The organism is Lactobacillus sp. PSON, from assembly GCF_052615405.1.
The window spans coordinates 173,015-375,200 of sequence record NZ_JBQXFW010000005.1; the positions used below are offsets into that span (position 1 = coordinate 173,015).

197 protein-coding genes, 7 tRNA genes, 1 other RNA gene, 1 riboswitch and 1 other annotated feature (1 of these 207 only partly in view) are annotated in these 202,186 nt (G+C 33.0%); of the genes, 32 read left to right on the top strand and 173 right to left on the bottom strand.

The features are described 5' to 3' along the window. The 27 genes from ACTHPI_RS04770 to ezrA all read right to left on the bottom strand — a co-directional run. Window positions 1-298: the beginning of a zinc-ribbon domain-containing protein gene (locus tag ACTHPI_RS04770; RefSeq protein WP_445353037.1), read on the bottom strand. It extends 962 nt beyond the left edge of the window; 298 of the gene's 1,260 nt are visible here — the first part of the coding sequence; it begins with the start codon at window positions 296-298; its stop codon lies off the left edge, out of view. A 58-nt stretch (window positions 299-356) separates the two neighbouring features. Next, the gene (locus tag ACTHPI_RS04775) at window positions 357-1,388 is read right to left on the bottom strand and encodes a DUF6574 domain-containing protein (protein WP_445353038.1); all 1,032 of its coding nucleotides are present in this window, start codon (window positions 1,386-1,388) and stop codon (window positions 357-359) included. Between the two features lie 14 nt (window positions 1,389-1,402). Continuing rightward, window positions 1,403-2,794: a zinc ribbon domain-containing protein gene (locus ACTHPI_RS04780; protein WP_445353039.1), complete on the bottom strand. Its 1,392-nt coding sequence runs from the start codon at window positions 2,792-2,794 to the stop codon at window positions 1,403-1,405. A 22-nt stretch (window positions 2,795-2,816) separates the two neighbouring features. Beyond that, window positions 2,817-3,494, bottom strand: a complete 678-nt coding sequence (locus tag ACTHPI_RS04785; RefSeq protein WP_445353040.1) for a zinc ribbon domain-containing protein — start codon at window positions 3,492-3,494, stop codon at window positions 2,817-2,819. Window positions 3,495-3,695: 201 nt separating this feature from the next. Further along, the gene (locus ACTHPI_RS04790; protein WP_445353041.1) at window positions 3,696-4,757 is read right to left on the bottom strand and encodes an SLAP domain-containing protein; all 1,062 of its coding nucleotides are present in this window, start codon (window positions 4,755-4,757) and stop codon (window positions 3,696-3,698) included. Window positions 4,758-4,785: 28 nt separating this feature from the next. Beyond that, entirely contained in the window at window positions 4,786-5,646 is an 861-nt protein-coding gene (locus ACTHPI_RS04795; RefSeq protein ID WP_445353042.1) for a hypothetical protein, read from the bottom strand. Window positions 5,647-5,665: 19 nt separating this feature from the next. After that, the gene (locus tag ACTHPI_RS04800; RefSeq protein WP_445353043.1) at window positions 5,666-6,460 is read right to left on the bottom strand and encodes an SLAP domain-containing protein; all 795 of its coding nucleotides are present in this window, start codon (window positions 6,458-6,460) and stop codon (window positions 5,666-5,668) included. Window positions 6,461-6,607: 147 nt separating this feature from the next. Then, window positions 6,608-7,126, bottom strand: coding sequence for a hypothetical protein (locus ACTHPI_RS04805; RefSeq protein ID WP_445353044.1), 519 nt, complete (start codon window positions 7,124-7,126; stop codon window positions 6,608-6,610). Window positions 7,127-7,144: 18 nt separating this feature from the next. Continuing rightward, entirely contained in the window at window positions 7,145-7,933 is a 789-nt protein-coding gene (locus ACTHPI_RS04810) for a hypothetical protein (protein WP_445353045.1), read from the bottom strand. A 19-nt stretch (window positions 7,934-7,952) separates the two neighbouring features. Continuing rightward, window positions 7,953-9,314, bottom strand: a complete 1,362-nt coding sequence (locus tag ACTHPI_RS04815) for an SLAP domain-containing protein (RefSeq protein WP_445353046.1) — start codon at window positions 9,312-9,314, stop codon at window positions 7,953-7,955. A gap of 123 nt (window positions 9,315-9,437) precedes the next feature. Beyond that, window positions 9,438-9,788 carry a hypothetical protein gene (locus ACTHPI_RS04820; RefSeq protein WP_445353047.1) on the bottom strand — a complete coding sequence of 117 codons (351 nt, stop codon included), beginning with the start codon at window positions 9,786-9,788 and terminating at the stop codon, window positions 9,438-9,440. A 143-nt stretch (window positions 9,789-9,931) separates the two neighbouring features. Beyond that, window positions 9,932-10,270 (bottom strand): helix-turn-helix domain-containing protein, encoded by a 339-nt coding sequence (locus ACTHPI_RS04825; protein WP_445353048.1) that lies wholly within the window; start codon window positions 10,268-10,270, stop codon window positions 9,932-9,934. A gap of 95 nt (window positions 10,271-10,365) precedes the next feature. Then, window positions 10,366-12,084 carry a cell division protein gene (locus tag ACTHPI_RS04830; RefSeq protein ID WP_445353049.1) on the bottom strand — a complete coding sequence of 573 codons (1,719 nt, stop codon included), beginning with the start codon at window positions 12,082-12,084 and terminating at the stop codon, window positions 10,366-10,368. A gap of 131 nt (window positions 12,085-12,215) precedes the next feature. After that, a complete protein-coding gene (locus ACTHPI_RS04835; RefSeq protein WP_445353050.1) occupies window positions 12,216-12,530 on the bottom strand; it encodes a type II toxin-antitoxin system mRNA interferase toxin, RelE/StbE family in 315 nt (104 codons plus the stop codon). Next, a complete protein-coding gene (locus ACTHPI_RS04840) occupies window positions 12,520-12,825 on the bottom strand; it encodes a type II toxin-antitoxin system RelB/DinJ family antitoxin (protein WP_445353051.1) in 306 nt (101 codons plus the stop codon). Before ACTHPI_RS04840 ends, ACTHPI_RS04835 begins: the two co-directional genes overlap by 11 nt. 154 nt (window positions 12,826-12,979) lie before the next feature. Further along, the gene (locus ACTHPI_RS04845) at window positions 12,980-16,213 is read right to left on the bottom strand and encodes an SLAP domain-containing protein (protein WP_445353052.1); all 3,234 of its coding nucleotides are present in this window, start codon (window positions 16,211-16,213) and stop codon (window positions 12,980-12,982) included. Window positions 16,214-16,373: 160 nt separating this feature from the next. Continuing rightward, on the bottom strand, window positions 16,374-18,152 hold the full coding sequence (locus ACTHPI_RS04850; protein ID WP_445353053.1) for an oligopeptide ABC transporter substrate-binding protein: 1,779 nt from the start codon (window positions 18,150-18,152) through the stop codon (window positions 16,374-16,376). Window positions 18,153-18,282: 130 nt separating this feature from the next. Beyond that, window positions 18,283-18,660, bottom strand: coding sequence for a hypothetical protein (locus tag ACTHPI_RS04855; protein ID WP_445353054.1), 378 nt, complete (start codon window positions 18,658-18,660; stop codon window positions 18,283-18,285). Beyond that, a complete protein-coding gene (locus tag ACTHPI_RS04860) occupies window positions 18,660-19,472 on the bottom strand; it encodes a helix-turn-helix domain-containing protein (protein WP_445353055.1) in 813 nt (270 codons plus the stop codon). The genes ACTHPI_RS04855 and ACTHPI_RS04860 overlap by 1 nt, the downstream gene beginning before the upstream one ends. 166 nt (window positions 19,473-19,638) lie before the next feature. Continuing rightward, a complete protein-coding gene (locus ACTHPI_RS04865; RefSeq protein WP_445353056.1) occupies window positions 19,639-20,769 on the bottom strand; it encodes a glycerophosphodiester phosphodiesterase in 1,131 nt (376 codons plus the stop codon). Between the two features lie 69 nt (window positions 20,770-20,838). Beyond that, complete coding sequence (locus ACTHPI_RS04870; RefSeq protein ID WP_445353057.1) at window positions 20,839-21,147, bottom strand: type II toxin-antitoxin system RelE/ParE family toxin; 309 nt, start codon at window positions 21,145-21,147, stop codon at window positions 20,839-20,841. After that, window positions 21,147-21,434, bottom strand: coding sequence for a type II toxin-antitoxin system RelB/DinJ family antitoxin (locus ACTHPI_RS04875; protein WP_445353058.1), 288 nt, complete (start codon window positions 21,432-21,434; stop codon window positions 21,147-21,149). The genes ACTHPI_RS04870 and ACTHPI_RS04875 overlap by 1 nt, the downstream gene beginning before the upstream one ends. 80 nt (window positions 21,435-21,514) lie before the next feature. Further along, a complete protein-coding gene (locus tag ACTHPI_RS04880) occupies window positions 21,515-21,991 on the bottom strand; it encodes an SLAP domain-containing protein (protein WP_445353059.1) in 477 nt (158 codons plus the stop codon). A 66-nt stretch (window positions 21,992-22,057) separates the two neighbouring features. Further along, entirely contained in the window at window positions 22,058-22,765 is a 708-nt protein-coding gene (locus ACTHPI_RS04885) for a pseudouridine synthase (RefSeq protein WP_445353060.1), read from the bottom strand. Between the two features lie 58 nt (window positions 22,766-22,823). Further along, window positions 22,824-24,044 carry a tRNA uracil 4-sulfurtransferase ThiI gene (gene thiI / locus ACTHPI_RS04890; protein WP_445353061.1) on the bottom strand — a complete coding sequence of 407 codons (1,221 nt, stop codon included), beginning with the start codon at window positions 24,042-24,044 and terminating at the stop codon, window positions 22,824-22,826. Further along, window positions 24,044-25,201, bottom strand: coding sequence for a cysteine desulfurase family protein (locus ACTHPI_RS04895; protein ID WP_445353062.1), 1,158 nt, complete (start codon window positions 25,199-25,201; stop codon window positions 24,044-24,046). Before ACTHPI_RS04895 ends, thiI begins: the two co-directional genes overlap by 1 nt. A gap of 90 nt (window positions 25,202-25,291) precedes the next feature. Next, entirely contained in the window at window positions 25,292-27,019 is a 1,728-nt protein-coding gene (gene ezrA / locus ACTHPI_RS04900) for a septation ring formation regulator EzrA (protein WP_445353063.1), read from the bottom strand. A gap of 288 nt (window positions 27,020-27,307) precedes the next feature. Here ezrA and rpsD point away from each other — a divergent pair, with 288 nt between their 5' ends. The 5 genes from rpsD to ACTHPI_RS04925 all read left to right on the top strand — a co-directional run bounded on the left by rpsD (window position 27,308) and on the right by ACTHPI_RS04925 (window position 30,850). Next, complete coding sequence (gene rpsD / locus ACTHPI_RS04905) at window positions 27,308-27,919, top strand: 30S ribosomal protein S4 (protein ID WP_445353064.1); 612 nt, start codon at window positions 27,308-27,310, stop codon at window positions 27,917-27,919. A 74-nt stretch (window positions 27,920-27,993) separates the two neighbouring features. After that, window positions 27,994-28,461: a DUF1694 domain-containing protein gene (locus tag ACTHPI_RS04910; RefSeq protein WP_445353223.1), complete on the top strand. Its 468-nt coding sequence runs from the start codon at window positions 27,994-27,996 to the stop codon at window positions 28,459-28,461. Beyond that, a complete protein-coding gene (locus ACTHPI_RS04915) occupies window positions 28,462-29,763 on the top strand; it encodes a replication-associated recombination protein A (RefSeq protein WP_445353065.1) in 1,302 nt (433 codons plus the stop codon). Window positions 29,764-30,056: 293 nt separating this feature from the next. Further along, window positions 30,057-30,335: a hypothetical protein gene (locus ACTHPI_RS04920; protein WP_445353066.1), complete on the top strand. Its 279-nt coding sequence runs from the start codon at window positions 30,057-30,059 to the stop codon at window positions 30,333-30,335. Window positions 30,336-30,385: 50 nt separating this feature from the next. Then, a complete protein-coding gene (locus ACTHPI_RS04925; RefSeq protein ID WP_445353067.1) occupies window positions 30,386-30,850 on the top strand; it encodes a universal stress protein in 465 nt (154 codons plus the stop codon). A 58-nt stretch (window positions 30,851-30,908) separates the two neighbouring features. Here ACTHPI_RS04925 and ACTHPI_RS04930 read toward each other — a convergent pair whose 3' ends face one another. From ACTHPI_RS04930 to ACTHPI_RS05015, 18 genes are all read right to left on the bottom strand, one after another. Next, window positions 30,909-32,102 (bottom strand): FtsW/RodA/SpoVE family cell cycle protein, encoded by a 1,194-nt coding sequence (locus ACTHPI_RS04930; protein ID WP_445353068.1) that lies wholly within the window; start codon window positions 32,100-32,102, stop codon window positions 30,909-30,911. 22 nt (window positions 32,103-32,124) lie between these two features. Then, the gene (locus tag ACTHPI_RS04935) at window positions 32,125-32,352 is read right to left on the bottom strand and encodes a DUF2969 domain-containing protein (RefSeq protein WP_445353069.1); all 228 of its coding nucleotides are present in this window, start codon (window positions 32,350-32,352) and stop codon (window positions 32,125-32,127) included. A gap of 8 nt (window positions 32,353-32,360) precedes the next feature. After that, complete coding sequence (gene yidD, locus ACTHPI_RS04940) at window positions 32,361-32,654, bottom strand: membrane protein insertion efficiency factor YidD (protein WP_445353070.1); 294 nt, start codon at window positions 32,652-32,654, stop codon at window positions 32,361-32,363. A 12-nt stretch (window positions 32,655-32,666) separates the two neighbouring features. Then, a complete protein-coding gene (locus ACTHPI_RS04945; RefSeq protein ID WP_445353071.1) occupies window positions 32,667-33,656 on the bottom strand; it encodes a rod shape-determining protein in 990 nt (329 codons plus the stop codon). Between the two features lie 83 nt (window positions 33,657-33,739). Then, window positions 33,740-33,970, bottom strand: a complete 231-nt coding sequence (locus ACTHPI_RS04950; protein WP_445353072.1) for a DUF1146 family protein — start codon at window positions 33,968-33,970, stop codon at window positions 33,740-33,742. Window positions 33,971-34,029: 59 nt separating this feature from the next. Continuing rightward, window positions 34,030-34,464 carry a F0F1 ATP synthase subunit epsilon gene (locus ACTHPI_RS04955; protein WP_445353073.1) on the bottom strand — a complete coding sequence of 145 codons (435 nt, stop codon included), beginning with the start codon at window positions 34,462-34,464 and terminating at the stop codon, window positions 34,030-34,032. Window positions 34,465-34,475: 11 nt separating this feature from the next. Continuing rightward, window positions 34,476-35,915, bottom strand: a complete 1,440-nt coding sequence (atpD, locus tag ACTHPI_RS04960) for a F0F1 ATP synthase subunit beta (protein WP_445353074.1) — start codon at window positions 35,913-35,915, stop codon at window positions 34,476-34,478. A gap of 22 nt (window positions 35,916-35,937) precedes the next feature. Continuing rightward, window positions 35,938-36,900: a F0F1 ATP synthase subunit gamma gene (locus ACTHPI_RS04965; RefSeq protein WP_445353075.1), complete on the bottom strand. Its 963-nt coding sequence runs from the start codon at window positions 36,898-36,900 to the stop codon at window positions 35,938-35,940. Between the two features lie 11 nt (window positions 36,901-36,911). Further along, window positions 36,912-38,423, bottom strand: coding sequence for a F0F1 ATP synthase subunit alpha (gene atpA, locus ACTHPI_RS04970; RefSeq protein WP_445353076.1), 1,512 nt, complete (start codon window positions 38,421-38,423; stop codon window positions 36,912-36,914). Window positions 38,424-38,437: 14 nt separating this feature from the next. Beyond that, window positions 38,438-38,986 (bottom strand): ATP synthase F1 subunit delta, encoded by a 549-nt coding sequence (gene atpH / locus ACTHPI_RS04975; RefSeq protein ID WP_445353077.1) that lies wholly within the window; start codon window positions 38,984-38,986, stop codon window positions 38,438-38,440. After that, window positions 38,986-39,495, bottom strand: a complete 510-nt coding sequence (gene atpF / locus ACTHPI_RS04980) for a F0F1 ATP synthase subunit B (protein WP_445353078.1) — start codon at window positions 39,493-39,495, stop codon at window positions 38,986-38,988. Before atpF ends, atpH begins: the two co-directional genes overlap by 1 nt. 47 nt (window positions 39,496-39,542) lie before the next feature. Further along, complete coding sequence (atpE, locus tag ACTHPI_RS04985) at window positions 39,543-39,767, bottom strand: F0F1 ATP synthase subunit C (RefSeq protein ID WP_144355067.1); 225 nt, start codon at window positions 39,765-39,767, stop codon at window positions 39,543-39,545. A gap of 18 nt (window positions 39,768-39,785) precedes the next feature. Next, window positions 39,786-40,499 carry a F0F1 ATP synthase subunit A gene (gene atpB, locus ACTHPI_RS04990; RefSeq protein WP_445353079.1) on the bottom strand — a complete coding sequence of 238 codons (714 nt, stop codon included), beginning with the start codon at window positions 40,497-40,499 and terminating at the stop codon, window positions 39,786-39,788. A 122-nt stretch (window positions 40,500-40,621) separates the two neighbouring features. Next, window positions 40,622-41,251: a uracil phosphoribosyltransferase gene (gene upp, locus ACTHPI_RS04995; protein ID WP_445353080.1), complete on the bottom strand. Its 630-nt coding sequence runs from the start codon at window positions 41,249-41,251 to the stop codon at window positions 40,622-40,624. Window positions 41,252-41,339: 88 nt separating this feature from the next. After that, window positions 41,340-42,338: an L-threonylcarbamoyladenylate synthase gene (locus tag ACTHPI_RS05000; RefSeq protein ID WP_445353081.1), complete on the bottom strand. Its 999-nt coding sequence runs from the start codon at window positions 42,336-42,338 to the stop codon at window positions 41,340-41,342. After that, window positions 42,338-43,180 (bottom strand): peptide chain release factor N(5)-glutamine methyltransferase, encoded by an 843-nt coding sequence (gene prmC / locus ACTHPI_RS05005; RefSeq protein ID WP_445353082.1) that lies wholly within the window; start codon window positions 43,178-43,180, stop codon window positions 42,338-42,340. The genes ACTHPI_RS05000 and prmC overlap by 1 nt, the downstream gene beginning before the upstream one ends. Beyond that, complete coding sequence (prfA, locus tag ACTHPI_RS05010; RefSeq protein ID WP_445353083.1) at window positions 43,173-44,261, bottom strand: peptide chain release factor 1; 1,089 nt, start codon at window positions 44,259-44,261, stop codon at window positions 43,173-43,175. The genes prmC and prfA overlap by 8 nt, the downstream gene beginning before the upstream one ends. Before the next feature lie 28 nt (window positions 44,262-44,289). Continuing rightward, on the bottom strand, window positions 44,290-44,889 hold the full coding sequence (locus tag ACTHPI_RS05015; RefSeq protein WP_445353084.1) for a thymidine kinase: 600 nt from the start codon (window positions 44,887-44,889) through the stop codon (window positions 44,290-44,292). A 144-nt stretch (window positions 44,890-45,033) separates the two neighbouring features. Between ACTHPI_RS05015 and ACTHPI_RS05020 the strand changes: the two genes are divergently transcribed. Then, window positions 45,034-46,386 carry a MurT ligase domain-containing protein gene (locus ACTHPI_RS05020; RefSeq protein ID WP_445353085.1) on the top strand — a complete coding sequence of 451 codons (1,353 nt, stop codon included), beginning with the start codon at window positions 45,034-45,036 and terminating at the stop codon, window positions 46,384-46,386. Between the two features lie 143 nt (window positions 46,387-46,529). Beyond that, window positions 46,530-47,360, top strand: a complete 831-nt coding sequence (locus tag ACTHPI_RS05025; protein ID WP_445353086.1) for a metallophosphoesterase — start codon at window positions 46,530-46,532, stop codon at window positions 47,358-47,360. A gap of 149 nt (window positions 47,361-47,509) precedes the next feature. Here the strand turns inward: ACTHPI_RS05025 and ACTHPI_RS05030 are convergent. Then, window positions 47,510-47,582 (bottom strand) — tRNA-Gln (locus tag ACTHPI_RS05030). 5 nt (window positions 47,583-47,587) lie between these two features. Beyond that, a tRNA-Glu gene (locus ACTHPI_RS05035) sits at window positions 47,588-47,659 on the bottom strand. Between the two features lie 82 nt (window positions 47,660-47,741). Between ACTHPI_RS05035 and ACTHPI_RS05040 the strand changes: the two genes are divergently transcribed. Next, the gene (locus ACTHPI_RS05040; protein WP_445353087.1) at window positions 47,742-48,752 is read left to right on the top strand and encodes a serine hydrolase domain-containing protein; all 1,011 of its coding nucleotides are present in this window, start codon (window positions 47,742-47,744) and stop codon (window positions 48,750-48,752) included. Between the two features lie 72 nt (window positions 48,753-48,824). Here ACTHPI_RS05040 and ACTHPI_RS05045 read toward each other — a convergent pair whose 3' ends face one another. The 3 genes from ACTHPI_RS05045 to ACTHPI_RS05055 all read right to left on the bottom strand — a co-directional run bounded on the left by ACTHPI_RS05045 (window position 48,825) and on the right by ACTHPI_RS05055 (window position 52,401). Further along, window positions 48,825-50,174 carry an MFS transporter gene (locus ACTHPI_RS05045; protein WP_445353224.1) on the bottom strand — a complete coding sequence of 450 codons (1,350 nt, stop codon included), beginning with the start codon at window positions 50,172-50,174 and terminating at the stop codon, window positions 48,825-48,827. A gap of 188 nt (window positions 50,175-50,362) precedes the next feature. After that, the gene (locus ACTHPI_RS05050) at window positions 50,363-51,700 is read right to left on the bottom strand and encodes a glucose-6-phosphate isomerase (RefSeq protein WP_445353088.1); all 1,338 of its coding nucleotides are present in this window, start codon (window positions 51,698-51,700) and stop codon (window positions 50,363-50,365) included. Window positions 51,701-51,786: 86 nt separating this feature from the next. Continuing rightward, complete coding sequence (locus tag ACTHPI_RS05055; protein ID WP_445353089.1) at window positions 51,787-52,401, bottom strand: VanZ family protein; 615 nt, start codon at window positions 52,399-52,401, stop codon at window positions 51,787-51,789. Between the two features lie 147 nt (window positions 52,402-52,548). On the opposite strand from ACTHPI_RS05055, the gene ACTHPI_RS05060 reads away from it, so the two are divergent. Continuing rightward, window positions 52,549-54,729 (top strand): LTA synthase family protein, encoded by a 2,181-nt coding sequence (locus ACTHPI_RS05060; RefSeq protein ID WP_445353090.1) that lies wholly within the window; start codon window positions 52,549-52,551, stop codon window positions 54,727-54,729. Window positions 54,730-54,754: 25 nt separating this feature from the next. On the opposite strand, the gene ACTHPI_RS05065 is transcribed toward ACTHPI_RS05060, so the two are convergent. The 18 genes from ACTHPI_RS05065 to ACTHPI_RS05150 form a co-directional block, all read right to left on the bottom strand. Beyond that, complete coding sequence (locus ACTHPI_RS05065; RefSeq protein ID WP_445353091.1) at window positions 54,755-56,197, bottom strand: ATP-binding protein; 1,443 nt, start codon at window positions 56,195-56,197, stop codon at window positions 54,755-54,757. Beyond that, window positions 56,197-56,919 (bottom strand): winged helix-turn-helix domain-containing protein, encoded by a 723-nt coding sequence (locus ACTHPI_RS05070; protein WP_445353092.1) that lies wholly within the window; start codon window positions 56,917-56,919, stop codon window positions 56,197-56,199. Before ACTHPI_RS05070 ends, ACTHPI_RS05065 begins: the two co-directional genes overlap by 1 nt. 1 nt (window position 56,920) lies before the next feature. Continuing rightward, complete coding sequence (locus ACTHPI_RS05075) at window positions 56,921-57,310, bottom strand: SdpI family protein (RefSeq protein ID WP_445353093.1); 390 nt, start codon at window positions 57,308-57,310, stop codon at window positions 56,921-56,923. A 33-nt stretch (window positions 57,311-57,343) separates the two neighbouring features. Beyond that, on the bottom strand, window positions 57,344-58,309 hold the full coding sequence (gene manA / locus ACTHPI_RS05080) for a mannose-6-phosphate isomerase, class I (protein ID WP_445353094.1): 966 nt from the start codon (window positions 58,307-58,309) through the stop codon (window positions 57,344-57,346). A gap of 64 nt (window positions 58,310-58,373) precedes the next feature. Continuing rightward, window positions 58,374-59,543 (bottom strand): MalY/PatB family protein, encoded by a 1,170-nt coding sequence (locus ACTHPI_RS05085; RefSeq protein ID WP_445353095.1) that lies wholly within the window; start codon window positions 59,541-59,543, stop codon window positions 58,374-58,376. A gap of 4 nt (window positions 59,544-59,547) precedes the next feature. Further along, window positions 59,548-60,438 (bottom strand): DUF3737 family protein, encoded by an 891-nt coding sequence (locus ACTHPI_RS05090; RefSeq protein WP_445353096.1) that lies wholly within the window; start codon window positions 60,436-60,438, stop codon window positions 59,548-59,550. A gap of 244 nt (window positions 60,439-60,682) precedes the next feature. Further along, window positions 60,683-61,050, bottom strand: a transfer-messenger RNA (tmRNA) gene (gene ssrA, locus ACTHPI_RS05095). A 55-nt stretch (window positions 61,051-61,105) separates the two neighbouring features. Continuing rightward, window positions 61,106-62,290, bottom strand: a complete 1,185-nt coding sequence (locus ACTHPI_RS05100) for an acetate/propionate family kinase (protein WP_445353097.1) — start codon at window positions 62,288-62,290, stop codon at window positions 61,106-61,108. Window positions 62,291-62,333: 43 nt separating this feature from the next. Then, the gene (locus tag ACTHPI_RS05105; protein ID WP_445353225.1) at window positions 62,334-63,338 is read right to left on the bottom strand and encodes a class I SAM-dependent methyltransferase; all 1,005 of its coding nucleotides are present in this window, start codon (window positions 63,336-63,338) and stop codon (window positions 62,334-62,336) included. A gap of 181 nt (window positions 63,339-63,519) precedes the next feature. After that, window positions 63,520-64,095 carry a competence type IV pilus minor pilin ComGF gene (comGF, locus tag ACTHPI_RS05110; protein ID WP_445353098.1) on the bottom strand — a complete coding sequence of 192 codons (576 nt, stop codon included), beginning with the start codon at window positions 64,093-64,095 and terminating at the stop codon, window positions 63,520-63,522. Further along, the gene (locus tag ACTHPI_RS05115; RefSeq protein ID WP_445353099.1) at window positions 64,049-64,318 is read right to left on the bottom strand and encodes a hypothetical protein; all 270 of its coding nucleotides are present in this window, start codon (window positions 64,316-64,318) and stop codon (window positions 64,049-64,051) included. Before ACTHPI_RS05115 ends, comGF begins: the two co-directional genes overlap by 47 nt. Beyond that, the gene (locus tag ACTHPI_RS05120; protein ID WP_445353100.1) at window positions 64,311-64,727 is read right to left on the bottom strand and encodes a Prepilin-type cleavage/methylation protein; all 417 of its coding nucleotides are present in this window, start codon (window positions 64,725-64,727) and stop codon (window positions 64,311-64,313) included. Before ACTHPI_RS05120 ends, ACTHPI_RS05115 begins: the two co-directional genes overlap by 8 nt. Further along, window positions 64,714-65,076 carry a competence type IV pilus major pilin ComGC gene (locus tag ACTHPI_RS05125; RefSeq protein WP_445353101.1) on the bottom strand — a complete coding sequence of 121 codons (363 nt, stop codon included), beginning with the start codon at window positions 65,074-65,076 and terminating at the stop codon, window positions 64,714-64,716. The genes ACTHPI_RS05120 and ACTHPI_RS05125 overlap by 14 nt, the downstream gene beginning before the upstream one ends. 21 nt (window positions 65,077-65,097) lie before the next feature. Then, a complete protein-coding gene (locus tag ACTHPI_RS05130; RefSeq protein ID WP_445353102.1) occupies window positions 65,098-66,099 on the bottom strand; it encodes a type II secretion system F family protein in 1,002 nt (333 codons plus the stop codon). Continuing rightward, window positions 66,068-67,039 carry a competence type IV pilus ATPase ComGA gene (gene comGA / locus ACTHPI_RS05135; RefSeq protein WP_445353103.1) on the bottom strand — a complete coding sequence of 324 codons (972 nt, stop codon included), beginning with the start codon at window positions 67,037-67,039 and terminating at the stop codon, window positions 66,068-66,070. Before comGA ends, ACTHPI_RS05130 begins: the two co-directional genes overlap by 32 nt. A gap of 113 nt (window positions 67,040-67,152) precedes the next feature. Next, window positions 67,153-67,881 carry a YebC/PmpR family DNA-binding transcriptional regulator gene (locus ACTHPI_RS05140; RefSeq protein WP_144355041.1) on the bottom strand — a complete coding sequence of 243 codons (729 nt, stop codon included), beginning with the start codon at window positions 67,879-67,881 and terminating at the stop codon, window positions 67,153-67,155. A gap of 85 nt (window positions 67,882-67,966) precedes the next feature. Then, the gene (locus ACTHPI_RS05145) at window positions 67,967-68,485 is read right to left on the bottom strand and encodes a VanZ family protein (protein ID WP_445353104.1); all 519 of its coding nucleotides are present in this window, start codon (window positions 68,483-68,485) and stop codon (window positions 67,967-67,969) included. 91 nt (window positions 68,486-68,576) lie between these two features. Then, the gene (locus ACTHPI_RS05150) at window positions 68,577-68,762 is read right to left on the bottom strand and encodes a type Z 30S ribosomal protein S14 (RefSeq protein ID WP_445353105.1); all 186 of its coding nucleotides are present in this window, start codon (window positions 68,760-68,762) and stop codon (window positions 68,577-68,579) included. Window positions 68,763-69,158: 396 nt separating this feature from the next. Between ACTHPI_RS05150 and ACTHPI_RS05155 the strand changes: the two genes are divergently transcribed. Beyond that, on the top strand, window positions 69,159-70,805 hold the full coding sequence (locus tag ACTHPI_RS05155) for an APC family permease (protein ID WP_445353106.1): 1,647 nt from the start codon (window positions 69,159-69,161) through the stop codon (window positions 70,803-70,805). A 36-nt stretch (window positions 70,806-70,841) separates the two neighbouring features. On the opposite strand, the gene ACTHPI_RS05160 is transcribed toward ACTHPI_RS05155, so the two are convergent. Next, the gene (locus ACTHPI_RS05160) at window positions 70,842-71,297 is read right to left on the bottom strand and encodes a DUF441 domain-containing protein (RefSeq protein WP_445353107.1); all 456 of its coding nucleotides are present in this window, start codon (window positions 71,295-71,297) and stop codon (window positions 70,842-70,844) included. Window positions 71,298-71,434: 137 nt separating this feature from the next. On the opposite strand from ACTHPI_RS05160, the gene ACTHPI_RS05165 reads away from it, so the two are divergent. Then, window positions 71,435-72,262: a Cof-type HAD-IIB family hydrolase gene (locus tag ACTHPI_RS05165; protein WP_445353108.1), complete on the top strand. Its 828-nt coding sequence runs from the start codon at window positions 71,435-71,437 to the stop codon at window positions 72,260-72,262. A 43-nt stretch (window positions 72,263-72,305) separates the two neighbouring features. On the opposite strand, the gene ACTHPI_RS05170 is transcribed toward ACTHPI_RS05165, so the two are convergent. The 3 genes from ACTHPI_RS05170 to ACTHPI_RS05180 form a co-directional block, all read right to left on the bottom strand. Further along, window positions 72,306-73,298, bottom strand: coding sequence for an asparaginase (locus ACTHPI_RS05170; RefSeq protein ID WP_445353109.1), 993 nt, complete (start codon window positions 73,296-73,298; stop codon window positions 72,306-72,308). Between the two features lie 15 nt (window positions 73,299-73,313). Further along, window positions 73,314-73,604: a hypothetical protein gene (locus ACTHPI_RS05175; protein ID WP_445353110.1), complete on the bottom strand. Its 291-nt coding sequence runs from the start codon at window positions 73,602-73,604 to the stop codon at window positions 73,314-73,316. Window positions 73,605-73,742: 138 nt separating this feature from the next. After that, complete coding sequence (locus ACTHPI_RS05180; protein WP_445353111.1) at window positions 73,743-74,345, bottom strand: NAD(P)H-binding protein; 603 nt, start codon at window positions 74,343-74,345, stop codon at window positions 73,743-73,745. 112 nt (window positions 74,346-74,457) lie between these two features. On the opposite strand from ACTHPI_RS05180, the gene ACTHPI_RS05185 reads away from it, so the two are divergent. After that, window positions 74,458-75,600 (top strand): glycerate kinase family protein, encoded by a 1,143-nt coding sequence (locus ACTHPI_RS05185; RefSeq protein WP_445353112.1) that lies wholly within the window; start codon window positions 74,458-74,460, stop codon window positions 75,598-75,600. A gap of 21 nt (window positions 75,601-75,621) precedes the next feature. On the opposite strand, the gene ACTHPI_RS05190 is transcribed toward ACTHPI_RS05185, so the two are convergent. The 18 genes from ACTHPI_RS05190 to murB all read right to left on the bottom strand — a co-directional run bounded on the left by ACTHPI_RS05190 (window position 75,622) and on the right by murB (window position 94,148). Then, window positions 75,622-76,083 carry a low molecular weight protein-tyrosine-phosphatase gene (locus tag ACTHPI_RS05190; RefSeq protein ID WP_445353226.1) on the bottom strand — a complete coding sequence of 154 codons (462 nt, stop codon included), beginning with the start codon at window positions 76,081-76,083 and terminating at the stop codon, window positions 75,622-75,624. Then, window positions 76,077-76,814, bottom strand: a complete 738-nt coding sequence (locus ACTHPI_RS05195) for a hypothetical protein (protein ID WP_445353113.1) — start codon at window positions 76,812-76,814, stop codon at window positions 76,077-76,079. Before ACTHPI_RS05195 ends, ACTHPI_RS05190 begins: the two co-directional genes overlap by 7 nt. Continuing rightward, the gene (gene crcB, locus ACTHPI_RS05200; protein ID WP_445353114.1) at window positions 76,814-77,188 is read right to left on the bottom strand and encodes a fluoride efflux transporter CrcB; all 375 of its coding nucleotides are present in this window, start codon (window positions 77,186-77,188) and stop codon (window positions 76,814-76,816) included. The genes ACTHPI_RS05195 and crcB overlap by 1 nt, the downstream gene beginning before the upstream one ends. 1 nt (window position 77,189) lies before the next feature. Continuing rightward, complete coding sequence (locus ACTHPI_RS05205; protein WP_445353115.1) at window positions 77,190-77,582, bottom strand: fluoride efflux transporter FluC; 393 nt, start codon at window positions 77,580-77,582, stop codon at window positions 77,190-77,192. A gap of 20 nt (window positions 77,583-77,602) precedes the next feature. Beyond that, window positions 77,603-78,418 (bottom strand): Cof-type HAD-IIB family hydrolase, encoded by an 816-nt coding sequence (locus ACTHPI_RS05210; RefSeq protein WP_445353116.1) that lies wholly within the window; start codon window positions 78,416-78,418, stop codon window positions 77,603-77,605. Between the two features lie 101 nt (window positions 78,419-78,519). Further along, on the bottom strand, window positions 78,520-79,692 hold the full coding sequence (locus tag ACTHPI_RS05215; RefSeq protein WP_445353117.1) for a mannitol-1-phosphate 5-dehydrogenase: 1,173 nt from the start codon (window positions 79,690-79,692) through the stop codon (window positions 78,520-78,522). A gap of 2 nt (window positions 79,693-79,694) precedes the next feature. Continuing rightward, on the bottom strand, window positions 79,695-80,141 hold the full coding sequence (locus tag ACTHPI_RS05220) for a PTS sugar transporter subunit IIA (RefSeq protein WP_445353118.1): 447 nt from the start codon (window positions 80,139-80,141) through the stop codon (window positions 79,695-79,697). 17 nt (window positions 80,142-80,158) lie between these two features. Beyond that, window positions 80,159-81,934 (bottom strand): PTS mannitol transporter subunit IICBA, encoded by a 1,776-nt coding sequence (locus ACTHPI_RS05225; RefSeq protein WP_445353119.1) that lies wholly within the window; start codon window positions 81,932-81,934, stop codon window positions 80,159-80,161. 121 nt (window positions 81,935-82,055) lie between these two features. After that, window positions 82,056-84,104, bottom strand: a complete 2,049-nt coding sequence (locus tag ACTHPI_RS05230) for a BglG family transcription antiterminator (protein WP_445353120.1) — start codon at window positions 84,102-84,104, stop codon at window positions 82,056-82,058. A gap of 88 nt (window positions 84,105-84,192) precedes the next feature. After that, window positions 84,193-86,004, bottom strand: coding sequence for a glutamine--fructose-6-phosphate transaminase (isomerizing) (gene glmS, locus ACTHPI_RS05235; RefSeq protein WP_445353121.1), 1,812 nt, complete (start codon window positions 86,002-86,004; stop codon window positions 84,193-84,195). Between the two features lie 181 nt (window positions 86,005-86,185). Then, the gene (gene glmM, locus ACTHPI_RS05240) at window positions 86,186-87,538 is read right to left on the bottom strand and encodes a phosphoglucosamine mutase (RefSeq protein ID WP_445353122.1); all 1,353 of its coding nucleotides are present in this window, start codon (window positions 87,536-87,538) and stop codon (window positions 86,186-86,188) included. A gap of 34 nt (window positions 87,539-87,572) precedes the next feature. Further along, complete coding sequence (locus ACTHPI_RS05245; RefSeq protein ID WP_445353123.1) at window positions 87,573-88,541, bottom strand: CdaR family protein; 969 nt, start codon at window positions 88,539-88,541, stop codon at window positions 87,573-87,575. Beyond that, the gene (gene cdaA / locus ACTHPI_RS05250) at window positions 88,538-89,380 is read right to left on the bottom strand and encodes a diadenylate cyclase CdaA (RefSeq protein ID WP_445353124.1); all 843 of its coding nucleotides are present in this window, start codon (window positions 89,378-89,380) and stop codon (window positions 88,538-88,540) included. Before cdaA ends, ACTHPI_RS05245 begins: the two co-directional genes overlap by 4 nt. Before the next feature lie 41 nt (window positions 89,381-89,421). Continuing rightward, on the bottom strand, window positions 89,422-90,495 hold the full coding sequence (locus ACTHPI_RS05255; RefSeq protein WP_445353125.1) for an ABC transporter substrate-binding protein: 1,074 nt from the start codon (window positions 90,493-90,495) through the stop codon (window positions 89,422-89,424). Then, the gene (locus ACTHPI_RS05260; RefSeq protein WP_445353126.1) at window positions 90,492-91,292 is read right to left on the bottom strand and encodes an ABC transporter permease; all 801 of its coding nucleotides are present in this window, start codon (window positions 91,290-91,292) and stop codon (window positions 90,492-90,494) included. Before ACTHPI_RS05260 ends, ACTHPI_RS05255 begins: the two co-directional genes overlap by 4 nt. Next, a complete protein-coding gene (locus tag ACTHPI_RS05265) occupies window positions 91,289-92,101 on the bottom strand; it encodes an ABC transporter permease (RefSeq protein ID WP_445353127.1) in 813 nt (270 codons plus the stop codon). The genes ACTHPI_RS05260 and ACTHPI_RS05265 overlap by 4 nt, the downstream gene beginning before the upstream one ends. Next, complete coding sequence (locus ACTHPI_RS05270; RefSeq protein ID WP_445353128.1) at window positions 92,101-93,192, bottom strand: ABC transporter ATP-binding protein; 1,092 nt, start codon at window positions 93,190-93,192, stop codon at window positions 92,101-92,103. The genes ACTHPI_RS05265 and ACTHPI_RS05270 overlap by 1 nt, the downstream gene beginning before the upstream one ends. 53 nt (window positions 93,193-93,245) lie before the next feature. Next, window positions 93,246-94,148, bottom strand: a complete 903-nt coding sequence (murB, locus tag ACTHPI_RS05275) for a UDP-N-acetylmuramate dehydrogenase (protein WP_445353129.1) — start codon at window positions 94,146-94,148, stop codon at window positions 93,246-93,248. A 76-nt stretch (window positions 94,149-94,224) separates the two neighbouring features. Between murB and ACTHPI_RS05280 the strand changes: the two genes are divergently transcribed. Beyond that, window positions 94,225-94,758, top strand: coding sequence for a 3'-5' exonuclease (locus tag ACTHPI_RS05280; RefSeq protein WP_445353130.1), 534 nt, complete (start codon window positions 94,225-94,227; stop codon window positions 94,756-94,758). Window positions 94,759-94,805: 47 nt separating this feature from the next. On the opposite strand, the gene ACTHPI_RS05285 is transcribed toward ACTHPI_RS05280, so the two are convergent. The 4 genes from ACTHPI_RS05285 to ACTHPI_RS05300 all read right to left on the bottom strand — a co-directional run bounded on the left by ACTHPI_RS05285 (window position 94,806) and on the right by ACTHPI_RS05300 (window position 97,522). Then, entirely contained in the window at window positions 94,806-95,273 is a 468-nt protein-coding gene (locus ACTHPI_RS05285) for a Dps family protein (RefSeq protein WP_445353131.1), read from the bottom strand. A 75-nt stretch (window positions 95,274-95,348) separates the two neighbouring features. Further along, entirely contained in the window at window positions 95,349-95,825 is a 477-nt protein-coding gene (gene tsaE / locus ACTHPI_RS05290) for a tRNA (adenosine(37)-N6)-threonylcarbamoyltransferase complex ATPase subunit type 1 TsaE (protein WP_445353132.1), read from the bottom strand. Window position 95,826: 1 nt separating this feature from the next. After that, window positions 95,827-96,813 (bottom strand): phosphate acetyltransferase, encoded by a 987-nt coding sequence (gene pta, locus ACTHPI_RS05295; RefSeq protein ID WP_445353133.1) that lies wholly within the window; start codon window positions 96,811-96,813, stop codon window positions 95,827-95,829. A gap of 13 nt (window positions 96,814-96,826) precedes the next feature. Then, the gene (locus tag ACTHPI_RS05300) at window positions 96,827-97,522 is read right to left on the bottom strand and encodes a uracil-DNA glycosylase (protein WP_445353134.1); all 696 of its coding nucleotides are present in this window, start codon (window positions 97,520-97,522) and stop codon (window positions 96,827-96,829) included. A 68-nt stretch (window positions 97,523-97,590) separates the two neighbouring features. Between ACTHPI_RS05300 and ACTHPI_RS05305 the strand changes: the two genes are divergently transcribed. Further along, the gene (locus ACTHPI_RS05305) at window positions 97,591-98,457 is read left to right on the top strand and encodes a Cof-type HAD-IIB family hydrolase (RefSeq protein ID WP_445353135.1); all 867 of its coding nucleotides are present in this window, start codon (window positions 97,591-97,593) and stop codon (window positions 98,455-98,457) included. 19 nt (window positions 98,458-98,476) lie between these two features. Continuing rightward, window positions 98,477-98,998: a hypothetical protein gene (locus ACTHPI_RS05310; protein ID WP_445353136.1), complete on the top strand. Its 522-nt coding sequence runs from the start codon at window positions 98,477-98,479 to the stop codon at window positions 98,996-98,998. Here ACTHPI_RS05310 and ACTHPI_RS05315 read toward each other — a convergent pair. The 10 genes from ACTHPI_RS05315 to ACTHPI_RS05360 form a co-directional block, all read right to left on the bottom strand. Next, window positions 98,995-99,561, bottom strand: coding sequence for a GNAT family N-acetyltransferase (locus tag ACTHPI_RS05315; protein ID WP_445353137.1), 567 nt, complete (start codon window positions 99,559-99,561; stop codon window positions 98,995-98,997). The two genes, ACTHPI_RS05310 and ACTHPI_RS05315, sit on opposite strands and share 4 nt — an antisense overlap. Window positions 99,562-99,926: 365 nt before the next feature. Continuing rightward, window positions 99,927-100,682 carry a triose-phosphate isomerase gene (gene tpiA / locus ACTHPI_RS05320; RefSeq protein ID WP_445353138.1) on the bottom strand — a complete coding sequence of 252 codons (756 nt, stop codon included), beginning with the start codon at window positions 100,680-100,682 and terminating at the stop codon, window positions 99,927-99,929. A 24-nt stretch (window positions 100,683-100,706) separates the two neighbouring features. Beyond that, entirely contained in the window at window positions 100,707-101,918 is a 1,212-nt protein-coding gene (locus tag ACTHPI_RS05325; RefSeq protein WP_445353139.1) for a phosphoglycerate kinase, read from the bottom strand. 119 nt (window positions 101,919-102,037) lie between these two features. After that, window positions 102,038-103,054 carry a type I glyceraldehyde-3-phosphate dehydrogenase gene (gap, locus tag ACTHPI_RS05330; protein WP_445353140.1) on the bottom strand — a complete coding sequence of 339 codons (1,017 nt, stop codon included), beginning with the start codon at window positions 103,052-103,054 and terminating at the stop codon, window positions 102,038-102,040. Window positions 103,055-103,108: 54 nt separating this feature from the next. After that, on the bottom strand, window positions 103,109-104,140 hold the full coding sequence (locus tag ACTHPI_RS05335) for a sugar-binding transcriptional regulator (protein WP_445353141.1): 1,032 nt from the start codon (window positions 104,138-104,140) through the stop codon (window positions 103,109-103,111). Window positions 104,141-104,493: 353 nt separating this feature from the next. Next, complete coding sequence (locus ACTHPI_RS05340) at window positions 104,494-105,420, bottom strand: glycosyltransferase family 2 protein (protein ID WP_445353142.1); 927 nt, start codon at window positions 105,418-105,420, stop codon at window positions 104,494-104,496. Beyond that, window positions 105,417-107,300, bottom strand: a complete 1,884-nt coding sequence (locus ACTHPI_RS05345; protein ID WP_445353143.1) for a hypothetical protein — start codon at window positions 107,298-107,300, stop codon at window positions 105,417-105,419. Before ACTHPI_RS05345 ends, ACTHPI_RS05340 begins: the two co-directional genes overlap by 4 nt. Window positions 107,301-107,309: 9 nt before the next feature. Next, a complete protein-coding gene (locus ACTHPI_RS05350) occupies window positions 107,310-107,717 on the bottom strand; it encodes a GtrA family protein (protein WP_445353227.1) in 408 nt (135 codons plus the stop codon). 90 nt (window positions 107,718-107,807) lie between these two features. Next, a complete protein-coding gene (locus tag ACTHPI_RS05355; RefSeq protein ID WP_445353144.1) occupies window positions 107,808-109,313 on the bottom strand; it encodes a bacterial Ig-like domain-containing protein in 1,506 nt (501 codons plus the stop codon). Between the two features lie 77 nt (window positions 109,314-109,390). Further along, window positions 109,391-110,905, bottom strand: a complete 1,515-nt coding sequence (locus tag ACTHPI_RS05360) for an LBA0864 family S-layer associated protein (RefSeq protein WP_445353228.1) — start codon at window positions 110,903-110,905, stop codon at window positions 109,391-109,393. Window positions 110,906-111,097: 192 nt separating this feature from the next. On the opposite strand from ACTHPI_RS05360, the gene ACTHPI_RS05365 reads away from it, so the two are divergent. Together ACTHPI_RS05365 and ACTHPI_RS05370 are read left to right on the top strand one after the other, a co-directional pair. Further along, window positions 111,098-112,540, top strand: coding sequence for an APC family permease (locus ACTHPI_RS05365; RefSeq protein ID WP_445353145.1), 1,443 nt, complete (start codon window positions 111,098-111,100; stop codon window positions 112,538-112,540). Window positions 112,541-112,644: 104 nt separating this feature from the next. Then, window positions 112,645-113,079 (top strand): Fur family transcriptional regulator, encoded by a 435-nt coding sequence (locus ACTHPI_RS05370; protein WP_445353146.1) that lies wholly within the window; start codon window positions 112,645-112,647, stop codon window positions 113,077-113,079. A 29-nt stretch (window positions 113,080-113,108) separates the two neighbouring features. Here ACTHPI_RS05370 and ACTHPI_RS05375 read toward each other — a convergent pair whose 3' ends face one another. Continuing rightward, window positions 113,109-114,794 carry an SH3-like domain-containing protein gene (locus ACTHPI_RS05375; protein WP_445353147.1) on the bottom strand — a complete coding sequence of 562 codons (1,686 nt, stop codon included), beginning with the start codon at window positions 114,792-114,794 and terminating at the stop codon, window positions 113,109-113,111. Window positions 114,795-114,993: 199 nt separating this feature from the next. Between ACTHPI_RS05375 and clpP the strand changes: the two genes are divergently transcribed. Continuing rightward, entirely contained in the window at window positions 114,994-115,578 is a 585-nt protein-coding gene (clpP, locus tag ACTHPI_RS05380; RefSeq protein WP_144354994.1) for an ATP-dependent Clp endopeptidase proteolytic subunit ClpP, read from the top strand. A gap of 43 nt (window positions 115,579-115,621) precedes the next feature. Here clpP and whiA read toward each other — a convergent pair whose 3' ends face one another. From whiA to ACTHPI_RS05495, 23 genes are all read right to left on the bottom strand, one after another. Continuing rightward, the gene (gene whiA / locus ACTHPI_RS05385) at window positions 115,622-116,557 is read right to left on the bottom strand and encodes a DNA-binding protein WhiA (protein WP_445353148.1); all 936 of its coding nucleotides are present in this window, start codon (window positions 116,555-116,557) and stop codon (window positions 115,622-115,624) included. Further along, a complete protein-coding gene (locus ACTHPI_RS05390; protein WP_445353149.1) occupies window positions 116,550-117,593 on the bottom strand; it encodes a gluconeogenesis factor YvcK family protein in 1,044 nt (347 codons plus the stop codon). The genes whiA and ACTHPI_RS05390 overlap by 8 nt, the downstream gene beginning before the upstream one ends. Before the next feature lie 13 nt (window positions 117,594-117,606). After that, window positions 117,607-118,482: an RNase adapter RapZ gene (gene rapZ, locus ACTHPI_RS05395; RefSeq protein ID WP_445353150.1), complete on the bottom strand. Its 876-nt coding sequence runs from the start codon at window positions 118,480-118,482 to the stop codon at window positions 117,607-117,609. An 81-nt stretch (window positions 118,483-118,563) separates the two neighbouring features. Then, window positions 118,564-119,106, bottom strand: coding sequence for an HdeD family acid-resistance protein (locus tag ACTHPI_RS05400; protein ID WP_445353151.1), 543 nt, complete (start codon window positions 119,104-119,106; stop codon window positions 118,564-118,566). A 62-nt stretch (window positions 119,107-119,168) separates the two neighbouring features. Beyond that, on the bottom strand, window positions 119,169-122,009 hold the full coding sequence (uvrA, locus tag ACTHPI_RS05405; protein WP_445353152.1) for an excinuclease ABC subunit UvrA: 2,841 nt from the start codon (window positions 122,007-122,009) through the stop codon (window positions 119,169-119,171). Next, the gene (gene uvrB / locus ACTHPI_RS05410; protein ID WP_445353153.1) at window positions 122,009-124,042 is read right to left on the bottom strand and encodes an excinuclease ABC subunit UvrB; all 2,034 of its coding nucleotides are present in this window, start codon (window positions 124,040-124,042) and stop codon (window positions 122,009-122,011) included. The genes uvrA and uvrB overlap by 1 nt, the downstream gene beginning before the upstream one ends. Window positions 124,043-124,148: 106 nt before the next feature. Further along, the gene (locus ACTHPI_RS05415; protein WP_445353154.1) at window positions 124,149-125,873 is read right to left on the bottom strand and encodes a phospho-sugar mutase; all 1,725 of its coding nucleotides are present in this window, start codon (window positions 125,871-125,873) and stop codon (window positions 124,149-124,151) included. An 84-nt stretch (window positions 125,874-125,957) separates the two neighbouring features. Beyond that, window positions 125,958-127,739 carry a glycoside hydrolase family 13 protein gene (locus ACTHPI_RS05420; RefSeq protein ID WP_445353155.1) on the bottom strand — a complete coding sequence of 594 codons (1,782 nt, stop codon included), beginning with the start codon at window positions 127,737-127,739 and terminating at the stop codon, window positions 125,958-125,960. 2 nt (window positions 127,740-127,741) lie between these two features. Beyond that, window positions 127,742-130,150, bottom strand: a complete 2,409-nt coding sequence (locus tag ACTHPI_RS05425; RefSeq protein WP_445353156.1) for a glycogen/starch/alpha-glucan phosphorylase — start codon at window positions 130,148-130,150, stop codon at window positions 127,742-127,744. An 11-nt stretch (window positions 130,151-130,161) separates the two neighbouring features. Then, window positions 130,162-131,592 (bottom strand): glycogen synthase GlgA, encoded by a 1,431-nt coding sequence (gene glgA, locus ACTHPI_RS05430; protein WP_445353157.1) that lies wholly within the window; start codon window positions 131,590-131,592, stop codon window positions 130,162-130,164. 9 nt (window positions 131,593-131,601) lie between these two features. Next, window positions 131,602-132,744 (bottom strand): glucose-1-phosphate adenylyltransferase subunit GlgD, encoded by a 1,143-nt coding sequence (gene glgD, locus ACTHPI_RS05435; protein ID WP_445353158.1) that lies wholly within the window; start codon window positions 132,742-132,744, stop codon window positions 131,602-131,604. After that, window positions 132,734-133,879 carry a glucose-1-phosphate adenylyltransferase gene (locus tag ACTHPI_RS05440; RefSeq protein WP_445353159.1) on the bottom strand — a complete coding sequence of 382 codons (1,146 nt, stop codon included), beginning with the start codon at window positions 133,877-133,879 and terminating at the stop codon, window positions 132,734-132,736. The genes glgD and ACTHPI_RS05440 overlap by 11 nt, the downstream gene beginning before the upstream one ends. A gap of 9 nt (window positions 133,880-133,888) precedes the next feature. After that, window positions 133,889-135,772 (bottom strand): 1,4-alpha-glucan branching protein GlgB, encoded by a 1,884-nt coding sequence (gene glgB, locus ACTHPI_RS05445; RefSeq protein WP_445353160.1) that lies wholly within the window; start codon window positions 135,770-135,772, stop codon window positions 133,889-133,891. Between the two features lie 204 nt (window positions 135,773-135,976). Then, window positions 135,977-136,903, bottom strand: coding sequence for a thioredoxin-disulfide reductase (gene trxB, locus ACTHPI_RS05450; protein ID WP_445353161.1), 927 nt, complete (start codon window positions 136,901-136,903; stop codon window positions 135,977-135,979). A gap of 72 nt (window positions 136,904-136,975) precedes the next feature. Continuing rightward, window positions 136,976-137,995, bottom strand: coding sequence for an NAD(P)H-dependent glycerol-3-phosphate dehydrogenase (locus ACTHPI_RS05455; protein ID WP_445353162.1), 1,020 nt, complete (start codon window positions 137,993-137,995; stop codon window positions 136,976-136,978). A 34-nt stretch (window positions 137,996-138,029) separates the two neighbouring features. After that, window positions 138,030-138,866 (bottom strand): prolipoprotein diacylglyceryl transferase, encoded by an 837-nt coding sequence (gene lgt, locus ACTHPI_RS05460; protein ID WP_445353163.1) that lies wholly within the window; start codon window positions 138,864-138,866, stop codon window positions 138,030-138,032. Further along, on the bottom strand, window positions 138,867-139,823 hold the full coding sequence (gene hprK / locus ACTHPI_RS05465) for an HPr(Ser) kinase/phosphatase (protein WP_445353164.1): 957 nt from the start codon (window positions 139,821-139,823) through the stop codon (window positions 138,867-138,869). Between the two features lie 13 nt (window positions 139,824-139,836). Then, complete coding sequence (locus ACTHPI_RS05470; RefSeq protein WP_445353165.1) at window positions 139,837-140,100, bottom strand: hypothetical protein; 264 nt, start codon at window positions 140,098-140,100, stop codon at window positions 139,837-139,839. 8 nt (window positions 140,101-140,108) lie between these two features. Continuing rightward, a protein-coding gene (prfB, locus tag ACTHPI_RS05475; RefSeq protein WP_445353166.1) for a peptide chain release factor 2 occupies window positions 140,109-141,225 on the bottom strand; the annotation gives its coding sequence in 2 pieces (ribosomal slippage) (window positions 140,109-141,152 and window positions 141,154-141,225; 1,116 coding nt in all). 56 nt (window positions 141,226-141,281) lie between these two features. Then, a complete protein-coding gene (gene secA / locus ACTHPI_RS05480) occupies window positions 141,282-143,681 on the bottom strand; it encodes a preprotein translocase subunit SecA (protein WP_445353167.1) in 2,400 nt (799 codons plus the stop codon). 137 nt (window positions 143,682-143,818) lie between these two features. Next, window positions 143,819-144,364 (bottom strand): ribosome hibernation-promoting factor, HPF/YfiA family, encoded by a 546-nt coding sequence (gene hpf / locus ACTHPI_RS05485; RefSeq protein ID WP_445353168.1) that lies wholly within the window; start codon window positions 144,362-144,364, stop codon window positions 143,819-143,821. A 92-nt stretch (window positions 144,365-144,456) separates the two neighbouring features. Next, window positions 144,457-145,149, bottom strand: a complete 693-nt coding sequence (locus ACTHPI_RS05490) for a ComF family protein (protein ID WP_445353169.1) — start codon at window positions 145,147-145,149, stop codon at window positions 144,457-144,459. Beyond that, window positions 145,146-146,429, bottom strand: coding sequence for a DEAD/DEAH box helicase (locus ACTHPI_RS05495; RefSeq protein ID WP_445353170.1), 1,284 nt, complete (start codon window positions 146,427-146,429; stop codon window positions 145,146-145,148). The genes ACTHPI_RS05490 and ACTHPI_RS05495 overlap by 4 nt, the downstream gene beginning before the upstream one ends. A 55-nt stretch (window positions 146,430-146,484) precedes the next feature. Here ACTHPI_RS05495 and ACTHPI_RS05500 point away from each other — a divergent pair, with 55 nt between their 5' ends. Beyond that, window positions 146,485-147,147, top strand: coding sequence for a YigZ family protein (locus tag ACTHPI_RS05500; protein WP_445353171.1), 663 nt, complete (start codon window positions 146,485-146,487; stop codon window positions 147,145-147,147). Window positions 147,148-147,170: 23 nt separating this feature from the next. Here the strand turns inward: ACTHPI_RS05500 and ACTHPI_RS05505 are convergent, their stop codons facing one another. From ACTHPI_RS05505 to ACTHPI_RS05565, 13 genes are all read right to left on the bottom strand, one after another. After that, window positions 147,171-148,331 carry a glycosyltransferase family 4 protein gene (locus tag ACTHPI_RS05505; RefSeq protein ID WP_445353172.1) on the bottom strand — a complete coding sequence of 387 codons (1,161 nt, stop codon included), beginning with the start codon at window positions 148,329-148,331 and terminating at the stop codon, window positions 147,171-147,173. A gap of 108 nt (window positions 148,332-148,439) precedes the next feature. Continuing rightward, entirely contained in the window at window positions 148,440-150,071 is a 1,632-nt protein-coding gene (gene rny / locus ACTHPI_RS05510) for a ribonuclease Y (RefSeq protein ID WP_445353173.1), read from the bottom strand. A gap of 115 nt (window positions 150,072-150,186) precedes the next feature. Continuing rightward, window positions 150,187-151,266 (bottom strand): recombinase RecA, encoded by a 1,080-nt coding sequence (gene recA / locus ACTHPI_RS05515; protein WP_445353174.1) that lies wholly within the window; start codon window positions 151,264-151,266, stop codon window positions 150,187-150,189. A 171-nt stretch (window positions 151,267-151,437) separates the two neighbouring features. Beyond that, on the bottom strand, window positions 151,438-152,016 hold the full coding sequence (gene pgsA, locus ACTHPI_RS05520) for a CDP-diacylglycerol--glycerol-3-phosphate 3-phosphatidyltransferase (RefSeq protein ID WP_445353175.1): 579 nt from the start codon (window positions 152,014-152,016) through the stop codon (window positions 151,438-151,440). A 17-nt stretch (window positions 152,017-152,033) separates the two neighbouring features. After that, entirely contained in the window at window positions 152,034-153,197 is a 1,164-nt protein-coding gene (locus tag ACTHPI_RS05525; RefSeq protein ID WP_445353176.1) for a helix-turn-helix domain-containing protein, read from the bottom strand. A gap of 64 nt (window positions 153,198-153,261) precedes the next feature. Then, window positions 153,262-153,990 (bottom strand): elongation factor P 5-aminopentanone reductase, encoded by a 729-nt coding sequence (gene ymfI, locus ACTHPI_RS05530; protein ID WP_445353177.1) that lies wholly within the window; start codon window positions 153,988-153,990, stop codon window positions 153,262-153,264. Continuing rightward, a complete protein-coding gene (locus tag ACTHPI_RS05535) occupies window positions 153,990-155,234 on the bottom strand; it encodes a M16 family metallopeptidase (protein WP_445353178.1) in 1,245 nt (414 codons plus the stop codon). The genes ymfI and ACTHPI_RS05535 overlap by 1 nt, the downstream gene beginning before the upstream one ends. Next, window positions 155,231-156,502, bottom strand: coding sequence for a M16 family metallopeptidase (locus tag ACTHPI_RS05540; RefSeq protein ID WP_445353179.1), 1,272 nt, complete (start codon window positions 156,500-156,502; stop codon window positions 155,231-155,233). The genes ACTHPI_RS05535 and ACTHPI_RS05540 overlap by 4 nt, the downstream gene beginning before the upstream one ends. Further along, window positions 156,503-159,019 carry a DNA translocase FtsK gene (locus ACTHPI_RS05545; protein WP_445353180.1) on the bottom strand — a complete coding sequence of 839 codons (2,517 nt, stop codon included), beginning with the start codon at window positions 159,017-159,019 and terminating at the stop codon, window positions 156,503-156,505. A gap of 11 nt (window positions 159,020-159,030) precedes the next feature. Then, window positions 159,031-159,429 (bottom strand): DUF1149 family protein, encoded by a 399-nt coding sequence (locus ACTHPI_RS05550; RefSeq protein ID WP_445353181.1) that lies wholly within the window; start codon window positions 159,427-159,429, stop codon window positions 159,031-159,033. Between the two features lie 4 nt (window positions 159,430-159,433). Next, window positions 159,434-159,991, bottom strand: coding sequence for a tRNA (uridine(34)/cytosine(34)/5-carboxymethylaminomethyluridine(34)-2'-O)-methyltransferase TrmL (gene trmL, locus ACTHPI_RS05555; RefSeq protein ID WP_445353182.1), 558 nt, complete (start codon window positions 159,989-159,991; stop codon window positions 159,434-159,436). Window positions 159,992-160,060: 69 nt separating this feature from the next. Then, complete coding sequence (locus tag ACTHPI_RS05560) at window positions 160,061-161,248, bottom strand: AI-2E family transporter (protein ID WP_445353183.1); 1,188 nt, start codon at window positions 161,246-161,248, stop codon at window positions 160,061-160,063. Window positions 161,249-161,260: 12 nt separating this feature from the next. After that, complete coding sequence (locus ACTHPI_RS05565) at window positions 161,261-161,641, bottom strand: PTS glucitol/sorbitol transporter subunit IIA (protein ID WP_445353184.1); 381 nt, start codon at window positions 161,639-161,641, stop codon at window positions 161,261-161,263. Between the two features lie 147 nt (window positions 161,642-161,788). Here ACTHPI_RS05565 and ACTHPI_RS05570 point away from each other — a divergent pair, with 147 nt between their 5' ends. Both ACTHPI_RS05570 and ACTHPI_RS05575 read left to right on the top strand, forming a co-directional pair. After that, window positions 161,789-162,820: a lactonase family protein gene (locus tag ACTHPI_RS05570; protein ID WP_445353185.1), complete on the top strand. Its 1,032-nt coding sequence runs from the start codon at window positions 161,789-161,791 to the stop codon at window positions 162,818-162,820. 97 nt (window positions 162,821-162,917) lie between these two features. After that, window positions 162,918-163,610 carry a TVP38/TMEM64 family protein gene (locus tag ACTHPI_RS05575; RefSeq protein ID WP_445353186.1) on the top strand — a complete coding sequence of 231 codons (693 nt, stop codon included), beginning with the start codon at window positions 162,918-162,920 and terminating at the stop codon, window positions 163,608-163,610. A 25-nt stretch (window positions 163,611-163,635) separates the two neighbouring features. Here ACTHPI_RS05575 and ACTHPI_RS05580 read toward each other — a convergent pair whose 3' ends face one another. The 4 genes from ACTHPI_RS05580 to ACTHPI_RS05595 all read right to left on the bottom strand — a co-directional run bounded on the left by ACTHPI_RS05580 (window position 163,636) and on the right by ACTHPI_RS05595 (window position 167,829). After that, window positions 163,636-165,411, bottom strand: a complete 1,776-nt coding sequence (locus ACTHPI_RS05580; protein ID WP_445353187.1) for an oleate hydratase — start codon at window positions 165,409-165,411, stop codon at window positions 163,636-163,638. Between the two features lie 120 nt (window positions 165,412-165,531). Next, window positions 165,532-166,413, bottom strand: coding sequence for an RluA family pseudouridine synthase (locus ACTHPI_RS05585; protein ID WP_445353188.1), 882 nt, complete (start codon window positions 166,411-166,413; stop codon window positions 165,532-165,534). Then, entirely contained in the window at window positions 166,397-167,200 is an 804-nt protein-coding gene (locus tag ACTHPI_RS05590) for an NAD kinase (RefSeq protein WP_445353189.1), read from the bottom strand. Before ACTHPI_RS05590 ends, ACTHPI_RS05585 begins: the two co-directional genes overlap by 17 nt. Further along, entirely contained in the window at window positions 167,197-167,829 is a 633-nt protein-coding gene (locus tag ACTHPI_RS05595) for a GTP pyrophosphokinase (RefSeq protein WP_445353190.1), read from the bottom strand. The genes ACTHPI_RS05590 and ACTHPI_RS05595 overlap by 4 nt, the downstream gene beginning before the upstream one ends. 79 nt (window positions 167,830-167,908) lie before the next feature. Here ACTHPI_RS05595 and ACTHPI_RS05600 point away from each other — a divergent pair, with 79 nt between their 5' ends. Both ACTHPI_RS05600 and ACTHPI_RS05605 read left to right on the top strand, forming a co-directional pair. Then, the gene (locus tag ACTHPI_RS05600; RefSeq protein ID WP_445353191.1) at window positions 167,909-168,523 is read left to right on the top strand and encodes a CYTH domain-containing protein; all 615 of its coding nucleotides are present in this window, start codon (window positions 167,909-167,911) and stop codon (window positions 168,521-168,523) included. Between the two features lie 95 nt (window positions 168,524-168,618). Beyond that, window positions 168,619-169,239, top strand: coding sequence for a DsbA family protein (locus tag ACTHPI_RS05605; protein ID WP_445353192.1), 621 nt, complete (start codon window positions 168,619-168,621; stop codon window positions 169,237-169,239). Here the strand turns inward: ACTHPI_RS05605 and ACTHPI_RS05610 are convergent. The 6 genes from ACTHPI_RS05610 to ACTHPI_RS05635 all read right to left on the bottom strand — a co-directional run bounded on the left by ACTHPI_RS05610 (window position 169,225) and on the right by ACTHPI_RS05635 (window position 173,815). After that, window positions 169,225-170,076, bottom strand: coding sequence for a competence protein CoiA (locus ACTHPI_RS05610; protein ID WP_445353193.1), 852 nt, complete (start codon window positions 170,074-170,076; stop codon window positions 169,225-169,227). The genes ACTHPI_RS05605 and ACTHPI_RS05610 overlap by 15 nt on opposite strands. A 58-nt stretch (window positions 170,077-170,134) precedes the next feature. After that, window positions 170,135-170,791, bottom strand: a complete 657-nt coding sequence (locus ACTHPI_RS05615; RefSeq protein WP_445353194.1) for an adaptor protein MecA — start codon at window positions 170,789-170,791, stop codon at window positions 170,135-170,137. A 108-nt stretch (window positions 170,792-170,899) separates the two neighbouring features. Then, window positions 170,900-171,298 (bottom strand): transcriptional regulator SpxA, encoded by a 399-nt coding sequence (gene spxA, locus ACTHPI_RS05620; RefSeq protein WP_144354946.1) that lies wholly within the window; start codon window positions 171,296-171,298, stop codon window positions 170,900-170,902. 221 nt (window positions 171,299-171,519) lie between these two features. Continuing rightward, complete coding sequence (ptsP, locus tag ACTHPI_RS05625; protein ID WP_445353195.1) at window positions 171,520-173,253, bottom strand: phosphoenolpyruvate--protein phosphotransferase; 1,734 nt, start codon at window positions 173,251-173,253, stop codon at window positions 171,520-171,522. Next, window positions 173,253-173,519: a phosphocarrier protein HPr gene (locus ACTHPI_RS05630; RefSeq protein ID WP_144354944.1), complete on the bottom strand. Its 267-nt coding sequence runs from the start codon at window positions 173,517-173,519 to the stop codon at window positions 173,253-173,255. Before ACTHPI_RS05630 ends, ptsP begins: the two co-directional genes overlap by 1 nt. Window positions 173,520-173,632: 113 nt before the next feature. Next, complete coding sequence (locus ACTHPI_RS05635; RefSeq protein ID WP_445353196.1) at window positions 173,633-173,815, bottom strand: hypothetical protein; 183 nt, start codon at window positions 173,813-173,815, stop codon at window positions 173,633-173,635. Window positions 173,816-174,034: 219 nt separating this feature from the next. Between ACTHPI_RS05635 and ACTHPI_RS05640 the strand changes: the two genes are divergently transcribed. Beyond that, window positions 174,035-176,206, top strand: a complete 2,172-nt coding sequence (locus ACTHPI_RS05640; RefSeq protein WP_445353197.1) for an AAA family ATPase — start codon at window positions 174,035-174,037, stop codon at window positions 176,204-176,206. A 157-nt stretch (window positions 176,207-176,363) separates the two neighbouring features. Then, a complete protein-coding gene (locus tag ACTHPI_RS05645) occupies window positions 176,364-176,645 on the top strand; it encodes a DUF1827 family protein (RefSeq protein WP_445353198.1) in 282 nt (93 codons plus the stop codon). 35 nt (window positions 176,646-176,680) lie between these two features. Here ACTHPI_RS05645 and ACTHPI_RS05650 read toward each other — a convergent pair whose 3' ends face one another. Continuing rightward, window positions 176,681-178,252, bottom strand: coding sequence for a peptide chain release factor 3 (locus tag ACTHPI_RS05650; protein WP_445353199.1), 1,572 nt, complete (start codon window positions 178,250-178,252; stop codon window positions 176,681-176,683). Beyond that, window positions 178,252-179,121 (bottom strand): hemolysin family protein, encoded by an 870-nt coding sequence (locus tag ACTHPI_RS05655; protein ID WP_445353200.1) that lies wholly within the window; start codon window positions 179,119-179,121, stop codon window positions 178,252-178,254. Before ACTHPI_RS05655 ends, ACTHPI_RS05650 begins: the two co-directional genes overlap by 1 nt. A gap of 122 nt (window positions 179,122-179,243) precedes the next feature. On the opposite strand from ACTHPI_RS05655, the gene ACTHPI_RS05660 reads away from it, so the two are divergent. Then, the gene (locus ACTHPI_RS05660) at window positions 179,244-179,705 is read left to right on the top strand and encodes a hypothetical protein (protein ID WP_445353201.1); all 462 of its coding nucleotides are present in this window, start codon (window positions 179,244-179,246) and stop codon (window positions 179,703-179,705) included. Here ACTHPI_RS05660 and ACTHPI_RS05665 read toward each other — a convergent pair whose 3' ends face one another. Both ACTHPI_RS05665 and recX read right to left on the bottom strand, forming a co-directional pair. Next, window positions 179,706-180,185, bottom strand: coding sequence for a hypothetical protein (locus tag ACTHPI_RS05665; protein ID WP_445353202.1), 480 nt, complete (start codon window positions 180,183-180,185; stop codon window positions 179,706-179,708). Window positions 180,186-180,197: 12 nt separating this feature from the next. Next, window positions 180,198-181,013: a recombination regulator RecX gene (recX, locus tag ACTHPI_RS05670; protein ID WP_445353203.1), complete on the bottom strand. Its 816-nt coding sequence runs from the start codon at window positions 181,011-181,013 to the stop codon at window positions 180,198-180,200. 121 nt (window positions 181,014-181,134) lie between these two features. Here recX and rlmD point away from each other — a divergent pair, with 121 nt between their 5' ends. After that, entirely contained in the window at window positions 181,135-182,523 is a 1,389-nt protein-coding gene (rlmD, locus tag ACTHPI_RS05675; protein ID WP_445353204.1) for a 23S rRNA (uracil(1939)-C(5))-methyltransferase RlmD, read from the top strand. Between the two features lie 373 nt (window positions 182,524-182,896). On the opposite strand, the gene ACTHPI_RS05680 is transcribed toward rlmD, so the two are convergent. Next, window positions 182,897-183,841: an alpha/beta hydrolase gene (locus tag ACTHPI_RS05680; RefSeq protein WP_445353205.1), complete on the bottom strand. Its 945-nt coding sequence runs from the start codon at window positions 183,839-183,841 to the stop codon at window positions 182,897-182,899. An 80-nt stretch (window positions 183,842-183,921) separates the two neighbouring features. On the opposite strand from ACTHPI_RS05680, the gene ACTHPI_RS05685 reads away from it, so the two are divergent. Then, window positions 183,922-184,200 carry a hypothetical protein gene (locus ACTHPI_RS05685; RefSeq protein ID WP_445353206.1) on the top strand — a complete coding sequence of 93 codons (279 nt, stop codon included), beginning with the start codon at window positions 183,922-183,924 and terminating at the stop codon, window positions 184,198-184,200. Between the two features lie 33 nt (window positions 184,201-184,233). Here ACTHPI_RS05685 and ACTHPI_RS05690 read toward each other — a convergent pair whose 3' ends face one another. The 6 genes from ACTHPI_RS05690 to map form a co-directional block, all read right to left on the bottom strand. After that, a complete protein-coding gene (locus ACTHPI_RS05690) occupies window positions 184,234-185,397 on the bottom strand; it encodes a hydroxymethylglutaryl-CoA synthase (protein ID WP_445353207.1) in 1,164 nt (387 codons plus the stop codon). Continuing rightward, on the bottom strand, window positions 185,397-186,632 hold the full coding sequence (locus ACTHPI_RS05695; protein WP_445353208.1) for a hydroxymethylglutaryl-CoA reductase, degradative: 1,236 nt from the start codon (window positions 186,630-186,632) through the stop codon (window positions 185,397-185,399). The genes ACTHPI_RS05690 and ACTHPI_RS05695 overlap by 1 nt, the downstream gene beginning before the upstream one ends. Window positions 186,633-186,640: 8 nt before the next feature. Continuing rightward, complete coding sequence (locus ACTHPI_RS05700; protein WP_445353209.1) at window positions 186,641-187,798, bottom strand: thiolase family protein; 1,158 nt, start codon at window positions 187,796-187,798, stop codon at window positions 186,641-186,643. A 148-nt stretch (window positions 187,799-187,946) separates the two neighbouring features. Continuing rightward, window positions 187,947-188,852 (bottom strand): UTP--glucose-1-phosphate uridylyltransferase GalU, encoded by a 906-nt coding sequence (gene galU, locus ACTHPI_RS05705; protein WP_445353210.1) that lies wholly within the window; start codon window positions 188,850-188,852, stop codon window positions 187,947-187,949. Window positions 188,853-188,918: 66 nt separating this feature from the next. Then, a complete protein-coding gene (locus ACTHPI_RS05710) occupies window positions 188,919-189,821 on the bottom strand; it encodes a YihY/virulence factor BrkB family protein (protein WP_445353229.1) in 903 nt (300 codons plus the stop codon). Window positions 189,822-189,849: 28 nt separating this feature from the next. Further along, a complete protein-coding gene (gene map, locus ACTHPI_RS05715; protein WP_445353211.1) occupies window positions 189,850-190,677 on the bottom strand; it encodes a type I methionyl aminopeptidase in 828 nt (275 codons plus the stop codon). A gap of 140 nt (window positions 190,678-190,817) precedes the next feature. Here map and ACTHPI_RS05720 point away from each other — a divergent pair, with 140 nt between their 5' ends. Together ACTHPI_RS05720 and ACTHPI_RS05725 are read left to right on the top strand one after the other, a co-directional pair. Further along, a complete protein-coding gene (locus ACTHPI_RS05720) occupies window positions 190,818-191,264 on the top strand; it encodes a flavodoxin (RefSeq protein WP_445353212.1) in 447 nt (148 codons plus the stop codon). Next, window positions 191,257-191,781 (top strand): GtrA family protein, encoded by a 525-nt coding sequence (locus tag ACTHPI_RS05725; RefSeq protein ID WP_445353213.1) that lies wholly within the window; start codon window positions 191,257-191,259, stop codon window positions 191,779-191,781. The genes ACTHPI_RS05720 and ACTHPI_RS05725 overlap by 8 nt, the downstream gene beginning before the upstream one ends. Window positions 191,782-191,805: 24 nt before the next feature. On the opposite strand, the gene wecB is transcribed toward ACTHPI_RS05725, so the two are convergent. Together wecB and ACTHPI_RS05735 are read right to left on the bottom strand one after the other, a co-directional pair. Next, entirely contained in the window at window positions 191,806-192,942 is a 1,137-nt protein-coding gene (gene wecB / locus ACTHPI_RS05730) for a non-hydrolyzing UDP-N-acetylglucosamine 2-epimerase (RefSeq protein WP_445353214.1), read from the bottom strand. 2 nt (window positions 192,943-192,944) lie between these two features. Beyond that, window positions 192,945-193,121: a hypothetical protein gene (locus ACTHPI_RS05735; RefSeq protein ID WP_445353215.1), complete on the bottom strand. Its 177-nt coding sequence runs from the start codon at window positions 193,119-193,121 to the stop codon at window positions 192,945-192,947. Between the two features lie 130 nt (window positions 193,122-193,251). On the opposite strand from ACTHPI_RS05735, the gene ACTHPI_RS05740 reads away from it, so the two are divergent. Further along, window positions 193,252-193,386 carry a hypothetical protein gene (locus tag ACTHPI_RS05740; protein ID WP_445353216.1) on the top strand — a complete coding sequence of 45 codons (135 nt, stop codon included), beginning with the start codon at window positions 193,252-193,254 and terminating at the stop codon, window positions 193,384-193,386. A gap of 33 nt (window positions 193,387-193,419) precedes the next feature. Here ACTHPI_RS05740 and ACTHPI_RS05745 read toward each other — a convergent pair whose 3' ends face one another. Next, window positions 193,420-195,090, bottom strand: a complete 1,671-nt coding sequence (locus ACTHPI_RS05745; protein WP_445353217.1) for a putative polysaccharide biosynthesis protein — start codon at window positions 195,088-195,090, stop codon at window positions 193,420-193,422. Window positions 195,091-195,185: 95 nt separating this feature from the next. Then, complete coding sequence (gene leuS / locus ACTHPI_RS05750) at window positions 195,186-197,600, bottom strand: leucine--tRNA ligase (protein WP_445353218.1); 2,415 nt, start codon at window positions 197,598-197,600, stop codon at window positions 195,186-195,188. Window positions 197,601-197,636: 36 nt separating this feature from the next. Then, window positions 197,637-197,818, bottom strand: a binding site (T-box leader). Window positions 197,819-197,892: 74 nt separating this feature from the next. Between leuS and ACTHPI_RS05755 the strand changes: the two genes are divergently transcribed. After that, window positions 197,893-198,570 (top strand): phosphatase PAP2 family protein, encoded by a 678-nt coding sequence (locus tag ACTHPI_RS05755; protein ID WP_445353219.1) that lies wholly within the window; start codon window positions 197,893-197,895, stop codon window positions 198,568-198,570. A gap of 33 nt (window positions 198,571-198,603) precedes the next feature. On the opposite strand, the gene ACTHPI_RS05760 is transcribed toward ACTHPI_RS05755, so the two are convergent. The 7 genes from ACTHPI_RS05760 to ACTHPI_RS05790 all read right to left on the bottom strand — a co-directional run bounded on the left by ACTHPI_RS05760 (window position 198,604) and on the right by ACTHPI_RS05790 (window position 202,150). Then, the gene (locus ACTHPI_RS05760) at window positions 198,604-200,058 is read right to left on the bottom strand and encodes an MDR family MFS transporter (protein ID WP_445353220.1); all 1,455 of its coding nucleotides are present in this window, start codon (window positions 200,056-200,058) and stop codon (window positions 198,604-198,606) included. A 16-nt stretch (window positions 200,059-200,074) separates the two neighbouring features. Then, the gene (metK, locus tag ACTHPI_RS05765) at window positions 200,075-201,274 is read right to left on the bottom strand and encodes a methionine adenosyltransferase (protein WP_445353221.1); all 1,200 of its coding nucleotides are present in this window, start codon (window positions 201,272-201,274) and stop codon (window positions 200,075-200,077) included. Further along, window positions 201,272-201,357, bottom strand: a riboswitch (SMK box riboswitch). Its footprint overlaps the gene before it by 3 nt. Before the next feature lie 67 nt (window positions 201,358-201,424). Then, window positions 201,425-201,497, bottom strand: a tRNA-Val gene (locus ACTHPI_RS05770). A gap of 5 nt (window positions 201,498-201,502) precedes the next feature. After that, window positions 201,503-201,574: transfer RNA gene (locus ACTHPI_RS05775), tRNA-Glu, on the bottom strand. Between the two features lie 300 nt (window positions 201,575-201,874). Then, window positions 201,875-201,948, bottom strand: a tRNA-Asp gene (locus ACTHPI_RS05780). 4 nt (window positions 201,949-201,952) lie between these two features. Beyond that, window positions 201,953-202,025 (bottom strand) — tRNA-Val (locus ACTHPI_RS05785). Window positions 202,026-202,059: 34 nt separating this feature from the next. Continuing rightward, window positions 202,060-202,150 (bottom strand) — tRNA-Ser (locus ACTHPI_RS05790). Between the last annotated feature and the right edge of the window lie 36 nt (window positions 202,151-202,186).

Genomic DNA, 202,186 nt, shown 5'->3' on the forward strand with positions numbered 1-202,186 from the left:
TAGTAGCTGCTTTATTACTTTTATGAGTTAATACAGATGTAGCTTTTGAAGCTTGGCTATTTTTTTGATAAATTACAAAACCAAATCCTCCAGCAATCGCCACAATAATTACTGCCATCGCAATAATGAAAGCTTTATAATTTTTAAACTTCTTTGGCTTTTTAGGCACTTGTTGTACAACTTGTTCTGTTATATTTTGACGTGGACTAACTTTTGATTCAATCTTAGTCCCACATTTGGGACAGAATTTAGCATTTGGCTTCAATGAATTCCCACATTTTGGACAAAAGTTTTTCATTTTCTTCTCCTTTGTATTATAAAAGCTGAGCTTTCACTCAGCTTAACATCATCTAAAATTATTGTAATCCTAACATCTTCATCAAATCTAAATATGGGCTAATATCCACATTTAAAATGCTTTGAAATTGACTAACCATTTGTCCCTTAACAATTTCCCATGCAATAAAGACTATAACTACCATAACAATAATATAAAGAATAACTCCATAAAAATAATCTCTATTAGTTTCTGGACCATCTTTAATGCAAAATGCACATGCAAATATAAATAACCAGTTAATTAATGTTAACAATCCAAAAAAGGCTAATTTATAGTTCATTGGATTCATAAATAATACAAGCGATATAGCAATTACTAAAAAGACTGAAATATTACTTAATTGAACTATTTTATTAATATAGTCAAAAACCGAAACAGTTTTACCATGTACAAATTTATTTATAAAATATGAAGCTGCAATTAAACCAATTACAGAAATAAATACGAATAAGAATAAATCAAATCCAAGACCATGAACTAATTGTGTAATTTTATTTTGAATGTATTGAGATACACCAGAATAATCTGAGGTTGCAACTTGATCAGAAACTTTTTCATAAGTTATCTTTTTAATTGCAGACATCCCAGCAAATGAGAACAAAATCATTTCTACAAGTAAAGTAGCAATCCCATACCACTTTTCACCTTGTTGCTGCGCACTTGGAGTCTTCCAAGAAGTAACGAACCATTTCCAAAGACTTTCTTTATCAAAATTTTTAACTGCAGTTGTAATTTGTGAAGAAACTTTTGAAAAAGTATCGTTAATTTGTTGTGGTTGCTGATTAGATTGAGGTTGTGAACTTTGAGGTTGACTAGCAGCTTGTTCAGATTGAATTGTATTTGAATCAGTCGATTGAGGTTGTTGTGAAGGCTGTACTTGTGATTGAATCTGTTGTGGTTGAGGTTGTGGATTTACTGGAGCTTGAGGAGCAAGTTGCTCTACTGGCTGTGTCCCATCAAGTGGTACATCTTTAATATTAGTTCCACATACCGTACAAAAGTTTACATCGGCTTCCATTTTAGAGCCACAATTTGGACATGTTTTCATTCTTATTCCTCCAATTAATCATCATTGTCTGTCTTTTTTGAACTAATTAGCTTACCATTACCTAAGTAATCAATCTTGTAGTTGTCACCATCTTTTTTAACAGTGGCACCTTTATATTCCATTACTTGAGTATTAGTATAGTCATCATGGTCAAACTTATAAGTAACTTTATAATCTACCTTACTTGTTTCATCTGCTGCTGGAGTAATTGATTCAACTTCAACTTCATAATCTACATTTGAAATATCATCATTATCATCAAATCCCTTTTCCATCTTCGTAATATCCTTGTAAGTAGTATTACTTGAACCATTTACAAAATCATCGGAATCAGGATCATCAAAAGTACCTTGGAACAAACTCTTAGCATCATCATCACTAATCATTCCAGGCCATTCTGGAGTTACAATCACATCATCATCTGAAGTATCAACTTGATCCGATGAACCATTGTAATTATCTGAAACAGCTTCACCAAAATCATGAATAGTAGTCGATGGTAAATCTTTCTTTCCTACTTTAGTAGTTACATAGAAATCCATATTCTTAGTGATTGGATAATTTTCAAAAGTTACCTTACCATCTTGTCCTACTGTGCCAATTTTCTTATCATTAATAAAAATATTAGCCCCTGGAATACTCTTAACCATGAAAGTTTGTGTTTCAATCCCCATGTCGATATCTCCTTTTGAGACATCAACAGTTGAAGAAGCTTGCAAGTTACGACCAGAGATCTTTGACTTAACCAAAAAAGTATACTTACCCGCTAAAAGTCTGTTTTCTTTATTGTAGTAATTATTATCACTATCATTAGAAAACTTACCAGACTTATCTCCATTAATATAAAGCACAGAATCAGCATGATTAGTTGTTACTTTAGGTTGATAAGTTTGCACTTTAAGTTGATATTTTGGAAACAATAAGAAATACTTACCATTTTCAACTAATTCGCCATTAGTAACTGAACTTTCATCAGTTAAATTTGATTGCAATTTATCTGATTTTTCTGTAGCTAACAACTTCTTATAAGGCTCAACAGAATCTGCTGTTACCTTAACATTTGAATCATCTGCAAGTACATACTTGGATAAATCGCCCTTTGAAGATTTGACAGCATTTACGATTCGAGCAATTTGACGGTCTCTACTATAATACTGATTACCAAAAATATATAATCCAATAAAGATTACCGCAAAAGTAGCAATAATTGACCAAATGATTTTGTTTTTCTTACTCATTGGCTTATGTTGCACAGGCTTGCGTTGCACGCTTCTAGTTGGCACTTGCTGGGGTGCAGATTGAGGCGTTTTCGGAGCAGAATTTTGAGTAATTTTTGCTCCACAATTTGGACAAAAAGTAGCGCCATCTTTTAAAGGTGTACCACAATTTGGACAGAACTTTTTCACATTATCCCACTTTCTATATCACTTAATTAAGTTTAGCACCACAGTTAGTACAAAATTTTGAATCAGCAGTTACCTTATTACCACAGTTTGAGCAGAACTTAGTATTTCCTGGTTGGACATTATTAGCCACTGAGTTAGTAACAGGTGCAGTAGTATTTTGACTTCTAATCGCATTAGTAATTGCTTGTGAACTCATTTGAGTTGCATTAATTTGACGATCAGTATTCATTCTTACATTAGTATCATCCTGACGTTGTGCAATACTGTTATTAATTTGATTTGCAAAATCTCTAATTTTAGTACTTTCAAAAAAAGGTACAGCAATAGTTTGCATAATGCCTGATTTTTCAAAAGTTAGACTGGTTTTAATCCCAGATAGGAAACAAAGTACTCCAATTAATAAAATAATTAATCCACCTAAAAATGATGAACTGAACATTCCGAATCCCAAAAACGCAAGAACTATACCTAAGAACATAGCACCTAACTTATATGAATTTGAAACTGCTACATTTGTAATACCAGTTAATGGAACGTTCTGCATATTTTTTCCTGCTGGAATTAATCCCCATAATACAGTATTAGGAAGATCAATATGTACAAAACGATTATCAACCTTTAATACTCCCTTTACCCAAAATGCTAATAAACTTACTGAAAACTTATCGTTTTCATTTGCAGTGATGTTTGATTCAACCATTGTACTTTCTACTCCTTCTATATCACTTTAAATTTAATCAATTAAGCAAAATGTTTAAGATTTGCTTAAATAATCACAGCAAATCACATTGTAGTCCACCTATTTTACAAAATCTACAAATCTGCGAATTCGAAAGTTTTATTTTTTATAAAAAAAGAAATTGGCGTATTTGGACCAATTTCTTTAATAGACTAGTTTTAATTAATCATCATATTCAACCAAGTACGAGTTAGGCATATCATCAGGATATCTTTCATTTAACTTGTTTTCAGGAAGTAATGTAGTATCTGAAACTTTAATATATCCTGAACTAAAATCATAATAGTATTCTCCATTATACTTAATCACTTTAGTATAATCGTCTCCATCAACTTGGGTCGTACCATCAATCCAAGTATCTTTATCTACATTATCAATTTCGCTTAGCTTTATATCAGGAGTTTTCTCTGGATCTAAAGTATTTTTATAAATTGAAGTTCTTTGGTTTACCACAATGTAAAGATTAGTATCATCCTCTTTACCTCGTTTAATTAATTCGTCATTATATTTTTTTAATTGTAAATCATTTCTTAAATCTACTTTACTTGTAGATGATTCATAGTTTGCTGGCTTAAATTCAAAGTCTTTAGCAAGAAAATATCCTGTAAGAGTTGGATCCACGGAATCACAAGATTTTATATAATAATTACCTTTTGAGCCTTTAAATACTCCCTCTGGATCTACCAATCTTGTTCCTTTATATATTTCTCCAATTTCATAATCATTTTCAGGAATTCTATCTATATCACCTTTATATGAATTAAAAGGTATTATCGTATCCGTAGCTTTTTTAGCTACAATATAACCATTACTTTCAATCCAATTCATATATTTCTTATATTCAGCTTCATTTTTATATGATGCTGGATCAATTGCACTTGAAATATTTTTCTTAGTATTCTTCTTCGGCTTACTCATTGCTTTCTTTGGAGTAAAGTTAGCAGCTACAACGTATTCGTTCTTACCAATTTGAACGTACTTCTTACCCTTAATAGTCTTGAAACCAAGAATCTTAATCTTCTTACCCTTTTTTAAGCTATGCTTTTTAACATGCTTACCTTTTGAGCTATAAACATAAGCATTACGGACAAGCTTTTTAGTCTTTCCTTTTACTAAACTAGTCTTCGCAGCATCAACAGTGTTACCACCTTCAACTGCAATTGTTGCCAAACTTGTTGAAATTAAAACAACTCCTGCTAAGCTAATTAATACTTTTTTATTCATTTATATATATCCTTACTATATTAAAACATTAACGGAAATTATATTTCATTTTTTTAGCATTATTACTACTAATAGTAGTAAATGTCACATCATCTGCCTTAACATAAAATTGTTGAGGTAATGATTGCACAATTCCATCTTTATCTTTCTTAAGTTTAGTTCCTTCAAAGTTATAGTAATAAGTTCCCTTATATGGGAAAGCATCTACTAATCCTACTACATATGGATCATTAGCTTCTGGTTGAATAGCAATTACTCTATTTGGGGTAACAGACATTTTTTTAGTTCCCTTCATAAATGGATTCATTTGTGAAAATGATTCATATTGTGAATCATCTTTTGGGAAGTATAAAGTTGTCTTTTTCTTAAATTTAATAGCTAAATGTTTATTAATATTTGCCTTAGGATTTACATCATAATTAACTGGAAAAGATTTTTTCTTAAATAAATTATGATATTTATTATATTTTGAATCTCTTACTAAAGGTTTTATATCCTTTATATTAATTCTTGCACTTTTAGTATAAATATCTTCATCAATTTGTCTCTTATAACTAAAAGTTAAATAATATTGACCTTTTATTTTTTCTACAAATGCTTCATCATCAATATTGTACAATATTCCTTTTTTAAAGGTTCTATTGTTTTCATTATTCTTGCCAAAGTAAATCTTCAAATCCTTAAGCGGAGTAATATACTTTACATGACTATATAATTTATCATATTCATGCAAAGTCTTAGGATGGATATTTAATCCCTTTTTCTTTTTACCTTTTGTTGCAGTAGTTTTCGCAGCGTTAACAGTGTTGCCACCTTCAACTGCAATTGTTGCCAAACCTGTTGAAATCAACGCAGCTCCTGCTAAGCTAATTAATACTTTTTTATTCATCTATCTATATCCTCACTTTTTATCTTTTCATATTCTTCTCAACAAATTTAAAATCAGCAGCTGGGAAATAATAATATCCTAAGCCTATATCAGGAAAACCTTGGAGATAATATGTACCGTCAGAGCTTTTAAGTACACGAGCTAACTCCAAATCAACCTCGCCGAAATCACTCACTTCTTCTCCAGCAACCAATGAATTTACACTCTCATCTTTTTCTATTGGATGAGCAAAATCAGCAGACATATCCCAAAGTTCTTTAGGATCTTTACCAAAACCATCTTCATTTTCATTTCCTGGATCTTGGATTGCTCTAGCAGTAGTGCCTTTAATAGCAACAATATCGCCCTTACCATCATTATATTTTTTTACCCACTCCATATACTTCTTGTATTCAGGTTCATTTGCATATGATGGGGCTTTTTCTTGATATGAATCATCTTCATTTTTAGTTGATTGAGCTACCTTTTTTGAAGTATTTTTCTTAGTGTTCTTCTTTGGCTTACTCTTTGCTTTCTTTGGAGTAAAATTAGCAGCTACAACGTATTCGTTCTTACCAATTTGAATATACTTCTTACCCTTGATTGTCTTGAAACCAAGAATCTTAATCTTCTTACCTTTTTTCAAACTACGCTTCTTAACACGCTTACCTTTTGAGTTGTAAACATAAGCATTGCGTGCAAGCTTCTTAGTCTTTCCCTTTACTAAGCTAGTTTTCGCAGCATCAACAGTGTTGCCACCTTCAACTGCAATTGTTGCCAAACCTGTTGAAATCAACGCAGCTCCTGCTAAGCTAATTAACACCTTTTTATTCATGTTTGTTTCCTCACTTTTCCAAAAATAATTTACTTAACGATAATATTCCTAATAAAATACTAAATCCACAAATTTTCGTATTCGAAATTATTTCTTTGACAAAATAAAAAATACTCAACTCTAATCCCTTAAAGTTGAGTATTAATCTTATTTTCTAAATGTATCTTTCATGAAAATATTTTCAAAAATTAATGTACGTCCTTTAACAGAAAGCGCACCATTAGAAGTTGAGCTATATGAGCGAAGCCAAGTTTCTTTTCTAAATTCAAATCCTCTAGAATTAATGTTATCAGGTGCAAGCCATTTATGCTTTGAGGCATATTTTTCAGCAGCATTTATCTTCTTAATTGAAAACTTTGCAACGTTCTTAGGAGTTTTATACAAAGTATATTTACCACTTAATCCACGCTTACCACGCTTTTTAGTAAATATAATTGTATGTGTACCAATTTTTATTTTGCTGTATGGGTGCAATACATCTGACTTTACACCAGTATTTGGCATAGTTTTAGTATTTTTTAAATGCCAAGTTCCACGCATTGCTTTAGGTGTAGTATAAAGTCTTGCACCATATTTTGCTGCAGAAACTTTATTGGTATTAATTGATAATCCAAAAAAGATTGAAACAATTGTTAATAAAATTAAGTTAAACCGTTTTTTGTTCATTTTAAAATCTCATATAAATCAAAATTTCAAATACTTACTTGGAATCCATTGGTTCTTGCCATAAATCTTATAGCAAGTTCCATGTCCTTTAATGATCTTCTTTTGATTCAACTTGTAAGTCTTGTGACCATAAACATAGTGCTTACTGAACTTACCAGTTGAAGTGTAAGTACGTACTTTATGACCCTTGCGTGCAGTTACATAGCCACGTGCGTTTACTTTAGTAGTTGATGAGGGTATCTTTTTATTAGAAACCTTAATTGGAACAAATAATCCAATATCATTGGAGTTAATATAATTCCAATCTGCTTGAGGTGCTTCATTGGTATGATAATTATTAGTACCAATCGGCATAATTACTTTGCCATCATCATTACTAAACGAAACATTACATGATAATAATGCAACATAATTTTTACCAAATTTTAATTTATCACTTTGATGTAAAACATTTCCAAAGTCTGGCATACCATTATCCATAGCTGGAAATACATAAATCTTAACTAATTTATTAACTCTTCCAATGTTAGAAGTTACATCAGTAACTCTTTGATCAGCAAAACTTTTAACAGTTTGATTATTATAACCAACAATATAAGGCGTCTTTTTAGTTAATTTAATAAAAGAATAGTCTGAATCGGAATATTCCTTACGTGCATCTTGATAAAATGTATTATTAATTTGATCCATAGATGCTACTGAATCCGCCTTAACAATCATTGGACTTGAAACGAAACTTGTTGTAGCAATCGGTGCTACTGCTAAAAGTGCTGCTGCAGCTACTGCAAAATATCTCTTTTTATTCAAAACTTTTTTCTCCAAATAATTATTTCTTCAAAGCCAACTTGTTTGCCAATACCCATTGATTCTTAGCAGTTAATTTGTAATAAGTCTTACCCTTAATAGTTTTCTTTTGGTTAAACTTGTAAGTCTTCTTACCATAAACATGCTTCTTAGTTAATTTACCAGTTGAAGTATAAGTAGAAACTTTTGCATTCTTCTTGCCTTTAACAGTAGCTGTAACCTTAACTTTAATAGCCTTTGAACCAGTTACAAAGTTAGCAACTTTCACATATTGATTCTTAGCAATCTTGTAGAACTTCTTGCCTTTAATAGTTACTTGTTTGCCAAAAGTATCAACTGTAGCACCTTTCTTAAGTAAGATGTGCTTCTTATTCTTCTTAGCAAGCTTACCCTTATTAGTGTAAACATAAGCATTATGTGATAAAACTCGCTTAGTTGATGAGGTCTTAATAGAAGTTGGGGTCTTTGAATTTAAAACTTCTGCTGCAGGTTCATTATCTGACTTGCTTGAAGTAACTTCATTCTTTTTATCAATTGATGGATTAGAAATTGGAGTTGAACTAGAAATTTCAGAATTACTATCTACAGTAGAATGAGAAGTTGCAGGGGTTGTTGTGGAAGTGCTGGTTGATGAAGTGTCTTTTGAACTGTCACTCTTTGAAGATGAGCTTGCATCAGTAGCAGGAGTTGAAGGGGAAGTGTTAGTTGTGCTATCTGACTTGTGATCATCTTTTGAAGTTGATGAGTTAGTGCTATTATCTTTATATTGATCTTCGTTAATTACTTTACTGCCATTTTTACCAACTATAAAAGTTACAGGATCACTACTTATGCCATAGTTTTCATAATTTTTAAAATCTTTAACGTTTCCTAATTCGTCATGAGCAACCATGTAACCATCACTATCAGTTTGTTGGGTATGTGTTTTTCCTCTATAATTATCAGTCCAAGTGTACCAAGTATTTGGTTTTAATTGTGAAATATTTCCACCTTCAATAGTGTAAGTATGACCCTCACGGAAAATATAATCATCAATATCTTTTTTATCTTTTGGACTGATTGAATCTCCACCATCAATACAATTTTGACGACCATTAGTTCCCTTAGTTAACAATTGACCATCAGCATAAAGATGAGCGCTATTTTCAACTACATCTACATTATTTTCATGGTTAATATCCATAAGATCACCAGCTTTAATGTTTGAAACATCATAGCGCAAGGTTAACTTTATTGGATTATCCTTACTATCACCTGGTTGACCCTTCTTAGCAACTTGAGTAGTACTGTCGGCATTAACTACTGCACTATTATTTACAACAACTGGTGCAACTGCTAAAAGTGCAGCAACAATAGCTCCACTATATTTCAAAGATTTTTTCATAAATCTATATCCTCACTTTTCCAAAAAATCAATTTACGTAGATGATAATATTCCAAATAAAATGCTAAATCCACAAATCTTCGTATTCGAAATTAATTTTTTGTATAAAAAATAGGACGCCCTTTAGCATCCCTTTTCTTGATTATCAATATCTCTAATAATTGAATAATATCCGGTCTCTTTTAAATCTTGTACTATTCTAGCTTTTCTTGTTTTATCATGATTAACTAACGCTTCAAAATAATTAGTAAGTAATTTCTCTATTCCAATTGCAGGCTCAATAGGCAATGAATGTACCGCTTCAATTGCAGTTTGATAATATTCTTTTGGCGCATTATAGTAGTAGCAACACATTAAAAAATTAACTCCTAAATATCCCAATGCTTGTAAAGTAAATGTATCGTTGGAAGGATGATTTTTAAACGACTGAAAAGCTTTTTTAAAGAATATATATGAACTATCAATATCAAGCAAAATTACTACCTGACTTAAATATGTATAAGATACTTTATTCCATCTATTTTTACCTAATACAGTCTTTACTTTCCGCTTTAACTGGGCTGATACTCTACTATTAGAGTGTAATACCCAAGCATAAGCTATCTCTAACTTTCTCTTTACAGTGGAATAGTCGGGCTGATTACCCCCCCATTTTTAATTTTTTCTGAAATTCTATCCAGTTCTTTAATATCTTTTTTATTTTGAGCAAAAATAATCCTACTAAGTAATTCAAAACTTGGCTTACTTTCTCTTTTTTGATGAGCAAGTTTAGCAAAGAAATCTACTATATCAAAATTATGTAAAGATAAAATATCTATCAATAAATCTGCATCAATTTTATGAATTCCATTTTCTACTTTAGAATAAAATGATTCTGAAACTAAACCACCTGTCATTTCTTTTTGAGTTAATCCATTTTCTAGTCTTAAAGATTTCAGAGCCTCACCAATTGTCATAAAATCTCCCCTCAAAATACTAATTCATTTCTCCAAAAGACATTATAACAAAATTTTAAAGTCCAAATAAAAAAGCCTCTTTTGAGACTTTTTTATTATTTTATTTTTCTACTTAGAAGTATAATCCAATATACTACTAATCCAATCCAACCAAGAATTGTAATAACAAGTAAAATCCAGAACCAAGTTGCAACCTTAAAGCTTAAAGTAGCACTATTTTGTCCTTTTCGAGCTAATATTTGTGGTTGACCATTTTTAATTAGTTTTGGAGAAACTTTTTTACCATTCAATACTAATTGAGATTGTTTATACATTATTAACGGTAATATCATCTTTTTAGCTTTTTTGCTCTTCCACGTAATAGTTAACTTACTACCTTTAACACTATGTTTAAACTTTTTACGTGCTTTAATAACATAATTTCCATAAAAGTCATTAGATACTGGTTTTGGCAAATAATCTGGTTCTGCATGACTTAGGTTTCTAAACAATTCACCATTATTAGTCTTGCGAGTAAGACGTCTAAATTTTTTGCGGTTTTTAGAAATAGTATAATAACTATCCATGCTAACCACACGCTTGGAATTAGCATATGTATTTGCATAGCTATAATTCATAGCAACACTACTACCTAAACCTTCAAAAATTACAATTAAAATTGCAAAAAGGATAAAGTTTCTCTTTACTTCACGATAATTTTTTTGCTCCCAAACTTGAGTTGCACTAATTCCAAATGCCATCAGCATTAATGGAATTGCACCAACAACTAATCTATATGGAAATTGAAGACTTGATCCTAAATTTGCATATTTAGCCTGAATTGCATCCCATGGCATTAATTTTGAAGATACTATAAAAATCATTAAGCTCCAAATAGTTGCCAATGTACTAAGATGAGACTTTTTAAAATAGCGCAAAACATATATGAATTGGAATACCATCATTAAGAAAAATCCAAAACCAATATGTCCATGTTGATAAAAGCGGCCCATTAAACTGGTGTGAATCGCATGAATTCTTAATGAATAGATATTTGGTGTTGCAATTTTATTTGAAGCATAAACATATATAAATGCACCCCAAATATTTGCTGTTAAAACAACTGCAACTCCTATAGCCTTTATAATATCAATAACTATCTGCTTTTTATTATCACTTTCAACAAAACTGTATATTGCAAATGGAATCAAAGTTACAGCTAAGATTACAGTCGACAACAAATGTACTTGAGCAACTACAGCCATAACAATTCCTAAAGTTAGCCAATGAATTGGACGCTCTTTATCCTGCATCATATTGACAGCTTGAATCAAAACATATGGCGCAAGCGCTGCTCCCCATGCCATAAAATTATTAGCACGCATCATTCCAATAATGATTCCAAACTGCAAATATAAAATTGCTAATAATAAAGAAATAGTTCTATTAACTTTTCCTTTTAAGCCTAATTGATACATTCCAATTCCGCCAACTAAACATACAGCTACATTAGTTAATAGCGAATAATTATACCAATTACGACAAAGTATTAAAGCAATACCATTTAAGTAAGCAAATAATGGACCATATAAAGCATTAAAAATTCTTCCACACTCATTAAAGCCATAATTCATCTGAAAATACGAAAAATTACCAGTTTTAATTTGCATACTAGCATCATAAAATCTTGAAAAATGCAAAAAACGATCACTCGTAATAAAAGTCGCATGTGCTCTAATTTGGTAACGCAACATAACATAGGTTGTAAGCAAAATAACAAGATAAGGTAATACACTTAAACCAACTTTATCCCACTTTACTTTTTTTATTTTCAAACTTTTCCCTCCACTTTTTGTAATACTAAATAATTTTATGCTTTTATAAATTAATAATCTACAAACTTTCTAATTCGAAAATTTTATTTTTATAAATAAAAGAAGCCACTTTCGTGACTTCTTTTTATATTTCATTTTTTACTAAACAATTCTTTATGAGAACCTAAACGAATAAATCTGAAAACTTTCTTTTTATTAAATTCAGTATAAATAACTACTAAATCAAGCCTCCCATCAAAAAGATGAAAATCCATATTCCCATAATAAGGCAATGTAGGATCATTTAAAGAATGCGGATTATAATCATCTGGAATATAGCCAAATTCTAAAATAAAATTTACAATAGCTCTCATTTCCTCTTGAAGTTCAGGAATTTGTTTTTTCCATCTTTTAACATCAGCTTTAAATTCTCGATCATAATGAATTTTCCATTCTTTACTTGTCACCGAATAAGTCCTCCATTATATCCTGAGCATTATCAAACTCTCTAGCAGTATTTGGAATTACACCTTCTTCTTCAGCATATGCTCTAATAATTGCCTTACGAGTCTTCTCATTAAGAGTTATATTTTCAATATCAGGCTCTGATTTTATTTCAAATGGAACTTTCCCTTGAATTAAAAATTGCTTAGCAGCCAAAGTAAAATAACCATTCAAGGTTAAACCAACCTCATCTAATTTTTTATTTAATTCTTTACGAAGGTCAGAGTCTAATCTAATTGTAGAAGCTGTTGTAGTCATAATATTCATCCTTTCTGGTATCTATTTGATACTTAAATGATACCATGTTTTACATTATTAATACAAAAAGAAGCCACTTTCGTGACTTCTTTTGAGGGTAGAAATTGTTTTTTGAATTATACTTTGTTATCTATTTTTTCAAAGAGGAAAAAGATTATTTCTTCAAGTTAAGCTTACTTGCAGGAATCCAATCATTCTTACCAGCAATCTTGTAATAAGTCTTACCATTAATTGTAAGCTTTTCATTAAATTTGTAACTCTTCTTGCCAAGTACGTAATGCTTGTTAAGTTTACCACTGCGTGCATAAGTCTTAACCTTACTGTCCTTCTTAGCTTTGATGGTTGCAGTTAAGTGAACAGCATCAGTTGTTAATTTAGCATTCGATACCTTAACAAATTGATTCTTACCAACTTGGTAATACTTCTTACCTTTGATAGTAACAGTCTTCAAAGCCTTAACTGTTTTACCACGCTTAATGTAGTTAATCTTAAAACCTTTTCTTACAATTTTACCGTTTTTGTCATAAACAAATGCAGTATGAGTAAGCTTAATTGATTTAACAGCTGATTTCTTAATGGTCTTATTAACTTTCACATTGCCAGCCTTGATAAATTTATTCTTACCAATTTGGTAATATTTTTTACCCTTAATAGTAACAAGCTTGCCATTAATCTTGGCACCCTTCTTGTAGGTTACAAACTTGCCATTCTTCTTAATAGCTTTACCATTCTTATCGTAGACACGAGCTTTTTGACTTAAAATCTGCTTAGCTGTTGATTTAGTTTCATTCTTAGTTGACTTCTTGGTAGTTGAAGGAGTCTTGATATTGCTCTTTGAAGCTTCCTTATCTTGAATAGTTTTCAACTCATTTTGTGCTTGGGTAAGCTTGTCTTGAGCAGTCTTAAGTTCATTTTGTGCTTGATCATAACTAGCTTGGGCAGTTGCAACAGCATTATCTGCAGAATCCTTAGCAGCTTGTAAGTCCTTAAGCTTAGCTTCATCCTTAGTTAAAGTATCTTGAGCAGTCTTGAGGTTTTCTTTAGCAGTTGTTAATTCCTTGTTAGCCTTATCTAAGTTTGCTGGAGCATTTTCAAGATCTGATACATGTTGCTCTAAAGTCTTGAGTTCAGCTTGAGCATTCTTAACTGCTTCTTGCTTGGCAGCAATGTCCTTGTTTAAGTCAGACTGGGCGCTTTGCGCATTTTCAAGCTTACTTTGAGCTTGGTTAACAGCTTCTTGAGCGGTCTTAACTGCTTCTTCTGCCTTAGCTTGGTTAGCTGTAGCTGTTTGCAAATTCTTTGCCTTTTCTTCATTTGAAGCAGTTAATGCAGCAAGACGAGCTTGAGCATCTGATAAGTTCTTTTGCTGAGTAATTAAATCTGTCTTTTGACTATTAATTGTATTTTGAGTATTTGTAATTGCTTCGTTAGTTTTAGTAATTGCAGTATTGAAATTATTAACTGACTCAGTAAGTGATGAAACATTATTATTTGCTTTATCTAAGTTGTTCTTAGCTTCATCAGCAACCTTTTGCTTAGCATTAACATCATTTTGATTAGCTACAACAAATGAGGCTGCATTTGGATTGTAATTATTTACTAAGTCTTTATATTGGTCGATGGTAAAACTTGGATACTGTGATACAAATGAATGGAAAGTATAAGTTATTGAACCATCTGAATTTTTAACTACATCAGTTTTACCAATTTGAGTGTATACTTTTTTATCAGACTTGTTATGTTGATTAAAGTAATCCTTATCACTTATTTCTTTATATGTGCCTTCCTCGTCTGTAAGTTCATTGTTAAGCAAATCCGTACTAGAAGCACCATCATAGCCTGAACCCGTTTCTCCAGTATATTTAGCCATACCTATAGAATTCTGCACTGGATTTAACATACTTAATAAGTGCCCAATTTGTTTATCGGCAGCTCCACTTTCTATTAGTCCACCCTTTTGTGGATCTAACCAAAAATCACTATACTGCTTATAAGTTTCATAATTCATGCCATTCTTTGGAAAACGATATTTAGCATATTCTGGATGTTGAGCAATAACATTTTCAATATTATTTAATTCACTCATATATCCCTTAACTTGGCTATATTGTGGATAATTTGTACCATATCCGATATCTTCTTCTGTATAGAAAAATGGACCATATTTAGTTGTTAAATTTATAGGGTGATCTGCGACTTCAGATTTACCTTCAAAGTCCGAACTCATCATAGCAATTGCTACTGCTGTCAATGAAACTTTTGGCAAATTCAAATTATATTCACGTCTTATAGCAATAAGCTCATTAAAGTCATTTAAAGCAGCTTTCATATTTTCTAATGAAGTAGCATCATTTTCTTTACCTAATTGTTCCTTAGTGTTATACCATGATAACTTAGTATTTTGAAATTTACCTTCATTCATAACAACGCTGTACGCCATTTGTGCATCTTTACGTTGTCCATCAGTCAAGCTTTTATCTTCGGCTAAGCTCTTAAAGAATCCAGCAGCACTATTAGCAATTTGTTGATCTTGAGCTAATTTGTTCTTAGCCGCTTGCAGCTCAGAACTTGCTTTATCAAATTCTGACTTAGCAGAAGCTTGTGCAGTTTTAGCAGTATTCAAATCGGTTTGTGTTTTTTTCAATCCCTCTTGATTGTGCTTAAGAACATCTTGATTATGCTTCAATGTTTCCTCATTTGCTGGAATTGATTTATTGAGATTATCAATATTACTTTTGTATGTATCAACTGCTTGCTTTGCCTCATTAATGCCTGTACCATTTAAAGCATCTTGAGCATTCTTGACAGCTTTATCAGCATCTGACTTAGCAGTCTTTTTATCATTTAAAACATTTTGCTTATCAGTTAAATTACTCTTAGCATCATTTACTGCTTTTTCAGCTGCAGGGGTTTTACTTTGAGCAGTCTTTACAGCATCTTGCTTCTTAGCGATATCATCATTCTTATCACTAACTGCCTTCTTAGCATTATCAATGGCATTTGGCTTTTTAGCTTCATTAACTAAGTCTTGGCGCTTTTCTTGTTCTTTTGTTGCATTATCAACCGCATCGCTCTTAGTTTTAACATCTACTCGGTCTTTTGAAACAACACCATCTTGAGTTGAATATGCATTGTCAGGACCAGCTGCATTACTATTAGCAGAATCAAGTGAACTTTTGGCATCATTAACCTTAACTTGAGCATCATTTACTGCTTTTTGAGCGCTATCAACATTAGCCTTAGCATTATCAACTGCAGAGTTAGCCTTAGCAATAGTTCCTGATACTTGAGAATCTGCTTTAACTTCATCATTCAAATTTGCACTAGCCAATACAACTGTTGCAAGAGCTGCAGTAGCTAAACTTGTAATTTTAACCTTTTTATTCATGTCTGTATTACTTCCTCTAGTTTTTATTAACTTTTCCAAAATACAAAATACAAGAATAACAATATGCCTTTAATTTCTAAAAATCCACAAATCTTCGTATTCGAAAATTTTATTTTCAATAAAAAATAAGGCTACTTTAAACAGCCTTATTCTTAAATTATTATTTCTTATATCCTACATAATACCAGTTAGGCAACTTATTACCCATTGACTTACTTGGAGATGTTGAATACCCTGTTAACTTACTATTAACTGCAGTAACTTGATAAGTATTATACATTGGCACAACATAAGCTTCATCATTCATGTACTTTTGCCATTCATGGAATTTATCTACACGGTAAGAATGATTGAATGCTTTTTGAGAATCAATTTCTTTAATTAGTTGATTATTCTTCTTAGTTACAAAACGACCATAGTTCATTGGAGTCTTTTCACCATACACCATAGCTGGAGAAGGTTCAGTTGCTAAATTCCAAGCATTTATAAACATATCAATGTTTGAGTCATCGTGTTGAAGTTTATCTAAGAAGACATTTTGATCAAGTAAGCGATTATCAGTTAACTTAACATTCAAACCCATCTTCTTCCAATCTTGAATAAAAGTTTGAATTACTGGATTCTTGGCAGCATCTCCGCTTCCCATTGCAGCCAAGCGAATAGTTAATTTCTTGCCATTTGGCTGAATACGATAAGTACCCTTCTTTTTATATCCAGCTTTATCAAGAAGCTGATTGGCTTTTTTAATATTAAAAGTATATCCCTTGATATTTTTATCAGAGTAATCACCAAATTGAGTTGGAATTAAAGTTGGAATTCTAAATGCAGCTCCATTACTCATCTTGCCATAAGTTCCTTCAATGTTCATTCCGTAAGCAATGGCTTGACGAAGAGACTTATTATTCATCTTAGAATTCTTATCCATCACGTTCTTGTTGTTTTCCCACTTACCAACTTTAAAGCCAAGATAAGTATATTGTGGAACTATTCCTTTAACAAAGTTGAAGCCCTTCGTCTTCTTTATATCATTCCACTTAGAACCTTGAACTTGAATTACGTCAAATTTATGTGCTTTAAGAGCTTGAGTTGCTGAAGTTGAAGAAATTACTGAAGTTACAATCTTAGACAATTTTGGTGTTCCACGCCAGTAATACTTATTAGGTACCCAAGTCACACTTTCTCCGCGAACAATATCTTTTACTTGATATGGACCATAAAATAGTGGCTTTTTGCGGATTTTATCACTTGAAATAAGTTTATTAAATGGAACATCTTTCAAATAATGGTACGGAAGAGCAACTTCATGAATATAACCATTACCAGATTGCTTCATTCCTGGCTTCATTTCTTTAAAATGAATCACAATCTTGCGTCCATCAGCGCCATTTGGCATCTTAATTCCAGATATTTTCTTACTTTTGCCACTATGGTAATCTTCCATACCAATAATATTAGTTAAACTACCATTATACTTAGGATTTTGTGCTTCAGGATTGGCTAAAACTTCATAAGCATACACATAGTCACGTGCTGTCACTTGCTTGCCATCTGACCACTTAACACCTTTTTTAATATTAATAGTTGCAGTCTTAGCTTTTTGATCAAGCTTTAATGTTGCAGGACCATTATTGTTAAATACATAATGGTCATTCATACCAAAAAGGTCTTCAATACCGTATTGTGATACAGCAGTATCTACAGTTGTAGTTTGCAATTCTGTAATAAAAATTCCAGTAAATGGACTATCCGAAATAAGAGCTGTTTTTACTACACCACCATTTTTAACAGCTGCAGTTGGAACAGAAGTTTTAAGTGCAGAAATCTCAGTTGGTTTTATGGTTTTAGTTTCAGTACTCTTATTGCTTTTACCACATGCAGCAAGTGTCATTGCTACTACTGAAAGCATAGTTGTACCCATAAATAACTTTGTTTTATTCATTTTCTCATCCCTACCATAAGTATTTTGTATTTTGAAATTATTTCACTTCTCCAAGCAATTATTATAGCAAAAAAGATAGAAATCCTACGTTTAATTTCTATCTTTTTTTGTATTAGACATAATAATTATTTTAACGATGATATTTAATTCTAGAACCAAAAGCCTGCCAAATTAAAAATTTACCACTTCTTTTCAAACCAAAGCCATCCACTTGTGGAGCTGCTAAAGTAATACCAGTTCCATCTTTTTGTACCAAGTAAACTTTAGAGTTATATGGAATTACAGAGTGTTGTGGAAACTTATATAATAAGTGTCCATTAACTCTACGACTAGAGATTTTTAATTTATTTCTTCCATGATGCCAAGTTCCACGATATTTCTTAGGCATTATATATGCTTTAAGATGATACTTACTTGCAAAACTTGCATTAGCTGTTTGCCTACTTAAACTAAGTCCCATTCCTAAAACTACTAACACGCTCATCAAAAAAACAATTTTTTTCTTCATTATTCCTCCACTGTATCCTCAATAAGTTGATAATATCCAACTAACTTTAATAATTTAACAATTTCTTTTTGCTGTTGTTTATTATTTTTTAATAAGGCTGTATAATACTCACCAATAATTTTTTCTAATCCAATTGCTAAATTAGCTGGTAAAGATTTAAGCATAATTGATGCTCTATAAATATATTTTCTTTTTGCTTTTTGGTGATAACAACAATTCAAAAAATTTATACAAATTTGACTAATAGCTTGAAGTGTATAAACATCAGTCTGCGGATCACGTTCATAAGCTTTAAAGGCAGAATCAACTAGTTTATATGCATCATCAATGTCAAGCAATATTATTGCATGACTCAAAAATGTATACGAAAACTTATTCCACTCACATTTAGTTAATTGTCTTCGAACTTTTTTCTTTAACTGTATTGAAGCATGTGCATTTGAATGAAAAATCCAAGCATATGATTCCTCTAACCTTACTTTAAAGACTTCTGGAATATTATTTTTATTTTTAAGATTTTCTGCAAGCTTATCTAATTTTGTAATATCTTTTATATTTTGAACAAATTTCAATTGACTTTCTAATTCAAAATATGGATTTTTCTTAGAATCCTGACTTAAAATTTTATCAAAAAAATCTTCCAAATCAATATGGTTTGCGACCAAAATATTAAGCAATACTTCTGCATCTATCTTATGAATATTGTGTTCAACTTTTGAATAAAATGATTCAGTAGTAAATCCGGCCACCATTTCTTTTTGTGTTAATCCATGTTCAAGTCTTATTGATTTTAAAGCTTCTCCTATTGTCATTCGCTTTCTCTCACCTTTCCAAATGTCAACTTGATTTTATGAAGAAAAGAGTTAAGAGTCCACGAAATTTCGTATTCGAAAATTTATTTTTTTAAATCCAATAAAAAAAGCAGCTTACATCAGTAAACTACTATATTAAATATACATAAACCTGTAAAAAACTTTTCTAATTTCTCACTTTACTAACATCCCTACCATCAATCCATTGATTACTACCAAGATTGTAAAATTTATGCCCGCTCACTGTGCTTACTGCATAATAATTCCACTTGCTATTTGTTCGTAAACTTCTATCTAAATTCTTATCTCCCAATGGATCACGCCACAACGGTGCAGAACGTGTTAAAAATATCTGCCCTTGTTCACTATATGGCGCATTCCTATTTACAGCTGTAACATCAACTTCACTAAGCCATCCATTATTAAAGCCATACTTTAGTTTACCATTTTGCAAAGTTAGCTTATCTACTTTTACTAAACATCCTTTTGGCAAAATTTGATAACTATCTTTCACAATTGCAAAAGGTGTCTCAACTTTCATTACAGCATCAATTGCATGCACTGGTAATACTGTTTTTTGCCACATAACATTTTTCAATCGTTCAGGAAAATCCGTAATTAATCCATTCACACCATTAGCCATCATCTTTCGCATTTTACGTGGCTCGTTAACTCCCCACAAGATATAACCTTTATCATGCTTTTTCAAATATTCTGCAGCGTTTTTATCATAATAACCATCTGAAAAATATTGATTACTACCAATATCGTGATAGTCACCTCCAAGTTGAGTTCGAGGAATATTTGGAGCAAGTTTAGCAAGTTTTTTAAGAGAATCTATTGAAAATGATTCAAATAAAATTCTATTTTCTAAGCCGTTTTGCTTAATTTGCTTAACTAAAATTTGCTCCATTCCAGCTTGGCCATCTTTAGTTTCAACCATGAACTTAGTTTTGTCTGGCTTATATCGATCAAAAACTTCCTGCAAAGAATGGATTGGCTCTCCTGCACGATTTTTTACATTTCGTAAATCTTGGAAATTATTTTTTTCAATATCTTGATCTACTCCAAAAACACGTCCCAAATTATTATCATGACTAACTACCAAAACATTGTCACGCGTTTTTTGCAAATCAAGCTCCAAATAATCCGCTCCATTAATAACTGCATGATCATACGCTTGAAAGCTATGTTCAGTATAGCATCCTAATTCATTATCACCGCGGTGGGCAATATTAGTAAAACCAAACAAAAATGGTAATACTAATATAAAAGACATTTTTTTAATTATTTTCATTATTCTATCCCTAACAAAAAATGAGGACTTACATCCTCAATTTTTTATATAACTCAATTCTTTGTATAACTACTTAGTAGGACCTTGAAAAAGTTCCCCATGAGATCCTAATCTTACTAACCTAATAGTTGGATTAGTCTTATGAGGCAAATAAAGTACTAGCACATCTACTTTACCATCACTTAAATGCAATTCATAATGACCGTTATAATTTCCACCCCAATTGTTCAAAATGTGTGGATGATAACTGGCTTCTACGGTTCCTTTATTACGTAATTGTTCTAAGACATTTTTTAAGTCAGGTTTTAATTCTGGATGTTCTTTTTTAAATTTTTTATAGTCAATTTTAAATTGTGAGTCATAAGTTAAAATATACATTAATCTTCTTTATCTAATGATTCAATTAAATCATCTACATTATCAAAGCGAGGAGAATTATCCAGAATTAAACCTTCTGCTTTTGCCTCAGCTTCTAACATAGCCTTTCTAGTAGTTTCATTAGGAATATCTGGTTCCGTCAATATTTCAAACGGAACCTTTTTTTGAATAACAAGTTGCTTGGCAGCTAAAGTAAAATATGCATTAATGCTTAAACCGGTAGCTTTTAATTGCTTACTTAGTTGTTTTTTTAGATTATCATCTAATCGAATAGTTGTAGTACTCATTTTTATCAGCTCCTTTGTATGTTATTATAACATACAATAGATATACAAATAAAAAATGAGGACTTACATCCTCAATTTTTTTATTCAACAACGATAACTTTCTTTGCTAACTTCTTAGCAAGCTTCTTGTTGATTCTTTTATTTTTATTCTTTTTAATAGCCTTTTTATTAGCTTTCTTTAGATGCTTCTTTTGACTATTTTTACTATTTTTGGTTTTAATGCAACTTAATTTAACAAATTCATTTTCACCAACTTGGTAGAACTTTTCACCATTAATAGTTACAACTTTACCATTATTCCAAGCACCTAAAATTTTTCCTTTTTTAAAGAAAATGTAACGTTGATTGTTAACTGCAAAGTCACCATTTTGGTCATAAATGAATCCGCCATGCTTCATAGTAACGTTTACTATATCGCCAGTATTTTGCTTAGTTACTACACTTTGTTCAGCAACTGCTTCTTGAGTATCAGCCTTAACAGTACTTACGCTTGAAAATACAGGGGCTACTGCTAAAAGTGCAACTGCAATTGCTCCAAATTTGATATTTTTCTTCATTTTCAAACAGCTCCTCTCACTTATTTTTCTAAGAATATTATATTATTTTTTATCTTCTTATCCAAATTATTTTATTGTTTTTATTTCTTCTTCACTTAATTCACGATAATTGCCTATAGGTAAATTGCCAAGAGTTAAGTTGCCCATTGAAAGCCTATGAAGTTCAACAACTTTCATTCCACAAGCTCCAAACATCCGCTTAATTTGATGATATTTTCCTTCTTGAATCTTAATTTCAATTTCTGAACTATCTTCATCTTTATTTTGGTTCAATATTTTTAATTCAGCGGGTTTAAGTTGTGTACCATCCCCTAATATCATCCCTTTTGCAAAAGTTTTTATGGTTTCTTCATTAGCTACTCCAGCAATTTTTGCACGATAAATTTTATCGACATGCTTATTAGGAGCCAAGAGCTCATGATTAAGTTGACCATTATTAGTTAATAAAAGTAGTCCTGTCGTATCTTTATCAAGTCGACCTACTGGAGCTAAATTTTGATAGCGATCTTCTGATTTTAATAAGTTAATAACAGTTCGCTGACTTCGATCTTCTGTTGCAGACAAGACTCCTTTAGGCTTATTAAGTAAAAAATAATGGTATTTTTGATAAGTAATTTTTTTATCACCTACCATCACTTCATCTGTATCTACAACTTTTTGTTTAGGAGTTTTAACAGCCTCACCATTAATCATTACAATTCCTTGTTTAATTAATTTATGGACATCTTTTCTAGATCCTACATTCATGTTAGCTAAATATTTATCAATTCTCATGATTAAATCCTATTCTAATCTAAGAAAAAAGCGCTAGGTTTTTCCTAGCGTTTTTATTCTACAATAAATCTGCGTCTTCTTGAGCCTTATCATCTAAAAACTTTTGATTTGGATAAATTGGCATCACTTCAATACCATCAAGAGCTCTTTGAATAAGACCATCAACATCAAGACGGGCTTCATATTCGCGTGCCTTATCAAGCTTTGGTTTAGTCTTTGGACGAGGTGGCGCAAAAATTGTACAGCAATCTTCAAATGGTTCAATTGAAAGATCAAAAGTACCAATTTCTTGAGCACGTTCAATAATTTCAGTCTTGTCCATTGTAGCAACAGGACGAAGAACTGGAGTAGTAGTTACATCGTTAATTGCAACCATAGATTCCAAAGTTTGGGACGCAACTTGACCAACTGACTCACCATTAAAGATTGCTAGTCCACCACGCTTTTGACGAATAAGATCAGCTAAACGAAGCATAAAGCGACGTTGAATAGTCATCAAATAGCCTTCTGGTAGTTTTTCTTTAATAGTTTCTTGAATTTCAGCAAATGGAACGGCAATAAAGTTAATCTTACCAGAATAATTTGCTAAGATTCCTGTTAATTCCTTTGCCTTAGCCAAAGCCTTGTCACTAGTGTAAGGAGGACTAAAGAAGTGGACCATTTCAATATCTACACCACGTTTTAAAGCTAAGTATGAAGCAACTGGTGAATCAATACCTCCACTAAGCATCATTACAGCTTTTCCAGCAGTACCAACTGGCATTCCGCCTACGCCATGTAACAATTCATTAGAAATGTAAACAGCATCTTGGCGAACTTCAATTCTTAATACTAGGTCAGGATGCTTCATTTCAGCTTCCAAATTTTCCATATTATCAAATAAGTAGTCCCCAACCATTCTATTTAATTGGTTAGTATCATATTCAAACTTATGATCACTACGCTTAGTATTAACTTTGAAAGTCATTCCATCTTTGAAAGTATCTTGCATCAATTCCAAAGATGTTTTTTCAATATCTTCTAATGTTTTTGGCACTTTAATTGCAGGTGAGTAAGTTTGAATACCAAAAACCTTCTTTAAACGCTTATCAATCTCTTCAAATGGAGCACCATTAAGAACAATGTGCATTCTATCATGACGTGGATGAATTTCAACTTCTGGAAAGTCCTTTAAAACTTTAGTGACGTTTCCTGCTAAACGTCCTATAAAGTCTTTACGGTTTTTGCCTTTAGTTGATAATTCTCCATAGCGAATCATAACTTCTGTATATTTAACCATTAATTTTCTCCTAAGTGATTAATTTTAGCAAAGTGCTTATAAATTTTATCAAACACTTCAATAAATTTATCTGCTTCTTCTATAGTATTACTTTCATCAAAGCTAAGTCGAATTGCGCTAGTAGCAATCTTATCATCAACTTTCATAGCAACTAAAGTACTTGCTTCATCGGCAGTTTTAGAAGCACAAGCAGAAGTTGTTGATACATAAATATCTTGTTCTTCCAAAGTGTGAACCAAGGTTTCACCGCGAATTCCTTCTAAAGCAAAGCACAAAATATGTGGTACAAAGCCGTCCATTGGAGAAAAGATATGAATTCCAGGCTTATCTTTTAGATAATCAGTAATCTTTTGCTTAATTGCAAGCTCCCGATTTGCCTTTTCAGGTTCATCTTCTAAAAGAAGTCTTACAGCTTTAGCCATACCTGCGATTGCTGGTAGGTTTTCAGTTCCTGAACGAAGGCCTTTTTCTTGTCCTCCCCCATCATGAAGTGGCGTTAACATTTTGCCTTCTTTTTTGTACAGAATACCAATTCCACGTGGTGCATGGAATTTATGAGCTGAAAGACTAGATAAATCTACTCGCGGTGTAAAAACTTGCTTCCAAATATTTTTACCAAGTGCTTGAACATTATCAACGTGGAATTGAATAGTTGGATAATTTTCTAATAAATCACTGATTTCTTCAATTGGTTGAATTGTACCAATTTCATTATTAACACCCATAATCGAAACCAGAGTAGTATCTGAATCGATTGCATTGCGCAAATCATTAACATTAACTCGTCCCTCTTTATCTACTGGAAGCCGAGTTACTCGATAACCTAAGTTTTCTAAAGCTGTAAAAGAATTGGCAACTGAAGCATGTTCAACACTAGAGGTGATGATATGCTTACCAAATTCTCTTTTTTGAATAGCAGTTCCTTTGATAGCTGCATTATTAGATTCAGTACCTCCAGAAGTAAAGAAAATCTCATGTTGCTTTACTCCAAGTAAATCTGCAATCTGCTTACGAGAAGCTTCAAGCAATTGGTGAGAACGATCACCTAACTTATGCAAACTAGATGGATTACCCCAAATATCAGTTGCAACTTTATTATAAGTCGCTAAAACTTCCGGATTAATCTGTGTTGTAGCACTATTATCAAAATATATCACAATATACTAACCCCTTTAAAAAAACGGTCAATATAGACCGTTTAACAATACTTACTAATTGTAACTAGAAATCATTCTAATTTCAATATTTTAAGCTTCATTTTCCTTATGGTTTTTTTCAGAATAATATGAATTTTCAAGTCTTTGATATGATCCAGGCTCTATTTTTTCAATAGCAGTTGCAATAATATCTAAAGCACCCTTATAATCATAATCTTGCTGATAGAATCTAAGAGCCTTTTCTTGAGCTCGCTTAATTGACTCCTGCTTTGCATATTTATTCGAATATTGCATAGTAAGTTCAACTAAATTAGCAGAATTAATAATATCATCTGCTTCTCGCTTTAAACGCTCAACATCATCTGAAATCTGTATTAGCTCATCTGAAATTCGCTCCATATTAATTCTTACGCGACTAAGCTCTTCACTTACATGACCGATTTCATTGACTACAAGAGTATACATCTGAACAAATGATTCTGGATTTCCAGGTAAGTTACGTCTCTCAAGTCTACGATATACTAATGAAACTTCTTGTTTAAATTGATTAATTGAATCGTTAGCAACATTTTCAGAATCATAAAGTCCATCGACATCTTGTGACATTCTCTTTTGTTCAGTGTCGATTTCACGCAATCTATCAAGCATTGCCAACCATGAATCTTGAATTTCTGAATAAACACCTTTACCGTCAGTGATTTTTTGAATTTCTACAGTATATTGACGGCTCATATCATTAACTTCTTTTTCAAGATTCTTGCTCTCTTCTAATTCACCATGAGTTAATTCATAACTTTCATCAATATGCTTAAGCTTTTCAACTAATTTCTTAGAAGCTATTTGCTGACGAGTAATAAGTGATAGCATCTTATCACGATTTTCTTCAACAAATGGTCGAGCTTTATATTCTCTTTCAAGAACTGTATATAATCCATCAATTTGCTTAGAGATTTCTTCATTTTTCTTAATTAAATCTTCAATCTTTAACTCTGCCAGCAAATTGCGAGCCTTATCAATTTCTACGTGAATTTTTTTGATTTCATCTAAAATATTTATTTCCGTAATATAATATTTTTCCGAAATCATATTTTTATAAGTATTAGATAATTCACGAAGCTGATCTTGAAAGACAGATTCAATTTGATGATGACCTTCACGCAATTTTGGCAATTCATCTTGCAAATTTTTTAAGTCATTGCGAATTTTTGAAAGTACCCTTTTAGCTTCAACATGGTCTCCTTGAGAAGATAAATTTTTAGCTTGATCAAAATCACTATCCATACTGGAAAGCTCATTCTCAATCTCTTCAAGCGAAACACCATAATCAAAGGAATCTGCCAAAACCATTTTTCTAAGTTCGCGATAATTTTTAATAAGTGCATCATATTGTGCTTGATTTTCACGATTAGATTCAAGTAACTCTGTAAAGACTTCCCTTGTATTTTTGGCATCTTCATAGACCTGCTTAATAATTTCATGTGCCTTTTTAATGTTTTTACGCGCTTTAAATAAACGGTAGCTGGTGTTTTGATCCGCAGCTTCTTCTACTAAATGACACGCTTCAGGAAGTTTAATAGTTGAATTTTCCTGATAACTTTTGCGCCAAGTATTTAGCGTAGTTAAGCTTTCACCGGCCAAATCCATCTTGTCTAACCGATCAATGTCGCGTTCTAAGTGCATCTTTTTAATTTTTTCGATTACTTTATCAAGTAATTCAATTTGATGCAGCTGTTTTCGATTCATAATCAACATGAAGGCAACAACAACGATAATTAAAATAATAACTGAAATAATAATTAGAGTTTCAACTGATGACATGCTTTTCCTCCAAAACTAAATCAATTATACCAAATCAACATAAAAAACGGGGATAAAAGACGCGCTTTTTCTTGATTTATTCTTCTAAGCTTTATATAATTGAATTCGTGTAAAATATTTGCAGCAATAAGTGACAAGAACGTCAACATCTTGATACGTTTTTTCCAGTGAATGAGTAACCCACGCTGCAACGGGTGAAAATGAAAATTAAGATGCACGAATGTTGAACTTATTTGTAATATTTTACTCCAAAAATTATTATTTAGATTTTATTGGAGGATATTTTTTATGTCAAGATATACAGGTCCAAGTTGGAAGCGTTCAAGAAGATTAGGTATCTCACTTTCAGGTACTGGTAAGGAACTTGCTCGTCGTAACTACGCTCCAGGTCAACACGGTCCTAACCAACGTGGTCGTTTGTCAGAATATGGTGAACAATTACACGAAAAGCAAAAGCTTCGTTGGATGTACGGTTTAAACGAACGTCAATTTAGAACTATGTTTGCTCGTGCTGGTAAGATTCGTGAAGGCGAACACGGTACTAACTTCATGATTTTACTTGAACGTCGTTTGGACAACATCGTTTACCGTTTAGGTTTGGCCACTACTCGTCGCCAAGCTCGTCAATTGGTAAACCACGGTCACATCACTGTTGATGGTAAGCGTGTTGACATTCCTTCATACGAAGTTTCAGTAGGCCAAGTTATTGGTTTGAAGGAAAAGTCAAAGAACTTACAAGAAGTTAAGGATGCTTTGGAAGCAGTTACTGCTCGTCCAGCATACGTATCTTTCGACGATAACAAGATGGAAGGTACTCTTGTACGTTTACCAGAACGTGACGAAATGAACCCAGAAATCAACGAAGCACTCGTTGTTGAATGGTACAACAAGTTACTTTAATTTCTTGTTTCATTTCAAAAACCTTTCCCGTGTTTGGGAAAGGTTTTTTTATTATAGAAAGTAAGGTTTTATCTATGACAGAAGACTTAAATGACAGACTTAAACAATCTTCCTTAGGCGGTAGTCCACAAACCAAGCCTGATGAAAGACGACGCTTTTTAGGATCATTAAGAGAACGGGTCTTTGTTAGAATGAATAATACAGAAATTCACGACCCAAAACTTAATGAATTATTTTTAAAACACATTGACGATTATAAAGGTTACACAGTTTTGATTAATGGCAATATTGACGACGATGCTTTTTTAGGGAAAGTAGAAGCAGCTTGTAGCAAAAATAATATTCCATTCACTTTAGTAAATAATGAAACAGCAAAAACAGGACCAGAAGATACAGCTATTTTAGTAGTTGCTAAAAATGCCATCAATAAAATGCGTATCGAAATTGGCCAAGTTTATCCACCTGAAATGCCTAAAACAGAATTAACAGCCCCAGAAAAAAAGCATGGTTTTTTTCATCATTTATTTCACGGAGATGATTAAATGCAACCTTTAGCATATAGAATGCGTCCTCAAAATTTAAACCAAGTTGTTGGACAAGAACATTTAATCGGACCAGGCAAAATAATCAGACGTATGGTAGAAGCAAGACTGCTTTCTTCTATGATTTTATATGGACCTCCTGGCATTGGAAAAACTAGTATCGCTAGTGCAATTGCTGGTTCCACTAAATATGCTTTTAGAAAGCTCAATGCAGCTACTGATGGCAAAAAACAGCTTCAACAGGTTGCTGAAGAAGGAAAAATGAGTGGAACCGTAATTTTATTGCTTGATGAAATCCATCGCTTGGATAAAACCAAGCAAGATTTTCTTTTGCCACTTTTAGAATCTGGTCAAATTATTTTAATCGGTGCTACTACAGAAAATCCATATATTTCAATCTCCCCTGCTATTCGTTCACGTTGTCAAATCTTTGAACTTAAATCACTCTCTACTAAAGATGCGTCTTTAGCAATTGATCGTGCATTAACAGATGAAGAAAACGGTTTAGGAAAATACCACGCTTCAATTACTAATGACGCCAAACAACTTTTAATTGAAAAAGGAAATGGTGATTTACGTTCTACTTTGAATAGTTTAGAGCTTGCAGTTCTCTCTACCAAACAAGAATTAGTTAACAAAAACAAGGATTATTCTCATTTTACTATTACTCAACAAGAGATGACAGATTCAATTCAAATGAAAAGCCAAAACTTCGATGCTAGTGGAGATGGACATTATGATTTAGTCTCTGCTTTTCAAAAATCTATTCGTGGCTCTGATACTGATGCTGCCCTCCACTATTTAGCTAGATTAATTGAATCAGGTGATTTAATATCAATTTGTCGCAGACTCACTGTCATTGCTTATGAAGATATTGGTTTAGCTAATCCTGCTGCTGCACAACACGCCTTCATTGCTATTCAAGCTGCACAAACTTTGGGTTTTCCAGAAGCTAGAATTCCTTTAGCAAATGCTGTAATTGAATTATGTCTATCTCCAAAAAGTAATAGTGCAATGACTGCCATTGATTCAGCTTTAAGTGATATTCATAACAAAAAATTAGGCGAAATTCCTTCTAATTTAAAAGATGCACATTATTCTGGGGCTAAAAAATTAGGTCGTGGTATTGATTATATTTATCCACATGATTATCCTGGGGATTGGGTTGCACAACAATACTTGCCCAACAATTTAAAGGGAAAACAATACTTTTCACCTAAAGGTAACTCTAAAATTGAAAAAGCACTAAAAAAGCAATATGAAGTTCTACGAAAAATGCAATTTGAAAAGCTCAATGATTGACAATTAAGAGAAGTTTGCGTATTATAATAAGTGATCTGAGTTGATCGACAAGCTTAAATGTATAAAGTTGACCGATCAAACTATAAGACGTGGGAGTTAGTGAATAACTACCGAATCGGAATACTGGCGATTTTGCCCAGGATCCATATTCGCTGCGACATTAACTCAAATTTTGAACATTGCGGGTTCAACAAGCGTCATTATGCTATGTTTGGTCAACTCGGATTTCTTTTGAATTTTAGCGAGAACGATCTTATCGAGGTCGTTCTTTTTATGTTTGGAGTTAAAAATTAATGGCTATTAAGATTGTAATGGGAATCTTTATTGTGGTTCTTGCTCTTACTTCTTGGTATATGTGGCATCGAAGAAATGGTCACTTTATCATTTATGATGTAGGTGGCAATCCTCGCTTAGGTGCTATTCTAAAATGGACTTCTATAGCTTTGATGCTTGAAGCTATTTTAGGAGTATTTATCTTATTTTTAGCAAATAAATACATGAACCTAGTCACTTTATTACTTGGTTCTCTAACTATTTTGATTTTTAGTTTATCAATTAATCAAAAGGATTAATATTTTTGCCATAAATTTGGTAAAATAAACACTAGAAAGAGGTGCAGAAAATGCTTACACAATATCAACACATTCAAGTTTCAGTAGATGGATCTAAAGAATCTGATTTAGCTTTTAGCAAAGCAGCCGCAATTGCTAAGCGTAATAAAGCTACACTTGAAATTTTACACGTTATTGATACTCGTTCTTTCCAAAACGTTTCAAGCTTTGATTCAGCAATGGTAGAACAAGTATCTGACGATGCTAAGAAAAGAATGGAAGACTACAAGAGTCGTGCAATCAAAGCAGGAATCAAAAATGTAAACTATCATATTGAATTTGGTTCACCTAAAACTATCATTGCTATGGACTTCCCTAAGAAGCATGACATTGATTTAATCATTGTAGGTGCAACTGGACTTAATGCAGTCGAACGTTTACTAATTGGTAGTGTTACAGAATACGTAACTCGTACTGCTAGATGTGATGTACTAGTTTGTCGTAGCAAAGAAATTCAAGACGCTCTTAGCGAATAACAACCATACAAAAAACCTTCAGGTCTTATACTTTATAAGACTTGAAGGTTTTTTATTGTTAAAAATCGCCAGCTGTACTAAACATATAATCTTTATTATGAAACTTCATTGAAAGAATCATACCAATACCAATCATATTTCCAATCAAGGCAGATCCACCTTGAGAAATAAAAGGTAATGGAATACCAGTAAGTGGTAAAAGATCGATACTCATACCAATATTTTCAAATACATGGAATAAAATCATCATAATTACTCCAGTTGAAATATATGAGTAAAACGCATTTCGTGTATCAAATGCTATTTTTACCATTTGAATAATCAAATATAAATAAATCAAAATTACAGCTACACTTCCGACAAAACCAAAAGTTTCACCAATTACGGAATACACCATATCAGAACCACGAACTGGAACATAAACACTAATTTTGCCAAAACCATTACCAAAAATTTGTCCCGATCCAATTGCCTGCATGCTCTGCCATAATTGATAAGCACTGGAACCAGTATCAGTCGCCGGACTCAACCACGAATCAATTCGTGCAAATTGATAAGCTTGGAAAAAGTGACTTAAAAATGCTCTACCACCAGCAGTAACAACCATCGTAATAACTAAAGCACCTAGCACGATAACTGTTCCATACAAAGGAATAATAATCTTCCAACTTATTCCAGATACTAAAATAACTCCACCAACTATGGCAAAGAATACCAACATAGTACCGAAGTCATTTTGTAATTTTAATAAAACTGCTACCGGTGCCAGCCATGCTATAACTTTACCAATAAGTAACCAGTCAGATTTAATAGTATGACCATACTTTTCGTTATGATCTTTAACTACTCTAGCCAACATTAAAATAAAAGCTGGCTTCATAATTTCAGATGGCTGAAAAGTTAATGGTCCTAATTTAAACCAACTTTTAGCACCAGTATCTGCTGCTACGCTTCGGTTATAAAAGAACAAAACCGCTATTAATAAAACGATTCCTATTCCATAAATATATGGTGCTATCCGAAAAAGCTGTTCTGCATCGAACTGCATTACAAAAATAACAATTGCAATTGAGATTAAATACCATAATCCCTGCATGATAACAGCCCTAGTTGGAGTACCAATATGACTAGTATCATTAGTTGCTGCTACATAAATTGCATACAAACCAATAAGTGCAAGAGCAATAACTGGAAAAACGATATTCCAAGCTATTCTATCAATTAGACTTGTTTTATTTTGTACTTCTACCATTAAATAATCACTGCTTTATTATTTACTTTTCGTGTAAAGTAAAGTATGAAAGTAAGTCATTAATAGAGCTTTCTAAGCTTTTAGCAAATAATACATTGCTAGTCTTAGTAGTTGTTGCGCGATAGCGACCTTCTACTTTTTCAATTAAACCAATTGACTTCTTATTAGGAATAACAACTTCCCAGGTTGGAATGCTCTTACCCTTAAGTTCATTTACTTCAACATCGATATTAACTAATTTTTTTGACATAATTCCTCCTACTTGCTTTCCGAGTGAAATTTCTCCGCAATTATGGGATCTTCATAACGCTCAGGATGTGGATTTCGAAAAATAGTAAATTTATCAGGAACTGGATCTACTCCACCACGTACAAACGGATTGCACCGTAAAATGCGAAATAGCCCCATAATTAATCCCAAAATTGGACCATGCTTTTTTAAAGCGTCAATCATATATGTTGAACAAGTGGGATAATATCGGCAACTATCTGGCAATACTGGTGAAATAAAAGTTTGATAAACTTTAACTAAAAAAATCAAAATCTTACGCAAGTAAATTCTCCCCTAATGACGCTCGTGTTTTTCTATATTTTTAAGCAAAGTCCCAGTCCCAAGGGCAACTGCCTCTAAAGGATGATCAGCTGCTAAAACTGGAACTTGTAAATTATATGAAATGAGCTTATCTATATTCTTGAGCATTGCACCACCACCTGTTAACATGATACCACGATCAATAATATCAGCTGATAATTCTGGTGGAGTTGTTTCAAGAACTTCTTTGGCTGCTGCAACAATACTCTTCAAACCACTTTCTAAAGCGTGTTGAATTTCTGGTGCAGTAACTGTAGTTTGCTTTGGCAAGCCATCAACGACATCTCGACCTCTAACAGTAATTGAGGCATCTTCATCCGGCTCAAAAGCACTTCCGATTTCAATTTTAATTTGTTCAGCAGTTCGTGAACCAATTAATAAGTTATGCTTATTTTTAATATAAGAAATAACTGCTTGATTCATCCTATCACCTGCATAACGCAAGGATTTGCTAGTTACAATTTCACCCATTGACAAAATTGCAACATCAGTTGTACCACCACCAATATCAATAACCATATTTCCTTGAGGTTTAAAAATATCTAGCCCAGCACCTACAGCTGCAACTTTAGGTTCAAAGTCAAGATAAACCTTGCCACCACCAGATTTTTCAGCTGCCTGAATAATTGCTTTTTGTTCAATTGATGTAATGCCAGTTGGCGCACAAATTAAAATATTTGGCTTTGACATAAACCCTTTGACATTTAATTTTTGAATAAAATATGAAAGCATTGCTTCCGTAATATCAAAATCAGCAATAACACCATTTTTTAATGGACGAATAACCCTAATATTGCCAGGAGTTCTTCCTACCATTTCATAAGCTTCTGATCCAACCGCAACCACTTTATTAGTAGTTGTATTGACGGCTACGACAGAAGGTTCATTTAATACAATACCTTTTCCAGAGACATTGATAAGCACATTTGCTGTCCCTAAATCTATTCCTATATTTCGTGCCACAATAACCCTCCATGTATATTTCATCGTCCATTTTACCATAAATGACAAAAATATTCCTTTAGTATTATATACTTTAACAAGTTTTAAAAGAAATTACTCAATTGTAAGGAAGTATCGATTAAAGTAATAATAAATTGTCCTACTAAAAATCCTAATCCGATTGCTATAAATAATATTAAAATCTGCGCTTCAAAAGTATGTCCCTTGCGAACAAATTTTTCAATTCTTAAAGCTTTCATAGCTTGAAATGATAGGCCTATAGTAATTAAATAAACCATAATACTAATTACTGCATGAATACCTAACTGAACCATATATTTCTCCTTAAAAAAACGGACGCACTATAGTGCGTCCGTCTAAATATAGGCTTATATTATTTAGAATTATAAACATTAATTCTGTTAGTAGCCCTTCTAAGCGCAACCTGAGCTCTTTCAAGTGAACGTTCATCATGCTTTTCACGAGCTTCTTTAAGGTGCTTTTCAGCACGTTCTTTGGCTGCTTGAGCACGAGAAACATCAATGTTTCTAGCACGTTCTGCACTGTCAGCAATAATTGTAGCGGTATTATTAGAAAATTCCATATAACCACCATTGACAGCAATGTGATCAACTCTATTGCTCATCTCACGGCTACGCTTAACCTTAACATCACCAATTGCAAGCGGTGTTAAAATAGGCACGTGACCATACATAATTGATCGTTGACCATCAATCGCACGCATATCAATAATACTTGTACGATGAGAATAAATTAAGCCGTCAGGAGTTACAACATTTACTGTAAAAAGTTTTTCTGGATCTGCCATATGACATCACCCTACTTTTCTAGCAATGCTTTAGCTTCTGGATCATTTGGTGTAACACCCATCTCTTGTGCTTTCTTCAAAACATCAGTAATTGGTCCTACACCACGAAAGGCATCTTCTGGAAGATCATCAAGATGACCATCTAAAATAAGCTTAAAGCCTGCAATAGTGTCCTTAATTGGAACATATGAACCTGGAACACCAGTAAATTGTTCAGCAACAAAGAAGTTCTGTGATAAGAAGAATTGTACTTTACGAGCACGAGCTACGATAAGTTTTTCTTCATCAGATAATTCATCCATACCTAAAACAGAAATAATATCTTGCAATTCATGATAACGTTGCAAAACATGTTGTACACGAGTAGCAGTTTCATAGTGATCTTTTCCAACTACTTCAGGGTCAAGCGCACTTGAACTAGATTCAAGTGGGTCAACGGCTGGATAAATACCTTGCTCAACTAAACTACGTTCCAAGTTAGTAGTCGCATCAAGGTGAGCAAAAGTAGTAGCTGGAGCTGGGTCAGTATAGTCATCGGCTGGAACATAAACGGCTTGAATTGAAGTAATTGAACCCTTCTTAGTTGAAGTAATTCTTTCTTGCAATTGACCCATTTCTGTTGCTAAAGTTGGTTGATAACCAACGGCACTAGGCATACGACCAAGCAAAGCTGAAACTTCTGAACCGGCCTGAGTGAAACGGAAAATATTGTCGATGAAGAGTAACACATCTTGACCTTCAACATCTCTAAAGTATTCAGCAAGAGTCAAACCAGTTAAAGCTACACGCATTCTGGCACCAGGCGGCTCGTTCATCTGACCAAATACCATGGCAGTTTTACTTAAAACGCCTGAAGCTTTCATTTCAAAGTAAAGGTCGTTACCTTCACGAGTTCTTTCCCCAACACCGGTAAATACAGAAATACCACCGTGTTCTTGGGCAATGTTGTGAATCAACTCTTGGATTATGGTAGTCTTACCAACACCGGCACCACCAAACAAACCAACCTTACCACCACGTACATAAGGTTCAAGTAAATCAATAACCTTAATACCTGTTTCGAGAATTTCACGACTAGTAGTCAATTCATCATATTTTGGTGCTTGTTTATGGATACCTTCACGTGGATGATCCTTTGGAAATTCTGGTCCATTATCAATTGGTTGACCTAAAACGTTAAATACACGTCCTAAAGTATCTTCACCAACTGGGACAGAAATTGGACCACCAGTATCTTCGACTTTCATTCCGCGTCGAAGACCATCGGTAGATTCCATTGAGATGGTTCTAAGTACACCATCACCAAGTTCAAGTGTAACTTCAAGTGTAATTGATTCATCTTTTGACTTAATAACGTTTAATGCATTATTAATGTCAGGTAGTTCCTTGTTTAATGGAAATTTTACATCGACAACTGGGCCGACTACTTGAACGATTTCACCTACACTCAAAACATCTACCTCCTTTTTCTATCTATTCTAAGGCATTTGCACCACCGATAATTTCAGTAATTTCAGTAGTGATTTGTGCCTGTCTTGCACGGTTTAATTTAGTAGTTAAATTTGATACCAAATCTTTTGCATTATCAGTAGCACTTTGCATAGCTGTCATTGAACTAGCATGTTCAGCAGTCTTAGCATCCAAAATAGCACCATAAATAGTAGAGCGTGCATATTGTGGTAAAAGTGACGTCAATACAGTATTGATATCTGGTTTAATATCATATTCTAGTTCTTGATGTGCTTCAGCTTCTTTTACGCCAATATCTAAATCAACGATTGGAAGCATCTTTTCAACTCTAAATGCAGATGAAAGTGAGTTAACGTGATGAGTATAACAAACATATAATTCATCATATACACCGTTCATATACATCTTAATAGCAGTTGAAACAATTGGTAAAACTTCTGCAAAAGTTGGAACATCAGTAATGTTGTCATTTTCATAAACAACATTTAAATTATTCTTCTTAAAGAATTGTGCTCCAACTGAACCTACAGCTAAAATTTTAACATCTTTATTTTCAGCTTTTGCATCTTCAAATAGTCCCATCATATTTTTAATTACTGAACTATTATAAGAACCTACTAATCCACGATTACCAGTAATTACTAAATAACCCGTTGATTTGATATTCTTACGATTTTGAATTAAGTCAGATGTAATGCCTAATCCAAAAACATTAGCATAATCAAGTTTAGCAATATTTTTTTCATCAACAGTCGCATTTTCTTCACGTAAGTGATCAACTACTTGAGAACTTACGATACGCGATAATGTTTGACGAATATGATCATTGTAAACTGAATAGCCTTTATCATGTTTTTCAGTTTGGTTCAATTTAGATGCAGAAACCATTCTCATGGCCTCGGTAATTTTACCAGTTTGATTAACAGAAGCAATCTTTTTCTTCAACTCAAGTAGAGATGCAGGCATATAATTACCTCCTAATTCTTACTTGGTGAAAAACTATCATTAAATTCTTCAATAGCAGCTTGCAACTTCTTTTCGTCTGGTAATTCACCAGTTTCACGAATATGCTTAAGCAAGTCTGCATGACTACTATCAAAATTGTCGTAGATTTCTTGTTCATAACGAGCAATATCTTCGACTGGAATTGAATCAAGATAGCCGTGAGTTAATGCATAAAGAATCAACACTTGCTTTTCAACTGGAATTGGATCATGAAGTGGTTGCTTCAAAACTTCAACAGTTCTACGACCACGGTTCAATTTAGCTTGAGTAGCTTGATCCAAATCACTACCAAATTGTGCAAAACTTTCAAGTTCACGGTATGCAGCAAGGTCAGTACGTAAAGTACCTGCTACTTTCTTCATGGCCTTAATTTGTGCACTACCACCAACACGAGAAACAGAGTTACCCGCATCAATAGCTGGACGAGTTCCTGCAAAGAACAAATCACTTTGTAAGAAAATCTGTCCGTCAGTAATTGAAATAACGTTGGTTGGAATATATGCAGAAATATCTCCAGCTTCAGTTTGGATAAATGGCAATGCAGTCATTGATCCACCGCCCAACTTGTCGCTAAGCTTAGCACTACGTTCAAGTAAACGTGAGTGCAAGTAGAATACGTCACCTGGATAAGCTTCACGACCAGGCGGACGACGGAGAAGCAAGGAAAGTTCACGATAAGCAACGGCCTGCTTAGATAGGTCGTCAAATACAATTAACACATCCCTGCCATTGTACATAAATTCTTCACCCATTGCAGTACCAGCATATGGTGCAATATAAAGCATTGGTGCTGGTTCACTTGGGCCGGCTTCAACTACAATAGTGTAATCCATTGCACCGAAGCGCTTTAAAGTTTCAACTTGAGTTCTAACGGTTGATTCTTTTTGACCAATAGAAACGTAAATACAAATTACGTCTTTACCCTTTTGGTTCAAAATGGTATCAATTGCTAAACTAGTTTTACCAGTTTTACGGTCACCGATAATCAATTCACGCTGACCTTTACCAATTGGAACTAAAGCATCAATTGCTTTGATACCAGTTTGAAGTGGTTGATCAACAGATTGACGATCCATAACACCCGGAGCCTTTGTTTCAATTGGACGAGTCTTATCGGTTTTAATTTCACCTAAACCATCAACAGGTTGACCTAACGGGTTAACAACTCTACCGATTAGTGCGTCACCGACTGGTACTTCCATGATTCGACCAGTTCTTTTAACACGGTCGCCTTCTCGAATATCGTCAAAAGTACCCAAAATAATGATACCTACATCATTAGATTCTAGGTTTTGGGCGATACCGTAAGAGCCATTATCGAACTCTAACAATTCGTTAGAAAGCGCATTGTCTAATCCGTGAGCACGGGCGATACCATCACCTACGTAAGTTACAACACCAACTTCATCAATGTTGAGCTTATCGTCATAATGTTCAAGTTGTTGCTTGATCAAAGAGCTAATTTCTTCCGCTTTAATGCTCAATGGTTTCACCTCTTTTAATTTTCATCAACTAATTGCGCACGGATCTTGTCCAGCTTGGTTTTAACTGAACCATCGATCACGAGATCCTTAACTTGAAGGATCACGCCGCCTAAAATACTTGGATCAACTTGATTCTCAAGACGCACAGCCTTTAGGTTATATTTTTTAGCAAAGCTATCACCTAAACGCTTAAGTTGGTTAGCATCTAGCTTAACTGCAGTAGTTGCTTTACCAGATGCAATCGACTTTTCATTATCATAAAGGTTATTAAAGTAATCAATAATACCAATCAAATCGTTAAACCGATTATAATCAAGTAATAAATTAAGAAATGATTGAACTTCACTTGAAAAATCTTTTTCAATTTCTGTTAAAATTTTCTTTTTATCATCTTTATTGAGTACAGGATTACTTAAAACTCCAATAATCGCAGGATTTTCTTCAACTGCTTCTTTAAGAGCTTGAAGTTCCTCGTGTGCAGAGTCTAATACCTTCATATCTTGCACATAGCCAAACAATGCTACGCCATAGCGTGCAGCAATTTCTTCTCTACTTAAAGCCATTAATCATTCAGCCCCTTAATAAATTGGTCGACTAAATCTTTTTGATCTTCAGCAGATAAATTCTTAGCAATAACTTTTTCAGCAATTGCTACAGAAATGTCTGCAACTTGACCACGAGCATCATCTAAAGCTTCTGCTTTTGCCTTTTTAGCTTCAGCTTCAGCTTTTTTACGAATAGATGCAGCATCGTCATTAGCGTTAGCTACAATTTCTTTGCTAGTTTTTTGTGCATTTTCTTTTGCGTCAGAGAGAATTTGAGTTGCCTCTTGTCTTGAATTCTTAAGTGCAGCTTCTCGCTCATTGGCTAAAGTTTCAGCCTTTTTACGGTTAGCTTCAGCAGAATCCAAGTCATCAATAACTTTTTGCCGCCGCTTTTCCATCATCTCAGAGACAGGTCCCCAAGCATAATGCTTAACCAAGAGCATTAAGATGGCAAAAACAACAAGATACCAGATAGCATTACCTAGGTAAATATGATGTGAGGCTGCAAATAATGTTTGAAATGTCATTTACTGCCCTTCCCTCTTTTTATCCTAATTTATCTTTATTCTTAAAATTAAAGGAAAAGAATCAAGAAGGCAACAACGATAGCTAAAATTGGAACGGCTTCAATCAAACCAACACCAATGAACATAGTTGCTCTCAAGTTGCCGGCACTTTCAGGTTGACGAGCCATACTTTCGATGGTCTTTGAAATAACCTTACCGTTACCGAAGGATGCAGCTAAGGCTGCCAAACCAGCTGCGATTGATGCAGCGAGATATTTATAAGCTTCTGACATAAATAAACCTCCAAAAAATTATTCTTTGGTAACCTTTTTACCAATGTATACCATTGACAAAGTTACAAATACATATGCCTGGATAGAGCCAATGAAGACAGAGAACCCTTGCCAAATCATAGCCAATGGAGCTGCTAAAATCATAGTTGGTATACCAAAGCTTTGAGCTAATCTACCACCAATCAAAGTTAGCAAAACTTCACCAGCATAAATATTCCCATATAAACGAAGTGCCAATGTTAAGAAATTGGTAAACTCTTCAATCACATTGATTGGAAGCAAGAATCCAACTGGTGCAGTATAATTCTTTAAATACCCACCTACTCCAAACTTTTGTACTCCAAATGAGAAAGATAGAAGCAGAGTCATCATTGCAAATGACATTGTTACTACCGGATCAGCAGTTGGTGACTTAACAACCATAAATTCATCAACTTGGACTTCCAAAAACATACCTAATTGGTTCATAAACCAAATAAAGAGAAATAGAACAAAGGCATAAAGTGATAAATGCTTTTGTGCATCGACATCTTCAACGTTATCGCGAACGATTCCATTAGTGAAATCTAGCAAGTATTCTATTACATTTTGCTTTTTATTAGGTTTGAGTTCTACTTTGCGTGAAAGCCAAATACAAACAAATAAAACTGCTAATGCCATCAAGGTTGAACCTACAACACCTGTCATGTCAAAGTTCAAGCCTAAAAAATTGATAACAAATGACTTCTCCATTACTTCGTGACCTCCCTTCTCGTGCTGAATAAACTCGAACACGCTTATTATCTTAACACCAAAATTTGTCTTTGTGAAAATTGTAAGCGCATTTAAAATATTATTTTTTTACGAATGGGTAACTATTTAGTTCCAAATAGTCTGTCACCAGCATCTCCCAAACCTGGGAAAATGTAACCATTGTCGAGCAATTTTTCGTCTTCTGAAGCTGCGTAAATATCAACATCTGGATGTGCTTCTTGAACTGCTTTAATTCCTTCCGGAGCAGCTACTAAAACAGCAAGCTTAATGTCAGTTACGCCACGCTTTTTAAGAGCATCAATTGCCATGTTTGCACTACCACCAGTGGCAAGCATTGGGTCAACAATTAAACATTCACGTTCTGCAACATCTTGTGGCATCTTACAGAAATATTCATGAGGAATTAATGTTTCTTCATCACGATACATTCCAATAACACCAACTTTTGCAGACGGAATCATTTCTAAAACACCATTAACCATTCCCATACCCGCACGTAAAATTGGCACAATAGTCAATTTTTTGCCGGCAATTTCTTTTTGAGTAGTCTTACCAACTGGTGTTTCAATTTCAACATCTTGAAGTGGTAAATCTCGAGTGATTTCATAAGTCATCAAACCACCAATTTCACCAACAATTCTACGAAATTCGTTAGAACCCGTTTCTTTGCGACGAATAATTGTTAATTTGTGTTGAATCAATGGGTGATCCAAAACTACAAACTTTCCCATTTGTGTTTGCCTCCTGTATAAACTAAAGTAATGTCACAACTTATTTTATCAAAAAAGACAAGGGTTTAAACCCCTTGTCTTAATTTTTTTAATTAAAATGATGTCCACCCGCAGCTTTATTCAATCTATTCATATACGCAAGGCTTTCTTGACCTTGATTAAACCCTTGAACAAAAATGCGGTCAATATTATTTTTATCATCAAAATAACGCAATCCACCAAACAAATTGTGATCTGCATCAACCAAATTTTTACCTAGACTAAATTTATTTTCATCTGGTAAATCTATTTTTTCTAAAATTGAATCTAGTGCCATTACGCCCATATCTTTTTCAAAATCAATTTTTGAAAAATCATCACTATTATCTACTACAACTACTGGAGCACTTGGAGCATAATGACGGTATTTCATACCTGGTGCTTTAGGAATTTCTTTATCAGAAACTTTTCCGGTATTAATTAATACTTCTTCTCCTAAAACTTCGCTCAATTCCTCAGGAGTAATTTCACCAGGACGCAAAACAATTGGCGTATCAACTGATAAGTCAATAATTGTTGATTCAAGTCCTACACGAGTTTCGCCACCATCAATAATACCAGCGATTTTTCCTTTTAAGTCATGATATACATGCTCAGCAGTAGTAGGACTAGGCTTTGTTGAAGTGTTAGCAGAAGGACCGACAATTGGATAGCCTAACTTTTTGATTAAATCATGCGTTAATTTATGATCTGGGCAACGAAAAGCAACTGTATCTAATCCTCCAGTAACAGCATCTGGCAACGCATTAGGTTTTACATAAAGCAAAATTGTCAATGGGCCCGGCCAAAAATGCTTAATAAGTTTTTTAGCACGTTCTGGGACTTCTTTTGCATACTTTTCAATCATTTTTTCATCAGATACTGTAACGATTAACGGATTGTCGCTAGGACGGCCTTTAGCAGCATAAACTCCTTTAACAGATTTTTCATTTGTGGCAATTGCACCTAAACCATATACTGTTTCTGTTGGAAAAGCTACTAATTCTCCCTTACTAAGCAATTTTACTGCATCATCTAATTGATCTTCTGTAAAAATTTTAGTATCCATTATTTTTGCCACCTTCCGTGTACCATTCGTGGCTTACCGGCCATATCATTTCTAAACTCAATCTCAAAATCTGGCAATTCATGCGCAAAAAGGTCCGCTAACTCTTCTTTTTCACTAAAACCATACTCTAAGAAAAATTCACCGTGGCTATTTAAATGTTCACGTACTTGCTTAGCAAACCGTTTATAAAATTCAAGTCCATCTTCTCCACCAAAAAGAGCCTCTTTAGGTTCATTTTGTAGAACATTTTTGTCCATTTCAGAGGTTTCACTTTTTTTAATATATGGAGGATTAGAAATAATTTTATCAAATTTTCCTAATCCAACTAATACATTAGCCTTGCGCACTGTTGCATCAACATCATAAGTTAAAAAATTTTCTTCTGCAATTCTTAATGCACTATCAGTAATGTCAGAAGCATAGAAATTAAGATTTTTAATATTATTTTTTTCTGCTTCTTTTGCCAAAGCAACTGTAATACAGCCACTGCCAGTTCCTAAATCAAGGATAGTATCATTATCATTTAAGGTTTTAAGCGCCCATTCAACTAATTCTTCAGTCTCAAAGCGAGGAATTAAAACCCCGCGCTGAACCATAATTTTATAACCTAAAAACCAAGCGTAACCCAAAATATATTGTGGAGAAACTCCTTTAGCAAGCTTTTTAATATCTTTTTTAGCTTGTTTAATTTGCTCATCATCCAAAATCATATCTTGCTTCAATTCAAATTGACTTGGCGTTAAATCTAATCTTTCTGACAAAAGATAATCAATATCTTCTACTCTTGCATCAGAAGCAATTTCTCCAGCTAAAGTTCTAATATCTTTTAAAGTTTTAGGCATTTTGATCAGCAAGCTCCTCTAATTGCTTAGTTTGGTTGTAAAGAATAAGAGCATCAATAATTTCACCAAGCTCACCATTCATTACACGATCAAGCTTATTAATAGTTAAACCAATTCTATGATCTGTCACACGGTTTTGTGGGTAATTGTAAGTTCTAATACGTTCTGAACGGTCTCCAGTACCTACTGCGTTCTTACGCTTTTCATCGTATTGATCACGGTTTTGACTTTCATAGTAATCATAAACACGACTCTTCAAAATTTGCATTGCTTTTTCACGGTTTTGTTGTTGACTACGTTGGTCTTGCATTGCAACTACAATTCCAGTAGGTAAGTGAGTCATTCGAACAGCACTGGAAGTTTTGTTAATGTGCTGACCACCAGCACCACTTGAACGATAAACATCAACACGGATATCTTTTGGATCGATGTCAATATCAACTTGTTCATATTCAGGCATAACAGCTACTGTAGCAGTTGAAGTATGAACACGACCTTGGGACTCGGTAACTGGAACACGTTGAACACGGTGAGCTCCATTTTCATATTTTAATTTTGAATATACTTTGTCTCCGGTAATCATTAAAGCAACACGCTTATATCCGCCAACTTCAGTAGCTTCTGAATCAATAAGAGAAACTTTCCAATTTTGAGTTTCAGCATATTTTTCATACATCCTCAAAAGATCACCAGCAAACAAGGAAGCTTCATCCCCACCTGCTGCTCCTCTAATTTCCATAATGATGTCTTTATCATCGTTAGGATCTTTTGGAAGCATTAGAATTTTAATCTCATCTTCTAATTTAACAACTTCATCTTCCAATTCAGAGTTTTCTTCTTTAGCCATTTCAACTAAGTCAGAATCACTTTCACTAGAGATAATTTCTTTATTGTCTTCGATTTCTTTTTTGTCACTCTTATATTTATTATATTTTTGGACAACTTCACGCAAATCTGCTTCTTCTTTTGAAATTTCCATGTAGCGCTTAGTATCATTGATGACTTCTGGGTCAGCCATCATTTCTTGTAATTCTTCATAGTGTGCAACTAATCCTTCAAGTTGCGCCATAACTTTATCCATCTAATTACCCCTTCTGTATTAATTAAACTTATCTATTTTGACCTGGGTGAAAATAATGAAAACGGCAAACTGGATAATAACTTTCATCGCCGCCAATTTGTACTTGCTCACCTTCGTAAACAGGTACACCATTATTAATTCTCAAATTCATTGTAGCCTTATGACCGCAATAATGACAAATTGTTTTCATCTCTTCAATCTTATCAGCATAAATTAATAAGTTTTCACTGCCTTCAAAAAGATGATTTTGGAAATCATTCTTAAGTCCAAAAGCCATTACAGGAATTTTTAACTCATCTACAATTTTAGCGCATTCTAAGACATGATGCTTTTTTAAAAATTGCGCCTCATCAATTAAAACACAAGCAATCTTACCATTTCCAGCTGCCATATCTTTTTCACTATTGTTTTTTACATATTCAAAGATATTCATTTCATCACTTACTGGAGTTGCTTGTCTATGAAGACCAATTCTAGAAGCAACTGTTCCTACGCCGCTACGATTGTCAAGGCCACTTGTTAAAAGTGCAATTTTTCGTCCTTGCGCTTCATAGTTATGAGCTACTTTTAAAATTTCAATTGTTTTACCGCTGCTCATTGAACCATATCGAAAAAATAATTGCGCCATTTGATTTTCTCCCTTTGTAAAAATATCCGCTTCTTAGTATATAAGAATTTTTATTTTTGTGCAGTGGTCAGCATTAAAAATATCGTTTTATTGTATTTAATATGGTAATATTAAAACTAGTTTTAAAGTGAGGGATTATCAAAAATGAGTTTTAAATCAGGTATTGCAAAAGTTGCCGGAAAATCCTCATATTGGTTCTTGCACAATGTTTTAAAGGGCGGGACCAGTTTTCCAGGAAAACTTGCAATGAAAATCGACCCAAAGGTGTTAAATACATTAGCTAAAGATTACGAAACAATTATTGTTACTGGAACCAATGGTAAAACCATGACTACAGCCTTAATTGTTGAGGCTTTAAAGAAAAAATATGGTGATATCTTAACTAACCCTTCAGGCTCTAATATGCAGCAAGGAATCGTTACTGCCTTTTTAGCACACAAAAATAAAAAAGTTAGTCGTAAAATCGCAGTCTTAGAAGTCGATGAAGCTAACGTTAAGATGGTTACTAAATTGCTTCATCCAAGTGCATTTGTATTAACAAATATTTTTAGAGATCAAATGGACAGATATGGTGAAATTTATACTACTTATGAAAAAATCGTCAATGGTATTAAATTAGAACCTAAAGCTAAAGTTATTGCTAATGGTGACGCCAGTATTTTTTCATCTGTAAAACTACCAAATCCAAAAGTATTTTATGGCTTTAAATTACCAAATGACAAAGAAGAAAATGATTTTAAAGCGCCAGTTAATACTGATGGAGTTTTATGTCCTGTATGTGATAACGTTCTTCATTATCATGAACGAATTTATGCTAACTTAGGTGATTTCTTCTGTCCTAACTGTGGTTATCATAGACCAGAACTTACCTACACTGTCAATAAAATTATTGACCAAACTCCAAATAGTCTAAAATTCAAAATGGGACAAAAAGACTATTCAATTGGTATTGGTGGTACTTACAATATCTATAATGCTTTAGCAGCTTATTCCGTTGCTCGCGAATTTGGATTAAGTGATGAAGAAGTTGCTGAAAGTTTTGCTGAAAATAAGCGTATTTTTGGTCGTCAAGAATTAATCAAATATGCTAATAAAGATATTGATTTAATTTTAGTTAAAAATCCTGTCGGACTAGATGAAGTGCTTCATATGCTTAATACAGAACAGGATGACTATTCTTTAGTTACCCTGTTAAATGCAAACCATGCTGACGGAATTGATACTTCATGGATTTGGGATGCAGACTTTGAAGGATTAGATAAAAACAAAATCAAGAAAATTCTAGTTGGTGGACAACGCTGGCATGATATGGGATTCAGACTTGAAATTGCCGGATTTGATCCTGGAATGATGGTTACAAATCCTGATAACGACAGCTTAATTGAAGAGATTGGGAAACTGCCTACAAAGAAAGTTTATATCTTATCAACTTATACTGCTATGCTTGCTCTTAGAAAGGCAATGGCAGACAAGAAAATTATTAAAGCTGGTATGTAAAAAAAATGGTTCAAGTACAAACACTTGAACCATTTTTATTTTTTAAACGATAAAAATTGCTTAAACTTTATTAATATTTCTAAAACTTCAAAATAAACCTCTATACTAGTACTATTAATGGAGAAAGGATTTTACTTATATCAATGAAAAAGCATAAATTTTTTTCGATATTTTTAGCTTGTATTTTAATTATTTTTGGTTGCGTTTTTTATGCAGTAAAAATCGAACCTCACCGCTTAACAGTTGATCATATCTCACTTAATCAAAATAACGGAAATCGTCCATTAAAAATTGTTCAATTTTCAGATGTACATATTAAACCTAACTTTACCTATCAAGACTTAGATAAAGTAATTAAAAAAATCAATGATCAAAATCCCGACGTCGTTATCTGCAATGGAGATTTATACGATCATTATGGTCAATATAATGATGATAGTCATGTAATTGAAGAACTTAAAAAGATCAAAGCTAATTACGTTAAATTAGCTGTACTTGGAAATCATGACCGCAGTTTCGTTCCCCAATATCAAAATATCATGAATTCAAGCGGTTTTACTTTATTACAAAATCAAAATTATTATTTATCTACTAAAAATGGCTCTAAAATTTTATTTACTGGACTTGATGATGGAATTTTAGGTAGTAGCTATATACCTGCAAACGATAATACTTCACACTTAAAATATAAAATTTTACTTAGTCATGAACCTGAACAAGTTTTAAATTATACCGGCTTTGATTATGATATTGCTCTTGCTGGGCATAGTCATGGTGGTCAGATTAATCTTCCTGGCATAAATTATGAAATTCTTCGTAGAACCCACCATTCAACTAAGTATGTCAATGGAATTTACTCTCTGCCAAACTCTAATATTAAAAAAATGTACGTTAATTCAGGAATTGGTACTACTCAGCTTAATGCCCGCTTTGGTGTTGTACCCAAAATTGCAGTCTTTGATTTATACGTTTAACTCTCTAGCTTTGCTAAAGAGTTTTTCTTATCTCCTATATTTGCTCCTTTTTGCCCCAATTTTTAAAAAGCCACATTCAACCAGAGAAACAAAAAAGCCTTTAGCATCAACACTTTAAAAGCATTTAATGCTAAAGACTTACTAAAAAATTGAGATATTGGGGCTCGAACCCAAACATCCAGGAACCAGAATCCTGTGCCTTACCAATTTGGCTATATCTCACTAAATCACCCGTACGAGAATTGAACTCATAACTCCACCTTGAGAGGGTGGCGTCTTAACCATTTGACCAACGGGCGAATCAACAATAAATATTATTGACTTTTATTATAAAAAAGTCAAGTTGTTTTATTAAGAAAAAAGCATTATTCTTTATTTATTATGATTGATTATTCTACAACACAACATTTAATTGAATCGATGGTTTCTAAGCGAATTGTTCCAGGAGTTAACTATGCTTTTATTAAAAAGAGTCAAGTGTTCACTTCAACTATTGGCTTTGCCAGTATCTATCCAGAAGTAACACAACTCAGTCCGTTTGCTGAATATGATTTAGCTAGTTTAACTAAAGTATTAGCTACTGAAAATATTTTATTAAAGCTATATGACAAAGGGAAACTCAATTTCAATGAACCTGTTTCTAAATTTATTCCAGAATTCAAAAACTCAAAAGTTCGCCTCTTTCACTTACTCACTCATACTAGTGGAATTCGCGGATGGATTGAAAATCGTGACAAATTAAATCACGATGAACTCTTACAGGCATTAATAAACTTACCTGTAACTGATGAATTTGAAACTAAAATGAGATATGCTGATACCAACTTTATTTTACTAGGCCTAGTAATTAAAAACATTTTTAATAAATCAGTTCAAGAAGTTGCAATGGAAGAAGTATTTAATCCTATGCATCTTTCTCATACTTCTTTTAATCCTAATCCTCAATTCTGTGTACCAACTGCCTTAGTAGACGGAAAGGTTCTTCAAGGCACCCCTCACGATCCTAAAGCAAGACAGCTTGGAAGTGATTGTGGATCTGCTGGATTATTTTCTACGATGGATGATTTAATTAATATTAGTAAGGGTTATTTGGGCTTAAATCGAAACATCTTACCATATAGTCAAGATGTAGTCGAACAATTATTTGACAATAAAAATCCTAAAAATGTTAAACCACGTTCATGGGGATGGGACTTACGATTTGATCCTGAATATAATTATCCGATAATTTTACATACTGGTTTTACTGGTACACTACTTATATTAGATAGAGTCAAACAGTCTGGACTAGTACTTCTGACTAATCGTGTCCATCCTACAGGTCATAACTTAATTTTTTTAGCTATGAGAGAAAAAATTATTCAAAGTTTTTTAAAGGAAAACTCAAAATAACGAAAAAGACGACTGGTGTTCAGTCGCCTTTTTTAATCTCACTTATTTTCAATCATTCACTATAATTATAGTCTATTTTACTGCTTTTGTCTTGGCTTTTTCTAATATAAACAATCTTAAATAACATCCTAAGATTATCATACCTAATACACTAGTAAAACAAAATGCCATTTGACTTCCTCTAGCTGTTAAAACTGCGTATGAAGCCCCTCCTTGATTTTGAGAAATAGCAATGATAGATGCCAAAATAGTCGTCCCCACAGATCCTGCTAATTGCTGACTAGTTTGACAAACAGCAGTTGCATCTGCACGTAAATGACCTTTTTGAAGTTTTAATGATTCGGCTAAAGTATTACTAAAAGCCATTCTATGTCCTAACATCAATACTCCATATATGATTATAATCATTATAACTTTTAAATCTAATCCATAAATAGCAAATAAAATGCTACTGATGGTCATCAATGTACCACCTAAATAAAGAGGTAACTTGGCCCCCAAGTTATCGTATAATTTTCCAAAATATGGATTAAGCAAGCCTGCAATAATACTTCCTGGAAGCAGAATTAAACCACCTACAAGTGAAGTTTGATGACCAACAATTTGAACATAATTTGGTAAAACAAAACTTGTCCCAATATTGATAAATTGAAGTAGAAAATATGCAAGTGCTCCATAAATAAAAGCTTTCTCTTTAAATACAGTTAAATCTAGTAACTTCTTGTTTGATTTTTTAGATAATTTAGCAAAAATATAAAATAATAATCCAGCTAATATTAAAAGCCCCCATAATTTCCAATTAGCAAATCCATGGCTAATTTGATTAACTCCAATTGTCAAACTGATAAAGGCAGCTGATAAAATAATAAAGTTTAACCAATCAAAACCACTGTCTTTTTGTTGTTCATGGTATTTTTCAATTACAAAAAATCCCATAATAAAAACTATTGCAGCAAATATGACCACAATTATAAAGATCCAGCGCCAATTCATGTAATAAGTTATTGCTCCTCCAAAAGCTGGTCCAAGTGTGGGCGCCATTGCAATTACTAATCCAGCAATTCCCATATAAACGCCCCATTTAGCCCTTGGCATTATTTCTGTAATCATATTAAACATTAATGGAGTACTTAAACCAGCTCCTAATGCAGAAACTAATCGACCCAATAACAATATTACAAAATTGGGTGCCATTGCACTAATCAAACTTCCAACAATAAAACCAATACAAGCTACAGAAAATTGCTCCTTGGCAGTAAAACGCTCATTTAAATATGACGAAGTAATCATCACAATTGCAATCATTAATAAGTATCCTGTAGTTGTCCATTGAACTGTATCCAAACTTACCTTAAACTGCTTCATCATTGTTGGAAAAGTAACATTTAAACTAGTTTCTGTTAAAATTCCAACAAATGACATAAAAGCCGCAGCCAATACTGCCAATACATTTTTAGTAGTCGTTTCTTTTTTCACAAACTCACCTTATTCTTGTCAATCAAAAAGAGCAGAAGCAAAAAGCTTCTACTCTTTCTTTAGCTACTTGTAGCTTATTTCTGCTGTATAACCATCTATGTTTAAAATATTAATTATACTAAGTAGATTTTTTATTAAAGACGCTTAGTTAAATCGTCGTGTAAATCTTCGTAACCTGGCTTGTTAAGAAGACCAAACATGTTACGCTTGTATGCTTCAACACCTGGTTGATTGAATGGGTTAATACCATTCAAGTAACCTGAAATAGCAATTGCTAATTCGAAGAAGTAAATCATGTAACCCAAAGTATGAGCGGTTTGATCTGGAATGTTAATAGTCATTACAGGAACACCACCATCAGTGTGAGCTAAAACAACACCTTCATAAGCGCGGTCATTTACGTAATTTAAGCTCTTGCCTTCCAAGAAGTTAAGACCATCAAGGTTTTCCTTGTCGCCTGGAATCTTAACATCATGACGTGGGTTTTCTACACGAATAACAGTTTCGAAAATGTTACGAAGACCTTCTTGAATGTATTGACCAAGTGAGTGCAAATCAGTAGTAAAGTTAGCACTTGATGGATAAATACCCTTTTGGTCCTTACCTTCTGATTCACCCATTAATTGCTTGCACCATTCAGCAAACATTCTAAGACTTGGTTCATAGTTTTCAACAATTTCAGTTGTGTAACCCTTACGGTAAAGAATGTTACGAATTGCTGCGTATTGGTATGGAGTAGGCTTTGATAAATCAGTATCAGTATAGTCTGCACGAGCGTCAGCTGCACCCTTCATCAATTCATCAATATCTGCACCACTTGCAGCAATTGGAAGCAAACCAACAGCTGTAAGAACACTGTAACGACCACCAACATCATCTGGAACTACAAATTCTTCGTAACCTTCTGCATCAGCTTCAGTCTTAAGTGCACCCTTCTCACGGTCAGTAGTTGCATAAATACGCTTAGCTGCTTCTTCCTTACCATACTTTTCAATAAGCTTAGCTTTGAAAACACGGAATGCTACAGATGGTTCAGTAGTAGTACCTGACTTAGAAATAACGTTGATGCTAAAGTCCTTATCACCAAGCCATTCAATTAAGTCATAAAGGTATGAACCTGAAAGTGAATTACCACAGAATACTACAGTTGGGTAATCACTCTTTTCTTTGCCATAAAAATTACTGTTCAAAAATTCAATTGCAGCTTGTGCGCCAAGGTATGAACCACCAATACCGATACAAATCAATACTTCTGAATCGCTTTGAATCTTCTTAGCAGCCTTCTTGATGCGTGCAAATTCATCTTTGTCATAATCAACTGGCAAGTTAAGCCAACCAAGGAAATCGCTACCAGCACCAGTACCATCGCGGAGTTCAGTGTTAGCAGCATTTACCATAGCTTGCATTTCGCTCAATTCGTTTTCGTGAACAAATGGAGCTAATTTACTACTATCAAAATTAATTAAACTCATAAATCTGCTTCCTAACTAGATAAAATATTTATTTCACAAGACCTATTTTAGCAATTTTATTAAATAAATACCAGTATTAATACAATTTAAAAATTTCGCTTAATTCTTTTGAACATCATAAAGAAAACGTAACCAATTATACAACCACAGGTATTAAAAAATACATCATCAATATCACTAACTCCAGTTGCTAGTAAAAATTGCATAACTTCAATACATATTGAAAATAGCATCCCCACCAAAGTTACTTTCCAAAAACTTTGCCTTTTTGAAAAAACAATAGGTGCTAAAAATCCAATTGGTACAAAACACAAAACGTTTCCAAATGAATTATAAATAAAATCCACTCTACTTTGTGCATAAATCAACTTCCATGTTTCCTTCATAAAAGTCAAATTAATATCACTCAAAGGTCTTTTTAAATGAAGTTGGATTTGCCAAGGAAAATATGTATCCCTAAAAGTTGTCAGCATTAAAACTAAAATAATATAAAATGCAAAAATCCAAACACTAGCTTCAGATTTTATCGATCGTCTGCGACGAACGCAAAGTAACCAAATTAACCTAATTACAACAAAAATCAAAAAATAAAAAACAGTCTTATCTAACGCAACTAGAGATAATTTAATCAATGGAAAATGATTTATTCTAGTTGCGTATAGTTTAACCAATAAATTATACAGCGGTCCAAAAAATACCATAATAAATCCCTTAAATTTTTTAAAATCCAACTTAAATTATACTCAATTTTTGACTAAAAATTATTAAAAAACTACTAACTCTCATTAAAAGATTGTCTATTTTTTTCATAACCATTAAAATGAAGAAGTCAATAATAAGGAGAAAATATGAAAAAAACACTACTCAAATTCATTCAAACCCGTACTGGATTTTTTACATTACTGGTAGTTTTATTTTGGATCAAGTATATTTTTGCAGCTTATGTTGACTTCAACTTAGGCATTAGTGATCCGTACCAGCATATAATTATGTGGACAAGTCCAATCGGCACTGCAATTTTATTAATTGGCATTGGCTTCTATTTTCCTCGTCCACTAGTATCATATATTGCGATGCTGATAATGGATTTTTTAAATACTGTCCTTTTATTTGCTAATATTTTATATTATCGACAGTTTTCCGATTTTATCACAATGAAAACTATAACTAACGCAAGTAAGGTAGCTCCTGGCTTAGGTAAAAGTGCGGTCAGTCTTCTTCATCCTAGTGATATTTTTATATGGTTAGATTTAATTATAATAATCACTTTACTGATTATGAAAAAAATTAAAATTGATTCTAAATCATATGGTCTTTCAACACCATTTGCAATTACATCATTTGGGGCTTTCATGTTAACTTTAAACATGTTCTTGGCTGAATCTTCAAGACCACGCTTATTAAGGAATACTTTTGACCGTTCTTACGTTGTTAAATACCTTGGTTTGGATACTTATACCGTTTATGATGGAATCAAAAATGCACAAACAGTACAAGTTAACAAAAATGCAAATTCATCTGACCTAAACAAAATTATTAAATACACTAAAAAACATCATGCTTTAGCAGGTACAAGCTTTGGTAAAGAAAAAGGAAAAAATGTTGTCATTATCCACCTTGAAAGTTTCCAGCAATTTTTAATAAATTTAAAAATTAACGGCAAAGAGGTTACTCCCTTTTTAAATTCAATTTACAAAAATCCTCATACCATTAGCTTTAAAAATTTCTACCATCAAGTAGGTTTAGGTCGTACAAGTGATGCAGAAACCATGCTTGAGACAAGTACTTATGGAATTGCTGATGGTTCGCTCTTTACTTCTCTTGGTTCTGAAAACACTTTTCAAGCAGCTCCTCAAATTTTGCACCAAGATGGCTATACTTCAGCTGTTTTTCATGGAAATGTAGGAACTTTTTGGAATCGTAATGAAGTCTATAAAAATTTTGGTTATAACTACTTTTTTGACCAAAACTATTTCAGTAACAAAACTAATGATAAAATTGGTTACGGCTTAAAAGATAAATTACTTTTTTCTGAAAGTGTTAAGTATTTAGAACAAATGCAACAGCCTTTTTATGCTAAATACATTACCGTTACTAACCATATTCCTTTTTCAATGGATAAAGAAGACTTAGACCCCAAGTTTAAAACAACTAATACTAGAGACGAAACTATTAACAATTATTTTGAGACAGCTCATTATTTAGATCAAGCAGTCCAAGAATTCTTTAATTACTTAAAAGCTTCTAATTTATACAAAAATACTATGATTGTCATTTATGGGGATCATTACGGCTTATCTAACAGTGAAAATGAAACTTTAGCACCTATCATTGGTGAAAGTTCTGATACTTGGAATAGTTTTAATAATGTACAAATGCAACGCGTTCCTTTCATGATTCATTCTGCTAATTTAAAAGGAGAAATTAAAGACGAAGTTGGGGGTGAAATAGACGTTTTACCTACTTTACTTCACTTATTAGGCATTAAGAATCAAAATTATATCCAATTTGGCAGCGATATGCTTTCTCCTAAATACAAGGATTGGATTGTGTTTAGAAATGGAACAATTGTTAGTGGTAAATATGTCATCATTGGAAATAAAGGCATTAAAGGGATTGTTTATGACCGTAAAAGTGGTAAACAAATTATAAACTTTACTCCACAAGAAAAGCGAGAAATTGCTGCTCTAGCAAAAAAGGCAAAACAATCACTTAAGTATTCAGATTTATTAAACAACCATAATTTACTTAGATTTTATACTCCAATTGGTTTCAAACCAGTTGATCCAACACAGTTTGACTATTTAACAAATTTCGAACAAATGACTAAGCTAAGACAGCAATTAAAAGAAAAGTCTACTTCACTTTATTCTCAGCATCATGGTTCTACTACTAATCTTTATAAAACTGATGCAGTGGAACTACATGGTCGCCAAAAAGAAATTACTGAAGTACCAAACAATGTCAAAAATAACAGTCTTACTAACAAATCAACATCTCAAAAAGAAACCAAGAATAAAGAAAAATAAGAGGTAGGGAATTATTCCTAACCTCTTATTTTTTTGAATAACCTTTATCATAAATAATTACAGTAAAAATGGAACCTTTATTTGGTTGAGATTCTACAGAAATTTTTCCACCATGTTGTTTAACAAGTGAGGAAACAATTGCTAACCCCAATCCTGATTCACCAGTTCCTAAGCGAGCTCGTGAAGGATCAGCTTTGAAAAATCGTTCAAAGATATACTTCATTTGATTTTCGTTCATACCAATTCCATTATCTTTAATTTGAATTTGAACACCATGATCAATTCTGCGACCAAGAAGCTGAATTTTACCATTATGGGTAAATTGAATTGCATTTTGCGTTAAGTTTACTACAATTTGAGTAAATCGATCTCTGTCTGCATAAATTGGTAAATTCTCAGGGCATTCTACAATCACTTCATCATTTGCTTTTTTAGCATTTTGTTGCAACTGAGTTTGGACATCATGCAATACATCTGCCGCATTAAATTCGCTTTTATACAACGTAATCTGATTACTACGAATTTTTTCATAATCAAGATTTTCGTTAACTAATCTAATTAAACGTCTAGTTTCATGCCTCATTAAAGATATTGATTGTGGTTTAGATTCTTCTGGAATTGCATCATATTGTAATCCTTCAAGAATACCATTGATCGTAGTTAAAGGAGTTCTCATTTCATGAGCAACATCTGCCATAAACTGGTCGCGCCTTTTTTCTTGAGCTTCAATTTCTTCATTGGATTCTTTTAGAGCTTTAACCATTTGATTAAAATTACCAGCTAATTGATCAATCTCATCACTATTTTTATGTTCAAGATGAACATCAAAATCTCCTGCTTCAACTTTTTTAGTAGCCCTAGATAAACGCTTAATCTTTGCAGTTGAATAATAAGAAATAATCAAGCTTAACACTAACCCAACGACTAAAGTTACTATTAAAGCATTTATCAAATTTCTTTTAGCCATGATAATAGGTCTTTCAACATTTTTAACTCTGGATCCAAGCCAAATAATACCAACTAGCTTTTTACCATTCATCCACGGCATCAACACTCCAGTATAAGCATCTTTAGTTTTACCGATATAAGAGCGACCAACATTATTATTTTTAATACGAATTTCTTGTCCTTTACTTAAAGTCGCAAAAACTTTTTTGGATAACTTTAATTGATTAGGAACTTTAGGATAAATTTGTTCATTTCGATCATTAAAAATTCTAAATTGCATATCATCGCCTTGCAGAACAAACTGCAATTGAGCTAAAAACTTATCACTTAAAATAGCTGTTCCATTTTCTCCTTCGTTAATTGCGAGTTGTCCTAAGGAATTAGCATAATTTTCCATCCGCTGATAATTTTGTGAATAAGCTTGATTTTTAGCATAATCAATTTCTGCATATCCAATAATCGAAATAGTAGTAATAATAATTATTAAAAATCCGAGCATGTGTTGATAAATTAACTTCATTATTCAACCTTTGAATCGTCAAACTTATAACCTATTCCCCAAACTGTCTGAATAACTTGAGGACCTACTTTTTCTAATTTTTGACGTAATTTTTTAATATGAGCATCAACAGTACGCTCTTCGCCATAGTATTCATATCCCCACACAAGCTCTAATAACTGCTCTCTTGAAAAAACTTGCTTAGGCTTTTGTGCTAGCGTAAAAAGTAAATCAAACTCTTTCGGGGTTAAATTTTTAACTGCTTGTCCATCAAAGCTAACTTCACGTCTAGCAGTAGAGATTTTTAAATGAACAGTTTGAATATCATAGTTTTGTACCGCTTTTTCTTCTGCAGGCTTAGAATCATCCATCATTACCCGACGATGTAAAGCTTTGATTCGCGCAATTAAAGCAATCGGACTAAAAGGTTTAGTTACATAATCATCTGCTCCAACTCCTAAGCCTAATACTTGATCTGATTCACTTCCACGAGCTGTAAGCATAATAATTGGTACTGTAGGCGAAATTGCTCGAACTTCTTTAGCAACCTGGATACCATCTTTTTTGGGCAAATTAAGATCCAGCGTAATTAAATCATAACTAGCTGGATCTTGTTCAAATTTATTAACAGCTTCTTCACCATCGACTGCAACAATTTGTTCCCAACCTTCTTTTTTGAAAAACATTCCCATCATTTCTGCAACTGACTTATCATCTTCAACCATTAAAATTTTTAAACTCATATCAATCCTTAAATCCTTTTGTTCTCTTCTTTTTGATTTTATCAGGATCAACATAATCTCTTGGAAGCTGATCACGCTTTTGCAAAAACGATTTTAAACTTTTTTCAGTCCAAATAATTGGAAACAAAATAAACAAATAAAAAGTTAACAGCCATAAAAGAAAGTAGCGATCCCAATTTAAAAAATGAATTATCATACCTAATACTACCTGAATTATTCCAAATAGTAAAAGCCAATAGCTGGCTATTTTTTGAGCATATTTAAAACTATCCTGATTTACTTGAGCTAAATATGATAGATATCCATAAAGTCGGTTGGGCTTTTTTGCTGGGCTTATTATCCAAATAATTCCTACTGCTATCATTACACAGCCACATGCAATATATATCATGCAATCGCCACTTTCTTTTTGAAAATTTTACTTCTACTCTTTACCTGGAGCAGACATAACAATTCTCATTTTACCAGTGAAAGTGAAATTCTTCATCTCATTTGGAATAATTAAATTATCTCCCAATTTTAAGTTCCATTTTTGACCATTAGCTTCAATTTCACCGCCACCGTCAATTACTGAAACTAATAAATAAGGATGGTCATTAAGAGTCGTTTTCCAAGTTCCATCTAAATCAATTTGCCACAAATAAAAATGTGGGGAAACTGGAGGTTCAACTAAAGTTTTAATTTCTGCATCTTGAACTTTCTCAGTATGAACATTTAATTTAGGATCTTTATGTGGAACTGTTGTTACGTCGATTGACTTTTGAGTATGAAGTTCCCGTTTTTTTCCAGTCTTTTTGTCAACTCGATCATAATCATAAAGACGATAAGTAACATCACTTGATTGTTGAGTTTCAATAACTAAACTTCCCTTAGTTAAAGCATGAATCGTTCCGGCTGGTACATAGAAAAAGTCGCCTTTTTTAATAGGAACTTTACGCAACAGTTTATCCCACTGACCCTTTTTTATCATTTCAGAAAGTTCTTCTTTACTTTTGGCATGATGACCATAAATTAAATATGCACCAGGATCTGCTTGCAATACATACCAGCTTTCAGTTTTACCTGAATCATTTTCAACTTTATTAGCATAATCATCATCAGGGTGAACTTGAACTGATAGATTATCATTAGCATCTAAGAACTTTACAAGTAATGGAAACTCTTTTGATTTAGGATTACCAAACAACTCTGGATGTTCATGATAAACTTCCCTTAAGCTCTTACCTTTAAGAGGACCTGAAGTTACAGTTGAAGCATCATCTTTATATCCTGAAATAATCCAAGCTTCACCAACTTTTCCCTCTGGAATATCATAATGAAAAATTGTATCTAATTTACGTCCGCCCCAAATTTTTGGTCTAAAATATGGCGTTAAGAAAATTGGTTCCATTTAAAATCACCTCATAGAAAGTATATACTTTTTTGACGGATAAATGAAACCACTTTCTTTAAATTTATGATAATTTTTGAAATTTCTTAATTCCAATAATTAATCTAGCTATACCGTCCTCAACTAATTTCATAGGACAAGCCAAATTTATTCTAATAAAACTAGAACCGTTCCCACGATAAATATTTCCAGCTGAAATTATTAGTCCAGTTTCTTTCTTAAGATATTGAACTAATTCCTGACTATTATTAGTAATTTTATTGATATCTAACCACATCAAATAGGTAGCTGTAGAAGGAATAATATTTATTTCTGGTAAATTAGCATTGATTTTTTCTTCTGCATATGCAAAATTTTTTTGCAATTGAAGCTTAAGCTCCATCAACCATTCATGTCCTTTTTCATATGCTGCAATTGTTGCCGGAATAGCCAAAAGATTTGGTTCAGCAACTTCATCACTATTCAATCCACGGTTAATTATATTGCGTAAATTCTCACCAGGAATGATTGCTGTTGCTGCATGAAGAGCTGCCACATTAAAAGTTTTACTTGGAGAAATCAAAGAAACAACATTATTTTGAGCCTCACCGCTTACACTGTAAGCTGGTGTGTAGTCAATACCCTCTCTAACCAAATCACCATGAATTTCATCAGATAATAATACAACATGATGCTTATAACATAATTGTGCAATCTTTTGCACTTCATCTTTTGTCCAAACCTTTCCAATTGGATTATGAGGATTACAAAATATCATCAATGTTGTCAATGGATCTGCCAATTTTTCTTCTAAGTCTTGCCAATTTATTTGATAATTTTTCCCATTAAAAATAAGGTCATTAGATAAAACATGACGGCCATTATTTTCAATAGAATTATAAAAGATATTATAAACAGGTTCTTGAACTAATACATTATCACCAATATGAGATACTCGGCGTACAATTGATGAAATTGCAGGTATTACTCCAGTTGTAAAAATTAGCCAATCTTTTTTAGCAATTTTACCATGTTCACATTTTTGCCAATCAATTACAGCTTTAAAATAATCATCTCTTGGCCACTCATATCCAAATGCACCTACTTGTATTTTCTTTTCCATTGCTTCAATAATTTCTGGTGCAACTTTAAAGTCCATATCGGCAATCCACATTGGAAGTTCACCAGTTTTTACATTCCATTTAACAGAATCAACATTATGTCTATCAGGTACTGTTTCAAAATCATATTTCATTTTATTAGTCCTTTGCTATTTGATTCGTATCAGATTTTTCAATTTTCATTTCTACCATATCACAATTTATATTAGTATACTCAGGATTAATCTTATCTGGATCCATAATCAACTTATTAATCTTGGGAGCAGTAATATTTCCAGAGATTGGATTTTTCACACTATCAATTTTAGTAGTAATTTTTGCATTAACATCAGAAACATATTCAAAAACTAAGTCTGAATGAATTAACTTACAATTCTCCATTTCTAAATGCTTAATATAATTAAGCCCCTGGTCACTTTCTATAATGCAGTTAACCAATTTTAAATTCTTAGTATTCCAAGCTAAATATTCACCATCAAGAGTTGAATCATAAATTGTTACATTTTCGCAATTCCAAAATGCATCTTTAGAAACAAAATTTGAATTATGAACTTCGATATTTTTACCACCATCAAAACAATAATTACCAATAATCGAAACATTATCTAAATAAATATTTTCACTATCTTTACCAAAATAATCTCCATTAATTTGGGTATTAGTTATATTTATATCTTTACAAGTCCACATTGTTTCTTCAGCATTAGAAAAATGTACATTATCTAAATTGATTTTTTCAGCTCTTCTAAATAATTTTGGAGCTTGCAAAGCCGAATCTTTAATTGAAATATTTTTTGTGTACCAAATGCCACTACGTGCCATCGTTTCAAAAATTGTATTTTCAACTTTTACATTTTCATCGTACCAAAGAGGATACTTCCATTTAAATATTGAGTTTTTAATATTAATATTTTTTGCTTCTTTAAGTGGTGACTCTCCAGTCCCAAATGTTATTTCATTAAGATTTGCATCTTTTAATCCATATAAAATTCTTTCGCCTTCAAAAAATTTATCTTCATAATTTTGCATAAAAAACTCCTTACTAAACTAACAGTTATATTTAGTATAGGAGCTTTATGTGTCAATATCTAATATTTATACTTAATATGAAATAATAACTTTTAGTTATAATTGCTAAAATCCAATTATGATAGTTACTTTCTATATTGACTCCTTCTTGAGCTAAATTTTAAAAAGCCACATTCAACCACAGAAGCAAAAAAGCCTTTAGTATCAATACTTTAGAAGCACTTAATACTAAAGACTTTCTTAAAAATGGAGATGAGGGGAATTGAACCCCTGTCCAAACGCATCTCGTCACTGACCTCTACGATCATAGTTATATTATTTGAACTTCACTAATTCACAACGCCATATAACAGGGCTAATATGAATTAGCTAACCTGTTAAGACTCTTTCTAACTATTCAGGTGAGGTAGTTAAACGTAACTCGCTAATGTTGATACCAATAGTTAATCACGAGTAAACCAACTAAAGGCAACACAGGCGCCTAATTAGGCAGCTACTGCGTAAGAATTACTGTTTTTTGCAGTTAAATTTATAAGTGACGTTTTTACGTAGACGTGACCTACGAATCGCAGTCAATGCGAGTCTACGCCTGTCGAATCCCAAAACATCCCCTTGAGACTTTTCTATTATAGCATAGACTGCATTAAATGCGAAATACTTTGTTCCTTTATTCCAAATGAGCCAATCTTACAACATCACGTTCAATCATTAACTCTTCATTAGTTGGAACAATCATTACACGAATCTTAGAATCTGGTTTAGTTATTGTCTTTTCACCATTAGTTTCATTTTCTTCGAGATCAGGTACTACTCCAAATATACCCAATTGTTCCATCACCATTTTACGGATGTGCTGATCATGTTCACCAATACCTGCAGTAAAAATAATTGCATCAGCACCATTCATTTCAGTAATGTAAGCACCGATATAGCGAACAACACGATTAACAAAAATTTCACGTGCTAAAATTGCACGCTTATCTTTATTCTTTTCTAAATCACGCATATCAGGTGAAATTCCAGAAATACCAAGAAGTCCTGATTTATTATTCAAAATGCTGATCATATCATCAATAGAAATATTTTCTTTATCCATTACAAACCTTAAAAGTGATGGATCAACATCTCCTGAACGTGTACTCATTGTAATACCTGCGAGTGGACTAAAACCCATCGAAGTATCATAAGATTTACCATTTTTTACAGCAGTAATTGAAGCTCCTGAACCCAAATGGCAAACAATAAGATTTAAATCTTCAAGTTTCTTGTTTAATAATTCTGCGGTTCTTTCTGAAACATAACGAACAGAAGTACCATGAGCACCATATTTACGAGTACGATATTTTTCATACCATTCGTAAGGTACAGAATACATATAATGAACTGGATCTAAAGTTTGGTGGAATGATGTATCAAACACACCAACTTCTGGAACACCTGGTAACAACTTCATAAACGCTTCAATACCTTTACCCTCAGCTGGATTATGAAGTGGCGCATAATCAGTCAAGTCAAATATTTTTTGTAAATTATCTTTATTGATAATTGCAGAATCTTTAAAATATTCCCCACCTGCAACAATACGGTGACCTACACCTACAATTTCATCAAGATTTTTAATAACATCATATTTCTTTAAAGCTTCCAATAATAAACTAACAGCTTTTTCTTGATTTGGAATTGCTACTTCTTCAATATGCTTATCACCATTTGCTAATTTAATTTCAAATGATGACCCATCAAGACCTACACGGTCAGCTATTCCTTCAGCTAGTACTTTTTCATCAGGCAGTGAAAAAATTTTATATTTAAATGATGAACTACCTGAATTAATTGCTAAAACTTTATCCATAAGACAAAATCCTCCACATAAATTGTTGATTGTTTTTAACAAACTAATGAATAGTCTTAGTATACCACTCGTTTAGCTTAACATTAAACTTTACAAGCGCATCTTGACCCTTTAATGAGTCTAATTTTGTAAGCAAAACCTCACTGCTGGTAGCGTTTTCACCATGATTTTGGAAAACTAAAATAGATTTTTGATTAAATTTATTTTGGAACATATTATCTGGTAATTCGACGATAGCTTTTAAGTAAACCTTCTTCGTAAGCCATGGCATAAAATCTGCCCCAACCTTTCCAGATAAAATTGATTTAGGAACTACTAAAAATGCGTAACCTGCAGGTTTTAAATTCTTAATAATTTGTTCAATCAAAAGCAAATGAGCAAAAGAGTGTCCCTTTTCTGCTTTTGTAGCAAAATTCTTAGCATTTTCATCAATCGGATAATATCCAATTGGCAAATCACTCACTACTGCATCAGGACTAGAAATCATCCAAGGCATCAATGCATCTTGGCAGAATAAATCGATATCAATATTATTCAAATGAGCTGCAACATCTGCTAAGTTTAACATTTCTTCATCATTATCAATTCCAATCAACTTGTATTTATCTTTGGAATGATTTTCAGCTTTTAATTGATTGATAACTGCATAAAATAAATTACCTGTTCCAATTGTTGGATCAACAATTTCAAGAGTTTGATTTTTGGGCAAAAGTTTTTGCATAATTAATGCAACTACAGTAGAAATAATTGGTGGAGTTGGCATTTGGTTTGCATCTCTACCATCATCGTTAATTGCCTTCAAAGTTAAGTAAGTAAATACTTGCACTTTGATTTTTTGTGGAAGATTATCATAATCTAACTTTTCATACATCTTACTTAATTTAGCAACTGTTTCTTTATCAGGAGCTCCCATTTCAACTTTGATTTTTCCATTTTCAAGATTATCAAAAGTTTCAACTAAAGCTTCTGCAAAAGAAACATTTAAACTTTCTTGTAAAGTTTGTACACAAGCTAAAAACTGATTAAATATTTTTTCAAATTTTTCAATATTTTTCATAGTTCACCCTTCTTTTTGTCTTACTAACAATTTTAAAGAAAGGTAACAAATGGTGCAAGAAAATCAATTTGAGTTTAAATAATCAATAATCATAATATTGTTTTCCATACTATCATGAAAAATTTGTCGATATAATGCTAAAAACAATAAACATGTTGTTAATACTAATACGCTACTTAGAAGTGCGCTTGCTTTTAGAAAGTTTATTTTCTTGATTTTTATCTTCTTTAGATTTATTTTTTTCATTTTTATCTTCTTTTGGTCGAGGATCCAGCTTGAAATATAATTCAGACTTGCGATTATCTTTTTCAATTACAGTTATTTTTATTTGGCCATCTTTAGTAGAAAAACCTGCATAATGAACATTTAAAAGCAAAGGCATATGACCACCTTCATCAGTAGTCGAGCGAATCATATGCTTATATTTTTCTAAAATATATGTTTTTTCAGTTTTCTTTTTCCCGCTGCCTTTTACTTTAACAAATTTTGTTTTAAATGAATTCGAAGATTCTGGTAAAGTATAAACAATCCCACCATCTTCATGCAAAAAACGATTGAACTGAACATAAGCAAAAGCAATATCATTGGTACGATGATTTGATTTATTTGCAGTTTTTAAATTCGTTAATAAATTTTGTAAAATTAGAATTACTAAGGTTGATACAAAAATTGAAAAAATCACTTCTGCGATAGTAAAGCCATTATTTTTCAATTTTATAATTTTCTTTTGTCTGTGAGTCATAAACATAGTTTTTACCTACTATTTTATAAATTCGATCATGAACCATAACTTCTTTCAAACTATTCTCTTTCATCACATGCCATGCATATGCTTGATCAGTTTTTAATTCTAAAGTTTGTTCAGTTTTATGCATCCCGCCTAAAGTAAGAGCCATAATCATAACCCCAAAAATTGCGATTGTTAAGCCAATTAAGCTTTCTGCAACTAAAAATCCTTTTTGCTTACTCATCAATTGCTCTTCCCCACATCATTTGCAACTTTAATTTTTTACTATCTTTTTTATTATAAATATTAATAGTTCTTGGACTCAAAGAGCCTTTATTTGAAATTTGAAAATTTATTGGAGAGGACAATTTTACTCGTTTATCAATCTTTAAACGTCTATTATACTTACTGCTTTTAAAACTCAAAAAAGAACTCGATTCCATATACATCACTGTAATTTGATCATGCTTTACTATAGCTACTCTAGCAGCTTGCTCAATCGCAGTTTTAACTTGTTTTTCAGTATTAACAAGCACAAGCTGATTTTCATAACTTTCCATTTTTAAACTACCAATAAAAATCAGCATACAAGAAATAGCCAGTGTAATAACAGTTTCTAAAACAGTAAATGCATCCAGTTTATTTTGCTGCATCTTTAGCTACAACGGCGCCATCTTTATCAAATGAATATTTTTCTGATTTCTTTAATTGATCTTTGGTCAAGTAACCATCTTTTTCCATAGATTCAAAAGAAATAGGTTTATTATCATCTATCTTCTTTTCATCGCGATATAGTTCTACTTGCGTTTGCAAAGTTGACCTAAATGCATCAGAAGTTCTATTTTCCGCATTTCCTTTTTGTCTCATCAAATTAGGAGCAATAATCAATACTAAAAGTACAATAATTGCTATAACTACTACCATTTCAATCAAAGTAAAACCTTGTTGCTTACGACTCTTTGCTAAAATATTTAACAAATATTTCTTCATTTTATTCTTCATGCTTTTCTCCTTTTACTTAACTTATATTCCTTGCATCATTGTATACATCGGCAAAAGCAATTTCATATACATTGCAATAATACAAATTCCAATTAGTACAAAACACACAGGTTGAACATTAACCACTAACTTTTCAATTTTTCCCGTTAATTCACTAAATAGACTTCTTCCTAAAATCAAGCATCGGCTACTTAAACTTTTTCTTTTGGAACCCGTTTTTAACAAAATCAACAATGTATCAGGTAAAAATTCTTCATTTTCAATTATTTTATTCAAATTTTCTCCATTAGCTAATTTTTGACCAATTTTTTCACCTAAATGCTGCTGAAGTGAGCCTTTAGTTTGCTGAGAGGCATATTCACACATTTTTTGTAAAGAGAATCCACTCGCCAAAAGCAGACCAATATCATAGACCAGAAGATAATTGATATATGTCTTAATTGTAGAGCCCAAAATTGGTACTTTGCTCAACTTTTTAAGAGATTGATAGTCCTGTTTAGCCAACAAATTTAAAACTCTTGAAAAATAGTAAATAAATACTAAAGCAAATAGAATCAACCCAATTAATATAAAATCTCCCATATGTTCTCCCGAATCAGAAAACTGTGCTGAAATAAAAGTTTGCATAAAAGCTAATAACAGCACCATCATAATCGCTAAAACAAATGGATAGGAAAGTTCTGCCTTTAATTTTTTGATTTGTTCATTTTTTAATCTTGTTAAAGTAGCTAATTGGTCTAAACATTCAACAAGATTTCCTTGTTGCATTGCTAAATTAATTTGAGTTACTGTAGTTTTTGAAAAACCCAGTTTTAAAAGTTGGTGAGAAAACTTAGCACCATTTTTCATTGCTTTATCTAAATTTTCCATCATTTTCTTTCTCTTAGGCCATAAAACAGGCATAAGTTCAATGCTACTATTAAGTGAAAAACCATTAGATAAACTATGTTTAAGATAATCTAAAAATTCTAATTGCTCATCATTTTTCAACTTATCCTTCTTGATAGAGTTGATACGTTTCATTGCTGATTTGACCTCCTTTCTTCAATAAATTCAAATTTTCTTGCCAGCTTATAAAATCCGACCGAACTTTACTTTTAATCGCTGCAGCCAAATTTTCTCCAGTTGCAATATCAAGCAAACAGGCTAAATTTGATTCAGTTGGTAACAAGCGTTGATACGATACTGCTGTTAAACAATTTGCTAATTCGTCACCGCGAATACCTAATCCTTCTAATCTAGAAATTGTTTGTAAAGTACTTTGAGCATGAACTGTCGCAAACACTAAATGTCCGCTAAGGGCTGCATCTATTGCTATTCGAGCTGTATTAGTATCACGAATCTCTCCAATTATTAAAATATCCGGTCGATGTCGAAGAGCTGCCTTAAGCAAATCAAGATATTCTATCCCAGCTTCACTATTAACTTGGGCCTGTAAAAAAGAATCTTCACGGACTTCAACTGGATCTTCAATTGTCATCACTACTTTATTGCGTCCAACTTTTTTAGCTAGTTCATACATAGTGGTAGTTTTTCCAGAACCTGTAGGACCACTAGTTATAATTAATCCTCGTTTTTTTGATAGATTTTCAAGTAATTTTATTTGTTCCTCAAAAAAATAGTTACTGTTTTCAATTTGATAAATTATTCTAACCACTAAAGATTCTCTATCTGCAAAATCTCCTAAGCTAGACAATCTTAAATAGTATTTCGTACCTTGGTAATCATACTCAATTGCTCCAACTTGCGGGCGTCTATGTTCAGAAATATCCATTTGCGCTGCATATTTCAAAAAATTAATAATTTCCAAACCTTGTTTTTCACTATGTTCAGATAATTTTTCAATTCCTGAATTCAAACGCAAATTAATCTGTACACTTTCTTTAATTAAAAAGAAAATATCACTAGCTTTTTTTAGAATTGCTTTTTCCAGTAGTTTATCAACAATTTCTCGTGTTTCCATGAAAAAATCCTCCTTCTTGACTGCTCAATTAATAAGTACGTCAAAAAAGAGGATTTTGTTTTTTAAATAAAAAAAATCACTTAGCAAAAATACTAAATGACTTTTTTATCTAATTAATCTTCATCTGCAGCAGCAGTATAAACATTTTGTACATCATCATCGTCTTCTAATTGTTCAACTAGATGTTCAAATTGTTCCTTCTTATCTGCAGGAACTGGAGTAGTGTTTTGTGGAATCATAGTTAATTCCGCATTTGCAAGCTTGTAACCAGCCTTTTCAAGAGCATCACGAACTTGTGCAAATTGCTTAGGATCTGTATAAATTTCATAAGCATCATCACTAGTTTGTAAGTCGTCACCACCAGCATCCATAACATCAAGTAATACTTGATCTTCATCTGCATCAGTAGTTGAACGGTCAATTACAATGTAACCCTTACGGTCAAACATGTAAGCAACTGAACCAGTAGCACCGAGTGAACCACCATTACGAGTAAAAGCAACACGAACAGCTGAAGCAGTACGGTTCTTGTTATCAGTCAAAGCTTCAACAAATACTGCTACACCACCTGGAGCATAACCTTCATAAGTGATTTCATCATAATGTTCTTCTGAATTACCTTCAGCCTTCTTGATCGCACGTTGGATGTTGTCCTTAGGCATGTTAGCTGCACGGGCCTTATCCATTACCATACGCAAGGTAGGATTCCCTGAAGGGTCAGGACCACCACTCTTTGCAGCCATGTAAATTTCACGAGATAGTTTTTGGAAAACTTTACCTCTCTTAGCGTCTTGCGCATTCTTGCGGCCTTGAATATTGTGCCATTTTGAATGTCCTGACATAAAGGATCCTTCTTTCTTTTATTTATAATCTTTAACGTCTATAATCTTAACTCACACAGCTTGAAAATTCAATGCTATCAATTATTTAACTCAATTTTTTCTGTAATTTATTTTTAATTGCAATAATTACGACACATAAAATAATTGCAGTTAATGCACCTGCTCCATCCAGCATTACATCGTGAACACTTGGAGTTCTATCCCCAGTTAAATACTGATGATATTCATCAAATGCAGCAAAAGCAATTGAACTAAACCAAATAAAGATTGGTGCAAGCCAATTAATTTTAAAAACTCTTCTTAATCCTAAATAACTAAAGAGTCCTAATAAAAAGTAGGAGCAAAAATGTGCTAATTTTCTTACAACAAACTGAGTCATACTTGCAACACCACCATCAAGGTGTGCATTATGCCACTTGCCAGCATATTTAATATTCCAATTACCAACTATTTCTTCAATAAAATGTAAATGAGTATGGATAAATCCTGGCTTCATTTCTTGTTCATGATAGGTCATTGAACTTGAGATGAATAACATCAATAAAACTAAAAAAGCTAAAATTAAACAAACTTTTTCAAATTTAGTAAATTTAAATTTTTCCATCTTAATTTCCTTATCTAAAAATTCTTATGTCCTATCTTAACAATTTTTGAAGTAAGAAAAAACTGCTAGTTATTCACTAGCAGCTTCAAAATTACCAACTTGCTTTCTTTACACCTGGAAGTTGACCCTTATGAGCCAATTCTCTCATACATTCACGGCATAAACCGAATTTACGATAAACTGAATGTGGTCTTCCACAACGTTCACAACGTGTGTATTCACGAGAAGAAAACTTAGCTTCTTGATGATTTTTAATAATTTGTGATGTCTTTGCCATAAAAACTCCTTTTATCTATGCTTTCTAATACGCTCTGGTGCTGGCTTGGGTTGATAAGTTAAGCCAACCAAAGATAATAATATAATTCCAATTGCGATAATTTGACTTGTCATAACAGGGTTACACTCTTTTCTATTCCGATTTTTCTACTTTACTTACTTTTCGTTAATAATTATACCCTCTTACTAAAAATAAGTAAAGCAAAAAGCAGATTTTTTGATTTTTTAATAATAGCAATCGCTTACAAACTGGTAAAAAGCTTCTTCAATCTGTAGAATGTAGTCGTTAAGCTATTTTGGAGAGGAAATTTTACATGAATGTAAAATTCAAAAATAAATCACCTGCAAAAAATCTAGTCAATCATGAAATCGAATACTAGAAAAGGATGTTAAAAAAGTGGACGAAATACAAGAATTAAATCCAGATAAAAAATATATCTCTTGGCAAACCTTGTTCTTGATGGCTCTTTGTACTGTTATCGGAATTGATGACATCATGTACAACTTCCAAAATCAGGGAATGTCAGTTATTTTTTCTTGGGTGGTAATGGTAATTTTTTACGTTATTCCCTATTCATTGATGGTAGGACAACTTGGAAGTGTCTTCAATAAAGAAGGCGGCGGTCTTTCATCATGGGTTAGAGGAACAGACGGAGAGTTTTTGGGATATTTTACTGCTTGGACTTATTGGGCAGCTTCAATTCCATATGCAGTAGATTCAGCAAACGAAATTATTGTTGATGTTGGTTGGGCATTAACTGGATCTGAAAAGTTTCAAGATAAAATGTCAAACACAACTTTTGCAATTTTAACTTTTGCAATGTTTATCATCTTTATTATTGTTGAACACCACTTTTCACGTTCAATGGAACTACTTTCTACTATTGGTGGTGGCTTGATGATGATTATGACAGTTTTACTTGTTATAATGGCCTTTATTGGACTTATTAAATCCGGCGGTCATATGGCAACTCAACCATTTACTTGGAAAACTATGATGCCTAACTTCAATTGGCACTATTTCTCAACCATTGCTATGCTTATTTATGCCATGAATGGTGCTGAATTAGTTGCTCCATATGTTACCCAAATGAAGAAGCCACAATATGACTTCCCTAAAGCAATGATTGCATTAGCTGCAATGACTGGCTTTCTTACTATTTTGGGATCATTTTCACTTGGAATTTACTTTAATGCCTACCACATCCCAAATGACTTAAAGATGAACGGTGCTTATTATGTCTTTGATATGATTGGCCACCAATATGGTATGGGCAAAGGTCTTCTTTACTTTTGGGCTTGGACTTCCGTATTCTTTAATTGTGCACTTTTAGCAGTTTTGCTTGATGCAATGACCAGAATGCTCATTTCTGATACCGGCGATCGTTACATGCCTAAGTTTTTACGTAAAAAGGATAAAAATGGTCTACCAATTAATGGTTATATTCTAACTGTATCACTTTCTTCATTTATCATGATTTTAGGTATTTTCTTACCTGACATGAATGATATTTTTAACTGGTTATTAAACTTAAATGGAATTGTATCACCTGGTGTAACTTGCTGGATTTTCTACTCATTTATGAGAATTAGAAAGAATTCTAAAAAGTTCCCAAGTAAATATGTCTTCATTAAAAATGACAAACTCGCTTGGAGTGTTGGACTGTTCCTTTTGTTAGTAACCGCAATTGCAACTATCATGGGAATTACACCACAAGATGTACCACAAGGGTCATCAATATGGTGGTATGAATTAATTATCAACATTGTTGCTGTAATTGTCTTAATTGGTCTTGGTGCAATTCTACCAGGAATTAGAAAACGTGAAATTGAATACGGAATTGCTTTTGACAAACCTCAATGGATTTCAATGATTTCACTAATCGTTATTGCAATAATTTTTGGTGTATATCTTGGAGGAACTAAGATGGCACTCCGTGGACTTTACATCATAATTGAAGGAATTATCGCTTTACTTATCGTCTGGCTTATTGGTCGCAGAAAACCAAACCTAGCAGATGGCTTCAAAGCTGAAGAAGAATAAACAAAAAAACTAAGGATTATATCCTTAGTTTTTTTGTTAAAAGTGTAAATTAAATAAACTAATTATTACAAAAGTCATTCCACTTGCAATAACTGGACCTGCCGCAATTCCTTTAAATGCTACTACTCCAATAATTGTCCCTAAAACTAAAGCAACAGTTACTTGCGGAACTGCAGCTAATTGATCTACACCATAGCGTGATAAAATAGCCACTGCAATTCCAGCTGCTACCGCAATCCAACCTGCAGGAGTCTTAAAAGTTTGAAATAAATCTTTAAATCCAATTTGTCCAGTAGCTATTGGAATTAAAATTGCAACCGAAATTACTGTAACACCCCAATTAATTCCTTTTGACTGTATAACAGGTAACCATTTTGTAGTAAAAGGCAATAATTTCAAAAGCATCACTACTCCTGTTGCAATAATTAATGAAGTATTTTTTCCAACTAAAGCCACCGCTAAAACTAATGCTAAAAATAACCAGCTCTCCATTTCATCCCTCCATTCATAAGTATTTCTTTCATTACGTTACCTGATTTTTTAATTTTCATCAAGAATGAATATTATTCAGGAAAATTTAAAGCGCTTACTGTATAATATAATTATTATCTTTATTTGAGGAGGAAATTATGACTAAAATTCCATTTAAAGCCGTTGCAGTAGACATGGATGGCACATTCATGAATGATGATTTAACTTATGATCACGAGCGCTTTGATAAAGTTTTAACTAGATTAAGAAAACATGGAGTACATTTTATTGTTTCAAGTGGTCGACCTTTATCTAGACTTAAACGTGATTTTGCTGAATTTCTTGATAGGATTGATATTGTAGCAGAAAACGGCGCCATACTTGTTCAAGATAATAACATTATTTCTAGCCACTATCTCACTCCAAAAACTGGCAGAGAGCTAATTAATTTCGTTCAAACCCACTATCCTCAAGCCTATATTTGTGTAAGCGGAAAAGAGGGTTCATATTACCTTAATTCATATCCTACAGCTTTTAAAAAGTTAATGAACTTTTATTATCCAGATAATATTGGTCTTAACAGTTTCGATGAAATTCCTACTAATGAACGTGTTATTAAATTAACACTTAATGTAGATGCTAAGCTTGCTAATGAACTTGAAAATAAATTTAATCATGAACATACTGAAAGAATCCATTGCACAACAAGTGGTTTTGATGATATTGATGTAGTTCCTTATGGCGTTAATAAGGCTCAAGCCATAAAATATTTTTTACGTTACTTCAAATTAGATCCAAGTCAATTAATTGCATTTGGAGATGGATTAAATGATAAGGAAATGTTAGAACTAGCTGGATACAGTTATGCTATGGCAAACGGTAATCCTGAAATTATTAAACTCGCAAAATATACTGCTCCTAGCAATAATGATAGCGGAGTTTTACAAGTATTAGAACATTACTTAGATGAAGCTGAAAAAAATTAATCAAATAAAAACGCCTGAGAAAATCTATTCTCAAGCGTTTTTTCTATTCAATTGTAACTTCATTTGCAACATCAGTGTCAAAAAATTCAGCAACTTCATGTACATCCATACCTTGACCTAATGCCCACATAAGCTTAGTAATTGCACTTTCTGATGTCATATCTCTTGCACTAATCGCACCTTCTAAAAGTGCCAATCTTCCAACTTCATATTTAGTTAAATCACTACGCTCATATAAACATTGACTACTTGCAATTACAGGAATTCCTCGACGAATTAATTTACCAATTGCGGCAACAGTATTTCGGCGAATATAATTCATTCCACCTAATCCATATCCCTCAATTACAATTCCCTTACATCCACTATCAGCCATTGCAAATAATAATTTAGGATCAAAACCTGGAAATAGTTTAACCAAAGATACTCGTGAATCAATATCTGTATTCAAAATACATGGTTGTTTATCTTTTTTATGATTTTGATTATTAAAAATCAATCCATCTGATGTAACTCTAGCAACTGGAGGAACATTTACACTTTCAAAAGCATTAAAATTGGTCGTCCGTACTTTAACTGTTCTACATCCAAGCATAATTTTACGATCAAAAGCTAAGTATATTCCCGGCTGGCAACTTGCAGCTGCGGCAAAAGCTAAGCGTAAATTATCAGGTGCATCACTAAGAACTACATTAATTGGTACTTGACTCCCTGTTAAAATAACAGGAATTTCAATATTTTGAAGCATAAAAGTCAACATTGATGCTGTATAAGCCATCGTATCTGTACCATGAGATAATACAATACCATCATAATCTTTACGATATTCATAAATCTTTTCTGCAATAAATTTCCATTCTTCTGGTTGCATATTAGAAGAATCTAATTGCAAAATGTCTTTTACATCAATATCATAAGGAATTTCGCCTAATAATTTAAGGAGATCTTCTCCTGATTCTTTAGGAACTAGGCCGGAATCTGATACGACGGAAGCAATTGTTCCACCTGTTGACAGTAGTAATAGTTTCTTCTGCATTGGAAGCGCCTACTTTCATTTTGGGGGGGTGCGAGCCTCTGCTAATGCTTCCCCAACAACTGTTTTTACAGCTTTAGTAAGTATACTAGCAGAAGCAATCCCATCAATTTTTACTGATTGGGCTTTTAAAATCTGTCCCTTAAATTCTTTTTCTAATGCTGGTTCAATCTCACGCTCACCTGGCTGGCTCTTAAGAGCTACATCAACGATTTTTTCATCATCGACAACCACTCTTGCTTCAATATGTGCCAGAGAATCTGTTTTGGCGGAATAAGAACCAGGCATAAACTTAATTTTTTCTGCCATTATATCCTTCTTTTCTTACCCCACTTAAAAATTTTATAAATAATATCAAAAATATTGTAGCAGATTTTATTAAAAAAGTTACTCAAAAATAATATTAGTAATCATTTTGTAATCAATAACAAAATAATTATTTTTCTTTTATTCAGGAGTAATAATACCTACACTTTGTCTACTATACAAAGTTGGATCTTGAACTAAGCACTTTACAAAATCAGCAATTGAAGAAATAGTCACTCCATTAGACGGAACAGTATCACCAATTTCAGTTATTTCATAGTTTACATCTCCCTGAGTATACCATCCAGGACGAACTACAGTATAATTCAAATCGGACTCTTCTACTTCATCTATCATTTCATTGTAAGGAATTGATATTTCAGCATAATCCAAACTATTCTCAAGTTCTTTAGGAGCAGGAATTTCATCAAAAATTCCCATTGAAGTTACAAATATTAACCGCAAAACATTATTCCTGTTCATTGCAGTGATGATATTTTCCACAAATTCATCATCTTCGCCACTAATCGATGCAAATACAACATCTTGTCCTACCATCGCTTGAGCAAGTTCATCTTCATTTTCAGAATTACCCGGAATCTTTTTTTCTCTAGTTTTATCAATATTTAACTCACCTGCATCTTTTGAAAAAAGCGTTAAAGTATCGTCAGTTTCTCTTAATAAAGTCTCTCTAACTGCTTCACCAATCGTGCCTGTCGCACCAATAATTAATACATTTGTCATAATTATCACCTCAATAATTGTCAATCTATTTTCACTTTTATCTTAAGCGAAAAAAATTACAATAACAATTTTCACGACTTAACTTATAATAAAATGTATGGAGGGTTTAATTATGAAGTTTGTTTTAGCACCTGATTCATTTAAAGAAAGCATGACAGCTAAAGAAGTATGTCAGGCGATGGCAACAGGCATTAAGAAAGCGATACCTGATGCAGAAATTATTCAAATTCCTATGGCAGATGGTGGTGAAGGAACGACCACTTCCTTAGTTGATGCAACTAATGGCAAATATATCCAAAAAACAGTAACTGGTCCTCTTAATCAACCAGTCACTGCCACATATGGTATTTTAGGCAACGGTAAGACCGCTATTATTGAAATGGCAGAAGCTAGTGGAATTGGATATTTAAATCAAAATCAAAAAACACCGGCTAATATTTTAACTGCTACAACTTATGGTACAGGTGAACTTATTCTTGATGCATTAAAACAAAATGTAAATAAAATTATCATTGGTTTAGGCGGCAGTGCCACAAATGATGGTGGGAGTGGAATGGCAGAAGCACTTGGTGTTAAATTTTTTGATAAAAATGGAGCTCTAATTTCAAACCTATCCGGAGGTAAGTTAAATAAAATTACAAAAATAGATATTTCTCAACTTGATTCTCGAATCAATGACTGTGAAATAATCTTAGCAAGTGATGTAACTAATCCTTTGATTGGACCAACTGGTGCTTCTTATGTCTTTGGCAAACAAAAAGGCGCAGATGAATCTACACAGAAGTCATTAGACAATAACTTAACCCATTATGCAAAACTTATTAAAAACATATTACATAAAGATATTGCAACTATTTCAGGAAGTGGTGCCGCAGGCGGACTTGGAGGAGGCCTTTTAGCATTTACTAATAGTCAGATTCGTCCAGGTGTAGAAATAGTTGCTCAAGAAACTCATTTAGAAAAAGCTATCAAAAATGCGGACTTCGTCTTCACAGGAGAAGGTGGAACAGACTTTCAAACTCAATATGGTAAAACACCCTATGGTGTAGCAAAAATTGCTCAAAAGTATCATATTCCTGTAATTTCACTTGCTGGTTATCTTGGAAGTGAGATTGAGCAACTTTATCAATATGGTTTTACTGCAATTTTTGGCATTCTAGATAAAGCTTCAAATTTAGAAGAAGCACTTAAAAACGGTCCAGCAAACGTTACTAGGACTACGGAAAACATTACACGCCTAATCTTAGCAAAATAAAAACGGGAACAATTCCCGTTTTTATTTTTTAATTTCTTTTAAAAGTCCTTTGCATCCAGCCATAATTTCACGATATGATTCATCAAAGTCACCAGTATACCAAGGATCATCAATATCATCATTTTTTCCAATAAAGTGCAATAATTTATATTCTTTTCTTTCAGGATCACCACCACTTATTCGGTTCATATCCATAAAATTTTCTTCATCCATACAAATCAGATAATCATACTTATTATAATCATCTTTTGTCATTAAGCTGGCTTGATGAGCAGTATAGGGAATTTGATTTTTATCTAAAACTCTCCTAGTTCTTACATCCATTGGCATTCCAATACCATTATGAATTGCATCACTAGTGGCTGCTTTTGAATCAACTTCAACATCTTTAATATTTTCTTTTAATAATAAATTCTTCATCACAAACTCAGCCATAGGTGATCGACAAATATTTCCATGACAAACAAATAAAATTTTCATGATTCTATTCCTTCACTTGTATCCATATTTTTACTTAAACTTTTTAATAAAATCGGCCAAACAACTGCTACTAAGATTCCTATAATTAATCCTAGCCAAATTCCTTGCGACATATGAACAAAAATTCCATGATAAACTTGTTCCTGCAAAGCATGAGTTGCTTCACCAGTAAAATACCATAAAACTCCAAAAGAACATATTGTAGCAATCAATAATGGAATTGATGCCCAATATTTTCCAAAAATCATTAAAATTCCTACCAAAACATAAATTAAGATTACTATAAAAATCGAATAACGATAAATCGTAATTACATGATAGACTTCTTTAGATTCTTCTTTTAATTGACGGTTAATTTCTTTAACAATGTACTGGTTCACAATTTGGCCTAAGCGATTATTACTGGTTAAGTTAAAATCTTTAGCCGTCAATTCTCCAGTTTCATCATATTTAGTACTTAATTTATATAAATCAGCATATGACAAATCTAAATGATATTTTTTTGGAAAACTTTTTAATAATTCATCTTCAAGTCCTGATACTTCTAAAAAGTTTGTAGCAAGACCTAATTCAGTATTATTAGAATCTTGAACAACTTCACGAACAATATGTTTAGTCATTGCATGCGTATTATTAATTCTCATTTGCACATTGCTAGTTAACATGAGATACGCCGATAAAGCTACCAACAAAAAAGAAACTGCGCGTAAAATAATCATCCATATTTTTCTCATTATAATACACGTCCTAAATAAAATCCCACATAAATTAATATCAATCCTCCAAAGTATGAAGCCAGAGCATACAAAATCAAACCACTATAATTTTTATCATGATACATTCCAACTAATTCTGTATTCAAAGTAGAAAAAGTAGTATAACCACCCATTACTCCAGTCCCAACAAATGCATATATAAAAGGAGAAACTCCATAACCAAATAAAATTCCTAAAATCAAAGTGCCAGTTAGATTAATAACCAAGGTCGCAGTTGGCAAATTAGCATATTTTTGCCCTACTTTTTCCCAATGCTTTTTTCCATAATTAGTAATAAAAAATCTTAACATTGCACCTAAGGAAGCTCCAATTCCTGCAAGCAGTATTTCCATTTTAATCCTCCTTAGTCTTAATTAACATGGCAACAGTTTCACCCATATGACTTCCAATATAAGCAAAAACAAATCCAAATATAATAGAACTAGAATAATAAATTAAAGCAGTTGAAGTTAAATTAGCATCAAGGTTTTTTAAAAATTCCAAATTAAAAGTAGAAAAAGTAGTGAATGCACCAACAAAGCCTGTTCCAATTCCAACACTAAGCCACTCATAAAAATTTTTAAATTCAAAAAATAAATACGTAAAAAATGCCAAAAGGAAACATCCAATGATATTTCCCCAAAAAGTTCCATAAAAATGAAAATTTGTATTTAAACTAGCTCTTGCAATTCCACCAAAAAAAGCAAAAACAGCAATGCTAAGATAATTTTTTATCTGCGATGACACAATACCGCTCTCTTTCTAATTTATAAAATAAACTTTTTAAGTGCTTTGGCAACACCATTATGGTCATTATCATCAGTAATATAATCGGCCTTTTCTTTAATATCACTAACTGCGTTACCCATCGCAATTTTCTTAAATTCAGGATTTTCAAACATTGATAAATCATTACCCTGATCACCAAAGACCATTACTTGGTTTTGATCAATTTTTAATCGTTCTGCCAAATCCATTACTGCATTACCTTTTGAAGCACCGATTGCATTCAATTCAATACAGTTATCTAAACTACGTACAATATCATATGACTGGAATGCCCATTCAGGAATTGATGCCCATAATTTTGCAATTTGATCACTATCTTTACTACAAGTAAAGCCAACTTTATTAAAAGTAAAATCTTTAGAAATTTCATCACGATTTCTGACTTTAATTTCATTATTAGTATATGCTGCATTAATCTGCATTTGGACTGAGATATCACGATCTAATGTCCAAAAACATTCTGTAGTTTCAAAATGAAGATTAACATGACTAAGTCTCTGTAAACGAAGCATTGTATTAAAATCACGATAATTCATTTCATGACTTATTAAAACTTTTCCCGCTAAGTTTTGAACTACTGCACCATTGAATACTACCGCGTATTCATTTTCTCCTTCTAAGCCTAATTCTTCATCAAAAGGCAGTACACCAGACAGAGGTCTACCAGAAGCTAAAACAATTTTAATTCCTTGATTATGAGCTTCCTGGATAGTCTTTTTAGTTTCTGGTGAAATAGTATTGCCAGAAGTTAATAAAGTTCCATCTAAATCAATTGCAACCATCTTAATAGCCATTTAATTCATCCCTTTTTATAAAAAATTTAAATATTCAATTTTAATTATACAAAAAAACGTGATGAGACTCACGTTTTTTGAATATATTTACTTTTTGAGCATTAAGCAATCTTTTGAGTATGATTTGCATTATGATATGATTTTATAATTTTATCAACTAATTCTGCATCATCTTTAAGTCCAGTTGTTTCAATAATTACTTCTTTTAAATCTTCATCCTTAAGCATCTTTTGAAGTTTAACACTTTCACTATCTTTTGGTTCATCAAAATGATAAATTCTTCCAACTGTTTCCATCAAAGCATCATAGTTTAATCCACGTTCTTTCAACTCGCGAATTGGACGAATAAATCTTTCATTATATCCCAATTTTCTAATTGGAGTTCTTCCAACACGAGCAATATCATCAGAAATATATGGATTTTGAAATCTGCTCAAAATCTTATTATGATATTCTTCCAAACTTTCTTCAGTAAATTCCTTATTCCACTTATGATAAAGAAGAGAACGAGTTTCACTAAGAACACGCTTCACTTGCTTTAATACAAATGGATCCTTAATAGCATCACCAATTGTTGAATAACCTAAGCTTTTACCTGTATAAGCAACAGTTGCGTGACCTGTATTTACTGAGAAGAGTTTTCTTTCAATATATGGCTCAAGATCAGGAGCATAATCTACTCCCTTTAATTTGATATTTTTATTCTTCATTTGACTTTCATCAATGACCCATTCCTTAAAATCTTCAACAGAAACAAATAATGGATCATCATTATGTTGAATTGGGACAATTCTATCAACAGCAGCGTTTGGAAAGCCAATGTACTTATCTACTTCCGGCTTAATGTCATCATCTAAATGTTTATAAACTTCTTCTTTTAGGTGCTGTGAACCACCAATCATATTTTCACAAGCAATAACATCAAGTAACTGAGTATTACCTGACTTAATTCTTTCAGTTAATCCTTGCGCAATAAGTGGTGCAATAATTGCTAAAATCTTAGGTCCAATTGCAGTAGTAATCATATCTGTTGATTTAATAGCTTCAATTACTTTTTCAGGATTTTTAGCATTATTAATTCCATCTACATTTGAAACATGAATTTTTTTCTTGCCTGGAGCTGCCAACTCAATGTCATATTCTTTACGCTTATTCAATTCATCAATAATTGTTTCGTTAACATCAACAAAGTCAATTCCAAAACCATTATCTGCTAAAGTTTCACCAATAAATCCACGACCAATGTTACCTGCACCAAAATGTACTGCTCTCATTTTTATTCTCCTACTTCTTTTAATAAATCAATAACTTCTTGTGGTGTTTGTGCATCTGCAAGTTTTGCGACATTTGAAACATCACTACAAAAAATTGCAATCTGTGATAAAAGGTTTAAGTGTTCATTGTTAAGTCCTGCAATTCCAAAGACAACTGTAACAAGCTGCTCCGTGTCATCATCAGGATCACTAAAATCAACACCCATTGGAATTTGTACAACAGAGATTCCTGTTTTCTTTATATGTTTTTTCCCTTCGTCTGTTCCGTGTGGAATGGCGATAAAGTTTCCCATATAAGTAGAAACATCTTTATTTCTTTCAATCATCGAATCAATATATCCAGGCTCTACACAGCCTCCATCAACTAAAAGTTGTCCTGCCATTCGAATTGCTTGATCCCGCGTAGGCACATCTTGATTCAACTTAATCATATTTGGGTCTAATTGCATTTTGTTTCATCGCCTTCTTAATTCAACTTATCAATAATTTCTTGAAGTTTTTTATCTTTGAGTAAGTCATTTACAACTACAATTTGAATATCGCTATATCTAACAGCTAAGTTCTTCTTAGCAGCTGGAGTAACAATTACTAAGTGACTTGGATCATCATCAAGTTCATTAATTCGAATTGCTTTAACTGGTATATCTTTGCCAGCTTTTTTCATTGCATCTTCAAATAAACTTCTAGCCATGGTAGAAGAACCAATATGTTGATCGTGACGAATAAAGTCAACTTCTTTGACCTTATTGAAATCAATTCCGTCAATTGAACCTACTTTTTTATCTTTTTGTGGTTCTTTAGGCTTATTGCTTACTTGCGTCAAAGCCTTAAAGTTAGCTACGATTGTGTCATACTTTGGACTGCTTAAGAAATTACCAACTGCAACATGCATTGCATCAGGAGTCTTTTGTAAAGCACGATCTGCTAATTCTTCTTGGGTTACTACTAAAAGCCCTGGCTCATCCTTTAAGTTTCTTACAGCGGTATTCGTTACTGGAATTTTAATACCAGCCTTCTTAAATTTATCGCGAAGAAGTGAAGCTCCCATTGCGGATGAACCCATACCTGCATCACAAGCAAAGATTACTTTATTAATATCAGCATATGATTGAACTGATTCATGAGCAGATTGTTCACTAGGCATTTGTTGACCTTTTGATTCAGCCTTCATTGATTGCATTTCTTTTTGCTTAGCTGTTAAATCACCATCACCCTTATCGTTTTTAAGGATAATAGCCGCAACAATAAATGAAACAATCGCTGCACCAACAACACCTACAATATTGCCAAGATATGAGCCTTTAGCAGAAACAAGCAAAATAGCTAAAATAGAGCCTGGTGAAGCTGCAGCTTTTAATCCACCATTAAGAGCTGTAAATAATGCAGTGCCTGTTACACCACCACAAATGGCTGCAATAATTAAACTTGGCTTCATTAAAACGTATGGGAAATAAATTTCATGTACTCCACCAAAGAATTCAATAATCGCTGCACCTGGAGCAGAACTCTTAGAATTTCCTTTTCCAAAAAACATAAAAGCAAGTAAAATTCCAAGACCTGGACCTGGATTGGATTCCATCAAGAACAATACTGATTTTCCAACTTCTGAAGCTTGTTGTATTCCAAGTGGTACTAAAATCCCATTACCAATCGCATTGTTTAAAAATAGTACCTTAGCAGGTTCAATAATAATGTTGGCAAGTGGTAACAAATGGACACGAATAATTGCATCAACACCAACACTTGCCCAATGGCTTCCCCACATCATAATTGGATTGATGATAAAGTAAGCAAAAATTGCTAAAATCATTCCCAAAATACCAAGTGAGAAATTATTGTAAATCATTTCAAAACCAGACTTGATTTTGTCTCTACAAAGTTCGTCTAGCTTTTTAAGACACCATCCACTTAGCGGACCCATAATCATGGCACCTAAGAACATTGGCTGGGTTGTTCCTACGATAACCCCAAGCGTACCAATTGCACCGATTACGGCACCACGTTCATCATCAACCATTCGCCCACCTGTATAACCAATTAATAGTGGCAAGAGATAGATAAGCATAGGTTGAACTAACTTATTAATTTGAGCATTCGGAAACCAACCATTAGGTGTCATAAAGATTGCGGCTGTAAGACCCCAAGCAATGATTGCACCAATATTAGGCATAATCATTCCAGATAAGGCTGTACCGAATTTTTGAACCTTCACTTTAACTGAAGATTTATTTGCTTGAGCCATGAATTATTCTCTCCTCTCTTAACTTACAACCTTATCGTAAAATAATTTGTAACCGTTTACAACGAAATAAAAATAGAACTCTGGCACCATTTTCAGTGCCAGAGTTTGCTCAAAGTTTCACTTATATCTTATTCTTTATCTCATTTAAATACTGTGCTGCAATTGCATTCTTAATTTCCGTTTGGTTTCCAGTAGTAAATAATTTTAAATTTGTATCATTCATAATAATCATACTAGAAATTAAACTCATAACTTCTTGCTCAGATGTGGACAATTTAGCTGGACCTAACATTAACAAAACTCGTTTTACCTGAATTTCCGTATGATCCATTGATTTCATAGTCAAGTTATTATCTAAGTCAAACAACATAAACGAACATTTCTTAACATGTCTATCACTTGTATGCAAAAGTGCTAATTGACTGTTAGGTATTCCAACTGGGGCCAATTTTATCCGCTTTAAAATTTTTTTAGCAATTGGTTGTTGACGTCGAATCACATCTTTAGTATGTGCTAAACATTCCTGTACCACCGCAATTAAATCAGTAGAGTTATTCTTTAATTTAATAACTTCAATACCGTTAACTAATTCTGTACAAAACAAAGTCCCAATTGAAATTTCTACCAATTTTTCTGTTGAATGAGTAAAATCTTTTTCATTTATCTTATCTTTAATTATTGGAAACTTTCTCTCATATTCGTTCAAATAACTTTTTATCCGCTTAATTTCATCACTTAATAAAAGTGGACTAACCAACAAATATTTTTTTGAAAATCCTTTTAATTCCAATGTAGATATAATCAAATCATATTTTTGCAAATTATCATTAGCTAAATCTGCCACCTTACTTAAATCAATATTTTTAATTTCTGGAAATTCTTGTTTTAATCTTGCTCGCAAAATCGCAGAAGTACCTATTCCATTTTCACAAATAACTAAGGCATTAATTTGTTGATTATTTTTTATACTTGTATATTCATTTGCAAAATATAATAATAGCAACTGCATCTCTGATTTTGTGATTTTATTTTCAGTAAAATTTTGTTTCCATGCATTTTTAATAGCTTCATATAAATTATTAAATCTTTTACTTAATCCTGCTAAAGTCTCAATTTTAGTATTGGGTAAAGAATCCACTTGATGGCGAATCAATCCTATAATATGTCGATTTAAACGTTTAATAAACGCAGAATTTTTTGAAAAATTCCAATGAACTTGCTCTGAAACATCCTGTACAAATTTTTTAACTTTAACTGAAGTTGCAAGCTCATAATCATTATCATATGAAATACTTGGTCGTTCATTATCACAAGTCATAATTTTATTAGCTAAATATGTAATATCAGTTTGTTCAATATTCAAATCATTCTCAGCAGTAAACTTGGCCATAAACTTAAAAACTATACCTTGATATTTAAGCGAATCTTTTGCTGGATTAATATTTTCAACTGAAAATCCCTTTTGTATTCGCATAATCGAAACTGTAAATGACAAAATCAATTCTATAATTTGATGATCAGAATCTAGCTTTACACTTGAAAAGACATTTTCTTCTAACAATTGTTTAATCTCTAAAAGAAGCTTTTTGGGAAACATTTGTAAAAAGAAATTATTAGTAGTTCTATCAGCTTTATTTAAATAATGAAAAAAATCATAGTCGTTGATTTCACTTAATAAAATTCCAGTTAAAACCTGTCGTCGTTGACTTTCTGTACAACTCACGGCAACTCCTACACCAGTTTTTTTCAAAAGTATAATTTCATATTTATTAAGTATATTTTCAACAATATTAAGATCATTCTGGATTGTTGCTTCACTAACTTCTAAATCTAACGCCAAATTAATTATTTTTTGTGGTTCATCAGCTAATAAGAGCAAACTAACTAAAGCATTCTCTCTTTGCTCAACATCTAATATTATTTGGCTTTTAGTATGATTAAGTAAAGTCTGTAAGTTTATTAATGCTTTTTTATCTCCTATTAGAGAATATTTACGTTTCTTACTTGTTAATTTTAAGTTTTGTTTAGCTAAAATTGGTCGTAATTCATTAAATTCACGATAAACTGTTCTTCTACTAATATTAGTTCTTTCTTCAATTTCTTTTATACTTATTTCTTGGCTTGTCAAAAATAACGACAGAATATTCTTTTGCCTTTGTGTTAATATCATTCCACACTCCATAAAACCGTTTTCTTTTAATTATACAAAAAAGAAGGTAAGTCTTTAAACCTACCTTCTTAAAAAGATTTACTATTAATTATTCAACAGTTACACTCTTAGCCAAGTTACGTGGCTTATCAACATCTAAGCCTTTATCCTTTGAAGCGTAATATGCTAAAAGTTGAGTTGGAACAACACTCAAAAGTGGTGACAAGAAGTAATCAATATTTGGCAATACCAAAGTATCTCCTTCTTTTGCTAAATCTTTAGCAACAATAGTGATTACACTAGCTCCACGAGAAGTTACTTCTTGAATATTTCCACGAGTAAGATCAGCAGTTACTGGATCATTAATAAGAGCAATAACTGGAGTTCCTTCTTCAATAAGAGAAATAGTACCGTGCTTAAGTTCTGCAGCAGCAAAACCTTCAGTTTGAATATATGATACTTCTTTAAGCTTAAGTGCACCTTCAAGAGCAACAGCATGGTCAATTCCACGACCAATGTAGAAAGCATTTCTTGATGGAACTAAATACTTATCTGCTAATTCTTTGATTTTTTCTTTACCATCAACAATTTGTTGCATTCCTTCTGCAGCAAGTGCTAAATCTTCTTTTAAAGTAAAGTTTCTAGCATTTGGATTTGCTAAGTTTTCACCAATTGCCTTAGCTAAAATAGCTTGAAGAGCAACTTGAGCAGTGTAAGCTTTAGTTGAAGCAACAGCAATTTCTGGACCAGCTTCCAAAAGCATAGTGTAAGTAGCTTCACGAGATAAAGTAGAACCTTCTACATTAGTCATAGTAAGAGAAGGAATACCACGCTTGTTAGCTTCTTTCAAAACAACACGTGAGTCTGCAGTTTCACCAGATTGTGATAAGAAGATAAAGAATGGATTCTTACTCATCATTGGGAAGTGGTAACCTGCTTCACTTGCATAACCTACTTCAGTAGGAATGCCAGTAAATTCTTCAAGTAATGCCTTACCTACAAGTCCTGCATGGTAACTAGTACCTGCAGCAAAAATGTAAAGACGATCTGCTTTAGACATTGCATCTACAATATCCTTATCAACAATTGGGTGACCATCCTTATCTAAATAATCTTGTGATAAGTGACGCATAACACCTGGCTGTTCATCAATTTCCTTAAGCATGTAGAATTCATAAGCACCTTTTGATGCAGCATTAGGATCAATATTTAATACGTGAGGTTCACGAGTTTGCTTTTCGCCGTCAACATTTTCAATAGTGTATGAATCCTTAGTAATATCACCCACATCACCATCTTGAAGATCAACAAAAGTCTTAGTTTGGTCTAAAACAGAAATTGCATCTGAAGCAATAATGTTAAAGCCATCACCAAGTCCAAGCATCATTGGTGATTTGTTCTTTGCAATGAATACATGATCTGGTTCAGTATTATCAATCAAAAGAAATGCATATGAACCCTTAACAAGCTTTAAGGCTTCTTTAAATGCTGAAAAACCATCTAAGTTCTTGTCACGTGCGATCTTGCTGATGAGTTGAACAACAACTTCAGTATCAGTTTCTGATTTAAAGTCTACACCTTGAAGATATTTTTCTTTTAATTCAGTGTAGTTTTCAATCACACCATTATGAACTAAATAAAAACGCTTAGTTTCATCAAAATGAGGGTGAGCATTATCAACAGTTGGTTGACCGTGAGTAGCCCAACGTGTATGACCAATACCTACTACACCTTGTTCTTCTGGAGTAAGCTTGTCTTTCAAATTAGAAATACGACCAACTGCTTTAGTTAAGTATTCATTACCATTTAAGTCATTTAAATAAATACCAGCTGAATCATAGCCACGATATTCAAGATTGGTTAAACCGTTTAAAATAATGTCTCTAGCTGGTTTCCCAACAACACCAACAATTCCACACATAATTTTTCTCCTTTGGTCTAGTTCAATTCATATGAATGGACTAGTTAACATTTATTGTTACAAGTGCAATCATAGCTCTTTTTATGAAATCGGTCAAGAATAAAATGCTAAAATTGGTCTATTATTTTTATTAAAAAATAGATTCAGGAAAAAGCCTGAATCTATCACTTAATTTTACTTATTATTTGCCCATTTCTTCTTTTACAACTTTAACAATACGGTCAACGTATGCGTCAGTTTCTTCTTGTGTTGGGCCTTCTGCCATTACACGAAGTAAATCTTGTGTTCCTGAAGGACGAACTAATACACGACCGTCTCCGCCCATATCAGTTTCAACTTCTTTAATAACATTAACAATTGCTTGATGTTCTTTCCAAGACTTTTTATCTTTTACAGGGACATTAACTAAGCATTGTGGGTATTCCTTAAAGTCTTCCAAAAGTTCTGATAAACTCTTACCAGTCTTCTTCATAACAAGCATTAAATGAAGTCCTGTAAGCATTCCATCACCAGTATTATGATAATCAGTCATAATAACGTGACCAGATTGTTCACCACCTAAGTTGTAACCATTTGCACGCATTTCTTCTGAAACATAGCGATCACCAACTTGTGTACGTACATTCTTAAGACCTTTTCTTTCTAAAGCCTTAGTGAAGCCAAGATTACTCATTACAGTAGTCACAATTGTGTCTTTCTTAAGACGACCGTGTTCTGCAAGATAAGTACCGATTACATACATAATATGGTCACCATCCACTTCATTACCGTTTTCATCAACAGCAATACAACGATCAGCATCCCCATCAAAGGCCAATCCAAGTTGAGCACCTTGCTTAACTACTTCTTCTTGTAACTTTTTAGTATGTGTTGCACCAACATGATCATTAATATTTAAACCATTTGGATGAGTTGCAATAGTAGTAAAATCTACACCACAATCAGCAAACAATCTAGAAATAAGGTCACTTGCTGCACCATTAGCACCATCAATAACTACTTTAATTCCGCTTAAATCTTCAGGAATAGTGTTCTTGATAAATTGAAGATACTTAGAGCTACCTTCATGAAAATCAGTTACAACACCTAAGCCTTCTGCAGATGGACGTGGTAAAGTATCTTCATCTGCATCAATTAATTGTTCAATTTCTTCTTCCATAGCATCTGAAAGTTTTAAACCGTCGCTACCGAAGAACTTAATACCATTATCTTCTACTGGATTATGAGAAGCTGAAATTTGAATACCAGCGTCTGCGCCTTGAGCACGTACTAAGTAAGAAAGACCTGGTGTAGAAATCACACCAACTTCAAGAACTTCAATTCCTACTGAAAGAAGTCCAGAAATTAATGCATATTCAAGCATTTGACCAGAAATACGAGTATCGCGAGATACTAAAACTTTAGCTTGTTGGCCATTATTTTTTTCTTTAGTTAAAATGTAGCCACCATCACGACCTAATTTAAAAGCCATTTCAGGGGTCAAAACTTTATTAGCTTCTCCACGTACACCATCGGTTCCAAAATATTTTAACATTTAAAAATAACCTCTCTTTAAAATTTATTCTATTTTATTTTGCGCTTGACGCATCTTTTACTTTTATTTGAACTATTACACCACTTGGATCTGACCTTACAACTCCAGCTGGTAATTTAATCGGAACTGCTTTAGTCGTTGAAGATTTTACATCACGTAAATCTACAGCAACTTTTAATCGTTTAATTTTGTCCAATTTTTCTTTATCACCAAATAAAGTTACTTCATCACTTCTTGCAGTTACAGAATAAACCTTATCGCTTTCTTCATTCTTGGAGTCTAAATCAATTTTAACTTTCTTGGTAGCAATTGAAATTGGAACTGTCACCTTTGCAGTTGACGGTTGAATCACCACATTTAATTGACGTCCCTTTTTATCCAAAGCTTGCAAAATAACTTGTCGTTCATAATTATGATCAATATCATTAGGCAAGTCAGCTTTTGCAACAATTTGGTCAATTTGGTTAACTTCAGCATTTGCCCCAGTTATTTCTACTTTTTGTGGATTAACTGAAGTCCTTCCAACTTTATAACCATTTGCAACAGCATTTTTATTATACTCTATTTGTACAGGCATAGTAGTTGATTTTCTTTTTTCAATATCAATATTTATGGTTTTTGGATTAATTGAATATGATAATTGATTACTCAAACCACTAATATGAACTTTAACAGTATGCTTACCAATTTTTTTATGAGTTAAATCAATATATGCACGAAAATTCTGTGTATTAACAGCTGATGTAACTAAAGCATTTGAGCCTTCTAAAGTTACACTTACCTTTTCAGGGTAGCCTACCACATAATACTTATCTGTATCAACAGAAACTTGCAGAGGAATTTTTACAGTTTGCGTCTCATTTGCAGTTTGCTGAGTAATTTTGTTTTCCCCTTGAGTTAAAAATCCAGGCTGAATAGAGTCAATATAAACCACGATTAAAATTGCAATAAGTAAGGATACAAGCTTTAAGACCCAGGATTTGCTCCAAAAATCTTTTTTCATTTACCTGCACCCCACTTCCAAATTTTATTAAATAATCGTTGGTACCAGCGATTTTCTTTTTCTTTTTTAGGTACAAGTTCTGCAGTCAGATACTTCATATATTCTTCCCGTGTCATATCTAAAAGCAGACGCCCATTTCGAGTAATTGTCACTCCTCCAGTTTCTTCAGAAACAACAATAGTAATTGCATCCGTTACTTCTGAAATCCCTACTGCAGCTCTATGACGCGTTCCTAAACGTTTTGGAATCATTGTACTATCTGATAAAGGTAAATAAGCTGCCGCAACCGCAATGCGATTTTTGTTAATAATTACAGCTCCATCATGCAAAGGAGTATTAGGAATAAAAATATTAATTAATAATTCTCCAGTTACATCAGCATCAAGTTTAATTCCTGTTTCAATATAATCATCAAGACCTGTTTCTTGCTGAATAGTAATCAAAGCCCCTATCCGACGTTTAGACATATATTGAATGGCCTTATCTAGTTCATTGATGAATTTGACTGATTCATCATGAGCATTTCCTTCTCTTCCACCAAAAAGCGGAGTACGGCCTAATTTTTCTAGTCCACGTCTAATTTCAGGCTGAAAAATTACAATAATTCCTACAACTGACCATGATACTATTTGATCGACAATATAAGTCAGGGCATTTAAATGCAAAAGACCTGCAATAATCCTTACAAGAAAAATAAGCACAATTCCCTTAGCAAGTTGAACAGCTTTGGTACCTTTAATAAGCATAATTAAACGATATACCAAATACCAAATAATCAAAATATCTAAAATAACTGCCAAATTATTCCATGTAAGTATATTTGATAGGTTAAAATTCATAGCTTCTCCTTTCTAGCTATTAATTATACCTAACTTCTTCCTTAACGAGCATACATTTTAAATTCTAAAAATAAATCATTATATTCTTGTGTTTTCTTAGGTCCCAAATCCTTAAACACTTGTAAATGACTTAACGTATTTTTATCTGGATAAAATTGCTTATCATCCCGCACTTTTTTGGGCAGTAACTTTTGAGCAGCAACATTTGGTGTTGCATATCCCACGTATTCTGCATTTTTAGCCGCATTTTTAGGTTCTAACATAAAATTGATAAATTTATAAGCTGCTTCTTTATTCTTGGCAGTTTTAGGAATTACAAAATTATCAAACCACAAGTTAGATCCTTGACTTGGCACGACATAATGTAAGTGAGAATTTTGCTGCATCATTTCATGCGCTTCTCCTGACCACGTAACTCCAATTGAAGCTTCATTTTGCACTAAGTACATTTTCATTTCATCAGAAATAATAGCCTTAATATTAGGTCCTAAAGCATCTAATTTAGTTTGAGCTAAATGTAACTTCAAGCTACTTGTAGTATTCATTGAATACCCCAAAGACGCTAATGCCATTCCCATTGCATCCCTTGCAGAATCGACTAATAAAATTTGATGGCGATATTTTTTATTCCATAAATTATCCCAAGTCTTAATAGATCCCTTCTTAACAAATTTATCGTTATATACAATACCTAATGTCCCCCAAAAGTAAGGTACTGAGTAATCATTATTTTGATCAAATGATTTATGTAAAAAACTTTTTCCAATATATTTCATATTTGGAACTTTTCGAGAGTTTATTTTATCAAGTAAGTTAGCTTTTCGCATTTTAGCAACCATATACTCTGAAGGAATAGTTAAATCATACGCTGTTCCTCCCTGTTTAATCTTGGTATACATTGCTTCATTTGAATCAAAAGTTTCATAAATAACATGATAACCATACTTTTTTTCAAATTTTTTAATTAAAGAGGGATCTAAATAGTCTCCCCAATTATAAATTATTAAGTTTTGCTTTTTAGATTTAATTGTAGGCTGATCAAGCTTCACTGCTGCATATCCTAAACCTACACAAGCAAGTAAAATTGCAGCAATGATCCATAATACCTTTTTCATTTAATCATGCCTCCAATTTTTCGGCGTGTTTTTTGCTTTGTTAAATAATAATATATTCCTACTAATATTAAGACAAATAAAAACATTACTGTACTAAGTGCATTAATTTCTAAATCAATTCCTTGACGCGCTCTTGAATAAATTTCTACTGAAAGCGTTGAAAAACCATTCCCAGTCACAAAAAATGTAACTGCAAAATCATCTAACGAATACGTTAGTGCCATAAATAATCCTGAAAAAATTCCTGGCATTAATACTGGCAACATTACCCTACTAAAAACCTGATAAGAATTAGCTCCCAAATCTCGAGCTGCATCAATTAAAGAAAAGTCCATTTCTTCTAAACGTGGCAAAACCATCAATACTACAATCGGAATTGAAAAAGCAATATGACTAAGTAAAACTGAGCCAAAGTTTAATCCGAATCCTAAAGCAGTAAAAAATATCAAAAAACTAGCCCCAATAATAACATCTGGCGAAACCATTAATACATTATTCAAACTAAGTAAAGTTCTTTTTTGAGATTTTTTCTTAGCTATTGCAATTGCAAAGGCTCCCATAGTACCAATAATTGTAGCTATCAAGCTAGATAAAAGTGCTAAAAGGATAGTTTCTAAAAAGATTGCTAATAATCGATTATCTTGAAAAAGATCCTGATAATGCCGCCAAGTAAAACTACCAAATTTATTCATATTTTTTCCACTAGAGAAAGAAAAATATATCAAATAAAAAATAGGGACATATAAAATTACTAGAGTAAAAACAAGATAAACTTTAGCTATAATGTTCTTTTTCATAGATTTACTTTCCTCTTCTTTTTCTTAGTTCCGGTTAAAAGCATTACAATTATCATTAAAATAATTAAAATAACACCGATTGTTGCCCCCATATTCCAATTCATAGTTGTCATAAAATACTCTTCAATTGCGGTCCCTAAGGTAATCACACGGTTACCACCAATTAATCTAGTTAGCATAAATAAAGATAAAGACGGAATGAAGATAGCTTGAACACCACTTTCAACACCTGGCTTTGAAAGTGGCCACAATACATAATAAAATGTTTGAAAATGAGAAGCACCCAAATCTTCAGAAGCCTGAATTACTGCTGGATTAATTTCTTTGATAGCATTATAGATTGGTAAAATCATAAATGGAATTTCAATATAAGTTGCAACAAAAATAAAAGCAAAGTCTGTGAATAACAAATTAACTGGTCCAATTCCAAATAACCGCAAAAATTTATTTACCAGCCCATCATTTCCCAAGATACCAATAAAAGCATAAGCTTTAAGCAAAAGATTAATCCAAGTTGGTAATATTATTAATAACAGCCAAAGTTGTTGATTTTTTAACTTAGTTAAAAAGTATGCTGCTGGATATGAAATTACTAACGTAAGCAAAGTAATTAAAAACGCATACCAAAATGAATTAAACATCATTCTTAAAAAAGTGCCATTTTTAAAAAATTGAACAAAATTATTTAAAGTAAAATGATTATTACTATCAGTTAATGCATACCAAGCAATTAACAAAATTGGTAAAATCACAAATAATAATATCCATAGATAATATGGGATAAGAAATAAAGCCTTTTTGTTCTTCACTAATCTTCTCCTCCCTCATAACTTTCAAGTCGAGCATCAAATTCAGCTTGACTTTCATGAAGCCTCATAACATGAATATCTTCTGGATCAAAGTAAAGACCTATTCTTTTACCAATTTTCACTCCATTAGTCGATTGAATAAGCCATTCATTTTCATCCATATCAACAGCTTTAATTTCAAAATGATCTCCTAAAAACAACTGACTAAGTGAAGTTACTACCAATTTTCCCTTTTCTGGACTAGTAATATCTAAATCCTCTGGTCGAATTACTACTTCTACTTTTTCATTGATTTTAATACCTGCATCAGCACATTCAAATTTTTTCCCAGCAAATTCTACCTCGTAGTCTTTAATCATTCTTCCTGGCAAAATATTTGAGTCCCCAATAAATCTCGCTACAAAGTCATTGATCGGTTCATCATAAATGTCCATAGGTGTTCCATTTTGTTGAATTTTGCCATCATTTAAAACAAAAATCTCATCACTCATTGAAAGAGCTTCTTCTTGATCATGAGTAACAAAGATAAAAGTAATTCCTAACTTTTTTTGCATGGCTCTTAATTCAAACTGCATTTCTTTTCGTAATCGTTTATCCAAAGCAGATAAGGATTCATCTAAGAGTAAAACTTTTGGTTCGTTTACTATTGCTCTTGCAATAGCTACACGCTGCTGCTGACCACCTGATAGTTCTGATATTTCACGATTAGCATAACCATCAAGTCGTACCATTTTTAAAGCGGTCTTAACTGCAGGTTTAATCTTACTCATTGCTTCTTTTTTGATTTTTAATCCAAAAGCTACATTTTCAAAAACATTTAAATGTGGAAATAAAGCATAATTTTGAAAAACTGTATTCACTGGTCTTTTAGCCGGATCCATATCTGTGATATTTTTTCCATCTAACAAAACTTCCCCTTCAGTCGGCTGGCTAAAACCTGCTATAATTCGTAAAATAGTAGATTTTCCTGAACCACTAGGACCTAAAAGTGAATAAAATTTTCCTGATTCAATTTTTAAATTAATATTTTTTAAAGCTACAAAACCATCATCATAACGTTTATTTATATTCTTTAATTCAATAAGTGCCATTTTTTCTCCATACATAAAAATAGCCACAAGCTTAATCAGCCTGCAGCTTGTCGTTAATCTTCTTTATTATTACCGATAATTCTTACTTCTGTATGCAAATCAACATCAAATTTTTCTTTAATTGTCTTTTGAATCAAATGAATCAAATCTAAATAATCAGTAGCAGTAGCTCCACCCTTATTAACAATGAAACCAGCATGTTTAGTCGAATCTTGTGCTCCACCAATTTGCTTCCCTTGAAGACCTGCTTTAATAATCATAGGGCCTACAAAATGTCCTTTTGGACGTTTAAATACACTTCCACAAGATGGATATTCTAAAGGCTGCTTATATTGACGCAAGGCATTCAAATATTCCATTTCATCTAAAATTTTATTTTTCTTTCCTGGAATTAATTTAAAAGTAGCTTGCAAAACAATATCATCATTTTCTTGAATTAAGGAATGACGATAAGAAAATTCCATTTCCTCATTAGAATAAGTTTTCATTTCACCATTTGGAGTAATGACTTCAACACTCTCAACTACTTCTTGCATTTCACCGCCATAAGCACCGGCATTCATGAAAACTCCACCGCCAATGCTTCCTGGAATTCCTGCGGCAAATTCCATCCCGCTTAAGCCCGCACGAGCTGCAGTGAAAGCTGTGTCAACAATTTTTGCCCCAGCTTCTGCTACTACTTCATTATTATTAACTGTAATTTTTTTCATTTCAGTTAAAATAATCACTAAACCCGTAATTCCACCATCGCGAATAATTAAATTAGAAGCATTTCCAATTATTGTCAATGGCATTTGTTCTTCTTTTACTACTTTAAGTAATTTTTTCAATTCTTCAATATTTTTAGGAAAAGCTAAAAATTCAGCTGGTCCACCAGTTTTGGTAAAAGTATATCTACTAAGCGGAATTTGTTCTTGGATATCAATTCCGTCTTTTCTTAAATCAAGTAATTTCAAAAATAGACCCTCCCTCATTCTTCCTATATATTTTACCTCATTAATTATGCTAAAATCTTCTTTAAAGGAGATTTTTATGAATTTTATTGCAATGGATTTTGAAACTGCAAACCGCTATCCTGAAAGTGCATGTTCACTTGCACTTGTGATGGTTCGAAATAATAAGATTGTTGATCGTTTTTATACTGTCATCAATCCTCAAATGCCATTTGATGCGCGTAATATCGAAATTCATGATATTACAGCAAATGACGTTAAAGATGCCCCAACAATGGCAGAGGTCTGGCCAAAAATCAAAGCCTTATATCAACCTGGAATGCTTGTTGCAGCCCATAACGCTCGTTTTGATACAAATGTAATGAAAAAATCTTTAGCACGATATGGAATTGATGAACCACATTATCTAGTTATTGATACTTTGAAAACTAGTAAAACTTTTGAACCAAATTTACCTAATCATAAACTTGATACAGTTTCAGAAGCTCTCAATGTAAAACTCTGGCATCATCATAATGCTTTAAGCGATAGTGAGGCTTGTGCTGGAATTTTAATTAAACAAAACCAAAAGGTTGGAAATGAAGCAATCAAGAAACTAATTTATCAAATATAAAAAAAGATTCGATACCTTGTATCGAATCTTTTTTATTATTCAATATTTTATTCGCCAGCACCTGGACGTTGACCAATTTCAGCTGCAATAATCCAAATACGCTTTTCCATAGCAGTATGGAATTCAATTAACATATCATTAGTTGAATCATCGCCTTCATCAGCACTAACCTTGATGCCCTCTTCGTAATCATCACGAAGTTGCTTATATGCATCTAAGATTAATTGTAATCTTTCATCCATTGATACATCCCAGCTACCTGGTTGATCTGGAATCTTAGTTAAATCTAAAACTTCTTCATAAGTAGAAATCGGACTACCATTAATTTCAATTAATCTTTCTGCAACAGTATCTTGTTGATCAGCTAGTTCTTCCATTACATGGTCCAAGTAAAAGTGAATCTTAATAAAACGATGTCCTAGCATATACCAGTGGTGTTGGTGGACAAGCATATGCGCTTGGGTCAAATCGGCAACAAGTTGATTTAAGATCTTTTCAGTTTTTGGATACTTCATAAATAACCTCCTATATAAATCGTTTACATTCTTATTGTAGTCCAATTTATCAATAAGAGGAAAGAATTGCACTTATCAACTATGATATTCTTTTAAAACGTCTTGAAGCCATTCTTGACTTCTTTTTCCTTTGGTAATAAATTCAACCTCACGCTTAGTTGAGTTCCAACTATCATCAACACGTGTAATTACAAGCTGTAAATAATTATCAGGCAAATCATTCATAATTAATTGTGGCCATTCAATCACAACCAAACCAGGTTCTGCTAGATAATTATTAAGATCAATTGAAGATAAGTCATCATTTTCCAAGCGATAAAAATCCATATGAAAAAGTGGCATCTTACCTTCACGATATTCTCTAACGATTGTAAATGTTGGACTTTTAACAGGACGCTTAATTCCAAGTTCACGCCCTAATCCTTGGGTCATTGTAGTTTTACCGGCACCCAAATCTCCATTAAGTAAAAGCAAATCGTGAGGATGGGCTGTTTTAGCTAAACTACTTCCTAACTTTTGCATTTCTTGCGCAGAATTAATTTCTAATTTCATCTTATTCATCCTTTGCTAGTACTTGAGCTGCAGTCAAAATCCCCATCAAATATACATCTTCACTACTTGCCCCACGTGATAAATCATTAATTGGAGCAGCTAAACCTGCAAGAACTGGACCAACTGCACTGAAGTTACCAAGTCTTTGAGCAATCTTATAACCAATATTACCTGATTGAAGTTCTGGGAAAATAAACACATTAGCATGACCAGCAACTTTAGAATTTGGAGCCTTACTCTTACCGACACTTGGTACAAAAGCAGCATCAAATTGTAATTCACCATCTGCTGGAACATCCGGATGAGCTTCTTTAAATTTCTTAGTAGCTTCTTGAACCTTAGTTACCATATCTCCTGAAGCTGAACCCTTAGTTGAAAAACTTAAAAATGCAACTTTAGGATCAACTTCTGCCATTTTAGCTACTTTAACTGCTTGGTATCCAATTTCTGCTAAGGTTTCGCTATCTGGATCAATATTCATCGCACAATCTGAGAAAATGTAGCGCTCATCCTCACGTTCCATAATCATAACACCACTTACACGATGCATTCCTTTAGCAGTTTTTACAATTTGCAAAGCAGGACGAACAGTATCTGCAGTTGAATGAGCAGCTCCTGATACCATTCCATCTGCAATTCCCATCTTAACTAACATAGTGCCAAAATAAGTTGTCGCTTTTAGCATCTTCTTAGCTTCATCTAAAGTGTTTTTTCCATTACGAATTTCTACGAATTCTTCACACATTTTTTCAAAATTTGGATAAGTCTCTGGATCAATGATTTTAATATCTGTTAAGTTAAATCTATTTTCTTTTGCAATTTCATGAATTTTTGTTTCATTTCCTAGCAAAATAACTTCAACTAAACCTTCAGCTTCAAGACGTGTTGCTGCATCCAAAATTCGAATATCGTCTCCTTCTGGAAAAACTAATCTTGGCTTTACATCTGCTTGCTTTACTTGTTTTTTAAATAATTCAAATACGCTCATTTCGACTCTTCCTTTATACTAAATCTTCATTAGTTACTGTTTCTGGCAATTGCCAATCTATTGGATTTTCTCCCCAATTTTCAAGAGCTTTATTACAACGTGAAAACGGACGTGATCCAAAAAATCCTCTATCAGCTGAAAATGGACTTGGATGCGGAGATTTAATGATAAAGTTTTTATCCTCGTCAATTAAAGGAATTTTATTCTGTGCAAATCTACCCCAAAGAATAAACACAACATGTCCTCTTTTGCTAAGAGCCTTGATTGCAGCATCACTAACTGCTTCCCAGCCTTTTCCTTGATGACCGTTTGCATGACCATAAGGAACTGTTAACACCGCATTTAAAAGTAATACTCCTTGATCTGCCCATTTTTTCAAATATCCATGATTAACTGGTCGCGCTCCTACATCATCATAGAGTTCTTTATAAATATTTCTTAATGATGGTGGTAAATTTATTCCAGGCATTACTGAAAAACTCATTCCATTTGCCTGTCCTGGATTATGATAAGGATCTTGTCCTAAAATTACAACTTTCGTTTTAGAAAATGGAGTTAATTTAAACGCTGTAAAAATATGATACATATCAGGAAAAATTTGTTTTGTTGAATATTCTTCCTTTAAAAAATTATGCAAATTACGATATTCTTCACTTTCAAAAACTGGATCCAATATTGCGTCCCAATCATTACCAATTAATTTTTTCAATTAATACCGACCTCTTTTCTATTCTGTATCTATGGTATCATTGATTTAAGAATTAATGGGAGGTATTTATGATAAAATTAGTCGCTTGTGATTTAGACGGAACGCTTTTTAACAGCAATATGATTGTATCAAAAGAAAATGCAGAAGCCATCCATAAAGCTCAAAAAATTGGAATTGAATTTTTAGTTGCCACCGGCCGTGCTCCAAAAGAATCCAAAGTTTTATTAAAAGATGCTAACATTCATACTGGGTTTATCAATTTAAACGGTGCACTTGTTTATGATAAAAATGGTAACTTAAAAATTAAACATGCAATTTCAAAAGATAAAGCACACCAAATTATTAACCTACTTCATAAAAATAATTTCTATTTTGAAATTCTAACAACTAATAATGTTTATTCAGAAAATATTAATGCTCGAATTTCTAATATTGCTCACCTAATGGTAGATTTAAACCCTGGCATGACTTTTAAACAAGCAGTCGCAATTTCTGCAGCTAATAAATCAATCATGAATATGACAATGATTGATAGTTTTGAGAAACTCTTAGATACTCCAGAAGAAATTATGAAAATTATTGCTTTTGATTCTCGTGGTCCTGCTGCATTTGTTGATATTAAAAAATCAATAGAAAAAATTGGAGATTTAGTAATTACTTCCAGCTCATCATCAAATATTGAAATTAACAATATTAACGCTCAAAAAGGAATCGCATTACTCGATTATGCCAAACTTAATGGAATAAAACGTGCAGAAATTGCGGCAATAGGTGATAATTTAAATGATGAGAGCATGATTCGTGATGCTGGAATCGGTGTAGCTATGGGAAATGCTATCCCAGCTATCAAAAATTTAGCTCAACTTAAAACAAAAAGTAATAATGAAAACGGAGTTGCTCATATTTTAAATAAATTTATACAAGATAATGCTTAAAAAGCGGAGGTGAAGCCCCATGCGTTTTTTACTTGAATTAAATCAGAATAAAACTTATGGTCAAATTCCAGTTACTGGTCCTAGTGGAAAAATTGAATACATAATTAAAGGTAATCTGGACAATCCAAATCATACCCTTTATTTAAGCCGTGTTGATAATACTGAAATTGGTAGACTTTTTGCTGATAGTAGCGGAATTATTTCATCTTTTATTGTAGATGTCGTTAATCACTCCCTTGTTCGGGTAAAAAAATTTAATACGCCCATGACTAATTTATTTTATGTAACAAGATTGAATTATCTCGTTACTGGAAGTATAAAAAAAGGCACCTACACATTCAGAGCTGGAGTCAAAAATGTTGCAGATGTCAAAACAATTATGGGAAATTCTGGCGTAATATTAGTCTGTGATATTCAACGACCAGAAGACATTCCTTTTATTTTATTGATTTCAATTCTCTTTACACAGTGGCATGTAACTCCATTAAAATTACCTACATTTCCACCAATTTCAAGAAAAACTTCCCCTAATATGAATTAGACTTCTTTAACCATGTGATCATATACACGATCACCGATAGTCATTTCTTTAATGCTTTTGTATCCCTTGTGTTCATATAATCTACGAGCACGAGGGTTTTCTTTATCTACATTTAAACTAATATATTTATATCCTTTTTCTTGAGCTATCTTAGGAGCTAAGTCCATAAGACGGCTTGCTACATGTTCTCCCCAATGATTTGGATCAACTGCCAAAGCATCAATATACCATTCATCAGGCCATGCTTCTTGATCATCAAAAATTACTGTATCTAGTGGTAAGCCAACTTTTACATATTCTTTTTTCAATGCAAAATCAATTATTTTTTGGTCTTCATAAGAATACATATCAATCATACCGATTGGAATATCACGACTATCAGTTACAACCCAAATTCTTGTGTAAGAATAACGATAATACTCTGAAATAAATCCCAATCTCATCAAATCATAGAACTGACTTTCTGGCAGCTTCTTAATACTATCCATGTCCATTTCTTCAAAAATTTGTTTTAAAATTGGATAAATAAACGTAAAGTCTGATTTTCTAGCTTTTCTAATCATAAAAACACCTCAACTAAATTTTATCATAAATTGAAAGACAGCCATGGGAGATTTCCCATAGCTGTCCATCAAGAAAGTGATATAGATATAGATGTATTCTGCCATAATAGTTTTTGAGTAATAAGGAACTGGCAGAGACTGAATTTTGGAGGTTTCCTCAATGTCTGATTCAACCTCCATATGCTATTATACTTCATTAAGATAAAATTTCAAGCACTAAAAGTTATTTTTACCTTTAAAAAGTAATTTATATCAAGCTTTCTAGCTTATTTTTAAGAAAGCGTACGTTATTTTAATAATATATTAAAAGTCAGAACTTTTTTATCTAACTAAAAAAAGCCCTCGCGATACGAGAGCTTTTTAAATTAGTCTTGGTAGTTAACCAAAGCTAAGAAACTTTCTGGATCAAGTGAAGCACCACCAACTAAGCCACCATCGATATCAGGCTTAGCCATTAATTCCTTAACGTTAGCAGGCTTTACAGAACCACCGTATTGAATACGAACATTTTCAGCAGTTTCTTCATTGTACAAGTCCTTGATAGTTTCACGGATAGTCTTGCACATTTCTTCAGCTTGGTCACTTGAAGCAGTCTTACCAGTACCAATTGCCCAAATTGGTTCATAAGCAATAACAAGCTTTGAAACTTGTTCTGCACTCAAACCTTCAAGAGCAGCCTTGATTTGACCAACAACCCATTCATCTTGCTTGTTAGCTTCACGAGTTTCAAGTGATTCACCACAGCAGATGATTGGAGTTACGCCATTAGCAAACAAAGCCTTAGCCTTCTTGTTAATGTCTTCATCAGTTTCATGGAAGTAACCACGACGTTCTGAGTGACCGATAATGCAGTAGTTAATACCCATGTCACTCAAAACCTTAGGTGAAGTTTCACCAGTATATGCACCTTCAACTTCAAAGTATGCATTTTCTGCACCAGTGTGCAAGTTTGAACCTTCTGCACTCTTCTTCAAAACATAAAGGTCAACTGCAGGAGCAGCAATAACTGATTCTACTTTACTTGGATCTGGCAACTTGTCCTTAACTGCATTAACAAATTCTGCAGTTTGTTCTGGATTCATGTGAAGCTTCCAGTTACCAGCAATAATTGGTGTACGCATTTAATAATGTCCTTTCCTAATTAATTACTTGTCTGAAACGCAAGCGATACCTGGTAATTCCTTACCTTCAAGGTAGTTAAGTGATGCACCACCACCAGTTGAAATGTGGCTGATCTTAGGTGCAATACCTAATTGCTTAGCAGCAGCAGTTGAGTCACCACCACCGATAATAGTTACGGCATCCTTAAGATCTGCAAGTGCACGACCAACTTCCAAAGTACCTTCTGCAAAGTTAGGCATTTCGAAAGCACCCATTGGTCCGTTCCAAACAACAGTCTTAGCATCCTTTAAAATGTCCTTGAACTTTTCAACAGTCTTAGGACCGATGTCAAGACCCATTTCGTTATCAGGAATATCATCACCAACTACTTCGTGTGAAGCATCGTTAGAAAATTCAGTTGCTGCAACGTTATCAACTGGAAGAACAATCTTGTCGCCAGCCTTTTCAAGCAATTCCTTAGCAAGTTCAACCTTATCAGCTTCAAAGAGTGACTTACCAATCTTGTGACCTTGAGCGGCTAAGAAAGTATATGCCATACCACCACCGATTAAAATGTGGTCTGACTTAGGAATCAAGTTTTCGATAACACCAATCTTGTCTGATACCTTAGCACCACCAAGAATAGTTACGAATGGGTGAACTGGGTTTTCAACAGCATCACCTAAGAATTGAATTTCCTTTTCAAGAAGGTAACCAGCAGCTGCAGGCTTACCATCTTTCTTCATAGCAGTAGCGATACCTACGTTTGATGCGTGGCTTCTGTGAGCAGTACCAAATGCATCGTTTACGAACATATCGCCAAGGCTTGCCCAGTATTCGCCAAGTTTTGGATCATTACCTGATTCACGCTTGCCGAAGTCATTGTCAATATCTTGGAAACGAGTGTTTTCAAGAACCACAACGTCGCCATCTTTCATGTTATTGATAGTTTCTTCAACTTCTTTACCTTCGTTAGATGGTACAAAAGTTACAGGCTTATCAAGTAATTCGCTTAAGCGTTCAGCAACTGGCTTAAGTGATAATTCTTTCTTATCGTCATCTGACTTAATACGACCCAAGTGTGAAAGTAAAATTGCTTTACCACCATGTTCAATGATGTACTTGATAGTAGGAAGTGCAGCAACGATACGGTTGTCATCACCGATAACGCCATCCTTAATAGGAACATTGAAGTCTACACGAACTAAAACTTTTTTACCTTTAACATCGAGATCTGAAACGATTAATTTAGCCATCGAAATCCCTCCGAAATTGATTTAATATCCAATATTTTTCTTTAAAAAAAGACGGAAGGAGAAAGAATCTCCCTCCGCCTTCTCATTACTACTTAACGTTAATCAGTTTAAACTACTAATTAAAGAGTAGCAAAGTGTAACAAAGTACGAACCATTTGGCAAGTAAATGACCATTCGTTGTCGTACCAAGCAACAGTCTTAACTAATTGCTTGTCACCTGCAGTAGTTACCATAGTTTGAGTTGGGTCAAAGATTGAACCTGCGCTCATACCAATGATGTCGCTTGAAACAACGTTGTTTGGTTCGTAAGCAAATGAAGGACTTTCGTACTTCTTCATAGCTGCGTTAACTTCGTCAGCAGTAACCTTCTTGTTCAAGATTGATACTAATTCAGTTACAGAACCATCTGGAACTGGAACACGTTGTGCGTGACCGTTCAACTTACCGTTCAATTCTGGAATTACAAGACCAATAGCCTTAGCAGCACCAGTTGAGTGAGGAATGATGTTGATTGCAGCAGCACGTGCAGCACGTAAGTTACCACCACGTACAGGACCGTCCAAAATCATTTGAGTTGAAGTGTAAGCGTGGATAGTAGTCATAGTACCAACTTCAACGCCAAATTCGTTTTGTAAAGCGTTAACCATTGGTGCCAATGAGTTAGTAGTACATGAACCAGCTGAAACGATCTTGTCATCAGCAGTCAAAGTGTCTTGGTTTACTGAGTAAACGATAGTCTTCAAATCGTTACCAGCAGGTGCTGAAATCAATACACGCTTTGCACCAGCGTCAAGGTGAGCTTGTGACTTAGCCTTGCTAGTGTAGAAACCAGTACATTCAAGAACGAAGTCTACGCCGTCGTTCTTAACCCAAGGAATGTTTTGAGCTTGTGGTTCTGCGTATACACGGTAGTTCTTGCCGTCTACAACGATTGAGTCGTCAGTAGCTGAAACTTCGTGGTCAAAAGTACCATGAGTTGAGTCGTACTTAAGCAAGTGTGCCAAAAGTGCTGGAGTAGTCAAGTCGTTGATTGCAACAACTTCGATGTCCTTTGACTTTTCGCCCAAGTCCATAATACGACGGAATGCTAAACGACCGATACGGCCGAAACCGTTAATACCAATTTTAACTGTCATAACCTAAAGTCCTCCTTAAGAACTATAAACAACAATTTATTTTAAACAGGAATGTTACTTCCTCTTTAAAATCTTATCTGAGGCACCTTCATCAGTAATTAACCAGGTTTGACGAGGTGCATTAGGCATATAAGCTTTGATTGCTTTTGCTTTTCTAGCTCCACAAGCAAATGCAAATATGTGGGGTATTTTCTTTAGATTCTCAAACTGCAATCCAACCTGGGTGATGCGGTCAACAATCTTTCCATTATCATCGAAGAAACACCCGAAACATTCGGTGATAGCTCCCTTTTCACGAAGTTCTGAGAGTTTAATTGAATTATACCCTCTTCTCTGCGCCATTTCCTGAGCTAAGCCAATTCCATGAATCACAGCATCGCTTTGGGATATATCTTGCAATAAATCACTAATTGAATCTTCCCTAATCAAAGATTTATAAGCACTAGAAGAAACCTGTTCTGGTAAATATAGAGTCTTGTAAGTACCAGAAGTCCTAGCTGCCATTTCTTGAACTATGGTATTACTTTGAGTTAAAACATTTTCACCCAAAGCTCCACGACCAGGAACAAATTCCAATTGACGATTATCACCTAAATGCGGTGATAAATATTTTGCAGATTTAGCAAGAGCAAGTCCTCCAAGAACAGTAACAATCGACTGACCAAGTGGCAAAAGCAAATTAAGCGCAGAGCTTAATGCTTCTCCCATTTCTTGATAAACACGATCTTGCAAATCGCTATTACCAGGAACTATGATAGTCCGTTCAATTCCAAGTCTTTTCGCTAATTTCAATTCAGTTTCACCTGCATTGAATAAACGGTCAATTACCGGAGCTGCATCTTGCAATGTCTTCTCGCCCTTTTCAGTTAAGAACATTCCAAAACTCTTTATCTCAATTAAACCAAGTTTTTTTAAATACTCAGTCTCAGTTCGAACATTCCGCTCTGAAAGCCCTAAATGCTGAGCTACACTTCTGCGTCCAATAGGTGCATTAAGTGATATTTGCTCAAGAACAAGATACCTTTGTCGAAGAATCTTTAAAACATCGGGAACTAGAGCTTCGAGCAGGGAAAAGTCCGAGTTCATAAGCTCCCTCCTTCCCCTGGGACATCATTCGACCATCTCTGTGTCATTTTCCGTCCCAGATTGCTTAAAAATATAAGAGAAACGCAGAATCATGTATTTCATTCGTACATTTCCCAATCGACATTGTTAGTATAACAATCTATTTTTAGTAATTCAAGAAAAATTTGCTTGAAATTAAAAATATTATAAATCAAGTGAAAAGGTTTTTATTTTTAATATTTTTTTGATATACTATAGTTTGCATATTATGGGTCCTTAGTGTAATGGATCGCACGTAAGATTCCGGTTCTTAAAATCTGGGTTCAACTCCCAGGGGACCCATAAAATAAGACGAGCTCGTATTAGAGCCCGTCTTATTTTTTCTCTTGAATTATATAAATCGGTCGATTCTTAACTTGTAAAAATATTTTACCAATATATCTTCCAATTATCCCAATACATAATAATTGTAAACCGCCAATCAATAAAATAATACTAACTAAACTAGCCCAACCAAAAACTGCAGCAGCAGGATTAATTAATTTTCTCACTATTACTGCAATTAAACCAATTATGGCTAATACAAAGGATGTACTGCCAATCCACACAGCAATACTCAAAGGAAACTGGGAAAAATCAGCAATCCCATCAAATGCATATTTAAATAGCTTTAAAGTTGTCCAATCACTTTCACCAGCTACTCTTTCAACATTATGATAATCCAAATATTTAGTCCTAAATCCTACCCACGAAAAAATCCCCTTTGAAAAACGGCTATATTCTTTCATTTCAAGAACTGAATTAACCATCTGTCTAGTCATCATTCGATAATCACGTACTCCAGGAAGAATTTGAGTATTAGAAATTTGATTGATAAATTTATAGAACATATCACTCAAAATAGATTTAAACTTAGATTCTCCTTTTCTATCTACTCTTCTAGTACCAATACAGTCCCAGTTGCCAGTTTCAAGCAAATTATACATTTTAGGTAAAAATGATGGTGGGTCTTGCAAATCAACATCCATATCTACTATGTAGTCTCCCGTAGCAGCCTGCAATCCTGCATATAAAGCCGCTTCTTTACCAAAATTTCTTGAAAAAGAAATATAGTGAACATTTGAATGCTGCTGATGTAACTTTCTTAATTCATCTAAAGTTCCATCACTTGAACCATCATTAACAAACCAGTACTCAACTTCTACATTCATCTGCGAAACAACTTTTTGTGTTGCTGGATAATATAAGGGAATTGTTTCTTGTTCATTGTAACAAGGTACAACTATTGATAATTTTTTCAAGATATCACTCTTTCTCTCTTTAAAAGTTTAAAAACTCCATAAACTACTAATAATATCCAAGAAACAATTGTAAGAACAAACAATATATTAAACCAAATAGGTGAATCAAATTTTAACACAGCTACATTCTTACCTAATTTTTGTTTTACGATTGGCGTTCCGATATAACCTAATTGAGGAGAAATAATTTTATTATTTAAAGTTAACCGTGATTGTTTATACATAATAATTGGTAACTTAACTCTTTTAGTGGTTTTACCATTCCACTCAAGCTGCAATTTTCCACCGTTCAATACACGATAAGAAAACTTATGAGCTAAATAAGGATTAACTATATCTTTAATGTAATAATAATCGACTAAAGAACCCGTCATTTTTTGGTAATAAGTTGGTAAATAATCTGGATTAACTTTAATAATTGTATTAAATAATTCTCCTCTTTTATTAGCATAATGTGTTAAATACCACACTTTAGTTAAATCAAGCGTATTCTTATAATAATCTCCACGTGTAGCAACCTTTACATAAAGATTACCTTGATCAGTATCTTTTATTCCATTTGCTTGATATTTTCCATGTAAGCCATAAACAAAATCATAATATTTTTCTTGTTTGTACATATTCTTACCAGTAAAGTACTTTTTTGACTTTACTTCATAAACTGCTCGATGATTAAAAGTAGTCCTTTGAACGATACGGGCATAATTAGCAGCATAATTTTCAATTATTACTAGCCCAACAAAACATAAAATAATTTTTTTAAAAATATTTTGCTTATTTAATTCTGTAACTGAAATTGCAATTCCTAACAATATAAGTGGATAAGCAACGGTCAATAACCTATGTGGAAATTGTAAATAATTTGTTAAGAACTCAGCTTTAGTTTGGATAACTTTCCAAGGAATTAGTGCACTAGATAGTAATAAAAAAACTGCTCCTTCTGTTGTTATTATCAAATTTATCTTTGATTTACTCCAAGTTAAAATAGCATAAAAAATTTGACCTAGTAGCAATACTAAAGTTAATTTTGTTATATTGTTTCTCAACGTTCCACAGTGATTTATAGTTAAGGCATTTATCGCTAATTGATGGCTTAAAGTTGGTGATATATTATTAGTTTTTAAGATTAATAATAAACTTCCCCATACATTTGCAGTTAAACATAAAGTTCCAAAAACAGCCTTAATCAAATCAATTATTATTTCTTTTTTAGAAGGATTTTTTATCAATGAAATAATCAAAAAAGGAATTAAAGTAATGGTAAATAAAATCGTACTAAGTAAATGTGTTTGAGCAATAATACTCATGATAAGCATCAAACGAATCCAGCGAATTGGTTGCTTTTTATCTTGAAGCATATTTACACCCTCAATGAACACAAAAGGCGCTATCGCTGCTCCCCAGGCCATCAGATTAGTATGATCAAACCAAGTCTGAATACCTCCAATATTAATATATAAAATGGCTATCATTGTAGAAATAATCTTATTAGCTCTACATTTTTGAGCTAATAAATACATCCCGCTCCCACCAATAATTCCAATAAAGAAATATGAAGTTAATTGATACTTATACCACGAACCCAGTACATATACTAAAAATCCATTTATATAAGCAAATAGCGGACCATATAAAGCGTTTATAATTCGCCCACTTTGCTGAAAGCCAAAATTACTTTGAAAATAAGAAAATTTTCCCGTTTTAAACTGTTCTGCAATATCATAAAAACGATTATAGTGAAATAGAGTATCAATGTCTAAAACCATTCCATGATTATCTAGCTGAACTTTCATAAGTAAATATGTAGCTATTATGATGGCAAAATATGGCCATGATTTTTCTAACCAATTTTGCCAATTAATTTTTTTAAAATCCTTCATGCCATTTTCCTATTTTTTAAAGGTTATAGCTTTATTTACTCCAAATTGTAAAAGTGTAGCTACAATAGTTGCAAGCATTTTTACAAGCATTTTGTCTTGATGCAATAAAGTAACAAAAATAAATAAGCACATTGTAGTAAACAAAGTTGTAATCTGACCTACAATATAATATTCAATAAAGCGCCTTAACATATGATCTTTTACTTTAAAATTAGTATAACTGTTCCAAAAGAAATTGTTAATTAAACCGCAACTAGAAGATATAAAATTCGCTAATTCAGGATTAAATTCTAAAATTAACGTTAATAATGCATAAACTCCAAAATCAACAAATAATCCTATAACTCCAATTAATCCATATTTAACTAATTGAATAAAACTTTCATTTTTAATTAAAGTTTGAATTTTTTCTCGCATAACTTCCAATTTATTCAGTCCTTGCATAGCATTTAATCTTTATCTTATCACAAAAAAGAAAGTGCTTGTTTGAAAAGCACTTTCTTAAGTTCATTTGATTTTACCAGACATTAATTCTGGTCGTTCAGCAAGCTCAACATATAAAGTGTCACCAACAGCACTTACTCCCTCGATTTCACGTCCTGTATCATAATGATGTGTACTTAAAAGCTTACCATTTCTAGCAATTCTCATGATGCAGTCATTAAAAGCAAGATAAAATTCCTTTTTCTTGCTATCATAAGTAAATCCTTGAACTGGAGAACCATTTTTCATAAATTCTCCATCAGTAACACCTATTTGCTTTGGATGCCAAGCATTTTTGTGGCGAGTAACTTCCCAATATTCAAACTTATGCTCACTGCCATTATGCTGAACTGCATAAAACTTTTTGTCGCTTACAAATGTAGCATTGTGAATGTACTTAGGTTTATTTTTGGAACCATTCCAAATTTTAAAGGTCCAAATTTTCTTAATTTGTAAATCTTTTTTACTAATCTGCATGATTTCTTCAGATTTTGGACTGTTTTTTAAATTATGATCATTAGCAATTACATAAAGATAATTCTTACTTGCGCTTAAAGTTTGACCATGACCTAACTTGATATACGGACTAATTTTTATATCTTTAGCTAAATTAACAAATTGATTCCATTCAATCCAAGGAAGCTTTTGCATTATGTACTTATCAGGAATTGCACTCATCTTATAGCTGACAATTCTTGCATGTTCTAAATATGGATGTAAATACATACTTGCATACATTCTTCCACCAGACATCACCATTCCTTCAGGAGTTGGTCCCATTGCACCAGTTGGCGTAGCCCCTTGGCTTAAAGTAGCAGGCTGATAGAAAACAGTCTTTAAATTCAATCCCTTACTTTTTAAAGTATGAGGCTTAGTTTCTGGAGCATAACTTGCTCCTTTTCCCCAATTTCCTGAGGTTTTATAGTGATGAAGCCAAGTTTTAGTAGTTCCACCTGATTGTGGTTTAGCTTTTCCTTTTTTGATACCTTCTTTTTTATTAGAACGCACTACAACAGTTGCAGTTGCATGTCCTTTTCCATAAGAATACTTAATCTTATGCTTACCTACTTTAGTTGAATCAACTTTTGATTTAGAAACATGAACTTTTCTAAAGTCCACAGAGGTTCCATGAGAATCTGTAGCATAATTTATTGCATCCCTAGTTGGAAAAGAATACTCAGGATTGTAAACCAAACTAATGTTTTTAGCGACAGAAATTTTATTTTTTGCAAAGGCATTTTCATTCACCCAACCAGCTAAATGACCATCAATTAAAACATACCAATAGTTTGTTTTTCCAACTCGCCTCATTTCACTAGCTTGATAATTTGCATAGCGTAATGTTTGCGTATTTACGCGCCATCCAGTTGGACCATTTTTGGTTAAATTAGTGTACACTCCATAATTTTTATTATTGATAATTTTAGTTTGATAACTTGAAAAAGTTTTAGCTAAAACTTTTTGTGGTTTTAATGTAGCCAAAATAATCATTGAAACACAGATTGCTAATCCACTTTTTATTAATTTCATCTATACCTATCCTAATTTTCCATTTAAAAAGGCTGCCTAAGGTATCTTAGGCAACTTTTTTATATTCAAAAATTTAATTAAATTTTTCCAGAAGTTAATTCTGCACGTTGAGCAAATTCTACATAAAGGTTAGAACCAGCTACTGACATACCTTCAATTTCACGACGGGTATTAAATTTATAGTGCTTTTCAGCAGTTCCATTTTCCTTAACTTTAAAGATGTTATCATTAAAGCCAATATAGAAATTACCATTTCCATATGCAAAGCCTTGAACTGGAGAACCGTTTGAAACAAAACTTCCTTGAGTTGCACCTACTTGCTCAGCATCCCATTCATCGCCATTTCTTGTTAGCTTCCAATATTCGTACTTATTGTAGCCACCATTGTGGAATAAGGCATACATAGTGTTATCACCAACAAAAGTAGCGTTGTGGATATAACGGTTATCAGCAATTCTAAATGTCCAAATTTTATTAATTTTCATATCACTTTTACGAATTTGAAGAATTTCTTCAGATTTTGGACCATTATTGTACTTATTATCATTAGCCATAACATAAATATATTTACTACTTGAGCCAAGAGATTGACCATGACCCAACTTAATATATGGACTTACTTTAATATTATTTGCATATGATTTAAAAGTACTCCATGACATAGTTGTTAAATTTTGAGCTGCAGTTTTACTCTTAATATGATTTAAATTGTATGAAACTAAATGTGCATGGTCGCTATTAGGATCAGAATACATTGAAGCAGTAAAAATACCATTATTTACCGTAATTCCTTCTGGACTAACACCAATCTGTCCCATTTTATCTGCTGCTTGGCCATAACCTAAACTAACAAAACGTGGCTGGAAAAGACGAGTTCTTAAAGTTAATCCATTATTACTAAAGGTATTAGAACTAGTTTCTGAAGTATAATGATGAGCTGCATTCCAATTGCGTGATGATCCTTTTGAACCACCTTTCCAAGCACTAACTGCTTTAAAGCCCTTCTTCGGAGCTGCATTTCCCACATTATTTGCTTCATTATCATTATTTCTTACAGTAACGTTAATCGAAGCTTTAGCCTTACCATAACTATAGTTAACCTTTGTACTGCCTGATTTAGCAGAACTAACTGAATTATGGTTTACACTGACTTTATTTGGATCAATAGCAGTACCTTGACCATCAGTTACATAGTTAATGGCATCTTTTGGATTAAAACTATAAGCTGCATTTTTAACTAAAGAAACATCTTTTGCAACAGAAATTTGATTTCGAGCAAAGAAGTTTTGACTTACCCAACCAACATGACGGCCATCAACATAAATATCCCAAAAATTACCTTTCTTAGTTGAAACATAACTCTTAGATTGAATTTGACCATGCTTGAAATACTTAGTGGAAGTAAATTTACTAGATGGTCCCTTTGATGACACTTTATGATAAATAGCATAGTTTTTGTTTCCTGCCACTTTAGTCACAGCCTTAGAGTAAATTTTTGCTTGAGCATTATTCGTATTTTTTCCAGCAAAAATAATTCCACTAGCTAAAATGGCACTTGTAACTAATGCGAATTTAAATGATTTTTTCAAAATTCTTCTCCCCAATATTTTAACTATTTTGTCCAAAAAATATTCTACTCCAAAATTATAAAAAATCCATAAACTTTCGTATTCGAAAATTTAATCTATATTGTGAAAATACACTTTATACTTTCCGCAAAGCACTTTTTATGTTATATAATGGAAGGGTTCACATTGGTAATATTTTTAAGGAGAACAAATTTTATGGTCGAATCTACAAACGAACACAAAAAAATGATGTGGTCGACACTAGCAATGATGGCCTTTTCTACTGTATGGGGATTTGGTAATGTTGTTAATGGTTTCGTCTACTTCGATGGAACTAAGGTTGTCTTCAGCTGGATCTTAATGTTCCTGCTTTATTTTGTCCCCTACGCCTTAATGGTAGGAGAATTAGGTGCCACTTTTAAAAATGCTGAAGGTGGTGTTTCTTCATGGGTAAATGCAACTATGGGTGCAAAATGGGCTTATTATGCTGGATGGACCTACTGGGCTTGTCACATTGTCTATATTTCAAGTAAAGGAACTGGTGGCTTGCGTGCAATGTCATGGGGGATTTTTGGCAATACAAATTGGTATGACAGTATCCCTACTGCTTGGACTCAATTTGCAACTCTAGTTGTATTTTTATTCTTTTGCTGGGTAACTAGTCGCGGAGTTCCAGTTCTTAAAAGTTTAGCTACAGTCGCTGGTTCTTCAATGTTTATTATGTCAATTCTTTTCATTGTTATGATGTTTGCAGCACCTGCTCTCAATCCTCATGCAAATTATTTAACAATTGACTTTAATTGGAAAAATTTACTTCCAACTTTTAATGTAAAATATTTAACTTCACTTTCAATCTTGGTATTTGCTGTTGGTGGATGTGAAAAAATTTCACCTTACGTAAATAAAGTTCAAGATCCATCCAAAAACTTCCCTAAAGCAATGATGGCTTTAGCTATTATGGTCATGATTTCTGCAATTTTAGGTACCTTTGCTATGGCAATGATGTTTGACCCCAAAATTGTTAATAATCATTTAAATGAATATATTTCAAATGGTCCATACATGGCCTTTCAAAGTTTAGGTGAATATTACCATGTTGGTGGATTATTTATGTATATCTATTCTTGGTGTAATGTAATTGGACAATTCTCTACATTAGTAATCAGTATCGATGCTCCACTTAGAATGCTTTTAGGCAGTAAAGAAGCTAAAGCTTTTATTCCAAAAAAATTATTAAAATTAAACAAGCATGGTGCTTATATTAATGGTATTTGGATGGTTGTTGTTTTATCAGGTGGCTTAATTATAGCTCAAGCACTTTTGCCTGATGCACAAAGTGTAATGGCACAGTTAGTTAAATTAAATTCAACTACTATGCCAATGCGTTATCTCTGGGTATTTGCAGCTTATATAGCTCTTAGAAAGCAACAAGAAAAGTTCGTAACTTCTTATCAAATGACAAAAAGTCAAGGACTAGCTTATACTGCTGGAATCTGGTGTTTTACAGTTACAGCCGCCTGTTGTATTTTAGGAATCTATTCGCCAGATCCATTTACACTATTTTTAAACATTGCAACTCCAATTGTCTTAGTTGCTTTAGGTCTTATCTTACCTGCCATCAAAAAACAGCAAGATGGTGATAATGCCTTACTTGATTAAAGTAATTTAGAAATAATCTAAACTAAAACGCTCCAAATGGAGCGTTTTTCACTTAATCGTGATAAACTATTTTTATAGAAAACATTCTGGAGGTATTTTTAAATATGAATTTAGAAGAAAAGGCTGAAACACTACTTCATACTTATAACTTAAAAGCAACTAAACCTCGTATTAAAATATTATGCTATTTAATGAATCACCATAATCATCCAACTGTTGAAATGATTTATCATGCTCTAGATGAAAAAATCAACCGAGCAACTGTTTATAATACCCTTAACGCCTTAGCAAAAGTAGGAATAATTATTGAAATTAAAAATGGTGATAATTCTACTCACTATGATTATTTTGTTAAACCTCATTTTCATATTATATGTAAAAATTGCGGAAAAATTGCGGATGTCATTTATCCTAATTTTGATCAAATAGAAAATGAAATGCGAAAAAGTGCTGAAGAACAAACAAATTTTATCGCTTCTGCTAGTCATTTAGAAATTTATGGACTTTGTCCTGAATGTCAAATTAAAGTAAAAAAATAAGAGTGAAAAATTTCACTCTTATTTTTATTTTAATCAGTTAATTTATTGCTTTCAAGAAGCTCTGCACGTTGTGCTAAGTTTACATACAATCTATTGTTAGAAATTGACAAACCTTCAATTTCACGACCTGTATTAATTTGGTAACCATCTTTAAAAGTACCATCATAGCCAATTTTAGCAATTACATCGTTAAATCCAATGTAAAAGTTTCTATTTACTGGATCATAAGTAAAACCTTGTACTGGAGCATTGCCCTTTACAATTGTACCCTCAGTTGCACCAACTAATTCTGAATACCAGTTATCTCCCTTACGAGTTAATTTCCAGTATTCATAACGATTCTTATTCTTATCGAAATATAAACCATACATAGTATGATCATCAACAACTACTGCATTTTGGTAATAACGAGAATCTTCTGAATCCCCATTATTCCAAGTCTTAACAGTCCAAATCTTGTTGATGCACATATCACTTTTTCTAATTTGAACTAATTCTTCTGAAAAATCAGTTTGATGTTGAGTATGGTCATTAACTAATGCATAAACATATTTATCAGTAGAGCCCAAAGCTTGTCCATGTCCTACAGGAATATATGGACTTACTTTAATATCTTTTACATAAGTATTGAATCTCTTTTGACTCATCTTAGAAGTATCTGTTAAATATTGAGGTTCATATGGATCAGTTAGCTTACTTAAATCATATCCAACAATATGTCCCTTCATATCTTCTGTAGTACTTAAAAGACTTGTATATGCCCAATTATTTGAAACGGTTACACCTTCTGGAATATGACCAACACGATTAATTGGACCATCATCAGCACTTGTTTGAACACTTAAAAATACTGGTTGATATAACTTAGTGCTTAAAGTTAAACCATTAGCTGAATAAGTATGTAACTTAGTTTCAGGAGTAGATTCTTGTGGACTTAAATAGTTAATTGAGGCTCCATAGTGCTTAGACCATGAATCATAACTACTTGGTCCTTTTTTAGCAACTACACTGTCAGCACTATTATCCATACCTTCTTTAGTACTCTTTCTAACAGTGAATTTAACTGTTGCTTTAGCAGAACCATAAGTATATTTTACATTGTAAGACTTAGGCTTAGAAGCATCAATTTTAGCTTTAGATACAGCAATATCTTTATTATCAACTACTGTACCAGTTGCATCAGTTGCATAACTAATTGCGTTTTGAGTACTGTAGTCACCATCTGGACTATCATTTCTAACTAAAGTAACACTCTTAGCTGCTTCGATAACATTTCTTGCAAAGTAATTTTCATTAACCCAACCTACACGTCGACCATTTACATAAATTAGCCAATAAGTGTACTTCTTAGTTTTAATACTTTGATTAGATTGAATATGAGCATAGCGGAAGTTCATTCCATCTGCTACTTTTTTATGAACTTTTCCACCTGATACTGATTGCCAAACCTTATAATTTTTATCGCCAGCTACCTTAGTCATAACTTCATAACTAGTGGTTATTTGAACTGGTTGCTTCTTTTTATTGTCAGTTGGCTCATCAGAGCTAATTTTCTTTTCATCAGTTGCATCAGTTTTATCTGCTACTTTTTTATTTGTTTTAACAGTTTTTTGTGTAGCTTTAGTTGCCGCAAAAGTAGTATTGTTAGAACTTACAAGAAGTCCAAAACTTGCAGCTAAAGCAGATGCACAAGTTAATAATTTTGTATAATTCAAAAAATCCCTCCACAATTTTAAACACTACTTGTATTATAATATGAAATCAAGCTTATTAATAATACAAATTCGTTAAAAAGAAGCTCGAAAATATTAAATTTAAGGCTCATTAGTTGACATGAATAAAAGTAAGTGATTTAATTAGCACTGTACTCTTAAGAGTGCTAATTATTTAGATTTATATAATAGGAGGCTATTTATGCTCGTACCTACAGTTATTGAACAAACAGCACGTGGTGAACGTTCATACGACATTTACTCACGTTTATTAAAAGACAGAATTATTATGCTTAGCGGCGAAATCAATGACCAAATGGCTAATTCAATCATCGCCCAATTACTATTCCTTGACGCACAAGACAATACTAAAGACATTTCTCTTTACATTAATTCACCAGGTGGTGTAATTACATCTGGTCTTGCAATTATGGATACTATGAACTTTATTAAGTCCGATGTTTCAACTATTGCAATCGGTATGGCTGCTTCAATGGCATCTATTCTTTTAACAAGTGGTGCTAAAGGAAAGCGTTTTGCTCTTCCAAACTCAACTGTTTTAATTCACCAACCACTTGGCGGTGCTCAAGGTCAACAAACTGAAATTGAAATTGCAGCTCAAGAAATTTTGAAGAGCCGTAAAAAGCTTAACCAAATTTTACATGAAACTACTGGTCAACCTATTGAAAAGATTCAAAAAGATACCGAACGTGATAATTACTTAACTGCTGAAGAAGCTAAGGAATACGGTTTAATTGATGAAATCATGGTTAACCAAAAGAAATAATCTTCTAAATAACAAAAATGATGACTCAATGAGTCATCATTTTTTAATTTCTTAAACTATCTGCTAAATCACGAAGCTTTTTAAAGCGATGATTAACACCTGACTTTGAAATTGGACCATCTGGCAATTGCGCAGCTACTTCTTTTAAAGGTAATTCTGGGTGAGCTAATCTAAAACGAGCCAAACTTTCTAATTTTTCAGGAAGAGAATCTAAGCCCTGCTTTTCCTCAATTAACTGAATATCTTCCACTTGTTTGGCAGATGCTGAAGCTGTCTTTTTCATATTTGCAGTATCACAATTTACTAAGCGATTAACCGAATTTCGCATATCACGCATAATTCTTAAATCCTCAAATGCCAGCATAGCATTAAGTGCGCCAACAATATGTAAAAAGTCTCCAATTTTTTCTGCTTCTTTTAAATATACGATATAACCTCTACGACGCTTAGTTTTTTTAGCATTTAAGTAAAAATACTTGTTCATTAACTCAGCTAAATCGTTATTATGATCTTCATAAGTAGAATAAATTTCTAAATGATAACGACTAGTTTCAGGATTATTAACACTACCACCAGCCAAAAAAGCTCCTCGCAAATATGACATTGCACCTTCACGAGATTTCATAATTCTTTCTGGAACTCTAGTTACTAAACCTTTTTCATGATCCCAGATTTGTAAATTTTCCATAATCTCTTGTACATTATGTTGCAAACGCACTAAATATTGGTTATTTTTTTTTAGTTTCATTTTCTTTGAAACAATTAATAAAGGTTCAACACCATAAGCTACTTTAATCAATGAAAAAATATGACGAGCGATAGCTGGATTTTCAGTGGTTATATCTAAACTAAACTCATGATTATGAAGATTTAAAACACCATTCATACGCAAAAAAGCAGCTAATTCAGCTTTAGCGTGCTCTGGATGCACGGGAAGTGAAGTTAGCTCTTTTTTTACATCACTTGCATAACTAACCATTATTATCAGCGATTCTTCTACGTGACATAGCTTCAAAAGCCAAACTGATAATTTCTTTAGCTACTTTTTCACCATCATGAAAAACTAACCCATGTCGTTGATCAATAAAATCATCTGTAATTACACGGCAATTTTGTGCCTTCAAGCCAGCAAAATCATTACTTACTGGGTCTAAATATTCATCATAATCTTCAGGATGAAACTTACTCATATCAATTTTAGCTCCATTAACTAAAGCTGTATTAATATAATTTCCTCCTAAATGATCATTAATAACCTTAACATGGTCACTATCACTAAAATGATCAGTTTCTCCACGTTGAGTCATAATATTACAAATATAAATTACTTCTGCGCTAGTTTCACGAACTGCTTCTCCTAAGTTAGAAATCATCAAATTCGGTAAAATTGAAGTAAATAAACTTCCCGGACCTAAAACTACAGCATCAGCTTGCATTATCGCTGCAAGAACCGGCAAAACTGCAGTTGGTTCTTGATCAGAATCTGAATCAGTTACCCAAACTCTTTTAATCCTTTTATCTTTTGAAGTAATCTCAGTTTCTCCAGATTCAAAACTACCATCTACAAATTCTGCATTCAAAGTTAATGGTTCATTTGAAGCAGGAAAAACATGTCCATCAACATGCATCATTTTTGACAATGACTGAACTGCATCAAAAATATTTCCATGCATTTCATTTAAAGCTGCAATAATTAAATTACCGATAGCATGCCCAGAGAAAAATGAATCTGAGGAATCAAAACGATATTGAAAAATATTCTTTTCTTCTCTTGGGATATCACTAAGTGAAACTAAAACATTTCTAATATCACCTGGAGGAACAACATTAATAAAGTTTCTAATTGAACCAGATGACCCTCCATCATCTGAAACAGTTACAATAGCCGTAATTTCTGCATTTTGCTTTTTTAAAGCGTTCAAAATAACTGGTAGACCTGTTCCACCGCCAATAACCACAACCTTAGGTCGGCGTGCTTTTATAACACGAATAATTCTATTTTCACCAAAAGACATTGTGGCTATTCACCTACTTTCTAATATAACGACTGACTTCACGGTGGGTAATATCAACTGGATATTTCTTAGCTAAATCACGAGCAAGCTGCTGAGCAATTGATACACTTCTGTGTTGACCGCCCGTACAACCAATCGCAATTGTTAATTTTTCTTTTCCTTCTTTAATATACCCTGGAATTGCCGTTTTTAATAAATCTAATAATTTTTCATAGAATACTTTCGTCTCTTCTTTATTCATGACATAGTCAAAAACTCGCTTATCAAGTCCCGTAAAAGGACGTAATTCAGGAATATAAAATGGATTTGGCAAAAAACGTACATCCATTACAATATCTGCATCAATCGGCATTCCATATTTAAAGCCAAAACTCATTACTTCAATTGAAAATGGCTGACGCTTTGAATCACTAAATTCATTGATTAACTTTTGTCTAAGCTCTTTAGTTGAAAGCTTAGAAGTATCAATAATGTAGTTAGCACGGTTTTTGATTGGATTCAAAATCCGACGCTCTTCCAAAATACCATCAAGTAATCTACCATTAGCTGCAAGCGGAGGCAAACGACGTGTTTCTTTATATCTTGCAACTAGAGTATCATCACTAGCATCAAGAAACACAATTGTAGCTTGAACTTTTCCATTATCTTCAAGAGAATTAACTTCATCAAGTAAATCAGTATAAAAACTCTTAACTCTAAGGTCAATAACTACTGCTACTTTTTGATAATCATTAGAATTAATCATTAAATCCCAAAAACTACTAAGAAGTGTTGGTGGTAAATTATCAACCACAAAATATCCCATATCTTCTAAAGCATGAGAGGCAACAGTTTTTCCTGCGCCACTCATCCCTGTTACAATTAGCAATTGCTTTTTTTCTTCAGCCATGAAAGTAGCCTCCTTCTAAAATATTATAACATACCGGGTGTGCCATTTTCAGCCATAAAAAAAAGCCTTTCGGCTTCTTTATTAGCGATGCATCCATGCAGTTACAATTTCATTAATTCCAAATACCAATAACCAGAATGATACTAACCACACCAAACTAATCATTGCAATAACTGGGTTGAAAATTAAGAATATAGCAATAATTAAACTTAAAATATTCATAATCAAGCTAAATACAAAATACCCAGTTGAAATATCTTTCAAATGCCATGAAAAGGCAATTCCAACTATTGAATCAACAAAAAACCAAATTGCAAATAAGTAAGCAATTGTTAATGCACCAATATCATATGAACATAGGAATAAGACACCAATAATAATATCTAAAATTCCTGATACCAAAGTTACCCAGCTACGTGAGAAAAATCCTCTAAAACGTGAGTAAGCTGCAAACCATACAAACCCTTGCACAATTGACAAAATACCAAAAAGTAATACAAAGGCATGTAAACTCTTACCTGGGTGTCGCATTAAAAGAAAAGCTACAATAACCATTAAGACACCAGCAATAAAGGCGCCCCAATCAAAGCCATTGCTCCTTCTTGAAGTAGAAAAATTATCCATAAGTTTATCCTCCTTGGATAATATTGTACACTTCTTAAGATTTTTTTAAAAACAAAATGGAATTATTTTTTAGCTTCTTTTGTTAATTTGGTATCACGTTCTAATACTGGCTTCAAGTATTTTCCAGTATAACTTTTCTTATTTTGGGCTACTTCTTCAGGAGTACCAACAGCAACAATTTGGCCACCACCATCTCCTCCTTCAGGACCCAAATCAATTAACCAATCAGCACATTTAATAACGTCAAGATTATGTTCAATAATTAAAACTGTATTTCCTTCATCAACTAAGCGTTGTAAAACTTCCATTAAACGTTTGATATCGTCTGTATGAAGACCTGTTGTTGGCTCATCCAAAATATAAAAGTTTTTACCAGTGGATAATTTTTGAAGTTCAGCTGCTAATTTCATTCTTTGAGCTTCTCCACCCGAAAGAGTAGTGGCAGATTGACCTAATTTTACATAACCAAGACCTACATCAACAATTGTTTGCAATTTTCTTTGAATTTTAGGAATATTTTCAAAAAATTTAGTAGCTTCATTAATTGTCATATCCAGAACTTGAGCGATATTTTTCTCTCGATAAGTTACTTCGAGGGTTTCAGAATTATAACGAGTTCCATGACATACTTCGCATGGAACATAAACATCTGGTAAAAAGTTCATTTCAATTTTAATAATTCCGTCTCCATGACAAGCTTCACAGCGGCCACCTTTAACATTGAAAGAAAATCTCGCTTTAGTATATCCACGCATTTTAGCTTCATTAGTCTGAGCAAAAAGAGTTCTAATATCATCAAATACACTTGTATAAGTTGCAGGATTACTGCGTGGAGTTCGACCTATTGGACTTTGATCAATATCAATGATTTTTTCAATATTTTTATAACCAGTGATTGATTTATATTTTCCTGGTTTTAAAGAATTATTATTTAATTTTTGAGATAATGCTCTCTTCAAAATCATATTAACTAAAGTTGACTTCCCTGATCCAGATACTCCTGTCACTACGTTTAATTTACCCAATGGAAAATCAACATCAATATTTTTTAAGTTATTTTCTTGTGCACCCTTGACGGTAATCTTTTTACCATTACCTTTTCTTCGATTTAATGGCACAGGAACAAATTTTTTACCTGATAAATACTGACCAGTTAAAGATTTAGGATTATTTTCTACTTCTTCTGGTGTTCCTGCGGCCATCACTTGACCACCATAACTACCAGCACCAGGTCCCATATCAATTAAATAATCTGCTTGTCGCATAGTTTCATCATCATGTTCCACAACAATTAAGGAATTACCTAAGTCTCTCATTCTCTTAAGTGAACTAATTAAACGGTCGTTATCACGCTGATGCAATCCAATTGAAGGTTCATCTAAAACATACATAACTCCTGATAAGTTAGAACCAATTTGTGTTGCTAATCTAATACGTTGAGCTTCACCACCTGATAATGTATTAGCAGAACGAGAAAGAGTTAAATAGTCCAAGCCTACACTATCTAAGAAGGATAATCTATCACGAACTTCTTTCAAGATTGGCTTAGCAATTGTTGTCTTTTGTTCATTAAACTTTACCTGCTTAAAAAATGTTAAAGCCTTATTAATTGATAAGTCTGAAGCTTCTGCAATATCTTTACCATCTATCTTAACAGCCAATGCTTTTTCATTAAGACGCTTACCATGGCAAACTGAACAAGTAAGTTCTGTCATATATTTTGCCATTGCATCCCTCATAAATTTTGACATTGGACGGCGATAACGCCGCTCCACATTAACCATTACTCCTTCAAAAGGTTGAGTAGTATCATTTACCCCAAAATCACCTTCCAAATGAAATTTAACTTCTTTTTTTGATCCAAATAAAATTGTTTCTCTTTGTTTTTTTGTCAATTTATTGAAAGGCTTATCCATTGGAATTTTAAGAGCAGCACAAGCTTGTTCAAGCATTCCGGTATAATATTTAGAATTTTGCCAAGGTGCTAATGCTCCCTTAGCTAAAGACTTAGTCTTATCTGGAACAACTAAATCTTCATCTACTGATAGCTTCATTCCTAATCCGTCACAAGCATCACAGGCTCCAAATGGAGCATTAAATGAAAATAATCTAGGTTCCATTTCACCTACTGTGAAGCCGCATTTTGGACAAGCATAATATTCAGAAAAATTCATCATTTCTGATCCAATTACATCAACATTCATATATCCATCTGATAAGCGAAGAGCGGCTTCAACTGAATCAAATAAGCGTGAACGAATACTTTCTTTAATAATCAGACGATCAACCACAATACTAATTGAGTGACGTTTATTCTTTTTTAATTCAAAGTCCTCATCAATTTCATGCATTTCTCCATCGACAACAACTCTTACATACCCTGCTCTTTGCACACGTTTAAAGACTTCTTTATGTTCTCCTCGTTTATCACGCACTACTGGTGCCAATAATTGAATTTTACTCCTCTCAGGAAGTGCCATAATTCTGTCAACCATTTGGTCAACACTCTGTCTTTCAATTACAGTACTATCATTTGGACAAACTGGTGTACCAACTCTTGCCCATAAAAGTCTCAAATAGTCATTAATTTCAGTAACAGTTCCTACAGTTGACCGAGGATTATGAGAGGTCGTTTTTTGATCAATTGAAATTGCTGGATTAAGACCATCAATGGAGTCAACATCCGGCTTATCCATTTGACCCAAAAATTGTCTGGCATAACTAGAAAGTGATTGCACATATCTTCTTCGTCCTTCAGCATATAAGGTATCAAAAGCTAAAGAGCTTTTACCAGATCCAGATAAACCAGTAATAACAACTAATTTATCTTTTGGAATAGTTATATCCACATCTTTTAAATTATGTTCACGTGCACCACGAATAACAATTTTATCATTTACCATTAAATGTTTTTACCTTTCTTTTTAATAGGCTTTTTTGATGAATTTTCAAGTTCCATAATTGCATCACGAAGAGTTGCTGCTTCCTCAAAATCAAGCTTTTTAGCAGCTTCTTGCATTTGCTGGCGTAAATTCTTAATCATAGTTGCCTTTTGTTTAGCCGTTAATTCATCAAAGTTAAGATCAGCAAAACTATCACTATCTTCTTTATTATCTACTGGCTTAGTTGCTGAAATAATATCACGTACTGGTTTAATAATAGTTTTAGGAGTAATTCCATGTTCTTCATTGAACTTCATCTGAATACTGCGACGACGATTAGTAGCATCAATCGCCATCTTCATTGAATCAGTAACCTTATCAGCATACATGATAACTTCTCCATTGCTATTTCTAGCAGCACGACCCATTGTTTGAACAAGAGGACGATAAGCTCGTAAAAATCCTTCCTTATCTGCATCTAAAATAGCTACAAGAGAAACTTCAGGAACATCAATTCCTTCACGCAATAGATTGATTCCAATTAATACATCAAATTTACCTAAACGTAAATCACGCAAAATTTGCATTCGCTCTAAAGTTTTAATATCAGAATGAAGATAACGAACTTTAATTCCTAAATCTTTCAAATAATCAGTCAAGTCTTCAGCCATTTTTTTAGTTAATGTAGTAACAAAAACTCGCTCATCACGTTCAATTCGCTTATTGATTTCTCCAACCAAATCATCAATTTGACCATCAATTGGTCGAACTTCAACTTTTGGATCAAGCAAACCAGTTGGTCGAATAATTTGTTCAACTTTATGATCAGTTCGCTCTAATTCATAGTCTCCTGGCGTTGCAGAAACATACAAGATTTGATTAACATGCTTTTCAAACTCTTGAATTTTAAGTGGACGATTATCGAGAGCTGATGGTAATCTAAAACCATAATCAATTAAAGTTTTTTTACGATTACGATCCCCATTATACATTGCACGAATTTCAGGCATAGTTGCGTGAGATTCATCAATTAAAATTAGAAAATCATCTGGGAAAAAGTCAAGCAAAGTGTATGGCGGCTCTCCAGCTTTTCTTGCTTCCATATGACGAGAATAATTTTCAATTCCGTTAGTGTAACCTACTTCTCCCATCATTTCCATATCATAAGTAGTACGTTGCTTGATTCGCTGAGCTTCAAGAAGTTTTCCTTCTCCTTCAAACTTCTTAACTTGCAGATTCATTTCTTTTGAAATTGCACCAAGAGCGCGTCTCAATTGCTCATCATTTGTCATAAAGTGCGTAGCTGGAAAAAGTGAAATTGTTTCTCTTTCTCCAATTACTTCCCCAGTCAAAGAATCAATTTCAACTATACGATCTATTTCATCTCCAAAAAATTCTACTCGATAAGCATGATTAGAATTTCCAGCTGGAAAAATTTCTACTACATCTCCACGAACTCGGAACCTTCCACGTTGAAAATCAATATCATTTCGATCATATTGAATATTTACTAAATCACGCAAAAGAGTATTTCTTTCATACTCATCTCCTTCATGAAGAGTTAATACACTTTTAGCATATTCACGAGGATCCCCTAACCCATAAATGCAAGAAACACTAGCCACTACAATAACATCATTTCGTTCCATTAAAGCACTAGTAGCAGCATGTCGAAGTTGATCAATTTCATCATTAATTGATGAGTCTTTTTCAATATAAGTATCAGATTGTGGTACATAAGCTTCAGGTTGATAATAATCATAATAAGAAACAAAATATTCTACAGCATTATTTGGAAAAAAATCCTTGAACTCTCCATATAATTGTCCAACTAAGGTTTTATTGTGAGAAATTACCAAGGTAGGTTTGTTTAATTTGGCAATAATATTTGCCATAGTAAAAGTTTTACCAGTACCTGTTGCACCTTCCAAGATTTGTTCCTTATAGCCCTTTTTAAAACCATCAGCTAATTTATCAATTGCTTGTTCTTGATCACCAGCAGGTTTAAATTTAGAAACTAATTCAAACTTCCGATTCTTTTGCCTTTTTATCATCTAAAACACCTCGCGAAAAAAAGTTGGACCAAATTAATTGTCCAACTTTCGAATTTTATTTATATTTTACTACCACGAACGTATTTTCGCACGTTTTTTGCTTACTTTATTTAAGTAATTCAGCCAATGAAGCTTGATAATCTTCTGCAGCTTTTTCAGCAGTTTGGATATCTTTTTTATTAACTCCTACATAAGCTTTAATTACAGGTTCTGTACCAGATGGACGAAGAGCAACCCAAGTTTCATCATCTAAGAAGTACTTCAAAACATTAGATTTTGGAAAACCTTCAAGAGCACTGACTTGTCCATCTTCAATAGACTCTTTCTTTAAAAAGTCTTGAATCTTAATAACTTTATGACCATTAATTTCAGTTAAGTGGTCATTTCTAAGTTTATTCATCAACTCAGCCATTTTCTTTTGACCGCCAATACCTGGCATTTCAATAGCACGAGTAATTTCATAAGAAACACCATATTTTCCCCAGATTTCTTTTAATCCATCAAATACGGTCATGTTTCTTGAAGCATAATAACTTGCTACTTCCGCAAACATCAATGCACCTTGCATTGCGTCTTTGTCACGTGCAAATGGCTTAAACAAGTAACCATAACTTTCTTCAAAGCCCATGAGGAATTTACCATCATTAGCTTTCTTCATACGGTCAACTTCTTCACCAATATACTTAAATCCAGTTAAAACATGCTTAGTCTTGATACCAAAGTCTTCTGCAATCTTAAATGGCAAAGCACTAGATACAATTGAAGTTACAATTTCATAATCACTAGTAAGCTTTCCGCTTTCCTTTAAATGCACTAATAAGTAGTATGACATTAAAGTAGCAATTTGGTTTCCAGTTAAAACTTGGAAATCACCATTCTCAGTTCTAACAGCAGCTCCCATACGATCAGCATCAGGATCTGTTGCAATAATTACATTAGCGTTGACTTCATCTGCTAATTTAAAACCAGGCTTGAAAACATCTCTGTATTCAGGATTTGGTTTAATTGTAGTTGGAAATTCCGGATCAATAATTGATTGACTTGGAACTGGAATAATATTGTCAAAACCACCTTCTCTAAACGCCCTGTCATAAAGCATTTTACCTGTACCGTGAAGAGGAGTATAAATAATTTTAAGCTTATCAGCATTTTGCTTAATCATATCTTTGTCAATGTTAACAGTCTTAAGTTCATTAAGATAAGCTTCATCTACATCTTCACCAATAAGTTGCAAAGTATTATTTGCACGAAGTTCAGCAACAGGAGCTGCTTTAACATCAAAGATGTCCTCTACTTTTTGTGCATAAGCAAATAAACGATCGGCATTTTCTGGGGCCATCTGTGCTCCATCTTCACCATAAACTTTGTAGCCGTTGTATTGCTTAGCATTATGAGAAGCGGTGATATTAATTCCAGCAAAAGTATTTAAATAACGAACTGCAAATGATAACTCTGGAGTAGGTCTTAAATCATCAAATAGGTATACATGAATACCATGTGCACCTAAGACTCTAGCTGCATGTTCCGCAAATTCACGTGAATGATAACGTGAATCAAAAGAAATAGCAACTCCACGTTTCTTAGCTTCTTCGCCATTCTCATCAATTAAACGAGCCAATCCCTCAGTTACTCTACCTACAGTAAACATATTAATTCGATTAGTACCAGGTTCAAGCTTTCCACGCATTCCTGCAGTACCAAAGTTAATATCTTGACCAAAAGCGTCTTCAACCCACTTTTCATCTTTACCTAAAGTATTTAATTGATCTTGTAAATAATCTGGTAAATTAGTAGCTTTTTGCCACTTTTCAAAAGTTTCTTGTGCGTTCATTTGAACCTCAATTCTTAAATTATAAAATTTAATTTCTCCCTAGCATTATTTTACTGTTTTTTATCTACATTTTGAATGCTTCTACTAGTTTTTTGAAAACTTTTTTAGTAAATAACTTTCTTTATTAACAGTTAATTGATTTAACTTTGTTGCTAAGTCCGAAGATAAAGTTTGCGGTAAACAATGATAAACAAACTCATCACTATCTAAAACAACATCATCGTGTGTGCGATTATAACAATAAACTACTACATTTTTACTGTTATATCTCACAATTGCATTCACTCCATATTTAATCTGGATAAAGGCAATTTTTCCATCAATTAAGACAGGATAATCTTTACGAAAAGCTATCAGATTTTTAACTGTTTTTTCAAGAAAATCACTCTGATTATTCCACGGGAAATAACGCCGATTATCAGGGTCTTTTCCGCCAATTAAACCAGCCTCGTCACCATAATATATACATGGAACACCAATCAACATAAAAAGCAAACCAAATGCAATTGCTACTTTTTGTTCATTATTATTCATTAATGTTTTTATTCTTTCGGTATCATGTGTACCTACATTATTTAAACAATTCTGCAAAAAATCAGTTGGATAATTTTCCACTAATTCTGCTAAAGCATTAAATGCTCTTTTTTCATCAGCAGAATTTTTTGCATTTAATAAATTAATAATAAATACGCGAGCTGGATAATTCATCACACCAGTCAAATTATATCCTGTTGTGTATGGACGATATTGACCATTAACAAATTTATGCGAAGCATCTTCCCAAACTTCACCAATTAAAACTTGACAATTATTTTGTGCAAGTCGTTGGCGAATATTTTTCAAAAAATCCATCGGCAATTCATCAGCTACATCTAATCGCCAACCGTCAATCCCTAAACTAGTCCATTTACTTAAAATGCCATCTTCACCGTAGATAAAGTTTTGATAATCTTTATTTTCTTTATCAACTTCTGGCATTGTCTTAATTCCCCACCATGATTGATATTGATCAGGATAATGGCTAAATTTGAACCATGGATAATAAGGACTAGTTTTACTAGTAATTGCATCTTGAAAATATATACTATCTTTACCAACATGATTAAATACACCATCTAAAATAATGTGCATTCCATTTTTATGAAGAGCTTCTACCAAATTTTTCAAGTCAGTTTCAGTACCAAGCATCGTATCAATTTTAGTAAAGTCGACAGTATCATAACGGTGATTACTTTTAGCTAAAAATATTGGATTTAAATATACAGTATCAATACCTAACTTTTTTAAATATGGGATTTTTTTCTGAATTCCTAATAAATTACCTCCAAAAAAGTCCCATCTGGCAATTGCACCATCTGGTCCCTTTATATAATATGGAGTATCTTCTTCAGTCGCATATAAAAATGTATTTTTTTTACGACCAGTTATTTCATGATTAGGATTGCCATTTGCAAACCTATCTGGAAAAATCTGATAGACTACTCCATCTTTATACCAATTTTCATCAGGTAATTTACAGTCAGCACAAGTTAGTTGAAAACTCTGGATGTTATAACTATTTTGCGTTAATTTTCCAATTCCAAAAGGTCCCTTTTCAATGTAATATTCCTGATTATTACTTTGAATTGCAAAATAATAATGATATAATCCTGAACTTTCAACAGTTACATGAGTAATAAACTTCTTTAAATTATCATCATATTCCATTTTATAAGGAACATGGTCTTCATTATTTTTTGTTAACCAAAGAATAACTTCCTGAACTGGTTCGTCAATTTTAACTGCCCATTCAACTTCATCGCCGGTATAAATTGCTCCAAATGGTTTTTTATATTGAATATCCCAAGAATTATATTTTACTTGCATGATTACTTACTTTTCTCAATCTTTAATTTATTTAAATGCCAAATATCTTGAGCATAACGTTCAATAGTTTTATCGACATCAAAACGTTCAGAGTGAGCAATATTAACTAGACATTTTTGATTCCAAATCTTCTTATCCTGCCATAATTTCTCTACAGCTGCTTGAACCTTCAAGTAAGCTTCAAAGTCTGCCAAAACCATAAATACTTCATTATCTTCAAGGAAGTTATTAAATAGAGCTTGTGCCTCACTTGAACAATTCGGAATTGTACCATCAATTAAGGCATCTACAGTCTGCTTCATTATATTATCAGCTTCATACATCTGTCTTGGATGATATGAGTGATTAGTATAATATTTATAAACTTCATCCTTAGTCAAACCAAAACTAAAGATATTGTCTTCACCAACTGCATCTTTAATTTCGATATTAGCACCATCCATTGTAGCAACTGTTAATGCACCGTTGGCCATAAGCTTCATATTACTTGTACCACTAGCTTCTTTAGTAGTTGTTGAAATTTGTTCACTTACATCAGCAGCTGGGATAATTTTTTCAGCTAAGGAAACATTATAATTTTCAAGGAAAACAACCTTTAACTTACCATGAATATCTGGATCATTATTTATCATATTGGCAGTTTCATTAATAACCTTGATGATTTGCTTAGCAAAAACGTAACTTGGAGCGGCTTTTGCACCAAAAATTACCACACGTTTTGGATGATCAATTCCTTGCTTTAAGTCAAGATACAATCTAAGAATGTGTAGAAGTTTTAGAGTTTGACGCTTATATGCGTGCAAACGCTTAATCTGAACATCAAAAATAGCTTTAGGATCAACTGTAATACCCGTTTTTTCTTTAATAAAACCAGCCAGTTTAACCTTATTTTTAAGCTTAATATCTCCTAATTCTTTTAAAACTTGATCATCGTTATGGTATTTTTCAAACTTTAATAATTCAGAACTATCTTTACGCCACTTTTTTCCAATAGTCTTATCTAATAAACCAGACAAATCTGGATTGGCAAGTTGAAGCCATCTACGTAAAGTTATTCCATTTGTCTTATTATTAAAGCGGTTAGGATATAAGTTGTAAAAGTCCTTTAAAACTTCTGTTTCTAATAATTGAGTATGTAATTCGGCTACACCATTAATTGAATGAGAACCAATAATTGCTAAATGAGCCATTTGAACTTGATTATTTTTGATAATTTTAGTTCTATCAATTACATCATCATTAACTTTTCCCTTTAAGCTTTCGCAAAAACGTCTATCAATTTCTGTAATAATTTGCATAATTCGAGGAAGAAGCTCGGACATCATATTAACATCCCATTTTTCCATTGCTTCAGCCATAATTGTGTGGTTGGTATAACTCATTGTTTTTTGAGTAATTTGCCAAGCTAAGTCCCAATCAACTCGATATTTATCAACTAATAAACGCATCATTTCAGCAATTGCCATTGCAGGATGGGTGTCGTTAATGTGAATTGCTACATAATCTGGTAACTTTTCAAAGTTTTGTTGCTTTAAATCCTGAGTATAATAATTCAGAATACTTTGAATTCCAGCTGAAACAAAGAAATATTCTTGTTTAAGTCGAAGCAATCTTCCTTCATAATTAGAATCATCTGGGTAAAGAATTGAAGTTATATCTTCAACTTTTCTTCTATCAGCAATTGTTGGATAATCAAGCTCATTTTCTGATGGAATTTCTGCATCCCACAACCGTAAAGTATTAGTAATTCCATCCTGGTATCCAACTACAGCAACATCATATGGTACAGCTCTAACTACACGTTCGCCTTCATATTGCGGCACTAACCAGCCATCATCGTCAACCATATTAACTTTTCCACCAAAGCGAACAAGAACTGATTTACTTTCTCGTCTAACTTCCCAGCTATCTTCTTTTTTAAGCCAGTCGTTTGGAAGTTCTTTTTGATATCCATTTACAAACTTCTGCTTAAATAAACCGTATTTGTATCTGATACCATTACCATTTCCTGTATAACCAGTAGAAGCTAATGAATCCATAAAAGCAGCAGCCAAACGACCTAATCCACCGTTACCAAGAGCCATATCTGGTTCTGATTCTGCAATTTTATCAAGATTCAAATTCATATCATCTAAAGCTTCACGAACTGTTTGAAGCCAGCCTAAGTTAAGTAAATTTTTCTTTAATAATGTCCCAGGTAGAAACTCAATTGAAAAATAATAAACTTGCTTTTGTTGTTCTTGCTTTTCTAAGATTCTTGTCTGACGCCATTCAGGAGCAAAACCATCTCTAACAATCGAACTAATTGCAACATAAAGATCATGATTACTAGCTTCTGAAATATCTTCTTCAAAATGATCGTCTAATTCCTTTTCTAAACGATTTTTAAATTCTTCTTTTGTTATTTGCATTTGATCATCTTTTAACCTATTAACTCGCCGTACATCCATTTATATTTATCCGCTGAATTTTTCCAAGAAAAATCAGATTTCATAGCTGTACGTTGCATTTTTTGCCAATTGTTTTTTTGTTGGTACATAATTAGCATTTTTTTAATTGCTTGTACCATTTGATAACCATTAAATTCTCTAAAGCCAAAGCCATCTCCTTCGTTTTTTGTTTTATCATAAACCCATACAGTGTCAGCCAATCCTCCAATTTGATGAACGATTGGCAAAACACCATATCTTAACGAAATCAATTGAGATAATCCACAAGGCTCAAATGCTGAAGGCATCAAAAAACTATCAACACCAGCATATATCCGCTGAGCGAGTTTTACATCAAAAGCCAAAATCAACTTCATCTTATCACTGTGGCGATTTGCAATTTCACTTAAGCGTTGTTCATAATAAGGATCTCCATTACCTAAAATGACAACTTGAACATTAAATTGTAAAATATTGTCCAATTCATCAACTAAAAGTTGGCAACCCTTTTGTGCAGTTAGTCTTGAAACCATCCCAATTAGCGGCACATCAGACTTCACTGGCAATCCTACTTCTTTTTGCAAAGCACGTTTGTCTTTATCTTTTCTACGTAAGCGTTTTACATTATAGTGTGTATGAATATCTGGATCAGTTTCTGGATTGTATTTATCAAAATCAATTCCATTTAAAATTCCAGTTAACTTATGCGAACACATTCTAAGTATGCCATCAAGTCCTTGACCATATTCAGGAGTTTGAATTTCTCGAGCATATGATGGACTAACTGTGGTTACTCGATCTGCATACAAAATACCAGTCTTCATCCAATTGACATCATTATCCATTCTAACGATACCGCTATCAAACCAATCATAGCCCAAACTAAAGAAGTCTGGCAAAGTTTTCGCATTATATTTACCTTGAAATTCTAAATTATGAATAGTTAAAACAGTCTTAATATTTTGATAAGCTTGCACAAATCCCCATTTTTCTCTTAATAAGAAGGGAATAAATGCAGTGTGATAATCATTACAATGTAAAATATCTGGTATAAAGTTAAAACGCTCCATCATCATAATTACTGCTTGTTGAAAGTAAGCAAAACGCTCACCATCATCATAATATCCATATACACCAGGTCTTTTAAAGTAATATTCATTATCAATAAAGAAATAAGTTACACCATTTCTTTTTAAGGTAAAAACCCCGCAATATTGGTTTCTCCAGCCAACCGGAACAATAAAATTACCCTGATATTGTAATTTATTTCGATATTCTTCTGGTAAATCTTGATATAGTGGTAACACTACACCAACATCTACTCCACTTTTTGCTAATTGATTAGGTAAAGAACCCAATACATCTCCTAAACCGCCGGTCTTGAAAAATGGTGCACATTCTGCGCCAGTAAATAGAACTCGCAAGATAACTCCTTATTCATTAATCAAATCTTTACTTACAACTGCACCCTTTTTAACCACAATTGGTCTTTCAGGTGTACCTTTAATCGTTACATTTTCATCAACAACAACATTCTTATCTAAAATCGCATATTCCACATGACTATTTTTACCTAAATTACAGTTAGCCATAATAACTGACTTATAAACTTTACTATCATGATCAATATCTACTCTTCTAGAAATAATACTGCTATCAACTTTACCTTTTATTTTACATCCAGTAGCTAACATTGAATTCCTAACTTTAGAATCATTTGAAAAATATGTTCCAACTTCATTACGAATTCTAGTAATTATCTTTTGATTACCATAAAGCAAAAGGTCACGCTTATTCTTATCTATCATGTCCATATTAGCTTTATAGTAACTTGAAATATCATGAATATTGTGTAAATAACCCGTATATTCATATGCACTTGCCCGATATTTAGCTGCTAAGTTAGCTAATCTTTTACCAATATTAATAGATGAATCACTTCTTTGAGCACGTTTTAATTCAGCAATTAACCATTTGGTATCTGCCACATAAATATTAAGACTTAAATTATAAGAATTTTGTTTTTGAGCATCAATAATTTGCTGGCAAGATACAATCGTATTTTTATCATCTAAAATAAACATTCTATCGTCTGGTGCTATCTTATCATTGCCAACTTTTTTAAAGACTGCAGTAATTTTGTTATTATTTTCTTGATGAAAATGAAGCACTGATTGTAAATCCAGATTTGCAATCATTTTATTTTCAATAAAAACAGTGTATGGATAATTTGATGTTTCCAAGAAATTAATTACATCATTAAAGTACTCTTCCCCGGATGCTTGAGCCTGCATTATTTTTTGATAAAAGTCTAAATATTCATATGAACCAATAGTATCAAGACCCCATTCCTTTCCTCCACCTAGGTGGTCAAGGTAAGAACGAACTTTTTCTTCATTGATTAAAGTATAGACATTATTGATTCCCGCATTAACAATACTAGATAATGAAAAATCCATTATTCTATATTTACCGGCAAAATATAAAGTTGATAAAGATCTCTCATCAGTTAATGGACGCAATTCATTATATTCATGTTGATTACTAAAAATAGCAGCCATCTTATTAGTTTTCATTTGGTAAAACTCCAATTCTCTCTGAATTTCCTACTACTTCAATTTTTTCATCATTACCTTCAACTGTAGCCCCATCACCAATTTGGGCATTTTCACCTATAATTGCATGTTTAATTTTGACATTTTTGCCAATTTTTACTCCAGGCATAATTACAGAGTCTACAATTTCTGAGCCTTGTTGAACATCAACATTAGTTGACAAAATCGAATGCTTGATATTGCCATCCACATAACAACCATCAACAATCATTGAATTGCTAATTGAAGCATTATTAGTAATAACTTGAGGAGGAGCAATTGGATTTTTACTATAAATGCGCCAAGAACGATCATACAAATTAAGACCATCACTACCGTCTAAGAATTCCATATTAGCAGCCCAAAGAGAATCAATAGTTCCTACATCTTTCCAATAACCTGAAAATTGATATGAAAATACTCGTTCATCACTTTTAAGATAATATGGAATTACATCTTTACCAAAGTCAATCATGTCATCATTAGTGCTAAATGCAGTTGTTAGCACTTCACGAAGGCGCTTCCAATTAAAAATATAAATTCCCATTGATGCATGATTACTCTTTGGTTTTTTTGGTTTTTCTTCAAATTCAATAATTCTACCACTAACGTCAGTATTCATAATACCAAAACGAGGTGCTTCTTTCTCCGGAACATCAATTACAGCTACAGTTAAGGAAGCTCTGTTTTTAAGATGTTCTTCCAACATTGATTCATAATCCATTTTATAAATATGATCACCTGATAAAATTAATACATATTCTGGATTTTGGCTATCAATATAATCAATATTTTGATAAATAGCATGTGCAGTTCCTTTAAACCATTTACTTCCAGCATTATCAGTATATGGCTGCAAGATAGTTGCACTTGCATCTAATCCGTCTAAACCCCAACTAGCTCCATTACCAATATGCTTATTAAGTAGTAGAGGCTGATATTGTGTAATAATTCCAATATTACGTACACCAGAATTAGCACAGTTACTTAAAGTAAAATCAATAATTCGATATCTACCACCAAAAGGTACAGCTGGCTTAGCTTGATCACTGGTAAGTTTTCCTAGCCGAGTTCCTTTTCCACCAGCTAAAATCAATCCCAACATTTTTACACTCATTTTTGTCTCCTATTTTGTTTTTCTTTTTATCTGAATATTTTCAGGTTTTAAAATCATTGCTCCAAAGCCTGGAACGTTTACATGAATTTTATATTCAAAATCTTTAAATGACTCATGCTTACTATTAACTTTTTGTGGATGCTTATACCATTTACCACCAAACTCTGTTTTTTCACTATTTAAAACTTCATGATATTGACCAGCATAAGGAACTCCTACAGTAAATTCTTTTCGATCAACAGGAGTAAAGTTCAAAATCACAATTAAAAAGTCATGCTTATTTTTTCCTTGCCTAATGAAAGTCAAAACTGACTCATCCTTATTATCTGCATCAATAATTCTTACAGAATTTTCTTGTTGTTCTAATTGCCATAAAGCAGGTTCATTTAAATAAAAATCATTTAACCTCTGATCAAATAATTTCATTTTTTTGTTCAAAGGATCTTTTAATTCGGTCCATTCTAAGCTTTCGTTATATCGCCATTCTAAGTATTGGCCATATTCACTTCCCATGAATAAAAGTTTTTTCCCAGGATAAGTAATTAACAAAGTATATAAATTTCTCAGCTGAGCAAACTGCATCTCACGATTACCAAACATTTTATTCATTAAGCTACGTTTACCATGAACTACTTCATCATGCGATAAAGGCAAGATAAAGTTTTCACTCATCCGATACATAAAAGAAAATGTAGCCAAATTAAAATTATATTTTCTAAATAATGGATCCATTTCATAAAAACGCAGAATGTCATTCATCCATCCCATGTTCCATTTAAAATCAAAACCTAAACCACCATCTTCAATGCGTCCGGTTATCTTAACTTGAGCAGAACTTTCTTCCGCAATCATTAAATCTTCTGGATGTAAACCTTTAATTGTACGATTTAATTTTTGCAAAAAGTCAATTCCTTCTAAACTACGATTTCCTCCAAATTTATCTGGCTTCCATTGACCTGGCCCTCGATCATAATCGCGATAGAGCATATTCGATACAGCATCTACTCTCAAACCATCTAAATGATAAAACTCTAGCCAAAACAAAGCACTCGAAAGCAAAAAAGACTGTACTTCTGGTTTACCTAAGTCAAAGTTTAATGCACCCCAACCTTTATTATCTGCACGCCAGCCTTCCGCAAATTCAAAACAAGCAGTTCCATCATAATATGCCAAAGCGTCATCATTTTTACAAAAGTGTCCCGGTACCCAGTCAGTCAGTACACCAATATTTTCTTTATGACAAGCTTCGACAAAATTTTGCAAATCTTCAGGTGTACCATAAGTTCTTTCTAAAGCAAAATATCCAATTGACTGATAACCCCAAGAAGCATCTAAAGGATGAGCTGTTAATGGTAAAAACTCAATATAATTAAAACCTTGCTTCTTAACATAAGGAATCAATTCCTTTTGTAAATCTTTTAATGTATATAAAGAACCATCGGGATGCGTTTTCCAAGAGCTTTCATGTACTTCATAAATATTTATTGGTTTAGTAAAATGATTTACTTGTTTATTTTGATTATTCCAATGCTGGTCATGCCAATTCTTATTAGGCAAATCAACAACTACTGCCGCATTTCCTGGTCGTGGCTCCAATTCAATAGCAAATGGATCCATCTTCATTACTTCTCGTCCATTTGCTTGCTTTATTAGATATTTATATAATTGCCCTTTTCGTGGTAATTCAGTTGCGATACTCCAAATGCCATTTTTATTTGTCATTTTTAAAGATTTGTCCCAATTGTTAAAATCTCCAACAAGCCAAACTTGCTGCGCATTAGGAGCCCATACTCTAAAAAAATATTTATCTTGATAAAAATGACACCCTAATACATCCTGAGCATGTAATTCATTACCTGCCAAAAAGGAATTAAGACGCTTATTAACATCCACTTTAATTTTTCACCCGGCTTTCTAAATAAAGTGATTCTCTATATAGTTTACTTGCTATATAGTGCAAATAAGTTATTATCATTATTTTCATTATAAACCTATTAGTTCACTTTTTCACTAAAACATGTAAGCGAATTCATCAAAACACAAAAAAAGCACCATGCTACTCTTAGCATGATACTCTTTAAAAATATTTCATATAGTTTAATCATTTAAGCTCTGGAGATAGTTATATGCTTCTTGACCAGCAATACTTCCATCACCAACTGCATTAGCAATTTGACGTAAATCTTTTTGACGAACATCACCTAATGCAAAAATTCCTGGAACTTTAGTTTTCATGTGCTCATCAGTTGGAATCCAGCCATGACTATCTAAAATACCTAAATCTTCAAATGGTTTTGTTTGTGCAAGTACACCAACATAAATAAATACACCAGCAACTGGTAATGTTTTTATTTCACCAGTTTCTTTATCTTTGTAAGTGATACCTGTGACTTTTTGTCCATCACCATCAATTGCTTCAGTTTGTGCATTCCAAATAAAATTGATATTGTCTTTTGCAAATGCACGCTTTTGCAAAGTTGGTTGAGCACGTAACTTATCCCTACGATGAATAATAGTTACTGATTTGGCCATTTGTGAAAGATATACCCCTTCTTCAACAGCCGAATCTCCACCGCCTATAACTGCAACGTCTTCTCCTTTGAAGAAAGCTGCATCACAGACTGCACAATAGGAAACGCCGCGACCGGAGTACTCTTCTTCTCCTGGAACATTTAAATGCTTATGATCTGCACCTGTAGCAATAATTACAGCTGGCGCAGTATATTCAGCAGTATCAGTTTTAACTATTTTTTTAATGCCATCAAGAGTTACTTGTTGTACATCACCATATTCAAAATCTGGTTTAAATTTCATTACAGACTGATACATTTTTTCACTGAGTTCTGGGCCCTTGACTTCGCTAAAACCCGGATAATTATCAATAGCATCTGTATTATTCATCTGTCCACCATATGGACCTCTATCAAGTAAAAGAACTGATAAGTTAGCTCGACTTGCATAAAGTGCAGCTGTAAGACCACCAGGACCTGCTCCAATAATAATTACATCATATTCTTTAGCCATAAAATTTCACCTCGCGCATAATTCTTACTTTTCGCAAGCAATGATACTCCTAGGCTATTAGAAAAGCAAATATTATAAACGAATTTCGGGCTTAGGACTTCTTCCCATCATCTTTGTAATTTCTTCATCAACATTAGTTTGTTCATAAAGAACACGATAAACTGCTTCACTAATTGGCATATCTATATTCTTTTCTTCGCATAATTCATGAACTGCTTTAACAGTAGTTGCTCCTTCAACAACTTGACCCATATTTTTCAAAATATAGTTCAAAGTCTTACCTTCTCCAAGTTGTTTTCCAGCTCTCCAGTTACGAGAATTAGGTGAAGTACAAGTTACAATTAAGTCACCAATTCCAGAAAGCCCACTAAATGTCATCGGCTTAGCTCCAAAATAGTTAACACCAAGTCTAGTAATTTCTGCTAATCCTCTAGTCATGAGTCCAGCTTTGGCATCATCACCGTATTTTTTACCTACTAAAATTCCTGCAGCAATCGCAATAACATTCTTGACTGCACCACCAACTTCTACACCAATTAAATCATCATTAGTGTAAAAACGAACATAATTATTAGAAAAAATTTCTTGAACTCTTTTAGCATTTTCTTCATTTGTAGAAGCACATGCAATCGCAGTAAGATCTTTTTGAGCTACGTTTTCTGCATGACTTGGTCCAGAAATTGCTACAATCTTATCACTATTTTCTGGATAAACTTCTTCAGTTAAAATCTCTGAAATCAACTTTTTACTACCTGGTTCAATTCCCTTAGTAGCAGTTACTAATAAAGGAGTTGCACCAGTTTTATCTAAAATTTGGCGTACATTTTTAGCAACGATTCGTACAGCCTTAGTTGGTAATACAAATAACACTACTTCTGCACCATCTAAAGCTTCTTCTAAGTTCCCAGTAGCTTTAGCATTTGGATTAAGTGACCAATCTTTCATGTAATGAGAATTAGTGTGGTGTTCATTAATTTCTTCATTAACACTATCAATGTTTCCATAAAGGGTTACATCATTACCATTATCAGCAAGCATTGAACCAAGTACTGAACCCCATGAACCGTTACCTAAAACTGCGATTTTTGTCATTTTATTTTTATCTCAAACTTTCTAACTGAATTAATTAACTTCTTGTATACGGATATTTTAAGCCGCTTCCTTCAAGATACCACTTTGGTTTAACCACTTTTCGACGATAAATCCATAATCCAATTACCGCAAAAAATAGAATTAAACTTAGCGCCTGAGAAACACGAATTATTCCAAACATGTACAAACTATCTGTTCTTAAACCCTCTACAAAGAAGCGTACAACTGAATACCATAACAGATAACTCATAAAAATTTCTCCTTGTTTAAAGAGATGCTTTTTATGACGTAAGCTTAAAATCAAAATTAAACCAATCAAATTGAAAAAAGATTCATATAAAAATGTTGGTTGATAATAAACTCCATTAATTTTCATCTGTTGAATTATAAAATTCGGCAAATATAAACTTTGTAAAAAATGTAAAGTTGTAGGACCACCATGGGCTTCTTGATTTACAAAATTTCCCCAGCGTCCAATTATCTGAGCTGCCATTACACCAGGTGCAATAATATCTAACATTAAAAATGGAGACAAACCTCGTTTACGGCAAAATACCAATAAAACTAGCAATCCTGCAATTAAACCACCATAAACTGCAATTCCACCATTCCAAATCGCTATTATTTGGTCTGGATGCTGAGAATAATATCCCCACTCAAATATTACATAATAGATTCTTGCTCCTACATATCCTAGCGGAACTGCCCATAGCAATAGATCAATAAAATCATCACTAGCAATTTGCCGTTTTTTCCCCTCATCAATTGCCATCCAAGTTGCTACTGTAATCGAAATGGCCATAATAATACCGTACCATTTAACGCTCAAGTTTCCTAGATGAAAAGCAACTGGATTTAAAACTAATTGCATTTATTTTTTATCCTTTGAATCCTGTTTTGAATTATCAGCAATTAAACTAACCAAATTATTGTCAAATACCTTAGTTGCATCATAACCCATTTTTTTGGCACGGAAGTTCATAGCTGCAACCTCAATAATACTTTCAATATTTCGACCAACTTTAACAGGAATAGTAATTTGTGGAATTTGAACATTACAAATTTCACGTGTATCCTCATTAAAACCTAAACGATCATAATTTTCTTTATCATTCCAGTTAGCTAACTTAATTACTAATTGAATTTCTGTTCTGTCTTTAACAGCACCAGCACCAAACAAATTCATTACATCAATAATACCGATTCCGCGAATTTCCATCAAGTGACGCAAAATTTTAGGTGCTTCTCCCATCACAGTGTCATGATCTTTTTGATAGGCATCAACTCGGTCATCCGCAATCAAACGGTGTCCGCGATGAACTAAGCCCAGAGCCGTTTCTGATTTACCAACACCTGATGCTCCTGTGAGCATTACACCCATACCTTTAATTTCTACTAATACTCCATGAATACTTGTTCTTTTTGCTAAACGTTCACGTAAATAATCTGTCAAAATACTAGAAACATAAGTAGTTGACTCAGGTGATTGCAAAATTGGAATATTTGCTTCATCTGCTGCTTCTTTTAATTCTTCAGGAACCGGAAGAGAACGTGAAATCAAAAAACACGGTGTTTCAGCAGTACACATCTTAGTAAATACTCGCATCCGAGTTTCATGATCTAATCTTGCTGCATAGGAAATCTCAGTTCGACCTAATAATTGGATACGTTGCTTAGGATAAAAATCAAAGTAACCTGTTAACTCCAATCCAGGACGGTAAATATCTGAAACTGAAATTTCTTTTTGATCAACAACATGTTCGCCTTGATAGACATAAATAATTTTATTGTCACGAATTAATTTTTTTAATTGAACTGCTTCTACCATTTTTGTGCCTCAATTATTTATCTACATCTTTAGTAGTTACATTGCGTGCCTTTTTACGTTTAGATGTAGATTTATTTTTATTAAATGGATTATCAAAATCTCCACTAGATGGCATATTTCCACCTTTTTTAGCTGATAATTTTAATAACAACCAGATGATTCCAATTGCTACTACTGCTACTGGAAGTAACATAATAAATATATGAAAAAGTGCAAAAAGTACACTTAAAATTATTACTGCAACTAATACAAGAACTATAATTCCTGTTAAAGACATAATTTCACCTACTCTGGATTTTCTTGTGCTAATCGCCATTGTAAATATGAATAGATAAATGGATTTAGCTTTCCATCCATTACACCACTTGTATCTGAAGTTTCATAGCCTGTTCTTAAATCCTTAACTAAATTATAAGGATGAAAGACATAAGAGCGTATTTGTGAACCCCAGCCAATTTCTTTTTGCTCACCTTTTAAAGCCTGCTTTTGCTTAAGCTTTTTTTCCTCTTCTAAGTGGAATAACTTCGCACGCAACTCATTCATTGCTGTTTCTCTATTTTGAAGTTGTGATCTTTGAGCTTGTGAAGTTGTAACAATTCCTGTTGGAAGGTGTGTAATACGAACAGCACTTGAGGTTTTATTAATATGCTGTCCACCTGCACCACTTGAGCGATATACATCAATTCGTAAATCTTTTGGATTAATATCTACTTCAATGCTGTCATCAATTTCTGGAATTACTTCCACCGAAGCAAAAGAAGTATGTCTTCTTTTAGCTGAATCAAATGGTGAAATACGTACTAAACGATGAACTCCATTTTCAGACTTAAGCATCCCATACGCATTTTTTCCACTAATTCTAATACTTACGCTCTTTATTCCAGCTTCTTCACCAGGTTCATAGTTATTAATTTCAAACTTTAAGTCGTTTGCATCACAATAACGTTGATACATTCTAAAGAGCATTTGTCCCCAGTCCATGGCTTCAGTTCCACCAGCTCCGGGGTGAATTTCCATTAACGCATTATGACTGTCATATTTTCCTGATAAAAGCAAATCTAACTCATAATTGTGGAAGTCATTTTGTAAGCTTTGCAGATTTTGTTCAATTTCAGTTTGTAAGTCTGAATCATCTTCCATGCGTAACAACTCAAGAGCTGCTACCTCATCATCATAATCTTTTTCAAGCTTGAGAAAAGAATCCCGTTTTTCTTTAAGAATATTATTTTCAGCAATTAATTTTTGAGCCTTTTCTTGATTATTCCAAAAATCAGGCTGAGCCATTTTTGCCTCATTAATTTCGATGCTTTCATTTATTGCATCTAAGTCAAAGAGACCCCCTAAAGTGATCTAGACGCTTATTTAATTCATCTAGCACACTTTGAATTTCACTAATTTCCATAATTTCACCTTTTATCTCTTAAAAAAAGAGGAAGCTCTCCACTTCCTCTTTTGGCCTTAACGACTAAGATTTTGTCTAATTTCTGCCTTCATGAATAAGCGAGTCACATCAAATTCAATGTTAGAAATCATTTCTTCAAACATTCTATAACCAGAATCTTGATACTCAACAAGTGGATTAAGTTGTCCATAACCACGAAGACCAATAGATTGACGCAATTGATCCATCGCATCAATATGATCAGTCCAACGATCATCAACAACACGCAAGATAACTACTTTTTCAAATTCAAGCATTTGTGACTTATCTGCTAAAGCCTTTTCTTTTTCTTTAAAGTTAGCTTCAACAATATCATAAAGCTTCTTCTTCAATTCGTCAGGAGTAATCGTCTTAAAGTCAATCTTATCAGCTTCTTCTTCTGAAGTTAAACTAGAAATGATAAAGTCGCGAAGTGAATCAAGACGCCAGTCTTTTCTTTCTCCTTGAGTAAACATTGCAATCTGACTATCAATAGTTCGATGAATCATCGGAATTAATACTGGCTTTAATGTATCCTCTGATTCAATTACTTGCATACGTTCACCATAGATGATTTCACGTTGAATTCTCATAACATCATCATATTGAAGTGTTTGCTTACGAGTATCATAGTTATTACCTTCAACACGTTTTTGTGCTGATTCAACTTGACGAGTAATCAAGCGACTTTCAATAACCTTATCATCATCGTTATCTGATAAACGATCTAAGAAGTTCTTAACACGATCTCCACCAAAACGTTTCATTAAATCATCTTCAAGTGAGAGATAAAATCTTGTATATCCGGGATCACCTTGTCTACCAGAACGTCCACGAAGCTGATTATCAATACGACGTGATTCATGACGCTCAGTACCAATTACTGCCAAACCACCTAATTCTTTTACACCAGGCCCTAACTTAATGTCAGTACCACGACCAGCCATGTTAGTTGCAATAGTTACAGCACCCTTTTGACCAGCGTTCATGATAATTTGAGCTTCTTTTGCGTGATTCTTTGCATTTAATACAGCATGAGGAATTCCAGCTTCATCAAGCATATGACTAAGTCTTTCAGAACTTTCAATAGCTACAGTACCTACTAAGACTGGCTGACCTTTAGCATGACGTTGCTTAATTTCTTCAACCACTGCCTTAAATTTAGAATCAAGTGTTGGATAAAGAATATCCGGCATATCTTTTCTTGCAATTGGACGATTAGTTGGAATCGTAATTACTTGCATGTTATAAATTTCACGGAATTCTTCTTCTTCTGTTTTACCAGTACCAGTCATACCAGAAAGCTTATTATACATTCTAAAGAAGTTTTGGTAAGTAATTGTAGCTTGTGTCTTAGATTCTTCTTGAATCTTCACACCTTCTTTGGCTTCAATAGCTTGGTGAAGACCATCTGAATAACGACGTCCTTCCATTACACGACCAGTAAAGGAATCAACGATCATTACTTCACCATCTTGAACTACGTAGTCAATATCTTTTAACATAATGTAGTTAGCACGAAGAGCTTGATCAATGTGGTGAACTAATTTTTGATTTTCAACGTCATACAAGTTTTTAAGACCAAAGTGCTCTTCAGCTTTTGCAATTCCTGATCTAGTAAGAGCAATTGTCTTAGTTGGCCAGTCAATTTTGTAATCACCAAAATCTTCATCGCTTTCTTCTTCGTCATCACTCTTATCTTCAGTTAGAGTTTTAACAAAACGATCAGCACGAATATAGTCACTATTTGCCTGTTCAGCTTCACCTGAAATAATTAAAGGAGTTCTTGCTTCATCAATCAAAATCGAGTCAACTTCGTCAATAATTGCATAGTTAAGCGGACGTTGTACCATCTGTTCCTTATAAACCACCATATTATCACGTAAGTAATCGAAACCTAATTCTGAGTTAGTTGAATAAGTAACATCACAATTATAAGCTTCACGCTTCTCATCAGGTGACATAGAATTAAGGTTAAGACCTACAGTAAGGCCTAGCCACTTATAGAGTTGACCCATTTCTTCTTCGTCACGACTTGATAAATATTCGTTAACGGTAACAACGTGCACACCCTTTTGCTCTAAAGCATTTAGATATACTGGCATAGTAGCTGTTAAAGTCTTACCTTCACCAGTCATCATTTCCGCAATATTACCAAAGTGAAGTGCAATACCACCTAGAATCTGAACGTGGAATGGGTAAAGCCCAAGGACACGTTTAGCTCCTTCTCTAGCTGTAGCGAATGCTTCTGGCAAAATATCATCTAAGGTTTCACCTTGTTGCAAACGTTCACGAAATTCTGGTGTTTTTGCTTTTAATTCATCATCAGAAAGTTTTCCATATTCATCAGATAAAGCTTCTACTTTATCTGCATATTTTTCAAATTTTTTCAGTTCTCTTTTATCAGCGTTATATATTTTCTTTATTATGTTTGCCATTCAATCGATCCTTATATATCGTAAAGTCTAGAAATACAGATTAATTTTAACATGATTATACCAAAATGGAAAATAAACCAGCAAAAGCCTCGCATAAAATTATGCGAGGCCTTCATATTCATTAGTTTGTTTTTATTTTATTCGTTAGTTTCAATTAAACCATAACGTCCATCGTTTCTACGGTAGACAATACTTGTGCCATTAGTTTCTGCATCTTGGAATACGAAGAAATCATGTTCAAGCATATCCATTTGCAAAATTGCTTCTTCTGGATCCATCGGCTTTAAATCGACTTGCTTGTTACGAACGATATCAAATTCGTTTGGCTTCTTTTCTTCTTCAGTAGTAGATTCAACAAAGAAATCTTGAAGACCCTTTTCACGACTCTTTCTATTAACACGAGTCTTGTATTTTCTAATTTGGCGTTCAAGCTTTTCAGAAACAAAGTCGATACTGCGATACATATCATCCGTGGTTTCTTCTGCTCTTAAAACTAAGTATGGTAATGGAATCGTAACTTCAACTTTAGCTGTGCGATCACGGTAAACCTTCAAATTAACGTGTGCAATCACATCTTGATCAAGGTCAAAATACTTTTCAAGTTTATTTAAACGCTTTTCAACATAACTTCTTAAAGCATCAGTTACTTCGATATTTTCTCCACGAACATTGTACTTTAACATATAAGATTCTCCTTCCACCGTTTGTACGGTTTTTTGTTTACATATCTATTATAGCAGAATATGTAAGCGTTTTACAATATTTTCCAACTTATTTATCGGCAAATTGAAAAACTTTCAATTTGAGAATCTGGAAATTGCTCTAACACTTTATCCCGTGCATGATAAAGTGTTCTTCCGGTAGTATAAATGTCATCCAATAATATAATTTTCCTTATATTTATATTTTCCTTGATTTGTATATTTTTTGCAAGTAAAAACCCTTGGCCTGTTTTTAGGCGTTCTAATTTATTTTTTTCACCTTGACTTCCATCACCCGCTTTTTTTATTAAAAGCCGTGTCAATGGTAAAATTTCCTCATAAATTGCACTAATTGTATCAAACTGTCTTTTAGCTTGATGTTCAGGAGAAGTTGGAACTGGGATATATAAATCTGCCGCTAATTTATTTACTTCACTTTTGCATAATTCTGCCAAAACATCCTTTAACACATAATCTCCATATCTTTTATACTGAACCATTAAGTCATGCGCATACGAATTGTAACGAAAGATTGAATGATTCATTAAAACATTCCCTTGATACTTTTTTTGCCAATATTTGCAATCAGAGCAAATACCTTCTTTTATTAAATTTTTAGAACAAATTTTACAACGAATATTTGATAATTTTTCGAATTTAGCTAAACAATGAGAACATAATTTAGTTTGAACTTGATTATTCAAAGAAAAAATTTTCATTAAAGATACATTGGGGACATAGTTTTGTCCACACAACAAACAATTCATCTATTCATTTTCCTTATCTGTCTTATAGCAGATTGTAGATTTTTAGTGTATTTGTGATAACAATACAATACCAATCCTGTTTTGTCATCTTTAGCGCGTCCTACTCGTCCAGCAATTTGTACTAAACTAGCACTAGTATAAATATCATCATCTGCAGCTACAATAATTACCCATACATATTTAAAAGTAACTCCACGTTCCAAAATCGTTGTTGTAACTAATAGTTGTATTTTTTGCTTGCGAAAATCTTGCACCTTTTCAAGTCTTTGTTTATCACCAGCATGTACACCAGCTACTTTAATATTCTGTAAATCTTTTTCATTTTTTAAAGCTTCTAAATAAACTGGAATTTGTTCAACACGCGGAACAAACAACAGCAAAGGATGGCCTTTTTCAATAACTGTTTTGATTTCTTTTAATAATTTAGAATGAATTTTGCCTTTATGTAAAAATGGTCGTAAAAATAATTTTTCTTTAGGAACTGGTAATAAACCACCATGAAAACGTCTATTTAATTTTAAAACTTTCAATTTTCCTTCTTTAACTTCTTTGAGCAAATCATCAGTTGGTGTAGCAGTTAAATATACCCTTACCCCAATAGTTTTTACTGCTTGCTTAGCTGCAAAATGAAGCTGTTTATCTCCTGCATAAGGAAAAGAATCCACTTCATCAATTATTAACAAATCAAATGCTTGATAAAATTTTAATAATTGATGTGTAGTACAAATAGTTAATTGATCAAAACTTGCCTCTTTAAATTCTCGACCATGATATTTACCAATTTGTATTTTTTTAAAAGCCTCACAAAATCTTGGATATAATTCATTCACAACATCAATTCTCGGTGTAGCAATACAGGCTCTTTTACCTAAGCTCATACATTTAGCAATTAAATCAAATAACATTTCAGTTTTTCCTGCACCAGTTACTGCATGGACCAAGCTGTTATTTTTTGCTAAATAATTTTTAACTAAGTCATCCGATATTTGTTGCTGAAGCGGAGTTAATTTACCTTTCCAAGTAAGACCACCACCATTTATCTTTTCAAAATCATGATCTACTTGATAGCGAACTATTTCATCCCCTTCAACAATTCTTCCGATTCCAATACATTCTCGACAATAAAGTTTTTTATTAGGCAGCCTTGCATAAACCTTTGCATTGCAGCGTTGACACGTATTATTTTTTATTGCTGGAATTTTCATACATCCATTAAATGTGCTAGAATCCTCTTGACTGGTTAACCATTGACGACCAATCAAGGGTGTCAAATCTTGCATAATTTTTCACCTCATACTTTCACAATTTATATTTACGTAAAAAGAGGCGAGTTTTTTGTCACAAGAAGAAAATTTTTTAACCATTAAAGAAAATGGCGAAAATGAAATCATAATCAAAAAAAGCAAGTTTATAGCTACTTTTGCTAGAGTTACTTCCGTAGAAGAAGCTAACAACTTCATTCAAGAAATTTCAAAAAGGTATCGTGATGCTACTCATAACACTTTTGCTTATACTATTGGTCTTCACGATGATCAAGTAAAGGCAAGCGATAACGGTGAACCTTCTGGAACTGCAGGTGTACCTGAACTTAAAGCTTTACAATTGATGAATCTTAAGAATGTTGCAGTTGTAGTTACCAGATACTTTGGTGGAATTAAACTTGGGGCTGGTGGCTTGATTCGGGCTTACTCTAATAGTGTAACTGAAGGCGTTCAAAAAATTGGAGTAGTCAAGCGAGTTTTACAACAAGAATTAGTCTTTTCAGTTGCGTATAATCGTTTCGATGAAATAGACCACTATTTAAAGGAAAATGATATTTTCATCTCTAATACAGAATATGGCGTTGATGTAAAAATAAGCGTTTTTCTAGATGAAGATGATTTAACTAAATTTCAAAACGATATCATCAACCTTCTATCAGGTCAAGTTGAATTTAACAAAGGAGAAAAACGCTACAACGAAATTCCAATCAAAGATACAAATTATCATGAGCAATAAAAAATGGACCCAAGGTCCATTTTTTATTTATCATCATTTTTATGTGGCTTTAATTGATTTGGTTTTTCTTCTCCCAAATGCCAAACTTCAACCGTAGGGTCAACTTTACTTTTTTTATTGATTAATTTTTGAATAACATGCATTAAAGGATGATATTTCTCCCCTAATAAGCCAATTGATTCCACAAATAATTCTAAAGCAAGTAGTAATGCTACAATCAATGGCCAAATTCCCCAAGTTGGAGAAAGTAAAAATAAAAGTGAAATGAAAGAAAACACTAATGATAACGCATAAATTGTCAACACAGTCTGTCTATGTGTCAATCCCATTTTCATTAATTGGTGATGTAGGTGATGCTTATCTGCTTGAGATATTGGCTTTTTATTAAGCCATCGGCGAATCATTGCATAAACCGTATCTGTAATTGGCACTCCTAAAATTATGATTGGAACAAGCAATGAAATAAAAGTTACATTTTTTAATCCTTTAAGAGATAAGACAGCAATCATAAATCCTATAAAAAGCGCTCCAGTATCTCCTAGAAAAATTTTAGCTGGATGAAAATTATAAGGTAAAAATCCAATTAAACAAGCTGCCATCATAAAACAAGCAATCGGAACATATAATTGATGGGTATGTAAAAAGAAATACCCAACTATTCCCATAGTTGTCAGCGAAATCATGGATACACCATCGGCAAGTCCATCTAAACCATCAATTAAATTAACAGCATTAGTTAATGCCAATATCCAAAAAATAGTAATTGGCAAACTCCACCAACCTAAAGAAATTTCCTTATGGATAAAGGGAACATTTAAAACATTCATTCTAATTCCAGCTAAAAAATAAATAATTAAGGAAGCAATAAAAATTCCAATCATTTTTTGCCGAGGTTTTAGTTCTAAGATGTCATCAATCATTCCTGTCAAAACAATTACACTTGAAGCTAACAATATTGAAAAAAGCTCATGCGTGGGAAATTGATCTCTCAAAAGAACAAATGCTCCAATATTATAAGTTACAAAAATACCTAATCCTCCAATAGTTGGCATTGGTTTTTTATTAACTCTTCTGGCATTGGGATTGTCAACTGCACCAAGCACAAATGCTAAACGCCTAATAAAGGGCGTAATAGCTGCTTGGATAATAACTAAAAAGAATAATTCAACAATAATTTTAAACATATCTTGCTACTTTCCTTTAAATGCTAGCCTTAATTATACAAGTAGAGTCAATTTTGCACAAACTCAATTGCAAAATGAAAAGCTAGATCCATACAGATCTAGCTTTTTTTATTTTGCAATTGCAACTACTCGTTTTTCACGAATAACAGTAATTTTAATATTACCTGGATAATCAAGTTCTTTTTCTACTTGATTTCTTATATCTCGTGCCAAAATCGTAGTGCGATCATCTGAAATCTCATCAGGCTCAACCATCACGCGAACTTCACGTCCGGCTTGAATAGCATATGCCTGTTTAACACCTTGATAGCTTTTAGCAATCTTTTCAAGTTCAGTCAAACGTCTAATATAATTTTCCAAACTTTCACTTCTAGCACCAGGACGAGCTGAAGATAAAGTATCTGCAGCAACAACTAATTCTGCAATATACGATAATTTCGGAACATCTCCATGGTGAGCCGCAATTGCGTTAATAACCAAGTCAGGTTCATGATATTTTCTTGTTAATTCTACACCAATTTCTACGTGTGAACCTTCAATATCATGATCGATGGCTTTTCCAATATCGTGTAATAATCCCGCGCGAACTGCTAATTTTTCATCTAAGCCAAGTTCTGCAGCCATAGTACCTGCAAGTTTACCAACCTCAATTGAGTGAGCAAGAACGTTTTGACCATATGAGGTCCGATACTTAAGCCGACCTAATACCTTAACTAATTCTGGATTCATTCTATGAATTCCAAGTTCCATTAAGGCACTTTCACCAGCTTCATAAATATCATCATTTACCTCTTTTCTGGCCTTATCAACCATTTCTTCAATACGAGCAGGATGAATACGTCCATCTTTAATTAAACGCTCCATTGCTCTTTTAGCAATTTCACGCCTAATTGGATCAAAACCACTCAAGGTAACAACTTTTGGTGTATCGTCGATAATTAAATCAATGCCTGTTAGAGCTTCAAAAGATCGAATATTACGACCTTCACGGCCAATAATTCTCCCTTTCATTTCCTCATTTGGCAAATCCACTACAGAAACTGTTGTTTCTGCAACAGTATCTGCTGCACTACTTTGAATAGCATCGACAATTACTTGATGAGCAAAATGATCAGCCTTAGCTTGAACTTCTTCATTGCTATTTCTAATCATTTCAGCACGTTCTTTAACAAGTTCATCTGATAAGTTATTTAAAACTAATTCTTTAGCCTTTTCCTTATCAAGACTAGCAACTTCGTAAAGTTTTTGCTTTCTCTTTTCAACTAATTCATCAGCATCACTTAGTTTTTGATCTAAGTCTGCTTTTTGCTGCTTCAATTTGTCTTCTTTTTGTGTAAGTCCAGCTTCTCTTTCATCCAATAAAGAATTCTTATGATCTAAAGTATCTTCACGTTGTTGAAGACGATTATGTTGACGTGCTATTTCATCACGCTTTACATTTAATTCATCTTCAGTTTTTTGCTTAAAATCATGAATTTCTTCTTGAGCTTCAAGAATCTTTTCTTTTTTAGTATTCTCAGCAGCTTGCTTAATAGCTTCAGCAGCCTGCTTCTGAGCATTAACTTCTGCTTTAGCAGCAGCTACTTGTGATTTAGCCTCAGCTAAGATATGGTCAGCATCTTGTTGAGCATTTTGAGCATTCTTTTCCCAAATATTCTTTCTAATACTGTATCCAATACCTGAACCCACAACAATTGAAACAATAGCAACTAGGGCGGGAATCAAAATTGTATTTATCATGATTACTATCGCCTTTTTATTAGATTATTCACACCAACTTTAATAATAAAGAACCTGAAAGCACATGTCAATTAGCAAGAAAAAAACCTTGGAAATTTCTAACCAAGGTTTTTAACTATTTTTTATTTTCTTTTTTGGTATCTTCAGTCTTTTCGCGCTTTTCCTTTACTTTTTCAGGATCTTCACGATCTTCAATTGCCTGTTCATCAATTCCAAACTCTTGACGAACACGAGTATTAACATCTTGGTAAATATCTGGATGATCTTCTAAGAACTTTTTGGCATTTTCACGACCTTGACCAATTCTCTCACTGTTATATGAGTACCAAGAACCAGCTTTATCAATAATATCTTTTTCAACAGCCATATCTAATAATTCTCCACTTTGAGAAATTCCATGACCATACATAATATCAACTTCAGCAACCTTAAATGGAGGAGCAACCTTGTTTTTAACTACTTTTAATTTTACACGGTTACCAATAACGTCTCCAGATTGTTTAATTTGTTCTGCTCTACGAACTTCTAATCTGATAGTTGAATAAAATTTAAGAGCGCGTCCACCTGGTGTAGTTTCTGGATTACCAAACATCACACCAACTTTTTCACGAATCTGATTAATAAATAAGGCAATAGTCTTAGTCTTAGAAATTGTACCTGAAAGTTTTCTCAAAGCTTGACTCATCAAACGAGCTTGAAGCCCAACATGGGCATCTCCCATATCTCCTTCAATTTCGGCACGAGGAACTAATGCTGCAACAGAATCAACTACCACGATATCAATCGCACCACTAGAAATTAATGTATCTGCAATTTCCAATCCTTCTTCACCAGTATTAGGCTGAGATAAAATAAGAGAGTCAATATCGACACCTAATGCTTCGGCGTAAGCTGGATCCATCGCATTTTCTGCATCAATATAAGCTGCAGTTCCTCCACGTTTTTGAACTTCTGCAACAGCATGAAGAGCAACTGTAGTTTTACCTGAAGATTCTGGACCATAAATTTCTACAATTCTTCCTCTAGGATAACCACCTACCCCAATAGCGGCGTCTAAAGCAAGTGAACCTGTTGGTACAGTAGAAATTTGAGTATCGGCTTTTTCACCCATTCTCATAACTGCACCTTTACCAAAGTTCTTTTCAATTTTTTTAAGAGCTGCATCTAAAGCAGCTTTCTTCTCATCTTTGGCCAAATTTATCCCCTCCTAAAAAAATACATCTTAATAATTATACTTTGATTTAATATGATTTTGCAAGAAAAAAGCAAACTAGTGTTTTCTATTTTTCTTTATCATTATTAAATACGTAAAAATTAATTATAATTTTTTATAAAAAAAGAAGCACTTTCGTGCTTCTTAATTTTATTACATTGAACCTTTAAATACACTCCATGAACCACGGAAGTAATCAATTCCTGAATAAACAGCAAAAATTAATGCAATATAAAGTAAAACAGTACCAATGTAATATGGATCTCCAAGTAATAAGAAAATAATTGAGAGCATTTGTGCTGTAGTTTTAATCTTACCTGGCATCTTAGCTGCAATTACTTCTCCATCATTTTCAACAACAATTAAACGAAGACCAGTAACAGCCAACTCACGGCAAACAATAATAGCTACTACCCATGCTGGTGCCAAATTTAAAGCAACCAAGAAGATAAAAGCTGTCATAGTTAACATCTTATCAGCAAGAGGATCCGCAAACTTACCAAAGTTTGTAACTAATCCTCTAGCACGCGCAATATGTCCATCAAGCCAGTCGGTAGCAGAAGCCACTGCAAAAACTACCATTGCAATAACCTGAAGCCATGATACAGTTGTTCCTTGAACAATTCCAACAGGAGCTGTGTAGCCACCAGTTGCACCTTTAAAGATAAGCAATAACATGAAAACTGGAATCATAAAGATTCTAAACATGGTCAATTTATTAGGTAAATTCATTTAATATATCTCCTACTTTAGTTATTTCCACCATTATTTGTTGTGTTATTAGTGGTAGTGGTGTTTTCAGTGTTGTTAGTGTTATTTGCATTATTTGTAGTTTCAGCACTGTGTGATTGAGTAGATTGTTGAGTAGAACTTGATTGAGTTTGCTCTTGATGACTACTTTGAGTAGAACTTGATTGAGCATGAGTCTGTTCTTGATGACTACTTTGATGAGTTTGGGTTTGTGATTGACTACTTTGGTGGGTTTGGGGTTGACTTGGTGTATTAGTTGAATGACTAGGAGTACTGTCGTTAGTTGTAGTATTACCAGTATTTTCGCTTGAACTAGTTGTAGAACTATTACTATTTGAATGATGCTTTGCAGCCTTACCAATAAGTAAAGTAAGATTCAAATTGCTACCTTTTTGGGTATATGGAATTTTCTTACCTGCAACAGTTATCTTTGAACCTGTATCATTACTCATTGTTACTACTACAGTGTGAGCATCTTCAGGAATAGACATTGTATGTTTTCCATTAGCAGCCAAAGTTTGAGACCATTGACTATTTCCATTAACAGAAACTGTTGCAGTAACAGCTTGATCTCCTGCCTTAATTACTAAATTACGATTACTCTTTAATCCAGTAATTCTAAATTCATTCTCTCCTAAACGGCTAACTTTAACACTGCTAGTCTTAACTACAGGCTTTGCCTTTTTCTTTGAAGAAGAACTAGTTTGAGAAGAAACAGTTACATTATTATTTGCATTATCATTATGCTGATTACCTGATGATAAACGTGCATATAATACATAAACAACTAAAATCGCTACAATAATTCCTAATCCAATAGCAATTTTAGGAAGATAATTCTTCCATAAATCTTTTTTGTTATTAGTAGTTTCACGAACTTCTTCTTGTTTATTATCAATAGAATTTTCAACATATTCATCAGGTTTTGATTCAGGAACATCTTGATGGTATTCGCTAAGAAGTTCTTTTCCATCTAAACCAACAACCTGTGCATATTGTCTAATAAATGCTCTAACATAAAAATCGCCTGGAAGCTTATCAAATTCATCATTTTCAATAGCAGTAAGATATCTGCTTTGAATTTTCGTTGCCTTTTCAATATCTTCGATTGAAAGACCCTTTGCTTCTCTAGCACTACGTAATTTATCTCCAATATCTGCCATATTTACCTCTTCGAAATTTAGATTAACATAGTGAGTATACCACAAAATTCACTTTAAGACTTGCTTATATCAACCAGCCACCGCTTACATAAATCGTTTGACCGGTCGCATAGCCACTATTTTTATTAAGTAAAGTATTTACCCAATAAGCAATATCTTTACTTTTGGCTAAACGATTAGCCGGAATTTCATTTACAACTTCTTGCATCACTTCATCAGAAAACATTGCATTCATCGGTGTATCAACAGCACCAGGTGCTATAACATTGACAGTCATACCTGTAGAAGCGACTTCTCTTGCATATGCTTGACTAAATCTAGTCAAGCCTGCCTTTGTAGCACTATATACGCTTTCCATAGCACTGCCTTGTGCACCATATACTGAGCCTAAAAATACAATTCTACTATATTCTTGCCCCATTAAAGTGTTTTCAAATAAGCGAGTTAATTTAATTGAAGCTGTTAAATTGACTTGAATAATTTTTTGAATAGTTTCTAAACTTTGACTACCTAAAAAATCATAATCCGTTATTCCATGTGCAAAAACTACTGCATTAACTGGCAACAGATTATTTACATATTCTTTTAGAACTTCATCAGATGCTAAAAAATCCAACTTAGTTGGCATAAAATCCTGATTGGGATATTTTTTCATCAATTTTTGACATAAATTTACTGCCGTTTTCCAGTTTTGACTACAATGAACATATAAAGACCAGCCATTTTTTGCTAATTCATGACAGATGCCTTCCCCAATTCCTCCAGTTGCACCAAAAATAATTGCTCTTTTCATTATTTTTCACCTGCAGATTTTAAATAGGCAGAACAAAATTCAGCATCTTTCATCAATTCATGGCAGTTTTTAACATAATTATCAAAATTCATTGTCTGTAAAGTTCTACCATTTTCAAAAAAGTCTTCGTCATCTAAATTTTCTTCTGCCAGCTCAATTGCTAAATAAGAAATATTATCTAAACTGCGGGCACTTTGTGCTTGCCATTCCTTTTTTTGTAATTCAAAAATATGGCTTGCAATTTTTAATTCATCCTCACTTAGATCCTTTTGAAGTTGCTTTTGAATTTCTAAAATTAATTCTTGAGCATTCTCACTAATCCCAAAAATAGTAATAAAGTTCCCTTGTCTTGTATAATTTACCGACATTTGAAGAGGATTAGAAATTAACCCCTTATTTTTCATTTCTTCAAACCACGGTGTCATTACACTTAATCTTGATTCTAACATTATTTCGAGCAATGTTTGAGCCAAATCTTTACTTGCTAAAACTTTCTTAAAGTTTTTCAAACGAATCCCAATCCCAAATATATTAGAATTGCCATTTCCTTGCAAAATATGACTTTCCATATTTCCTAAAGGATGCGTAATCTGATCAGGCTTTTTAAACTCGTTAAAATACTTTTTTTGCAATTTATTAACTGTTTGTTTAATAGTTTTTATTTGATTATCAGAAAAATCACCGCAAGCAATAAACCTCAAATTAGAAGCAAAATAGTTATTATTATAAACTTTAGTCAAAGTTTTAGCAGTCATTGCAGAAATTGATTCTTTTGTTCCTGCAACATCTATTCCTAAATTAGAATCGCCAAACATCGACTTCATAATAGTATTACCTACACTCCAATTAGGTTCATCTTGATACATTGCCAGTTCTTGTTGAATAATTGGCTTTTCTTTTTCAACATTTTCCTTAGTAAAAGCTGGTTCTCCAACTAATTCAAATAAAAGCTCAATTAGCTTTTTGGTATTATTGACTCCAATACAATAATACATAGTTTCATTATATGAAGTAAAAGCATTGACATCTGCACCAATTTCTTCAAATTTATGCGAAATATCACCATCTTTTTTAGCAAATAATTTATGTTCTAAAAAATGGGCACTTCCAGCTAACTTTTGCTTATCACTACTACCGAAATCAACAATTATGCCAAAGAACTTTTGATTAAAGTGTGGCTTTAAAACAATTTCAGACTTAAAGCCTGAATCATATTCATGTTTAATTATTTTTGGTGGAATCATTTCAACACATAACTTTCATTAAGAGATAATTTTTTTGCAAAATTGACTAAACTTTTAGTTGTCGTTTGAGTTATCAACTTTGAAAAATCAACATCAGAATAAGAAACAAATAAGGACTTTTTCAAAATTTCAGCTAAATAGAAATTTTCTTGATCTTCACGAATTAAGCGAATATTACGGATTGATTTTTTAGCTTTAGTAAACAAGTCACCATCAATTTCACCGTTTTTAATCTTTTCAATTTCTTCATCAATAATTTTTTTAGCTGCATCAACAAGCGTCGGATCAAGACCCGCATTAATTAAAAATAAAGAATTATTTGCATAATTATTTGCATCAACAGCATAAGCAGCACCTAGTTCTTCACGAATTTTTGTAAATAACTTTGAAGATTGATCACCTGCTAAATATTGAACTAATATCATCCCTGCAGCTTGCTCTTTAAAAGTCATATTTTTATCATGGAAGCCATAACCCATATACAGTTGAGCTTGAATGTTTCCTTGTTCTTCTACTTTTTCTACAATATCTTCAGGAGCCGGAATTTGGTTACTAATACTCCAAAATTCATCAAGCAAGCCTGCAAAGTTAAATCCTTTTTCAGCTAATTTACTTACATATTTTTCATCTCTAGCCATCCCTGACACAAGAGCTGGAGCTTGATGTAAATTTTGAGCAAATTTTTTAATTGAGTCCAAATCAGCATTTTCAATCTCTTCAATTGGTCCCATAAAACTATTTGCATAATCCGGATTATCCTTGTACCACAAACGGAAAAATCCATCTAATGCTCTATTAGCTGGACTTTCCATTAATTCTCGATAACTATCTGTTAACTGCTTTTTACTAAAATCTAACAGTTGTTGATCAAATGATGGATGTTGAATAATATCCGCCAAAATTTTTATAACACGTTCATAATTGTAATCTGGATCTAAAATTTCACGTGGTTCAATAAAATTAGCAATATAACTTAAAACAAGTTTATTACCATATAATTGTGGAACTACTGCAAAATCTAAATCATATAAATCAGCCAATACTACTTGCTGCTCACTTAAAGTTGGATAGCTTGCACTAGCATTCATTTGCATTCTAGCAAGTAAGCTTGCATAAGCTAAATTATGACCCGTAAGTGGCATTCTTAATGAAAAAACTAATGCTGCAGTTGAAAATTTTTCATTTTTTATAATAATCGGACTGTCTTCATCTTTAGAAGTATCAGATAGATTATTGATCAAATCTGTAACATCTTTATTATTTAACATCTATTTTCCTTCTTCATTATCTTTAATTGGAGGAAGCAAAACTTCACGTGGTTTTGACCCTTCAGAAGGACCAACTATTCCTTTTGCTTCCATTTCATCGACAATTCTTGCTGCACGATTGTAACCAATCCTAAATCTTCTTTGCAACATTGAAACACTTGCACTTTGCTGATGTCTAACTAGTTCTACTGCCCTTGGATAAAATTCATCTTCTGGTTCATCATCGCTTTCACTTGAACCATCAACTGATGTTTTAGGAATCATTGTTTCATCATATTCAGCTTGCTGCTGCTCTTTTACCCATGAGATAACTTTTTCTACCTCATGGCTAGCGATATACGCTCCTTGAATACGTTCAGGCTTAGAAGCACCAATTGGCATATAGAGCATATCTCCTCGTCCTAAAAGTTTTTCAGCGCCTGTTTGATCCAAAATAGTTCTAGAATCAATTCCACTTGATACCGCAAATGAAATTCTTGATGGAACATTGGCTTTAATTAGTCCAGTAATAACATCAACACTTGGACGTTGAGTAGCTAAAATCATATGAATTCCAGCAGCTCTTGCCATTTGTCCTAAACGTACAATTGCTCCTTCTACATCATGACCGCCAACCATCATTAAATCACTAAGCTCATCTACAACTACTAAAATATATGGCAGCTTTTTCATAGCTGGCTTTGACTTATCTTGATTATTCTTAGCAACTTTTTGATTATATTCTCCCATGTTGCGTGCTCCACTTGCAGCAAACAACTTATATCTACGTTCCATTTCTTTAACAACTTTATTGAGAGATTTTGAAGCTAATTTTGCATCAGTCACAACCGGAATAAGTAAATGCGGTATATCATTATAAACAGATAACTCAACCATTTTAGGATCAATTAAGACTAATTTAATTTCTTCAGGACGAGCTTTCATTAAAATACTAGTCAAAATAGTATTAATAGCAACTGATTTACCTGAACCAGTTGAACCAGCAATCAAAAGGTGTGGCATTTTAGCCAAATTAGCAGAAATAGTAGTTCCAGCAACATCTTTTCCAAGAGGAACTTCCATAATATCTGTCTTAGCTTTTTTATCCTGGTGTTCCATGACATCTTTAAATGAGACGACAGAAGTAGTTTTATTTGGAACTTCTATTCCAATATAGGGCTTTCCTGGAATTGGAGCTTCAATTCTAATATCCTTTGCAGCTAATGCTAATGCTAAATCATCAGATAAATTAACAATTCGGCTTACCTTAACTCCAACTGCAGGTTGAATTTCATAACGTGTAATAGTTGGTCCTAAAATAGCCCTTCTAACAATTACATCAACTCCAAAACTTTTAAAAGTAGCTAGTAAAGTTTGAGTATTTTGTTTAATTAAGTCACGGTCAGCACTTTGGTCCATATTTTTAATTGGATCAAGCAAAGTAAGCGGTGGTTTTTTATAACTTGGATTAATTACAGAAGCAGTTGATGTTGTAGAATCATGTTTTACATTAGATAATTCTTGTTTTAATTTTTTATCTTCATCTACAAATGAATGTGATTTTGGCAAAATACTTGGCCTATATTCTTTTTGAGGTTGAGATTTTACTGGATTTTCAGAATTTATATCTAATGATGGATTTTCATTAGTTTCTACAATTGGTTCTGGAATCTGAATTTCTGGTTCTGAGATTAGGTGATCTTTAATAGGATGAGCATCTTTTTCAACTTTTTTCTTTATTACAGGAGACTCCGTTTTTATCGGTTGGTCTTGATTTTCAAAATCAACAGTATCTGGAAAAATAATATCTGTTTGATCTAATGGGTCTTTAAATTGTTGAGGCTGTTTTTTACTTGAACTTGCTTGCATTTGCTTATGCTTAAGCTGTTCTTTACGCAATTCAATATATTTAGTTTTTAACTGTGGAGCAATTTCTCTATTTTTTTCAATAAATACTTGCCCTACTTTTTGAATTCCTTCAACAATAGTCCTAAATTTAATATCAAAAAACATCATTATCCCAATTGGAACTAAGCAAATTGAAATTACTCTAATTCCAATTTGACCCAATAATGGATAAAAAATCTGAAAACCTATGGTTCCTATTAATCCTCCACCAACCGGAATTGTTACTCCTGCCCTATTAAATTCACTCCCCATTGCTGTCCAAAATGCATTCAAAAATCCAGTATTAACAGCTTCTTGGTTAAAAAACATCCCACTTTGAATCATCAAAATTCCAAAAATTGCTATAATTAGTCCAAAACTACGCTTAATTTTTAGATGTGGAGGTTGATTGTATATCAACATTACTAAGCCAAATAATGCAAATAGTGCACTTGCTAATAAGTAAGAATCACCAAAAAAGATTCGCACTAAATTAGCAATTTGCTTGCCAAGTATCCCTATTCGTGTAATTGCTAGAAGTGCTATCAACAGTCCAACAATTCCCACAACTGCCCAAGACAAATCTTCCTGTTTAGTTTTAGAGCGTTTTACAGTCTTTTTCTTAGTTACTCTTTTCTTCTTATTAGGCATAAACTTTTCACCTAATCAAAATTTGCTTGAAAGTTCAAATTGACTGGTTTATCCAATGCAACTTGAGTTACTTCATAAGTTAAAGTCTCAATATACTCAACTAAAGGGCGAGATAAAATCTTGTAGTCATTTGTTGCAAGATCATCACCCTTACCATGATATCCCTTTAATTGTACAATTTGCGTAATTAAACCACTAACAGTAAATTCTCCTGGAGCTGGTGCTACTTCAAAAACTACTCCAATTTCATAATAGGCACCATCTCTTGGATCAGCTTCAGTTGACCCATCATCTAATTTTCTATTAACCTTTTTTATTGCTACATTCACTTCATTTTGAATTTCAGGTTTGTCATTCATATCATAGTGAAAAGCATGCACAATTACCGGAGTAATCTTTTCAAAGTCCATCTACTTATTCATCTCCTAAATCTCTTTCGTATCTTTGTGGACGATTATAATCATCTTTCAACTTATCATTATCATAGTGATGCGCTTTTTCCATATTTGGAAATCCTTGCTGTCTAAGTGCTTCTAATAGCACCATAGCTACAGAATTTGATAAGTTATAGCAACGAATATTATCTGACATTGGAATACGCAAATTACGGTCATAATACTCACGCATAAAAGTTTCAGGCAAGCCTGTAGTTTCTTTTCCAAAAACAAAATAATAATCCTTATCAGGATCTGTATAATCAACATCTACATAATTTTTTGATGAAAATTTTGAAATTAAATACATCTCATCATTTGGACCTAAAGTCTTTAAAAACGCTTCTAGATCATCATGTCTTCTTACGTCTACTTTATCCCAATAATCAAGCCCAGCACGCTTCATTTTTTTATTATCTAGTTGAAAACCTAAAGGCTCAATTAAATCAAGAACAGTATTAGTTCCCGCACAAGTTCTTGCAATGTTACCAGTGTTAGCTGGCATAAGTGGTTCATAAAGAACAACATGGTTTGTCATAGTTTTTTCTCCTAACTAAAAAACGTGGCTAAAATAACCACGTTCTTTTTTATTGTTTAGTATTATCTGTTAATTTTTGTCTACTTCCGATTCTCCCGTGGTCGAAGAAGCAGTAGCTGTATCGTCAAAAACTTCAGATTCTCTTCGATAATAATTGTACACGCGAGAGACAATAATCTTCAAGACCGCATAAATAGGAATTCCAAAAATTACGCCCCAAAGTCCCCAAACTGAACTTGCACCAATTAAAAGTAAAATTGTTGTAATTGGGTGCATTTCCATTTTGCTTCCCATAACTAATGGACTAACAAAACGAGATTCAATAGTTTGTTCAATTGCAAACACAACTAAAACTTTAACTAGCATTGTACCTGGAGTCATAACCGCAACTACTAAAACTGGAATAAATGCAATAAAAGTTCCAAAATATGGAATTAAATTCATAAACCCAGCTAAAATTGCAAAGGCAGTTCCATAAGGCAATTTTATCACATTATAACCAATTGCAAACATCACGCCTACCCAAAAAGCAACAGTAATTTGACCACGAATATATGATGCTAAAGCGTAATTAATATCATGCAAAAGTTGACTAAAGCTTTCTTGCCATTTTTGTGGGACAAACTTAGTAATATAAGGTCTTAGTTGATGTCCATCTTTTAACATAAAGAATAAAATAAATGGTGCTGTAAGGATAGTCATCCCAATCATTGTAACAATACTTACCGCAGAAGAAATATTTCCAATTGCAGCATTAAACGTATTTTGCCATGATTTGAACATTGTATTTTCAGTATTGTCAATCATTGATTGAAGATTGCCTTTTACGCTATGAAGACGAGGATCTTTTAAAGCTTTTTGTGTTACATTTACTGCATCATTCCAAATATGAGGCCAATTTTTAATTAAAGAATTAATTTGTCCTTGAACAATCGGAATAAGAGTATTAATTATCCAAACTAATGCTACTACCACGATTATAAATAGTGCAATAATAGTTAAAGTTCTAGGAACTTTAAACCTTTTTTCTAAATAATCCACCACTGGATTCATTACATAAAACTGGATAATTGCCAATAATAAAGGTGGAAATATAGCACTAAAGAATAACCAAGCTGGATTTAAAACAAAAGATATCTTATTGAACACCCAAATTATTAGGAAGAACAATAAGATATTAAACAATATAACACTAAAACGATTGTTTAAGAACCATTTTTCAAAAACGGTCTGTCTTTTATGTTTTTTCTTTTCCATGGACCATCCTAATTAAATGTGTTCATAAACAATTTCATCGCCAACTTTAAAGTCTGGAAGTGGCTGTTGAACATCAGGGTCAAAGTATACAGCATTAGCAAGCGGAGCTTTTGGCACCGGACGCTTAAAGAACAAAGTAGCGTGACCTAAAGCTTTCATATTGCTTTCTACCATTGGTCCAACAAAGTTGGCAACATAAGTTTGACCATCAATAGTGATAGTATCACCCTTTTTAAATACAAAAGTATTAATTGGAGTTGATGAGTCGAACTTTTGAATTACAGAAACATCTTCCAAATCCTTGTTGGCACCTTCACCAAACAAAATTACCATACCGTCTTTAGAATCAACGGCTTTTTTACCAATTTTTTTAATAGTTGATAACCATTTCATAATAATCGCTCCTTTACTTAAAATTGTAGCATAACTGAAAACGCTACACTAATAATATTGGTTAGTTTTTTGATAATTACTAATTTTTTGTATAATTTTGCATGTTATACTTAAATTATTCAATGTGTTTATATACGGAGGCACAAAATGAAGGTATTAATCGGTGGATATACAAAGCATAATTCAGAAGGAATTTACGAGTTAGATTTCTTAGATAGTGATAATCAGGCACATTTATCAAGTGCTGAAAATATTATCAAAATAGGTGGACCAACTTATTTCCAAAAAGATGGTAATTTGATTTTTACAATTAATAATAGCGGAGAAAAAGGTGGTATTAGTTCTTTTAAAAAAGTTAATGAACGTTATCAAAAAGCAGACGATTATTTAACTGCAGGCTCTTCTCCAGCTTATATTGGAATCAATTCTAAAAAACATTTGCTTTATACAGCTAACTATCATACTGCAGTTTTATCTGTATTTTTATATGATAAAGATGGTAAGTTAACCTTACTTGACACGATAACTCATCAAGCAGAGCATTTAGGTCCTCGCAGTGAACAAGTCGACGGACCTCATCCGCACTTTTTTGATGAGACTCCTCACGGTAATCTTGTTAGTTGCGATTTAGGTAATGATAGTGTTGACTTTTATCACTTGAATCAAAATAACCATCTTGAGCATCTTGCTCAATACAAGAATGAGAGTGGATTTGGAAGTCGTCATATTGTTTTTTCAAAAGATGGCAATTACTTTTATGTAGTTGGTGAACTTTCCAGTAAAATCAATGTGGTTAAATTTGACGAAAACACTTGGAAATTGGAAAATATAGCTACTTATTCTACAATTCCTGAAGATTGGAATAGTCACAATGGTGCAGCGGCTATCCGTATTTCTAAAGACGGTAAATTTATTTACGTTTCTAATCGTGGAAATGATTCAATTGCTATTTTTGCAGTTCAAAAAGATCATACTTTAAAATTAATTCAGCGAATTTCTGTTTTTGGTGAATTTCCTCGTGACTTTAACTGGGATAAAAATGAAAATTATGTCATCGTTGCTAATCAAAATACTAACAACGCTACTCTATATACCAGAAACAGTGAAAGCGGCAGTTTAACCCCTATTCAAAAAAATATTCAGGTACCAGAAGGAACTCGAGTTTTATTCGAAAATTAATTTACCTAATCTAAAAGCTGTGACATACTAGCCACAGCTTTTTTTCTACGCTAAAATAAATATAAGATAATGTTAAAAACTAAGGGAGGCGAATTTATTGAAGGATAAAAAAACAACTAGAATAATTTTATTTATAATTGGAATAATCCTAGGTCTCTTAGTTTTATATAAATTATATCTAAATTATTTACCTGAATTAAAACTATTACTACACTTTAACCACCACAATGAAGAACTCCTTATTAAAATGGTTAGAAGCCACGGAATTGAAGATGTTGTGTTTCTTTTCATTTTGAATGTAATTTGCGTTGCTATTCCTGGGCTTTCTAATGGTATCTTCTGTGTACTTAATGGGGTTTTATATGGACCAGAAGGCGGATTTGCCATTAATTGGGTAGGAGACATTTTAGGGCAAATAATATTAATGCTATTACTTCAAAAACTCTACAATCCTGATAAATTTAAGCATAGTAAAGTTTATAAAATCATAACTAAATCTAACTTTAAACAAATAGTTTTAACTATTGGTTACATGATTCCATTTATTCCAAGTGCTACGGTGGCATATGCTAATCTGCTTATTAATAAAAAAACTAAAAAGAGAATTATTCCAATCGCAATAGGTACAATTCCATTTGCATATCTTTATGCATATGGCGGTGACTCAATTTTGCGTCTTAATGGATCACGACTTTTAAAAGCCATTATCGCAATTGTAATTATTATCATAGTCGCTGGCATTATAGTTTTAGTTACTCTTAAACTAAAAAAACATACAAAAAATGCTTGAGTTTTATAACTCAAGCATTTTTATTTTAAATCAAATGTGCTTCTTTAAGTAATTCTGCTACCCATGTTCGCTTAATTTTGTTCATTCCACTTCTTACAGCTAATTTTTCTGGTAGCGGCATTTCTTGATCAACCAATTTCTTTTTATCTGACATGTAATACATTGCACGTAAAAGTTGTCGAATATCAAAAATTGAATCAAACACTTCAGGAACTCCACGATCTACATTAAGCAATGTGTATACAGCCTCCATAGCTGTTCTTACTGAATATTCAGTAGTAAACACAGTATCACGAGTTGGACTTTCTGCAAAATTACCAATAAAGGCCAAGTTAACTGAATCTTCAGGTACAACTGCTGGACGGTCTCCAGCTTTTCTTGGCATGAAGTAACTAGTAATGTATGGCATATAAACGGGAACCGTATTCATATTTTCTTCACTAGCTGCTTCTTCAATTTCAGCTTCTGGAACTCCTAAATGGTAGAGCATTTCTTCACAAATTTCTTGTCCTGTACAATCCTCTACTCTCTTCTTAATATAGTTACCCTTAACATCAGAATAAAGGGCATAAATCCAAATTACGATTTCATTTGGCTTTTGACTCTTAAAGTGAGGTTGTCTATGAATAGTAAAGCTCAAACCCCAATTTGAATCTGTAACTGTAACAATACCACCAGTATTTACACGTCCATCATAAAGACTACGTTTAGTTAAGCGTTCAAAATACGGAGCATATTTCTTATTTTTCATTGTAGTTGTAGCTGAAACAAACCAACTACGTGCAGGAATATTTTCACAGAAAACATCAGGATGACCAAAGCTACTATCTTGTTTAGCCAAGTTTTCCCATAATTTCCAAGAGCCACCCTTTTTATGAGTAATCTTAGCAGGGGTAGTTTGATTACCATAAGTTGAACTTTCAGTAATAGAACCGTTGGTAACAAAAACAATGTCATTTTCAGTTAAAGGAATTTCAGTATCCTTGCCATTTTGTTTAAGAATAATCTTTTTAGCAACCTTTTTATTACCTTGATGATCTACAATTACATTTTCAACATGGCTATCATATTCAATCTTTACACCATGATCTTTTAAATATGCTAAAACAGGCTTAACCATTGATTCATATTGATTATACTTATTAAATTTCAAAGCAGTAAAATCTGGAAGTCCATCAATGTGGTGAATAAATCGCATACAATAGCGTCTCATTTCAGCAAGAGAGTGCCATTTTTCAAAGGCAAACATTGTTGACCAATAAATCCAAAAGTTAGTCTTGAAAAAGTCATCGCTGAAAAATTCTTCAATAGTTTTATCACCTAGTTCATTTTCAGGTGTCATGACTAATTTAACAATTTCTTTACTGCATTTTCCTAGTCCATAGGTCCCATCAGTAGGCACACGATTACCACGTTTATAAATTAAGCGACAATTGGAAGAGTTAGGGTCTTTTTTATCAAGCCAATAATATTCATCCAAATAACTTGCTCCAGGCACCTCTAAACTTGGAATAGAGCGATACATATCCCATAAACATTCAAAGTGATTTTCCATTTCTCGACCGCCACGAACCACAAATCCTGCATTAGGTCTGTCAGTACCGTCTAAAGAGCCACCTGCTACTGGTAATTCTTCTAAGATGTGAATTCTTTCACCTTTCATCTTAGCATCCCTTACCAAAAATACTGCTGCAGCAAGTCCTGCTAATCCACTTCCAATAATGTAAGCAGATTTATTATCAACTCCTGCTGGCTTTTTTGCATCAGCAAAAGCTTCGTAGTTTCCATTTGAGTAATACATAAGTAATCCTCTTCTCTGTATAAGTATAGTTATTACTTCTTACTCTTTATTTTATTGGAAACACTTTCATAATTCAACAATTCATATTTAAAAACATATATCTTTACTAAAAATAAAAAACTATTTTAAACTAGCCCAAAGTTCTTTCATATCACTTGGCTCACTTATTTTTATTTTAACTATTTCATTTGTAAAAGGATCTGGAAATTTCAAATAAAAGCAATTTAAAGCCTGTCGATTAAACTTATCTACTGCTCCGTAAAGTTCATCACCATATAGTACATGTCCAATAGATTGCATATGCACTCTAATTTGATGAGTCCTTCCCGTAAATAATCTTAATTCAACTAGACTTGCATCTTGCTTTTGTTTCAAAACTTGATAGGCAGTTTGAGCAGGCTTGCCATTTTCTATAATTGCTCTTTTAACTCCACTACCTTTTTTACCAATCGGTTTATTAACTATACCTGTTAAAGTTTCAAAATTACCATGAGTAATAGCATGATATTTTTTTACAAATAAATCTTTATCATATTTGCTAAAACGAGCATGAGCCACCGCGTTTTTTCCTACAAGAACTAAGCCAGATGTATTACGGTCAAGCCGAGTGATCACATGAGGCTTTACATCTTCTTTCTTAGCTTGAAAATATCCCATCAAACGATTAACAACTGAATCTGAGTCTTCATAACGGGACGGTATAGAAAGTACACCTGCAGGCTTATTCACTACTACATAGTTTTTAGTTTCTTTAATAATTTTGATTGGTTTATTCGAAGGTTTTAACCAAGGGTTTTCTTTTTCCTGTCCTGTAATAAAAAATACCTCATCACCTTGATTTAAATGATAGCTTGTATATCTACGTTTATGATTTACTAAAATCATTCCACCGTGATGCTTAGATTTATTAATAGCTTGCTTAGAAAAACCGTTTTTCATTAAAAAAGAGCCCAATTTCTTTGGGTCTTTTTCTTTTACAATTAATTTAAATGTTGTCATCATTTTCACCAATAAAGGAATTTTGCACTCGATTCCAAAAATTATGATGGCCAAAACGATCAAACTGAATCGAATGATTTGAAATTTTAAAGACTATTTTTTTAGCATTGCGCACATCTAATCTTTCTCCATCTATTGTCATTACAAAATGATCAGAATTTGGCACAATTGTAATCCATTGATCAGGTGCAATAACAATTGGAGCAGAAAGTGTCCTAAAAACGCGATTGTTAATTGATGCAATTTCTGTCATTTGAAGAGCTTTAAGTCCTGGATGAATTACAGCTCCTCCTAGAGATTTACTATAAGCAGTAGAACCTGTAGGAGTTGATATACATAAACCATCCCCGCGAAAGTTTTCAAATAATTGGTCATCAATATACACATTAGCTTCTAAAGTATGCGACACTCTTTTAACAGCTGACTCATTAAGAGCTAAGTAGCGCTTTTTATCACCAGATTCTGTAATTAAATCTACCTCAAGGAGCGGATATTTAGCTGATTCTGGTTTACGTAATAATAATGCATCTACCATTTTATCTAAATCATAACTTCGCCAATCTGTATAAAAACCTAAATGCCCAGTGTGAACTCCAATAAAGCGAATTGAATCAACTTGATTTTCATAACGATGAAAAGCATTGATTAAAGTACCATCTCCACCTACCGTAATTACTACATCAGGATATTTAGCATCAAAAACCACATTTTTTTCTTGGAGCAATTTCTTTAATTTTTTAGCAACTTCAAGTGTATTTTTATTGTTGTTATGCGCAATTGTTACTCTCATAATTTTTCCTTGCCCTTATTTTTTGTAAAAATCTTCTGCGCTTCTTGAACCTCTCCTTTTATCGATGACATTTCTTCATCAAGTTTGTAAGCTGCTTCTGCAGTTGACTTAAGTCGCTGAGAAATATCATCCGGATAAGAGCCTTGATACTTATAATTGAGAGTATGTTCAACTGTTGCCCAAAAATTCATTGCCAAAGTTCTAAGCTGAATTTCAGCAATCAAATTTTTAGGACCTTCTGGTAAATATACTGTATAAGAAATTACCATATGATATGAACGATAGCCTGACGGTTTGGCATTTTGAATATAATCACGTTCCTCAACTACTTCCATATCTTCACGCTGATGAATCATATCTACTACTTTATAAATATCATCAACAAATTGTGTAACAATTCGAATACCTGCTATATCTTGCATATCAGTTTCAATAACATCAGGACTAATTACACGTCTTTGCATTTTTTCTTTAATTGAATCTACTGTCTTAACTCGACCGATAACAAATTCAATCGGTGAATGCTCTCCTTTAGTCAAAAAACCTTGTCTAAGAGAGCGAAACTTTACTTTAAGTTCTCGTACTGCCTCATTATAAGGCCATAAAAAGTTATCCCAATCGATGTTCATAGAGAAAATTTTCCTTTCGTTGAACCAAACACATTCATTTTAACATATAATAATAATATACAGACTGGAGGGTTTATAAATGTCAAAAAATCGTGAAATTGAATCTAAAACTATTTTAAACAAAAATGTTTTTGATGAGTTAGTTAATGCATTTTTAGTTAAGGAAGATTTTATTCAAAAAAATTATTACTTCGATAGTCCAAATCAAGTTTTAAAAAATAATAGAATTGCAGGAAGAATTCGTATTTTTTCAGATAAGGCTGAACAAACCTTAAAAGTACCTGAAAAAAATCCTTTACAAGTCAAATTTCATGAAGTAATTGAAATTAATGATAAACTAGAAGTACGGGATGCAGATTCCTTAGTTAAGCAAGCAGAAGCTGGCCAAGCAATTCAGTTTACTGGTAGCGTCGGTGCTTATTTATCTAAGCATTTTGCAGACCAAATATTCTTGCTTCAAACCTGGAGTAAAACTCATCGCCGTCTTTTGATTGGACCACAGAATTGTGAACTAACATTAGACGAAACGACTTATCCTGATGGGTATAGCGATTATGAGCTTGAAATTGAAAACTCGGATCCCGCTCTAATCAAAAAAGTTTTAATTCAGTTGGACAAAGAGTATCATTTCAAGCAAGCAGCAGACCGCACCAATCAAAGCAAAATTGGGCGCGCTTTTGCTCATAGAAATTAGGTATAGAAATAGAATAAAAAAGCATATTTTTTGTTTCTAAATTTGTTGTTTGCTAAAGTAACAATAAGTCATTTTAATTAGGGGAGTTTAAAATTATGTTCGAGTTTTTTCTCTTCATTAATCCAATAGGCATCTACTGTTATGATATCGAAAAACAAATCCAAGATGCAATTAATGAATTAGGAGTAGAAGCATGTTATCATTTTATTCCAATTACAAGTATGAATGTAATTCAAGATGATATCATGCGTAGACGTAAGGATGCACAAAAAGTAATTGATATTACTAGATATACAATTGCTACTAATCGTGCTTTACAAGATTATCATGCTATCAAATTAGCATATGGTAATAAAAAGGCAAGAAAGTTTATCTTTGCCCTTCAGCAAAAATTAAGTGATGACTGTTCACTTTATAGCGCTGATATGCCAACTATAGTTGCAAAAGAAATTGGTTTAAATCCAAAAAATATTAATGCAGCTAAAAATGGTAATTATATTGATGATTCTATCAAACAAGATTTAAAGCTGGCTGAACAATGGAATGTTACCAGTACACCAACTACTGTAATTTTTAACGAAGACGAAGCTGGAAGCGGAATGCTTCTTGAAGGTCCTTTGAAGCATGATGAATTAATTGATTTATTAGCTTCAAAACCTGAACAAAAAACTTTATTTCCTGATATTTTTGCCAATAAACATTTACGTTTGATCTAGATATTGTTCAACAGTATTTTTTTCACCAGGTCTTCGCCATTTGGTAAATAGAGACTCTGGCAATTCATTCAAGGGAATTTGTTTTTTATATAATTTTTCTGCAATTCGCAAACCCATTTTGCTTTTTTGCTTAATTTGTTGGTTTAAATATTCTTTTTGACTAATTGAGTTAAGTTGATAATTTTTTAATTTAGGTTTATATTTCCAAAAGTTTCTTATTCCGATTTCATCAAGCAAGAATTCCTGTGTCTGATAATAGACTACACGGGTTATTGGTTCTTGAACTATATTATATTTCAAACGAATTAATTGGTTCATTGAATCGATTTCTAGATAATAAGATTGCCACAGTTGATTTTTTCTCATAAAAATCAGCTGTGCTTTTTTTATTTTATGTTTTAAATAATGACGTTGTCCTACTATCCAGATATCTTGAATATTGATTTGCTTATATAAATTATGTCGATGATTAAATTCTTTTTCACTTAATGGTGCGCATTGTACTTCAAAAGCAAGCTTAGGCGACGCTAAAACATCTGCTCTTAATTGTCCTTCAGCTAATGGTATTTCTATTTGTGCATTAAAGCCAGCAGCCGTTAGCGCCGTTTTTAGAAGAAGCTTAGAGCTGTGGTGCTCCTCTTTTTCTCCTAATGAATTATTAATTAATTTAAAGTGCTTAAAAAATGCAGTCTTTTTTTGTGAAATAATTAAAATTACTTGTTTTTTACAACGTGGACAATGATACTTTTCATAATTAATTTTTTTCTTTCCAGAAGCTACCAGATACGCTTCATTTTTTGCCAATACTAATCTGTCATTTAAAATTGCTGCATACAAAATTATCACCCAAATTTAAGTACGCAAAAAGGGACAAGTAAACTTGTCCCCTTTAATTTTATGCTTTACAAAAATATTGGCGTATATTTCCCAATGCATCTTGTCGGAAAATGATTTTACCAGTTCTTCTAACAAAATCCATTTCACTATTTTCTACACGAATTCCATATTCATTAGAAATAGTCCATGCATCTGCTGGAGTAAGTTCAGCATAATCTTCATCCAAAAATGCCAAGTCCAAATAGTATTGCCCTTTAAGATAATAAAGACTTGCTGCTAAATCGCTAACCTTTAGACTATCAGCTAACTCAATAACTACTCCTAAATCATTAAAACGATATGCCTGTCTTTTTTGTGTTTTCCAATTATTAGCTGTATTAGATGTCTTAGAATTAGATGTTTCATCATTTAAATCATAAAAGCCATTTTGACTATTATCATTACTATCTAATTTTGGAAAAGTTCCAGGCTTCATTCCAGGAACCTTACTAATCAATAAATCTAGCCCACCGTTATTGGGCATAACTTGAAAAGTAACCGGCGTATTATCTGCAAAACTATGGTCTGTGTCGATTTCATCAAGAATAGAATAGAAAAACTGTTGAATCTTAGACTTATCACCTAACAAGTCCAAAATCTTAACCCCTCTTTTTTCTAACTCTTGCTTTGTAATTCGAACACGAATTGTATTTTCATCAATATGATCAACTTGCACAATAGTCACCTCCATGCCAGTGATACTGTTATTATTGTAACCTACTTTAACAAAAAAATAAAAGCGTTAGTCTCAAAATAACTAACGCTATTATCCCTCTTGACTTTATTATAAGTCTGCAATTTTTTGAGCTTCTGCAAGTTCTAATCTACGAACTTTTCGAGGTAAAAATCTACGAATTTCATCTTCATTATACCCTACTTGAAGACGACGATCGTCCATGATAATTGGTCTTCTTAACAAGCTTGGATTCTTTTCCACTAAATCAAGCAACTCGTCAATAGACAAATCATCTAAATTTACCTTTAATTCCTGAAAAGCTCTTGAACGGGTAGAAATAATTTCTTCAGTTCCATTTTCAGTCATGCGTAATATTTGAGTAAGTTCCTCTTTTGAAAGAGGTTCAGAGAAGATGTTTCTTTCCTTAAAAGGAATATCATGCTTTTTTAACCATGCCTTTGCTTTTCTACATGATGTACAACTTGGAGATACGTATAAATCTACCATTTAATTCACGCTCCTTGAAATAGACATTATTTCTTCCTTCAGTCTGATACAATTATATCATAAATGCTTCTTTTTTGTAAGTGACTATTTTTAATTTAGTCTTAACTTTTAGGATATATCTAATAATAAAGGCAAAAGATGAATTATTTGTGAATTTTTTATTTAATAAATTATAAGAAAAAAGACTAGGCACTTGCCTAGTCTTTTTATAAATAAGCTAATTACTTATTAAGTTTAGCCATTAAGTCATTAACTAATTTTTCGTTTTGTTCAGAAGTTTCTGAAACAAAGCAAGCTTCATTAGCTAATTCTTTAAGGTCCTTAGTATTAAGCTTCTTCATTAAGCTTCTAATACGTAAGATTGAAGTTGCACTCATTGAGTATTCGTCAAGTCCCATTGAAAGTAAAATTGGGAACATAACGTTATCACCAGCAGCTTCACCACACATACCACACCAGATACCATTTTCATGAGCAGCATCAATGGTATGCTTAATCAAACGAAGAACTGATGGGTTATATGGTTGGTACAAGTATGAAACATTATCATTACCACGGTCAGCAGCCATAGTATATTGAATCAAATCGTTAGTACCAATTGAGAAGAAATCAACTTCTTTAGCAAATTGATCTGCAAGAACAGCTGCAGCCGGAACTTCGATCATCATACCAACTTGTAAGTTGTCACCGATCTTAACACCGTCTTTTGTAAGCTTATCCTTTTCTTCTGCTAAAATTGCCTTAGCTTTACGTAATTCACCCAAAGTACCAATCATTGGGAACATAATACCTAAACTTCCGTAAGCAGAAGCACGAAGAAGTGCTCTCAATTGAGTACGGAAAATTTCTTGGTTCTTAAGTGAAAGACGAATAGCACGAATACCTAAGAATGGGTTCATTTCTTCTGGTAAATCCCAGTAATCGAGGTGCTTATCACCACCGATATCACAAGTTCTAATAATAACTTGCTTACCGTTCATACCTTCAATGACCTTCTTGTAAGCTTCAAACTGAGCTTCTTCAGTTGGAAAATCAGAAGAATTCATGTACAAAAATTCAGTTCTGTATAAACCAATAGCTTCAGCACCGTTTTCATGTACACCTGGCATATCATCTGGAGTACCAATATTTGCTGCAATAGTAAACTTCTTACCATCTGCAGTAAGTGATGGTTGATCCTTTAACTTTTGCCATTCAGCTTTTTGCTTAAGGAAGTCTTCACGCTTTTGTTCATATTCACCAATTTGTTCGTCGGTTGGATTAATAATTACATCACCGTCTAAGCCGTCAATGATTAAAGTTTCACCATTTTTAACGTCTTCAGTGATTGAATCAGTACCAACAACAGCTGGTAATTCAAGTGAACGAGCCATAATAGCTGAGTGAGCGGTACGACCACCAACATCAGTTACAAAGCCTTTAACGTACTTCTTATTAAGTTGTGCGGTATCACTTGGAGTTAAATCGTGTGCTACAACAACAACTTCATGATCGATAGAAGCTGGATTTGGTAATTCCTTACCTAAAAGGTGAGCCATAATACGCTTTGAAACATCGCGTACATCGGCAGCACGTTCTTGCATGTAAGGATTATCGGTCATACTTTCAAAAATTGTAATGAATTTTTGAGCAGTTTCATCAAGAGCAGCTTCTGCATTAATCTTTTGGTTCTTGATTTCATCTTCAATGGCACCAGTAAATTCTGGGTCATTCAAAATCATGAGGTGAGCATCAAAAACTTGTGCTTCTTCTTCGCCCAAGCTCTTTTTTGCAACATCACGAATCTTTTCAACTTCAGCAGTTGATTCTTCAATAGCCTTTTTGTAACGAGCTACTTCACTATCAACATCAGAAATTGACTTCTTAGAAAATGAAAGATCAGGCTCTACCAAAAGATAAGCTGGAGCAACAGCGATACCGTCACTTGCAGCAATACCTTTTAAAGTCTTGGTCATTATTCAGCTAAACCTTCTTTTTTCATAGTGTCAGCAATTGCATCCAATGCATCCTTTTCGTCGTCACCATCAGCAGTGATAGTAACATCAGCGTTTTGGCCAACACCAAGTGACATAACACCCATGATTGACTTCAAGTTTACTGACTTACCATTGTATTCCAAGTTAATGTCTGAACCAAACTTTGAAGCAGCTTGTACAAGCAAAGTTGCTGGACGTGCGTGAATACCTGTTTCTGCAATAATGTGAAAATCGCGTTTTTCCATTTTGAATATCTCCTTTTAAATTGAAAAATTAAACTGGTAATAAATACCCATTCGAGTAATAGATTATCATTTTTTATCGAAATAAACAACTATTATGTAACAGTTTACATTATTTACTTAGCACTAGTTACCGACGAATAAACGATGGAACCTCCACGCATTGCGCGTCCTGTAATAGATTGTCGTCTTTCGTAACTTCTTAAAGTTCGTTGAAAATCAAAGGCATCTTTAGGGTCAACCTTATACTCTTTCAATTCACCATCGACCAATTGATCGAGAACTTTTTGGTAATCCAATTTTATCACCACACTTTTAATGAGTGTATAATTTTTTACCACAAAATTCTACATTATATATTCTTTTTTATGAAATATTACTATTTTTTGAAATCGTTATCACAAAAAAAGTTTTAAGTTTTTCTTACAAAAAATAAGTTTATAAGCTTTAGCACTTGACAACTTAGAGTGCTAATCATACAATTTTATTAAAGTTGAAACGGAAAGGCGGTAAGAACAATGCTTTGTCAAAATTGTCACCAGCGGCCTGCCTCTATTCATCTTTTTACTAAAGTGAATGGCCAAAGCCGTGAAGTTGATTTATGCCAACAATGTTATCAAGAATTAAAAAGTGAACAAGGAAATTTAAATATGAATAATGATAATAGTGCAATCTTTGGCGACTTTGATGACTTATTTAATGCTTTAAATGGCAATAATCGAAGCGCCTCAAACAATAATCAAGGACCAGATATGCAAATGGGTGGTGGTCCAAGAGGACCTCAAGGTGGAAATAACCGCTCTCTTTTAGATCAATATGGAACTGACTTAACAGCTCTTGCTAAAAAAGGAAAAATTGATCCAGTTATTGGTCGTGATAAGGAAATTGCTAGAGTAATTGAAATTTTAAATAGAAGAACCAAAAATAATCCAGTACTAATTGGAGAAGCCGGTGTTGGTAAAACAGCAGTTGTTGAAGGTTTGGCTCAACAAATTGTCGATGGTTCTGTTCCGGCAAAACTACAAGATAAAAAGATTATTTCATTAAATGTTGTTTCATTAGTTCAAGGTACTGGAATTCGTGGTCAATTTGAACAAAGAATGGAACAACTTATCAAAGAATTGCAATCTAGAAACGATGTAATTCTCTTTATTGATGAAATCCACGAAATTGTCGGCGCAGGTAACGCTGAAGGCGGCATGGATGCTGGCAATATCATTAAACCAGCCTTAGCACGTGGAGAACTTCAATTAGTTGGAGCCACTACAATCAAAGAATATCGTGAAATCGAAAAAGATTCTGCTTTAGCAAGACGTTTTCAACCAGTTGAAGTTAAAGAACCTTCAATTGATGAAACTATTCGAATTTTAAAGGGGATCCAAAAACGTTACGAAGATTATCACCATGTTCAATATACCGATTCTGCAGTTGAAAGTGCCGCAAAACTTTCAGCTCGCTACATTCAAGATAGATTCTTACCTGATAAGGCGATTGATCTTTTAGATGAAGCTGGTTCACGTATGAATTTAACTATTCCATACATTGATAAAGAAAAAATGCAAGAGCGTATTTCTGCAGCTGAACAATTAAAACAAGATGCCTTAAAGAATGAAGACTATGAAAAAGCAGCTTATTATCGTGATCAAATCGAAAAATACGATAAAATGAAGAATCAAAATGTTGACCCAGATAAATCTCCAACAATCACTGATAAGATTATGAATAAGATTGTTGAAGAAAAAACTAACATCCCTGTTGGTGACATTCAAAAGCAAGAAGAAAATCAATTACAAAATCTTTCTAAGGACCTTGAAGGTAAAGTAATCGGTCAAAATAAGGCCGTTGAAAAAGTTGCTCGCGCAATTAGAAGAAATAGAATTGGTTTTAATAAATCAGGCCGTCCAATTGGTTCATTCCTCTTTGTTGGACCAACTGGAGTTGGTAAAACTGAGCTTGCTAAGCAACTTGCTAAGCAAATGTTTGGTTCAAGTGATAGTATGATTCGCTTTGATATGTCTGAATACATGGAAGCATACTCAGTATCTAAATTAATCGGTTCTGCACCAGGTTATGTAGGATATGAAGAAGCTGGTCAATTAACCGAACAAGTTCGTCATAATCCATACAGCTTAATTTTACTTGATGAAATTGAAAAAGCTCATCCAGATGTTATGAACCTATTCTTGCAAATTCTAGATGATGGTCGTTTAACAGATTCACAAGGCAGAACTGTTTCATTTAAGGATACTATTATTATTATGACTTCCAATGCTGGACAAGGTATCAAGAATGCAAGTGTTGGTTTTGCTGCCGAAAGTCAAAAAGAAGAAAAAGATTCTGCACGAAAGAATATGACTCAATTCTTTAAGCCTGAATTTTTGAATCGTTTAGACGATGTTATCGAATTTAATGAATTAACTAAGGATGACTTGATTAAAATCGTTAACTTAATGCTTGATAAAACTAACGACATGGTCAAAGACCAAGGCTTACATATTGAAGTTACTGAAAAAGCAAAAGAAAAACTTGTAGATGAAGGCTTTAATCCTGCAATGGGTGCTCGTCCTCTTCGTAGAACTATTCAAGAAGAAATTGAAGATAAAGTTGCAGACTACAAACTTGATAATCCATCGGCTAATGATTTAGTTGCAGATTTAACAAATGATACAATCAGCATTAAAGAAAAATAATTTAAGCTATTTTCTAAAATATATATCAAGCACAAAAGGAAATGCGACTGCATTTCCTTTTATTATTTAACAAAAACTCAGAGATTTTTTATGCTTAAATTCTTTATTTAAGGTATACTAAAGATGGAAGTTAATAGTACAGAAACGGGTGAAATCCATGCATTTAATTGATGTAACTAACAGTTATTCTGACCTAGTTCATAGTCAACTTAATACTACCGGAGCAACTTATGTAAAGGTTTACTCATTGGGCAACACTTCAGTTATTTATACTGAAAACAAGAATTCAATCGGAATTGTCTTAGAAAACCATGATCGTCGTATCCGTGAAGATGAAGTTGAATTCGTAATTAAGCGTCTGGTTAAAAATACCGACACTTCTTACACTCTTACAGTTGATAAGAGTCGTCATGTCGTTGAAATTCACATTGATAAATAAAAAATAAGGATTGAGTTTTACTCAATCCTTATTTTTTATAATTTTTCAGTTAATTTTACATCTGGATATTTATCGTGGAAGAATCTTTCCGCAAATGCATTTTCAAACAAGAATAATGGATTATCATATCTATCTTTTACCAATAAGTTTCTTGAATTAGACATTGCAGGATCAAGCTGTTCTGGATCAATCCAGCGAGCAACTCTATTGCCAATTGGTGTCATTTCAACTTCTGAATTATATTCATTCATCATTCTGAATTTGAACACTTCAAATTGTAATTGACCAACTGCACCCAAAATATATTCATCAGTTTGATAATTACGATATAGTTGAATTGCACCTTCTTGAACTAATTGATTCATTCCCTTGTGGAATGATTTTTGCTTCATAACGTTTTTAGCAGTAACTCTCATAAATAATTCTGGCGTAAATTCTGGTAATTCTGGATAAACAATTTTACGCTTACCAGAATAAATACTATCTCCAATTTGGAAATTACCAGTATCGTATAAACCTACAATATCTCCAGCTACAGCATCTGAAACTTGCACACGTTCACTTGACATAAACTCTGTAGCATTATTTAAACGAATAGGTTTACCTGTTCTTGCTAAGGTTACATCCAGTCCCTTTTTAAATTCACCACTACCCACACGAACAAAAGCAATTCTATCACGGTGGTGAGGATTCATATTAGCTTGAATTTTGAAAACAAAACCTGAAAATTCCGGATCTTCTGGACTTAATTCTTCATCTTCATTAACTGTATGACTTTCAGGAGCTGGTGCTAAATCAACAAAGCTATTTAAGAAAGTCTCTACACCAAAGTTAGTAAGAGCAGAACCAAAGAATACCGGTGTTTGATCACCCATTGCAATCTTTTCACGGTCAAACTTGTTTCCGGCTTCTTTTATTAAGTCTATTTCATCCAAAGTTTCTTCAAATTGTGGATCATGACTTAATTCTTCACTATCTGGCAACTTTCCTTCATTATTAAGCGAAATAAAACGATCATCACCGTCTTTATGATAAAGTTCAACACGGTTATTAGCAATATCATATAATCCTTTTAAAGTCTGACCTGAACCAATTGGCCAGTCCATTGCCACACCTTCAATACCAAGCAAATCTTCAAGCTCTGCAATTAAATCCAGTGGAGGACGACCATCACGATCAAGTTTGTTCATAAAAGTAAAAATTGGAATACCACGTTGTTTTACAACTTTAAAAAGCTTTTTAGTTTGTGGTTCAATACCTTTAGCTGAGTCAATTACCATTACAGCACTGTCAACGGCCATCAAAGTACGATAAGTATCTTCTGAAAAGTCTTGGTGTCCTGGCGTATCCAAAATATTGATACGTTTACCTTGGTATTCAAATTGCATCACAGAACTAGTTACAGAAATACCACGCTTTTTTTCAATTTCCATCCAGTCACTAGTTGCATAATTACCTGTTTTACGGGCTTTAACAGTACCAGCTTGGCGAATTACTCCACCAAAAAGAAGTAATTGTTCAGTAATTGTAGTTTTACCAGCGTCTGGGTGAGAAATAATTGCAAATGTTCTTCTCTTCTTAACTTTATCTAATAACTCTTTATTCATTAATCCTCTAATTCTTTCTTATTATTTAAATCATTTGGAATTGTAAGTAACACTGTTAAAAGACGTGACCCCTTCATTCTACGTGTTGTTAAATTCATCCCATTATCTAACTTTACGCTAAGTTTTTCTCCTTTAGCAGGAATCATTTTTAATGTATTAATGACAAATCCAGCTACTGTGTCAACATCTTCCATTTGGATATCAGTACCAAATTTTTCATTAAAATCATCAAGTGGCATTTTACCATAAATAACATACTTGTTAGGGGCGATTTGATTAAATAAAACTTCAGCATGGTCAACTTCATCATCAATGTCACCAACAATTTCTTCAATCAAATCTTCAATCGTTGCAATACCAACTACCCCACCATATTCATCTGTTAAAATTGCAAGCTGACGCTGAGTTTGTTGCATTTCCATTAAAAGCTCTCCCAAATCTAAAGTTTCCGGAGCAAATAATGGCTCACTCATAACATCACTGTAATCCAACTTATCAAAACCTACTTTACGAGCTTTGCGTAATACTGTTCGAATATGGATAATTCCAATAATTTTATCTTTATCTTTGTTATAAACAGGTACACGAGAATACGGTTCACGTAGAATCTCATCAAGATTATCTTGAAATGGAGTAGATGCATCAACCATAAACGCATCAGTTCTTGGTACCATTACTTCTCGAGCCATTTTACTTTGAAAATCTAAAATTCCTTCTAACATTGAAAATTCTGTATCAGAAATTTTATTTCCTTGATGAAGAGTATTTATTTCTTCTTTTAAATGATCTCTAGTCCTTACTTCATTTTCACCAGAAAATTTATTACGCAATCTATCAAATAAATTTTCAGCAGCAGGATCGCTACTCATAGTTTTTTCTCTCTTTCTTAGTTTATATAAATACTAAAAATAAAATCTTCTTTAAATAAATTAATTATAGCATATAGTTAACTTTAATATGCTAAAATACCATTAAGAAGCGAGGTTTTAAAATGAAGAAAAGTCACGTATTGCTTGTATTTATATTTTTATTATTGATTCCATATATCTGTAGTTTATTAATTATTGGCATTGGATACAATGCATTAGTTTTGCATTCAGCTGACATCTTTAGAACAATAATTGGAGCCTTAGTTGGCTCACTAGTCATGTTTGGAATTAAGGCCACCATTCAGCGCCCTGTTGATTTATTAGCAATGGAAACAAACGATGACTTTTTAAAACAGCTACTCCGCTTTTTTAGTATCCGCCGTCGTTATTTCTTCTTAGCAGCTAATGTAGTACTTGATTTTGTTTTATGTATTTTAGCAACCATCATTGTTAGAAGTTTTTTAACATTAGATCAAATCGTTGGTACTTCAACGGGATTTGTAATGCTTATTATGCTAATTTCAACTTGTCTTGGAGCCTACGTAGAATATGATAATCTTTCAATAGACCCTAAGCAGCATTAATTATTCACTGACCTTAACATAGAGAGTTTGGGTCAGTTTTTTATTGTCTAAATCCATATCTTCAACAATATATGGAACTGGACTATCTCCCATATTTTCATAAACTTCTACACCACTTTCAGCAACTTTCTTAATAAATTCTGGTAAAACAGAATTAAGTGGTAAGTCGAAAAATACCGGATTAGAATTTTCAATTACTTCTTCTGCTACTTCGGCTTTTGGTAATTCAAACTTCATTAATCCCTTAGGAACTTCAATATCTCCATCAGTAATTACGCCGTACCAGTACATAAAGTTTTCTGGACCAAATACAACCATAGCAGTTTTTTTATTTTCTAAGTCATTTACTTTTAAAAACTGTTTAAAAGTATCATTTTCTTCAACCATTTTATTTGATTCGCTAAAACTCTTTTGAGCATCCATCATACTATCTGGAAATGGAGTTCCTACAAAAACTTTCTTTTCAACTTGTTTAGTCATATTTTTCTCCTTCTAATATTCCGATAATTCATCTAAATCAATAACTTCACCATTTAAAAAAGCATCAATTTCATCTGATGAAAAACCATGGGTAAACAAATACTTCTTTATTTTAAAGTATTTTTCTCGTTCATCAAAGTTTCTAAATTTTTTATATGCTTTAATTCCTTGTTTTTTTAAAGCTTCCATTTGCTCATTTGAATCTAGTGATAAATCAAAACTCGCAACCACATTATTAGATAAGCTTGATGAAAAGCCATGATTAATAAGCTTTATTTTCATTTTATTTTGAATTTCACGCTCTGATAATCTACCAGCTTTATTTGTTAGTGATTTAACTAAACGAAAACCCACCTGAATAAATTCTTCTTCATCAACTTCTTCAAGTGCATTTTGAATTAAATCTGGATCAACACCCTTTTGTACTAATTTACGATTTAAATTAGTTGGTCCATCAGTTCCAACTTGTAAATCATTTCTGATAAAAAGCTTAATATATTGCTGATCATCAAGATAGCCCAAATTCTTTAGCTCTTCAACAGCTAAAGCAGCAGAATCATCTGAAACATCATGTTTTTTTAAATATTGTAAAACCTCATAAACTGTTCTTGGTTCATAACTGAGAAATTTTGTCGCTAATTCACTTGCTTTAGCATCGGTATCAAATTTTTGTATTTTTTCGATATCATTATCAGTTAGTTCTTTACCTTTTAAAAGCACAAAATTGGCGATAGTTTTCTCACTTAAAGAAAAAGCATATTGATTATCCAAGAAAATATTGTACCGCCCTGGTCGTTTTTGTGCACTTATTTTTGTAATAATTGTCATAGTATTTCCTTCTTTACTTTTTTCTTAATGCTAACAAATTTTCCTTTTGCTTGCTAAGAAGTTTTCTTACGTTGTACAATTAATAAGCAAAAATAGTTAGTTTTTAGTAGAAAGAATAAAAATGAAGAAGAATTTTACCAAAAAGAAATTTAACCAAGCAAAGGAAAAAGATGTCATCATCACCATTAAGCGCCTTGGCATTAACGGCGAAGGAATTGGTTATTACAAGAAAAAGATTATCTTTATTCCAGGTGCTCTTCCAGGTGAAGTTGTCGTTGCCAAAATCATCAAAGATTATCCGCACTACATTCAAGGGGAACTTGTTCGAATTAAAGAAAAAAGTCCAGATCGTGTAGACTTCCCAGACAAAGTAAATGCAGAAATTGGTGGCCTTGAATTAGCTCATCTTGCTTATGATAAGCAACTTGAATTTAAGAAGGATAATGTTTTAGAAGCACTTAAGAAATACCATCCACGTGGTTATAATAAATATAAAGTTAAAAATACAATTCCTGCTCCTGATCAATGGCACTATCGCAACAAAGCCCAATATCAAATTGAAAAAGACCATGGAAAAACTAAACTTGGCCTCTTTGCACCTAATTCTCATCGTTTAATTGATCTTCCAGTAATGCCTACACAAAGTGAAGATACCCAAAAAACAGAACGTGAAATTAAACACCTAATTGATAAACTTCATGTTCCAGTTGTAAATGTTTATAAACATTTAGGCGGAGTTAAAACAATTGCAGTTCGTCAATCAGAAGCAAGTGGCGAAATTCAAGTAACTTTAATTACAATTGGTCATAAAATCAAAAATCTAATTCCATTAGCCAAAGAAATTATGAAGTTACCAAATGTGGTTAGTGTTTATCAAAACGAAACTGATTGGAAAAATCCACAAGTATGGGGAAACAAAACCGAAAAACTTTTAGGTAAAAATCAAATTACTGAAGAAATTTTAGGTAAAAAGTTTGCCTTGTCTCCTCGTGCCTTTTTCCAATTAAATCCTGTCCAAACTGTAAATCTTTACTCTGAAGCTTTAAAATTTTTAGACTTAACACCTGAGCAGACTTTAATTGATGCTTATAGTGGTGTAGGTACTCTTGGAATCCTAGCTTCTGATTTAGTTAAACAAGTAGTTGGTATCGAAACAATTCCTGAAGCCGTTGAAGATGCTAGACACAATGTAGAACTGAACCATATAAAAAATGCTGAATATTTCCAAGGCAGCGTTGAAAAGATTTTACCAGAACTTCAAAAAGGCGGCTTTCCAGTTGACGCATTAATTGTAGATCCACCAAGAACAGGTCTTGCTAAAAGTTTAATTAAGACGATTTTACGAGTAAAACCTAAAACCTTTGTTTATATTTCATGTAATCCATCAACTTTAGCTCAAGATTTAGTTTTATTAACTGAAGCTTATGATGTACGTTTAATTGAGAATGTTGATATGCTTCCACAAACTCCACGTTGTGAATGTATTGTTAAATTGACTTTAAGAAAATAAAAAACAGCTGCCCTAGCTTGGCAGCTGTTTTTTGATCTAGCGGACGAGGTAATTTATCAATTGATAGTTACGATGATATATGTTGATCTTTACTAATCAAGCTTGGCTCTTCGCAACCAATATTAACATTCACTTGTTCGGGTTTTACGCCTTTTGCGTAATTCAAATAAATTGGATCTTTGCGGACAGCCATTCTATAAGAGTATTCTTAATAGGCTGACACCTCTATTCATTAGAGAACCTTTTAAAAAATAATACAATTCATTTTTTGGAGATAAAAACTTACTTATATTGTTATTTCAACTAGTACTTACCTCTTCCACACTTTCATTATACCAAAATTGAAACCGCTTGCAAGTATTAGACTCCATTTTTATACATATTTATGTAAAAATCGTGCAACATGTTTTTCATACTGAATAGGATGTGTTGCATATGATTTTGCATGTTTAGCATTAGGAACTACCCAAAGCTCTTTTGGTCCTTTCGATGCTTGATAATTTTCATAAACCATCTTAGTCGGAACAAAGGTATCCTTGTTTCCATGAATAAAAAGAATTGGTCGTTTATTTTTCTTTAATTGATTAACACTTGAACCATCAGCTAAAAAGTAACCAACTTTTACACGATTAATTCCACTTAAAATTTCAACTAATGGAAACCGTGGCACTGTTGGCATATTATATAAATCTTGGGCTTCATGCTCTATCTCATCTTTAACGTTTGTATAGCCGCAATCTTCTACAAAAGCTTTAACTTGATTTGGAAGTTTTTCCCCACTTGTCATCATAGTCGTGGCTCCACCCATACTCACCCCAGAAACAACTATTTTACTGTTATTCCCGTTATTTTTTACAACTTTTTTAATCCAATTAACTACATCACTTTTTTCAATCCAACCATAACCAATATATTTTCCTTGGCTTTCACCATGTGCACGAGCATCTGGTAACAAAACATTATAGCCTAATTTATGATAAAGAGCAGCATACGGAGCCATCGTATTTTTATTATTCATATATCCATGTAATAAAACTGCTGTTTTATTTGATCCTTTATTTGGAATATAATTTGCATCCAATTTATATTTTCCATCAGCAGAAGACATATACCACTTTTCTTTATTAACTGCATAATACCATTTCTTCTGCTTATATAAAGGATCTGTTTTTTTAACTACATCAGAATTTGCGCTAACAAAACTTTTATGTGAAGGAACACAAGCTACATTAAAAAAGTAAAAGCCTGCACCAACACAAATTACACTAACTATTGCTATAATTGAAACTATCCATAACCAGAATTTTTTATGTTTCATTGTCCCATCTCTATTCTATTCAAATATAAATATAAACAAGTATAACACTTAATTTCATATAGATAAAAGAAGAAAATAAAATGACTTTAACTAATTTTTTGCAATTAATCAATAATTTAAATCCTAATTATTTTATTTATTTAAAAATTAACGAAAATATTCTTCCGTTAAATAAAGTTCAAATAACTTCTGATAAATGTTTACTTATCTCAGGAACACAAGCCCTCACTATTAACCAATTAGTAAAAATGGTAAAAAATTTACATAAACGCAGTATTCCTCTTTTAATAAAAGATTCTTCCTTACTAGTTTATGGAATACAAATCTCGCTAAAAGACTCTAGAATTATTTTGATATAAAAAGCCATTGCTAAAAAGCAATGACTTTCAAACTTATTTTTGCTTGTATTGGCGAATATGATTCTGTGTACCGGCAAAATACCACATGCCAGACTTTTCATCACTAGTAAGTTCTTGACCATCAACAGGGTCATTTAAAGCATCATTAAATGTCTTTTCATATTCATCAACTGAAAGACGAATTCTTGAATCTAACATCTCATTAGTTTTATCTAAATCAATTTCTTTTTCATAGCCATCAGCAACATTTCCTGAAAAGAATTCTGCCATAGCACCTGACCCATAAGAAAACATCCCTACCAAAGAATTAGGTTCTAATTTCTTATTTTCAAGTAAACTAAGTAAACTCATATATAGTGAAGCTGTATAAATATTACCTACACGCATACTCAATTGCTTAGAAGCTTCAAAGCTATCCTCAAGTCTCTTAGTGGTTGCTTCATCTTCATTTGCTACAGCTAAGCGATTTGCCTTGAGTCCCTGCTTAGTAAATGGTAAGTGATATAAAATAGCATTAAAATCTCGTGTATTCCAATTTTTTTGTTCCTTATATGCTTCAAAAGTATTAGTAAAGAAATCCAAATACACTTGTGTAGAATATTTACCATCTACCATGGCTACTTTAGAGTTATTCGGACGCCAAAAGTCATCAATATCTTCACTATAAGCGCTATGACCATCATTTAATGAAAGAATTTCAGGGTCCTCTTTTATAAGTAAGCTGATTGCACCGGCTCCTTGAGTTACTTCTCCTGGAGTTTTTACTCCATAACGAGCAATATCACTACCAATAACAATCGCTGTTTGATCAGGATGTACACGTACAAAGTCTCTAGCAATCATTAAAGCAGCAGTTAAACCAAAACATGCTTCCTTAACTTCAAAAGTTCTAACTTCTGGTTTTAAGTTAAGAGCTGATTTTACAAAAAGAGAGGCGGATTTAGATTGATCCACTCCACTTTCAGTACCAAACACGAGCAAGCCAACCTTATCTTTATCAATTTTATCAAGATATTGCAAAGTTGCATTAATTCCCATAGATACTGCATCTTGAGTTGCATCAGCAACTGCCATTTGCCTTTGCCCAATCCCTATCAAAAATTTATTAGGGTCTTCTCCTCTAGCATTTGCTAAATCAACCATGTCAACGTATTTATTCGGAGTAAAAAAACCAATCTTATCTATTCCTACTTGCATTAATTATTTCCTCTCAATTCGTTTAAAATTTGTATTGCAAACTCTTTAGTATAATTTTTGTTTTTTACCAGTTCTTGAACTATTTTATTTTTTTCTATGTGATTTGCATCTAAGTCTGCAACGATATTTCTAGCTTGAAGTCGCATATGACCAGCTTGAATACCAACCGTAGAAATTGCCAAAACAGCAGATAAATTATTAGCAAGACCAATTGTAGTAATCACATTTGCTAGTTCGCCTACTGTAATATCTTGACCTAAAATATCAAAAGATTGTTGAACATCATTTCTAGCCTTTATTGATCCACCTACAACTCCTATAGCCATTGGAAGAGTCAATTCGCCTATAAGCTTATCGTTTTTAATTCTCCACTGGCTTAAACTACGATATTTTCCAGAACGACTTGCAAAGACTCCTACAGCTGCCTCAATTGCACGAAAGTCTTGTCCTGTTGCGAGTAAAACACCATCAACCCCATTCATAATTCCCTTGTTATTTGTAACCGCACGATAAATATCATCTTCTGCAATTGCAGATAATAAGCAAATCCTCTTAGCAACTTCCATACCACCAACAGTATCTGGATCAAGTTCAACTTTAGCAGTTGTAAGTTGACTAGGATAATTGGATAAAATAGCAAAGAGTTTTTCTTGAACTTCTGGAAAGCTTAATAATGTATCTTTTAAAAATTCTAAAATTGAATTAACTTTATTAGCACCCATTGCCGCAGCCGGATCAACAAGGACTTTAACAAATAATAATTCTCCATCCTCATTAAACTGTCTGGCATCTTTTTTTACCATCTCAATAGATTGTAAGCCTCCACCATGTTTAACTAAAGAAGAAAATTTAATATTTACTTTTTTAATTAAATTTGGGATTTCTTTTTTTAAATCTTTCAAATTAAAGTCAGAAGTAATTTTCATTACAATTTGACCATAAATTCCATCTCGCTGACTTACTGAAACAGAGCCGCCATTTTGTGCAAATATTTTAGCTGCATGATTAGCTGCTGCTACAACTGATGGTTCTTCAGTTACCATTGGTACTATGTATTTTTTATGATTAACAACCAAATTCTGAACTACACCAACTGGTAAATACATGCCGGAAACGACATTTTCGCTTAACTGATCAAGTTTATTCAAAATATCGGAATCAATTTCAGTTAACTCAATTCCTTCTTGCTCTAAAATAGATCTCCGTTGCTTAGGCGATAACTGGTAAAATTTCATCTTTTATATCACTTCTTAATTTCATAAGCAATAGCTTGACCCCCACCAATACAAAGGGTAACTAAAGCTTTTTTGCCATTTACTTTTTCAAGAGCACTTAATGCTGTTGAAATCAATCTAGTTCCTGTTGCTCCAAGTGGATGACCTAATGAAATAGCTCCACCAAGGATATTTAATTTTTCATCTGGAATATTTAAATCTCTTTGCAAAGCTACTGCCTGTGCAGCAAAAGCCTCGTTAATTTCTACTACATCATAATCATCAATAGTAGATTTAGTTTTATCAAGCAACTTTTTAACTGCATAATATGGAGTATAACCCATCAAACTTGGATCAAATCCAGCTTCCGCAAATTCACCTAACTTAGCAAGTGGAGTTAAGTTTAATTCTTTAACTTTTTCACCAGTTGCCAAAATTATCATACTTGCTCCATCAGTAAGTGGAGAAGCATTTCCTGCAGTCACATTTCCATTTTCTTTAAAAACTGGTTTTAATTTAGCCAAGGCTTCTAAATTAGTGTCAGGACGTACTGTTTGATCATGAGTTAAAGTTTCACCATTAATTTCAACTGGCAATAATTCATTTTTAAAAGCATCTTCTTCAATTGCTTTAGCTGCTTTTTGATGAGAATTTAAACTAAAGTCATCCATTTCTTTTCTAGAAACTTGGTATTTTTCCGCAACTTTTTCAGCAGTTAATCCCATGTGCTTTCCAGAAAAAGCATCAATTAAACCATCTTTCAACAAAGTATTTTGTAAATGGTCACCTGCTTCATCCTTATACTTCTTTTCAACAACAAAAGGTGTATTAGTCATACTTTCACTACCACCTACAGCAACTAAATGTAAGTCGCCCATTACCATCTGTCCTTGAGCAAGTCTCAAAGCCTTCAAGCTAGAACCACAAACATCATTAACAGTAGTTGCTACAGTGGTTTCTGGTAAGCCACTATTTAGTGCAACTTGACGAGCCATATTCTCACCAAGTCCAGCAGAAATAACATTTCCCATAAAAACGGCTTCGACTTGATCTTTAGGAACTTCACTTTGTTTAAGTGTTTCTACTAAAGCCATGGTTCCTAATTCTACAGCATTTTTATTTTGATAAAAGCCACGATATTTACCAAATGGTAAACGTTTTGCTGCAACGATATAAATATCTTTCATTATTATTCAAACCCTTTTATATTAACTTATAACAAACTAATTTTATTAAGTTTGAATAAAAGTTGCAATATTCTGCATTGTTATAATAGAAAATTTTAAAAAATATAAAAAAGTAGCCTAATTAGACTACTTTTATAAATTTCAATAATTATTTTTTATTATTTTTCTTATCATGAGCTTGGAGTTCATTAGCTAATTTAATAATGTATTCTCGAAGATCATCTTTAGTCTCAGGGTGAGTTAAACCATATTCAATGGAAGTTTCAAGATAACCTTCCTTGTTACCCACATCATGGCGTTCACCATTAAAAACATGAGCAAATACACGCTGTGTCTTATTCATCGTATCAATTGCATCAGTCAATTGAATTTCTCCACCACGACCCGGCTTTTGATTTGCTAAAATTTCAAAAATTTCTGGTGTTAAAAGATAACGTCCAATAATTGCATAATCACTTGGAGCCTTATCAACTTCAGGCTTTTCAATAAATGAATCAACATTAATTAATCCTGGTTCAATTTCATCGTTTGGAGCAATTACACCATATTTAGAAACTTCTTCATGAGGAACTTTCATAACTGCAATTGTTGAAGCATGAGTCTTATCATAGCGATCAATTAACTGCTTAGTTAATGGAGTCTTGTCATCCATCAAGTCATCTCCAAGCATAACTGCAAATGGCTCATCTCCTACAAAACTTCTTGCACGTAAAATTGCATCCCCTAAACCTGCAGGATGAGGTTGACGTGTAAAGTATAAATTAATTCCTAAGTTAGTAATTTCTTGAGTTAAGTGAAGCAAATTAGTTTTGCCTTTTTCTTCCAAATCTTGTTCAAGTTCAGGATTTGCATCAAAATGGTCTTCAATTGAACGCTTATTTTTACCAGTAACAATTAAAATATCTTCAATTCCTGATTTTTTAGCTTCTTCAACAATAAATTGAATAGTAGGTTTATCAACAATTGGTAACATTTCTTTTGGCATTGCTTTAGTAGCTGGCAAAAATCTAGTACCTAAACCTGCTGCTGGAATAACGGCTTTTCTAACTTTCATAAAAACACACACTTTCTACATAAATTCTACCCTCTGATTTATCTTACCAAAATGTTGATGCTTCATCTACCTTTTATTATGTCTACGGCAATGAATAAATTCTGCCAGTCTACCTGGCGAATATGGGACATCACCTACACGTAATTGAATAATAGTAGCATTTACACATGTACCAAATAATAATAAAAGGGAACTAAGATTGAGATATAGCATAAACATAATAAAAGTTCCAACTATACCATAGTTTTCCCAACTAATTTTAAAATTATTTAAGTAAAAACCAAACAAGTAAGATAAGATACTCCAACCAGCTACAGTTGTAAAAACTCCAGGCCAAATTACACGCTTTTTCAAACGAATATTTGGCAAAGCAAAATTTAAATACCAAACCGCTAAAATCATAATAATAATTACCACAGGATAACGATAACTTAGAATTTTTTGAATTTCTTGAACAGAAAAAGCAAGATAAGGTTTTAAACTTTCTAAAATATACTGTCCCCAAATAAAAATTAAGGCTGCAGCTGTAAAGACTACAATCATTAACGTTGTCAAAAGTACACTAAAGCCACGAGTCCAAATTGACATTAAAAAATTTTGTTTGAGTTCTGCCCGATGAACCTCGTAGATTCGATTCATCCCAATCCTAATCGCATTAACTAACGAAGAAAATGACCAAATAGCAAATACAATACCAAAAGAAATGTATCCTGTAGAGTTACTCTTTAATAAAGATTTAACTATTGGCATGATAAACTCTGCTACCCTATCAGGAAATACCATTCGTATGTAATCAGCAATAGGATTAATATCAATAGAAAATAATGGCAAAATATTTCCAACAATAATAATTATTGGAAATATTGAAAACAAAATATAATACGCAATTACTATAGAACTGACAGTAATTTCACCCTTTGAGATTTTAGCAGAAAGAACTGGATAGAATTTTTTCAGACGGTGTAAAATACCTTCTTTTTTTATAATAGCTCACCTGTTAGTCATCCATTTCATCAAAATGAGGGATGTACTTCTCAAGACCATCGTATGGCTTTTGCAAAGTTAAAATCTTAGGACCATCTGCAGTAATTGCAAAAGTATGTTCAAATTGAGCAGCGTTTGAACCATCTGGAGTTGCATAGTAAACCCAATCATCGTTAGGGTCATCAACAGTTCTTTGATCAATATGCCAATCTCCACCTGCTTCAACCATTGGTTCACAAGTAATTGTCATTCCTTCACGAAGACGAAGACCATGACCTGCTTTACCCCAGTGAGGAACTTCTGGATCTTCGTGAATTGTTGGTTGAATACCATGACCTACAAGTTCACGTACATCCCCATATGGGTGTTCTACTTCTACAAAATGTTGAATAGCTGCACCAATATCACCAATACGATTGCCAAGTACAGCTTGATCAATTCCTAAATACATTGCCTTTTTAGTAGTTTCAATTAAGTCTTCATCAGCTTTAGAAATTTTACCTACTGGATAAGTAGTACATGAGTCTGTTTCATAGCCATCAAGATTGCAGGTTACATCAACCTTAACAATGTCGCCTTCTTTAAGAATTCTGTCTTTTCTTGGAGTTTGGTGAGCAATTTCATCATTTACTGAAACACAAGTACCATATTTATATCCTTCAAAACCTTGCTCAGAAAGACGTCCTCCACGACTTGATACAAAATCTTGACAAAATTCTTCAATTTCCCAAGTAGAAATTCCCGGCTTAATAACATCGCGTAAACCTTCAAACATAGATGCAAGTAATCGGCCTGATTTTTGCATACCTTTAAGTTCACGAACTGATTTAATTGTAATCAAAATATTTTCTCCTTTGTTATAAAAAATTATAGATACTTTAATTATAACGTTTTTGTTAACTTTACTAAAGTAGTACGGTAAAATAAGAAAATAATGTATAATAATAAGTTGTACTCATTAAGAAAGGTTGAAGAGATTTAATGAAAGCAAAAATTGTTTACGCCAGCATGACTGGTAATGATGAAGACATGGCAGATATTTTAGAAGAAGATTTATTAGATTACGGTTTTGAAGTAGATTCAAGTGATGTAACTTTTTCTGATGCAAGTGATTACTTAGATAGTGACTTATGTATTTTCATTACTTATACTTATGGCGAAGGCAAAATGACCGATGAAACAGCTGACTTTTACGACCAATTAAAGACTTTAGATCTTACTGGAAAGCACTTTGCTGTAATGGGATCTGGAGACAAGACTTATGGTGAACACTTCTGCGAAAATGTTTTTGATTTTGAAAAGTTATTTAAAGAAATAGGTGCTAGTGAGATTACTGCGCCAGTAACCATTGAAAATGCTCCAGATGATGAAGCAATTGATAAAATTGACAACGCCGCAAAGGAAATGGCTGATAAGTTAAATGGCTAAAAAAAATCAAGACGTGGTTGTTTCTGATGAAGCTAATATCCGCAAATTAGGGCAAAAATTAGTCAAACGTCATCGCAATCTTTGGGCTTATATGCTATTTGGATTTTTAGCAGCTTTAATTAATACAGTTGCTTTCATGATTTTACATCAGTGGTGGCACAGTGCGATGGTTATTTCTAATACTGCTGCTTTTATCATTTCTAACTTAGCTTCATTTTTCTTCAACCAAAAGGCAGTTTTTACTAATAATGTTGATCATGATCATTCTGAATGGCATAAGCTAATTGTTTTCTTTACATATAGGATTATTAGCTTAATTCCAGATACATTAATTATGCTAGTCGGACTTTCATGGCTTCACTTAAATGCTCTATTAGTAAAAATAATTGATCAAGTTTTAGTAGGAGTTTTTAATTATTTAACAACTCGATCCGTATTTCAAAAACAAGAACATACAATGATTGAACGTGCAAAAATGCGCCTTCAATCTCATCATAAAGAAAAGACAGACAAGTAGAATTTAACTTGACTGTCTTTTTTATTATTCAAAATCTTTTGGACGTTTTTCTTGTTTAAAATAATAACTAATAGCATTCATAATTCTATCACTTGCATGTCCATCACCATATGGATTTTTTGCATTAGCCATTTTATCATAAGCTTCCTTATCTTCTAATAGCTTTAACATTGCTTCTTTAACTGGTTCAACTTGTGTACCTACAAGTTGTAAGGTACCAGCTTTTACACCTTCAGGACGCTCTGTTGTATCACGAAGAACTAAAACCGGCTTACCAAGACTAGGAGCTTCTTCTTGAACACCACCTGAATCTGTCATAATAAAATAAGAACGTTTAGCTAAATTATGAAAATCAACCACATCTAAGGGATCAATTAAGTGAATACGTGGATCTGAACCTAAGATTTCTTGAGCAACTTCTTGAACTCTTGGAGATAAATGAACCGGATAAATAATCTCTACATCATTATGAGAATCAACTACCTGCTTCATTACTTTAAAAACTCTACGCATTGGTTGTCCTTGATTTTCTCTTCTATGCATAGTAACTAAAATCACACGATTGTTAGGTGTAATTTTATCAAGAACATCATGATGATAGTCTTTTTGAACAGTTTCTTGGAGTGCATCAATAGCTGTATTTCCGGTCACAAAAACATTATCTGCAGTATGATTTTCTTTAATCAAATTTGCTTTACTTAAACTAGTAGGAGCAAAATATAAATCAGCTAAGTCATCTGTCATTTGACGATTCATTTCTTCAGGAAATGGTGAATACTTATTCCATGTTCTAAGCCCTGCTTCTACATGTCCTAAAGTTGTTTGCTCATAAAATGTAGCCAAACTTGCAGCAAAACTAGTCGTAGTATCGCCATGAACTAGAACAATATCTGGCTTTTCTTTTTTAATGACTTTTGCCAAATCAATCATCACTTTAGAAGTTATTTCCTCCAAAGTTTGATTCTTTTTCATAATATTAAAATCATAATCTGGCTTAATTTTAAATATTTCTAGAACTTGATCTAGCATCTCACGATGCTGAGCTGACACAACTGTTACTTCATCAAAACGATTATCTCTTTTTAATTTTAAAACTAATGGCGCCATCTTGATAGCTTCAGGACGAGTGCCAAATACAGTCATAACTTTGATTTTTGCCATAATTACCTCAACGGATTCATCATAATCGCTGTAACCAATCCCCATACAATGAAGACACAAATTAAAGCGACATAAAGTAAATGCTTGCGTGTTTTAGTTGGCCTTTTCTTATCAAGTCCAAAAACAAGACAAAAACTACCAATAACAATGAACAACGCAGCTGTTAATAAGTATCCCATACATTCGTACGCTTTCTTTTTTATATACTTAATTAAAACATAATCCCTACTAACAAAAAAGCTTCCATTAATACTTTCTTTATTTATAATTGCAAACGCTTCCGATATTTGCTTATCCATGATATATTAAATGTGTAAAGAAAACCGAATCGTATATTTACTTAAGGAGATGAGCCACATGATGGTCTCAACAATTATCGGCGGTAGCTTCTTGTTAGTAGAGCTTGCTGGTGTTATTACATTATCAATCGTTAACCCATATTAACTAAAAAGCCTGAGATAAATCTCAGGCTTTTTCTTATATTCTTATATGCAATTTATTTAAAATTCGCTCAACCTTATTTCCTAAAACTTTTTGTGCCAATTGTGTTTTTAAAGTTATATAAGCATAAAAGATTACTCCAGCCATAACCGCAATTACTACAATAGTCAACGCTGGCATTCGACGTGCTGGACTTAAGAAAATTGTTAACAACTTTTGAACTCCAGCTACTACCAAAAACATTCCAATAGAAAAAGTGGTAATTCCCAAAAATCTTCTACCTGTTCGAGATAAGTTAAAGTTATAACCTACTTCTAAATGTTTTAAAGCTAAAAAGATAATTGCAATCATTCCTAAATTGGTCGAAATTAATGGTCCATATATTTTAAATAAACTAATCATTGGATATTGAAAAATAATTTTTATAACTAATCCCAAAACTAGATATTTAATAGCTAAACCATTTTCAGATAAACCTTGTAAAATCGCCATTAAAACAGTAAACAAACCTAAACTGATTGCAGTAAATGACGATAAATACAAAACGCTACTTCCTAAAGGATCATAACTATAAAACACAGTATAAATTGGCGTCGCAATTGCAGCCATTCCAAATGAAGCAGGAATCATGATAAACAAGAATAAATCTAAAATATTACTTATTTGCTTTGCAATGCTGCGGTAATTACCTTGTGTATGTGCAGCTGACAATAATGGGATAGCAGTAACTGCCATCGCACTTGCTAGTGACACAATAATCATAATCAACTTATTACCATTTAATGCAAATAAGGCATACCAGCTTTCAATCATATCTGAACTGGCATTTACCATCCCTGCAATCATTGGGTGGAATGTATATTGATCGACCAAATAGAATAATTGGATTCCAGCATCAATAATGATAAAAGGAATTGCTTGTTCAATAATTTCTGCAAATAATGAACTAGTTGATACTTGAATTTGGTTATTAGAGTTTTCTACTAGATTATCTAATTGATTTCTTCTAGTAAACAAAAACCATGCTAAAACTCCTATTCCAAATAAAGCACCGATAGCTGCTGCCAAGTTTGATTGAACAACTGCATGTACATACGAGCCATGCTGCATTTGCATAATTACAAATGCAGTTAAAAGCATCCAAATCACACGTGCTAGTTGCTCTATAAACTGCGACAGAGCTGATGGCATCATATCAGCATATCCTTGAAAATATCCTCTCATAATACTTAATATCGGTATAATCAAGATTGCATACGATAAGCTTCTCATAACTGCAACTTGTCTAGGATCACTTTTTGCTCCGTGAATCAGTGCTCCTATAACATCATTAGTTGCCAGAAGCGGAGCTGCAAAGTACATTATTGCAGCTGATACTATTCCGAGAATCGTCATTAATATCAATCCTTTTCGGAATAGCTTTCGTCCAATACCATATTCATTCAAAGCATTATATTTGGCAACTTGCTTGGCAATTGCTCCAGGAATTCCTGCTGTAGAAATTAAAATAAAAATACTGTAAATGTTATAACTTTTTGCAGTTAAAGCATTGGCAATATTACCATAATTTCCCATCCAAGCATACCAAGGAATGATATACAGCGCTCCAAGAATTCTAGAAGTAATCGAACCAATTGTCATCCATGCAGAACCTTTTAGAAAGGTATCCTGCGAATTTTTTGCATTTAATTCATTTTCTTCTTCCATTTAATTTCCCTAATTCAAAGTACTGACTAATTTATTTTGAAATTTTTGAAAGAAAGAAACAATATCTTTTTCTCTCTTTTTAGGAAAAATTAAACTTATTTAGCAACAATATTAACAATCTTGTTAGGAATTACAATAACTTTCTTAATATCCTTGCCTTCTAAGAACTTTTGAACATGTGGAATTGCTAAAGCTTGTTTTTGAACTTCATCTTTGTCAGTATCTTTAGCAATTTCAAATTTACCACGTAACTTACCATTAACTTGAACCATAATTTCAGCTGTAGCTTCTACTAATTTTGCTGGATCAAATTCTGGCCATTTAGCATATGAAATTGATTCATCATGACCAAATACTGACCAAATTTCTTCCATCATATGAGGAGCAACTGGTGCCAAAAGTTTTACAAAACCTTCCGCATATTCACGTGGAATAGACTTAGCTTTTTGAGCTGCATTTACAAAGACCATCATTTGACTGATAGCTGTGTTAAAGTGCATGTTTTCAAAATCTTCAGTAACTTTCTTAACAGTTTCGTTATAAACTTTATCAAGTTTACCATCATTTTCATCAACGATTTTTTCGTTAGGGATTGCCTTAAGATCTAAATCGTTAACCATCATTCTCCAAACACGGTCTAAGAATTTCTTAGTAGATGATGGACCATTGTCATCCCAATCAATTGAAGCATCAAGTGGACCCATGAACATTTCGTACATTCTAAGAGAATCAGCACCGTATTCATCAATTACTTCATCTGGATTTACAACATTACCCTTAGATTTAGACATCTTTTCATGATCTTTCAAAATAAGACCTTGATTATAAAGCTTTTGGAATGGTTCCTTAGTTGGAACAACACCTAAATCATAAAGCACCTTATGCCAGAATCTTGCATAAAGAAGGTGACGAACAGCGTGTTCTGCCCCACCGATGTAAAGATCAACTGGAAGCCACTGCTTTAATAAGTCGTAGTCAGCGAGCTCTTTATCATTATGTGGATCAATATAACGTAAGTAGTACCATGAAGAACCTGCCCAGTTTGGCATAGTATTAGTTTCACGCTTACCTTTTCGGCCATTTTCATCAACTACATTTACCCAGTCAGTCAAATTAGCAAGTGGACTTTCTGGCGTACCAGATGGCTTAATATCGGTAGCATGTGGCAAGCGAAGTGGGAGTTCATCTTCGGGAACTAATGTAGTTTCTCCATCTTCCCAATGAATTACAGGAATTGGTTCACCCCAGTAACGTTGACGACTAAAGTCCCAATCACGAAGTTTGTAGTTAACCTTTTCTTTACCCACATGGTGTTCTTCGAGCCAGTCAACCATTTTCTTTTTAGCTTCTTTAATATTTAAACCATCTAAAAAGCTAGAATTGATATGTTTACCATCTCCACTGTAAGCTTCTTTTTCAATATCTCCACCTTCAATTACTCGCTTAAGTGGCAAATCAAACTTTTTAGCAAAAGCATGATCACGGTCATCATGAGCTGGAACTGCCATAACTGCACCAGTACCATAACTTGCTAAAACATAGTCAGAAATCCAAATAGGAACTTCTTCACCATTTACAGGATTAATTGCATAAGCTCCAGTAAATACACCTGTTTTATCTTTATTTAAATCAGTTCTTTCAAGGTCTGATTTAGATTCAATCTTCTTAATATATTCTTCTACAGCTGCCTTTTGTTCAGGGGTAGTAATTTCTTGAACTAGTTTACTTTCTGGAGCTAAAACTGTGTAACTAACTCCAAATAAGGTATCTGGACGAGTAGTGAACACATCAAAAGTCTTGTCACTATCTTTGACCTTGAAAGTAACTTGTGCTCCAACTGAACGACCGATCCAGTTTCTTTGCATTTCCTTAACTGGTTCTGGCCAATCTAAGTCGTCTAAATCTTCTAACAATCTATCAGCATATGCTGTCATCTTAAGCATCCATTGACGCATATTTCTACGATATACTGGATAGCCACCACGTTCAGTTTTACCATCGACAATTTCTTCATTGGCTACAACAGTACCAAGATCAGGTGACCAGTTTACTGGAACCTCAGCTTCATATGCTAATCCCTTTTTATACATTTGTTCAAAAACCCATTGAGTCCATTTATAGAAATTAGGGTCTGAAGTTCTAACTTCACGGTCCCAATCATATGAAAAGCCTAACTTATTTAATTGACGCTTAAAATTAGCAATATTTTCATCAGTAACTTTAGCTGGATCTTCCCCAGTCTTTAAAGCATATTGTTCAGTTGGAAGCCCAAATGCATCCCATCCCATTGGATGAAGCACATTATAGCCTTGTGCTCGCTTCATACGAGACATAATATCAGTTGCAGTATATCCTTCAGGGTGACCTACGTGAAGTCCTTTAGCAGAAGGAAATGGGAACATATCTAAGGCATAATAATTTTTCTTTTTAGGGTCAGTGCCAGTTTTAAAAGTATCATTATCTTCCCAATATTTTTGCCATTTCTTTTCAACAACTTTGTGATTATACATAAACTCTCCTTAAATAAAAAAGTCCTATGATAAATATCATAGGACGAATTTTCGCGGTACCACCTAAGTTCCGCGCCTAAGCGCGACACTCAATGCTCCTTAACGCGGCTAGCATACGATAGGTCTAACTTAGGACAAGTTCACAAGCTCTTAATAAGACTTTACAGCTACCAGTCTCTCTCTGAAAAAAATTACCTGTTACTACTTCCTAACCTTTATTTTCTAATGGATAATGATTATAATTTACCACATATGCTAAAAAAAACAAGTGTTAATTGCTAGGAGGAAGAATTTGATTAATACAAAACGTCCACCAAGAGATACTTTGCCATGGGGAATTGTTTTTTTAACAATTTATGTTATCTGGGCAATTTTAGTTTCTACTGGTTCTGAATTTATTCATCAATTTGATAAAACTATTATTTCTATTATCTGCAATAATAATCCAACTAATGTTGCTTTTGCCAAAACTTTTACCAATCTCGGAAATACTAGCACGATTGTAGTTGAAACTATTATCTTAGTTGTACTTTTGCTTTTATTTAAACAATTTGCCTATGCATGGTTTACTGCAGGTGTAATGATTGCTGCAAATGGTTATAACTGGATAATCAAACATGCAATTGAGCGTCCACGCCCAACTGTTCATCACTTAGTTTATGCAGATGGATATAGCTTTCCATCAGGACATTCAGTTGGTAGTGCTGCTTTATTTGGAGTTTTAATTATTTTAACTATTCTGTTAGTTAAGAATAAATTTTGGAAAACTTTATTAATTATTATTTGGACATTATTTCCACTTTTAATTGGTTATACTAGAATATTTGTCCATGTTCACTATCCTTCAGATGTATTTGGAGGATGGATTGAAGGTATTACATTTGTATTACTTGGATATTCTTTCCTATATCATTTTTATATTGAACCTGAAATGGTAAATTATAATTTTAAACGAAAAACTCGTTCATAAAAATAAGCTTCGCAATTAATGCGAAGCTTATTTTTATGCTTTTTGACGATCTTTATATATTCTGTTTAAAACTATAGAAATTACAATAACGACTAATGAAACTACATATACTCCAATCAATCCAGCAAATAAAATTTGTCTTAACTTCGGAACTAAACTTGGCGCTAATTCTTTTGCCTTTTCTGCAGAAACAATTTTATTCATCATATTTTGTGTTAATTCAGGATTACGTGATAATTGATGTGCAATAATCGTATTAAAAGTAATTCCATAAACTGAAACCATCATTGTTTGCCCTAAATATTTCATTAGTGTATTAAACGAAGTAGCTACCCCAATATCTTCTTTACCAACAATAACTTGTGAACGAACTTGAGAAGCTGTAGTAATTGCCCCAAAGGCTATTCCATTAAAAGCAGCTATAATGCAAAATACCCAAAATGGAGTATAAATAGGGACTAATATTAAGGCCAAATCAGTAACTACCAATAAAGTCAACATAATATCATAAGTCTTTTTAATACCCCAGCGACCTAACATTCCACCAATTAAGAATGAACCTACAATCCACATTAAGGAACTTGGAGTTACTGCAAACCCTGCTAAAGAGGCATTTGTTCCATTAATTCCTTGCATCCACGTTGGAATATAAAACTCAAAACCAATGACAACTCCAGAAATAAGCAAAGTAATTAAATTAATTGCTAGAAATTCTCTATCTTTTAACATAGATAGCGGCATAATTGGGTCTTGTGCGCGTTTTTCAGCTTTAAAGAAAGCAACTACACTTATTAAAATTAAAGCCCCTAAGGCTGCCATAATAGCCCAACTAATTCCAGAGCCTAATTCCTGTAAGAAAAACATCAAACTCAAAAGTAAAATAATTAGCCAAATAGTTCCTTGTAAATCTAATTTAGACTTAGATTTCGATTTTGTTTCTCTAAAAAAGAATAAAACTAATAAAAGCGCCACAATTCCAATAGGTACATTAATATAAAAGACCCAATGCCATGATAAGTGCTGAACAATAAAGCCACCCAAAAGTGGTGCAATAACTGAAGCAACACCCCAAAAGCCAGAATTAAGTCCTAACATTTTGGCACGTTTTTTTAAAGTATATAAATCTGCAATAATTGTAATTGCAACAGGTTGAACAGCTCCAGAACCTAATCCTTGGATTACTCTAAAAATAATTAATTCAACCATATTTTGTGCTAAGCCACAGAGCGAGGATCCTATAACGAATATTGCAATCCCAAATAAAAAAACTGGCTTACGCCCGAAGCTATCTGCCAGTTTTCCATATAAAGGAGTCGACACAGCCGTCATTAACAGAAAGATTGAAACTACCCAATTCATTATTTCAAGTCCATTTAAATCTGAAACTATAGTTGGCATAGCAGTAGAAACAATCGTTCCTTCAATCGCGGTCATGAAAGTCGTCATAAAAATCGCAAGCGTGACTATTTTCACGTTTGTTTTTTTCATTTATTACTCCTTAAATTTATTTATGCTCTTCTACAAAGTCAAGCAAATCTTGTGTTTTATCAGTTCTTTCCCATGGTAAATCTACATCAGTTCTACCAAAGTGACCATATGCTGCAGTTTGTTCATAAATTGGGCGACGTAAATCTAACATTTCAATTATACCAGCAGGTCTTAAATCAAAAGTATTACGAACAGCTTCAGTAAGAACTTCATCACTAACCTTACCAGTTCCTGCTGTATCAATCATAATAGAAACTGGGTGAGCTACACCAATGGCATATGCAAGCTGAACTTCACAACGATATGCTAATCCTGATGCTACAATATTCTTAGCAACATATCTTGCAGCATAACTTGCACTACGGTCAACCTTTGTAGCATCTTTTCCTGAAAATGCACCACCACCATGACGTGCATAACCGCCATATGTATCAACGATGATTTTACGACCAGTAAGACCTGAATCCCCCTTTGGTCCTCCAATGACAAAACGACCAGATGGATTGATTAAAAACTTAGTTTTTTCATCTAAATATTTTTCAGGAATTACTTCTTTAACAACAAGATCAATCATCGCACGACGAATTTCTTCATTAGATACTTCAGCATCAGTTTGAGTTGAAATAACTACTGTATCAACCCTCATCGGCATATTATCTTCATTGTATTCAACAGTTACTTGTGCCTTAGCATCTGGACGAAGCCATTCTAAAGTTTTATCTTTTCTAAGTGTGGCAACACGTTTCATAAGCTTATGTGCTAATGAAATTGGTAAAGGCATAAGTTCTGGAGTTTCTTTAACTGCAAAACCAAACATCAAACCTTGATCGCCTGCACCAATTTGATCAAGTTCATCAGAATCAGACTTATTTTCACGAACTTCAAGTGAATTATCAACTCCATCCGCAATGTCTGCTGATTGCTCGTCAATATCTACTAAAACTGCACAATTATTGCCATCAAAACCTAATTCTGGCTTATCATAACCAATCTTAAGAACAGTTTTTCTTACTACTTTTTGAATATCAACATAAGCATTAGTAGATATTTCTCCAAAAACATAAACCATACCTGTAGTTACAATTGTTTCGCAAGCAACATGCGCATTAGGATCTTTTTCCAATAAAGCATCTAAAATTGCATCTGAAATTTGATCAGCTACTTTATCTGGATGTCCTTCAGAAACTGATTCTGATGTAAATAAACGTTTTTCCATATTAGTCCCCCTATATAGACACTGGCTATTCGGTTACAAGGCATCTTCACATATTATGAATCCTATCAGGACTTGAACCGATAATAATAATTTCTTTCGTTCTTGAGCATAAAAAAAGACCACCGATTAAATCCGGCAGTCTCAGAACGATGGAGGATACAGGGCTCGAACCTGTGACCTCCTGCTTGTAAGGCAGATGCTCTCCCAGCTGAGCTAATCCTCCATGAGTGACCCGTACGGGATTTGAACCCATGTTACGGCCGTGAAAGGGCCGTGTCTTAACCACTTGACCAACGGGTCGTTATCTCAAGCACATTTATTAGTATACCTGATGTTCAAAAAATTGCAAGCTTTTTTTATAAAAAAATAAAATTAAAAGTCATCAGGTATAACAAACCTAATGACTCCAGTTGTTTAATCTAATCTATATACTTTTCTCAAATGGTAGCAGATATTAAATCTGTCCTCCATTATGTTTTAAACTCTGTATGTTTTACTCTCTACATATATTATCTTCTCAAACTTTAACTAAAATATCAAGCTTTTTATTAAGAAATAAAAAAGAAGTACTTAAATACTTAAGTACTTCTTTGCACATAGCGGTCCATATCGGATTTGAACCGATGATCTCCTCCGTGACAGGGAGGCGAGATAAACCACTGCTCCAATGGACCATAATGGAGGATACAGGGCTCGAACCTGTGACCTCCTGCTTGTAAGGCAGATGCTCTCCCAGCTGAGCTAATCCTCCAACTAAAACAGGCTAACATACTGAGCTAGTCCTACGGAGTGTGAGGGATTTGAACCCTCGATACAGGATTAAGCCCGTATACATGATTTCCAATCATGCTCCTTAAGCCACTCGGACAACACTCCATTAGGTTTAATATAACCCGCTAGCTCCGGCTGTCA

Coding starts and splice junctions, on each gene's coding strand:
- ACTHPI_RS05040 (WP_445353087.1), top strand. CDS start 47,742: ATGATTGATTATTCTACAACACAACATTTAATTGAATCGATGGTTTCT.
- ACTHPI_RS05125 (WP_445353101.1), bottom strand. CDS start 65,076: ATGAAGAATAAAATGAAGAAATATTTGTTAAATATTTTAGCAAAGAGT.
- ACTHPI_RS05725 (WP_445353213.1), top strand. CDS start 191,257: ATGGCTAAAAAAAATCAAGACGTGGTTGTTTCTGATGAAGCTAATATC.
- ACTHPI_RS05020 (WP_445353085.1), top strand. CDS start 45,034: ATGAGTTTTAAATCAGGTATTGCAAAAGTTGCCGGAAAATCCTCATAT.
- ACTHPI_RS04865 (WP_445353056.1), bottom strand. CDS start 20,769: ATGAAAATAATTAAAAAAATGTCTTTTATATTAGTATTACCATTTTTG.
- trxB (WP_445353161.1), bottom strand. CDS start 136,903: ATGGCTAAAGAATATGATGTAATTATTATTGGAGCAGGTCCTGGTGGT.
- ACTHPI_RS05070 (WP_445353092.1), bottom strand. CDS start 56,919: ATGAGTTTAAAAATTTTAATGGTTGAAGATGATAAGTCAGTTGCAGAA.
- ACTHPI_RS04955 (WP_445353073.1), bottom strand. CDS start 34,464: ATGGCAGATCCAGAAAAACTTTTTACAGTAAATGTTGTAACTCCTGAC.
- ACTHPI_RS04800 (WP_445353043.1), bottom strand. CDS start 6,460: ATGAATAAAAAGGTGTTAATTAGCTTAGCAGGAGCTGCGTTGATTTCA.
- ACTHPI_RS04870 (WP_445353057.1), bottom strand. CDS start 21,147: ATGTATATTTTAACTTATGACTCACAATTTAAAATTGACTATAAAAAA.
- thiI (WP_445353061.1), bottom strand. CDS start 24,044: ATGGTTAAATATACAGAAGTTATGATTCGCTATGGAGAATTATCAACT.
- ACTHPI_RS05000 (WP_445353081.1), bottom strand. CDS start 42,338: ATGGATACTAAAATTTTTACAGAAGATCAATTAGATGATGCAGTAAAA.
- ACTHPI_RS05260 (WP_445353126.1), bottom strand. CDS start 91,292: ATGAAAAAGAACATTATAGCTAAAGTTTATCTTGTTTTTACTCTAGTA.
- ACTHPI_RS04790 (WP_445353041.1), bottom strand. CDS start 4,757: ATGAATAAAAAAGTATTAATTAGCTTAGCAGGAGTTGTTTTAATTTCA.
- gap (WP_445353140.1), bottom strand. CDS start 103,054: ATGACAGTTAAAATTGGTATTAACGGTTTCGGCCGTATCGGTCGTTTA.
- ACTHPI_RS05160 (WP_445353107.1), bottom strand. CDS start 71,297: ATGGAGAGCTGGTTATTTTTAGCATTAGTTTTAGCGGTGGCTTTAGTT.
- ACTHPI_RS05580 (WP_445353187.1), bottom strand. CDS start 165,411: ATGTATTACTCAAATGGAAACTACGAAGCTTTTGCTGATGCAAAAAAG.
- cdaA (WP_445353124.1), bottom strand. CDS start 89,380: ATGAATTTTAACCTATCAAATATACTTACATGGAATAATTTGGCAGTT.
- ACTHPI_RS05150 (WP_445353105.1), bottom strand. CDS start 68,762: ATGGCAAAGACATCACAAATTATTAAAAATCATCAAGAAGCTAAGTTT.
- ACTHPI_RS05185 (WP_445353112.1), top strand. CDS start 74,458: ATGAAGTTTGTTTTAGCACCTGATTCATTTAAAGAAAGCATGACAGCT.
- ACTHPI_RS05090 (WP_445353096.1), bottom strand. CDS start 60,438: ATGCAAAATTATGAAGATAAATTTTTTGAAGGCGAAAGAATTTTATAT.
- ezrA (WP_445353063.1), bottom strand. CDS start 27,019: ATGTCATCAGTTGAAACTCTAATTATTATTTCAGTTATTATTTTAATT.
- rpsD (WP_445353064.1), top strand. CDS start 27,308: ATGTCAAGATATACAGGTCCAAGTTGGAAGCGTTCAAGAAGATTAGGT.
- ACTHPI_RS05600 (WP_445353191.1), top strand. CDS start 167,909: ATGTCAAAAAATCGTGAAATTGAATCTAAAACTATTTTAAACAAAAAT.
- ACTHPI_RS04805 (WP_445353044.1), bottom strand. CDS start 7,126: ATGAACAAAAAACGGTTTAACTTAATTTTATTAACAATTGTTTCAATC.
- ACTHPI_RS05720 (WP_445353212.1), top strand. CDS start 190,818: ATGAAAGCAAAAATTGTTTACGCCAGCATGACTGGTAATGATGAAGAC.
- glgD (WP_445353158.1), bottom strand. CDS start 132,744: ATGAAAACTAATAAGATGGCTGCTATTTTTAGTAATCAACATGAATAT.
- ACTHPI_RS05565 (WP_445353184.1), bottom strand. CDS start 161,641: ATGAAATGGTTATCAACTATTAAAAAAATTGGTAAAAAAGCCGTTGAT.
- ACTHPI_RS05100 (WP_445353097.1), bottom strand. CDS start 62,290: ATGGATAAAGTTTTAGCAATTAATTCAGGTAGTTCATCATTTAAATAT.
- metK (WP_445353221.1), bottom strand. CDS start 201,274: ATGGAAAAACGTTTATTTACATCAGAATCAGTTTCTGAAGGACATCCA.
- ACTHPI_RS05455 (WP_445353162.1), bottom strand. CDS start 137,995: ATGACAAAAATCGCAGTTTTAGGTAACGGTTCATGGGGTTCAGTACTT.
- ACTHPI_RS04860 (WP_445353055.1), bottom strand. CDS start 19,472: ATGACAATAGGAGAAGCTTTAAAATCAATAAGACTTGAACATGGATTA.
- ACTHPI_RS05115 (WP_445353099.1), bottom strand. CDS start 64,318: ATGAGTAAGCAAAAAGGATTTTTAGTTGCAGAAAGCTTAATTGGCTTA.
- ACTHPI_RS05130 (WP_445353102.1), bottom strand. CDS start 66,099: ATGAAACGTATCAACTCTATCAAGAAGGATAAGTTGAAAAATGATGAG.
- ACTHPI_RS04845 (WP_445353052.1), bottom strand. CDS start 16,213: ATGAATAAAAAGGTTAAAATTACAAGTTTAGCTACTGCAGCTCTTGCA.
- ACTHPI_RS05495 (WP_445353170.1), bottom strand. CDS start 146,429: ATGCAAGATTTGACACCCTTGATTGGTCGTCAATGGTTAACCAGTCAA.
- hpf (WP_445353168.1), bottom strand. CDS start 144,364: ATGTTAAAGTACAATGTTCGTGGAGAAAATATCGAAGTAACTGATGCT.
- ACTHPI_RS05540 (WP_445353179.1), bottom strand. CDS start 156,502: ATGTTAAATAATAAAGATGTTACAGATTTGATCAATAATCTATCTGAT.
- ACTHPI_RS05740 (WP_445353216.1), top strand. CDS start 193,252: ATGTGTAAAGAAAACCGAATCGTATATTTACTTAAGGAGATGAGCCAC.
- ACTHPI_RS05560 (WP_445353183.1), bottom strand. CDS start 161,248: ATGGAAAAGAAAAAACATAAAAGACAGACCGTTTTTGAAAAATGGTTC.
- ymfI (WP_445353177.1), bottom strand. CDS start 153,990: ATGAAAAGAGCAATTATTTTTGGTGCAACTGGAGGAATTGGGGAAGGC.
- ACTHPI_RS04885 (WP_445353060.1), bottom strand. CDS start 22,765: ATGAGAATTGATAAATATTTAGCTAACATGAATGTAGGATCTAGAAAA.
- comGA (WP_445353103.1), bottom strand. CDS start 67,039: ATGGAAACACGAGAAATTGTTGATAAACTACTGGAAAAAGCAATTCTA.
- galU (WP_445353210.1), bottom strand. CDS start 188,852: ATGAAAGTTAGAAAAGCCGTTATTCCAGCAGCAGGTTTAGGTACTAGA.
- ACTHPI_RS05345 (WP_445353143.1), bottom strand. CDS start 107,300: ATGAAGGATTTTAAAAAAATTAATTGGCAAAATTGGTTAGAAAAATCA.
- ACTHPI_RS04880 (WP_445353059.1), bottom strand. CDS start 21,991: ATGAAGAAAAATATCAAATTTGGAGCAATTGCAGTTGCACTTTTAGCA.
- ACTHPI_RS05735 (WP_445353215.1), bottom strand. CDS start 193,121: ATGGGATACTTATTAACAGCTGCGTTGTTCATTGTTATTGGTAGTTTT.
- ACTHPI_RS05350 (WP_445353227.1), bottom strand. CDS start 107,717: ATGCGAGAAAAAATTCAAACTTTAATTAAAAATGAAAGTTTTATTCAA.
- ACTHPI_RS05745 (WP_445353217.1), bottom strand. CDS start 195,090: ATGGAAGAAGAAAATGAATTAAATGCAAAAAATTCGCAGGATACCTTT.
- ACTHPI_RS05660 (WP_445353201.1), top strand. CDS start 179,244: ATGAAGAAAAGTCACGTATTGCTTGTATTTATATTTTTATTATTGATT.
- ACTHPI_RS05305 (WP_445353135.1), top strand. CDS start 97,591: ATGATAAAATTAGTCGCTTGTGATTTAGACGGAACGCTTTTTAACAGC.
- ACTHPI_RS05170 (WP_445353109.1), bottom strand. CDS start 73,298: ATGCAGAAGAAACTATTACTACTGTCAACAGGTGGAACAATTGCTTCC.
- ACTHPI_RS05415 (WP_445353154.1), bottom strand. CDS start 125,873: ATGAACGCACAAGAAACTTTTGAAAAGTGGCAAAAAGCTACTAATTTA.
- recX (WP_445353203.1), bottom strand. CDS start 181,013: ATGACAATTATTACAAAAATAAGTGCACAAAAACGACCAGGGCGGTAC.
- ACTHPI_RS05335 (WP_445353141.1), bottom strand. CDS start 104,140: ATGAACTCGGACTTTTCCCTGCTCGAAGCTCTAGTTCCCGATGTTTTA.
- ACTHPI_RS05145 (WP_445353104.1), bottom strand. CDS start 68,485: ATGGAAAAATTTAAATTTACTAAATTTGAAAAAGTTTGTTTAATTTTA.
- spxA (WP_144354946.1), bottom strand. CDS start 171,298: ATGGTAGATTTATACGTATCTCCAAGTTGTACATCATGTAGAAAAGCA.
- ACTHPI_RS05390 (WP_445353149.1), bottom strand. CDS start 117,593: ATGTCTTTTGGTGAAAATAGAATTATTCGTGTTATAAAAGCACGCCGA.
- ACTHPI_RS05230 (WP_445353120.1), bottom strand. CDS start 84,104: ATGATATTAACACAAAGGCAAAAGAATATTCTGTCGTTATTTTTGACA.
- ACTHPI_RS05570 (WP_445353185.1), top strand. CDS start 161,789: ATGAAGGTATTAATCGGTGGATATACAAAGCATAATTCAGAAGGAATT.
- ACTHPI_RS05605 (WP_445353192.1), top strand. CDS start 168,619: ATGTTCGAGTTTTTTCTCTTCATTAATCCAATAGGCATCTACTGTTAT.
- ACTHPI_RS05120 (WP_445353100.1), bottom strand. CDS start 64,727: ATGCAGCAAAATAAACTGGATGCATTTACTGTTTTAGAAACTGTTATT.
- ACTHPI_RS05585 (WP_445353188.1), bottom strand. CDS start 166,413: ATGATGACAACATTTAAATTAATTGTAAAAGAAAAAGACCCAAAGAAA.
- tsaE (WP_445353132.1), bottom strand. CDS start 95,825: ATGAAATTAGAAATTAATTCTGCGCAAGAAATGCAAAAGTTAGGAAGT.
- ACTHPI_RS05015 (WP_445353084.1), bottom strand. CDS start 44,889: ATGGCGCAATTATTTTTTCGATATGGTTCAATGAGCAGCGGTAAAACA.
- atpB (WP_445353079.1), bottom strand. CDS start 40,499: ATGGAGAAGTCATTTGTTATCAATTTTTTAGGCTTGAACTTTGACATG.
- ACTHPI_RS05420 (WP_445353155.1), bottom strand. CDS start 127,739: ATGCAAGTAAAATATAATTCTTGGGATATTCAATATAAAAAACCATTT.
- crcB (WP_445353114.1), bottom strand. CDS start 77,188: ATGGAAATACTGCTTGCAGGAATTGGAGCTTCCTTAGGTGCAATGTTA.
- uvrA (WP_445353152.1), bottom strand. CDS start 122,009: ATGGTAAATGATAAAATTGTTATTCGTGGTGCACGTGAACATAATTTA.
- ACTHPI_RS05550 (WP_445353181.1), bottom strand. CDS start 159,429: ATGGACTTTGAAAAGATTACTCCGGTAATTGTGCATGCTTTTCACTAT.
- lgt (WP_445353163.1), bottom strand. CDS start 138,866: ATGCAATTAGTTTTAAATCCAGTTGCTTTTCATCTAGGAAACTTGAGC.
- atpH (WP_445353077.1), bottom strand. CDS start 38,986: ATGGCTTTAAGTAGAGAAGAAATTGCTGCACGCTATGGCGTAGCATTG.
- ACTHPI_RS05280 (WP_445353130.1), top strand. CDS start 94,225: ATGAATTTTATTGCAATGGATTTTGAAACTGCAAACCGCTATCCTGAA.
- ACTHPI_RS05085 (WP_445353095.1), bottom strand. CDS start 59,543: ATGAAATATGATTTTGAAACAGTACCTGATAGACATAATGTTGATTCT.
- ACTHPI_RS04950 (WP_445353072.1), bottom strand. CDS start 33,970: ATGGTTCAGTTAGGTATTCATGCAGTAATTAGTATTATGGTTTATTTA.
- ACTHPI_RS04840 (WP_445353051.1), bottom strand. CDS start 12,825: ATGACTACAACAGCTTCTACAATTAGATTAGACTCTGACCTTCGTAAA.
- ACTHPI_RS04920 (WP_445353066.1), top strand. CDS start 30,057: ATGGCTATTAAGATTGTAATGGGAATCTTTATTGTGGTTCTTGCTCTT.
- ACTHPI_RS05640 (WP_445353197.1), top strand. CDS start 174,035: ATGCTTTGTCAAAATTGTCACCAGCGGCCTGCCTCTATTCATCTTTTT.
- ACTHPI_RS05590 (WP_445353189.1), bottom strand. CDS start 167,200: ATGAGAGTAACAATTGCGCATAACAACAATAAAAATACACTTGAAGTT.
- ACTHPI_RS05630 (WP_144354944.1), bottom strand. CDS start 173,519: ATGGAAAAACGCGATTTTCACATTATTGCAGAAACAGGTATTCACGCA.
- ACTHPI_RS05525 (WP_445353176.1), bottom strand. CDS start 153,197: ATGGCAGATATTGGAGATAAATTACGTAGTGCTAGAGAAGCAAAGGGT.
- ACTHPI_RS04795 (WP_445353042.1), bottom strand. CDS start 5,646: ATGAATAAAAAAGTATTAATTAGCTTAGCAGGAGCTGCGTTGATTTCA.
- hprK (WP_445353164.1), bottom strand. CDS start 139,823: ATGGTAGAAGCAGTTCAATTAAAAAAATTAATTCGTGACAATAAAATT.
- ACTHPI_RS04775 (WP_445353038.1), bottom strand. CDS start 1,388: ATGAAAACATGTCCAAATTGTGGCTCTAAAATGGAAGCCGATGTAAAC.
- prfA (WP_445353083.1), bottom strand. CDS start 44,261: ATGGATAAAGTTATGGCGCAACTTGAAGGATTAGTTGCACACTATGAA.
- manA (WP_445353094.1), bottom strand. CDS start 58,309: ATGGAACCAATTTTCTTAACGCCATATTTTAGACCAAAAATTTGGGGC.
- rlmD (WP_445353204.1), top strand. CDS start 181,135: ATGAAGAAGAATTTTACCAAAAAGAAATTTAACCAAGCAAAGGAAAAA.
- glmS (WP_445353121.1), bottom strand. CDS start 86,004: ATGTGTGGAATTGTTGGTGTTGTTGGGAAACCAGCTAGAGACATTATT.
- atpF (WP_445353078.1), bottom strand. CDS start 39,495: ATGACATTTCAAACATTATTTGCAGCCTCACATCATATTTACCTAGGT.
- ACTHPI_RS04850 (WP_445353053.1), bottom strand. CDS start 18,152: ATGAATAAAACAAAGTTATTTATGGGTACAACTATGCTTTCAGTAGTA.
- ACTHPI_RS05065 (WP_445353091.1), bottom strand. CDS start 56,197: ATGAAGTTAATTTATCAACACATGCTCGGATTTTTAATAATTATTATT.
- ACTHPI_RS05285 (WP_445353131.1), bottom strand. CDS start 95,273: ATGAAGTATCCAAAAACTGAAAAGATCTTAAATCAACTTGTTGCCGAT.
- ACTHPI_RS05045 (WP_445353224.1), bottom strand. CDS start 50,174: ATGTCATTTGTTGGAATTTTAACAGAAACTAGTTTAAATGTTACTTTT.
- ACTHPI_RS04815 (WP_445353046.1), bottom strand. CDS start 9,314: ATGAAAAAATCTTTGAAATATAGTGGAGCTATTGTTGCTGCACTTTTA.
- ACTHPI_RS05060 (WP_445353090.1), top strand. CDS start 52,549: ATGAAAAAAACACTACTCAAATTCATTCAAACCCGTACTGGATTTTTT.
- ACTHPI_RS05325 (WP_445353139.1), bottom strand. CDS start 101,918: ATGGCTAAATTAATCGTTTCAGATCTCGATGTTAAAGGTAAAAAAGTT.
- ACTHPI_RS05165 (WP_445353108.1), top strand. CDS start 71,435: ATGACTAAAATTCCATTTAAAGCCGTTGCAGTAGACATGGATGGCACA.
- ACTHPI_RS05310 (WP_445353136.1), top strand. CDS start 98,477: ATGCGTTTTTTACTTGAATTAAATCAGAATAAAACTTATGGTCAAATT.
- pgsA (WP_445353175.1), bottom strand. CDS start 152,016: ATGAATTTACCTAATAAATTGACCATGTTTAGAATCTTTATGATTCCA.
- atpE (WP_144355067.1), bottom strand. CDS start 39,767: ATGTCAGAAGCTTATAAATATCTCGCTGCATCAATCGCAGCTGGTTTG.
- ACTHPI_RS05255 (WP_445353125.1), bottom strand. CDS start 90,495: ATGAAAAAGGTATTATGGATCATTGCTGCAATTTTACTTGCTTGTGTA.
- whiA (WP_445353148.1), bottom strand. CDS start 116,557: ATGGTTAGTTATGCAAGTGATGTAAAAAAAGAGCTAACTTCACTTCCC.
- ACTHPI_RS05700 (WP_445353209.1), bottom strand. CDS start 187,798: ATGAAAGATATTTATATCGTTGCAGCAAAACGTTTACCATTTGGTAAA.
- ACTHPI_RS05545 (WP_445353180.1), bottom strand. CDS start 159,019: ATGCCTAATAAGAAGAAAAGAGTAACTAAGAAAAAGACTGTAAAACGC.
- ACTHPI_RS05760 (WP_445353220.1), bottom strand. CDS start 200,058: ATGAAAAAAACAAACGTGAAAATAGTCACGCTTGCGATTTTTATGACG.
- ACTHPI_RS05650 (WP_445353199.1), bottom strand. CDS start 178,252: ATGAATAAAGAGTTATTAGATAAAGTTAAGAAGAGAAGAACATTTGCA.
- ACTHPI_RS05315 (WP_445353137.1), bottom strand. CDS start 99,561: ATGATTAGAAAAGCTAGAAAATCAGACTTTACGTTTATTTATCCAATT.
- wecB (WP_445353214.1), bottom strand. CDS start 192,942: ATGGCAAAAATCAAAGTTATGACTGTATTTGGCACTCGTCCTGAAGCT.
- ACTHPI_RS05055 (WP_445353089.1), bottom strand. CDS start 52,401: ATGGTATTTTTTGGACCGCTGTATAATTTATTGGTTAAACTATACGCA.
- ACTHPI_RS04825 (WP_445353048.1), bottom strand. CDS start 10,270: ATGACAATTGGTGAGGCTCTGAAATCTTTAAGACTAGAAAATGGATTA.
- ACTHPI_RS05355 (WP_445353144.1), bottom strand. CDS start 109,313: ATGAAATTAATAAAAAGTGGATTAGCAATCTGTGTTTCAATGATTATT.
- ACTHPI_RS05490 (WP_445353169.1), bottom strand. CDS start 145,149: ATGAATTGTTTGTTGTGTGGACAAAACTATGTCCCCAATGTATCTTTA.
- comGF (WP_445353098.1), bottom strand. CDS start 64,095: ATGTTTATGACTCACAGACAAAAGAAAATTATAAAATTGAAAAATAAT.
- ACTHPI_RS05690 (WP_445353207.1), bottom strand. CDS start 185,397: ATGCAAGTAGGAATAGATAAGATTGGTTTTTTTACTCCGAATAAATAC.
- ACTHPI_RS05365 (WP_445353145.1), top strand. CDS start 111,098: ATGGTCGAATCTACAAACGAACACAAAAAAATGATGTGGTCGACACTA.
- ACTHPI_RS05505 (WP_445353172.1), bottom strand. CDS start 148,331: ATGTTTAAAATTATTGTTGAATTATTCTTTTTAGTTATTATCCAAGCA.
- ACTHPI_RS05075 (WP_445353093.1), bottom strand. CDS start 57,310: ATGATATATATTGCATGTGGCTGTGTAATGATAGCAGTAGGAATTATT.
- clpP (WP_144354994.1), top strand. CDS start 114,994: ATGCTCGTACCTACAGTTATTGAACAAACAGCACGTGGTGAACGTTCA.
- ACTHPI_RS04925 (WP_445353067.1), top strand. CDS start 30,386: ATGCTTACACAATATCAACACATTCAAGTTTCAGTAGATGGATCTAAA.
- pta (WP_445353133.1), bottom strand. CDS start 96,813: ATGAGCGTATTTGAATTATTTAAAAAACAAGTAAAGCAAGCAGATGTA.
- ACTHPI_RS05595 (WP_445353190.1), bottom strand. CDS start 167,829: ATGAACATCGATTGGGATAACTTTTTATGGCCTTATAATGAGGCAGTA.
- ACTHPI_RS05175 (WP_445353110.1), bottom strand. CDS start 73,604: ATGGCAGAAAAAATTAAGTTTATGCCTGGTTCTTATTCCGCCAAAACA.
- ACTHPI_RS05270 (WP_445353128.1), bottom strand. CDS start 93,192: ATGGCACTTATTGAATTAAAGAATATAAATAAACGTTATGATGATGGT.
- glmM (WP_445353122.1), bottom strand. CDS start 87,538: ATGTTAAAATATTTTGGAACCGATGGTGTACGTGGAGAAGCTAATAAA.
- ACTHPI_RS04910 (WP_445353223.1), top strand. CDS start 27,994: ATGACAGAAGACTTAAATGACAGACTTAAACAATCTTCCTTAGGCGGT.
- ACTHPI_RS05645 (WP_445353198.1), top strand. CDS start 176,364: ATGCATTTAATTGATGTAACTAACAGTTATTCTGACCTAGTTCATAGT.
- ACTHPI_RS05195 (WP_445353113.1), bottom strand. CDS start 76,814: ATGAGAAAAATATGGATGATTATTTTACGCGCAGTTTCTTTTTTGTTG.
- ACTHPI_RS05180 (WP_445353111.1), bottom strand. CDS start 74,345: ATGACAAATGTATTAATTATTGGTGCGACAGGCACGATTGGTGAAGCA.
- rny (WP_445353173.1), bottom strand. CDS start 150,071: ATGATAAATACAATTTTGATTCCCGCCCTAGTTGCTATTGTTTCAATT.
- ACTHPI_RS05220 (WP_445353118.1), bottom strand. CDS start 80,141: ATGCAATTAGACCCAAATATGATTAAGTTGAATCAAGATGTGCCTACG.
- ACTHPI_RS05440 (WP_445353159.1), bottom strand. CDS start 133,879: ATGAGTGTAAAAATGTTGGGATTGATTTTAGCTGGTGGAAAAGGAACT.
- ACTHPI_RS05535 (WP_445353178.1), bottom strand. CDS start 155,234: ATGATTCCACCAAAAATAATTAAACATGAATATGATTCAGGCTTTAAG.
- ACTHPI_RS05685 (WP_445353206.1), top strand. CDS start 183,922: ATGACTTTAACTAATTTTTTGCAATTAATCAATAATTTAAATCCTAAT.
- ACTHPI_RS05695 (WP_445353208.1), bottom strand. CDS start 186,632: ATGAAATTTTACCAGTTATCGCCTAAGCAACGGAGATCTATTTTAGAG.
- ACTHPI_RS05050 (WP_445353088.1), bottom strand. CDS start 51,700: ATGAGTTTAATTAATTTTGATAGTAGTAAATTAGCTCCATTTGTTCAC.
- ACTHPI_RS05025 (WP_445353086.1), top strand. CDS start 46,530: ATGAAAAAGCATAAATTTTTTTCGATATTTTTAGCTTGTATTTTAATT.
- ACTHPI_RS05680 (WP_445353205.1), bottom strand. CDS start 183,841: ATGAAACATAAAAAATTCTGGTTATGGATAGTTTCAATTATAGCAATA.
- ACTHPI_RS05140 (WP_144355041.1), bottom strand. CDS start 67,881: ATGTCAGGACATTCAAAATGGCACAATATTCAAGGCCGCAAGAATGCG.
- ACTHPI_RS05210 (WP_445353116.1), bottom strand. CDS start 78,418: ATGGCTATTAAGATGGTTGCAATTGATTTAGATGGAACTTTATTAACT.
- ACTHPI_RS05370 (WP_445353146.1), top strand. CDS start 112,645: ATGAATTTAGAAGAAAAGGCTGAAACACTACTTCATACTTATAACTTA.
- ACTHPI_RS05225 (WP_445353119.1), bottom strand. CDS start 81,934: ATGGCTCAAGCAAATAAATCTTCAGTTAAAGTGAAGGTTCAAAAATTC.
- ACTHPI_RS04930 (WP_445353068.1), bottom strand. CDS start 32,102: ATGGTAGAAGTACAAAATAAAACAAGTCTAATTGATAGAATAGCTTGG.
- leuS (WP_445353218.1), bottom strand. CDS start 197,600: ATGTATAATCACAAAGTTGTTGAAAAGAAATGGCAAAAATATTGGGAA.
- ACTHPI_RS04785 (WP_445353040.1), bottom strand. CDS start 3,494: ATGGTTGAATCAAACATCACTGCAAATGAAAACGATAAGTTTTCAGTA.
- ptsP (WP_445353195.1), bottom strand. CDS start 173,253: ATGACCAAGACTTTAAAAGGTATTGCTGCAAGTGACGGTATCGCTGTT.
- ACTHPI_RS05470 (WP_445353165.1), bottom strand. CDS start 140,100: ATGTCTTTAACAGGAATTATAGTTCTTGTATTAGTTGCAGTAATAATT.
- ACTHPI_RS04935 (WP_445353069.1), bottom strand. CDS start 32,352: ATGTCAAAAAAATTAGTTAATATCGATGTTGAAGTAAATGAACTTAAG.
- ACTHPI_RS05215 (WP_445353117.1), bottom strand. CDS start 79,692: ATGAGAGCAGTACATTTTGGTGCAGGTAACATTGGTCGTGGATTTATT.
- trmL (WP_445353182.1), bottom strand. CDS start 159,991: ATGACAAACCATGTTGTTCTTTATGAACCACTTATGCCAGCTAACACT.
- ACTHPI_RS04855 (WP_445353054.1), bottom strand. CDS start 18,660: ATGAAGAAAAAAATTGTTTTTTTGATGAGCGTGTTAGTAGTTTTAGGA.
- ACTHPI_RS05245 (WP_445353123.1), bottom strand. CDS start 88,541: ATGAAAAAAGATTTTTGGAGCAAATCCTGGGTCTTAAAGCTTGTATCC.
- tpiA (WP_445353138.1), bottom strand. CDS start 100,682: ATGCGTACACCAATTATTGCTGGTAACTGGAAGCTTCACATGAATCCA.
- uvrB (WP_445353153.1), bottom strand. CDS start 124,042: ATGATAAAAAGGCAAAAGAATCGGAAGTTTGAATTAGTTTCTAAATTT.
- secA (WP_445353167.1), bottom strand. CDS start 143,681: ATGGCAAACATAATAAAGAAAATATATAACGCTGATAAAAGAGAACTG.
- rapZ (WP_445353150.1), bottom strand. CDS start 118,482: ATGGCTGAAGAAAAAAAGCAATTGCTAATTGTAACAGGGATGAGTGGC.
- prmC (WP_445353082.1), bottom strand. CDS start 43,180: ATGCCTAAAACTTTAAAAGATATTAGAACTTTAGCTGGAGAAATTGCT.
- ACTHPI_RS04915 (WP_445353065.1), top strand. CDS start 28,462: ATGCAACCTTTAGCATATAGAATGCGTCCTCAAAATTTAAACCAAGTT.
- ACTHPI_RS05400 (WP_445353151.1), bottom strand. CDS start 119,106: ATGGATAATTTTTCTACTTCAAGAAGGAGCAATGGCTTTGATTGGGGC.
- ACTHPI_RS04965 (WP_445353075.1), bottom strand. CDS start 36,900: ATGCCTGCATCTCTACTTGAGTTGAAGAAAAAGATTGCTTCTGTTAAT.
- ACTHPI_RS05655 (WP_445353200.1), bottom strand. CDS start 179,121: ATGAGTAGCGATCCTGCTGCTGAAAATTTATTTGATAGATTGCGTAAT.
- ACTHPI_RS04875 (WP_445353058.1), bottom strand. CDS start 21,434: ATGAGTACTACAACTATTCGATTAGATGATAATCTAAAAAAACAACTA.
- ACTHPI_RS05665 (WP_445353202.1), bottom strand. CDS start 180,185: ATGACTAAACAAGTTGAAAAGAAAGTTTTTGTAGGAACTCCATTTCCA.
- upp (WP_445353080.1), bottom strand. CDS start 41,251: ATGGGAAAGTTTGTAGTTTTGGATCACCCATTGATTCAACACAAATTA.
- ACTHPI_RS05425 (WP_445353156.1), bottom strand. CDS start 130,150: ATGCAAATAACAAAAGAAGAATTTAAAAATCGTTTAGAAAAGGAATTA.